General features: G+C 41.5%; 253 protein-coding genes, 1 other RNA gene, 3 riboswitches and 1 other annotated feature (1 of these 258 only partly in view). Of the genes, 218 read left to right on the plus strand and 36 right to left on the minus strand.

Translation table 11 applies throughout. The features are described from left to right. The 21 genes from spoIIIAE to BA81_RS02780 all read left to right on the plus strand — a co-directional run. On the plus strand, window positions 1-584 hold the end of the coding sequence (spoIIIAE, locus tag BA81_RS02680) for a stage III sporulation protein AE (protein WP_034280254.1). 610 nt of this gene lie to the left of the window's left edge; 584 of the gene's 1,194 nt are visible here — the last part of the coding sequence; its start codon lies beyond the left edge, outside the window; the stop codon is at window positions 582-584. A 14-nt stretch (window positions 585-598) separates the two neighbouring features. Continuing rightward, window positions 599-1,231, plus strand: coding sequence for a stage III sporulation protein AF (gene spoIIIAF / locus BA81_RS02685; RefSeq protein ID WP_034280256.1), 633 nt, complete (start codon window positions 599-601; stop codon window positions 1,229-1,231). Next, complete coding sequence (gene spoIIIAG / locus BA81_RS02690; RefSeq protein ID WP_034280258.1) at window positions 1,224-1,895, plus strand: stage III sporulation protein AG; 672 nt, start codon at window positions 1,224-1,226, stop codon at window positions 1,893-1,895. Before spoIIIAF ends, spoIIIAG begins: the two co-directional genes overlap by 8 nt. Further along, the gene (locus BA81_RS02695; protein WP_034280770.1) at window positions 1,895-2,527 is read left to right on the plus strand and encodes a SpoIIIAH-like family protein; all 633 of its coding nucleotides are present in this window, start codon (window positions 1,895-1,897) and stop codon (window positions 2,525-2,527) included. Before spoIIIAG ends, BA81_RS02695 begins: the two co-directional genes overlap by 1 nt. A gap of 194 nt (window positions 2,528-2,721) precedes the next feature. Next, a complete protein-coding gene (accB, locus tag BA81_RS02700; RefSeq protein ID WP_034280261.1) occupies window positions 2,722-3,204 on the plus strand; it encodes an acetyl-CoA carboxylase biotin carboxyl carrier protein in 483 nt (160 codons plus the stop codon). An 11-nt stretch (window positions 3,205-3,215) separates the two neighbouring features. Continuing rightward, the gene (gene accC / locus BA81_RS02705) at window positions 3,216-4,565 is read left to right on the plus strand and encodes an acetyl-CoA carboxylase biotin carboxylase subunit (RefSeq protein WP_024422945.1); all 1,350 of its coding nucleotides are present in this window, start codon (window positions 3,216-3,218) and stop codon (window positions 4,563-4,565) included. Between the two features lie 25 nt (window positions 4,566-4,590). Further along, complete coding sequence (locus tag BA81_RS02710) at window positions 4,591-4,998, plus strand: Asp23/Gls24 family envelope stress response protein (protein WP_034280262.1); 408 nt, start codon at window positions 4,591-4,593, stop codon at window positions 4,996-4,998. 210 nt (window positions 4,999-5,208) lie between these two features. Continuing rightward, the gene (gene nusB / locus BA81_RS02715; RefSeq protein ID WP_012010530.1) at window positions 5,209-5,604 is read left to right on the plus strand and encodes a transcription antitermination factor NusB; all 396 of its coding nucleotides are present in this window, start codon (window positions 5,209-5,211) and stop codon (window positions 5,602-5,604) included. Window positions 5,605-5,615: 11 nt separating this feature from the next. Then, the gene (folD, locus tag BA81_RS02720; protein ID WP_024422943.1) at window positions 5,616-6,467 is read left to right on the plus strand and encodes a bifunctional methylenetetrahydrofolate dehydrogenase/methenyltetrahydrofolate cyclohydrolase FolD; all 852 of its coding nucleotides are present in this window, start codon (window positions 5,616-5,618) and stop codon (window positions 6,465-6,467) included. A 70-nt stretch (window positions 6,468-6,537) separates the two neighbouring features. Beyond that, window positions 6,538-7,884 carry an exodeoxyribonuclease VII large subunit gene (gene xseA, locus BA81_RS02725; RefSeq protein WP_034280263.1) on the plus strand — a complete coding sequence of 449 codons (1,347 nt, stop codon included), beginning with the start codon at window positions 6,538-6,540 and terminating at the stop codon, window positions 7,882-7,884. Then, on the plus strand, window positions 7,881-8,141 hold the full coding sequence (locus BA81_RS02730) for an exodeoxyribonuclease VII small subunit (RefSeq protein ID WP_003215880.1): 261 nt from the start codon (window positions 7,881-7,883) through the stop codon (window positions 8,139-8,141). The genes xseA and BA81_RS02730 overlap by 4 nt, the downstream gene beginning before the upstream one ends. Beyond that, entirely contained in the window at window positions 8,125-9,021 is an 897-nt protein-coding gene (locus BA81_RS02735; RefSeq protein ID WP_285857062.1) for a polyprenyl synthetase family protein, read from the plus strand. Before BA81_RS02730 ends, BA81_RS02735 begins: the two co-directional genes overlap by 17 nt. A gap of 150 nt (window positions 9,022-9,171) precedes the next feature. Next, window positions 9,172-11,073, plus strand: a complete 1,902-nt coding sequence (gene dxs, locus BA81_RS02740) for a 1-deoxy-D-xylulose-5-phosphate synthase (protein ID WP_034280265.1) — start codon at window positions 9,172-9,174, stop codon at window positions 11,071-11,073. Then, window positions 11,070-11,924: a TlyA family RNA methyltransferase gene (locus BA81_RS02745; RefSeq protein WP_034280266.1), complete on the plus strand. Its 855-nt coding sequence runs from the start codon at window positions 11,070-11,072 to the stop codon at window positions 11,922-11,924. The genes dxs and BA81_RS02745 overlap by 4 nt, the downstream gene beginning before the upstream one ends. Window positions 11,925-12,087: 163 nt before the next feature. After that, entirely contained in the window at window positions 12,088-12,537 is a 450-nt protein-coding gene (gene ahrC, locus BA81_RS02750) for a transcriptional regulator AhrC/ArgR (RefSeq protein WP_024422938.1), read from the plus strand. Window positions 12,538-12,570: 33 nt separating this feature from the next. Next, window positions 12,571-14,304, plus strand: coding sequence for a DNA repair protein RecN (gene recN, locus BA81_RS02755; RefSeq protein ID WP_034280267.1), 1,734 nt, complete (start codon window positions 12,571-12,573; stop codon window positions 14,302-14,304). A 199-nt stretch (window positions 14,305-14,503) separates the two neighbouring features. Continuing rightward, a complete protein-coding gene (spoIVB, locus tag BA81_RS02760; RefSeq protein WP_034280268.1) occupies window positions 14,504-15,781 on the plus strand; it encodes a SpoIVB peptidase in 1,278 nt (425 codons plus the stop codon). 285 nt (window positions 15,782-16,066) lie between these two features. Beyond that, window positions 16,067-16,870 (plus strand): sporulation transcription factor Spo0A, encoded by an 804-nt coding sequence (gene spo0A / locus BA81_RS02765; RefSeq protein ID WP_034280269.1) that lies wholly within the window; start codon window positions 16,067-16,069, stop codon window positions 16,868-16,870. A 271-nt stretch (window positions 16,871-17,141) separates the two neighbouring features. Continuing rightward, complete coding sequence (locus BA81_RS02770) at window positions 17,142-17,339, plus strand: hypothetical protein (protein ID WP_024422934.1); 198 nt, start codon at window positions 17,142-17,144, stop codon at window positions 17,337-17,339. Further along, window positions 17,327-18,427 (plus strand): Rap family tetratricopeptide repeat protein, encoded by a 1,101-nt coding sequence (locus BA81_RS02775; RefSeq protein WP_024422933.1) that lies wholly within the window; start codon window positions 17,327-17,329, stop codon window positions 18,425-18,427. The genes BA81_RS02770 and BA81_RS02775 overlap by 13 nt, the downstream gene beginning before the upstream one ends. A gap of 228 nt (window positions 18,428-18,655) precedes the next feature. Then, a complete protein-coding gene (locus BA81_RS02780) occupies window positions 18,656-19,393 on the plus strand; it encodes a glycerophosphodiester phosphodiesterase (RefSeq protein WP_034280270.1) in 738 nt (245 codons plus the stop codon). 36 nt (window positions 19,394-19,429) lie between these two features. Here BA81_RS02780 and BA81_RS02785 read toward each other — a convergent pair whose 3' ends face one another. Continuing rightward, window positions 19,430-19,666, minus strand: a complete 237-nt coding sequence (locus BA81_RS02785; RefSeq protein ID WP_024422931.1) for a DUF2627 domain-containing protein — start codon at window positions 19,664-19,666, stop codon at window positions 19,430-19,432. A gap of 149 nt (window positions 19,667-19,815) precedes the next feature. Here BA81_RS02785 and BA81_RS02790 point away from each other — a divergent pair, with 149 nt between their 5' ends. From BA81_RS02790 to BA81_RS02830, 9 genes are all read left to right on the plus strand, one after another. Next, window positions 19,816-21,888, plus strand: a complete 2,073-nt coding sequence (locus BA81_RS02790) for a sigma-54 interaction domain-containing protein (RefSeq protein ID WP_034280272.1) — start codon at window positions 19,816-19,818, stop codon at window positions 21,886-21,888. Window positions 21,889-22,012: 124 nt separating this feature from the next. Further along, entirely contained in the window at window positions 22,013-22,906 is an 894-nt protein-coding gene (gene yqiS / locus BA81_RS02795; protein ID WP_034280273.1) for a phosphate butyryltransferase, read from the plus strand. A gap of 26 nt (window positions 22,907-22,932) precedes the next feature. Beyond that, complete coding sequence (gene bcd / locus BA81_RS02800; protein WP_003215658.1) at window positions 22,933-24,027, plus strand: branched-chain amino acid dehydrogenase; 1,095 nt, start codon at window positions 22,933-22,935, stop codon at window positions 24,025-24,027. A 33-nt stretch (window positions 24,028-24,060) separates the two neighbouring features. Further along, window positions 24,061-25,182, plus strand: a complete 1,122-nt coding sequence (buk, locus tag BA81_RS02805; RefSeq protein WP_024428016.1) for a butyrate kinase — start codon at window positions 24,061-24,063, stop codon at window positions 25,180-25,182. Next, the gene (lpdA, locus tag BA81_RS02810) at window positions 25,172-26,596 is read left to right on the plus strand and encodes a dihydrolipoyl dehydrogenase (RefSeq protein WP_034280275.1); all 1,425 of its coding nucleotides are present in this window, start codon (window positions 25,172-25,174) and stop codon (window positions 26,594-26,596) included. Before buk ends, lpdA begins: the two co-directional genes overlap by 11 nt. Window positions 26,597-26,613: 17 nt before the next feature. After that, entirely contained in the window at window positions 26,614-27,606 is a 993-nt protein-coding gene (locus BA81_RS02815; protein ID WP_034280276.1) for a thiamine pyrophosphate-dependent dehydrogenase E1 component subunit alpha, read from the plus strand. 12 nt (window positions 27,607-27,618) lie between these two features. Continuing rightward, window positions 27,619-28,602, plus strand: coding sequence for an alpha-ketoacid dehydrogenase subunit beta (locus BA81_RS02820; RefSeq protein ID WP_024422925.1), 984 nt, complete (start codon window positions 27,619-27,621; stop codon window positions 28,600-28,602). 19 nt (window positions 28,603-28,621) lie between these two features. Continuing rightward, window positions 28,622-29,878 (plus strand): dihydrolipoamide acetyltransferase family protein, encoded by a 1,257-nt coding sequence (locus BA81_RS02825; RefSeq protein ID WP_034280278.1) that lies wholly within the window; start codon window positions 28,622-28,624, stop codon window positions 29,876-29,878. Window positions 29,879-29,943: 65 nt separating this feature from the next. Next, entirely contained in the window at window positions 29,944-30,237 is a 294-nt protein-coding gene (locus BA81_RS02830) for a YesK family protein (protein ID WP_024428019.1), read from the plus strand. A gap of 14 nt (window positions 30,238-30,251) precedes the next feature. Here BA81_RS02830 and BA81_RS02835 read toward each other — a convergent pair whose 3' ends face one another. Continuing rightward, the gene (locus BA81_RS02835; protein ID WP_034280279.1) at window positions 30,252-31,145 is read right to left on the minus strand and encodes a YegS/Rv2252/BmrU family lipid kinase; all 894 of its coding nucleotides are present in this window, start codon (window positions 31,143-31,145) and stop codon (window positions 30,252-30,254) included. Window positions 31,146-31,314: 169 nt separating this feature from the next. Between BA81_RS02835 and BA81_RS02840 the strand changes: the two genes are divergently transcribed. The 6 genes from BA81_RS02840 to BA81_RS02865 all read left to right on the plus strand — a co-directional run bounded on the left by BA81_RS02840 (window position 31,315) and on the right by BA81_RS02865 (window position 35,833). Further along, window positions 31,315-31,752: a BrxA/BrxB family bacilliredoxin gene (locus BA81_RS02840; protein ID WP_024428021.1), complete on the plus strand. Its 438-nt coding sequence runs from the start codon at window positions 31,315-31,317 to the stop codon at window positions 31,750-31,752. A gap of 195 nt (window positions 31,753-31,947) precedes the next feature. Next, on the plus strand, window positions 31,948-32,712 hold the full coding sequence (locus BA81_RS02845; RefSeq protein ID WP_034280281.1) for a transporter substrate-binding domain-containing protein: 765 nt from the start codon (window positions 31,948-31,950) through the stop codon (window positions 32,710-32,712). A 114-nt stretch (window positions 32,713-32,826) separates the two neighbouring features. Beyond that, window positions 32,827-33,483 (plus strand): arginine ABC transporter permease ArtQ, encoded by a 657-nt coding sequence (gene artQ / locus BA81_RS02850; RefSeq protein ID WP_024422919.1) that lies wholly within the window; start codon window positions 32,827-32,829, stop codon window positions 33,481-33,483. After that, window positions 33,476-34,198 (plus strand): arginine ABC transporter ATP-binding protein ArtM, encoded by a 723-nt coding sequence (artM, locus tag BA81_RS02855; RefSeq protein ID WP_034280282.1) that lies wholly within the window; start codon window positions 33,476-33,478, stop codon window positions 34,196-34,198. Before artQ ends, artM begins: the two co-directional genes overlap by 8 nt. Window positions 34,199-34,317: 119 nt before the next feature. Beyond that, window positions 34,318-35,271, plus strand: coding sequence for an aromatic acid exporter family protein (locus tag BA81_RS02860; RefSeq protein ID WP_024422917.1), 954 nt, complete (start codon window positions 34,318-34,320; stop codon window positions 35,269-35,271). Between the two features lie 52 nt (window positions 35,272-35,323). After that, window positions 35,324-35,833, plus strand: a complete 510-nt coding sequence (locus BA81_RS02865) for a L,D-transpeptidase (RefSeq protein WP_034280283.1) — start codon at window positions 35,324-35,326, stop codon at window positions 35,831-35,833. 38 nt (window positions 35,834-35,871) lie between these two features. Here BA81_RS02865 and prli42 read toward each other — a convergent pair whose 3' ends face one another. Next, window positions 35,872-35,964: a stressosome-associated protein Prli42 gene (gene prli42 / locus BA81_RS20035; protein WP_149126490.1), complete on the minus strand. Its 93-nt coding sequence runs from the start codon at window positions 35,962-35,964 to the stop codon at window positions 35,872-35,874. A gap of 101 nt (window positions 35,965-36,065) precedes the next feature. Here prli42 and mce point away from each other — a divergent pair, with 101 nt between their 5' ends. From mce to BA81_RS02885, 4 genes are read left to right on the plus strand one after another with little or no spacing between them, the layout of a single operon-like run. Beyond that, the gene (gene mce / locus BA81_RS02870) at window positions 36,066-36,488 is read left to right on the plus strand and encodes a methylmalonyl-CoA epimerase (protein ID WP_034280284.1); all 423 of its coding nucleotides are present in this window, start codon (window positions 36,066-36,068) and stop codon (window positions 36,486-36,488) included. Beyond that, on the plus strand, window positions 36,481-37,944 hold the full coding sequence (locus tag BA81_RS02875; RefSeq protein WP_080701150.1) for an acyl-CoA carboxylase subunit beta: 1,464 nt from the start codon (window positions 36,481-36,483) through the stop codon (window positions 37,942-37,944). The genes mce and BA81_RS02875 overlap by 8 nt, the downstream gene beginning before the upstream one ends. Window positions 37,945-37,960: 16 nt before the next feature. Beyond that, the gene (locus BA81_RS02880; protein WP_034280287.1) at window positions 37,961-39,082 is read left to right on the plus strand and encodes a tripeptidase T; all 1,122 of its coding nucleotides are present in this window, start codon (window positions 37,961-37,963) and stop codon (window positions 39,080-39,082) included. Window positions 39,083-39,096: 14 nt separating this feature from the next. Continuing rightward, window positions 39,097-39,561, plus strand: coding sequence for a chemotaxis protein CheW (locus BA81_RS02885; protein ID WP_034280289.1), 465 nt, complete (start codon window positions 39,097-39,099; stop codon window positions 39,559-39,561). 36 nt (window positions 39,562-39,597) lie between these two features. Here BA81_RS02885 and BA81_RS02890 read toward each other — a convergent pair whose 3' ends face one another. Beyond that, window positions 39,598-40,416 (minus strand): membrane protein insertase YidC, encoded by an 819-nt coding sequence (locus BA81_RS02890; RefSeq protein ID WP_025093006.1) that lies wholly within the window; start codon window positions 40,414-40,416, stop codon window positions 39,598-39,600. 27 nt (window positions 40,417-40,443) lie between these two features. Next, the gene (locus BA81_RS02895; RefSeq protein WP_024422910.1) at window positions 40,444-40,725 is read right to left on the minus strand and encodes a hypothetical protein; all 282 of its coding nucleotides are present in this window, start codon (window positions 40,723-40,725) and stop codon (window positions 40,444-40,446) included. A gap of 180 nt (window positions 40,726-40,905) precedes the next feature. On the opposite strand from BA81_RS02895, the gene BA81_RS02900 reads away from it, so the two are divergent. The 10 genes from BA81_RS02900 to BA81_RS02945 all read left to right on the plus strand — a co-directional run bounded on the left by BA81_RS02900 (window position 40,906) and on the right by BA81_RS02945 (window position 51,352). Continuing rightward, window positions 40,906-41,898: a carbon-nitrogen hydrolase family protein gene (locus BA81_RS02900; RefSeq protein ID WP_034280773.1), complete on the plus strand. Its 993-nt coding sequence runs from the start codon at window positions 40,906-40,908 to the stop codon at window positions 41,896-41,898. 297 nt (window positions 41,899-42,195) lie between these two features. After that, window positions 42,196-43,440, plus strand: a complete 1,245-nt coding sequence (locus BA81_RS02905; protein WP_034280775.1) for a DNA polymerase IV — start codon at window positions 42,196-42,198, stop codon at window positions 43,438-43,440. Between the two features lie 98 nt (window positions 43,441-43,538). Beyond that, window positions 43,539-44,948, plus strand: coding sequence for an NADP-dependent phosphogluconate dehydrogenase (gene gndA, locus BA81_RS02910; RefSeq protein ID WP_034280291.1), 1,410 nt, complete (start codon window positions 43,539-43,541; stop codon window positions 44,946-44,948). A 116-nt stretch (window positions 44,949-45,064) separates the two neighbouring features. Beyond that, complete coding sequence (locus tag BA81_RS02915; RefSeq protein WP_034280777.1) at window positions 45,065-45,913, plus strand: GRP family sugar transporter; 849 nt, start codon at window positions 45,065-45,067, stop codon at window positions 45,911-45,913. Between the two features lie 12 nt (window positions 45,914-45,925). Further along, window positions 45,926-46,711 carry a glucose 1-dehydrogenase gene (locus BA81_RS02920; protein WP_034280292.1) on the plus strand — a complete coding sequence of 262 codons (786 nt, stop codon included), beginning with the start codon at window positions 45,926-45,928 and terminating at the stop codon, window positions 46,709-46,711. Between the two features lie 319 nt (window positions 46,712-47,030). Beyond that, window positions 47,031-47,342: a PTS sugar transporter subunit IIB gene (locus BA81_RS02925; protein WP_024422905.1), complete on the plus strand. Its 312-nt coding sequence runs from the start codon at window positions 47,031-47,033 to the stop codon at window positions 47,340-47,342. Window positions 47,343-47,345: 3 nt separating this feature from the next. Beyond that, window positions 47,346-47,678 carry a PTS sugar transporter subunit IIA gene (locus tag BA81_RS02930; RefSeq protein WP_034280297.1) on the plus strand — a complete coding sequence of 111 codons (333 nt, stop codon included), beginning with the start codon at window positions 47,346-47,348 and terminating at the stop codon, window positions 47,676-47,678. A gap of 25 nt (window positions 47,679-47,703) precedes the next feature. Next, window positions 47,704-49,050, plus strand: a complete 1,347-nt coding sequence (celB, locus tag BA81_RS02935) for a PTS cellobiose transporter subunit IIC (protein ID WP_034280299.1) — start codon at window positions 47,704-47,706, stop codon at window positions 49,048-49,050. After that, complete coding sequence (locus BA81_RS02940; RefSeq protein WP_034280300.1) at window positions 49,034-50,440, plus strand: glycoside hydrolase family 1 protein; 1,407 nt, start codon at window positions 49,034-49,036, stop codon at window positions 50,438-50,440. Before celB ends, BA81_RS02940 begins: the two co-directional genes overlap by 17 nt. A 189-nt stretch (window positions 50,441-50,629) precedes the next feature. Then, the gene (locus BA81_RS02945) at window positions 50,630-51,352 is read left to right on the plus strand and encodes a GntR family transcriptional regulator (RefSeq protein WP_034280302.1); all 723 of its coding nucleotides are present in this window, start codon (window positions 50,630-50,632) and stop codon (window positions 51,350-51,352) included. A 47-nt stretch (window positions 51,353-51,399) separates the two neighbouring features. On the opposite strand, the gene zwf is transcribed toward BA81_RS02945, so the two are convergent. Continuing rightward, window positions 51,400-52,875: a glucose-6-phosphate dehydrogenase gene (gene zwf, locus BA81_RS02950; RefSeq protein ID WP_034280304.1), complete on the minus strand. Its 1,476-nt coding sequence runs from the start codon at window positions 52,873-52,875 to the stop codon at window positions 51,400-51,402. A 221-nt stretch (window positions 52,876-53,096) separates the two neighbouring features. Here zwf and rnz point away from each other — a divergent pair, with 221 nt between their 5' ends. Together rnz and BA81_RS02960 are read left to right on the plus strand one after the other, a co-directional pair. Then, window positions 53,097-54,026: a ribonuclease Z gene (gene rnz, locus BA81_RS02955; RefSeq protein ID WP_034280306.1), complete on the plus strand. Its 930-nt coding sequence runs from the start codon at window positions 53,097-53,099 to the stop codon at window positions 54,024-54,026. 139 nt (window positions 54,027-54,165) lie between these two features. Then, a complete protein-coding gene (locus BA81_RS02960; RefSeq protein ID WP_034280307.1) occupies window positions 54,166-55,473 on the plus strand; it encodes an aspartate aminotransferase type Ic in 1,308 nt (435 codons plus the stop codon). A 46-nt stretch (window positions 55,474-55,519) separates the two neighbouring features. On the opposite strand, the gene BA81_RS02965 is transcribed toward BA81_RS02960, so the two are convergent. Both BA81_RS02965 and namA read right to left on the minus strand, forming a co-directional pair. Continuing rightward, window positions 55,520-56,284 carry an alpha/beta fold hydrolase gene (locus BA81_RS02965; RefSeq protein WP_034280309.1) on the minus strand — a complete coding sequence of 255 codons (765 nt, stop codon included), beginning with the start codon at window positions 56,282-56,284 and terminating at the stop codon, window positions 55,520-55,522. Between the two features lie 120 nt (window positions 56,285-56,404). Continuing rightward, window positions 56,405-57,421, minus strand: coding sequence for an NADPH dehydrogenase NamA (namA, locus tag BA81_RS02970; RefSeq protein ID WP_080701151.1), 1,017 nt, complete (start codon window positions 57,419-57,421; stop codon window positions 56,405-56,407). Window positions 57,422-57,561: 140 nt separating this feature from the next. Here namA and BA81_RS02975 point away from each other — a divergent pair, with 140 nt between their 5' ends. The 5 genes from BA81_RS02975 (at window position 57,562) to BA81_RS19530 (ending at window position 62,812) form a co-directional block, all read left to right on the plus strand. Next, window positions 57,562-59,178 (plus strand): M20/M25/M40 family metallo-hydrolase, encoded by a 1,617-nt coding sequence (locus tag BA81_RS02975; RefSeq protein WP_034280312.1) that lies wholly within the window; start codon window positions 57,562-57,564, stop codon window positions 59,176-59,178. A gap of 364 nt (window positions 59,179-59,542) precedes the next feature. After that, complete coding sequence (locus BA81_RS02980; RefSeq protein ID WP_034280314.1) at window positions 59,543-60,892, plus strand: coproporphyrinogen-III oxidase family protein; 1,350 nt, start codon at window positions 59,543-59,545, stop codon at window positions 60,890-60,892. Beyond that, window positions 60,892-62,148 (plus strand): MFS transporter, encoded by a 1,257-nt coding sequence (locus BA81_RS02985; RefSeq protein ID WP_034280316.1) that lies wholly within the window; start codon window positions 60,892-60,894, stop codon window positions 62,146-62,148. Before BA81_RS02980 ends, BA81_RS02985 begins: the two co-directional genes overlap by 1 nt. A 19-nt stretch (window positions 62,149-62,167) precedes the next feature. Continuing rightward, the gene (locus tag BA81_RS02990) at window positions 62,168-62,656 is read left to right on the plus strand and encodes a DinB family protein (protein ID WP_034280318.1); all 489 of its coding nucleotides are present in this window, start codon (window positions 62,168-62,170) and stop codon (window positions 62,654-62,656) included. A gap of 12 nt (window positions 62,657-62,668) precedes the next feature. Next, complete coding sequence (locus tag BA81_RS19530; protein ID WP_155267113.1) at window positions 62,669-62,812, plus strand: hypothetical protein; 144 nt, start codon at window positions 62,669-62,671, stop codon at window positions 62,810-62,812. Window positions 62,813-62,862: 50 nt separating this feature from the next. Here the strand turns inward: BA81_RS19530 and proC are convergent, their stop codons facing one another. Then, the gene (gene proC, locus BA81_RS02995) at window positions 62,863-63,690 is read right to left on the minus strand and encodes a pyrroline-5-carboxylate reductase (protein ID WP_034280320.1); all 828 of its coding nucleotides are present in this window, start codon (window positions 63,688-63,690) and stop codon (window positions 62,863-62,865) included. 41 nt (window positions 63,691-63,731) lie between these two features. Further along, window positions 63,732-63,943, minus strand: a binding site (T-box leader). Window positions 63,944-64,111: 168 nt separating this feature from the next. Here proC and BA81_RS03000 point away from each other — a divergent pair. Further along, a complete protein-coding gene (locus tag BA81_RS03000) occupies window positions 64,112-65,062 on the plus strand; it encodes an MBL fold metallo-hydrolase (protein ID WP_034280322.1) in 951 nt (316 codons plus the stop codon). Between the two features lie 12 nt (window positions 65,063-65,074). Further along, entirely contained in the window at window positions 65,075-65,851 is a 777-nt protein-coding gene (locus BA81_RS03005) for an SDR family NAD(P)-dependent oxidoreductase (RefSeq protein WP_034280324.1), read from the plus strand. A gap of 63 nt (window positions 65,852-65,914) precedes the next feature. Here BA81_RS03005 and BA81_RS03010 read toward each other — a convergent pair whose 3' ends face one another. Next, on the minus strand, window positions 65,915-67,243 hold the full coding sequence (locus BA81_RS03010) for a CoA-disulfide reductase (protein WP_034280326.1): 1,329 nt from the start codon (window positions 67,241-67,243) through the stop codon (window positions 65,915-65,917). Between the two features lie 189 nt (window positions 67,244-67,432). Between BA81_RS03010 and coaA the strand changes: the two genes are divergently transcribed. Further along, window positions 67,433-68,392 carry a type I pantothenate kinase gene (gene coaA / locus BA81_RS03015; RefSeq protein ID WP_024428044.1) on the plus strand — a complete coding sequence of 320 codons (960 nt, stop codon included), beginning with the start codon at window positions 67,433-67,435 and terminating at the stop codon, window positions 68,390-68,392. Between the two features lie 33 nt (window positions 68,393-68,425). Here coaA and BA81_RS03020 read toward each other — a convergent pair whose 3' ends face one another. From BA81_RS03020 to BA81_RS03035, 4 genes are all read right to left on the minus strand, one after another. Continuing rightward, window positions 68,426-69,661: an MDR family MFS transporter gene (locus BA81_RS03020; RefSeq protein WP_024428045.1), complete on the minus strand. Its 1,236-nt coding sequence runs from the start codon at window positions 69,659-69,661 to the stop codon at window positions 68,426-68,428. Between the two features lie 199 nt (window positions 69,662-69,860). Further along, window positions 69,861-70,205, minus strand: coding sequence for a YolD-like family protein (locus BA81_RS03025; RefSeq protein WP_034280328.1), 345 nt, complete (start codon window positions 70,203-70,205; stop codon window positions 69,861-69,863). Between the two features lie 15 nt (window positions 70,206-70,220). Further along, on the minus strand, window positions 70,221-71,453 hold the full coding sequence (locus BA81_RS03030; RefSeq protein WP_034280330.1) for a DNA polymerase IV: 1,233 nt from the start codon (window positions 71,451-71,453) through the stop codon (window positions 70,221-70,223). Window positions 71,454-71,608: 155 nt separating this feature from the next. Further along, window positions 71,609-72,058, minus strand: a complete 450-nt coding sequence (locus BA81_RS03035) for a YfmQ family protein (RefSeq protein ID WP_024422888.1) — start codon at window positions 72,056-72,058, stop codon at window positions 71,609-71,611. Between the two features lie 279 nt (window positions 72,059-72,337). Between BA81_RS03035 and BA81_RS03040 the strand changes: the two genes are divergently transcribed. The 5 genes from BA81_RS03040 to BA81_RS03060 all read left to right on the plus strand — a co-directional run bounded on the left by BA81_RS03040 (window position 72,338) and on the right by BA81_RS03060 (window position 76,011). Then, on the plus strand, window positions 72,338-72,817 hold the full coding sequence (locus tag BA81_RS03040) for a GNAT family N-acetyltransferase (RefSeq protein ID WP_024428048.1): 480 nt from the start codon (window positions 72,338-72,340) through the stop codon (window positions 72,815-72,817). After that, entirely contained in the window at window positions 72,814-73,788 is a 975-nt protein-coding gene (locus tag BA81_RS03045; protein WP_034280332.1) for a GNAT family N-acetyltransferase, read from the plus strand. Before BA81_RS03040 ends, BA81_RS03045 begins: the two co-directional genes overlap by 4 nt. Window positions 73,789-73,867: 79 nt before the next feature. After that, complete coding sequence (locus BA81_RS03050) at window positions 73,868-74,194, plus strand: iron-sulfur cluster biosynthesis family protein (protein ID WP_024428050.1); 327 nt, start codon at window positions 73,868-73,870, stop codon at window positions 74,192-74,194. A 12-nt stretch (window positions 74,195-74,206) separates the two neighbouring features. Further along, on the plus strand, window positions 74,207-74,446 hold the full coding sequence (locus BA81_RS03055) for a YqkC family protein (protein WP_034280334.1): 240 nt from the start codon (window positions 74,207-74,209) through the stop codon (window positions 74,444-74,446). Between the two features lie 302 nt (window positions 74,447-74,748). Then, the gene (locus BA81_RS03060) at window positions 74,749-76,011 is read left to right on the plus strand and encodes a response regulator aspartate phosphatase (RefSeq protein WP_034280335.1); all 1,263 of its coding nucleotides are present in this window, start codon (window positions 74,749-74,751) and stop codon (window positions 76,009-76,011) included. 26 nt (window positions 76,012-76,037) lie between these two features. Here the strand turns inward: BA81_RS03060 and BA81_RS03065 are convergent, their stop codons facing one another. Beyond that, on the minus strand, window positions 76,038-76,964 hold the full coding sequence (locus tag BA81_RS03065; RefSeq protein WP_034280338.1) for an alpha/beta hydrolase: 927 nt from the start codon (window positions 76,962-76,964) through the stop codon (window positions 76,038-76,040). A gap of 123 nt (window positions 76,965-77,087) precedes the next feature. On the opposite strand from BA81_RS03065, the gene BA81_RS03070 reads away from it, so the two are divergent. Then, window positions 77,088-77,312, plus strand: coding sequence for a YqkE family protein (locus tag BA81_RS03070; RefSeq protein ID WP_034280341.1), 225 nt, complete (start codon window positions 77,088-77,090; stop codon window positions 77,310-77,312). A gap of 184 nt (window positions 77,313-77,496) precedes the next feature. Continuing rightward, the gene (locus BA81_RS03075) at window positions 77,497-77,904 is read left to right on the plus strand and encodes an LCI fold-containing protein (RefSeq protein ID WP_227001668.1); all 408 of its coding nucleotides are present in this window, start codon (window positions 77,497-77,499) and stop codon (window positions 77,902-77,904) included. 118 nt (window positions 77,905-78,022) lie between these two features. On the opposite strand, the gene BA81_RS03080 is transcribed toward BA81_RS03075, so the two are convergent. Continuing rightward, a complete protein-coding gene (locus BA81_RS03080; protein WP_024422879.1) occupies window positions 78,023-78,946 on the minus strand; it encodes an aldo/keto reductase in 924 nt (307 codons plus the stop codon). Window positions 78,947-79,114: 168 nt separating this feature from the next. Between BA81_RS03080 and BA81_RS03085 the strand changes: the two genes are divergently transcribed. The 23 genes from BA81_RS03085 to lysA all read left to right on the plus strand — a co-directional run bounded on the left by BA81_RS03085 (window position 79,115) and on the right by lysA (window position 97,070). Next, window positions 79,115-79,672, plus strand: coding sequence for an NUDIX hydrolase (locus BA81_RS03085; protein WP_034280343.1), 558 nt, complete (start codon window positions 79,115-79,117; stop codon window positions 79,670-79,672). Beyond that, window positions 79,669-80,850 (plus strand): TIGR00375 family protein, encoded by a 1,182-nt coding sequence (locus tag BA81_RS03090; RefSeq protein WP_034280345.1) that lies wholly within the window; start codon window positions 79,669-79,671, stop codon window positions 80,848-80,850. The genes BA81_RS03085 and BA81_RS03090 overlap by 4 nt, the downstream gene beginning before the upstream one ends. Then, entirely contained in the window at window positions 80,837-81,289 is a 453-nt protein-coding gene (locus BA81_RS03095; protein WP_034280347.1) for a GNAT family N-acetyltransferase, read from the plus strand. Before BA81_RS03090 ends, BA81_RS03095 begins: the two co-directional genes overlap by 14 nt. Window positions 81,290-81,357: 68 nt before the next feature. Further along, window positions 81,358-81,579, plus strand: coding sequence for a hypothetical protein (locus tag BA81_RS03100; RefSeq protein ID WP_034280349.1), 222 nt, complete (start codon window positions 81,358-81,360; stop codon window positions 81,577-81,579). Window positions 81,580-81,689: 110 nt separating this feature from the next. Beyond that, a complete protein-coding gene (locus BA81_RS03105) occupies window positions 81,690-82,820 on the plus strand; it encodes a S8 family peptidase (protein ID WP_080701152.1) in 1,131 nt (376 codons plus the stop codon). 116 nt (window positions 82,821-82,936) lie between these two features. Beyond that, window positions 82,937-83,581, plus strand: a complete 645-nt coding sequence (gene spoIIM / locus BA81_RS03110) for a stage II sporulation protein M (protein WP_024422873.1) — start codon at window positions 82,937-82,939, stop codon at window positions 83,579-83,581. A 110-nt stretch (window positions 83,582-83,691) separates the two neighbouring features. Beyond that, window positions 83,692-84,144, plus strand: coding sequence for a ferric iron uptake transcriptional regulator (gene fur / locus BA81_RS03115; RefSeq protein ID WP_003215577.1), 453 nt, complete (start codon window positions 83,692-83,694; stop codon window positions 84,142-84,144). A gap of 117 nt (window positions 84,145-84,261) precedes the next feature. Next, window positions 84,262-84,489 (plus strand): YqzK family protein, encoded by a 228-nt coding sequence (locus BA81_RS03120; RefSeq protein WP_034280782.1) that lies wholly within the window; start codon window positions 84,262-84,264, stop codon window positions 84,487-84,489. Window positions 84,490-84,495: 6 nt separating this feature from the next. Further along, window positions 84,496-85,386 (plus strand): site-specific tyrosine recombinase XerD, encoded by an 891-nt coding sequence (gene xerD, locus BA81_RS03125; protein ID WP_034280352.1) that lies wholly within the window; start codon window positions 84,496-84,498, stop codon window positions 85,384-85,386. Between the two features lie 153 nt (window positions 85,387-85,539). Continuing rightward, complete coding sequence (gene deoB / locus BA81_RS03130; protein WP_034280353.1) at window positions 85,540-86,724, plus strand: phosphopentomutase; 1,185 nt, start codon at window positions 85,540-85,542, stop codon at window positions 86,722-86,724. Window positions 86,725-86,735: 11 nt separating this feature from the next. Beyond that, window positions 86,736-87,548 (plus strand): purine-nucleoside phosphorylase, encoded by an 813-nt coding sequence (locus BA81_RS03135; RefSeq protein WP_034280354.1) that lies wholly within the window; start codon window positions 86,736-86,738, stop codon window positions 87,546-87,548. 159 nt (window positions 87,549-87,707) lie between these two features. Then, entirely contained in the window at window positions 87,708-88,862 is a 1,155-nt protein-coding gene (locus tag BA81_RS03140; RefSeq protein WP_369810471.1) for a D-alanyl-D-alanine carboxypeptidase family protein, read from the plus strand. A 161-nt stretch (window positions 88,863-89,023) separates the two neighbouring features. Then, window positions 89,024-89,377 carry an anti-sigma F factor antagonist gene (spoIIAA, locus tag BA81_RS03145; RefSeq protein ID WP_024422866.1) on the plus strand — a complete coding sequence of 118 codons (354 nt, stop codon included), beginning with the start codon at window positions 89,024-89,026 and terminating at the stop codon, window positions 89,375-89,377. After that, window positions 89,374-89,814 carry an anti-sigma F factor gene (spoIIAB, locus tag BA81_RS03150; protein WP_024422865.1) on the plus strand — a complete coding sequence of 147 codons (441 nt, stop codon included), beginning with the start codon at window positions 89,374-89,376 and terminating at the stop codon, window positions 89,812-89,814. Before spoIIAA ends, spoIIAB begins: the two co-directional genes overlap by 4 nt. 13 nt (window positions 89,815-89,827) lie before the next feature. Then, window positions 89,828-90,595, plus strand: coding sequence for an RNA polymerase sporulation sigma factor SigF (sigF, locus tag BA81_RS03155; RefSeq protein WP_024422864.1), 768 nt, complete (start codon window positions 89,828-89,830; stop codon window positions 90,593-90,595). 114 nt (window positions 90,596-90,709) lie between these two features. Next, complete coding sequence (locus tag BA81_RS03160; protein WP_034280357.1) at window positions 90,710-91,330, plus strand: stage V sporulation protein AA; 621 nt, start codon at window positions 90,710-90,712, stop codon at window positions 91,328-91,330. Next, on the plus strand, window positions 91,320-91,736 hold the full coding sequence (locus BA81_RS03165; RefSeq protein ID WP_034280358.1) for a stage V sporulation protein AB: 417 nt from the start codon (window positions 91,320-91,322) through the stop codon (window positions 91,734-91,736). The genes BA81_RS03160 and BA81_RS03165 overlap by 11 nt, the downstream gene beginning before the upstream one ends. Before the next feature lie 20 nt (window positions 91,737-91,756). Next, the gene (gene spoVAC / locus BA81_RS03170) at window positions 91,757-92,209 is read left to right on the plus strand and encodes a stage V sporulation protein AC (protein WP_034280360.1); all 453 of its coding nucleotides are present in this window, start codon (window positions 91,757-91,759) and stop codon (window positions 92,207-92,209) included. A 12-nt stretch (window positions 92,210-92,221) separates the two neighbouring features. Then, window positions 92,222-93,238: a stage V sporulation protein AD gene (gene spoVAD, locus BA81_RS03175; protein ID WP_034280361.1), complete on the plus strand. Its 1,017-nt coding sequence runs from the start codon at window positions 92,222-92,224 to the stop codon at window positions 93,236-93,238. Then, window positions 93,238-93,588 (plus strand): stage V sporulation protein AE, encoded by a 351-nt coding sequence (gene spoVAE / locus BA81_RS03180; RefSeq protein ID WP_024422860.1) that lies wholly within the window; start codon window positions 93,238-93,240, stop codon window positions 93,586-93,588. Before spoVAD ends, spoVAE begins: the two co-directional genes overlap by 1 nt. 6 nt (window positions 93,589-93,594) lie before the next feature. Further along, entirely contained in the window at window positions 93,595-94,203 is a 609-nt protein-coding gene (gene spoVAEA / locus BA81_RS03185; RefSeq protein WP_034280363.1) for a stage V sporulation protein SpoVABEA, read from the plus strand. Beyond that, window positions 94,157-95,629: a spore germination protein gene (locus tag BA81_RS03190; RefSeq protein WP_034280365.1), complete on the plus strand. Its 1,473-nt coding sequence runs from the start codon at window positions 94,157-94,159 to the stop codon at window positions 95,627-95,629. The genes spoVAEA and BA81_RS03190 overlap by 47 nt, the downstream gene beginning before the upstream one ends. Before the next feature lie 115 nt (window positions 95,630-95,744). Next, window positions 95,745-97,070, plus strand: a complete 1,326-nt coding sequence (lysA, locus tag BA81_RS03195; protein WP_034280367.1) for a diaminopimelate decarboxylase — start codon at window positions 95,745-95,747, stop codon at window positions 97,068-97,070. Between the two features lie 38 nt (window positions 97,071-97,108). On the opposite strand, the gene BA81_RS03200 is transcribed toward lysA, so the two are convergent. Continuing rightward, window positions 97,109-97,993 (minus strand): DUF1002 domain-containing protein, encoded by an 885-nt coding sequence (locus BA81_RS03200; RefSeq protein WP_024428065.1) that lies wholly within the window; start codon window positions 97,991-97,993, stop codon window positions 97,109-97,111. Window positions 97,994-98,314: 321 nt separating this feature from the next. Between BA81_RS03200 and BA81_RS03205 the strand changes: the two genes are divergently transcribed. Then, window positions 98,315-98,752 carry a peptidylprolyl isomerase gene (locus BA81_RS03205; RefSeq protein ID WP_008359679.1) on the plus strand — a complete coding sequence of 146 codons (438 nt, stop codon included), beginning with the start codon at window positions 98,315-98,317 and terminating at the stop codon, window positions 98,750-98,752. A 30-nt stretch (window positions 98,753-98,782) separates the two neighbouring features. Here the strand turns inward: BA81_RS03205 and BA81_RS03210 are convergent, their stop codons facing one another. Then, window positions 98,783-100,045, minus strand: coding sequence for an MFS transporter (locus BA81_RS03210; protein WP_034280369.1), 1,263 nt, complete (start codon window positions 100,043-100,045; stop codon window positions 98,783-98,785). A 305-nt stretch (window positions 100,046-100,350) separates the two neighbouring features. Between BA81_RS03210 and BA81_RS03215 the strand changes: the two genes are divergently transcribed. The 7 genes from BA81_RS03215 (at window position 100,351) to BA81_RS03245 (ending at window position 104,706) form a co-directional block, all read left to right on the plus strand. After that, a complete protein-coding gene (locus BA81_RS03215) occupies window positions 100,351-100,932 on the plus strand; it encodes a TetR/AcrR family transcriptional regulator (protein WP_034280371.1) in 582 nt (193 codons plus the stop codon). Between the two features lie 215 nt (window positions 100,933-101,147). After that, on the plus strand, window positions 101,148-101,384 hold the full coding sequence (locus tag BA81_RS03220) for a DUF2164 domain-containing protein (RefSeq protein WP_024422853.1): 237 nt from the start codon (window positions 101,148-101,150) through the stop codon (window positions 101,382-101,384). 229 nt (window positions 101,385-101,613) lie between these two features. After that, on the plus strand, window positions 101,614-101,958 hold the full coding sequence (locus BA81_RS03225; protein ID WP_034280374.1) for a hypothetical protein: 345 nt from the start codon (window positions 101,614-101,616) through the stop codon (window positions 101,956-101,958). A 106-nt stretch (window positions 101,959-102,064) separates the two neighbouring features. Next, window positions 102,065-102,206, plus strand: a riboswitch (FMN riboswitch). Between the two features lie 253 nt (window positions 102,207-102,459). Then, window positions 102,460-103,110, plus strand: a complete 651-nt coding sequence (gene ribE, locus BA81_RS03230; protein WP_024422851.1) for a riboflavin synthase — start codon at window positions 102,460-102,462, stop codon at window positions 103,108-103,110. A gap of 11 nt (window positions 103,111-103,121) precedes the next feature. Next, window positions 103,122-103,748, plus strand: coding sequence for a 3,4-dihydroxy-2-butanone-4-phosphate synthase (ribB, locus tag BA81_RS03235; RefSeq protein WP_080701153.1), 627 nt, complete (start codon window positions 103,122-103,124; stop codon window positions 103,746-103,748). A 26-nt stretch (window positions 103,749-103,774) separates the two neighbouring features. After that, window positions 103,775-104,239, plus strand: coding sequence for a 6,7-dimethyl-8-ribityllumazine synthase (gene ribH / locus BA81_RS03240; protein WP_029706184.1), 465 nt, complete (start codon window positions 103,775-103,777; stop codon window positions 104,237-104,239). A gap of 113 nt (window positions 104,240-104,352) precedes the next feature. Further along, window positions 104,353-104,706: a GNAT family N-acetyltransferase gene (locus BA81_RS03245; RefSeq protein ID WP_034280376.1), complete on the plus strand. Its 354-nt coding sequence runs from the start codon at window positions 104,353-104,355 to the stop codon at window positions 104,704-104,706. 24 nt (window positions 104,707-104,730) lie between these two features. Here BA81_RS03245 and BA81_RS03250 read toward each other — a convergent pair whose 3' ends face one another. Both BA81_RS03250 and BA81_RS19090 read right to left on the minus strand, forming a co-directional pair. Continuing rightward, on the minus strand, window positions 104,731-105,255 hold the full coding sequence (locus tag BA81_RS03250) for a DUF309 domain-containing protein (protein ID WP_034280377.1): 525 nt from the start codon (window positions 105,253-105,255) through the stop codon (window positions 104,731-104,733). 90 nt (window positions 105,256-105,345) lie between these two features. Beyond that, window positions 105,346-105,438, minus strand: coding sequence for a YjcZ family sporulation protein (locus BA81_RS19090; RefSeq protein WP_012010430.1), 93 nt, complete (start codon window positions 105,436-105,438; stop codon window positions 105,346-105,348). A gap of 209 nt (window positions 105,439-105,647) precedes the next feature. Between BA81_RS19090 and BA81_RS03255 the strand changes: the two genes are divergently transcribed. From BA81_RS03255 to BA81_RS03325, 15 genes are all read left to right on the plus strand, one after another. Beyond that, entirely contained in the window at window positions 105,648-106,406 is a 759-nt protein-coding gene (locus BA81_RS03255) for a segregation/condensation protein A (protein ID WP_034280379.1), read from the plus strand. Then, a complete protein-coding gene (gene scpB / locus BA81_RS03260) occupies window positions 106,396-106,989 on the plus strand; it encodes an SMC-Scp complex subunit ScpB (RefSeq protein WP_024422847.1) in 594 nt (197 codons plus the stop codon). The genes BA81_RS03255 and scpB overlap by 11 nt, the downstream gene beginning before the upstream one ends. 113 nt (window positions 106,990-107,102) lie before the next feature. Continuing rightward, on the plus strand, window positions 107,103-107,582 hold the full coding sequence (locus tag BA81_RS03265) for a YpuI family protein (RefSeq protein ID WP_034280380.1): 480 nt from the start codon (window positions 107,103-107,105) through the stop codon (window positions 107,580-107,582). 113 nt (window positions 107,583-107,695) lie between these two features. Next, complete coding sequence (locus tag BA81_RS03270; protein ID WP_034280381.1) at window positions 107,696-108,847, plus strand: D-alanyl-D-alanine carboxypeptidase family protein; 1,152 nt, start codon at window positions 107,696-107,698, stop codon at window positions 108,845-108,847. Beyond that, the gene (locus BA81_RS03275; RefSeq protein ID WP_034280382.1) at window positions 108,835-109,422 is read left to right on the plus strand and encodes a nucleoside recognition domain-containing protein; all 588 of its coding nucleotides are present in this window, start codon (window positions 108,835-108,837) and stop codon (window positions 109,420-109,422) included. The genes BA81_RS03270 and BA81_RS03275 overlap by 13 nt, the downstream gene beginning before the upstream one ends. Window positions 109,423-109,426: 4 nt before the next feature. Further along, the gene (locus BA81_RS03280) at window positions 109,427-109,963 is read left to right on the plus strand and encodes a spore maturation protein (RefSeq protein WP_024422843.1); all 537 of its coding nucleotides are present in this window, start codon (window positions 109,427-109,429) and stop codon (window positions 109,961-109,963) included. 135 nt (window positions 109,964-110,098) lie between these two features. After that, entirely contained in the window at window positions 110,099-110,833 is a 735-nt protein-coding gene (gene rluB / locus BA81_RS03285) for a 23S rRNA pseudouridine(2605) synthase RluB (RefSeq protein WP_024422842.1), read from the plus strand. 90 nt (window positions 110,834-110,923) lie between these two features. After that, window positions 110,924-111,454 carry a thiol-disulfide oxidoreductase ResA gene (resA, locus tag BA81_RS03290; protein WP_034280383.1) on the plus strand — a complete coding sequence of 177 codons (531 nt, stop codon included), beginning with the start codon at window positions 110,924-110,926 and terminating at the stop codon, window positions 111,452-111,454. A 1-nt stretch (window position 111,455) separates the two neighbouring features. Further along, window positions 111,456-113,135, plus strand: a complete 1,680-nt coding sequence (gene resB, locus BA81_RS03295) for a cytochrome c biogenesis protein ResB (protein ID WP_034280384.1) — start codon at window positions 111,456-111,458, stop codon at window positions 113,133-113,135. Further along, the gene (ccsB, locus tag BA81_RS03300) at window positions 113,119-114,297 is read left to right on the plus strand and encodes a c-type cytochrome biogenesis protein CcsB (protein ID WP_024428071.1); all 1,179 of its coding nucleotides are present in this window, start codon (window positions 113,119-113,121) and stop codon (window positions 114,295-114,297) included. Before resB ends, ccsB begins: the two co-directional genes overlap by 17 nt. Before the next feature lie 85 nt (window positions 114,298-114,382). Further along, complete coding sequence (locus BA81_RS03305) at window positions 114,383-115,105, plus strand: response regulator transcription factor (RefSeq protein WP_003215596.1); 723 nt, start codon at window positions 114,383-114,385, stop codon at window positions 115,103-115,105. Then, complete coding sequence (locus BA81_RS03310; RefSeq protein ID WP_034280386.1) at window positions 115,102-116,883, plus strand: ATP-binding protein; 1,782 nt, start codon at window positions 115,102-115,104, stop codon at window positions 116,881-116,883. Before BA81_RS03305 ends, BA81_RS03310 begins: the two co-directional genes overlap by 4 nt. Before the next feature lie 203 nt (window positions 116,884-117,086). Then, complete coding sequence (sigX, locus tag BA81_RS03315) at window positions 117,087-117,695, plus strand: RNA polymerase sigma factor SigX (RefSeq protein ID WP_024422837.1); 609 nt, start codon at window positions 117,087-117,089, stop codon at window positions 117,693-117,695. After that, window positions 117,607-118,713 (plus strand): hypothetical protein, encoded by a 1,107-nt coding sequence (locus BA81_RS03320; RefSeq protein ID WP_034280387.1) that lies wholly within the window; start codon window positions 117,607-117,609, stop codon window positions 118,711-118,713. The genes sigX and BA81_RS03320 overlap by 89 nt, the downstream gene beginning before the upstream one ends. Window positions 118,714-118,817: 104 nt before the next feature. Then, window positions 118,818-119,465, plus strand: coding sequence for a M23 family metallopeptidase (locus BA81_RS03325; protein ID WP_034280388.1), 648 nt, complete (start codon window positions 118,818-118,820; stop codon window positions 119,463-119,465). Between the two features lie 34 nt (window positions 119,466-119,499). Here the strand turns inward: BA81_RS03325 and serA are convergent, their stop codons facing one another. Beyond that, window positions 119,500-121,074, minus strand: a complete 1,575-nt coding sequence (gene serA / locus BA81_RS03330) for a phosphoglycerate dehydrogenase (RefSeq protein WP_024422834.1) — start codon at window positions 121,072-121,074, stop codon at window positions 119,500-119,502. A 286-nt stretch (window positions 121,075-121,360) separates the two neighbouring features. Then, window positions 121,361-121,491, plus strand: a riboswitch (FMN riboswitch). A gap of 144 nt (window positions 121,492-121,635) precedes the next feature. Here serA and fmnP point away from each other — a divergent pair. After that, the gene (gene fmnP, locus BA81_RS03335) at window positions 121,636-122,217 is read left to right on the plus strand and encodes a riboflavin transporter FmnP (RefSeq protein ID WP_034280389.1); all 582 of its coding nucleotides are present in this window, start codon (window positions 121,636-121,638) and stop codon (window positions 122,215-122,217) included. A gap of 34 nt (window positions 122,218-122,251) precedes the next feature. Here the strand turns inward: fmnP and BA81_RS03340 are convergent, their stop codons facing one another. Then, complete coding sequence (locus BA81_RS03340) at window positions 122,252-122,500, minus strand: ferredoxin (protein ID WP_008361239.1); 249 nt, start codon at window positions 122,498-122,500, stop codon at window positions 122,252-122,254. A gap of 267 nt (window positions 122,501-122,767) precedes the next feature. Between BA81_RS03340 and BA81_RS03345 the strand changes: the two genes are divergently transcribed. The 17 genes from BA81_RS03345 (at window position 122,768) to fni (ending at window position 138,805) form a co-directional block, all read left to right on the plus strand. Beyond that, window positions 122,768-123,820, plus strand: a complete 1,053-nt coding sequence (locus BA81_RS03345) for a YpbB family protein (RefSeq protein WP_034280391.1) — start codon at window positions 122,768-122,770, stop codon at window positions 123,818-123,820. Further along, the gene (locus tag BA81_RS03350) at window positions 123,813-125,321 is read left to right on the plus strand and encodes a RecQ family ATP-dependent DNA helicase (protein ID WP_034280393.1); all 1,509 of its coding nucleotides are present in this window, start codon (window positions 123,813-123,815) and stop codon (window positions 125,319-125,321) included. The genes BA81_RS03345 and BA81_RS03350 overlap by 8 nt, the downstream gene beginning before the upstream one ends. Next, a complete protein-coding gene (locus tag BA81_RS03355) occupies window positions 125,318-125,959 on the plus strand; it encodes a CPBP family intramembrane glutamic endopeptidase (protein WP_034280396.1) in 642 nt (213 codons plus the stop codon). Before BA81_RS03350 ends, BA81_RS03355 begins: the two co-directional genes overlap by 4 nt. After that, window positions 125,904-126,689, plus strand: coding sequence for a LysM peptidoglycan-binding domain-containing protein (locus tag BA81_RS03360; RefSeq protein ID WP_034280398.1), 786 nt, complete (start codon window positions 125,904-125,906; stop codon window positions 126,687-126,689). The genes BA81_RS03355 and BA81_RS03360 overlap by 56 nt, the downstream gene beginning before the upstream one ends. Before the next feature lie 64 nt (window positions 126,690-126,753). Next, window positions 126,754-127,209: a DUF2663 family protein gene (locus tag BA81_RS03365; RefSeq protein ID WP_025093048.1), complete on the plus strand. Its 456-nt coding sequence runs from the start codon at window positions 126,754-126,756 to the stop codon at window positions 127,207-127,209. 87 nt (window positions 127,210-127,296) lie between these two features. Continuing rightward, on the plus strand, window positions 127,297-128,085 hold the full coding sequence (locus BA81_RS03370) for a metallophosphoesterase (protein WP_034280400.1): 789 nt from the start codon (window positions 127,297-127,299) through the stop codon (window positions 128,083-128,085). Between the two features lie 165 nt (window positions 128,086-128,250). After that, on the plus strand, window positions 128,251-128,829 hold the full coding sequence (locus BA81_RS03375) for a genetic competence negative regulator (RefSeq protein ID WP_024428080.1): 579 nt from the start codon (window positions 128,251-128,253) through the stop codon (window positions 128,827-128,829). A 196-nt stretch (window positions 128,830-129,025) separates the two neighbouring features. After that, window positions 129,026-130,300, plus strand: a complete 1,275-nt coding sequence (locus BA81_RS03380) for a Glu/Leu/Phe/Val family dehydrogenase (protein WP_007500982.1) — start codon at window positions 129,026-129,028, stop codon at window positions 130,298-130,300. Between the two features lie 124 nt (window positions 130,301-130,424). After that, a complete protein-coding gene (locus BA81_RS03385; protein ID WP_034280402.1) occupies window positions 130,425-131,396 on the plus strand; it encodes a YpdA family putative bacillithiol disulfide reductase in 972 nt (323 codons plus the stop codon). A 154-nt stretch (window positions 131,397-131,550) separates the two neighbouring features. Beyond that, on the plus strand, window positions 131,551-132,207 hold the full coding sequence (prsW, locus tag BA81_RS03390; protein WP_024422824.1) for a glutamic-type intramembrane protease PrsW: 657 nt from the start codon (window positions 131,551-131,553) through the stop codon (window positions 132,205-132,207). Window positions 132,208-132,340: 133 nt separating this feature from the next. After that, window positions 132,341-133,252 (plus strand): spore cortex-lytic enzyme, encoded by a 912-nt coding sequence (gene sleB, locus BA81_RS03395; RefSeq protein WP_034280405.1) that lies wholly within the window; start codon window positions 132,341-132,343, stop codon window positions 133,250-133,252. 14 nt (window positions 133,253-133,266) lie between these two features. Continuing rightward, on the plus strand, window positions 133,267-134,616 hold the full coding sequence (gene ypeB / locus BA81_RS03400) for a germination protein YpeB (protein ID WP_034280407.1): 1,350 nt from the start codon (window positions 133,267-133,269) through the stop codon (window positions 134,614-134,616). Between the two features lie 102 nt (window positions 134,617-134,718). Then, complete coding sequence (locus BA81_RS03405; RefSeq protein WP_034280409.1) at window positions 134,719-135,366, plus strand: flagellar brake protein; 648 nt, start codon at window positions 134,719-134,721, stop codon at window positions 135,364-135,366. 63 nt (window positions 135,367-135,429) lie between these two features. Further along, window positions 135,430-135,612 (plus strand): DUF5359 family protein, encoded by a 183-nt coding sequence (locus tag BA81_RS03410; RefSeq protein ID WP_034280411.1) that lies wholly within the window; start codon window positions 135,430-135,432, stop codon window positions 135,610-135,612. Between the two features lie 70 nt (window positions 135,613-135,682). Continuing rightward, the gene (cmk, locus tag BA81_RS03415) at window positions 135,683-136,360 is read left to right on the plus strand and encodes a (d)CMP kinase (RefSeq protein ID WP_024428083.1); all 678 of its coding nucleotides are present in this window, start codon (window positions 135,683-135,685) and stop codon (window positions 136,358-136,360) included. A 223-nt stretch (window positions 136,361-136,583) separates the two neighbouring features. Then, on the plus strand, window positions 136,584-137,735 hold the full coding sequence (rpsA, locus tag BA81_RS03420) for a 30S ribosomal protein S1 (RefSeq protein ID WP_024422818.1): 1,152 nt from the start codon (window positions 136,584-136,586) through the stop codon (window positions 137,733-137,735). A 14-nt stretch (window positions 137,736-137,749) separates the two neighbouring features. Beyond that, window positions 137,750-138,805, plus strand: a complete 1,056-nt coding sequence (gene fni, locus BA81_RS03425) for a type 2 isopentenyl-diphosphate Delta-isomerase (RefSeq protein ID WP_034280413.1) — start codon at window positions 137,750-137,752, stop codon at window positions 138,803-138,805. A 214-nt stretch (window positions 138,806-139,019) separates the two neighbouring features. Here fni and BA81_RS19095 read toward each other — a convergent pair whose 3' ends face one another. Further along, window positions 139,020-139,151 (minus strand): YpzI family protein, encoded by a 132-nt coding sequence (locus BA81_RS19095; RefSeq protein ID WP_064497540.1) that lies wholly within the window; start codon window positions 139,149-139,151, stop codon window positions 139,020-139,022. A 129-nt stretch (window positions 139,152-139,280) separates the two neighbouring features. Between BA81_RS19095 and BA81_RS03430 the strand changes: the two genes are divergently transcribed. The 36 genes from BA81_RS03430 (at window position 139,281) to ypjB (ending at window position 171,011) form a co-directional block, all read left to right on the plus strand. Further along, window positions 139,281-139,874 (plus strand): YphA family membrane protein, encoded by a 594-nt coding sequence (locus BA81_RS03430; RefSeq protein WP_428829230.1) that lies wholly within the window; start codon window positions 139,281-139,283, stop codon window positions 139,872-139,874. Next, window positions 139,871-140,755, plus strand: a complete 885-nt coding sequence (locus tag BA81_RS03435) for a YIEGIA family protein (RefSeq protein WP_024422816.1) — start codon at window positions 139,871-139,873, stop codon at window positions 140,753-140,755. The genes BA81_RS03430 and BA81_RS03435 overlap by 4 nt, the downstream gene beginning before the upstream one ends. 6 nt (window positions 140,756-140,761) lie before the next feature. Further along, entirely contained in the window at window positions 140,762-140,956 is a 195-nt protein-coding gene (locus BA81_RS03440; protein ID WP_008344527.1) for a capping complex subunit for YIEGIA, read from the plus strand. Between the two features lie 159 nt (window positions 140,957-141,115). Next, entirely contained in the window at window positions 141,116-142,426 is a 1,311-nt protein-coding gene (der, locus tag BA81_RS03445) for a ribosome biogenesis GTPase Der (protein ID WP_034280419.1), read from the plus strand. Window positions 142,427-142,440: 14 nt separating this feature from the next. Continuing rightward, window positions 142,441-143,478: an NAD(P)H-dependent glycerol-3-phosphate dehydrogenase gene (locus tag BA81_RS03450; protein WP_024428086.1), complete on the plus strand. Its 1,038-nt coding sequence runs from the start codon at window positions 142,441-142,443 to the stop codon at window positions 143,476-143,478. Window positions 143,479-143,744: 266 nt separating this feature from the next. Further along, complete coding sequence (locus tag BA81_RS03455; protein ID WP_034280421.1) at window positions 143,745-143,948, plus strand: DUF2768 domain-containing protein; 204 nt, start codon at window positions 143,745-143,747, stop codon at window positions 143,946-143,948. 18 nt (window positions 143,949-143,966) lie between these two features. Further along, the gene (locus BA81_RS03460) at window positions 143,967-144,692 is read left to right on the plus strand and encodes a hypothetical protein (RefSeq protein ID WP_034280423.1); all 726 of its coding nucleotides are present in this window, start codon (window positions 143,967-143,969) and stop codon (window positions 144,690-144,692) included. 204 nt (window positions 144,693-144,896) lie between these two features. Then, the gene (gene spoIVA / locus BA81_RS03465) at window positions 144,897-146,375 is read left to right on the plus strand and encodes a stage IV sporulation protein A (protein WP_008344534.1); all 1,479 of its coding nucleotides are present in this window, start codon (window positions 144,897-144,899) and stop codon (window positions 146,373-146,375) included. A gap of 373 nt (window positions 146,376-146,748) precedes the next feature. Further along, window positions 146,749-147,027, plus strand: coding sequence for a non-specific DNA-binding protein Hbs (hbs, locus tag BA81_RS03470; RefSeq protein ID WP_003215863.1), 279 nt, complete (start codon window positions 146,749-146,751; stop codon window positions 147,025-147,027). A 190-nt stretch (window positions 147,028-147,217) separates the two neighbouring features. Beyond that, window positions 147,218-147,787: a GTP cyclohydrolase I FolE gene (gene folE, locus BA81_RS03475; protein ID WP_003215789.1), complete on the plus strand. Its 570-nt coding sequence runs from the start codon at window positions 147,218-147,220 to the stop codon at window positions 147,785-147,787. Between the two features lie 24 nt (window positions 147,788-147,811). Then, window positions 147,812-148,042, plus strand: a complete 231-nt coding sequence (gene mtrB / locus BA81_RS03480) for a trp RNA-binding attenuation protein MtrB (protein ID WP_008344541.1) — start codon at window positions 147,812-147,814, stop codon at window positions 148,040-148,042. 114 nt (window positions 148,043-148,156) lie between these two features. Then, window positions 148,157-148,924 (plus strand): heptaprenyl diphosphate synthase component 1, encoded by a 768-nt coding sequence (locus BA81_RS03485; protein ID WP_034280424.1) that lies wholly within the window; start codon window positions 148,157-148,159, stop codon window positions 148,922-148,924. A gap of 3 nt (window positions 148,925-148,927) precedes the next feature. Beyond that, a complete protein-coding gene (locus BA81_RS03490) occupies window positions 148,928-149,632 on the plus strand; it encodes a demethylmenaquinone methyltransferase (RefSeq protein ID WP_034280425.1) in 705 nt (234 codons plus the stop codon). 24 nt (window positions 149,633-149,656) lie between these two features. Then, complete coding sequence (hepT, locus tag BA81_RS03495) at window positions 149,657-150,619, plus strand: heptaprenyl diphosphate synthase component II (RefSeq protein WP_024422809.1); 963 nt, start codon at window positions 149,657-149,659, stop codon at window positions 150,617-150,619. 129 nt (window positions 150,620-150,748) lie between these two features. Continuing rightward, complete coding sequence (gene ndk / locus BA81_RS03500; RefSeq protein WP_024422808.1) at window positions 150,749-151,195, plus strand: nucleoside-diphosphate kinase; 447 nt, start codon at window positions 150,749-150,751, stop codon at window positions 151,193-151,195. 145 nt (window positions 151,196-151,340) lie between these two features. Then, window positions 151,341-152,120, plus strand: coding sequence for a CheR family methyltransferase (locus BA81_RS03505; RefSeq protein WP_034280426.1), 780 nt, complete (start codon window positions 151,341-151,343; stop codon window positions 152,118-152,120). Window positions 152,121-152,193: 73 nt separating this feature from the next. Beyond that, window positions 152,194-153,366 (plus strand): chorismate synthase, encoded by a 1,173-nt coding sequence (gene aroC / locus BA81_RS03510; protein ID WP_024422806.1) that lies wholly within the window; start codon window positions 152,194-152,196, stop codon window positions 153,364-153,366. Beyond that, on the plus strand, window positions 153,366-154,457 hold the full coding sequence (aroB, locus tag BA81_RS03515) for a 3-dehydroquinate synthase (protein ID WP_034280427.1): 1,092 nt from the start codon (window positions 153,366-153,368) through the stop codon (window positions 154,455-154,457). The genes aroC and aroB overlap by 1 nt, the downstream gene beginning before the upstream one ends. After that, the gene (gene aroH / locus BA81_RS03520) at window positions 154,454-154,837 is read left to right on the plus strand and encodes a chorismate mutase (RefSeq protein WP_024422804.1); all 384 of its coding nucleotides are present in this window, start codon (window positions 154,454-154,456) and stop codon (window positions 154,835-154,837) included. The genes aroB and aroH overlap by 4 nt, the downstream gene beginning before the upstream one ends. A gap of 231 nt (window positions 154,838-155,068) precedes the next feature. Further along, the gene (gene trpE, locus BA81_RS03525; protein WP_034280428.1) at window positions 155,069-156,616 is read left to right on the plus strand and encodes an anthranilate synthase component I; all 1,548 of its coding nucleotides are present in this window, start codon (window positions 155,069-155,071) and stop codon (window positions 156,614-156,616) included. Beyond that, window positions 156,588-157,610, plus strand: coding sequence for an anthranilate phosphoribosyltransferase (trpD, locus tag BA81_RS03530; protein WP_034280429.1), 1,023 nt, complete (start codon window positions 156,588-156,590; stop codon window positions 157,608-157,610). The genes trpE and trpD overlap by 29 nt, the downstream gene beginning before the upstream one ends. Beyond that, window positions 157,603-158,355, plus strand: coding sequence for an indole-3-glycerol phosphate synthase TrpC (gene trpC, locus BA81_RS03535; protein ID WP_034280430.1), 753 nt, complete (start codon window positions 157,603-157,605; stop codon window positions 158,353-158,355). The genes trpD and trpC overlap by 8 nt, the downstream gene beginning before the upstream one ends. Beyond that, complete coding sequence (locus tag BA81_RS03540; protein WP_034280431.1) at window positions 158,352-159,020, plus strand: phosphoribosylanthranilate isomerase; 669 nt, start codon at window positions 158,352-158,354, stop codon at window positions 159,018-159,020. The genes trpC and BA81_RS03540 overlap by 4 nt, the downstream gene beginning before the upstream one ends. Beyond that, window positions 159,001-160,200 carry a tryptophan synthase subunit beta gene (trpB, locus tag BA81_RS03545; RefSeq protein WP_034280432.1) on the plus strand — a complete coding sequence of 400 codons (1,200 nt, stop codon included), beginning with the start codon at window positions 159,001-159,003 and terminating at the stop codon, window positions 160,198-160,200. The genes BA81_RS03540 and trpB overlap by 20 nt, the downstream gene beginning before the upstream one ends. Next, window positions 160,197-161,000: a tryptophan synthase subunit alpha gene (gene trpA / locus BA81_RS03550; RefSeq protein WP_034280433.1), complete on the plus strand. Its 804-nt coding sequence runs from the start codon at window positions 160,197-160,199 to the stop codon at window positions 160,998-161,000. The genes trpB and trpA overlap by 4 nt, the downstream gene beginning before the upstream one ends. Before the next feature lie 11 nt (window positions 161,001-161,011). Further along, entirely contained in the window at window positions 161,012-162,109 is a 1,098-nt protein-coding gene (gene hisC, locus BA81_RS03555) for a histidinol-phosphate transaminase (protein WP_024428097.1), read from the plus strand. Window positions 162,110-162,223: 114 nt separating this feature from the next. After that, entirely contained in the window at window positions 162,224-163,339 is a 1,116-nt protein-coding gene (locus BA81_RS03560; RefSeq protein ID WP_034280434.1) for a prephenate dehydrogenase, read from the plus strand. Between the two features lie 10 nt (window positions 163,340-163,349). Next, window positions 163,350-164,636: a 3-phosphoshikimate 1-carboxyvinyltransferase gene (gene aroA, locus BA81_RS03565; RefSeq protein ID WP_034280435.1), complete on the plus strand. Its 1,287-nt coding sequence runs from the start codon at window positions 163,350-163,352 to the stop codon at window positions 164,634-164,636. Window positions 164,637-164,916: 280 nt separating this feature from the next. Next, complete coding sequence (locus BA81_RS03570; RefSeq protein ID WP_034280436.1) at window positions 164,917-166,188, plus strand: tetratricopeptide repeat protein; 1,272 nt, start codon at window positions 164,917-164,919, stop codon at window positions 166,186-166,188. A gap of 75 nt (window positions 166,189-166,263) precedes the next feature. After that, the gene (locus tag BA81_RS03575; protein ID WP_008344562.1) at window positions 166,264-166,803 is read left to right on the plus strand and encodes a ReoY family proteolytic degradation factor; all 540 of its coding nucleotides are present in this window, start codon (window positions 166,264-166,266) and stop codon (window positions 166,801-166,803) included. A gap of 61 nt (window positions 166,804-166,864) precedes the next feature. Then, the gene (locus BA81_RS03580; protein ID WP_034280438.1) at window positions 166,865-167,311 is read left to right on the plus strand and encodes a YpiF family protein; all 447 of its coding nucleotides are present in this window, start codon (window positions 166,865-166,867) and stop codon (window positions 167,309-167,311) included. Between the two features lie 144 nt (window positions 167,312-167,455). Continuing rightward, complete coding sequence (locus BA81_RS03585) at window positions 167,456-167,962, plus strand: ubiquinol-cytochrome c reductase iron-sulfur subunit (RefSeq protein WP_007500911.1); 507 nt, start codon at window positions 167,456-167,458, stop codon at window positions 167,960-167,962. Between the two features lie 2 nt (window positions 167,963-167,964). Continuing rightward, the gene (gene qcrB, locus BA81_RS03590) at window positions 167,965-168,639 is read left to right on the plus strand and encodes a menaquinol-cytochrome c reductase cytochrome b subunit (RefSeq protein WP_003215804.1); all 675 of its coding nucleotides are present in this window, start codon (window positions 167,965-167,967) and stop codon (window positions 168,637-168,639) included. Window positions 168,640-168,680: 41 nt separating this feature from the next. Then, window positions 168,681-169,448, plus strand: a complete 768-nt coding sequence (locus BA81_RS03595) for a menaquinol-cytochrome c reductase cytochrome b/c subunit (RefSeq protein WP_024422792.1) — start codon at window positions 168,681-168,683, stop codon at window positions 169,446-169,448. Between the two features lie 100 nt (window positions 169,449-169,548). Further along, window positions 169,549-170,142, plus strand: a complete 594-nt coding sequence (gene lhaT / locus BA81_RS03600; protein WP_024428102.1) for a lipoprotein heptaprenylglyceryl N-acetyltransferase LhaT — start codon at window positions 169,549-169,551, stop codon at window positions 170,140-170,142. 65 nt (window positions 170,143-170,207) lie between these two features. Beyond that, entirely contained in the window at window positions 170,208-171,011 is an 804-nt protein-coding gene (gene ypjB / locus BA81_RS03605) for a sporulation protein YpjB (protein WP_034280441.1), read from the plus strand. Window positions 171,012-171,041: 30 nt separating this feature from the next. Here the strand turns inward: ypjB and BA81_RS03610 are convergent, their stop codons facing one another. Continuing rightward, window positions 171,042-171,914, minus strand: coding sequence for a YitT family protein (locus tag BA81_RS03610; RefSeq protein ID WP_024422789.1), 873 nt, complete (start codon window positions 171,912-171,914; stop codon window positions 171,042-171,044). A gap of 137 nt (window positions 171,915-172,051) precedes the next feature. Here BA81_RS03610 and BA81_RS03615 point away from each other — a divergent pair, with 137 nt between their 5' ends. The 17 genes from BA81_RS03615 to BA81_RS03690 all read left to right on the plus strand — a co-directional run bounded on the left by BA81_RS03615 (window position 172,052) and on the right by BA81_RS03690 (window position 187,003). Further along, a complete protein-coding gene (locus BA81_RS03615) occupies window positions 172,052-172,387 on the plus strand; it encodes a nucleotide pyrophosphohydrolase (protein WP_024422788.1) in 336 nt (111 codons plus the stop codon). A 5-nt stretch (window positions 172,388-172,392) separates the two neighbouring features. Next, window positions 172,393-173,196 carry a 4-hydroxy-tetrahydrodipicolinate reductase gene (dapB, locus tag BA81_RS03620; RefSeq protein ID WP_034280443.1) on the plus strand — a complete coding sequence of 268 codons (804 nt, stop codon included), beginning with the start codon at window positions 172,393-172,395 and terminating at the stop codon, window positions 173,194-173,196. Window positions 173,197-173,213: 17 nt separating this feature from the next. After that, window positions 173,214-173,633, plus strand: a complete 420-nt coding sequence (mgsA, locus tag BA81_RS03625; protein ID WP_034280445.1) for a methylglyoxal synthase — start codon at window positions 173,214-173,216, stop codon at window positions 173,631-173,633. Next, window positions 173,620-174,324 (plus strand): bacillithiol biosynthesis deacetylase BshB1, encoded by a 705-nt coding sequence (gene bshB1 / locus BA81_RS03630; RefSeq protein ID WP_034280447.1) that lies wholly within the window; start codon window positions 173,620-173,622, stop codon window positions 174,322-174,324. Before mgsA ends, bshB1 begins: the two co-directional genes overlap by 14 nt. A gap of 2 nt (window positions 174,325-174,326) precedes the next feature. Beyond that, window positions 174,327-175,472 (plus strand): N-acetyl-alpha-D-glucosaminyl L-malate synthase BshA, encoded by a 1,146-nt coding sequence (bshA, locus tag BA81_RS03635; RefSeq protein ID WP_034280448.1) that lies wholly within the window; start codon window positions 174,327-174,329, stop codon window positions 175,470-175,472. Beyond that, on the plus strand, window positions 175,465-176,667 hold the full coding sequence (locus BA81_RS03640) for a CCA tRNA nucleotidyltransferase (RefSeq protein WP_034280450.1): 1,203 nt from the start codon (window positions 175,465-175,467) through the stop codon (window positions 176,665-176,667). Before bshA ends, BA81_RS03640 begins: the two co-directional genes overlap by 8 nt. Further along, window positions 176,640-177,623, plus strand: a complete 984-nt coding sequence (locus tag BA81_RS03645; protein ID WP_034280452.1) for a biotin--[acetyl-CoA-carboxylase] ligase — start codon at window positions 176,640-176,642, stop codon at window positions 177,621-177,623. The genes BA81_RS03640 and BA81_RS03645 overlap by 28 nt, the downstream gene beginning before the upstream one ends. Before the next feature lie 197 nt (window positions 177,624-177,820). Beyond that, window positions 177,821-178,660: a 3-methyl-2-oxobutanoate hydroxymethyltransferase gene (gene panB / locus BA81_RS03650; protein WP_024422781.1), complete on the plus strand. Its 840-nt coding sequence runs from the start codon at window positions 177,821-177,823 to the stop codon at window positions 178,658-178,660. Continuing rightward, the gene (gene panC, locus BA81_RS03655) at window positions 178,657-179,523 is read left to right on the plus strand and encodes a pantoate--beta-alanine ligase (protein WP_034280455.1); all 867 of its coding nucleotides are present in this window, start codon (window positions 178,657-178,659) and stop codon (window positions 179,521-179,523) included. Before panB ends, panC begins: the two co-directional genes overlap by 4 nt. Beyond that, on the plus strand, window positions 179,516-179,899 hold the full coding sequence (gene panD, locus BA81_RS03660; RefSeq protein WP_024422780.1) for an aspartate 1-decarboxylase: 384 nt from the start codon (window positions 179,516-179,518) through the stop codon (window positions 179,897-179,899). Before panC ends, panD begins: the two co-directional genes overlap by 8 nt. Window positions 179,900-180,012: 113 nt before the next feature. Further along, window positions 180,013-182,805: an ATP-dependent DNA helicase DinG gene (gene dinG, locus BA81_RS03665; RefSeq protein WP_034280457.1), complete on the plus strand. Its 2,793-nt coding sequence runs from the start codon at window positions 180,013-180,015 to the stop codon at window positions 182,803-182,805. Window positions 182,806-182,937: 132 nt separating this feature from the next. Next, complete coding sequence (locus BA81_RS19100; protein ID WP_065214698.1) at window positions 182,938-183,108, plus strand: YpmA family protein; 171 nt, start codon at window positions 182,938-182,940, stop codon at window positions 183,106-183,108. Window positions 183,109-183,120: 12 nt separating this feature from the next. Beyond that, window positions 183,121-183,606, plus strand: coding sequence for a cell wall elongation/penicillin-binding protein regulator TseB (tseB, locus tag BA81_RS03670; protein WP_024422779.1), 486 nt, complete (start codon window positions 183,121-183,123; stop codon window positions 183,604-183,606). A 114-nt stretch (window positions 183,607-183,720) separates the two neighbouring features. Beyond that, complete coding sequence (gene asnS, locus BA81_RS03675; protein ID WP_087975939.1) at window positions 183,721-185,013, plus strand: asparagine--tRNA ligase; 1,293 nt, start codon at window positions 183,721-183,723, stop codon at window positions 185,011-185,013. 99 nt (window positions 185,014-185,112) lie between these two features. Continuing rightward, complete coding sequence (locus BA81_RS03680) at window positions 185,113-185,817, plus strand: DnaD domain-containing protein (RefSeq protein ID WP_034280461.1); 705 nt, start codon at window positions 185,113-185,115, stop codon at window positions 185,815-185,817. A 17-nt stretch (window positions 185,818-185,834) separates the two neighbouring features. Next, window positions 185,835-186,497 (plus strand): endonuclease III, encoded by a 663-nt coding sequence (gene nth, locus BA81_RS03685; protein WP_034280464.1) that lies wholly within the window; start codon window positions 185,835-185,837, stop codon window positions 186,495-186,497. Further along, a complete protein-coding gene (locus BA81_RS03690) occupies window positions 186,494-187,003 on the plus strand; it encodes a YpoC family protein (protein ID WP_034280467.1) in 510 nt (169 codons plus the stop codon). Before nth ends, BA81_RS03690 begins: the two co-directional genes overlap by 4 nt. 36 nt (window positions 187,004-187,039) lie before the next feature. On the opposite strand, the gene BA81_RS03695 is transcribed toward BA81_RS03690, so the two are convergent. Together BA81_RS03695 and recU are read right to left on the minus strand one after the other, a co-directional pair. Continuing rightward, complete coding sequence (locus tag BA81_RS03695) at window positions 187,040-189,745, minus strand: PBP1A family penicillin-binding protein (RefSeq protein WP_034280471.1); 2,706 nt, start codon at window positions 189,743-189,745, stop codon at window positions 187,040-187,042. Between the two features lie 19 nt (window positions 189,746-189,764). Beyond that, complete coding sequence (gene recU / locus BA81_RS03700) at window positions 189,765-190,400, minus strand: Holliday junction resolvase RecU (RefSeq protein ID WP_034280474.1); 636 nt, start codon at window positions 190,398-190,400, stop codon at window positions 189,765-189,767. Between the two features lie 46 nt (window positions 190,401-190,446). On the opposite strand from recU, the gene BA81_RS03705 reads away from it, so the two are divergent. Next, window positions 190,447-191,403, plus strand: a complete 957-nt coding sequence (locus tag BA81_RS03705; RefSeq protein WP_034280476.1) for a DUF2515 domain-containing protein — start codon at window positions 190,447-190,449, stop codon at window positions 191,401-191,403. Window positions 191,404-191,426: 23 nt separating this feature from the next. Here BA81_RS03705 and sspM read toward each other — a convergent pair whose 3' ends face one another. Further along, a complete protein-coding gene (sspM, locus tag BA81_RS03710) occupies window positions 191,427-191,531 on the minus strand; it encodes an acid-soluble spore protein SspM (protein ID WP_024422772.1) in 105 nt (34 codons plus the stop codon). 197 nt (window positions 191,532-191,728) lie between these two features. Between sspM and BA81_RS03715 the strand changes: the two genes are divergently transcribed. The 3 genes from BA81_RS03715 (at window position 191,729) to BA81_RS03725 (ending at window position 192,962) form a co-directional block, all read left to right on the plus strand. Further along, window positions 191,729-191,962, plus strand: coding sequence for a DUF5446 family protein (locus BA81_RS03715; RefSeq protein ID WP_223251001.1), 234 nt, complete (start codon window positions 191,729-191,731; stop codon window positions 191,960-191,962). 49 nt (window positions 191,963-192,011) lie between these two features. Next, complete coding sequence (locus tag BA81_RS03720; protein ID WP_224426683.1) at window positions 192,012-192,392, plus strand: YppE family protein; 381 nt, start codon at window positions 192,012-192,014, stop codon at window positions 192,390-192,392. A gap of 108 nt (window positions 192,393-192,500) precedes the next feature. Continuing rightward, complete coding sequence (locus BA81_RS03725; RefSeq protein WP_034280480.1) at window positions 192,501-192,962, plus strand: YppG family protein; 462 nt, start codon at window positions 192,501-192,503, stop codon at window positions 192,960-192,962. A gap of 20 nt (window positions 192,963-192,982) precedes the next feature. Here the strand turns inward: BA81_RS03725 and BA81_RS03730 are convergent, their stop codons facing one another. Beyond that, a complete protein-coding gene (locus BA81_RS03730; RefSeq protein WP_034280483.1) occupies window positions 192,983-193,402 on the minus strand; it encodes an Hsp20/alpha crystallin family protein in 420 nt (139 codons plus the stop codon). A gap of 169 nt (window positions 193,403-193,571) precedes the next feature. Between BA81_RS03730 and BA81_RS03735 the strand changes: the two genes are divergently transcribed. Next, window positions 193,572-194,078, plus strand: a complete 507-nt coding sequence (locus BA81_RS03735) for a PTS sugar transporter subunit IIA (RefSeq protein WP_034280784.1) — start codon at window positions 193,572-193,574, stop codon at window positions 194,076-194,078. A 57-nt stretch (window positions 194,079-194,135) separates the two neighbouring features. On the opposite strand, the gene BA81_RS03740 is transcribed toward BA81_RS03735, so the two are convergent. Then, a complete protein-coding gene (locus BA81_RS03740; RefSeq protein ID WP_227001667.1) occupies window positions 194,136-195,254 on the minus strand; it encodes an NADH-dependent flavin oxidoreductase in 1,119 nt (372 codons plus the stop codon). Window positions 195,255-195,413: 159 nt separating this feature from the next. Here BA81_RS03740 and BA81_RS03745 point away from each other — a divergent pair, with 159 nt between their 5' ends. The 12 genes from BA81_RS03745 (at window position 195,414) to pbuX (ending at window position 208,369) form a co-directional block, all read left to right on the plus strand. Continuing rightward, window positions 195,414-197,660 carry a DEAD/DEAH box helicase gene (locus tag BA81_RS03745; protein ID WP_034280486.1) on the plus strand — a complete coding sequence of 749 codons (2,247 nt, stop codon included), beginning with the start codon at window positions 195,414-195,416 and terminating at the stop codon, window positions 197,658-197,660. Between the two features lie 24 nt (window positions 197,661-197,684). After that, window positions 197,685-198,932: a ribonuclease H-like domain-containing protein gene (locus tag BA81_RS03750; protein WP_034280488.1), complete on the plus strand. Its 1,248-nt coding sequence runs from the start codon at window positions 197,685-197,687 to the stop codon at window positions 198,930-198,932. Window positions 198,933-199,248: 316 nt separating this feature from the next. Continuing rightward, window positions 199,249-199,485, plus strand: a complete 237-nt coding sequence (locus BA81_RS19105) for a CotD family spore coat protein (protein WP_080652975.1) — start codon at window positions 199,249-199,251, stop codon at window positions 199,483-199,485. Between the two features lie 48 nt (window positions 199,486-199,533). Next, on the plus strand, window positions 199,534-200,076 hold the full coding sequence (locus BA81_RS03755; protein ID WP_029706022.1) for an SLOG family protein: 543 nt from the start codon (window positions 199,534-199,536) through the stop codon (window positions 200,074-200,076). A 75-nt stretch (window positions 200,077-200,151) separates the two neighbouring features. After that, entirely contained in the window at window positions 200,152-200,457 is a 306-nt protein-coding gene (gpsB, locus tag BA81_RS03760; protein WP_012010336.1) for a cell division regulator GpsB, read from the plus strand. 60 nt (window positions 200,458-200,517) lie between these two features. Further along, window positions 200,518-200,904: RNase P RNA component class B (rnpB, locus tag BA81_RS19110), an RNA gene on the plus strand. 108 nt (window positions 200,905-201,012) lie between these two features. After that, the gene (locus BA81_RS03765; RefSeq protein WP_024428118.1) at window positions 201,013-202,167 is read left to right on the plus strand and encodes a THUMP domain-containing class I SAM-dependent RNA methyltransferase; all 1,155 of its coding nucleotides are present in this window, start codon (window positions 201,013-201,015) and stop codon (window positions 202,165-202,167) included. Window positions 202,168-202,272: 105 nt separating this feature from the next. Next, window positions 202,273-202,470 (plus strand): hypothetical protein, encoded by a 198-nt coding sequence (locus BA81_RS03770; protein WP_024428119.1) that lies wholly within the window; start codon window positions 202,273-202,275, stop codon window positions 202,468-202,470. Window positions 202,471-202,545: 75 nt separating this feature from the next. After that, on the plus strand, window positions 202,546-204,483 hold the full coding sequence (locus tag BA81_RS03775; protein ID WP_034280490.1) for an ATP-dependent DNA helicase: 1,938 nt from the start codon (window positions 202,546-202,548) through the stop codon (window positions 204,481-204,483). A 125-nt stretch (window positions 204,484-204,608) separates the two neighbouring features. Next, complete coding sequence (locus BA81_RS03780; RefSeq protein WP_034280492.1) at window positions 204,609-206,114, plus strand: carboxypeptidase M32; 1,506 nt, start codon at window positions 204,609-204,611, stop codon at window positions 206,112-206,114. Between the two features lie 136 nt (window positions 206,115-206,250). Further along, window positions 206,251-206,350, plus strand: a riboswitch (purine riboswitch). Window positions 206,351-206,468: 118 nt separating this feature from the next. Beyond that, window positions 206,469-207,053, plus strand: a complete 585-nt coding sequence (gene xpt / locus BA81_RS03785) for a xanthine phosphoribosyltransferase (RefSeq protein ID WP_024422759.1) — start codon at window positions 206,469-206,471, stop codon at window positions 207,051-207,053. Beyond that, window positions 207,050-208,369, plus strand: coding sequence for a xanthine permease PbuX (gene pbuX, locus BA81_RS03790; protein ID WP_034280495.1), 1,320 nt, complete (start codon window positions 207,050-207,052; stop codon window positions 208,367-208,369). The genes xpt and pbuX overlap by 4 nt, the downstream gene beginning before the upstream one ends. Before the next feature lie 193 nt (window positions 208,370-208,562). Here pbuX and BA81_RS03795 read toward each other — a convergent pair whose 3' ends face one another. Then, window positions 208,563-209,417, minus strand: a complete 855-nt coding sequence (locus tag BA81_RS03795) for a polysaccharide deacetylase family protein (protein ID WP_034280497.1) — start codon at window positions 209,415-209,417, stop codon at window positions 208,563-208,565. Window positions 209,418-209,993: 576 nt separating this feature from the next. Here BA81_RS03795 and BA81_RS03800 point away from each other — a divergent pair. The 6 genes from BA81_RS03800 (at window position 209,994) to BA81_RS03820 (ending at window position 216,972) form a co-directional block, all read left to right on the plus strand. Next, window positions 209,994-211,094, plus strand: a complete 1,101-nt coding sequence (locus BA81_RS03800) for a type III polyketide synthase (RefSeq protein ID WP_034280500.1) — start codon at window positions 209,994-209,996, stop codon at window positions 211,092-211,094. Next, complete coding sequence (locus BA81_RS03805) at window positions 211,091-211,600, plus strand: isoprenylcysteine carboxyl methyltransferase family protein (RefSeq protein WP_034280503.1); 510 nt, start codon at window positions 211,091-211,093, stop codon at window positions 211,598-211,600. The genes BA81_RS03800 and BA81_RS03805 overlap by 4 nt, the downstream gene beginning before the upstream one ends. A gap of 85 nt (window positions 211,601-211,685) precedes the next feature. Further along, on the plus strand, window positions 211,686-211,772 hold the full coding sequence (locus BA81_RS19535; RefSeq protein ID WP_226340839.1) for a Fur-regulated basic protein FbpC: 87 nt from the start codon (window positions 211,686-211,688) through the stop codon (window positions 211,770-211,772). Between the two features lie 133 nt (window positions 211,773-211,905). Further along, window positions 211,906-215,502: a dynamin GTPase gene (dynA, locus tag BA81_RS03810; RefSeq protein WP_034280506.1), complete on the plus strand. Its 3,597-nt coding sequence runs from the start codon at window positions 211,906-211,908 to the stop codon at window positions 215,500-215,502. A 41-nt stretch (window positions 215,503-215,543) separates the two neighbouring features. Further along, a complete protein-coding gene (locus BA81_RS03815; RefSeq protein ID WP_024422753.1) occupies window positions 215,544-215,807 on the plus strand; it encodes a YpbS family protein in 264 nt (87 codons plus the stop codon). 277 nt (window positions 215,808-216,084) lie between these two features. Further along, on the plus strand, window positions 216,085-216,972 hold the full coding sequence (locus tag BA81_RS03820; RefSeq protein WP_024428128.1) for a 5'-3' exonuclease: 888 nt from the start codon (window positions 216,085-216,087) through the stop codon (window positions 216,970-216,972). 14 nt (window positions 216,973-216,986) lie between these two features. Here the strand turns inward: BA81_RS03820 and BA81_RS03825 are convergent, their stop codons facing one another. From BA81_RS03825 to BA81_RS03835, 3 genes are read right to left on the minus strand one after another with little or no spacing between them, the layout of a single operon-like run. Further along, window positions 216,987-217,112, minus strand: coding sequence for a hypothetical protein (locus BA81_RS03825; RefSeq protein WP_003215584.1), 126 nt, complete (start codon window positions 217,110-217,112; stop codon window positions 216,987-216,989). Between the two features lie 42 nt (window positions 217,113-217,154). After that, window positions 217,155-217,550, minus strand: coding sequence for a reverse transcriptase-like protein (locus tag BA81_RS03830; RefSeq protein ID WP_024428129.1), 396 nt, complete (start codon window positions 217,548-217,550; stop codon window positions 217,155-217,157). Between the two features lies 1 nt (window position 217,551). Beyond that, window positions 217,552-218,241 (minus strand): queuosine precursor transporter, encoded by a 690-nt coding sequence (locus tag BA81_RS03835; protein WP_024422750.1) that lies wholly within the window; start codon window positions 218,239-218,241, stop codon window positions 217,552-217,554. A 94-nt stretch (window positions 218,242-218,335) separates the two neighbouring features. Between BA81_RS03835 and BA81_RS03840 the strand changes: the two genes are divergently transcribed. The 3 genes from BA81_RS03840 (at window position 218,336) to BA81_RS03850 (ending at window position 219,546) form a co-directional block, all read left to right on the plus strand. Continuing rightward, the gene (locus tag BA81_RS03840; RefSeq protein ID WP_024428130.1) at window positions 218,336-219,007 is read left to right on the plus strand and encodes a ribonuclease H family protein; all 672 of its coding nucleotides are present in this window, start codon (window positions 218,336-218,338) and stop codon (window positions 219,005-219,007) included. Window position 219,008: 1 nt separating this feature from the next. Continuing rightward, entirely contained in the window at window positions 219,009-219,191 is a 183-nt protein-coding gene (locus tag BA81_RS03845) for a zinc-finger domain-containing protein (RefSeq protein ID WP_024422748.1), read from the plus strand. Window positions 219,192-219,363: 172 nt separating this feature from the next. Next, window positions 219,364-219,546, plus strand: a complete 183-nt coding sequence (locus BA81_RS03850) for a hypothetical protein (protein ID WP_008346368.1) — start codon at window positions 219,364-219,366, stop codon at window positions 219,544-219,546. A 51-nt stretch (window positions 219,547-219,597) separates the two neighbouring features. On the opposite strand, the gene cspD is transcribed toward BA81_RS03850, so the two are convergent. Next, a complete protein-coding gene (gene cspD / locus BA81_RS03855; RefSeq protein WP_003215784.1) occupies window positions 219,598-219,798 on the minus strand; it encodes a cold-shock protein CspD in 201 nt (66 codons plus the stop codon). 260 nt (window positions 219,799-220,058) lie between these two features. Here cspD and BA81_RS03860 point away from each other — a divergent pair, with 260 nt between their 5' ends. Continuing rightward, complete coding sequence (locus BA81_RS03860) at window positions 220,059-220,760, plus strand: AIM24 family protein (protein ID WP_034280509.1); 702 nt, start codon at window positions 220,059-220,061, stop codon at window positions 220,758-220,760. A 33-nt stretch (window positions 220,761-220,793) separates the two neighbouring features. On the opposite strand, the gene BA81_RS03865 is transcribed toward BA81_RS03860, so the two are convergent. Continuing rightward, window positions 220,794-221,945, minus strand: coding sequence for a diglucosyl diacylglycerol synthase (locus BA81_RS03865; protein WP_034280512.1), 1,152 nt, complete (start codon window positions 221,943-221,945; stop codon window positions 220,794-220,796). A gap of 228 nt (window positions 221,946-222,173) precedes the next feature. Further along, a complete protein-coding gene (gene metA / locus BA81_RS03870) occupies window positions 222,174-223,082 on the minus strand; it encodes a homoserine O-acetyltransferase MetA (protein WP_024428133.1) in 909 nt (302 codons plus the stop codon). A gap of 139 nt (window positions 223,083-223,221) precedes the next feature. Here metA and BA81_RS03875 point away from each other — a divergent pair, with 139 nt between their 5' ends. The 7 genes from BA81_RS03875 (at window position 223,222) to BA81_RS03905 (ending at window position 230,608) form a co-directional block, all read left to right on the plus strand. Next, a complete protein-coding gene (locus tag BA81_RS03875; protein WP_034280514.1) occupies window positions 223,222-224,904 on the plus strand; it encodes a formate--tetrahydrofolate ligase in 1,683 nt (560 codons plus the stop codon). A gap of 74 nt (window positions 224,905-224,978) precedes the next feature. Then, window positions 224,979-225,461 carry a glutathione peroxidase gene (locus tag BA81_RS03880; protein ID WP_024428135.1) on the plus strand — a complete coding sequence of 161 codons (483 nt, stop codon included), beginning with the start codon at window positions 224,979-224,981 and terminating at the stop codon, window positions 225,459-225,461. 13 nt (window positions 225,462-225,474) lie between these two features. Continuing rightward, window positions 225,475-226,086, plus strand: coding sequence for an HD domain-containing protein (locus BA81_RS03885; RefSeq protein ID WP_227001666.1), 612 nt, complete (start codon window positions 225,475-225,477; stop codon window positions 226,084-226,086). 30 nt (window positions 226,087-226,116) lie between these two features. Next, window positions 226,117-227,253, plus strand: coding sequence for a conserved virulence factor C family protein (locus tag BA81_RS03890; protein WP_034280519.1), 1,137 nt, complete (start codon window positions 226,117-226,119; stop codon window positions 227,251-227,253). A gap of 307 nt (window positions 227,254-227,560) precedes the next feature. Then, window positions 227,561-229,237, plus strand: coding sequence for a dihydroxy-acid dehydratase (gene ilvD, locus BA81_RS03895; RefSeq protein ID WP_024422739.1), 1,677 nt, complete (start codon window positions 227,561-227,563; stop codon window positions 229,235-229,237). A gap of 81 nt (window positions 229,238-229,318) precedes the next feature. Continuing rightward, window positions 229,319-229,753, plus strand: coding sequence for a BrxA/BrxB family bacilliredoxin (locus BA81_RS03900; RefSeq protein ID WP_024422738.1), 435 nt, complete (start codon window positions 229,319-229,321; stop codon window positions 229,751-229,753). A gap of 66 nt (window positions 229,754-229,819) precedes the next feature. After that, complete coding sequence (locus tag BA81_RS03905) at window positions 229,820-230,608, plus strand: class I SAM-dependent methyltransferase (protein ID WP_024428138.1); 789 nt, start codon at window positions 229,820-229,822, stop codon at window positions 230,606-230,608. The last annotated feature ends 78 nt before the right edge of the window (window positions 230,609-230,686 follow it).

Raw genomic sequence — 230,686 nt, forward strand, 5'->3', positions numbered from 1 at the left:
ACACGAGCGGTGTTTTCATTCAGTATGTCGTTCTCCCGCTCATCTTTTTATCTGCAATATTGAGCATTATCAGTACGCTGACCGAACAATACAAGGTCACCCAGCTTGCCCAGCTGTTAAGAAATGTGGCAATTGGCGGGCTTGCCGTTTTTTTAACCGTTTTTCTCGGCGTCATTTCCGTTCAGGGTGCATCTGCGGCCGTTACGGATGGAATCGCTCTTCGTACAGCCAAATTCATTACCGGAAACTTCATCCCTGTCCTAGGCAGAATGTTTACAGATGCGACCGATACCGTGATCAGCGCCTCTGTTTTACTCAAAAATACAGTCGGACTAGTTGGGGTTGCCATTTTGATTTCAATTGCCGCTTTCCCGGCGATTAAAGTACTTTCGTTAGCCCTTATCTATAAGCTTGCTGCTGCCATCCTTCAGCCGTTAGGAGGCGGACCCATCATCAGCTGTCTTGATGTCATTTCAAAAAGTGTGCTGTATATATTTGCCGCACTTGCTGTTGTGTCGCTCATGTTCTTTTTAAGCATTACCGTCATCATTACTGCGGGTAACCTGACCATGATGATGAAGTAAGGAGGGGACACCTTTTGAGTTTTCTCACGGAATGGATCACAAGTATTATTCTCTTTATCTTATTTGCGATTGTTATTGATCTTCTGCTTCCCAATTCGAGCATGCAAAAGTATGCAAAAATGGTCGTCAGCCTGCTGCTCATCGTGGTCATGCTCAATCCGATTTTTGCTTTATTTCGAGCGGATCCTGATCAAATTTTTTCAGAATTGATGAAAGGGAAGGAAGAAGCGCAGTCAGAAGAAATAAAAAATCAGATGAATTTAGAAAAAAAAGAAATACAAGCCTCTCAGCGTGCATATATTTTAAAGCAAATGGCTGTCCAACTAGAAAAAAGCGCAAAGGAGCCACTGGAGAAGGAGAGCTATGAAATGAAACACGTAGAAGTGCTGGCTGATGAGGAGCATCTGGATCAGAATATGGAGGCGGATCAATTTCGCATCAAAGCAGTTCTTTCCCCGCTCACAGGTGATGCTGTAGAAACGGTGGCAAAGGTGGACATTGATCTCTCCAAGCAAAAGGAGGAAAGCGCTGGATCTTCTAGCAAAGAGATCACGAGGGTGAAAGAGACACTTGCTGATGTTTGGAATACGAGTCCTGAGCACATCGCGCTGAACATTGAGGGAGGTGACGCAGCAGATCATGAATAACAAGGACTGGAAACAAAAGCTGAAATCATTCTTCCAGCCGCCTGAAAAAGGTGAAGGGAAACCCAAATTAACGAAGCACCATTACTTGCTGCTTGTATTCATTATCGGCGTATCTTTCATGTTAGTCAGTCAGATCTTGTCACCGCCATCAAGCAAACAACAAGCTGCGGTTCCTGCTTCTAAAAAAACATCCTCAGAAGAGCAGGAGGTATTCAAACCGGCGTCCTCAGGTAAACCAAAGAATTCAATTGAGGACGTGGAGCGAGAATACGAAAATCAGCTGAAAGAAATTTTAGAGACCATTATCGGCGTTGAGGATGTATCAATCGTGGTCAATGTAGATGCAACGTCTTTAAAAGTGTTTGAAAAAAACAAATCCAATAAAAGTACAACGACCGAGGAAACAGATAAAGAAGGCGGCGTGCGAAGTGTCACCGATCAAACAAAAGAAGAAGAAGTCGTCATCATTAAAAATGGCAATGAAGAAACACCAGTCGTTGTTCAAACGAAAAAACCAGAAATCCGAGGTGTCCTCGTTGTTGCTCAAGGAGTAGACAACGTTCAAATAAAGAAAACCATCATTGAAGCGGTTACACGAGTGCTTGATGTACCGAGCCATAGAGTGGCTGTTGCCCCTAAAAAAATCAAGGAGGATTCGGAATGATGTTAAAAAAACAAACGGTTTGGCTATTAACGATGCTAAGTTTAGTTGTCGTATTAAGTGTGTACTATATCATGTCTCCACAGGGTGAAAATGCAGTGACAGTAGAAGATACGAAATCAAAAGGCACTGAAGAGAAAAAGGTTGAAACAGAAAAAGGGACGGATAAAGGAACGGAAAAAGGTGCTGATAAGAAATCCACTGACAAAGAAACAAACGGCAAACAAGAGGATATCGAAACAAGCGGTGAAGAAGGAAAGGCTGTGTCAGAGCAAACAGACGATGAGCTTTTTACAACATACAGACTAGAGCTTGAAGATAAACGAAGCAAGCAGCGCGAAGAATACAACGAAATTGTCTCCAGTGACGATGCAACAGCCCAAGAAAAAAGTGAAGCATACGATCAAATGACAGCGCTCAGTGAAGCAGAAGGAACTGAGCGTCAGCTTGAGACCTTGATCAAAACGAAAGGCTATAAAGATGCGCTCGTAAGTGCTGAAGGAGATAAAGTGAGTATCACGGTTCGTTCTGATAAAAAATCAAAATCTCAAGCGGCCGATATTATTGATATGGTCACAAAAGAAATGAGAGGTCTTGATAACGTAGCTGTCACTTTCGAGCCCACTAATCAATAAAAAAGAACTGGCGCCCTTTGCGGAAAAGGGCGTTTTTTGATGCGGCTTGACGCCCTCTCCAAGGTGCTTACGCGAGGCGCTTCGCCACAATAGTAGTTGAATTCATCGAAATCCTCCTGTAAGATGGTTATAGTATGTACTTTTAGTACTAGCCTATAATAAAAAGATAAATCCATACATAGGGGTGCAAATCCATGTTAAAAATCGAAGAAATTCATGAACTGATTAAATTAATTGACGACTCTACTATCGATGAGTTTACGTACGAAAACGAAGGTGCAAAAATCAAACTGAAGAAAAATAAAGAAGTCGTTCAGCAAGTTGCGGCACAAGCACCAGTGGCTCCTGTCCAAGCAGCTCCAGCTCAACAAGCTCCTACAGCACAAGCTCCAGCTCAGACCGAAGCCCCTGCACAAGAGGCAGCTGCGTCTGAAAATCTGCATAAAATCACATCCCCAATGGTTGGCACATTTTATGCTTCCTCTTCACCAGAAGCAGATCCATACGTGACAACAGGTTCCAAGGTGAAGGAAAACACTGTTGTATGTATCGTGGAAGCGATGAAACTGTTTAATGAAATCGAAGCAGAAGTAAAAGGTGAAATCGTCGAAGTATTAGCTGAAAACGGTCAGCTTGTAGAATTCGGACAACCCCTCTTTCTAGTGAAAGCAGAGTAAGGAGTACGATCATGATTAAAAAGCTATTAATTGCAAACAGAGGAGAAATCGCAGTTAGAATTATCCGCGCTTGTAAAGAGCTTGGAATTGAAACTGTTGCGGTATTTTCTGAAGCGGATCGTGATGCGCTGCATGTACAAATGGCTGATGAAGCATATTGCATCGGACCGACTGCTTCTAAAGATAGTTATTTAAATGTCACAAATATTGTCAGCGTAGCAAAATTAACAGGAACAGATGCCATCCATCCAGGATACGGCTTTTTAGCAGAAAATGCAGACTTTGCAGAGCTTTGCGAGGAATGTAATGTGATCTTTGTTGGACCAACTGCGTCAGCGATTTCCAAAATGGGAACGAAAGATGTCGCGCGAGAAACAATGAAGAATGCAGGCGTTCCGATCGTCCCTGGTTCTCAAGGAATTGTAAAAGATCTTGATGATGCTGTTTCAACAGCAGCTAGTATTGGGTATCCTGTGATTATTAAAGCAACTGCAGGCGGAGGCGGTAAAGGAATCCGCGTGGCTCGTACAGAAGAAGAGCTTATTAACGGAGTCACCATCACGCAGCAGGAAGCGGCGCAAAACTTTGGGAACCCTGGTGTCTATTTAGAAAAGTTCATTGAAGACTTTAGACATGTGGAAATTCAAGTGCTTGCAGATCAGCATGGCAATACGATTCATTTAGGAGAGCGTGATTGCTCGATCCAAAGAAGAATGCAAAAGCTTCTTGAAGAAACGCCATCACCAGCACTAAATGCAGACATCCGTGAGCAAATGGGTGAAGCAGCCGTAAAAGCAGCAGAAGCTGTTGAATATACAGGTGCTGGAACAGTCGAATTCATTTATGATTATAATGAAGAGAAGTTCTACTTCATGGAAATGAATACTCGTATTCAAGTAGAGCATCCTGTGACAGAAATGGTCACAGGTGTAGACTTGATCAAAGAACAGATCAAGGTTGCATCAGGTGAGAAGCTTTCACTTACACAAGAGGATGTCGTATATGAAGGCTGGGCGATCGAATGCCGCATCAATGCAGAGAACCCAGAGAAAAACTTCATGCCTTCAGCTGGTGAAATTAAAATGTATCTTCCGCCAGGCGGTTTAGGTGTACGAGTTGATTCTGCCGCTTATCCGGGCTATGTGATTCCGCCATATTATGACAGCATGATTGCAAAAGTGATCACATATGGTAAGACAAGAGAAGAAGCGATTGCAAAAATGAAACGGGCGCTTCAAGAATTCGTCATTGAAGGAGTCTACACAACGATTCCATTCCACCTTAGATTGCTCGAGCATGAAACATTTGTGAGCGGTAACTTTAATACGAAGTTTTTAGAAACATACCAAATCATGAAATAATCACAGCTTTCGGAGGTGAATGATCGTGTCAGAAAACAATTTGCTTGAAATGAACCTTGATGAAGATCAATTGGGAAAAGTGCAAATTGCACCAGAAGTGATTGAAGTCATTGCTGGGATCGCCGCTTCAGAAGTCGAAGGAATTGCCGAAATGCGTGGCAATTTCGCTGCTGATGTAGCAGAACGCTTTGGTAAGAAAAATCACCGTAAAGGTGTAAAAGTAGATGTCTCTGATGAAGGCATCACAATCGATGTGTATTGTGTGGTTGAATTTGGCCTATCCATTCCAAAGGTATCCACTGCTGTACAAGAAAATATCCGTCAAACCCTTTTGAACATGACTGCCTTAACAATTAATGAAATTAACATTCATGTCGTTGGCATTCAATTTGATACAAAAGCACCTGAAGCTGAAGTAGATCAAGAAATGTAAAAAAGGGTTCAAGTGAAACCAAGGAGGCATTGCCTCTTTGGTTTTTTAAAGCCCATTTTTGAGTAATTTCCGAATATTGATAACGTCACACGTTGATTGATTCGTTTTTCGTCACAGCTCGCATGGATCTTGGTGCGACCACGGTCAAAATATGTTATGATCTCTGTATGGCTTAACGACAAGCGGATAAAGTGGTTAAAGGAGTAAATAATGAAAAGAAGAACTGCAAGAGAAAAGGCGCTACAAACATTATTTCAAATTGATGTGAGCAATATTGATCCGAAAGAGGCCATTACACATGCGCTGGATGAACAAGAATCAGATCCTTTTTTCGAGGAACTGGTTTTCGGTGTGCTTGAACAAAAGGACAAGCTTGATGACATGATCTCACAGCATCTAGTGAATTGGAAACTCGACCGTATTGCAAACGTAGACAGAGCCATTTTAAGGCTGTCTGTGTACGAGATGGTGTATCAAGAAGACATCCCAGTTAGTGTCTCGATGAATGAAGCGATTGAACTCGCTAAATTATTCGGCGATGATAAAGCACCGAAATTTGTAAATGGTGTACTTTCGAACATTAAAAACGACCTAAAGCAGCAATAGGAGGATTCGACATGACAGCAACAATCATCGATGGGAAAGAAACAGCAAAAGAAAAGCGTGAACAATTAGCAAAAGAAGTAGAAGAGCTAAAACAAAAAGGAGTCACACCTGGTCTTGCCGTTATTCTAATCGGTGATGATCCGGCTTCACTTTCTTACGTACGCGGGAAGAAAAAAGCAGCAGAAGCTATGGGCATGCACTTTCAGCTTGATCATTTAGATGCTTCTTTAACAGAAGAAGAATTGCTTCAGCTGATTGATCAGTACAATGCGAACGATCAATTCCACGGGATTCTTGTTCAACTTCCACTGCCAAAACATATTTCTGAAAAAGCCGTCATTGAACGTATTTCACCTGAGAAAGATGTAGATGGTTTCCACCCATTAAATATCGGGAAAATGCTGCTTGGAGAAGATACATTCTTACCTTGTACACCAGCAGGCATTGTTGAATTACTGAACAAAACGGGTGTCAGTCTTTCTGGAAAAGAAGTGGTTGTTGTAGGGCGCAGCAATATTGTCGGGAAACCAGTGGGACAATTGCTGTTAAACGAAAATGCAACGGTTACTTACTGCCATTCAAGAACGGCAAATATTTCAGAACATACGTTAAAAGCGGACATTTTAGTTGTTGCCGTCGGTCGAGCAAACTTTATAAAAGCTGACCAAATCAAAGAAGGCGCAATTGTCATCGATGTAGGAGTCAATCGTTTGGATACTGGGAAGCTTGTTGGGGATGTTGATTTTGAAGAAGCGAAAGAAAAAGCTTCTTACATCACACCAGTCCCTGGCGGAGTCGGTCCAATGACGATTACGATGCTTGCACACAATACGGTTAAATCAGCAAAACGTACATTAGCATAAGCTTTATCCATTCATCCACCTGCATGCTGCCGGTGGATGAATGTGCGTTTTTGAAGAGGAGGAATACGTCATGAGTGAAAAAGCCTTTGTGACGGTCACAGCCCTTACAAAATACATAAAAAGAAAATTTGATGTTGATCCGCATTTAGAAGATATTTGGATTAAAGGTGAGTTATCCAATGTGAAGATTCATTCAAGAGGTCATGTGTACTTCACCTTAAAAGACGAAAACGCACGCATGCAAGCTGTCATGTTTCAGCGTTCCGCAGCAAAGCTGCCTTTTTCACCAAAGAGCGGAATGAAAGTGTTTGTACGCGGCGGGATTCAAGTATATGAACCAAGCGGCAACTATCAATTATATGCAAAAGAAATGCAGCCTGATGGTGTTGGTGCTCTTCATCTCGCTTATGAAGAGCTGAAGAAAAAGCTGGCAAGTGAAGGCTTATTTGATGCGCGCTATAAAAAATCAATTCCTGAATATCCAGAGGTTGTTGGTGTCATTACATCACCAACAGGAGCGGCTGTTCGAGATGTCATCACAACGATTAACCGGCGCTATCAGCAGGCGAAAATCATTGTGCTTCCGGCGCTTGTTCAAGGTGAAAATGCCATTCGTTCAATCGTAGAGCGGATCAAGGAAGCAAATGAAAAACAGCTCTGTGATGTCTTGATTGTCGGAAGAGGAGGCGGTTCGATCGAAGAACTTTGGGCCTTTAATGAAGAAGCTGTCGCAAGAGCGATCTTCGCATCAGACATTCCAATCATTTCTGCAGTAGGGCACGAAACGGACTTTACGATCAGTGATTTCACTGCAGACATGAGAGCACCCACACCAACAGGAGCAGCCGAGCTCGCTGTTCCAAGTACAGCCGATTTAATAGAACGAATCAAATCCATCGATATTCGGCTTACAAGGGCCGTAAAGAATCGAACTTCACAAGCGAAAGACCGTCTTGTGGCGCTGCAATCCTCTTATGCCTTCCGTTTTCCAAAACGATTGCAGGAGCAAAAAGAGCAGCAATTCGATTTGGTATTTGACCGTTTTCAAAAACAGCTGACGAGACAAATTGAACAAAAACGCAATCAACTAGACCGCCAGACATACAGGCTGAAGCCGCTTCATCCAAAAGAGCAGCTGCTTCAGGCGAAAAAACGCCACGCCAATGAAACAGAACAGCTCATCCGCAGCATGAATGTGCAAATGAAAACAATTCATTCGCAGTTCCAATCTGTTCTTGGTAAACTAAATGCATTAAATCCACTTCAAGTGATGGAAAGAGGCTACAGTTTAGCTTATAAAGACGATGAACTGATTAAAAGTGTAAACCAAGTCGATACGAAAGATCAGCTGGCTATCACCATGAAGGATGGACGTCTGATTTGTGAGGTTATTGAGAAGGAGGGGCAATCATCATGACAGAATCAAATAAACAAAAAGAAGAACAAATGACATTTGAAGAAGCGATGAAAGGTCTTGAGGAGATCGTTGGAAAGCTCGAAGAAGGAGATGTACCACTTGAGCAAGCCATTCATTATTTTCAAGAAGGCATGACACTTTCAAAGCTTTGTCATGAAAAATTACAGCACGTTGAAAAGCAGATGGATTTCATTTTAAAAGAGGACGGTGAGCTGGCTCCTTTCTCGGTGAAGGAGGCAGATGCTGGTGACAAGTAATTTGCAGGATTTTTTAACAACACGAAAACAGGCCATTGAAGGGTATTTATTTACATATGTTCAGGAATTGAAGATTCCAGAAGAACTAAAATCTTCAATGCTTTACTCTCTTGAAGCTGGAGGGAAAAGACTTCGCCCTGTTCTCGTTCTTGCTTTATTACATGCCTACGGAAAAAACGAAGAAGATGGCATACCGGTTGGCTGTGCTGTAGAAATGATTCATACGTATTCATTGATACATGACGACCTGCCTTGCATGGACGATGATGACCTTCGCAGAGGAAAGCCGACCAACCATAAAGTATACGGGGAAGCAACCGCGGTTCTCGCTGGTGATGCACTTTTAACGGAAAGCTTCCGCCTGATTACATCGCAGCTATCTAGCAGCGTCTCTCCTGACCAAAAGCTCAGAATCGTAGATGAGCTTGTGAGGTCAGCAGGTGCACTAGGAATGGTTGGCGGTCAATTTGATGACATGGAAGCAGAGCAAAAGCAAGTCCCGATTGCTGAACTAGAATCCATTCATGCCCGGAAAACAGGAAAGCTTCTCACATTCAGCGTCACAGCAGGTGCAATGCTGGCAGGAGCATCAGATGACGATATCGAAAAACTAAGAGAGTTCAGCTATCATATTGGCATTGCTTTTCAAATCCGTGATGACATTTTAGACCTCGAAGGTAGCGAAGAAAAAATAGGAAAACGGGTCGGCTCTGATACAGCGAATGAAAAGTCGACATATCCTTCTTTATTAACGCTTTCAGGAGCAAAAGAAAAGCTGCACGAGCACATCACACGTGCAAAAGAAATTGTCTCAAATCTTGAATTAGAGCAGCAATTGCTGCATGAGTTATGTGATCTGATCGCCTCAAGAGATCATTAAAAACAGCCTAGATTTGAGGGTCTTCGAGCAATTGTGGTAAACTGTAAACAGTTTATCATGATGAGACAACTCTTATTCCCGCTTGGTTTTCATAGGAATAAGGCATTATATATGTAGATAGAAATTTTGTTGAAAGCGAGTTGATCCTGATTGGATCTTTTATCAATAAAAAATCCAACGTTTCTAAAAGGAATGTCAAATGCAGAATTAGAGGAGCTTAGTGCTGACATTCGCATGTTTTTAATTGAGTCCTTGGCTAACTCTGGCGGGCATATCGGTCCGAACCTGGGTGTCGTTGAACTCACGGTTGCCCTTCATAAAGTATTTGACAGCCCGAAAGACAAATTCCTTTGGGATGTTGGACATCAGTCTTATGTTCACAAGCTGTTAACTGGAAGAGGGGCGGAGTTTGATACACTTCGTCAATATAAAGGACTTTGCGGTTTTCCTAAACGAAATGAAAGTGAGCATGATGTTTGGGAAACAGGCCACAGCTCAACCTCATTATCTGGCGCGATGGGAATGGCGGCCGCGCGGGATATTAAAGGGACAGATGAATATATCCTGCCGATTATCGGAGACGGTGCATTAACCGGAGGTATGGCTCTTGAAGCTCTGAATCATATCGGTGATGAAAAGAAAGATATGATCGTCATCTTAAACGATAATGAAATGAGTATTGCACCAAACGTCGGTGCAATTCACACCATGCTTGGCAGACTGCGAACAGCAGGCAAGTACCAATGGGTAAAGGACGAGCTCGAATATTTATTCAAGCGGATCCCAGCTGTTGGCGGAAAGCTTGCTGCTACAGCAGAGCGTATTAAAGACAGCCTCAAGTATTTACTAGTGTCTGGCATGTTTTTTGAGGAAATGGGATTCACATACTTAGGTCCTGTTGATGGACATTCTTATGAAGATCTTTTTGAAAACCTTGAATATGCAAAGAAAACAAAAGGTCCTGTTCTGCTGCATGTCATCACGAAAAAAGGAAAAGGCTATCAGCCGGCAGAATCCGATAAAATTGGGACATGGCACGGCACAGGTCCATACAAAATTGATACAGGTGATTTTGTAAAACCAGCAGCTGCTGCACCGTCATGGAGTGGTCTTGTCAGTGAAACAGTCAGAAAGCTGGCGCGGAAAGATGAGCGAATTGTGGCCATCACGCCTGCGATGCCTGTTGGCTCAAAACTTGAAGGCTTTGCAAAGGAATTTCCTGAGCGAATGTTTGATGTAGGGATCGCTGAGCAGCATGCAGCCACAATGGCAGCTGGGCTTGCGACGCAGGATATGAAGCCATTTTTAGCGATTTATTCAACGTTCCTGCAAAGAGCTTATGATCAAGTGCTGCATGATATTTGCCGCCAAAACCTCAATGTTTTTATCGGAATTGACCGTGCGGGTCTTGTCGGTGCTGATGGAGAAACGCATCAAGGTGTGTTTGATATTGCCTTCATGCGTCATATGCCGAATATGGTGCTCATGATGCCGAAGGATGAAAATGAAGGCCAGCACATGGTCAATACAGCCATTCAGTATGATGACGGTCCAATTGCCATGCGTTTCCCGCGCGGAAATGGGCTTGGTGTGAAAATGGATGAACAGCTCAAAACCATTCCGATTGGATCTTGGGAGGTTCTTCGCCCAGGGAAGGATGCCGTCATCTTAACATTCGGTACGACGATTAAAATGGCGCTGCAAGCAGCTGAGGAACTTCAAAAAGAAGGGAAATCAATTCGTGTCGTCAACGCTCGGTTTATTAAACCGCTTGATGAAGCGATGCTAAACGACATTCTTTCTGAAGGGATTCCGATTTTAACGATTGAAGAAGCTGTGCTCCAAGGCGGGTTTGGCAGCAGCGTATTAGAATATCTACACGACAAGAAAGCATCACATATCAAAGTAGAACGCATGGGTATCCCAGATCAATTTATTGAGCATGGAAGTGTTGATGCCCTGCTTGAAGAAATTGGACTGACGAAAGCACATGTTGCTGAGACTTTACGTGACCTGCTTCCAGCAGCACCAAGAAAAGGAATTGGATCATGACATCAAAGAAAGAACGACTTGACGTTTTATTAGTCGAACAAGGACTAATGGAAACAAGAGAGAAAGCAAAGCGTGCCATCATGGCAGGGATCGTTTACTCAAATGAAAACCGTTTGGATAAACCAGGAGAGAAAATTGCTCGTGATACGCCGCTTACAGTGAAGGGGAACCCTCTCAAATACGTAAGCCGCGGCGGGTTAAAACTTGAAAAAGCGCTAAAAGAATTTGATCTGACAGTTGAAGGGAAATTGCTGATTGATATTGGCTCATCAACAGGCGGATTTACAGATTGTGCTCTTCAAAATGGAGCAGTCAAATCATATGCTGTAGACGTTGGCTACAATCAGCTTGCGTGGAAATTAAGGCAGGATGACAGGGTCATCGTCATGGAGCGCACCAATTTCCGCCATTCCGTCCCAGCTGATTTTACTGAAGGGTTGCCAGAAGTGGCATCGATTGATGTATCTTTTATCTCACTCAAACTCATTCTGCCGGCTTTAAAGCATATTCTTGTGCCGGGTGGTGACTGTATTGCGCTCGTCAAGCCTCAATTTGAAGCAGGCAGAGAGCTTGTTGGGAAAAAAGGCATCGTGCGTGAGCCCTCTGTCCACCTTGGTGTACTAGAAGAGATGAATCAATTTGCTGCAAAAGAAGGTTATGATGTAAAGGATGTATCATTTTCGCCTATCACTGGTGGAGATGGAAATATTGAATTTCTGCTTCATTTAGTGCTTCATCCTGATCAAGAAGAAAATGCGGCACTTCCTGCTTCACAACTTGAGAAGGTCGTGAAGGAAGCCCATTCTGTTTTGAAAGAAAAGAAAAACAGCCCTGAGCCGGCTGACACATGAAATCATTGAAACAAAAGGAATAATAGCTCGCTATTATTCCTTTTTACATGGTCAAAAGACAAGAATTGGCCGTATCTCACGTAATGCTTGTTTTTTGAACTGTGCATCATATAACATAGAACGTAAAGACAAACTGAGAATGAAACGCCTAGGGGGGTCAAATATGAATAAAGGTCAAAGGCATATTAAAATTAGAGAAATCATTGCAAGCCAAGAAATCGAAACACAAGATGAATTGGTCGATATTTTGAAAGCCGATGGATATAACATCACACAAGCGACCGTTTCTAGAGATATTAAAGAATTACATTTAGTGAAAGTTCCGACAAACAATGGAACATATAAATACAGTCTTCCTGCGGATCAGCGGTTTAATCCGCTGTCAAAGCTGAAGCGGTCCCTAATGGATGCATTTATTAAAATGGATGCTGCCAGTCATTTAATTGTTCTTAAAACAATGCCGGGTAATGCTCAGGCGATTGGTGCTTTAATGGATAATTTAGATTGGGAAGAAATTATGGGAACGATTTGCGGGGATGATACCATTTTAATCATTTGCCGCACCCCAGATGATACAGAGACAGTTTCGAGCAAAATTTTAGAGCTTCTATAAAGAATCAGGTTTACTAAAAGAGGTGTCAAATGAGTGTTAGCAGAACTAACCATTAAAAACTTTGCAATCATTGAAGAGTTAACGGTTTCATTTGAAAAAGGACTAACGGTTCTAACGGGGGAAACAGGTGCCGGAAAATCCATCATGATTGACGCTGTCTCACTTCTCGTGGGAGGAAGAGGTTCCTCTGAATTTGTCCGCTACGGTGAAAAAAAAGCAGAGCTGGAAGGGCTTTTTCTTGTACCAGCCGATCATCCTGTATTTGCTCTATGCGAAGAGCAGGGAATTGACGCATCAGATGAAATGATGATTCTCCGCCGTGATATTAACAACAGCGGGAAAAGCATTTGCCGGATTAATGGAAAGCTTGTCACCATCTCACTTTTACGGGAAGTAGGACGGCTTTTGCTTGATATACATGGACAGCACGATAACCAGCTGCTCATGGAAGATGAAAATCATCTGCATTTGCTCGATCAATTTGGAGCAGAAGAAATTGCACCGGCTCTCTTGCAGTATCAAGAAGCATATGATCAATATATGAAGACGGCTCAAAAGCTCAGGCAGCTGTCTGAGAATGAGCAGGAAATGGTGCACCGCTTAGATTTACTGCAATTTCAGCTAGAGGAGATTGAGGCGGCACAATTAGAGCCGGGGGAAGATGAGAGGCTTCAGGAAGAGCGACATCAAATCAGCAACTACGAAAAAATCTATTCTTCACTCCAAAACGCGTACAACGCTTTGCGTAATGAGCAAGGAGGACTAGATTGGGTTGGTATGTCCTCAAGCGAGCTTGAGCAGGTGTCTGAAATCAACGATGATTTGAAAAAGTTATCTGAACAAGTGTCGAACTCCTACTACTTATTAGAGGATTCAACTTTCCAAATGCGAAGCATGCTGGATCAATTAGAATTTGATCCGGCTCGTCTTGATTTTATTGAGTCCAGGCTGAATGAAATGAAGCAGTTAAAACGAAAATACGGCACAACCGTTGAGGAAATTTTGGAGTATGCGGCGAAGATTGAAGAAGAAATAGATCAAATCCAAAATCGAGACAGCCATTTGCAGACGCTCAAAAATAAATTAGATGCGATGAGCCGTGATGCTCTGCTGGAAGCACTTAACGTTTCGGAGCTGCGTAAAAAATGGGCCAAAAAGCTAGCAAAGCAAATTCAAACAGAGCTCAAGGATTTGTATATGGAGAAGTCATCATTTGACACAGCTTTTTCTGTTCGATATGCGCCATTTGGCAGCACTGATTGTCCGCTATTAGACGGAAAACCTGTCCAGCTCGGGAAAAATGGAATCGACCAAGCACAATTTGTCATTTCTACAAATACAGGCGAACCGATGAAATCTTTATCGAAAGTAGCCTCAGGTGGAGAAATTTCACGTGTCATGCTCGCTGTGAAGAGTATTTTCTCAGCTAAACAAGACGTCACATCCATTATTTTCGATGAAGTTGATACAGGTGTCAGCGGCAGAGTGGCACAAGCCATTGCTGAGAAAATTTACAAAGTTGCGTCTGGATCACAAGTGCTCTGTATTACACACCTGCCTCAAGTAGCCGCAATGGCTGACACGCATCTCTTCATTTCTAAACGCTCGAAAGCGGGCAGAACACTGACGAGTGTCAAACCATTAAGTCATGAAGAAAAAGTGAGTGAAATTGGCCGGATGATTGCCGGTGTGGAAGTGACTGAGCTGACAAAACAGCACGCAAAAGAACTATTGCACCAAGCAAATGATGTCAAAACAACAGGGTAGCTGAATCATCAGCTGCCTTTTTTTATGTTGTGTAAAAGCCGGCGTATATACCCATAAAATCGTCTTTTTCTTTTATCAATTTATCCAATCATTTTCTAAAGCTGCCGGTTATAAATCCTCTCGAAGAAGGCAAAAGTAAAGATGTAGCCAAAACATGAGTGTTCTGGTGTGGGTAAGGAGCGAGGAGAGTGAAAAATGAATGCCCGAAAAGATGAGAAAAGCCATTGGTGTGATTCTCCTTGTTTCTTTAATAAGTACAGGGTTTATGAGCATAGTGAAGGAGTACATCAGCATTCCAACAAATGTTGCTGTATTTGAAAAACAAAAGCACTCAATTGACACATCGATTGAAGCGTCAGCCAATGCTTCTTCACCAGCCTTTAGCCTTTCAGAGAAAAAGAATCAGCTGGATATTACAGGACAAAAGGCGGGAAAAGCCGAAATTGTTTATGATTTTAAAGGATTTCCTATTAAGAAAACAAAAGTTGACGTTCTCCCTGAATTAAAAGTCATTCCTGGAGGACAATCCATTGGCGTCAAGCTCCACTCTGTAGGAGTTCTCGTTGTAGGTTTTCATCAAATCACAACAGCAGACGGCAAAAAATCACCAGGTGAAGCCGCAGGCATTCAATCAGGGGATATGATCATTGAAATCAATGGTCAAAAAATGGAGAAAATGAATGACCTCACCCCATTTATTCAGAAAGCAGGGAAAACGGGTGAAACGCTTCGTTTGCTCATAAAGAGAGATCATAAAACCTTTCAAACAACATTAACACCCGCAAAAGATGCAAGTGAAGGCATCTATCGAATTGGTCTTTACATTCGTGATTCTGCAGCAGGAATCGGCACGATGACCTTTTTTGAACCTTCATCTAAAAAATATGGTGCCCTTGGGCATGTGATTTCTGACATGGATACAAAAAAACCAATTGTTGTCGACAATGGTGAAATTGTTAGATCAACCGTGACATCGATTGAAAAAGGCACAGGAGGAAATCCTGGAGAAAAATTGGCGAGATTCTCTTCCGAAAGAAAAACAATAGGAGATATCTCCCGCAACAGCCCTTTTGGTATCTTTGGTACATTAACCGAAAAGCTTGAAAATCATGTAGCAGATAAACCACTTCCAGTCGCTTTATCTAATGAAGTAAAAGAAGGTCCAGCAGAAATTTTAACCGTTGTGGATCATGATAAAGTGGAGAAGTTTAATATTAAAATTGTCAGCACAACACCTCAGAAATTCCCAGCAACTAAAGGAATGGTATTAAAGGTAACAGATGAGCGGCTCTTAAGCAAAACGGGCGGAATCGTCCAAGGAATGAGCGGAAGCCCCATCATCCAAAATGGCAAAGTCATTGGAGCTGTCACACACGTATTCGTCAATGATCCGACTAGCGGGTACGGCGTACACATTGAATGGATGCTGTCAGAAGCAGGAATCGACCTTTATCAAAAAAACAAAAAAGCAAGCTGATCATCAAACTGCCGCGAATTTTCCGGCAGTTTTTTTCTACCCTTTCTTTCTCTTCCATCATGTTATAAAATAAGGAAAAAGAGATTTTTCGACAAAATGGAAAAAAGCTTGTTGTCAAATTGCAATAATCGTCGATTCGTTAAGAAAAACGTAGAAAAAGCTAGATAATCCTCTATTATTCGGAAAATTAAAGTTTTTTAAAGGTGATAGCATGGTTTTGTCGAATTGAACACTCAGAAGAGAAATGCAAAAGACTAAAGGAATCGACATTGGGGAGGAAAGAACGTGGAGAAAATTAAAGTGTGTGTAGCTGATGACAATCGAGAGCTTGTTGGCCTTTTGACAGAGTACATTGAGGGACAGGAAGATATGGAAGTACTTGGCGTGGCGTATAATGGTCAGGAATGCCTGACATTATTTAAAGATAAAGAGCCCGACGTTCTCCTCTTAGACATTATTATGCCTCATTTAGACGGTCTTGCTGTACTAGAACGCCTCCGTGAAAACAATGAAATGACAAAACAGCCAAGTGTGATTATGCTAACGGCATTTGGACAAGAAGATGTCACGAAAAAAGCAGTTGATTTGGGCGCATCCTATTTCATTTTAAAGCCATTTGATATGGAAAACCTAGTAGGTCATATTCGTCAAGTCAGTGGAAACGGCACACAAGTTACCCATCGCTCTTCATCAATCCAAAACAGTGTTCTTCGTAACAAACCTGAACCGAAACGTAAAAACTTAGATGCGAGCATTACGACCATTATTCATGAGATTGGCGTGCCCGCTCATATTAAAGGCTATTTATACTTAAGAGAAGCAATTTCTATGGTGTACAATGACATTGAGCTTCTCGAAAGCATTACTAAAGTGTTGTACCCAGACATTGCAAAGAAATTTAACACGACTGCCAGCAGGGTAGAACGAGCGATTCGTCATGCCATTGAAGTCGCTTGGAGCAGAGGAAACATTGATTCCATTTCCTCACTCTTTGGTTATACTGTCAGCATGTCAAAAGCGAAACCAACCAATTCAGAATTTATTGCCATGGTAGCTGATCGCTTGCGATTAGAGCATAGAGCAAGCTAGTATCTTTTTCATGAAAAAACGTTTCTTCATTGAGACGTTTTTTTATTTTGAAAGATGTTGTAAAAAATTGGTTAGGTTGATAAAATCATCTTAATGTTTAAATTGGACAAACGGGCTGCTTTATTTTCAGAATAAAATGAAAAATAAAGCATGAAAAAAATAAAAAAGACATAAAGTAGTGGTAATCAGCTGCGCCAATCGATCATGAAGTCTTCAAAATAGAAGAAGAAAACGCTCATTCGTAAGAAAAAGGATGAGAGGAAAAGGTCTCATGGATTTGGTAATTAAAGCAAACGAGATCGAAAGTTCTATTTCTATTGACCTGATTGGTTGGCGTTTTAAAGTCACTGGCTTCTTAGAGATTGTGCCATTTGAACTGAATATTCCCATTGTCGAATTTAATAATTTTCACATTCTTTTACTATGCTATAATAATGAAAAGAAGAGGGTGAGGTTATGGGAAAGCTGAAAATCCACTCTGCTGAGGTAGCGAACGAAATTAGCAAGTGGACGAGGGTCATTTCTCAGAATGACTTAGAAAAATCTGCTGTCTATAAAGAGAAAATTCAGAATTTGCTAAAAAATACAGATGAAGACCGTGAAGTTCTCCTTTATTATCAGCTTGTTGACGGCAGACATGAAATGTTACTTGGAAATATTGAAAAAGCCAATCAAATTATGAAAAGTGTCGGAACGCTCGATGAGAAGGCAGATGACATTATTAATTTTTATTTTTACTTTTACAAAGGCCAATATGCTGCATATGTGAAAAAGTATGATGAAGCCATTAGCTTTTACAAAATTGCAGAACAGCGGCTAAAACGTGTGAATGAAGACCTGGAAGTAGGAACTTTTCACCATAAGGTTGCTTCGATCTATTACGAACTGAAACAAAATTTCATATCCATTAATCATATTAAAAAAGCCATCGATACATTCAAAGCGCATGAAGAGTACACAGCGCAGGCGATTGACAGCTTAATTTTACATGCAAGTAATTGTATTGATTTGTTCCAATTCGATGAAGCAGAGAAAAAGTATAAAGAAGCACTTGAGAAAAGTAAGCGCATTAACAATGAAGTGCTCATTGGGAAATGCTATCACAATTTAGCGGTTCTTTATTATGCAAAGCATGATTATGAAAAAAGCGCACATTATGCCAAAAAAGGGATGGGCATTCAAATTCACCGTGACAATAGCCATTATTACATCCAATCTTTATATGTTCTGGCCAATGCCTTGGTTCATTTAGGAGATCAAGAGGCGAGGGAATATATTAAAGAGGGTATTTTGTATAGTTGTGATATCCAAAATAATGAATATATAGTAAAATTTGAAATTTTGGATTTGATGTGCGAGAATAGTGGGGCAGCAGACGTATTCTCAGAAAAATTAGACTACATAGAAAAAAATAGATTATATGTGGAGCTTGAGGATTTGTCTGAACAAATATCGAAATACTTCAAGGAACGAAATGATTATCAAAATGCCATTCGTTTTCTTGAAAAGAAATTCGATGCACAAATACTTCAAAAGAAAGTGGAGGTTATCTTATGAAAAAGTTGTTGTTAGGTGTAACCGTTGTTACAGCAGTCGCAGTTGTTTCTTCCCTTTTTGCTCTTGACGCAGAGACGACAGAGCAAGCCATCAGAGCGATTACGTGATCGAATTTATCTGTCAACCTCTTCGTATGAATCAGAAGAGGTTTTTTTTATGCGCTCAAAACTGGAAAAACGAAAAAAGACACGTCATAATGAAAAGAAGCATCATATTTAGAGGTGACCTATGACGAAAATTTTTGCACACAGAGGCTTTAAAGGCATTTATCCTGAAAACACCATGATAGCTTTCGAGCATGCACTTCTTTCGGGAGCTGACGGAATTGAGCTGGATGTTCAGCTGACGAAAGACGGAAGACTTGCTGTCATTCACGATGAGAAACTGAACAGAACAACGAACATGAAAGGTTTAGTAAAAGACCATACATATGAAGAATTAAAAGCAGGAGATGCGAGTCATTCTTTCTACGAAGAAACCGGTGCTGTATCCGTTCCTCTTTTAGAGGAAGTATTAGAGCTAGTGACGCAGCAATCATCACTCATCATCAATATTGAACTGAAAAACTCCATTTATCGATATCCGGGTATCGAAGAGAAAGTAAAAAAGCAAATCGAGCATTTTCAAATAGAAGATCGTGTACTTGTTTCATCGTTTCATCACGGCAGTTTAGCTCTTTTTCACAAACTGATGCCGCATGTTGAACTAGCTGTTCTTACAATGGATGTGATCCATCAGCCGGAGATGTATATAAAAACAGTACCAGCAAGAGGCTACCATCCTAATATAAAGGGTGCCGGCGTGACCAAAGAGGTTGTGTCAGCACTCCATGCCGCTCAGCAAGTGATCAGGCCGTTTACAGTAAATAGTGAAAAGCAAATGAAAAACATGTTTTCCTTAGGTGTCGATGGCATCTTCACTGATTTTCCTGATCGAGCCGTGAAAATAAGAGAAGAAATGAAATAAAGACCTGCTCTAAATCAGCGGGTCTTTTTTCACGTTTTATCTCTGCTTAAAGCGAGCAGTCACTTTATTTCGTTTACGGTCTCTATATAAAATAAAGCCAGCCACTACATAAAGACCTCCCCCTAAAAATAACAACCCTGCAATTCCTTGCAGCCATAAATATGGAAATGGTGCAATGATGATGCCGAAAACAGTGTCACGCAGCAGCTTAATCCCAAGTGCTGCAAGCGCGCCAGGTATTAAAATAATCACTAGTGCAAGTATTCTCCCCATCAAATGTCCCCTTAAACGTCATTTACTTCCATTGTCTAATTCAAAAAATATTTTGTCAAGAAAGGAAAACGTGGTAATATAAGAGTTGTGCAATTTTTTGCAACGGAAAAATATGGTGTGCAAATTTTTTCATATAAAGGGGTAACGGGATGCAGAGAGTCTTGATTGTCGGTGCAGGACAAGGTGGATCAGCATTGCTTGAAACATTGCTGAAAACAAATACGATTCAAATCATTGCGATCGCCGACCTTGATCTTGAGGCACCGGGGATGGTAGAAGCGAAAAAGAATGGAATTGAGACGACAACGGATTGGAAAGAATACATAAAAGATGACATTGATATCATCATTGAAACAACAGGCAGTTCAGCAGTGCTAAAAGAACTGATTGAAAAAAAGCCAGAGCACGCAGTCATTGTGCCAAGTTCAATGGCTTACGTCATATCAGAATTAATGTCAGAAAAACAGCAGCTGATTCAAATATTAAAGGAACAAACCTATAAGCATGACCGCATTTTTAATGCAACGAACGACGGGATGATTTTTATAAACATGGATGAAGAAGTCGTCCTGTTTAATCGATCAGCGGCCAAAATGGTTGGATGCTCGCAAAAAGATGCGATTGGCCGTCATATACGAGAAGTGATCCCAAATACAAAGCTTCCCGACATTTTAAGATCGAGAGAGCCAGAATTTAATCAAAAACAATTTCTGAATCAGCAAATACAAATTGTGACAACGCGTTTGCCAATTATTGATGACGCGGGGAGAATGCTAGGTGCTTTATCCATTTTTAAAGATATTACAGATGCCGTTGAGCTTGCTGAGGAAGTGACCAATCTTAAAGAAGTACGAACGATGCTGGAGGCGATCATTCAATCGTCGGATGAAGCCATATCGGTTGTTGATGAGCAGGGAAAAGGGATCTTAATCAACCGGGCATACACGAAAATGACTGGATTAACAGATAAAGAAGTTGTGGGGAAACCAGCAGGTGCAGATATTTCTGAAGGAGAAAGCATGCATTTGAAGGTACTGGAAACAAGGAGACCAGTTCGAGGCGTCAGAATGAAAGTCGGACCGAATAAAAAAGATGTGATTGTCAACGTAGCGCCAGTCATCGTTGATGGCATTTTAAAAGGCAGTGTCGGGGTCATTCATGACGTATCAGAAATTCAATCACTCACGAATGAATTAAATAAAGCAAGGCAGCTCATCCGGACACTTGAAGCAAAGTACACTTTTGAAGACATCATTGGAGAAAGTGAGCAAATGCTTGTGGCACTTGAGCAGGCAAAGCTAGGCGCGAAAACGCCAGCCACGATTTTACTCCGGGGAGAATCAGGTACTGGAAAAGAGCTGTTTGCGCACGCCATTCACAATGAAAGTGACCGGAAATATAATCGCTTTGTACGGGTCAACTGTGCGGCCTTATCTGAGACCCTTTTAGAGTCAGAGCTTTTTGGCTATGAAGAAGGAGCGTTCTCTGGTGCAAGGCGGGGCGGGAAAAAAGGGCTGTTTGAAGAGGCAAACCAAGGCAGCATTTTTTTAGATGAAATTGGTGAAATGACGCCAAGTACACAGGCGAAACTGCTTCGTGTGATGCAGGAGAAAGAAATTGTAAGAGTAGGCGGAACAAAGGCCATACCAGTCGATGTTCGTGTGATCACGGCGACAAATGTCAATATTGAAAAAGCGATGGCGGAAGGAAAGTTCAGAGAAGATTTATATTATCGAATGAACAGATACCCGATCTCCATCCCGCCTCTAAGGCAGCGTCTTGAGGATATTGACTCATTAAGCAAACGTCTCATCCAAAAGATCAATTTAGACTATGGACGGAACGTGAGCGGGTTAACGGAACAGGCACTCAAAAGACTGCGATCATATAAGTGGCCTGGAAACGTAAGAGAGCTTGAAAATGTACTTGGACGAGCCATGATCTTTTTGAACCCGCAAGAAGAGTGGATTGATGAAGGGCATATTTCTTTCATGGAGTCAGAAGATCAGGAAGAAAAAGAGCAGCAGGAACTGGCTGTCAGTCAATTTGAGGGAGAGACGCTTTCTGATGCTGTTGAGGCATTTGAAGCGCAGCTGATTAAACAAACCCTTGAAAAGCATCAGTTCAATCGCACGAAAACAGCGAAAACGTTAGGGATCAGCATTCGGAACCTTTACTATAAAATGGATAAATATCAACTTGCAAAAGATAGCATGCAATAAAATGCATGTAACCTGCAAAAGATTGCACGAATGTCATGCAAATTGCCTCATTTTCACTGCATTTCAAACTGGCACGGAACTTGCATATAAAACATGAACCGAGCACAAGGAAAGGTGGGCATATATGAAGCTTGACGATCTGATTATGAAAGCCGCCCAGCTGCAGAATAAAACGGCGGCTGTGGCTCATGCAGAAGACGAAGAAGTGCTTCATGCCATCAAGATGGCAATTAAGCGTAAGGTCGCTCGCTTTCTCCTGGTTGGGAACAAACGCAACCTGAAGGAGCTAGTGAAGCAGCATGAAATCAATGAGGACTGGATAGATATTATTCATTCAGATTCTCCCGAAGAATCGGCCAAAATTGCCGTGCAGGCAGTGAGCGAGAAGCATGCAGATATTTTGATGAAGGGGCATGTCCCGACAGCCGTTCTTTTAAAAGCGGTACTGAATAAAGAATATGGGCTCAGGACAACGAGTGTCCTATCACATGTCGCGGCATTTGAAGTGCCGGGCTTTGACCGCTTTATTTATGTCACAGATTCTGCGATGAACATCGCGCCCGATTTAAATATGCTGAAAGAGATTACGATCAATTCTGTTCAAGTAGCAAAAGCTGTCGGAAACGACATGCCAAAGGTTGCAGTATTGTCTGCGGTGGAGGTCGTGAATCCGGCAATGGATTCAACTTTGACTGCGGCAAGTCTTGCGCAAATGAATCGGCGGGGGCAAATTTCTGGCTGCCTGATCGATGGGCCTCTTGCTTTAGACAATGCCATTTCTCAAACGGCAGCTTCTCATAAAAATATTACGAGTGATGTAGCCGGCCATGCAGATATTTTGCTTGTGCCAACAATTGAGGCAGGGAACATTCTTTATAAATCTCTCATCTACTTTGCACATGCAAAGGTGGGAGCTGTGGTGGCAGGAGCGAAGGCGCCGATTGCTTTAACAAGCCGGTCTGATTCAGCCGAAAGTAAGCTTTATTCAATTGCGCTTGCCATCTGTACATCAAATTAAGCGGAAGTAATAGGAGGAATAACACGATGGAACTTTTTAAATATATGGAACGATACGATTATGAACAGCTTGTATTTTGTCAGGATGAGCAGTCTGGCTTAAAAGCGATTATTGCGATTCATGATACAACACTAGGGCCGGCACTAGGCGGAACGAGAATGTGGACGTATGAAAACGAAGAAGCAGCCATTGAGGATGCACTGCGTCTAGCAAGAGGAATGACTTATAAAAACGCGGCAGCAGGACTTAATCTTGGCGGCGGAAAAACGGTCATCATCGGCGATCCGAGAAAAGACAAAAATGAAGAAATGTTCCGTGCATTTGGACGTTACATTCAAGGGCTGAATGGCCGCTATATTACAGCAGAAGATGTCGGTACAACGGTAGAAGACATGGATCTCATTCATGAAGAAACCGATTTTGTCACAGGGATTTCTCCTGCATTTGGTTCTTCTGGAAATCCGTCTCCCGTTACTGCTTACGGTGTATACAAAGGGATGAAAGCCGCTGCCAAAGCTGCATTTGGGACCGATTCATTAGAAGGAAAAACAATTGCCGTCCAAGGTGTTGGAAATGTCGCTTACAACCTGTGTAAACATCTGCATGAAGAAGGCGCGCAGCTCATTGTCACAGATATCAACAAAGACTCTGTCAAGCGAGCTGTTGAAGACTTCGGCGCAAAAGCAGTCGACCCTGACGATATTTATGATCAAGCATGTGATATTTATGCACCGTGCGCACTTGGTGCAACCATTAACGATGTGACCATTCCTAAGTTAAAAGCAAAGGTGATTGCAGGTGCTGCAAATAACCAGCTAAGAGAAACGCATCACGGTGACCTTATCCATGAAATGGGGATTGTATATGCTCCTGATTATGTGATCAATGCAGGCGGTGTGATTAACGTTGCTGATGAGCTTTATGGCTATAATGCAGATCGTGCGATGAAAAAAGTCGAAGGCATTTATCAAAATATTGAACGTGTAATTGAAATTTCAAACCGTGATGCCATTCCAACTTATAAAGCGGCAGACCGATTGGCTGAAGAGCGAATTGAAAGAATGCGCAAATCAAGAAGTCAATTCTTGCAAAATGGTCAACATATTTTAAGCCGTCGCTAAATTGAAGAATGAGTTGAAACGGAGGTTTTGTTTTTGCTGACAAAAGAATGGCGTATTCTCACGATTAATCCTGGCTCTACTTCAACAAAAATCGGTGTGTTTCATAATGAACGTTCTATTTTTGAAACGACACTAAGACATACAGATGAGGAATTAAAGCAATTTCCTCATATCATTGATCAATTTTCATTCCGTAAAGAAACCATATTGAAAACACTGCATGAACAGGGGATGAACATCTCAAAGTTTGATGCAGTTTGCGCGCGCGGCGGCCTCCTTCGTCCGATTGAAGGAGGCACATATGAAGTCAATGAGCAAATGGTGGAAGACCTAAAAGAAGGATATGCCGGCCAGCACGCATCCAATCTCGGTGGAATCATCGCGAGGGAAATTGCACTTGGCCTGAATATCCCAGCCTTTATTGTCGATCCAGTTGTAGTGGATGAACTAAAACCAATTGCTCGTATTTCAGGGCTGCCAACGATCGAAAGAAAAAGCATCTTTCATGCATTAAATCAAAAAGCAGTCGCAAGAAAAACAGCGGCTTCTTTTGGAAAAAGTTACGAAGATTTGAACATGATTATTACTCATATGGGCGGCGGTATCACCATTGGTGTTCATGAAAAAGGAAAAGTCATCGATGTGAATAACGGTCTGCATGGCGAAGGTCCTTTCAGCCCAGAGCGTGCGGGAACCTTGCCGACAGGTGATCTTGTAAATCTTTGTTTTTCAGGTGAGTATACCCAAGAGGAAATGCTCAAACGCATTATTGGTGAAGGCGGGCTTGCGGGCTATCTTGGCACGACAGACGCTGTGAAAGTGGAACGCATGATTGAAGCGGGTGATGAGCGGGCAGCGCTCATTTATGAAGCAATGTGCTATCAGATTGCCAAGGAAATCGGTGCGGCTAGCGCTGTCTTAAAAGGAGCAGTTGACGTCATTGTATTAACAGGCGGACTTGCGTACAGCAAACAAATTACGTCAAGTATTCGCGGCTATATTGACTGGATTTCAGATGTTGTTGTGTTTCCAGGTGAAAATGAGCTGCAATCGTTAGCAGAAGGTGCGCTTCGTATTTTAAAAGAAGAAGAATCACCGAAAGAATACCCAAATGATCAACAGGAAAAGAAAGGAGTGACAAGTCATGGCAACTGAATATGACCTCGTCATTCTGGGTGGAGGCACAGGCGGCTATGTAGCGGCCATCCGTGCCTCGCAGCTTGGATTGAAAACAGCAGTTGTAGAAAAAGAAAAGCTCGGCGGAACATGTCTTCATAAAGGCTGCATCCCGTCTAAAGCGCTGCTCAGAAGTGCAGAAGTTTATCAAACCGTCAAACGCGCAGCTGATTTTGGTGTTGAGGCAGGCGGCATTGCCTTGCAATTTGCCAATGTGCAGAAAAGAAAAACAGAGATCGTCGAAAAACTAGCAGGCGGCGTCAAACATTTAATGAAACAAGGAAAAATTGATGTATATGAAGGGATCGGCCGTATTCTTGGCCCATCTATCTTTTCGCCAATGCCAGGAACGATCTCCGTAGAAATGGCAAATGGAGAGGAAAATGAAATGCTCATTCCAAAGCAGGTTATCATCGCGACAGGATCAAGACCGCGTGTGCTGCCAGGCCTTGAAGCAGATGGAACACACATCCTTACATCAGATGATGCACTTGAACTGCCAGAGCTTCCGCAGTCGATCCTGATTGTCGGCGGCGGAGTGATCGGAATCGAGTGGGCGTCTATGCTCAATGATTTTGGTGTGAACGTCACTGTGATTGAGTTTGCAGACCGCATTTTGCCTACAGAGGATCATGACATTTCTAAAGAAATGGAAAAACTGTTATCTAAAAAAGGCATCACTTTTGTGACAAATGCGAAGGTACTGCCAGATAGCGTAGAAAAGCAGGAAAATCTCGTGACAATTCAAGCGGAAAAGGATGGAGACATTCAGACGTTTGAAGCGGAAAAACTCCTTCTTTCAGTCGGCAGAGTACCTAATATCGAAGGCATAGGTCTTGAAAACACGGACATCCAAACCGAAAAACAAGGCATTGTCGTGAATGAACATTATCAAACGAAAGAATCGCATATTTACGCAATAGGAGATGTCATCGGCGGGCTTCAGCTGGCACATGTGGCTTCTCACGAAGGTATGATTGCAGTTGAACATATGGCTGGGAAAGATCCAAAGCCGCTCGATGAAACGCTCGTATCTAAATGTGTTTACTCTCACCCAGAAACCGCTAGTGTTGGACTCACTGAACAGGCGGCAAAAGAGCAGGGCTTTGAAGTCAAAATAGGGAAATTTCCATTTATGGCGATTGGAAAAGCGCTTGTGTACGGGGAGTCTGATGGATTCGTCAAAATCATTGCCGATCAAAAGACAGATGATATTTTAGGAATTCATATGATTGGTCCTCATGTAACAGATATGATATCTGAAGCTGGATTAGCCAAAGTACTTGATGCAACCCCGTGGGAAGTGGGGCAGACGATACACCCGCATCCGACCTTATCAGAGGCGATTGGCGAGGCAGCCCTTGCTGTTGACGGGAAGGCGATCCATTTTTAATCAAGGAGGGAAACATGATGAGTAACATGCGTCATCAGGAATTAGGATTATCAGATGAACAAGCAATTGATATATACAGAACAATGCTTCTAGCAAGAAAAATCGATGAACGGATGTGGCTTTTAAACCGTTCCGGGAAAATTCCATTCGTCATTTCTTGTCAAGGGCAGGAAGCGCAGCAAGTCGGCGCTGCATTTGCTCTTAATAGAGAAGAAGATTACGTCTTACCTTACTATCGTGATATGGGGGTTGTCCTTGCTTTTGGGATGACAGCAAAAGATTTAATGATGTCTGGTTTTGCAAAACAAGACGATCCAAACTCAGGCGGAAGACAAATGCCAGGGCATTTTGGGCAAAGAGCAAATCGAATTGTGACTGGGTCGTCACCTGTCACAACGCAGGTTCCTCACGCGGTGGGAATTGCCCTTGCTGGACGATTAGAGCAGAAAAACTTTGTCAGCTTTGTCACGTTCGGTGAAGGCTCATCAAACCAAGGTGATTTCCATGAAGGCGCAAACTTTGCTGCTGTGCATAAACTGCCTGTTATTTTCATGTGTGAAAACAATAAGTATGCGATTTCCGTGCCATATGACAAACAAGTAGCCTGTGAACGCATTTCAGATCGTGCGGTTGGATATGGGATGCCTGGCGTAACTGTTGATGGAAATGATCCGCTTGAAGTATATGCCGCTGTCAAAGAAGCGAGAGACCGTGCGGCTAGAGGTGAAGGTCCGACATTGATTGAAACAATCTCTTACCGTTTAACTGCGCATTCAAGTGATGACGATGATTCAAGCTATCGAGAAAAAGAAGAAGTGCTCGAAGCAAGAAAGAAAGATCCGCTCATCCAATATGAAACGTATTTAATCGAAGGAAAGGTCATGACTTCTGAAATGAAAGAAGAGATGACAAAAGAAATTATGCAAATCGTAAACGAAGCTACTGATGAAGCGGAAAACGCAGCTTATGCTGAGGCAGAAAGCGCACTTCGTTACGTGTATGCGGAGTAAGGGGGAAGAAAAATGCCTGTTATGTCATATATAGACGCCATTACACTGGCGATGAAAGAAGAAATGGAGCGAGATCCGAAAGTGTTTGTGCTCGGAGAGGATGTCGGGAAAAAAGGCGGCGTATTTAAAGCGACAGCGGGTCTTTACGAGCAATTTGGAGAAGCGCGCGTCATGGATACACCTCTTGCAGAATCAGCCATTGCGGGTGTAGGTATTGGGGCAGCGATGTATGGAATGCGCCCAATTGCAGAAATGCAATTTGCGGATTTCATTATGCCTGCAATCAACCAAATCATTTCAGAGGCTGCAAAAATTAGATACCGTTCAAATAATGATTGGAGCTGTCCAATGGTCATCCGCGCACCTTATGGGGGCGGAGTACACGGGGCGCTTTATCATTCACAATCGGTCGAAGCCATTTTTGCTAACCAGCCTGGTTTGAAGATTGTGATGCCTTCTACACCTTATGATGTCAAAGGTCTTCTAAAGGCTGCAGTGCGTGATCCAGATCCTGTATTGTTCTTTGAACATAAACGTGCATACCGCCTGATTAAAGGAGAAGTGCCTGAAGAGGATTACACTCTACCGATTGGAAAAGCAGATGTGAAACGTGAAGGCGATGATATCACGGTCATTACATATGGCCTTTGTGTCCATTTTGCGCTGCAAGCAGCAGACCGCCTTGCAAAAGACGGCATTTCCGCTCATATTCTCGATTTGAGAACAGTGTACCCGCTTGATCAGGAAGCGATTATAGAAGCGGCTTCTAAAACAGGGAAAGTGCTTCTGTTAACGGAAGATACAAAAGAAGGCAGCATCATGAGTGAGGTTGCGGCGATCATTTCGGAGCATTGCTTATTTGATTTAGACGCACCAATCAAACGCCTGGCAGGACCAGATATTCCGGCAATGCCTTATGCGCCGACAATGGAGAAATTCTTCATGGTCAACCCGGATAAGGTAGAAGCTGAAATGAGAGAGCTGGCGGCGTTTTAAGAAAGAGGAGGGTTTCAAAGTGGCAATTGAACAAATGAAAATGCCTCAGCTAGGTGAAAGTGTAACAGAAGGAACCATTAGCAAATGGCTCGTTTCACCTGGCGATCATGTGAATAAATACGATCCGATTGCGGAAGTCATGACGGATAAAGTGAACGCAGAAGTCCCATCATCTTTTACAGGAACGATTACAAAGCTATCGGCTGAGGAAGGCGAAACGCTGCAAGTAGGAGAAGTGTTCTGTGAAATTGAAGTCGAAGGAAGCGAGCAGCAGAGCGTGAAAGAAGAAGAAGCACCTGAGCAAAGCGAAGCGCCTGAAGCAGATCAAACAAATGAGAATCAAAGTCAAAAGAAACGTTATTCTCCAGCCGTTCTTCGTTTAGCAGATGAGCATGGCATTGATTTAGCGGCTGTTCAAGGTACAGGAGCAGGCGGGCGAATTACTAGAAAAGATTTGCTGCAGCTTATTGAAAACGGCGGCGTCAAAGAGAAGACAGCACCTGTCAATGAACGTGCCGTTCAACCGGAGCCTGCGCAGTCATCTAAAGCAAAAGCGGCGCCTGCTGTCCCTTCTATGCCTGGTGATGTTGAGCTGCCAGTCACGCCGATCCGTCAGGCAATTGCCGCCAATATGCTGAGAAGCAAACATGAAATTCCGCATGCATGGACAATGATGGAAGTCGATGTGACAAATCTAGTGACAAGAAGAAATCAGCTGAAGGATCAGTTTAAAGCAAAAGAAGGCTTTAACTTGACGTTCTTTGCGTTCTTTGTCAAAGCAGTGGCTCAGGCCTTAAAGGAATTCCCTGAAATGAACAGTATGTGGGCCGGAGATAAGATTGTGCAGAAGAAAGCAATAAATGTTTCGATTGCTGTCGCTACAGATGACGCGCTTTTTGTTCCAGTCATTAAGGATGCGGATGAAAAGACCATTAAGGGCATTGCCAAAGAAATTCATGAGCTTGCGTTTAAGGTGAGACAAGGAACGCTCAAGCAAAGTGATATGGAAGGCGGTACTTTCACTGTCAACAACACGGGATCATTTGGTTCGGTACAATCTATGGGAATCATTAATTATCCGCAAGCGGCGATTTTACAAGTAGAATCGATCGTGAAGCGTCCAATGATCGTAAACGGAATGATTGCGGCAAGAGACATGGTCAATCTTTGTCTCTCATTAGATCACAGAGTACTAGATGGTCTTGTATGCGGCAGATTTCTTCAACGAATTAAACAAATCCTTGAAGGTATCGACGAGCAGACATCTGTTTATTAAAACATTATTTTCCCCCTCCCGGCATGAGAGGGGGATTTCCACATCTAGGAGAAAGGAGCGTTGATATGTCTGGACTAGATTTTTTTGCTTTTCTCACGATTGGTCTCATGTTTATCACAGCGATTGCCTTCGCTTTTCTGCGGTACATTTCTAAATCACGCAATCATCCTGAACGATTACTGCTTATCATATCGATCGTTTCAATTATTCAAATCGTGTACTGTCTGCTGATTGTCGGCGGGTTTAAAGGGGCAGCCAATAGCTTTTTAGGAATATCACTTCTCGCCGGGACGCTGCTCGGATATGCACTTGAATATTTATACAGACGCTATATCAAAAAAACGCCCGAATCAAAATGATATCGGGCGTTTTTTTATTCAGCTGGAACAATAAAGGTCAAATGATGTTTTAACACTTCTAAAGAAGAGGGGGCCGTCATATAAACCTCACCATCTGTATCAGCATCCATTTCCTCTTTTGTGTGGATATGGATACTGGACGCTTGAATGAGAGACAGATCGCCGGTGAAATCCTCCAGCTCTTCCCGGTTCATTGAGAAGATTTCTTTTAAAGCAGAGAAACTCGTATTTCTGCAAATTAAGATTTCTGCTTTTCCATCATCTATGGCTGCATGAGGCAAATCAATTTTATTTGTACCGATAAAATGTCCATTCATGACAAGAACGATGACAGCTTCCTCTTCCCAGCTTTCCTCTTCGGTCTCAATCCGTACGTGAAAAGGATCTGTTTGCTGCAGGGTGCGCAGGGCACTTGTGAAGTAGCTGATTTTACCGAGTACGGCTTTTTCCTTGTCGTTAATGTTGTTGGACGTGTCTGCAATCAGCCCAATTCCCCAAAAGTTTAACACGTATCGATCTTCTGCTTTGATTAAGTCGACCTTTTTCTCTTTGCCGTCTACAATCATTTGAGCGGCTTTTTGCATTTGTTGAGGAATACCTAGTGTTCTAGAAAAATCATTGCATGTCCCGCCTGGTAATATCGCTACAGCGGGCCTTTTTTCTAAACCGCCTATGCCGTTCATGCATTCATGCACGGTACCGTCTCCGCCTAATATGATGAGCAATTCCACCGTCTCATCAATTTGACGGCAGAAATCATAAGCATCATTTGGCTGCTTTGTTGGTTTCAAAATGAGTTCATCAATATGTAGAGAAAGAAGAGGCACTGTTTGACCGAGTGTTTTTTCCATGTTTTTTTGTCCAGCATTTCCATTATAAATGAGCATCGCTTTTTTGAATTGTGCCATCACGCAGTTCTCCCTTTCTTCTCTTTATCATCACTTTTCCCCAATTTGACAGCTCATAAACGAGGTTCGGAAAAAGAGGCGGCGGATAAGACAACACATTTGCCCGCAGGCGTTTTCCTTGATATGATGGAGTTAAAATGGTTATGGTACGCAAAAGGAGTGGACGGACATGAATATTGATTTTAATTTATTTATGAATGATATTGTAAAACAAGCGAGAGAAGAAATTAAGCAGGCAGGCTACACTGAGCTCACGTCAGCTGAAGAAGTAGACGAAGCACTGACTAAAAAAGGGACGGCACTTGTCATGGTGAATTCAGTATGCGGCTGTGCAGGCGGTATTGCAAGGCCAGCTGCCGGCTATTCTGTTCATTACGATAAGCGTCCAGATCAATTGCTGACAGTGTTTGCTGGGCAGGACAAAGAGGCAACAGCAAGAGCTCGTGAATACTTTGAAGGCTTCCCGCCATCTTCACCATCCTTTGCCTTATTAAAAGATGGAAAAATCATTAAAATGGTCGAGCGTCATGAAATTGAAGGGCATGAGCCAATGGAAGTCGTGTCAAAACTACAAGCCGCTTTTGATGAGCATTGCGAAGAAATCTAACATATGACGTTTGAATGAATAAATATAAAGCAGTCCGGTCTTTAGATCGGTCTGCTTTTTGTTTTATAAGACAATAGAATCAAAATAATTTTAGCAAAATACTATTGCATCTTAAAAAGAAAGTGTTTAAAATACATTATAGTGAATAAATATTCAAATCAATACATGATTTTAAATACTGGGAGGCATCATCATATGAAAAAGTGGTTATTATTACTTATGACAGCTGGTCTTGCAGCTGCACTCGCGGCATGCGGAACTTCTTCTAATAATTCAAACGCATCAGGAGATGACAAGACACTCGTGATGGCGACATCAGCAGATTATCCGCCATTTGAATCAAAAGACGGAGATAAAATTGTCGGTTTTGATGTAGATCTTGCAACAGCACTAGCGAAAAAGAACGGCTACAAGCTAGAAATTCAAGATATGGACTTTGCTAGCCTTGTATCAGCCCTCAAAACAAACAAAGCTGATATTGTCCTTGCAGGGATGACACCTACAGAAAAACGTAAAAAGCAAGTTGATTTCTCTGATGTTTATTACAATGCTAAAAACTTGGTTGTATCAAAGAAATCTAGCGGTATTAAGGCAGAGAAAGATTTAAAAGACAAAACAGTCGGCGTTCAATTAGGTTCTATTCAACAGGATGAAGCAAATGGACTGCAAAAGAAATATAATCTAACAGTTGAAGACCGTAATAAAATTTCTGATATCATTCAAGAGATTAAAGCAGGCCGTTTTGATGCAGCCATAATTGAAGATAAAGTAGCTGCTGGTTACTTGAAAAAGGAAAAAGACTTCCAAGCATTTGGATTGAACAGCACAAACGAAGGTTCAGCCATTGCATTCAAGAAAAACAGCGACTTAACAGCGAAATTTAATAAATCATTAAAAGAAATGAAAGATAATGGCGAACTTGATAAATTAATTAAAAAATGGTTTGCTGATGAAAAGTAAGTCAGGAAAAGGATCAGCGTCATTCAAGAAAATCAAGTAGAAAAGCGCTGAAAAGTTCAACTCATGTTGAACTTTTTTCCTGTTTTGTATGAAGGCAGAAAAAAGGAGAATGTCATGTTTGATTTTAAAGATGTAATACCTCAGATGCCCTTTATTCTAGAAGGACTTAAGGTCACGCTTTCTATAGTAGTGGTATCCCTTTTACTTGGATTTATCTTAGGAATTTTATTAACGCTTTGTAAAATTAGTGTGTTTAAACCGCTCATTTGGCTTGCAGATTTTTATACGTCAATTTTCCGAGGCACACCGCTTGTGCTTCAATTGCTCATTATTTATTTTGGTCTGCCTCAGCTTCTTGGGTTTCAAATCGACCAATACTGGGCTGCTGTAGCGGCATTTTCACTCAACTCGGCGGCATACGTATCTGAAATTATTCGTGCGGGTATTAATGCCATTGATAAAGGTCAAAAAGAAGCGGCCGTTGCTTTAGGCATCCCTTATGCTAAAATGATGAAGGACTTATTGCTTCCGCAGGCGTTTAAAAATATTTCACCTGCACTTGTGAATGAAACGATTACACTGACAAAAGAATCAGCGATTGTAACAGTCATCGGACTGGGGGATGTCATGAGACGAGCCTATCAAGCAGGGGCCGTTACGTATAATTATCTTGAACCGCTTATTTTTGCGGGTCTTATCTATTATGTCATCGTGCTTGTTCTCACCTTTGTCGGCAAATCGGTGGAAAGGAAGTTAAAATCAAATGATTAAAATAGAGAAACTCACAAAATCTTTTGGTAAAAATGAAGTTTTAAAGGGGATCGACACCACCATTAAAGAAGGGGAAGTTGTTGCGGTCATTGGACCATCTGGTTCAGGAAAATCGACGTTCCTTCGCTGCATCAATTTACTTGAAAAGCCGACTTCTGGTGTCATTACGATTAAGGACACCGAAATCACCAACCCAAAAACGAATGCACTAAAAGTGCGTGAGAACATCGGAATGGTATTTCAGCATTTCCATCTGTTCCCGCATAAAACGGTGCTGGAAAATATCACGTATGCGCCAATGAATGTGAAGAATCAATCGAAGGAAGACAGCATCAAACAAGCTGAAGACCTGCTCAAAAAGGTAGGGCTTTTAGAGAAAAAAGATGATTTCCCGAACCGTTTGTCCGGCGGTCAAAAGCAGCGTGTGGCGATTGCGCGTGCGCTTGCGATGACACCAGACATTATGCTGTTTGACGAACCAACGTCAGCCCTAGATCCAGAAATGGTCAAGGAAGTATTAGAGGTCATGAAAGAACTGGCTCAATCTGGAATGACACTCGTCATCGTCACACATGAAATGGGCTTTGCAAAAGAAGTGGCTGACCGCGTGATCTTTATGGATGATGGGAAAATTGTAGAGGATGCAAACCCTGTACAATTTTTTGAATCACCGTCTTCACAGCGTGCGCAAGACTTCTTACAAAAAATATTATAAAGAAAAAGAGAAGGAGACTTAACATCTCCTTCTTTTTTTGATTATAATGGGGAAAGTAAAAAAAGTTCATCATTTCACAAAAGTGAATGGAAACAAGACAGAAAAGAGTGAATCACATCATGTTTAAAATCGGCTACCGAACGCTGAAAACAGCATTAGGAACAGCGATCGCTATTTATATTGCACAATTGCTTGGCTTGCAAAATTATTCAGCTGCCGGGATTATTACGATCCTGTGTATTCAGGTGACAAAGAAAAGATCCCTGTTAGCATCGGGAGCCCGCTTTGCAGCATGCAGTCTTGCTATTTTATTTTCTTATTTATTTTTCGATCTGATTGGGTATCATCCTTTTGTGATCGGTTTGATGCTGCTTGTCTTTATTCCGACAACGGTTCTGCTTCGAATTAAAGAAGGGATTGTCACAAGTTCAGTCATTATCCTCCATTTATACATGTCTGGCGGGATTACCCTGCATCTCATTTGGAATGAACTGCTGCTGATTACCATTGGTGTAGGGGTAGCGCTGATTATGAACCTCTATATGCCAAGTGTTGATAAAAAGCTCAAACGCTACAGCGAACAAATTGAAGCCAACTTTGCTAAAATCTTTGAGGAAATCGAGCAATACTTAATGACAGGGAAACAAGACTGGACAGGAAAAGAAATACCAGAGACACATCAATTGATCAAAGAAGCGAAAGCTCTTGCATATCGTGATGTTGAAAACCATGTATTAAGACATGAAAACCTGTATTACCATTACTTCAACATGAGACAAAAGCAATTTGAAATCATTGAGCGTGTGCTGCCTAAAATTACGTCGATTTCCGTCACAACGGAGCATGGACAAATCATTGCAGAATACATTAGAGACTTACGCGAACATATTCACCCAGGGAACACAGCGCATAAGTTTTTAAGACGTCTCATTGATATGAAAGAAGAGTTCGATGCACTTCCGCTCCCGCAAACAAGAGAAGAATTTGAGGCAAGAGCGGCACTCTTTCATTTCCTCGGTGAAATGGAACAATATTTAGTGCTGAAAAGCTATTTTAAAGGGATGAAAGAATAGAGACGCATGAGTTCCTCCTTCATTGGTCAATCTAATGAAAAAGGAGGAGCCTATGCGTCTTTTATTTTATACCGTACTGACCATGTCCCTTTCACCAATCTGGCCGCTTGGACAAAACCCGCTGCCAGGTGACCCATTTGTCATTATTAATAAACAAACAAATGAACTTGCCTTCATTGATCAAGGGAAAATTCAAAAAGTATATCCTGCCTCTACAGGAAAAACAGCAGATTTAACGCCAGAAGGTGAATTTACGATTATGATCAAAGCGAAAGATCCCTATTACAGAAGAAAGAATATTGAAGGCGGTGCGAAGAATAATCCTCTTGGGCGAAGATGGATTGGATTCGATGCACGAGGAACAGATGGCAGAACCTACGGAATTCACGGAACGAGTGACGAAACTTCGATTGGGAAATTTATCACAGCAGGCTGTGTAAGGCTTCATAATCAAGATGTAGAGCGATTGTTTGATCAGCTTCCAATTGGTACAAAGGTATGGATTACAACCTCAAGCGATTCTTTTGAAAAGCTTGCCAAAGACAAACAGGCCATTCGTTGATATCGCGAATCACCTGCTTGTCTGCTTTTATTCAAACCTTATAAAAAGGCTGCTGCTCCTGCTAAAAGTGAAGAAACTAACAGCAGGCTAATCATAAGCAATACCATAAATTTCATGAATTTTTGAGACATATCGCACCCCTATAACCGAAGATTTTTGCGACAAGCGCACTTGTCTTTATTTTATCTGGTTTTTTCATATGCGACAAGTGATCAGCAAAGGAAGTGAACGGATGAATCAAATCGATCATATTGCCATTGCCGTCTTTTCTATTAAAGAAACATCTCAAACGCTTCATCAGCTATTTAACTGGCATTTTTCAGACATACAAGAGATTCCGGAGCAGGAGATTAATGCGTCCTTCGCTTCACTTGATGATCTGCACATTGAATTAATTGAGCCCATTTCAGCCCGCAGTAAACTACATACCTTTTTAACAAAAAGAGGAGAGGGCCTTCATCATATTGCGTTAAAGTCAGATGACATTCAAACGGATCTTAGCCGTCTCGATCACCTTGGCGTGCAGCTTCTCCAAAAAACAGCACAGATGGGCGCCGGCGGAAAGCAGATTGCATTTATTTCACCTAAAGAAACGTCAGGTGTGTTATTTGAATTGTGCGGGTCCTTGAAAGGAGAGAAACATTGCGATGAATGAATCGTTCAATGACTTGTCTGAATGGCGAAAGAAAGCGTTAATGGGCGGCGGCGAAAAACGAGCAGCGGCTCACAGAAGCAAAGGAAAGCTGACGGTGCGAGAGCGGCTGCATACACTTCTTGACGAGGGCAGCTTAATGGAAATTCAGTCATTTGCAACAGGCGGTCTGTCAGAGCATGTTGGTGACGGCGTCGTCATTGGAACGGGACTCATTCACGGTAAGCCTGTCTGTGTTTATGCACAAGATGCAACCGTATATGGGGGCTCATTAGGCGAAATGCATGCCAAAAAAATTACCTCTTTAATGGATCTGGCAGCTAAGAATCAGATGCCGGTCATCGGTCTAAAAGACTCAGGTGGTGCGAGAATTCAAGAGGGTGTGGTATCATTAGAAGGATACGGACAGATTTTTAAACGGAATGTGCTGTACTCTGGTCTAATCCCGCAAATATCTGTTATTTTAGGTTCATGTGCTGGAGGTGCAGTCTATTCTCCTGCATTGACTGATTTTGTCTTCATGACAGAGCAAACAGCTCATATGTTTTTAACTGGTCCGAAAGTAATAGAAAAGGCAACAGGAGAAACGGTCTGTCCTGACCGTCTTGGCGGTGCAAGTGTACAGCATCAGACAAGCGGAAATGTGCACTATACTGGGGAAGATGAGAAGGACGTGTTAAAAGCGGTTCGAACTCTTTTAACGTACATACCAACGAAACAACAGGCTGTCATGCAGGCTGAAGCACGAAAGCAAGATACCGCTGATCCAGGCAGCATTTTGCCAAAGGATCCATCACGCACCTATGATGTCAAACAAGTGGTGACAGCGATAACCGATCCAGACTCATTCTTTGAAACGCAGCCTTGTTTCTCAAAAAATATTGTCACTGGTTTTGCCAGACTACAAGGAGCTTCCATTGGTGTTGTTGCCAATCAGCCAAAGGTGCTGGCAGGCAGCCTTGATCTTGACGCGGCCGATAAAGCGGCCAGGTTTATTCGATTTTGCGATGCATTTCATATTCCGATCTTAACCCTTGTGGACGTTCCTGGTTTTTTACCAGGGGAGAAAGCCGAGCATGCGGGAATTATCCGCCACGGTGCAAAGCTTTTATATGCGTACGCTGAAGCAACCGTTCCAAAAATCACTGTGATTTTAAGAAAGGCGTTTGGCGGTGCATATGTCGCGATGAATAGCAAGGGCTTAGGCGCTGACTTTGTTTATGCATGGCCAGAGGCCGAAATTGATGTCATGGGGAAAACGTTCGCAGACGAAATCGTTCATCCTGCTTCGCGCGAGACTGAGAACAAACCAAGTGTATGGAAAGCGGCTCAGACAGGTCTGATAGACGATATTTTCATGCCGGCTGAAACGAGAGAGCGATTGATCCGCTCATTTGATGTGCTTCGCAGTAAGGAAGAAGATAGACCGTTAAAAAAGCATGGCAACATGCCGCTATAAGAGGAGGAGCATCATTATGATCAATGAAAAACGCTTACTAGATGAATTTTTAGAATTAGTTCAGATTGATTCAGAAACAAAACACGAAGAGAAAATTGTTGAAGTCCTAAAAGAAAAATTCTCGCAGCTTGGTCTAAAAGTGGTTGAAGACGATTCAAAAGCGGTAACAGGCCACGGTGCAGGCAACCTTGTCTGCACATTAGAAGGAAATCAAGAGGCAGATACGATTTATTTCACTTCTCATATGGATACAGTTGTACCGGGGAATGGCGTAAAACCAGTCATTGAGGACGGCTATGTAAAAACAGATGGAACAACGATTCTTGGCGCTGACGATAAAACAGGACTTGCTGCTATGTTTGAGGCGATCCGCGTGCTGAAAGAGAAAAATTTACCGCATGGAACAATTGAATTTGTGATCACAGCAGGTGAAGAATCAGGACTTGTTGGAGCAAAAGCGTTAGATCCGAATTTGATGACAGCGAAATACGGCTATGCCCTTGATTCAGATGGTAAGGTCGGTACGATTATCGTAGCTGCACCAACACAGGCAAAAGTACGCGCAACGATTTACGGAAAAACAGCTCACGCAGGTGTCGCGCCTGAAAAAGGTGTGTCTGCGATTACCATTGCATCTAAAGCAATTGCCAGTATGCCGCTTGGCCGGATTGATGAAGAAACAACGGCGAATATCGGACGTTTTGAAGGCGGAACACAAACGAATATTGTGTGCGATCAAGTTGATATTTTGGCGGAAGCACGCTCTTTAGAACCAGCAAAAATGGAAGCTCAAGTAGCGAAGATGAAAGAAGCCTTTGAAAAAACCGCTAAAGAAATGGGCGGAAGTGCCGATGTACAAATTGACATCATGTATCCAGGCTTCAAATTCTCACACGGCGATCAAGTCGTAGAAGTGGCGAAAAAAGCGGCAGAAAAAATTGGCCGTCCTTCAGAACTGCAGACGAGCGGCGGAGGCAGTGATGCAAACGTCATTGCTGGCAACGGCGTCCCAACTGTCAACCTAGCTGTTGGATATGAAGATATTCATACGAAAAATGAGAAAATGCCGATTGAAGAATTAGTCAAAACAGCTGAAATGGTTCTCGCCATTATCGAAGAAACGACAAATCCATCGTAAAGGCAGGAGACTCTGTGAGCACGCAAAAGATTATTATTTTTCAGGTGGGGCAAGAGGATTTTGGCATCAGTGTAGAGCATATTCGTTCGATTGAAAAGGTCCCTTACTTACAAGAAGTATCGAATCTTCCAAAAGAAATTAAAGGCCTGATGTCATTAAGAGGAGAGGTCATTCCTGTCAGTGATACAGGCGTGATGCTTCACGGAAAGCCTCTTGATGTGAACGAGCAGTCAAAGGTGCTGTTATTTGAAGTTAACGATCAAATGATTGGCTGTCTTGTCTCAGATGCAAAAGATATCATCGATATCGAGCAGAGCGAGATCAAGCCATTTCATATGAACACGAAGGCCTCTGAATATTTCTTCGGCGTTGTGGAGAGAGAAAACAAAATGATTTTACAAGTGGACCCAAATAAGTTCCTTGGGAAAATTGAGGACCTCGATCAATTGCCAGACCGGTTGAAAGAAGAGTTGGCATAATGAAAAGCCCCTTATCTAAAGATAAGGGGTTTATTTTTATTCAGCAGCTGGTTTGGCTTGTTCGTTAGCCGCAGCTTTCGTTTTTGATTTTTGGTACATGACATTTAAAATAATCGTTTGAATCGTGAGTAGTAGTCCGCTTGTCATCCAGTATAAAGGAAGAGCAGCGGGTGCATTAATTGAAAGAAACAGCATCATGATTGGGAAAATCATGCCCATTACTTTCGCTTGCTTCAGCGCAGCCTCTGTCTGGGTGCCTGATTGCTTCGCATATTTTTGCGTGACATAAAATTGCAAGAAATACATAGCCCCTGCAAAGACTGCCACCAATAAATCGGTTTGTCCTAAGTTAAACCATAAGAACGTATGAGTTGCGATCTCAGGTGTTGAGCGGATTGCTGAGTAAAAGCCAAGAACAATTGGAATTTGAATCAGCATAGGCAGACAGCCCATTGCCAGCGGGTTCACATTGTTCTCTTTATATACTTTCATCATTTCCATTTGCAGTTCTTTTTGTTTTTCAGGATCTTTCGTTTTCTTCAATTTGCTTTGTATTTGGTCAATCTGAGGTTTCACCAGTGCCATTTTTTCCTGCATGACTCTTTGCTTCTTAAATTGATTCGCAAAAAGCGGGAAAATCAGCAGGCGGACAATCAAGGTGACGAACATAATGGATAAACCATAATCATCATGGAAAAAGTTCGCAAGCCAAATGATCAGCTCAGAAAAAGGCTGAACAAAATAATGATGGAAAAACCCATCAGAGCTCGTATTCGTTTGCGCACTCGCTGCAAATGCAGGTGACGCAATCATCATCAAACATAAAGTCGTAAAAACAGTCAATAAACGTTTCAATTCGTTTCCTCCTCATGATTAAAAAATTTAATTAGTGAGAGGAAGCGAATGGTCTTCATCATCATTAGATGATCTTTTCATTCGAATGACTTTACTAATCCAAGTTGTAATGCGATCATATATGATAAACAGAAAGTCTGTTCGATTCAAGCAAGATGCGTCCAACTCTTCCAAACGATGTCCACCAAGGTGTTCGTTCATACGGCAGTCTTTTAGTAAAAACGCAATGCCGATGGCCGTCAGCGCTGGAAGAATAATCGTAAAGAATTCAACAAGGAAAAAGACTTCATTGAATGTATCAATAATCATGATTATCACATCCATTTCATTACTCACAGTGTACTATACACATGGTTAAATGTCTAACAGAACCACGTGTTTTCTCTATTAAATAAAATTCCTTATTTTGTATAAAATAGTAAATGTCATCCAAACTTCATATTTCCTATCCTATAATGAGGGGGATGAAAAGAAATGGAGGTTTTGAATATGACAAGTATTTACCCAAAGTTTCGAGCAGCTGCGGTACAAGCAGCACCTGTCTACTTAAATTTGGAAGCAACCGTTGAGAAATCATGTGAACTGATCGACGAGGCAGCTTCAAATGGTGCAAAGCTTGTGGCATTCCCAGAAGCATTTTTACCTGGTTATCCTTGGTTTGCTTTTATTGGTCATCCAGAATACACGAGAAAGTTCTATCATGAATTATATAAAAATGCAGTTGAAATCCCTAGCTTAGCCATTCAAAAAATCAGTGAGGCAGCAAAAAGAAATGAAACGTACGTTTGTATATCATGCAGTGAAAAAGATGGCGGATCTCTCTATTTAGCTCAGCTTTGGTTTAATCCGAATGGGGATTTAATTGGAAAACACCGGAAAATGAGAGCTTCTGTAGCAGAAAGACTCATTTGGGGGGACGGAAGTGGAAGTATGATGCCGGTGTTTCAAACTGACATTGGAAACCTTGGCGGATTGATGTGCTGGGAGCATCAAGTTCCACTTGATCTTATGGCGATGAATGCCCAAAATGAGCAGGTACATGTAGCCTCTTGGCCAGGTTATTTTGACGATGAAATTTCAAGCAGATATTATGCCATCGCGACACAGACATTTGTGCTGATGACTTCATCTATATATACGGAAGAAATGAAAGAGATGATTTGCTTAACGCAGGAGCAAAGAGATTACTTTGAAACATTTAAGAGCGGGCATACGTGCATTTACGGGCCGGATGGGGAACCGATCAGTGATATGGTTCCAGCTGAAACAGAGGGAATTGCGTACGCTGAAATTGATGTAGAAAGAGTCATTGATTACAAGTTTTATATTGATCCGGCTGGACACTACTCCAATCAAAGTTTGAGTATGAATTTTAATCAACAGCCCACTCCGGTTGTGAAACAATTATATCCTCAAAAAAATGAAGTATTCACATATGAGGACATTCAATATCAACATGGTATACTTGAAGAAAAAGTGTAAATGAACGTGAAACCCAGCGCGCAGACAAACCCTCGCATTCGGTGTCAGTCCTGCGCTCCGATGCTCGTCCTTCCTAGGGCTGCCAAGGTTTTTGATCACGCTGAAAAGAAGACAAAGGGCTAAAATCAAGATCATTTTAACCCTTTGTCAACAATCTGGACCTTCTCTTTTTTAGAGAAGGTTTTTTTGAGGAAAGATGAAATAAATCAATGTATAATTGAGCATAAAAGGGATCCATCATGTTTGATATATGAGGAAACAGCTGATCAAAATACAGGTAGACAAGAAAATGGGGTTATGCCAATGTCAAATATTATTTTTCATATAGACATGAATGCTTTTTATGCCAATGTAGAAATGGCGTATGATCCTTCTTTGCGGGGGAAACCTTTAGCCATCAGCGGAAATGCAAAAGAGCGTAAAGGGATTGTTGTGACGTGCAGCTACGAGGCAAGAGCACTAGGTGTGAAGCCCCCGATGCCCTTATGGGAGGCGAAGCGGCTATGTCCGGGACTCATTGTCCGCACACCGAACTTTGACCGATACCGCAGCTCCTCACAAGAGATGTTTACAATACTAAGAGAATACAGTGATTTAGTCGAACCTGTATCGATTGATGAGGGCTATATTGATTTAACGCATACACCATATGCCGAGCATGCGGTAAAAACGGCTCATGATATTCAAACAAGGCTTGTAGAGGAGCTGATGCTACCTTCAAGTATCGGCATTGCACCGAATAAATTTTTAGCGAAAATGGCGTCTAATTGGAAAAAGCCAATGGGCATCACCATATTGCGTAAACGAGATGTTCCGAACATGCTCTGGCCGCTCCCTGCTGGTGACATGCACGGGGTTGGACAAAAAACGGCAGATAAATTAAAGAAAATCGGAATTCATACTATTGAAGACTTAGCGAAAGCGAATGAGTATACGCTAAAAGAATTGCTTGGCATTAATGGACCGAGATTAAAGCAAAAGGCGAATGGTGAACATGACGGCATCGTGGATCCAGAAAGAATATACGAATTTAAATCCGTCGGCAATTCATCCACTCTGCCTCATGATTCGGATGATTCAGATGAACTTGTCACGTTAATTGATAAGCTGTCACAATCTGTGAGTGCAAGGTTAAGGAGAAAAGAAGTGATGGCGAATCGGCTGCTCATCATGATTCGGTATGCAAGCTGGAAAAATATCACGCGAAGTGTCATGCTCACGAATCCAACGGATCGAAAGGAAGATATATTTGAAGCGGCAAAGCAGTTATTCCTTAAACATTGGAATGACCAGCCAGTGAGGCTCTTAGGTGTGACGGGGACAGACCTTGTCGAACGAAAAGCAGCTGTTAAACAGCTTGATTTATTTTCATATACAGAAGATGCAAAAGAAGAGCCCCTCCAAACCATTTTAGATGGACTGAAAGAAAAATATGGAAAGTCATTGGTGCAAAGAGGGATCACCATTAAGGAAAAAGAGAGCAAAACAAGCGGGACAAGTTTTAATAAAGATTTTTTTCAGGACGAAAGAGGAAATGACTAGCCTGAAAACTTGATAAAAGAGGTGATGTTGTGGTAATTTCAAAGGGTACATCATTTCAGCAGTAATCAATATAGTGTGTTAGAAGGGACGTCAGAATTATGTCAAAACAACAAATCGGTGTGGTTGGACTAGCCGTTATGGGGAAAAACCTTGCCCTCAATATTGAAAGCCGCGGTTTCTCCGTATCCGTTTATAACAGATCTAGCAGCAAAACAGAAGAGTTTCTTCAAGAAGCAGAAGGAAAAAACGTTGTTGGCACATACAGCATCGAAGAATTTGTTCAGTCGCTTGAAACACCGCGTAAAATTCTTTTAATGGTAAAAGCTGGTGCAGCAACAGATGCAACCATTCAATCATTACTTCCTCACCTAGAGAAAGGTGACATTTTAATTGATGGTGGAAATACATATTACAAGGATACACAAAGACGTAACCAAGAGCTTGCAGAGAGTGGTATTCACTTCATTGGTACAGGTGTTTCCGGCGGTGAAGAAGGCGCGCTAAAAGGCCCTTCCATCATGCCAGGCGGTCAAAAAGAAGCGCATGAGCTAGTGAAACCAATCTTAGAAGCGATCTCTGCGAAAGTAGATGGCGAGCCTTGTACAACGTATATCGGCCCAGATGGAGCAGGACATTATGTCAAAATGGTTCATAACGGTATCGAGTACGGAGATATGCAATTGATCTCTGAATCATACTTTATCTTGAAGCATGTTGCTGGTTTGTCAGCAGCGGAGCTTCATGAAGTATTCTCAGAGTGGAATAAAGGCGAGCTTGACAGCTATTTAATCGAAATTACAGCTGACATTTTCACAAAAGTGGATGAAGAAACAAACCAGCCGCTTGTGGATGTGATCTTAGATAAAGCTGGTCAAAAAGGAACTGGAAAATGGACAAGCAAAAGCTCACTTGATCTAGGTGTCCCGCTTCCAATCATTACTGAGTCTGTTTTTGCGCGCTACATTTCTGCAATGAAAGATGAGCGTGTGGAAGCAAGTCAATTGATCGAAGGTCCTGAGCCAGCGCAATCAGCTGAGAATAAACAAGAGCTGATCGAAGCGGTTAGAAAAGCCCTATTCATGAGTAAAATCTGCTCTTACGCACAAGGCTTTGCGCAAATGAAAGCAGCGTCTGATGAATATAACTGGGATTTAAAATACGGTGAAATTGCGATGATCTTCCGCGGCGGATGTATCATTCGTGCAGCCTTCTTACAACAAATTAAAGAAGCATATGACCGTAATCCTGAACTGAAAAACCTATTGCTTGATCCATACTTTAAGGATATTGCTCAAAACTATCAATCATCACTTCGTAAAGTCATTTCACTTGCAGTGGAACAAGGAGTTCCTGTTCCTTCATTCTCAAGTGCACTTGCTTACTTTGATAGCTATCGCACAGCTGTCCTTCCAGCGAATTTAATTCAAGCACAGCGTGACTATTTCGGTGCACATACGTATGAGCGCACAGATAAAGAAGGCGTATTCCATACTGAATGGATGAAATAAATAGAGAACGACTGAAAAACCTTACCTTTGGTAAGGTTTTTTTGTTTGCATCTTTTCGGCTAAAAATGTGAAAAAGAGGGATGCTATGTAAAAAAGACAAGAAAGTAGGGATAGAAGTGGGCATTTTATATGCACTTCTCCCAGCGATATTTTGGGGAAGTATTGTTCTCATCAGTGTCAAACTAGGCGGGAATGCGTATCAGCAAACCCTCGGCATTACGCTCGGCGCATTTTTATTTTCGATTGCAGCGTTTTTCATCAAAATGCCAGAGCTGACACCGCTTATTTTTGCGGTTTCCGTCATTTCAGGCATCTTCTGGAGTATTGGACAAATGAATCAGCTTTCAAGTGTTGCTTTTCTCGGTGTATCTAAAGCGGTTCCTTTATCAACGGGCATGCAGCTTGTGAGCACAACGCTATTTGGTGTCATGGTCTTCAAAGAATGGCAGACGATGACGGTCATACTCATTGGTTCTTGCGCCATTTTACTGATCATTGCAGGTGTTGTGATGACATCGCTCGGTCAAAAAAAGAATGGCGGCGGGGATGGCAGAGGCAATTTTAAAAAAGGGATCATTATTCTGCTCATCTCAACCGTTGGCTACGTCGGATATGTCGTTATTTTAAGATGGTTTGATATTGATGGCTGGTCTGCACTTGTCCCGCAATCCGTCGGCATGCTGCTTTCATCCTTAGCGATTAGTTTAAAGCAGGACCCATTTAGTAAATATACGTTTAGAAATATCATTGCCGGTCTTGTTTGGTCAACAGGAAATCTTGGTCTGCTTTTGGCCATTCCATTAATCGGCGTAGCCGTAAGCTTTTCGATGTCACAAACAGGGATTGTTATCTCAACACTAGGCGGCATTTACTTATTAAAAGAGAAAGCATCTAGAACAAGCTTTGTCATTGCAGGCTGCTTGATGATTATTGCAGGCGGTGTACTGCTAGGCTTTACAAAATAGGAGGTTACACGAATGTATCCAGATTTAGAAGGAAAAACAGTTCTGATAACAGGTGCAGGTACAGGGATTGGTCAAGCGATGGCCCGCCGATTTGGACAAGAAAAAGCCAATGTGGTGATCAATTACTTCTCCGATAAAGAAAATCCGGATGAAACCATTGCAGATATTCAAAAACATGGCGGACAGGCTGTGAAAATCAAGGGAGACGTATCAAAGGAAGAGGATATGCAGGCGATGATTGATAAAGCTGTTGATACATTTGGCAGTCTTGATGTGATGATCAATAACGCAGGCATTGAAAATGAAGTACCCTCTACAGAAATGACGCTGGATAATTGGAACAAAGTAATGTCTACCAATTTAACAGGCATGTTTCTAGGGTGCCGTGATGCACTGAAGTATATGACAGACCATGGGATAGAAGGCTCGATCATTAATATGTCGTCGGTTCATCAGCAAATTCCTTGGCCTCATTTTGTCCATTATGCAGCTAGTAAAGGAGGCGCAAAGCTTTTGACAGAAACATTGGCGCTTGAATATGCCCCTAAAAAAATCCGTGTAAACAGTATTGCACCAGGCGCCATTGATACCCCGATTAATGCGGAGAAATTCGATGATCCAGCATTGAAAAAAGGCGTGATTGAGCTGATTCCAATCGGCTATATTGGAAAGCCGGAAGAAGTGGCAGCATGTGCTGTCTGGCTGGCATCAAAAGAGGCGAGCTATGTCACAGGCCTGACGTTATATGTAGACGGCGGCATGACAAAGTATCCTGGGTTCCAGGCAGGAAAAGGATAAGACAATGAAGACAAATCAGCGTGTAGACAAACCCTCGCATTCGGTGTCAGGTCTGCGCTCCGGTGCTCACGAATGTCAAATTCGCTCCGCTCCTGTGCTCGTCCTTCCTAGGGCTGCAAAGGTTTTCTATCAGGCTGAAAAGAAGACAAAGGGCTAAAATCAAGCATTTTAGCCCTTTGTCAACAATCTGAACGAGCGTACAATACGCTCTTTTTTTATATTAAATACAGACAAATGAAATTAAATGTCTAGACATTTAAAAATAAAAATATATAATATTAATTGGAAGCGCTTTTATTACAACAATGGGGTGAGAGAAATGAAACGTATTTTATTAGCATGCAGTTCGGGAATGTCTACGAGTTTACTAGTGACAAAGATGAAAGCACATGCCGATTCAATTGGGGACGAAGCAGAAATTTGGGCAGTTGGTCAAGATCAAGCAAAAAAAGAAATGGCGAATGCAGATGTTGTGTTAATCGGACCGCAAATGAGCTTTTTAAAAGGAGACCTCCAAAAAGAAGCAACAAAATACGGGATTGAGGTAGAGGTCATTGATATGCAGGCATACGGGCTTGCCGATGGACAAAAAGCGTATGAACAGGCACTTACATTGATGGGGGAATCTTAAAGGATGGAAAAGAAAACACTCGAAGGGCTCACGGAGGAACAAGTGAGCTTTCAATTGATCTTACACAGCGGGAATGCACGCAGCAAATTGCTTCAGGCTCTAAAACAATATCGAGAAGGTCTAGAAGAAGAAGCTTTTGATCTTATGAAAGAAGCGGAAGAAGATTTACGGCTTGCACATGACATCCATTTTCAACTCGTGCAGAAAGAGGCAGGCGGAGAAAGGGCATCCTTTTCCTTACTGCTCATGCACGCTGAAGATCACTTAATGTCGACCATTACCATCAAGGAGCTTGTGGGAGAGCTCCTGCCGATATTCCAATCGCTTAAACAATAAAGGGTGTAAACAAGGGGGGAAACCAATGTTTGATAAAATAAGTGCCATTTTGGTTCCGATTGCTGGGAGATTGAACAACAACCGCTATTTAGGCGTTTTACGTGATGCCTTTATGCTTGCGTTCCCGCTCACCATCTTTGGTTCCATTATGGTTGTGCTGATGAATTTGCCATTTTTAGATAAAATCATGAGTAAAACCGTACTGGAAGGCGTCCAGTCTGCACTGAATATCGCACCGAGTGCGACCATCAGCATTATGAGTGTGTTTGTTGTATTTGGGATCGGCTACTATTTATCAAAAAGCTATGATGTAGAAGCTGTCTTTGGCGGCGTGATTGCTTTAGCCTCTTTCTTGCTTCTAACTCCGTTTTTACTAGAACAAGAAGGCGGTGCAACGATTGCAGGCGTTATCCCAGTTGATCGTTTAGGTGCAAAGGGAATGTTCCTAGGAATGATCACAGGCTTTTTGTCTGCTGAAATTTATCGTTATTTTGTCCAGAAGAAATTTGTGATCAATATGCCGCAAGGGGTTCCGCCAGCTGTTTCCAAGTCTTTTGCTGCACTGATCCCGGCTACTTTGACACTTACAACCTTTTTGTTTATTAATATCATCATTACACAAGGCTTCAAAACAAATATGCATGATTTGATTTATCATGCCATTCAGGCGCCGCTTGTCGGTCTTGGAAGCGGTATCATTCCGACGTTGATCGCTGTTTTCTTTATACAAATTCTTTGGTTCTTTGGGCTCCATGGCCAAATTATTATTAACTCTGTCATGGATCCGATTTGGAATACATTGTCCATACAAAACCTAGAAAGCTATACAAAAACAGGTGAGGTTCCTAATATCATCAGCAAGCAGTTTATTGAAATTTATACGGTTGGAATGGGTGGAACCGGTATGACGCTTGCTGTTGTGTTTACGATTTTAATTTTCCTGAAAAGTAAGCAATTAAAACAAGTAGCCAAGCTGGGCTTAGGACCAGGATTATTTAACGTCAATGAACCGATTATCTTCGGTTTACCGATTGTCATGAATCCGCTTATTCTCATTCCGTGGATTTTGGCGCCAATGGTCATTACATGTATTACTTATTTTGCGATGGCATCAGGCATTGTACCGCCGCCGACAGGCGTGAATATCCCATGGACAGTACCGATCTTTATTAGCGGAATGATGGCAACAAATTCATTAGCGGGCGGTCTGCTTCAGCTGTTTAACCTGATGATTGTGTTTGTCATTTGGTTCCCGTTCCTGAAATTTATTGACCGTATGAATGTGAAAAATGAAAAAATAACGACAACAGAAAAAACGAAGGCAGCAAATATCAAAGGCGAAGGAGACTCAATACATGTCGATGGAAACTAACAAGCAATCATATACATTCCCAGAAGGTTTCTGGTGGGGATCTTCTGCTTCTGCGACGCAAACAGAAGGGAGCGTCCCCGGCGATGGAAAGGGACCGAACATTTGGGATCATTGGTTTGAACAAGAGCCGACTCGTTTTTTTGATGGCGTAGGGCCGGACGTGACATCTCAATTTTATCGAAAATATAAAGAGGATATCCGTCTCATGAAAGAAATTGGCCACAATTCATTTCGGCTGTCGATTTCATGGTCACGCCTCTTACCTGAAGGAACAGGTGCCGTCAATGAAGAAGCGGTGTCTTTTTACAATGATGTGATCAATGAACTGATTGCACATGATATCGAGCCATTTGTGAACCTATACCATTTCGATATGCCAATGGCGCTTCAGGAGAAGGGCGGCTGGGTGAACAGACAGGTGGTCGACGACTATGTCAGCTATGCGGCATTATGCTTCCAATTATTTGGTGACCGGGTGAAAAAATGGTTTACCCATAACGAACCGATTGTGCCTGTAGAAGGCGGATATATGTATAGCTTTCATTATCCAAACGAAGTCGATTTCCAAAAGGCTGTACAGGTCGGTTTTCATGAACTTTTATCAAATGCGAAGGCGATTGCGGCTTATAAAAAGCTGCAGCAAGGCGGTAAGATTGGCATCATCCTAAACCTGACTCCTTCGTACCCGCGAAGCCAGCATCCGCGCGATGTAGAAGCAGCAGAGATGGCCGATGCTTTCTTTAACCGTTCCTTCTTAGATCCTGCGGTGAAGGGGCATTTCCCGGAAAAGCTAGTAGAAGTCTTAAAGAAAGAAGGCTTTATGCCAAGTATGGAAGAAGGGGACCTTGAGCTCATTCGAGAGAATACGATTGATCTTCTTGGCATCAACTATTATCAGCCAAGAAGAGTGAAAGCGAAAGAGCATATGCCGCACCCTCAAGCACCATTTATGCCGAACCATTATTTTGATTCTTTTGAGATGCCGGGAAGAAAAATGAATGTGTATCGAGGCTGGGAAATCTATGAAAAGGGCATTTATGACATATTGAAAAAAGTCCAAACAGACTATGATAATATTGAATGTTTTATTTCTGAAAATGGCATGGGTGTCGAAGGAGAAGAGCGGTTTAAGGATGAAGAAGGAATGATTCATGACGATTACCGCATTGACTTTATTTCTGAGCATCTCAAATGGGTTCATCGAGCCATTCAAGAAGGAAGCAATGTGAAAGGCTATCATCTATGGACCTTTATGGACAACTGGTCCTGGTCGAATGCATATAAAAATCGTTATGGATTTGTCTCAGTCGATCTTCAAAAAGACGGGAAACGAACGATTAAGAAAAGCGGATACTGGTTTCAATCCGTTTCAAAGAATAACGGCTTTTAATCAAAATACTTGCTCTTTCCTTGAAAAGAGCAGGTATTTTTCCTATGTGACGGGAAGTGGATGAAACAAAAATGGCTGGCACCTTTTAAGCTCACATCCCTTAGTGTAAAATGAGAGGAAGGCTAAAAAACGCCATATTTCCTTCTAGAATAAAGCGCTATGAAAAAACAAGTCAGTTGGTGGTGTGAGATGAAGAAGTATGAACTCATTTCAGAAGAAATCAGAAAACGAATAGGAACAGCATATTATCCAGAAGATCAACCCATTCCAGATGAAAACTCGCTTGCCGCCGAATTTCAATGCAGCAGAATGACAATGAAACGTGCGCTCGATCTTCTCGTTGCAGAAGGTCTGCTCTTTAGAAAAAGAGGCCACGGTACATTTATTGTAAAGGCAGCGCTCAATCAAGGGGCAATCAATGTATCAGGCCATGAAAATAAAGGGTTCACAAAAGTCATGGCAGATAAAAACGTCACGACTCAAATCATTCATTTTGATGTCCATTTTCCAAGCGAAGAGGTGGCAGCCCATCTATCTATTGACTCAACCACACCTATTTATGATATCATCCGGCTCCGTCTTGTGGATGAAGAGCCTTATGTATTAGAAAAAACGTTTATGCCTGTTAATCTCATTAAGGGCATAGATGAAAAAGTTCTACTGGGTTCTATCTATGGCTACATTTCAAATCAGCTTCATTTAAAAATAGCAGGAGCGCACAAGAAAATTAGAGCGGCTAAATCAGATCAGCTGGATCAGCAGTATTTAGGGTGTGACCCCACAGATCCTGTGCTTGAAGTCGAGCAGGTTGCTTATTTAAACGCAGGGCAGCCGTTTGAATATTCATTTAGCCATCATCGCTATGATAAATTTGACTTTTCAACGGTTGAAATAACAAAAACAGGACGTTAAAAAAAGAGCAGAACCCCCAAGGGAGACTGCTCTTTTTTCATATGATTTTATATATTCCACCAATGGTATCCATCTTTTTCTAGAAGCTCATCAGCTTCTTTCGGTCCCATAGAACCAGCAGGATAGTTTGGTTTTAATGTTTTGCTTTCTGCCCATTTCTCAGAAATCGGATCAACAAAGTTCCAAGAAAGTGCCACCTCGTCCCAGTGAGCAAAGTTTGTTGCATCGCCTAGCAAGCAGTCATGAATCAGCTTTTCATATGCTTCTGGTGTATTCATGATGTCGTTATAGTTTGTTTGGTAGTCAAGCTTAATCGGTTTCGCATATGTGCCGCCATCCAGCTTGCGAGCATTTAAGTGAAGGGTGATGCCTTCATCTGGCTGAATATGAATGACGAGTAAGTTTGGATGCATGGCATTTCCGTTTCCATAGTACAGGTTCATTGGAATGTCTTTAAATTGAACCACGATTTGAGTAGATTTCTTTTCTAACCGTTTTCCTGTTCGAATGTAAAATGGCACCCCGGCCCATCTAAAGTTATCAATCAGCAGTTTCCCTGCCACAAATGTTTCTGTGTTTGAGTTCGGGTCAACATTTTGCTCTTCCAGATAAGAAGGAACGACATTGCCATTCATCGTACCAGTATCATACTGACCGCGGACAAAGAATTGATCGACCTCATCTTTAGAGAAAGGACGAAGAGCGCGCAGTGCTTTCCGTTTTTCGCTGCGGATTTCCTCTGTATTCAGTTTAATTGGCGGCTCCATTGCTAAAAGGGCAACCATTTGAAGCATATGGTTTTGGACCATATCTCTTAGTGCACCAGAATTTTCGTAATATCGAGCCCGGTCTTCAACCCCTAAGGATTCACTGGATGTAATTTGAATGTTTGAAATATAGCGGTTTGTCCAAAGTGGTTCAAAGATGGCATTTGCAAAGCGGATGACTTCAATGTTTTGAACCATTTGTTTACCAAGGTAGTGGTCAATACGATAAATTTGATCTTCTGTGAATGCATCACGAATTTCTTCATTTAATGTTTTGGCACTTGGCAGATCGTGCCCAAATGGCTTTTCAATGACAAGTCGTGACCAGCCGGTTGTTTCTGATACGCCCTCACTCTTTAGGAACTTCGCAATCGTTCCGAAAAATTCCGGTGCCATAGCTAAATAGAACATGCGGTTATTTGGAATACTGTACGTATCTTCAAGGCCTGTTAAAAGCGTGTTTAGCGATTGATAGGAAGCAGGGCTTGATACGTCAAAATCGTGATAATAGAAATGTGAAATGAATTCCTCTGTTTTCGCTTCTGCATCATCAGAAGAAACAGATTCCTTTACCACAGCTCTGAGGTCCTCATGAGACCACGGGCGGCGTCCAACTCCGACAACAGCGAATTGATCACCTAGCTTTCCGCTATGGTAAAGTCTATGTATAGAAGGGTAGAGCTTGCGTTTGGCAAGGTCTCCTGTTGCGCCAAAAATGACAATGACTGCTTTAGGGTTGTTAGTTTCTGTATTCACGAGAAGTACCTCACTTTATTCGTAGCATTGTTGTAAAAACCGAGAATGTATGTACATTTTCTTTATTTTAAAGCTTCATTGTTCGTAAAGCAAACATTTGATTCGACTTTTTCTGCTCTCGTTTCACTTTTTTCAATAATTCCGTTGAATTCACATTTACCTTGTCTTCATGTATTCTATATGAATGAAGATATTGTATACCGGCTTTAGGAGGAAAAGTAATGGAACTGCTCTTTTTAGGAACAGGTGCAGGCATACCTGCAAAAACAAGAAACGTCACTTGCACAGCGCTAAAGCTTTTAGAAGAAAGAAATGCAGTGTGGCTTTTTGATTGCGGAGAAGCAACGCAGCATCAAATCTTACATACAACGATTAAACCGAGAAAGATCGAGAAAATATTTATCACACATATGCACGGTGATCATGTATATGGCCTTCCGGGACTCCTTGGCAGCAGATCCTTTCAAGGCGGGGAGGATGAATTGACGATCTATGGACCAAAGGGCATCAAGGCCTTTGTGAACGCAGCACTTTCAGCTACACAAACGCATTTGACATATCCGCTGCATATCATAGAAATAGATGAAGGGATCGTCTTTGAAGATGATACCTTTCAAGTAGAAGCAAGAAGAGTCTCTCACGGGATTCCAGCTTACGGCTATCGGGTTGTGGAAAAAGATATGCCTGGTTCATTAAAAGCCGAAGACCTAAAAGAAATCGGTGTAAAACCTGGACCTTTGTATCAGAAGTTGAAAAATGGGGAAACCGTGACACTCGAAGATGGAAGAACCATTGATGGAACCGATTATTTGGAACCCCCTAAAAAAGGGAGAATCGTTGCATTTTCAGGAGATACCCGTTTGTGCGAGAATATAACAAGGCTTGCCAAAAATGCGGATGTGTTAGTCCATGAAGCAACATTCGGTAAAGAAGATGCAGATTTAGCCTACAATTATTATCACAGTACAACAGAACAAGCAGCGAAAACAGCACAGGAAGCAGGCGCAAAAAGGCTCATTTTGACCCATATAAGTGCACGTTACCAAGGAGAAGAGGCACTGAAACAACTGTTGAAAGAAGCGCGCGATATATTCCCGCTGACAGAAGCTGCACATGATTTCTCTTCTTTCCCCATTGAACGCACCCTGTAAAAATTGGATGAATCGTCAAAAAAAGTTGTGTGATTTTTTTGATATTTATGATGACGCTCTTTTTCAGGTAGTGGTAAAATGGTGAAGAAAAAACAAATGACGAATTAAACTATGAAGAATACGGGAGGCACAATCAAAGATGAGCGGTTTTACAGCATTAAGTGAAGCAGAATTGAATGACCTATATGTGGCACTACAAAATGAGTATGAAACTTACAAAAGTAAAAACTTGCACTTAGACATGTCTAGAGGGAAGCCTTCACCAAAACAGCTCGATTTATCTATGGGCATGCTCGATGTTGTGACATCAAAGGATGCAATGACAGCTGAAGATGGCACAGATGTGCGAAACTATGGCGGCTTGACAGGCCTTCCTGAAACGAAGACATTTTTTGCAGAAGTACTCAATTTAAAGCCAGAACAAATCATCATCGGCGGTAATTCTAGCCTGAATATGATGCATGATACCATTGCACGTGCGATGACTCACGGCGTATGTGACAGCAAAACTCCTTGGGGAGAGCTGCCAAAGGTAAAATTCCTTGCACCAAGCCCAGGGTATGACCGTCATTTTGCCATTTGTGAGCTATTTAACATAGAGATGATCACGGTCGATATGAAGGCTGATGGACCTGATATGGATCAGGTAGAAAAATTGGTCGCAGAAGATGAAGCGATTAAAGGCATTTGGTGTGTACCGAAATATAGCAATCCAGACGGCATTACGTATTCAGATGAAGTCGTTGACCGCCTAGCTTCAATGAAAACAAAAGCAGACGACTTCCGCATTTTTTGGGATGATGCATATGCAGTCCACCATCTAACGGATACACCTGATACGTTAAAAGATATTTTTCAAGCAATTGAAGAGGCAGGATACCCGAACCGTGTGTTTATGTTTGCGTCTACGTCTAAAATTACATTCCCAGGCTCAGGTGTTGCACTGATGGCGTCTAGCCCTGACAATGTGAGCTTCACTCAAAAGCAATTATCGATTCAAACGATCGGACCAGACAAAATCAATCAACTAAGACATCTACGTTTCTTCCAAAATCCAGAAGGTTTGAAGGAACATATGAAAAAGCATGCGGCGATCATTAAGCCAAAATTTGACCTCGTTCTTTCCATTCTTGACGAAAAACTTGGCGGGAAAGACATCGCTGAATGGCACAAGCCAAATGGCGGATATTTCATTAGTTTAAATACACTTGATCATTGTGCAAAAGCTGTTGTGCAAAAAGCAAAAGAAGCAGGTGTCACAATGACAGGTGCAGGTGCAACATATCCATATGGAAAAGATCCGCTTGATCGCAACATTCGCATTGCACCAACATTCCCGGCTCTTGAAGAACTAGAGCAAGCGATTGACATCTTTACATTATGTGTTCAGCTTGTCAGCATTGAAAAGCTGCTTTCTGAAAAAAGTCAATCTGCTCCAACGGCATAAATAGAAGAAACTCCTTGACTCATAACGGGTCAAGGAGTTTTTTATTTTAATTAGCAGTTTGGTAATAGGAGACAGGTTGTTTGGCTGCGCACCATACATCATAGATAGCAAGCTGTACAATATGCGGTTCATCATGATGAATATAGTGCGAGCTGTTTTGCGCCTGAATCCATCCGCTTTGGGATGACAAAGACAGCATGCGTTTATGAAGTCTGAGCCAAGCTTCATGAGCTGGGTGAAACAATCGGCTCTTACCTGATGAAATGACAAGAAGCGGCATCATTCCATAATGAGTTTGCTCCTCTTTCATTGTGCTTAGCATTTGCTGAAAGTCCTCATGCGTACATTCTGCTGTAAACTGCGCCATATATGAAGTGCGTTCTTCCTTTGATAAAAGCGGCAGGATCACCTGCTCTTGCTCCTCGCTTGCTGGGTCTAACAGCACCATGCCAATGACATCATCTCCTCTGCGGCTTGCCCATAACCGGCTGACAAGAGAGCCAAATGAGTGAGCGACAATAAGAAATGGCGGCTGAATATTGGCTTCTTTCAGCAGCGCATCTAAATCATCAGCGAGGTCATGCAAGGTTCTTCCTTCACCGCTCTCACTGCTCTTTCCATTTCCTAAACGGTCGTATAAGAAAACCCCAAGCTCTGGGTCAATATCACGTGCCATATTCGACCACGTATCACTAGAAATGCCGTAGCCTGCTTCAAAGATAATCGTGGCTTGCCTTTTGCCTTGACGATGTTTTGTATAAAAGTGGTGTCCATCTATATGATACATTTTTTCAATCATTACCGAATTCATTCTTCCATCTCCTCTAAGCAGTTCTTTAGCTAAAAGACGGCACAAAAGGCAGATATGTTTCTCTTAAAAACAAAAAAGATGCCTATTTCGAAAAATAGACACCTTTTTTCCTAAGAGCTTTTACCAAGCGCGATCATATTGACGCGGGCTTTCGATGGATGTACGGAGCTCTTGAGCAGCTGTTTTTGGGAAGTATGGATCCCGTAAAAACTCTCTGCCAATAAAGATCAAATCCGCACGCTGATTTTGTAAAATCTCCTCTGCCTGTACACCAGACGTGATGAGACCGACAGCAGCTGTTTGAATGCCGGCACCTTCTTTTATTTTCTCTGCGAACGTGACTTGGTAGCCGGGGAATGTATTGATTTTCGCCTGTACGACAGCACCTGAGCTGACATCGATTAAGTCGACACCTTGCTCTTTGAGCCAAGTGGCAATCCCAATATAATCTGCAATATTAAGTCCTTTTGTCGTGTAATCAGAAGCCGACACACGGACAAATAAAGGTCCGTCCCATACGGTATTGACTGCATCTACGACTTCTCTTAAGAAACGATAACGGTTCTCTGGTGAACCGCCATAGTCGTCTGTTCGGTGGTTCGCCAGCGGTGAAAGAAATTCATTGATCAAATAGCCATGTGCACCATGAATTTCAATGATGTCAAAACCCGCTTTTTTTGCCCGTACAGCTGCATCCTGAAACGCCTGAACGGTATCTTTGATTTGGTCAACAGACATCTCGACAGGGGTTTTAGATGTTTCATCAAATGGGATGCTTGATGGTGCAAGAATGTCTCCATCAAGTTCAGCCTTACGTCCTGCATGGGCTAGCTGGATGGCTGTCTTCGTTCCGTATGCTTTGATTTGTTCGTTTAATGAAGCGAAACCTTCAATGTGCTCATCGCTCCAAATACCGAGGTCTTGATCACTAATTCTTCCCTCGGGAGATACAGCGCTGGCTTCCACCATGATGAGGCCAGCCTGACCTTGTGCACGGGAAATATAATGTGTGAAGTGGAAAGGCTGTAATTTCCCATCACGGTCATAGGATGAATACATACACATCGGGGACATCACGATGCGGTTTTTCAGTGTAACACCTTTTAATGTCCAAGGTGAAAAGAGTTTTGTTTCCAAATACCTTCGCCTCCTCATGGAATTGTATAGCCGATTATAACAGCCATTCAAACTTTCGTCATAAAAGGTGCTCAAAGAATATAGCTTTTATACACGTTTTTGTATAATGGAGAGATAGAGACATCAAAGGGGGAGAACGGATGAAATGGCAAAAAGAGAGTGAACTAAAGGAGCTCCTGACAGCTCTTATGCAGTATGAAAGTATATCAGGTACAACAGGAGAAGTCGCGTTAGCGGAATATTTATATTATTTGCTGAGGGAGCGGCCTTATTTTGAGCAGAACCCTGATCATTTGGCTTTGCATCCGATGAAAGATGGCCGGTATTATTTAACGGCCCTTGTGAAGCGAAGTACGCTGCAGCGTACCGTGCTGCTTCTTAGTCACTTTGATGTAGTCGATACAGAAGATTACGGCGAATTTCAAAACATGGCATGCAAGCCTGAAGAGTTAATGACTTCCTTTTCGCAAAAAAGTGAGCTTCTTCCAAAGAGGGCAAGAGAGGACCTTGCTTCAGGCGACTGGCTGTTTGGAAGAGGGGCCATGGATATGAAAGCAGGTCTCACCGTACAGCTTTCTATGCTGGAAAGAGCGATGACAGGAACATTTGATGGAAATGTCCTGCTCGTCACAGTTCCTGATGAGGAAGTAAATTCACAAGGAATGCTTGAGGCTGTGCCGAAATTAAAAGAGCTTAAAGAAAAACATGATCTTGACTATACCGCGTGTTTAAACAGTGAGCCGATGTTTGAAAAGTATCCAGGGGATGAACATCATTATATGTATACAGGCAGTATAGGAAAGGTATTAGCCGGATTTTTCTGTAAAGGGATCGAAACGCATGTAGGAGAGCCTTTCTCAGGCTTAAATGCGAATTTTATGGTATCTGAACTAAACCGGCTGTTAGAGCTCAATAGTGACTATTGTGAGGAAGTAGATGGTGAAGTAACGCCGCCTCCAACGAACTTAATGCAAAAGGACTTGAAAGAAGCCTATTCCGTTCAAACACCTCACACAGCCGTATCTTTATTTAATGTGCTCATGATGAAACGTTCAAGTGAAGAACTGCACGGACTTCTCAATGAAACTGCGAAACAAGCAGCAGACCAAATCGAGGCAAATCTTCGGCAGAAAACAGCTGACTTTCAGCGCTTTAAACACTTTACACCAATAGACACTCAGGTGACGGTTCTCACATATCACGAGCTGTATCAAAAAGCCGCAGATCGCTCTGGTGAACAGGAAGTCGAGCGCATTGTCAACTATGCATTCGCCAACCGAGGTGAACTTGGAGATCGTGATTTTTCAACGAAAATTGTCTCGGAGCTGACGACACTATGTAAGGAAGAAGGACCGCTGATTGTTCTATTTTATAGTCCGCCATTTTACCCTTCGGTGTCCTCAACAGAAGATACGCATATTCAGAAGACATTCAAGAAGATTCAAAAAGAGGCAAAAGAGGTATATGGACTTGAAGTAGAGGAAGTGAAATATTTCCCGGGATTGTCTGATTTAAGTTACTTACAGCTCGAAAAGCAGGAAGTAGGTCATTATACAACCAATATGCCGCTTTACCAAAAAGGCTATTCTTTACCGCAAGGAGAAAAGGAAGCCCTTTACGTTCCAGTCATCAACGTAGGTCCACTAGGAAAGGACCCGCACAAATGGACAGAGCGGCTGCACGTCCCGTTCTCTTTTGGCATTTTGCCAGAATTATTAGAATCAACGATTCATGCTTTATTAGAGAAAAGTAAGTAGATGTAATGAAGAGCCCTATCTTAATGATAGGGCTTTTGGTTGTGAATGTTCAGTCTATATTTTCATGGTTATACCAAAAGTTTCATACGTAAATTGTATATAAAACAATAGTCCTTACAAAAAATAGTGAAAATGATTGAAATATTCAGAAAAGTCTATTATAATCAATTATGTAATTAAGTTACAATTTATCTAATTAAAAGGAGGTGATGAAAATGAAGCGTAACGAGTGGATTGCAATCTAATGAATAGAATCAATACTTACTGAAAAGAGTGTTTCGCAGAGAAGTGATTTTTTTAGCTTCTCTGTGAATTTGTATGTGGGATAAAAATAGACGAGAGTTGGGTGAGAGAATTGTCAAATATGAAAAGTTATTATGATGAGCATCCGTCTTTATGGAATTTTCTTTATCCTTTTTTTGGCCAAGCGAGCCAAGAAGGAGCACAATCTCGTGTGACAGAATTCATTCAGAAAGAACGAACATTTCAAAAAGGGAAAAACGCTTTATATTTACATATCCCTTTCTGCGATACGATCTGTTCGTTTTGTCCTTTTATTAAATCTACGAAATATGAGCCCATTATCGGAAAGTATATAGATGCTTTAATCAATGAGATGCGTATCTTATCCCAATCCCCTAATATCCAAAAAATGACGTTTGATGTGGTGTTCGTTGGTGGAGGTACTCCTTCCATAATGCCCCCAGAACTAATCTATCGACTTTCGACCGCTATAAAAGAAAATTTCTCATTATCTGCTGATTATGAATGGACATTTGAATGTGAAGCAAAAACAGCTACACCAGAAAGAGTGGCTGCTATGGCTGAAGGTGGAGCCAACAGAGGGAGCTTTGGTGTCCAAACATTAAATGAACACTATCGGAAAATGTTCAACTTAACGGCTAGTTTTGATCAAATCTCTCAGACTGTGGACTTAATGAAACGTCATTTCCAATCTTATAACATTGATTTGCTTTATCAGCTGCCTGGACAAACGAAAGAAGAGATGATAGAGGACATAAATGGAGTGATGTCATTAGGAAGCACAAGTATTGATACGTATCCACTAGAATATATTGCTTGTTCGAAGGGATGGTTATCAAAAATTAACAAAGGCAAGGTGCCAATGCCGCCAAATCCTAAAGAAAAATTTGAGTTTAGTGATACATTATATCGTCATTTAAAAAAGAATGGCTGGCATCAAAATTATGTGTATACGTTTATGGCTCCAGAGCATCAGAATAAACGTTTTCAATATGGCGAAGTGATTTACGGGGGATATGAAGATCAATATATTGGTTTGGGAACAGGAGCGATCTCCTACATGCAAGGCATGATATGGTCAAATGAAGGAAATACGCAAAAGTATATCGAAAGCCTGACGAATCAAGAATTACCTATTGTTAAATCTAGAGAATATCATGCTTTTGATAGAAGACTCGTCTTCTTCCCTAAAACAATGAAAATAGAAAAAACGCATCTCAATCGAATGCCAAAGCGTGAGGAAATCTATCGTAAACTACAACTACTCATAATGAAAGGAGTAGTTGAAGAAGCGGAGCAATATTTTGTAATCAAAGAAGAAGCGAAGCCATGGTATCCAGCGATCTTAGTTGATCTTATCCCAGAAAAAGAGAGAGAAAATTATGATCAAGCCGTGGAGTTTATGCAAAAAGAGTTAGGTTGGTACGAGTCGACTGAGGTGCTCCTCTAATGATTTCAAAGAAAGAAACGACATCTCTTTTCAAAGATCAAAATTTTGTCTGTTTCTTTATTGGGCAAAACTTATCTGCTTTTGGAGATTGGTTTAGAACGATAGCGACGATTGGTTTAATTTATGAACTTACTGGGAAAGCGACCCATCTAAGCATTCTATTTATTTGTTCCATGCTCCCTCTCATTTTAACATCCATGCTTTTGAGCCCAATTATAGATAAGTTTTCTTACAAAAAAGTTGTGATATTCGCAGATGTGGCACGTTTTATCATTGGACTGGGGTTTGTTTTAGTTGTCACAATGAATGTTACACCGTTTATCCTTTATTTATTATTAGCGTTAAATGGTGCTTTCTCTGGTATATATCTGCCTGCTCGTTCATCTATGATACCTGAAATCCTTGATAAGGAGCAGCTTTCTAAGGGGAATAGTATACTGGCCACATCTTTTAGCGCATCGATGCTCATTGCGACAGGATTAGGCGGGTTGGTGACAGAAATTTGGTCAATTTCCACAATTTATTTAGTAGATGCGCTGACATTTTTATTATCAGCTATGCTGTTAATTCCAATTAAAGCGAAAGAAGCGTCTGAAAAAAAAGAGTATGTGTCATATGTTCAAAGTTTTAAAGAAGGAATTAAAGAAATCAAGGGATCACCCAAAATTCAAAGCGCCATATGGATATTGATGTCAAGAGAGTTTGCTTTAAGCATCGTTTATGTTTTATTTAGTCTGTATATTTTAGAAGTGGCAAGAGAAGGGAATTTTGGCTTGGGGCTTGGTCATACAATTAGTGGACTAGGGCAAATTATCGGTGGACTTACACTTGCAGCGTACTTCAAAAAAGTGAAATTCTCCTTTCAATTTTATAAAAGGTGGTCTACATTAGCGGTTATATTGCTTGCGATATTACATGCATTGTCGTATCAACAAACGACTTTTATTGGATTTTTGATTGTTGTTTTATTAGCCAATCTATTATATAGCCCAATCGAAGTTTTGTATTCTACTAATATTATGACATATGCAAGCAGTCATTTAAGAGCCCGTGTGTTTTCAGCAGGTCTTGCATTATCACGCATATTTTATATTAGTGGGTTTATCCTCATGGCATTTATCGGAGATTTGATTCCTATACATGTCATCGCTATAGGGATGGCAGGGCTTGTGATAGTAGCAGGTTTGATGAACAGCTTACTGCTACTAAAAGGAAAGCATCAAGATAAATCAAAAGTAGAAATGCATTCACTGTAAAGGAGACGTTGATTGCGTAATGGAAACTGGGAAATTAACAAAAACAGACATCATCACATCGCTTCAGGAAAGTATGAGTGAACTAGAGAAAATAGTGAAGGCTTGTGATGATTACACACTGGATCAATCTTTGGGGGAGGGGAAGTGGTCAATTAAGCAGCTCGCCGGGCATTTGTATGACACAGAAGAAGTCTGGTCAGAGCGGATAGAGCAAGCGATATCAGATGATCACACGCCCTTTCAATCGTATGATCCTGAAATATACGTGAAAGAAAGAGCGTATGAATGGTATAACGCTGACGATATCAAAGCATTGATCAAACGGATGAAAGAGAGAAGAAACAACACGCTTCGGCTATTAGAAAAAGATATTTGGGAACAATCAGGCCTGCATCCGGAAGAAGGAGTGATGACCGTCCAAATATTAGCTGAAACTATCGCTTTACATGAACAACATCATCTGGATCAAATCAAAGCCATCATGTCAATGAGTGAATCACCTACATGAGGAGGTGCTAAAGTGAAGCATCAAGAATTATTAGTTGATGTGAATTTTTATCAGGCACGTGATTCTTTATTAGAACAAGCCATTTCTAGTAAAGAACAGAAAGAACCGAAGTGTGAATCACGCAATTCACACCCAGTGGCCAGCGAGAAAAAATAGAGGGTCATATGTGAAAAAGCACCTGTCATCAAAACAGGTGCTTTTCAATTTCATTTATACGTGCTTGCTGAAAACATTTCGTTTAATTCTGCTGCGCGTTTAGTGGCTGTTTTGACACAATCGACAACGGCTTCTTCAAATTGATAGGCAGCCAGTGTGTTCAGGCCGGCTTCTGTTGTACCGCCTTCACTTGTAATTTCTTTGCGCAGTTGGGCAGGCTCTTTTCCGCTGTCTTGAAGCATATTGGCGGCGCCTGCAATCATTTGGCAAATGAGTAATTTCGCAGTTGCTTGGTCCATTCCAAGTTCCGAAGCTCCTCGCTCCATTCCTTCAATCAAATGATAAATGAAGGCTGGGCCGCTGCCTGCGATGGCTGTCACAGCATTTAGCTGCGATTCATCTAATACTGTGACATGCCCGATTGTTTCAAACAGCTCGACTGCTGTTTTCTTTTGCTCCTCTGTCACTTCATGACTTACGGCAATACCTGTTGCTGACTGCTGAATCGCCGCTGATGTATTTGGCATCGCACGAACGACTGCTGTCTTTCCGCCAGCATAGTGTTGAATCGTTTCAATGGAAATACCAGCTAAAATAGAAATGATCAGCTGTCCATGTAAATGAGGACGGACTTCAGAAATTCCGCTTTCTGCATCCTTCGGTTTTAAGGCAAAAACGAGAATATCCGCTTCTTCATAAATAAAGGACCGAGCGAAATCCGTTTTGACCCCATAACGTACCTGTAATTCTTCTAATCGTTTTTCATTCGTTTTGTTTGTAACAATGATATCTTCATGCGACATCATTCCGCTTTTTAATAAACCTTTGATCATAGACTCTGCCATTGAGCCTGCACCGATAAATCCAATTTTACTCATAAGCTGCTCCTCCTTGTAGAAAATAAAAAAACCTCTCGCCTGAAAAGGACGAAAGGTTTTTCGCGGTACCACCCTCAATTAGCATGCAAACCTGCATACTCAGCTCTAGTCCCTTAACGCGGGAAACGTTTAGGTTTGCCTAACAGCTCAAAGGGCAGGTTCAGCAAATAAGAGGATGGTGAAGTCTTTCAGCCGGCGGACCTCACTCTCTTGCATCGTTATTTTGCTTACTAATCCTTATCATCGCGCATCATATATTTGTTGTTCATTATGCAACGATGGACAAGTTTATGTCAATAGGGCAGTTTAAAAAATTGCCCATCTAAACCGCATGACAGTCTGCCTTTTGCAAGATACAATGAAGTATGAAGGCTTAAGTACCCACAATCATGAGTCAAAAAGCAGGAGATGACGTATAAAAGTGAAAGAAAACATCATTCAATTATCCATCCCGACGCCGTTTGCCGTTGGGGATGTGCATGCATATGTATTAAAAGGAGAGGCCGTCACCTTAGTAGATTGCGGTCCGATGACAGAAGAGGCAGAGCATGCTTTTGTCACGCAATTAAAGGAACATCGTTTATCGATAGACGATATTGATCAAGTGGTGCTGACCCATCATCATGCAGATCATGTCGGTCTGTTAAATCTGATGAAACCTCATGTCCGTGTGATCGGACACCAGCTAAATGAGCCGTATATTAGTCAGGATCCAGTCTTTAAGCAGCGCCAAGTGGACTTTATGATTCCTTTTTTTCAGCAGTTAGGTGTCCCGCTTCGGCAAAATGAGTGTGAAAAAATGGTGAAGCAATCTTATACATATTCTTGTACTTCACATGTAGATGAGATCATTAAAGAAGGTGATCGTTTAAGCGGGCATGAACACTTCCTTGTGATGGAAACACCCGGACACGCACAATCTCATCTTTCTTTTTTAGATGAAAGAACGGGGAATTTTATTGGCGGCGACCTGCTTTTGACGACCATTTCTTCAAATCCGTTAATGGAAGCACCATATGAAGGCGAGGAACGTCAAAAATCACTGCTTCAATATAAAGCATCACTCAATCGGTTATTGCGTCTGCCAATCAAGACGATTTATCCAGGACACGGTCAGCTCATCACGTCCCACCATGAATTGATTGAAGAAAGATTTAAGAAACAAGAGAAACGAGCAAATACGATGTATCAGCTGCTTAAACAAAAAGAAATGACGGCCTTTCATCTTTGCCGCAAGTTATTTCCAGTGATGTATGAAGAGGCCTTGTTTTTAACGATGTCAGAGACAGTCGGTCAGCTGGATGTGCTCTTAGAGGCTGGGCAAATTGAAGAAATGCCAAAAGACGGAATCGTCTATTACAGAGCAAACTAAGGAGTGAAACGCATGGGGCGATTGACAGGAAAAAGGGTTTGGATTACTGGCGCATCTGGGGGCATTGGTGAAAAAATGGCGTACTTGGCAGCAGAAGAAGGCGCAGAGATCATTATTTCAGCAAGACGAGTGGAAAAGCTTACTAGTGTGAAAGAAAAAATTATGAGTGCTGGCGGGGTGTGTCACATCGCTCAGCTTGATGTCAGCCAGCTTGAGGACATTGATCGCGCGTATGAAGAAGTGGGGCCGGTCGATATTTTGGTCAACAATGCCGGCTTTGGCGTATTCGATCTCGTCGAAGATGCCTCCATAGAGGAAATGGTGTCGATGTTTGAGGTGAATGTGTTTGGCTTAATCGCCTGCACGAAAAAGGTCATCCCTGAGATGAAACAAAGAGGGCAGGGACATATTATCAATATCGCATCCCAGGCAGGAAAGATTGCAACACCCAAATCAGCTATTTATTCCGCATCAAAGCATGCCGTTCTTGGATTTTCAAACAGCCTCAGAATGGAGCTGGCAGACTCAGGCATTCACGTGACGACAGTCAACCCAGGACCAATTGCCACAGACTTCTTTACCATCGCTGACCGCAGCGGTGAATATGTGAAGAACGTTGATTTTATGATGCTGAGTGCGGACAAGGTGGCAGGGAAGGTCGTATCTGCCATGATGACGAAAAAGAGAGAGATTAATCTGCCCGGCTGGATGAACGCTGGCAGCAAATTGTATCAGTTATTCCCATTTTTATTTGAAAAAGCAGCAAGAAAAGCGATGATGAAAAAGTAACAAAAAAGAAACCGGTTTTGAACTGGTTTCTTTTTTTGAGGTAAGGCTTCATTGTGACACTTTCTATATCCGTCTTGCCGCTTGCTGAAGCGGGTCCCATACACTGTTAAAAGGCGGTGCATAGCTAATATCTAAATCTTCAAGATCTGTTATGGTCAGCTCTTGGTAAAGGGCAGCCGCCACGATATCGATCCGTTTATCTACACCGTTTCTGCCGATGATTTGGGCACCAAGCAAGGTACGGTCATCGCTTCTGTAAATCAGTTTCACTTTCATTTTCTGCGCTTCTGGGTAATACTTCGCGTGATCTGTACTATCAATGGTGATGACGGAGAAAGGAATGTCTGCCTCTTTTGCTTCTTTTTCTGATAAGCCTGTTCGTCCCGCTGTCACGTCCATAAATTTCATGACGGCTGTTCCAGTCACGCCTTGAAATGCCCGGTTTGTTCCTGTCATATGAAATCCTGCGATTCTCCCTTGTTTATTCGCAGTTGTGCCAAGCGGAATATAATCCAGTGATTTTTTGATGCGGTGGTAGGTCGCCGCGCAATCACCGGCAGCATAAATGTCTTTTATATTGGTTTGCATGTATTGATTTACTGCAATAGCGCCATTTTGAAGGCGCTTGATTCCGGTATGATGTAAAAAGGAGGTTTGCGGAGTGACGCCGATGGCCATGATGACCATATCTGTTTGAATGGTTTGTTTGTCTGTGATAACAGCTGTGACATGTGACTTGCCTTCTAATTGCTGTACCGTTTCTCCGAGCGATACGTGAATGCCCTTGGCGTCAGCCTCTTCTTTAAGGTGTTTTGCCATATCGGAGTCAAAGCCCGGGCCGAGTGCTGCTCCCCGCTGAATGATATGTACGTTCTTTCCGAGCGCTTTTAAATTTTCAGCCATTTCAAGGCCGATATATCCACCGCCAATGATCGTGACATGTGTGACGTCCTTTTTTAAATGGTCTAAAATGGACAGCGCATGCGGGATGGTTTTTAATACGTGTACGCCTTCTAATGGCTGGCTGTCTAAATCCAGTGTGACAGGGCTTGCTCCTGTCGCAATTAAGAGGCGGTCATAGCTTTCTGTAAAGGGTTCTTTTGTTTTCGTATGATGACCCGACACTGTTTTTTGCTCTGGGTCAATAGAGGTCACTTCGTGTAAGCATCTGGCGTCAATTCCATATTTCTCGCGAAAGGTTTCGGCACTGCGTGCGATCAGCTTTCTGTGATGATCAATGAGACCGCCGATCAAATAGGGGAGTCCGCACTGTCCATATGAGAAAATCTCTCCTTTTTCAAAAGCAACAATGTGTGCATCTGGATCCTCTCTATATATTTGCATAGCGCAGCTCATTCCTGCTGCGTCTCCGCCAATCATCACATATTTCATTTGGTTTGCTCCCTTCTATCTATCGTACTGAATACTCTTATTTACCCTCATATTCCTTTTTTTAATGCTTTTTTTTTGCAAAAGAAGTAAACTTTCGTTGAAAAATAAAGACAGCGCCTTCATTTTAAGCTACAATCGGATTATCGTCTTTTTGGGTTACGAGTTTAGTGAAGATTGGTGGGAAAGACTTTGAGTGACACGAGACTAGATTTTAATACGCTATACACGCGCCATACGAGAGAGGCTTGGGCAGCTCTTGGAGAATATATGCCGGTATCTGTTTCAGAAGAGGAAGCGAGAGCGCTGCAAGGGTTAAATGACTATTTATCGCTGGAAGAAGTTCGAGATATTTACATACCGCTTATTCGTTTTTTGACATTACATGTCTTTGCAGAAAAACAAAAAAACCAGCATGTGAATGCCTTTTTAAACTACCCGCACCATGCCAAAATTCCCTTTTTAATTGGAATTGCTGGAAGTGTAGCTGTCGGGAAAAGCACAACGGCTCGTATCATTGAAACGCTTTTATCGAGGCTTGGAGATGGGCTGAAGGTGAGTCTTGTGACAACAGATGGCTTTTTATATCCTCAAAAAGAATTAAAGGATCGAGGGCTGATGGAAAAGAAGGGCTTCCCGGAAAGCTATGATGTCAAAGCCCTGCTGTCTTTTTTGAATGAATTAAAATCAGGTAAACAAACTGTGCATGCCCCGGTATATTCGCATCTGACCTATGACCGGCTAGAAGGGGTGTATGAAACAGTAGAGGATGCGGATATTGTCATTATTGAAGGAATCAATGTGCTCCAATCACCAGCGCTGGATGATCTGAAGGATGAACCGCGTGTGTTTGTATCAGATTTCTTTGATTTTTCGATTTATGTAGACGCCGCTGAAACGCAAATTCAATCATGGTATAAAGAACGATTTCGTTTGCTAAGGGAAACAGCCTTCCAAGACCCTGAATCCTTCTTTCATCAATATAAAGATTTGACGGATGAAGAGGCAGATCAAATGGCAAGCACGATTTGGAATACCGTGAACCGCCCAAATTTATATCAAAATATTTTACCGACAAAATATCGGGCTGATCTCATTTTGAAAAAAGGGGATCAGCACAAGGTGGAAGAGATCGCCATCCGCCGGGTATAAAGAAAAAACCGCTCAAACGAAAGAGCGGTTTTTTTAATGATCTCCACTTACTTTAACAGCTATGGCTGCTGCCGATCGCTTTTTTAGACGGTAATATCCAATGAGTAAAAATGGAACGCCTGCGATGGTGATCATTGACAAGACCGTAAAAATGGAGAGGGGATGGGCTGCGCCAAAATAGTCAATACACAGTCCGCCGACAAATGGTCCGATGACGCTGCCGAGCTGAGAAAATCCCATCGCCCCAAAGTACGATCCCTTCACTTCAGGCTTTGCAATATTGTCTACAAAAAGATCCATCATCGCAAACAGCAGAACCTCCCCAATCGTAAACACGACAATGATGAAAGCAAGCATGCCGAGACTCTGTGAAAAAGCAATGGCAAACAAACTGCCGGCAAGAAGAATATTCCCGGTGGTCAGCGACAAAATGGTGGAGTAGCGCTTCGCAATCATGATGAGCGGATATTGTACAACAATGACAACCACTGCATTTAAAGATAAAAGATATCCAAACAGTTTAGGACCATCCTCAATCATAGGTGACGCTGATAAGTATTGAGGCAGCGTTGAGCTTAAATGCGAATACCCGAACGAACATAAGGTAACGCCGATGAGGATGATGCTAAAGACCGTATCTTTTTGGATAATGGAAAGGGCTTTTTTGACGCTGATTTGTTTCGTACTTTCTGGAGCAGCAACTGGATGCTTCTGAAATTGCCAGGCCAGTGTTAATCCATATAACAAATAAATGAAGGCAGCGACAAGAAATGGAAATGTTGTTTTCGATGATCCTAGATATAAGCCAAGCAGCGGGCCGAAGATCACCCCGATATTAATGGCCGTATACCGTAAATTAAAAACAAACAACCGAATACTTGATGGGGTGACATCGGATAAGAGTGCCTTAGACGTCGGTTCAAACAGTGCCCGGCACAGTCCATTTAAAGCGTTCATGAGAAAGAAGACCCAAATGGCATCTGCAAACGCAAAGCCAACAAAGACAAGTGTCCAGCCGAAGATGGATAGAAGCATGACCTTTTTCCTGCCGATTCGGTCAGAAACATAGCCGCCGTAAAAACTCGCCACGATCCCAATAAGGGAGCTGACGGCAATGATTAACCCAGCTGAAGAAGCTGAAGCCCCTTTGACTTGTGTCAAATAAACGGCTAAAAAAGGAATGCTCATGGACGTCGCCATTCGGCCGAATATGGTGCCGATGATGATCGTCCAACTAAGTGGATGTAAAGTACGTAAGTTATTTTTCATGATGTTTCTCCCCTGAGTGTTAAGATGTTCCAATCATACATGAAAAATTGTGCAAATTAAATACACAATTTGATGGAGGAGACATCCGCCATAGGACAGAGGAGCCTTTAATGGCCCCGCAAATTCGAAGTCTTGTTTTTTTCTCCCGGTGCTTCTATGTCTTTTAGTATGCTGATTCGTACGATCACTTAAAGACAATTTAATCAAGATCAATCGCGACAATTTGCTGCAAGGACAGGTGGAGAACATCTTCATCATTGACGATTTTTATGCGCCGGGTTTCATAATGAATGGCTTTCACCCAGCCCCAAAACTGCTGTTTCATACCTGCTGCAGCATATGTCACGCAAATCGCTTGATCCTCTGTAATCGACTGTGTGATCAAAAAATTCATTTCCTCTAGCTGATCAGTGCTCAGCGGAGGAGGCGTGTATTCTTTTTTCTTCCGTTTTTGAGCAAGCAGCTGTTCACGGTGCTCTGGGAGCATCATTCGGCTTGATTCCCACATGATGTTGTATCCAGGTGTTAATTTATTGGGATTCATGGCTTTTCGCCTCCGTTATTTGTAATGTCCACCAATTTTTTCGGCGCGGTGATACGCCTGCCCTGCGCTTGTTAGTGACGAAGCGTGCAAGAGTGCAGCAGGTCCATACTTCATATGGATCGCATCAAATACTTTGCTGAGTCTGTCTTTTTTTAAATGGTGATCAAATAAACTCAGCTGATATTGGCTGTCAGGCTGCAGCTGCGAGAGAGTAATACCTACACTGCGAATGGGCTGGCCGTCCCAGTGCTGCTGACATAGCTGAATAGCTGCTTCTGCAATATCTGTCCCATACTGTGTGGGTGAATGGAGCTTGATTTGTCTATGAAATCCAGTCGGATGAGAAAAATCAGCACCTCTTACGCCAACAGACACCGTTTGCCCAACATAATGCTTAAAGCGCGCACGTCTTGCCACTTCTTCACTCAATTCAAGAAGGGCGACTTTGATGTCCCCAAAGGACGCATAATCATGGGGAAGGGTCATATGATGCCCAACCGCTTTTTGCTGATCATGTGTGTGAAGAGTGACCGGGGAAGGGTCGTGTCCTAAAGCAGTTCGTTGCAGAAGCTCCCCGTTGATTCCCCAGCGTTTTTTTAGCCGGTCTAACGGATAAGCAGCAAGTGTCCCGATGGTACTGATGCCCATTCGTTTTAAGTGGTGCTCCATCCGTTTGCCGACACCAAATAATTTTCCAATCGGAAGCGGCCATAAATCAGCCGCAACCCGGTCTGCACGAAGTTCATAGATGCCAGATTTGTTTTTTTTAGCAAAATGGTCACAGGCCATTTTAGCGAGCACTTTATTAGGACCAATACCAACACGTGCGTAAATGCCCGTCTGGTTCATAATGGTCGTTTGTATATTTTGAGCGATCTCGCGGGGTGAACCGAGTAGTGTCACACTCCCTGTAATATCGAGAAACTGTTCATCAATTGAATAGGGTTCGACAAGATCTGTGTATTGTTCAAGCAGTTCTGTCATCATGACAGAGACATCAAGGTAGCGCTGCATACGTGGACGTACAACGACGGCTTCAGGGCATTTCTCCTTTGCTTCCCATAATCTTGATGCATTTTGTACGCCCCGTTTTTTAGCGAGCGGGCAGGCCGCAAGTACGACCCCGCTCCGCCGCTCGGGATCTCCTGAAACGATGAGCGGCACATCCTTCAAATGGGGAGCCTCCACTTTTTCGACTGACGCATAAAACGACTGCATATCCACAAGCAGAATGGCTCGTTCATTCATGATTTTCACCTCTTAGAACGTATGTTCTGTATACATTTTAACCGCCAGAAGGTGAAATTGATACTGGTAAATCATTCAAAGAGAAGAGTGTAAATCATCCATACAAAAAAGACGAAGTGTCTCCACTTCGTCTCATCTGTGTAAAATGAGTCATTTTAAGCATGTGCCAAGTTGTTGGATGTTTGGAGCGGCTCAGAACGCAAACGATAGGCCGTTAGTTTTTTCTTAGGCTTATGGGTAAACTGCCGCACCACATCCACGTGGTCATCGTAATGATACAGATAAAGGGTTACATCATGCTTGCCAAGCTTTGTTTGCATGGTAAGCGGCGCCGGTCCTTCCTGTGGATGAAGAAAACGCTCTTCATCACCAGGGTAAATATAGTAGCGTTCAATAAAGATCGCATCATTAAAATGTTGAATAATTTCAGATGTTTGCTGATCATCGAGTGGACGTCCTTGAAACGTCATCGTTGTTTGATCACTTGTTACTTTTGCATGCACCGCATAACGACTAAAAAGGCGTTCAACAACACCCGAAGGCAGCGAAGTGACAAGCAACTTTAAAAGACTAAACACAACAAGTGAAGTAACAATCCAAACCAATATCATCATCTCCAATAAACGTTTGTTCCATTTCCTATATGATCCATCTTAACATAACAAAAGAATAAAACTTTCGCACAAAAAGTGAACTTTTTGAAATAAGTGTGAAGATTTAAAAGGAGATGACAGCGAAAGAACGAAGAACCAACAAAGCTGAAAGGAAAAAAGGCTGATACATCACCTTTACAAACAATTGATCAGACAGGTAGACTATTGAAACAGTTGATTTTTTGTGAAAAAAGAGCGTTACAGCTAAAAATGAAAAGGGGCGAGGTCATCATGATACGTCAAGTAAAGCCGTCAGATTTTTATGCGGTCACATCCGTCATTCAAAGCTGGTGGGGAGGCAGAGATTTGCGCGCAAAATTGCCAAAGCTATTTTTCGAACATTTTCAGCAAACAAGTTTTGTTGTTGTTGAAAAAGGTGAACTGATCGGCTTTTTAGTCGGTTTTTTATCGCAATCACATTCAGATGAAGCGTATATTCACTTTGTCGGGGTACATCCAGACCACCGGAAATTAAAGATTGGCAAAATTCTCTATCAAGCGTTTTATGAAGCGGCTGAAAAGGAAGGAAGAACGACGATTAAGGCCATCACAGCTCCTGTCAATAAAGTCTCGATTGCTTACCATACAAAGCTCGGTTTTCAGATAGAAAAGGGAGATAAAACAGTGGATGGCATTTCAGTTTTTTCAGATTACGACGGCATTCATGAAGACCGGGTGCTATTTGTGAAAAAGCTGGAGGCGAAAGCATGATCATCAGACTGGATCAAAAAAATAAAGAAATAGCAAAAGAGCTGTTACATATACAATTAGCCGCATATCAGCGGGAGGCAGAACAAATTGGCTATCAAGATTTACCGCCCTTAAAAGAAACGGTTAAAGACATAATAGAAACAGATGAGATTTTCATAGGATTTGAAAAAGAGGGGCATTTGTTAGGGATCGCTTCATATGAACTGCATGACGATCGGATCATCCTCAGCCGGTTAGCTGTGCACCCACATCATGTCAATCAAGGAATCGGGACAGCGCTCCTGCAATCCATTATCCAGCATCAAAAAACAATCGAGCTCACAACAGCAGAGGCAAATACACCAGCAATCAAGCTTTATGAAAAATTAGGGTTTAAACAGAAGGCCCGTTTGCAGGTGGAAAACAATCTGATGTTAACAAAGATGGAACGTTTGATGCTTCGAAAGGTGGAAGTGATTGAATACCAATCGAGCTGGCCAAAACAATTTCAAGATGAGCATGACAAGCTGAAAAAGATAGTTGGCGACAACTGGGTATATGGCCACCATATTGGCAGTACGTCAGTCATAGGAATGGCGGCTAAGCCAATTATTGATATCTTGCTAGAGGTGAAGCATATCAGCAGCTTAGATGAGTGTAACCATCTGTTTCGCCAGCTTGGATATGAACCGCTCGGAGAAAATGGACTCAAGGGAAGGCGTTTTTTTAGAAAAGGCGGCTTGAACCGAACACATCACGTTCACGCCTATGAAGCCGGACATGATGATGTAAAAAGGCATTTGGTGTTCCGAGATTATTTAAAAGCTGCACCTGACCGTGCCAAAGTCTATGCAGATAAAAAGCGTCAATTGGCAAAAGCCTATCCTGAAGATATGGCAAGTTATATCAAAGGAAAAGATGAGCTCATTAAAGAAATTGAACAAGAAGCGTACAATTGGTCAGACCAGTTAAAGACAAATGATCAGACATAAGAGCTGACAGGGCGTGAACATGTTTAATTGATGACTGATATGTTACAATGTAACAATCAACGAAAAAAGGATGTTCGGCATGTATATTCATATAACAGAACCAGCAGCAGCGTTCCTTACAAAACAACAAGCAGGGCATGAAACAAAAGAACTGCTCCTTCGATATGATTCAGATGGGTGCGGCTGTGCGGTAAGCGGTGTCCCAATGATTTGGCTCACAGGCGAAAGAACAGGCGAATGGGAAGAACTCAAGCATAATCAGCTCTTTAAGCTGTACATACACACAGCACAAAAGGTCTTTTTTGACGAGGAAATGACGATTGATTTTAACGAAAAAGCCAACACACTCATGTTGAAAAGTCCTCAACAAATACTCAGCCCGAGAATGGGTATACTTGTAAAGTAAGGTGGAAATGTAGTGGATCAAAAGCTAAAAGCAATACAAAATACGGCAAAAAATAAAACATGGGTGTCGTTTTTAAATAACAATCATCCCTATAGCCTTTTGCACTGGTCAATAGGTGGAATGGATTCGGTGAAAAAGGACGTTTGGCTTCTTCAAGATGAAGTCACATTTGAAACAGAAGAATTTCCAACGCTCGATTTAGCTGTCAATTGGATCAAAGAGAATATGGACCAAGTAACAGATGTATTATAAAAGCCCTTTTTCGAAAGGGTTTTTTTCGTGCGTTCATCATCTCATCACACCGTATGGCTGTCTAATCCGGAAAATGAGCTTTTGAGAACGGAAAAACCCGTTTTTCAACAAACAATTCGACAAAATGAGCAAGCTGGAAATAAAAAAATAATGGCTGTAAATGCCGAAAAATAGGCATTTGCAGCGTTTATTGCGGGATACCGAAAACTTTGCGAAAAATGACTTTTCATATTTCTTCCATTCGAGGAAATGTGATAGAATACAACATGTATCGTATATGAGAAGGGAGGTGCTAAAGTGAATTGAAGCTCAAGCTGTCATCGCCTCAGGTTGGAATCAAAATAAACGAATGGTATAGGCAGATTTGCGGATTTCATGTGATGAAAGCAGAGAAGCTGAAGGCGGAGATCGAGCAGGAAATCCTGGAGATGGAGCAGGATCAAAACTTATTATTGTTTTACCAGCTGATGGATTTTCGCCACAAGGTGATGCTTGAATATTTTGAACCGGCAAAGAAAGCCTCGAATGATGAAGAGATTAAGAATTTGCTAGAAACGATTGAACATTCACAAACGAAATTAACGGATATGCTTGAATACTATGTTCATTTTTTTACAGGAATGTTTGAATTTGAACAGAGAAACTATTTAAGTGCCATTGCTTATTACCGCTCAGCAGAAAAAAAGCTCAATCTCATATCAGATGATATAGAAAGAGCAGAATTTTACTTTAAATTAGCAGAAATTTACTACCACATGAAACAAACCCACTTTTCGATGCACTATGCCTTGCAAGCGTTAGATACGTATTCTGCCTACAGAACGTACACGCTGAGAATCATCCACTGTGAATTTGTCATTGGTGCAAACTATGATGATTTGAAATGCTATGAACATGCATTGCCCTACTTTAAAAATGCTCTAAAGCGAGCACGCTCAATTGGAAACCCTCGAGTCATAGGTTCGGCCCTTTTCAACTTAGGTAACTGTTATTATCAAATGAACGATCTTGCGGAAGCAAGGCGTTATCTGAAAGACTCTATTGAAGTGTTTGAAAAGGAGAATTTAACCCATCTTAATCGCTCTCTAGACCCACTATTTATGCTGACACAAATCCTGTTTAAACAAAAACAAATAGAAGAGTCATTAACTCTCTATCAACAAGGTATTATAAAGGCCTGTGAATTAGAAGATGAAATTTACATCTGCAAATTTCAATTCTTAAAAGCATTGTACGTTGATGCAGACATAACAATCATAGACGATACATTAGACCTGCTCGAGGACAAGCGCTTATACCCAGATATTGAGGAATTGGCACTTGATGCGGCTCATTATTACAATGAGCTTGGACTGTTTGAAGTATCTACCCGGTTTTACGAAAGGAAAATTCAAGCCATATCAAAAATTCAAAATGGGGGTCATTTATATGAAAACGAGTTTGATAGTTCTTTTATTGGCAGCAACTGCAGGATTATCGGTCATGAGTCAGCAACAATCGGAAGAGAGCCATATGGAGCTTGCGGGCAGACACCATACAACAGTGGTGACTATCGCATAAGTTAGCTCAAAAAGAGGGGACGAACTGCTGTTCATTCTCCTCTTTTATTTTCATTCAATTCAAATCTTTGAAGAAATGCTTGAATTTCTTGCTCATAAGCTTCCTTATTTTCGCTAAAAGACATTGCATGCGCACCGTGTGGCGCAATAAATAACTGTTTGTCACCCTTTTTTCGTGTATATAACTGCTGACTTTGCTCACAGGGGATATAGTCGTCATGGCGGCTATGAATAAAAAGTACAGGTTCTTTCACCTGGTCGATCACATCAAGAGGGGAAACTTGCCGGATACGGTATCCATCCCGCCATTTTAACACTTGATCACTTAGTGGAAGAATCCATTTTCCTGAAAGGCGAAAATCTGTTTTTAATCGATAAAGAAGCTGGTCCTCAAAAGAAGCAAAAGGGCAGTCTGCTATGTAAAAATTGGCGTTTGCTTCCGGCTTTGCGGCATATAACAAGGTCGTGACTGCACCCATTGATTCTCCGTGTATCCCAATGATGGCACTTTCTCCGAGTTTTTGTCTGAGCCACTTTACGATCTTTGCTAGATCTTCTTTTTCATAATATCCATAACTTGTGGTTTTCCCGCCGCTCATTCCATGTCTTCTATGATCATAAAGCATCACATTCCATCCGAGCTTTTGGAATAATTTCATATACTTAACGGAGTTAATCAAACTGACTGTAACACCGTGGCAAAGGACGATTGTGCGTGTTGTATGTGGATACGGCACAAAATAGCCATGGAGATCATAACCAAATGCTGAAGGAATACACACTTTCTCTTTTTTAAGCTGTTGAAATTCCTCATGATGATAATGGCCTCCATCTGATTCTCGTTTGATGAGCTCTTCATCCGTTAATTTTCGAATATACATCATTTTATTGGTGAAAAAAATGCCGATTGCAGCGAGTGGACATAATATGAAGGCAAATATAGCGATCCATTTCTTCATCTAGCCGATTCTTCCTTTCCGGGGTTTTTTCTATGATGATCATACCACATCTTGGGAGATTGGCGTGCCTCTTGCTCAGAAAATAAAACGGATGATACACTAAGTCAAAAGGAGAGAGGCACAATGAAAAAGACCAAACAAGATCAAGCAAAATTAAAGGACGGCATAAACGATGATGTCAAACAGCAGCTTCTTCAAATGAAGAAAAACCTTGCCGTCGAGACAGAAAAAAGAGAAGAACAAAAACGACAAGACCTCCTTCGGCAGCAGAAAGAAAAAGAAAAAAACAAAAGTTTTTCAGAGCTGCTAGATGAAAGCCATTTAGACTGGAGAAAGTATAAAAGCTAAAAAAGAGGGCGATGATGCTCTCTTTTTTTCTTAAGATAGATCCACAGCAGAAACATAGAAGTGTTTAAAAAGAAAAGCACTTCTTCCCCCTTCACATCACTTCATTTCAGAATCGTGACAGTATGATATTTACAGTCAAACGAAACGAAATCCCATAACTTGTGTTTAAGATAGAAGTAAAAAGGTGAGTATTGAATTATTTAAATTCCTTTTTATTGAAAATATGGTTATTAATACCCTTTTGGTAGAGGATCATTCTTCTTATAATGAAGGTGTATTACAAAATTTGGGAATGGGGATGATTCACATGAAATTGAGAAAAACAATGGCTGGAGTCGCTTTATCTTTAGGATTGCTTTTACCTGTTTCTGGACAAGCTCTTGCTACAAATGATTTAACGAATGCGGATTTAAGTACAAAGGCTACTTCAATTGTTGATTGTTCTGAAACTCCTTTTAAAGGTGGAGACAATCGATTATGTATGTATTCAAGTAATGGCGTATTTGCGAATAATTTCCAACGTTTTGGTACTACATTTCACCTTAAAGGCAAAGCCGGAAATTATGCATATTATGAAAGTGCAAGTAGATAAGACAACGGGGCTTTTAGCCCCTTCTTATTTTTAATAGAGAAAAACACTATGAAAAAGCGTTCATTCATTATACATACAATAATATAAAAAGAGATCACACCATGTGATCTCTTTTATATTATTTAAACCGATGCGTTTCATACACAGATGGTTTTGTATAGTAAGTTAATGCTTTGACTTCTTGGTCACTTAATGAACGTGCATTTGCTGCTGCTATATTTTCTTTTAACTGATCCACTGAGCTTGCACCAAATACAACGGAACTGACCGCAGAATGTTTCAGTATATACTGAATGGACAGTTCAGTGAGTGATAGGTCATAAGCGACTTTCTTTAAAGAAGGAATGATCTGCTGAAGCTCTTCAAATGAATATTGAAGATAGCCGTTTTTTTGAATCGCTGCACTTGCTTGAGAAAGTGGCTTTTCAGTTAATAATCCTTTCGCTAAAGGACCTCTTGCGACGACGCTAATGCTTTGTTCTTCAAGTAGAGAGAACCATTCTTCTGGGCGGCGGTCGAGTAAACTATATTGCATCATCACGCTTACGATATTGGACTTTTTGGCATATTCTTTAATGACATTTGGACGGATAGATGAAATGCCATAATAGCGAATTACGCCTTCCTCTACCAATTCTTCAAAAGCCTCAATCGTTTCATCAATGGGGTCATCAATCGTGCCTCCGTGCAATTGATATAAATCAATATAATCTGTTTGAAGCCGCTTGAGGCTTTGTTTTACTGCTTCCTTTATGTACGCTTTTGAAGGGTCCCAGTCCCAGCCTGGTTTGCCTTTTTCAAAGCGGTTGCCGCCTTTTGTCGCCAAAATCAAATCCTGACGTCTGTTTTTAATGGCTTCCCCGACAATTTCCTCATTTGTCCCAAAATCATATAAATCGGCTGTATCCAGATAGTTAATTCCGAGATCAATGGCCTCATCTAATAAAGAGAGCGCTTTTTCTTTTTCCGTCCCAAGAGACATGCATCCTAGTGCCGCCTCGCTCACTAAGAGATCTGAGGTGCCAATTCGTCTTTTTTTCAATTCCATCACACTCCTATCCCTTCACATTAAGTGAAAAAAATCAGGAATTCAAGCTAGGTGATTTCAAATGGCGCATTGAAGCAAGCGTTTCGCTTTTCGCTTCTCTTAAATCATCTATGTTAAAATAAATGAAGTAATAAGTGAAAGTAGAACGAGGAGCTGACAAAATTGAAGGACTTTGAAGAAAAAACATTATCGTCGAAAGAATTATACAACGGAAAAATCATTGATTTGGTTCTTGAAGTTGTAGAATTGCCTAACGGAAAACAAGGCAAACGCGAAGTCATTAAACATCCTGGTGCAGTAGCCGTCATTGCACGTACAGACGAAAATAAAATCATCTTGGTCAAACAATACCGTAAAGCACTAGAGAGAGCCATCGTTGAAATTCCGGCCGGAAAACTAGAAAAAGGGGAAGAGCCGGAACATACAGCATTAAGAGAATTAGAAGAAGAGACAGGATATACAACCCAGCAGCTTCAAAAGCTGACGGCCTTTTATACATCACCTGGTTTTGCAGATGAAATTGTTCACATCTATCTAGCAGATCAGCTAGTTCCGCTTGAAGAAAAAAGAGAGCTGGATGAAGATGAATTTGTCGAAGTAATGGAAGTTTCATTAGAAGAAGCTCTGCACCTCATTGAAAAGCAGCATATTTATGATGCAAAAACAGCCTATGCCATTCAGTACTTACAACTGCAAGAGGTACTTGAGTCAACAAAATGAAGGAATTTTTTGCAGACATCCATATCCATATTGGCAGAACAAGAACAGGCAGAGCTGTCAAAATTACAGGTGCAAGGTCACTGACAATTGATCAAATTCTTATTGAAGCAGCAGAAAGTAAAGGGATGGGGATGATTGGTGTGATTGATGCACAATCTCCAGAAGTCCTAGAAGAATTAATAGAAGGTGTAGAGGAAGGCAGGTACACGGAACTAAATGACGGCGGTTTATCATTTGGAGAGACAGTGCTCCTTTTAGGCAGTGAATTAGAAATCAATGATGACCATTCAAAGGGTCCGATTCATGTGCTGGCATTTATGCCCACACTACACAAAATGTCTGAGTTTTCCGCATGGCTTTCGCTTCATATGAAAAATGTGCATTTGAGTTCACAGCGCCTCTATGTTGATGGGAAAACACTTCAGCGCAAGGTTAAGGAGCTGGGAGGATTGTTTATTCCTGCTCATATATTCACGCCTCATAAAAGTCTATACGGCAAAGGGGTCAACACTTCTTTGACGGAAGTATTTGATCCTGACCTTATTGATGCTGTTGAGCTTGGTCTTAGCTGTGATACGTCAATGGCGTCCCAGCTGAGTGAGCTGAACCGGTATCCTTTTTTAACGAATTCAGATGCTCATTCTTTAGGAAAAATCGCGCGGGAATATACAAAAATCAAAATGGATCATGCCTCTTTTGCCGAATTCAAGCTAGCTCTTGAAGAAAAAGATGGCAGAGCCGTCACAGGAAATTATGGACTTGCTCCGCGGCTTGGGAAGTATTATCATACGACCTGCGAGAAATGCGGGGTTAGACCTCACGCACCAGATCAAGAAGAGTGCCATGTATGCGGACATACACGGATGACAAAAGGAGTAAGTGAACGTTTAAAAGAGCTTGCTGACCAAGAAAGTGAAAAAGGAACGAGACCTCCTTATGTTCATCAGCTCCCGCTTCAGTTTATTCCGGGTGTTGGACCTAAAACGCTGGAGAAGCTTAAAGCCGTGTTTCACACAGAGATGAATATTCTACATCAAGCAACAGAACAAGAACTAAAAGCCGTTCTGCCAGAAAAGACAGCGGGCTACATCATCAAAGCAAGGAAGGGCGAAGTCGGACTGATCGCTGGTGGAGGCGGAGTGTACGGTAAGGTGGATATCAATCATGAGTCACATTAAATGGACATGTCAAACGTTTGAACAATTGTCAAAAGAGGATCTTTACTTGATTCTTATGGAAAGAGTCAACGTGTTTGTTGTAGAACAAACATGCCCTTACCCTGAAATTGATCACCGGGACCAAGATGCGCTTCATCTCATCGCAAAAGAGAACGGCACGATTGTGGCTTATTGCCGAATTTTCCAAAACGGGATCATGTACAAGGAGGCGTCCATCGGCCGCGTGCTTGTGACGCAAGCCGGGCGGAAAAAAGGCTATGGAAAGCTGCTGCTCATCAAGGCTTTGGAAAAGCTTAGTGAACTAGGTGAAACAAGTGTCAAAATACAGGCGCAAGCCTACCTGAAGTCATTTTACGAATCATTTGGTTTCAAGGCTGTCTCAGATGTTTATGATGAAGATGGGATTCCGCATCTTGATATGGTGAAAACAGAAAGATAGACGTTTTTACGTCTATCTTTTTTATGTAACATCGTGTATCATAACGTCAACGAAAGGGGTTTTACCAAATGGGAAAAAGCAAAGCAAAGAAAAAACGAGAGCATATCCAAAGGCAGCAGAGCCGAAATCCAGAACTGTCGAGAGGAAACATGCCGCATTTTAGCACACACGAAAGGAAGACAAAAACAAAACAGGAAGCCTTGCAGCATATGATGAAGAAACATAAAGGACGAAATGCTTATGATCACTATCAAGAGGATCATAAGCATTTTTATTTTGCTTTTTTGTGACAACTAGATCAAATAAATGGAAAAATTTAAAAAATAGGACAAACGGTCGTTTCTTTTTGTCTAAATATGTAGTTAAATGACAAAAAGAAACGAAAGGGAGAGTGAGTATCGTGAACGTCAAGTCTTTTGGAGCAGGGCTTTGTATGGCAAGTTTGCTTGTGGCATCCGTCATGTTTGGCGCGTCAGATATTTCTGCAAAGGAGCAAACAAAAAAAGAGTACATGATCGGCTTTTCTTCTTCCGTTCAAGACAAAACACAAAAACAACTTGTAGAAGAAGCTGGCGGGCATGTGAAAGAATCAATAGAGCAAATAGATATGATGAAAGTGTCGCTGAATGAGACTTCGAAAAAGAAACTGAATGAAGCAAAAGAAGTGACCTTTATCGAGGAAGACCAAAAAGCAAAAACAAGCGGTCAAACGATTCCATACGGCATCAAAAGCATCAAAGCACAAAAGGTACATAAACATGGATACGCTGGACAGAATGTCAAAGTAGCCGTTCTTGACAGCGGCATCGACGGCAAACATGAGGATTTACATGTCACCGGCGGGGTGAGCTTTGTACCGGCAGAGTCTGATCCGTTTGTTGATCCGCATAAACATGGAACGCATGTGGCAGGCACAATTGCAGCATTAGATAATAAGGTAGGTGTCGTGGGTGTTGCACCAAAAGCTTCTATCTATGCTGTCAAGGTGGCAGATGAAAATGGTGACGGCTACTATAGCTGGATCATAAAAGGGATTGAATGGGCCATTGAGAATGACATGGATGTCATCAATATTAGTATGGGGGGAGCAAGTGAATCTGAGGCGCTGAAAGAAGCGGTAGATCGAGCGTATGATAAAGGGATTCTCATTGTGGCTTCTGCAGGGAATGAAGGAAGCTATGGCTCTCTCAATACGATTGACTATCCGGCTAAATACAGTTCCGTGATGGCGGTTGCCTCTGTAGACCAAAAAAAGCAAAGAGCTTTTGATTCATCTGTTGGCGAAGAACTGGAAGTCTCAGCACCAGGCGTTTCAACGCTGAGCACCATCCCTCATAACGAATATGGCTACATGAGCGGAACGTCAATGGCATCACCGCATGTAGCGGGCGCAGCGGCTGTCATTCTATCAAAACATCCGAATCTGACAAACGATGAAGTACGCGAGAGACTGTCAAAAACGGCGACAAAGCTTGGAGAACCTTTTTATTACGGTGCCGGGCTTGTGAACGTACAAAAAGCCGCACGATAAATGAAAAAGAGAAAGCAGTGAGCAGGCTGCTTTCTCTTTTTTCTTTCGATAAAACTGTCATGTTTCGTAATCTCTCTCATAGAATCTAGTAACCTTACTATTTGGGAGGAAGACACATGCGGAAAAAGTCTTGGAAGGAGCATCTTCTTCAGCACGTAAAAGATCATCTCTCGATTTATTTATTTGTCTCTGTACTCTTTTTAATGGGTGTGATTTTCGGGGCCATCATTGTCAATAGCATGACATTCAGCCAGAAAGAGGATTTATTCTATTATTTAAATCAATTTTTTGGTCAGCTGACAAATGAGAAAGCAGCAGAATCAAAAGAAATGTTTTTACAAAGCTTTCTGCATCATATGAAATATTTAGGCCTTATGTGGATTCTGGGAATCTCCATCGTTGGTCTGCCGCTTATCTTTCTTATGATCTTTTTAAAAGGAATTGTTGTTGGGTTTACTGTTGGTTTTCTCGTGAATCAAATGGGGCTGAGTGGATTTTTTCTCTCGTTTGTATCGGTGCTTCCGCAAAACATTTTGCTCATTCCAGCCTATTTAGTGATTGGCACTTGTGCGATTGCGTTTTCCATCCGTCTCATTGGACAGCTCTTCATGAAAAAAACCATCAGTCAAGCACCCGTCCAGTGGTTTGGCCGGTATGCATCTGTTCTGCTGATGATTTTAGCGCTTGCTGCACTGTCGTCTTTTTTTGAATCGTACATATCATTCATGCTGATGAAAAAGCTGGCAGGTGTTCTTTTATAATTGTTATTAATTAATAATCAATTTATTTATCAATTTAAAATGATTATAGTTGGCTCTCAGCACATCATTTGATATAATGATCAAGTAATGTGGCGTAGGAGGGAAAGTCAATGGAAAATAGGATTGATCGAATTAAGAAGCAGCTTCATTCTTCCAGCTACAAGCTCACGCCACAGCGTGAAGCCACAGTAAGAGTACTGCTTGAGAATGAAGAAGACCATTTAAGTGCAGAAGATGTATACCTCCTCGTAAAAGAGAAGTCTCCTGAAATTGGTCTTGCTACTGTTTATCGGACGTTAGAATTGCTCACTGAACTGAAAGTTGTTGATAAAATTAACTTTGGAGACGGCGTTTCGCGATATGATCTTCGCAAAGAAGGAGCCGCTCACTTCCATCATCATCTTGTCTGCATGGAATGCGGAACAGTCGATGAGATAGAAGATGATTTATTAGAAGATGTCGAAGAGATTATTGAACGTGACTGGAAATTTAAAATTAAGGATCATAGATTGACATTCCATGGTATTTGCCACCGGTGTCATGATGATGAATCCGGCAAATAATCCGAATTGGAACCTTTTCATTTAAGATGAAGAGGTTTTTTGCATTTTCGCTGTATATTCCTTGTCCCACCTGGCATATGCTGAAGTAATGAGAAGGTGAGAAAGGACTTGAAGTTTATGCGAAAATGGCTCAAAACAACAGGTGAAGTGATCAAAGTATTTATCTTGTTCACTGGTTTTACCGTCCTGTTCTATTATGCTATGATATGGATAAATTCAGAATATGAAAGCTACCATCGTTATGATAAACCAGAGGGTGCAGCAATTAAAGTGATGGAAATGGATCAGCCGAACCAAGAAAATTGGCAAGACCGATTGATTTATTTTTATCAAAACGGGGAGTAGAAATCATTGAACGATCAATTATCCGACTTTATTCATTTTATGACCGTAGAGAGAGGACTCTCTGAAAATACCATTGTTTCTTATAAAAGAGATTTACAGAACTACTTGTCTTTTTTAATGACACATGAACAGCTGACGGATATTAGCGATGTCACACGTCTGCATATCATTCATTATTTAAAGCAGCTAAAAGAGGAAGGGAAATCGAGTAAAACGTCTGTACGGCATCTATCATCGATCCGTTCCTTTCATCAATTTCTGCTTCGGGAAAAAGTGACAGCGGATGACCCGTCATGGAACATTGAAACGCAAAAAACAGAGCGGACTTTACCGAAAGTTTTATCATTAGGAGAGGTCGAAAAGCTGCTTGATACACCAAATCAGCACACTCCCTTTGACTACCGAGACAAAGCAATGCTTGAGCTCTTATATGCAACGGGGATTCGCGTCAGTGAAATGCTGGATCTGACCCTTGCCGATGTTCACCTCACAATGGGCTTTATCCGCTGTTTTGGAAAAGGAAGAAAAGAGCGTATTGTGCCAATCGGTGAAGCTGCTGCAAGCGCAATTGAAGAATATATCGAAAAGGGAAGAAGCAAGCTGTTAAAAAAACAGCCGTCCGATGCCCTATTTCTCAATCATCATGGGAAAAAAATGTCGCGTCAGGGCTTCTGGAAGAACTTGAAAAAACGAGCCAACGAAGCAGGGATTCAAAAGGAACTGACGCCTCATACGCTCAGACATTCATTTGCTACACACCTGCTTGAAAACGGTGCGGACTTAAGAGCTGTACAGGAAATGCTCGGACATGCCGATATCTCAACAACACAAATTTATACACATGTGACGAAAACAAGACTGAAAGATGTGTATCACAAATTCCATCCAAGGGCATAAGTAAAGCATGACACAGTGAACGGGTGTCATGCTTTTTCATGTTTACACCGTTTATGGTTGTCAACTGGCTTGTAAACGGTTTATACTTGAGATGTCTGACCTCTCACTGTTTGTAAGGTCAAAAGACAAGAATATTGAAGGAGGCGCTTTTTAATGCCTGATTATCAGTATAAACGCATTTTCCTCGTCGTCATGGATTCAGTAGGAATTGGGGAAGCACCAGATGCTGCTGATTTTAATGATGTAGGTGCAGATACACTTGGACATATTGCTGAAAAAATGAACGGGCTTCATATGCCGAATATGGCGAAGCTTGGGCTGAGTCATATTAAAGAAATCAAAGGAATTCCAGCGGATGAAAAACCGCTTGCGTACTATGGAAAAATGCAAGAAGCATCAAACGGTAAAGACACAATGACAGGACACTGGGAAATCATGGGTCTTTACATAGACACACCGTTCAAAGTCTTTCCAGAAGGATTCCCAGATGAACTATTAAATGAACTAAAAGAAAAAACAGGCCGAGGTATTATTGGAAATAAACCTGCGTCTGGTACGGAAATTTTAGATGAGCTTGGCGAAGTGCACATGAAAACAGGCGATTTAATTGTTTATACATCTGCGGATTCTGTGCTGCAAATTGCTGCGCACGAAGAAGTTGTGCCATTAGATGAGCTTTACCGTATTTGTGAAATTGCCCGTGAACTCACATTAGATGAAAAATATATGGTTGGCCGGATTATCGCTCGTCCGTTTGTCGGAGAGCCTGGCGCATTTGTTAGAACGCCAAACCGTCATGACTATGCGTTAAAACCATTTGACCGTACAGTCATGAATGAACTGAAAGATGATGGACTCGATGTCATTGCGATCGGAAAAATCTCTGATATTTATGACGGCGAGGGTATCACATCATCTCTTAGAACAAAATCAAACATGGATGGAATGGACAAGCTGGTCGATACACTTAAAACAGACTTTACAGGACTCAGCTTTTTAAACCTTGTTGATTTTGACGCTCTTTACGGACATAGAAGAGATCCAGAGGGTTATGGAAAAGCACTAGAGGAATTTGATGCACGTCTTCCTGAAGTGTTTGACCTGTTGAAAGAGGATGACCTTCTTGTGATCACAGCAGATCATGGTAATGACCCAGTTCATCACGGAACAGATCATACAAGAGAATATGTTCCGCTCATTGCTTACAGCAAAAAGCATCAGGAAGCAAATGAACTGCCAACAGCAAAAACGTTTGCTGATCTTGGGGCAACCGTTGCAGATAATTTCAAGACAACGATGCCAAAATACGGAACAAGCTTTTTATCTAAACTCAAATAGGGGGAAATTTCGTGGGAGCACAGTTTTCAGAAGCGGCGGCATACATTAAACAAGCATCGACATATGTACCAACAGTTGGGCTCATTTTAGGATCAGGACTTGGCATTTTAGCAGATGAGATTGAAAATCCAATCAAAATAAAATATGAAGATATTCCTGGATTCCCTGTTTCAACAGTAGAGGGACATGCAGGACAGCTCGTGATCGGAACGCTGAAAGGCACTGTCGTTTGCGCTATGCAAGGACGTTTTCATTTCTATGAAGGATATGATATGAAGCAAGTGACGTTTCCTGTCCGTGTGATGAAAGAAATTGGCATTGACACATGCATTGTCACAAATGCAGCCGGCGGTGTGAATACGTCATTCCGCCCAGGAGATCTCATGCTGATCACAGATCATATCAATATGATGGGAACCAATCCATTAATTGGCCCAAATGACAGTCAAGGCGTCCGCTTCCCTGATATGTCTGCACCGTACGATAAAGAACTAATGGCACTTGCAGAAAAAACAGCCCAGCGTTTAGGTATATCTGTACAGCAAGGGGTTTATGCAGGGATGACAGGGCCTTCATATGAAACACCTGCTGAAGTTCGTTTCTTAAGAACACTTGGAGCAGATGCGGTCGGAATGTCGACTGTTCCAGAAGTCATTGTTGCGCGTCATGCAGGAATCAAAGTACTTGGCATTTCATGCATTTCCAATGCGGCATCTGGTATTTTGGATCAGCCGCTGTCTCATGATGAAGTGATCGAAGTAACGGAAAAAGTGAAAGCAAGTTTTCTTGATTTAGTAAAAGACATTGTCAAACAACTTTCATAGCATGTGTCCAGAAGCCTTCTGCTACCCAAGCAGAAGGTTTTTTTTATTTGCAATCATACGATCTCTGAATAAAACAGCCTGTATGAGGAAAAAATAGAAAGGATTACGATAATGGAGGTCTGCCACTTGAAACGTCATATATGTGCATTGTTTATTTTAATGATCCTTATCTCAATGGTTTCACCATCAGCGATAGCAAAAGAAAAGATTGAAAAACCAGGAGAAAAACAAACATCAGAATTGGCACACGAAGCCAAATCAGCGATCTTAATAGAACGAGACACGGGAAAGGTGCTTTACAACAAAAACAGCGATGAAAAGCTTGCACCCGCAAGTATGACCAAAATCATGACGATGCTTCTCATCATGGAAGCCATTGATCAAGGTAAACTAAAAATGACAGACAAGGTCAGAACGAGCGACTATGCAGCGTCCATGGGAGGCTCACAAATCTTCCTTGAACCAGGAGAAGAAATGACCGTAAAAGAAATGCTGAAAGGCATTGCGATTGCGTCAGGAAATGATGCTTCAGTTGCCATGGCAGAGCATATTGCAGGATCTGAAGAACAGTTCGTTGAGCAGATGAACAAAAGGGCGAAAGAGCTTGGCCTCACCTCAACGGTCTTTCAAAACCCAACAGGACTTCCTGAAAAAGACCATTACAGCACAGCTCACGATATGGCAAAAATGGCAAAAGAGCTGTTGAAATATGAACAAATCACCAAATTCACAGGTGTCTACGAAGACTATCTCCGGCAAAATACGGACAAAAAATTCTGGCTTGTCAACACAAACCGTCTGATTAAATTTTATCCAGGGGTCGATGGGGTGAAAACAGGTTTTACAGGTGAAGCGAAATACTGTTTAACTGCATCTGCTAAAAAAGGCAACATGCGCGTCATTGCGGTTGTCTTCGGCGCAAGCACTCCGAAAGACAGAAATGCTCAGGTAGTCAAAATGTTAGATTACGCATTTAGTCAATATACGACTCATCCGCTTTACAAACGAGGGCAAGATGTGGCGGAGGTCAAAGTGAGCAAAGGGAAAAAGAAAAACATTCAGCTCGTGACTTCTGAACCGATCTCCCTTTTAACGAAAAAAGGCGAAAATGTGGATCAGATCAAAAAAGAAATCAAATTGTCTCATGATGTCAAAGCTCCATTTTCAAAAGGAACGGAACTTGGTACGATCGTCTTGAAAAAAGACGGAAAAGTGCTGCATGAAAGCCCTGTAGAAGCAAAAGAAGGAATGGAAAAGGCAGGCGTTTGGACTTTCTTCAAACGAGCAATGGCTGATTTTGTGAAATGGAAATAAAAGGCGAAAGGCTGCTGTAATTGGCAGTCTTTTTGCTATGAGGAAAAGAAAAGAACATCTAAATGTGACGAATGGTCACTAGTTTTGTCATGGTGAAGGATTTACTTCATATAAAAGAGAAACATTCTTTATCCGAAATTAGAGCAAGGAGGAATAAAAAAATGAGCCTTGGTATTGATTTTCAAGTAAAAGAGAGCGTACTTTGCATTCGGTTAACAGGAGAGCTCGATCATCACTCCGCAGAAACATTGAGACAAAAGGTGACGAATTATTTGGAAACAGAGGACATTCGCCACATTGTGCTGAATCTGGCTGATTTATCGTTTATGGACAGCTCTGGACTCGGAGTGATTTTAGGAAGATATAAAGAAATTAAGCAGCTTGGCGGGGAAATGGTCGTCTGTGCCATCTCGCCAGCGGTGAACCGGTTATTTGATATGTCTGGTTTGTTTAAAATCATTCGGATGGAGCCTTCTGAGCAAACGGCTTTGCAAACATTGGGGGTGGCATCATGAGAAATGAAATGAACCTGACTTTTTCGGCATTAAGCCAGAATGAATCGTTTGCAAGAGTGACAGTCGCGGCGTTTATCGCTCAGCTTGACCCGACTTTAGATGAATTAACAGAAATCAAGACCGTTGTATCTGAGGCAGTGACAAACTCCATCATCCATGGCTATGATGGGAATCCAGATGGAAAGGTGCATATCCATGTCACGCTAGATGACCATGTCGTTTATCTTACCATTCGTGACGAAGGTATGGGTATTACAGATCTTGAGGAAGCAAGACAGCCGCTTTTTACAACAAAACCAGACTTAGAGCGCTCTGGAATGGGCTTTACCATCATGGAGAATTTTATGGATGATGTCATGGTGGACTCATCACCAGAAATGGGCACGACCATCCGTTTAACAAAGCATCTATCAAAAAGCAAAGCGCTTTGTAATTAAAGGAGCTGCTCATATGGATGTGGAGGTAAAAAAGCAAGCTAAAAAAGCCCAGCTGTCAAATGATGAAGTCAAAGAGCTCATCAAAAAAAGCCAAGACGGTGATCAGCAAGCAAGAGACCTCCTCGTAGAAAAAAACATGCGTCTTGTTTGGTCCGTTGTTCAGCGCTTTTTAAATAGGGGATATGAACCAGATGATCTGTTTCAGATTGGCTGTATTGGACTGCTGAAATCTGTTGATAAATTTGATTTGTCATATGATGTAAAGTTTTCAACGTACGCCGTTCCCATGATCATTGGTGAAATTCAGCGATTCATTCGGGATGATGGAACGGTCAAAGTCAGCCGGTCACTAAAGGAACTCGGAAATAAAATTCGGCGGGCAAGGGATGAATTGTCTAAGTCTCATGGAAGAATGCCGACCGTTCAGGAAATTGCCGAATACCTTGATATCACACCAGAGGATGTCGTCCTCGCCCAAGAAGCGGTACGCTCACCATCATCCATTCATGAAACGGTGTATGAAAATGATGGGGATCCGATTACATTGCTTGATCAAATTGCCGATCATTCTGAGGAAAGATGGTTTGACAAAATTGCACTGAAAGAAGCGATCAAGGAATTAGAAGAACGGGAAAAACTCATTGTGTATTTAAGGTATTATAAAGATCAGACACAATCTGAGGTTGCAGAAAGACTTGGCATTTCACAAGTACAAGTCTCACGGCTTGAAAAGAAAATTTTAAAACAAATCCAAATGCAAATGGATCAAAAAGACAGCTAGCCAATTCGGCTGGCTTTTTTTGTGTGGTAATTACCGGTAAATCAAGTTCTATCAGTATGAGAACCATTTTTCACCACATACTATTTTTAACCCATCGTATAGGAAGTGACTTGGATGGACGGACAAATCTTTATTCGGCTGCGCCATCGAATCAAAACTGGTATTGATCAGCTCATTTATTTAGAGGATATCGCCCAAATCACTGGTGATGAGTTTGCTGTGCAAAAGCTTAGCAAAATGCCGGTGTATCATGTCAGCAAAAAGGATCGTCACATCGTCGTACTTGATATCATGCATGTCGTCAAAACGATCAAAAAAACGTGGCCGGATATCGACATTCAAACCGTCGGCGGCTCTGAAGCTATTGTTGAAATTGATACAGGCAAACGCCAGCTTTCTCCCGTTTTATTTGTGTTTGTATGGCTCTTATTATTTGTCGGAGCGGCCCTTGCCATTATGAATTTCCACGAGGATGTCAGTATGCGGCTCGTTCATATCCGTCTATATGAAATGATCACTGGAAAAACGGTTGAGCATCCGTATTTATTACAAATTCCATATAGCTTTGGACTCGGCTTTGGCATGATTTTGTTTTTCAATCATGTATTTAAAAAGCGTTTAAATGAAGAACCAAGTCCGCTCGAGGTGGAAATGTTTAAATATCAGCTTGATCTCGATCATTACGTCGCACTCAACGAAAATAAAGAAACATTGAAAGATATCCATGATCGGTAAATGGCTTTTTGTCGTACTCGTTGGACTTGGCGGCGGTTTAACGGTCGGAGCAGGATTTGTGGCATTTCTTACAGTGCTTGGCATCATTCCCCGCTTAATGCAATTAACCAAAACGCAGCGCTTCATACAAGGGTACGAGGCGGCTGTCATTAGCGGTGCAGTCGTTGGCGGCTGGGCCACCTTAAGTCAAATACATCTGCATTTAACCAAATGGCTGGCACTGCCGGTCGGTCTTTTATCAGGTATCTTTGTCGGCATGCTTGCAGCTGCACTCACTGAAGTATTAAATGTACTTCCCATATTAACGAAAAGAATTGGAATGGACGGGAAAATTGTTTTGCTGCTCATGGCCATCGTCTTAGGAAAGGTATTTGGTTCACTATTTCATTGGCTTATTTATATTTAAGAAATTGGAGGGAACAACACGTGTCGAGTTTAAAAGAGAACTATCCATCTAAGGTAAAAACGTATCAGCCCAAACCTCCTTATGTCATCAACTGCATCAAGGCGTTTTTAGTTGGCGGCTTAATCTGTCTGATAGGTGAGGGGCTGCAAAATTTCTATATCCATTTTTTTGATTTTAACGAAAAGACAGCAGGGAATCCGACGGTGGCAACCCTCATTTTAATTTCTTCTCTATTAACGGGTATCGGTATTTACGACCGAATCGGCCAGTTTGCTGGAGCCGGATCAGCTGTCCCAGTGACAGGCTTTGCTAACAGTATGACAAGTGCTGCCCTTGAGCATAAAAGTGAAGGGCTTGTTTTAGGTGTTGCCACAAATATGTTTAAACTCGCTGGGAACGTCATTGTGTTTGGTGTCGTTTCCGCATATGTCGTAGGGATCATTCGATACGTCTTTGAAAAGATGTTTTCGTAGGAGGAATGAAAGGTGAAACTAACAGGTAAACAATCTTGGGTATTTGAGCACAAGCTTTATGTCAATGCAGAAGGAACTGCTGCAGGACCGAAAGAAAAAGAAGGCCCGATTGGCCATTTAATTGATAAAACGTACGATGAAATGCACTGTGATCAAAAGAATTGGGAAATGGCTGAAAGGAAGCTCATGGATGATGCGATATCAACCGCTTTATCAAAAGCAAATTTGCAAAAAAGCGATATTGACCTGTTGCTGGCTGGAGATTTACTCAATCAGAACGTCACTGCAAACTATGTGGCAAGAGAGCTGAAAATCCCGTTTCTTTGCTTGTTTGGGGCATGCTCGACTTCAATGGAATCGGTTGCCATTGCGTCAGCGCTCATTGATGGCGGTTTTGCAAATAGGGCCATTGCAGCGACAAGCAGCCATAATGCGACGGCAGAACGCCAATTTCGTAATCCGACAGAATACGGCGGACAAAAGCCCGATACAGCAACAAGTACAGTGACAGGAAGCGGAGCCGTTATTATCAGCCAAGAAATCTCTGACATTCAAATTACAAGCGCAACAGTAGGCAGGGTCATGGATCTTGGCATTACAGATCCATTTGATATGGGATCGGCCATGGCACCGGCAGCGGCAGACACCATCAAGCAGCATTTAGAAGACTTAGGAAGAACAGTAGATGATTACGATCTGATTTTAACTGGTGATTTATCAGGCATTGGTTCACCGATCTTAAAGGATCTTCTGAAAGAAGACGGCATTCAGCTTGGGCGAAAGCACGATGATTGCGGTTTAATTATCTATACACCCGACCAAAACGTTTTCGCTGGAGGCAGCGGCTGTGCTTGTTCAGCTATTGTGACATTCAGTCATATTTTTCAAGAAATGAAAGCAGGGAATTTGCAAAGAGTACTTGTTGTAGCAACCGGGGCGTTACTCAGCCCGATGATGGTTCAGCAAAAAGAGACCATTCCAACCATTGCGCACGGTGTCGTATTTGAGCGTGCAGGAGGAGAGAGCTAATGGATTATCTTATCGCTTTTGTGGCAGGCGGACTTATTTGCGTCATTGGCCAGCTTTTACTAGACGTACTTAAACTCACGCCTGCACATGTCATGACTACTTTTGTTGTAGCGGGTACCATTTTAGATGGATTCGGTATTTATGATAAATTTATTGAATTTGCAGGTGCGGGCGCAACCGTACCAATCGTCAGCTTTGGTCATAGCTTGCTTCATGGGGCAATGCATCAGGCAGATGTACATGGATTCATCGGCATCGGTATCGGTATTTTTGAATTAACCTCTGCTGGAATATCAGCTGCGATTTTATTCTCATTTATTGTCGCACTTATCTTTAAACCGAAAGGATAACCGAATATGGGGCAAAGACGGAAAGTCATTTTAGTGACAGACGGAGATATATATGCTGCCAAAACCATAGAGCTTGCTGCTAAAAACGTCGGCGGACGATGTATTTCCAGCTCAAAAGGAAATCCAAGCAAACGGACAGGACCTGAACTTGTTCAGATGATTTTAAAAACGCCGTATGATCCAGTCTTTGTGATGTTTGATGATTCTGGTCTGACAGGTGAAGGAACAGGGGAGATGGCGATGAAACATGTGGCGCGCCACCCTGAAATCGAAGTTATTGGTGCGATCGCAGTTGCATCCAAGACGCATCAAGCAGAATGGACAAAGGTTCATGTCTCGATTGACCGGGAAGGTGAACTGACAGAATATGGTGTCGACAAACACGGTCTTCCCGAAATGGAGCCCCATAAAATGAGCGGGGATACAGTGTATTGCCTTGACTCCCTCAACCTTCCGTTAGTTGTCGGGATTGGAGATATTGGCAAGATGGGACGAAAAGATGATCTGAGCAAGGGATCTCCAATCACGATGAAAGCAGTGGAATTAATACTAGAAAGGAGTGGTTACCATGAAGAAAGACAAGGTAAACGTGTACCGAGACCCGAAGAAAAATGAAGATTACTTCAAGGAAAATGTCGGGATGGGTCTCAGCTTTGACCTTGGTGTTCGGAAAATTTATATACACGATCAGGAAATCCAGCTTTACTATGTAAACGGATTGTGTGATACACAGTATGTCATCTACTTATTAAAGGAACTAATCGAAATCAATGACAACGAACCTGAATCAGATGATCTTGCACATGTAGTCGAGAACCGCCTTGTCAATCAGCAGGTGTCCAAGGTAGAAACGCTGGATGAAGCAGTGGATCAAGTACTGTCTGGGCTTGTAGCAGTCGTTGTAGAAGGTGAAAACTACGCCTTTATCATTGATGTTAGAAGCTATCCTGGCAGAATGCCTGAGGAGCCGGATACAGAAAAGGTGGTCCGGGGAGCAAGGGACGGCTTTGTTGAAAACATTATTGTAAACACAGCGCTGATTCGAAGAAGAGTACGGGATGAAAAGCTGCGATACAAAATGCTCAAAGTAGGCGAACGTTCAAAAGCGGATGTCTGTGTTTGCTATATTGAAGATATTGCAGACCCTGACTTAGTAGATATTATAGAAAAAGAAGTATCAGGAATCAAAGTCGATGGGCTGACGATGTCTGATAAAACGATTGAAGAATTTATTATTAAGCAAGGATATAATCCCTTTCCGCTAGTGCGTTACACCGAGCGTCCAGATGTCGCCGCTAACCACATATTAGAAGGGCATGTCATCATCATTACGGATACATCCCCTAGTGTCATCATTACACCAACCACTATTTTTCACCACGTTCAGCATGCAGAAGAATACCGCCAGGCACCTGCCGTTGGTACATTCTTAAGATGGGTACGCTTTTTAGGCATTTTATGTTCTACCTTTCTTTTGCCGATTTGGTTTCTTTTTATCCTCGAACCAAATCTCCTGCCAGACAATTTAAGCTATATTGGATTTAACAAACCTTCTCATATCCCTGTGATTCTCCAAGTATTTCTTGCTGATTTCGGGGTGGAATTTTTAAGGATGGCTGCGATTCATACGCCAACCGCATTGTCGACCGCCATGGGGCTGATCGCGGCTGTTTTAATTGGACAAATCGCCATTGATGTTGGTTTATTTACACCAGAGGTCATCTTATACGTCTCGCTGGCAGCGATCGGTACCTTTACAACGCCAAGCTATGAACTGAGTGTCGCCAATAAGATTGTAAGGCTCATCATCCTAGCACTAGTAGCGATCTTTAAGCTGAATGGACTCATCATTGGTTTTACGTTGTTAATCATTTATTTAACATCCATTCGTTCATTGCAGACGCCTTATATGTGGCCGTTCATTCCTTTTAATGGAAAGGCTTTGTGGCAAGTGCTAATTCGGACGTCTGTTCCTGGCTCAAAAGTAAGGCCGAGCATCGTTCACCCTCAAAACAGATCAAAAATTCCGCCAAATTCTTAACGCTCATTGAAAGTGGCTGAAGATTGTGATATTGTATTTTTAACTTTGAGACACGGCAAAAGGCAGCTCACGCAGCTGCCTTTTTTCAGCCGAAGCGGAGAAAGAGGGAATGACATTGTATTTACACGGCACTTGCAGACAAAATGAACTCGGTCATTTAGAAATTGGTGGTGTTGATGCCGTTTCTTTAGCTGAAACGTATGGGACACCACTTTATGTATATGATGTGGCTTTAATACGGGAGCGCGCAAAAAGCTTTCAAAAAGCGTTTATAGAAGAAGAATTAACGGCGCAGGTAGCATATGCGAGTAAAGCATTTTCCTCCATCGCTATGTTTCAGCTTGCCAAAGAAGAAGGATTATCTCTTGATGTCGTATCAGGCGGTGAGCTTCACACAGCCATTTGCGCTGGATTCCCAGTAGAAAAAATTCATTTCCATGGCAATAATAAAAGCAGAGAAGAATTAAAAATGGCTTTAGAGCATGGGATCGGCTGTATTGTTGTGGATAATTTCTATGAAATGAAGCTCATTGAACAGCTTGGTCAAGAGCTGTCAAAAAAAGTCAAAGTATTGCTCCGCATCACTCCTGGTGTCGAAGCGCATACGCATGATTACATTACGACAGGTCAAGAGGATTCAAAATTTGGCTTTGATCTTCACAATGGACAAGCAGATGAAGCGGTGAAACAAGTGCTTGGTTCAGAAGTGATCGAGCTTTTAGGTGTTCATTGTCATATCGGTTCACAAATTTTTGATACGGCTGGTTTTGTCCTTGCAGCAGATAAAATCTTTTTGAAGCTGGATGAATGGAGAGAATCATTTGGTTTTATTTCTACAGTATTAAACTTAGGCGGCGGTTTTGGGATTCGTTATACAGAAGAGGATGAACCACTTCCTGCAACAGAATATGTCGAGAAAATTATCCAAGCTGTGAAAGAGAACGTTGCCCGCTATGAGTTTGATATGCCGGAGATTTGGATAGAACCAGGCCGTTCTCTTGTTGGAGATGCAGGGACGACTCTTTATACGATCGGATCATCAAAACATGTACCTGGCATCCGCGATTATGTGGCGATAGATGGCGGAATGAGTGATAACATTCGTCCAGCTTTATATCAAGCGAAATATGAAGCCGCAAGTGCCAACAAAATGAGCCAAACGCATGATCAAACAGTTTCAATTGCCGGTAAATGCTGTGAAAGCGGAGATATGCTCATTTGGGATATCGATCTGCCAGAATTATCACAAGGGGATTTATTAGCTGTCTTTTGTACCGGAGCTTACGGCTATAGTATGTCAAACAACTATAACCGTATCCCGCGCCCAGCTGTTGTGTTTGTAGAAGACGGGGAAGCGCAGCTTGTGGTTGAGCGTGAAACATATGAGGACATTGTCAAACTTGATTTACCGTATCAATCAAAAGTGAAATCATCTACTTAAAAAAGCCGCCTGGTGTTCAGGCAGCTTTTTTTCATGAATTATTTTCCTCCAGTGAATACAGAAACGATCGCATTCCAAATGGAGACAAAGAAATCCCAAATCTTTTGAAGAAGGTTTTTCCCTTCATCCGATTCTATGAATTTAGTAATCTTGTCTTTTGCTTTATCAATTTGAGATCCTACTTGATTCCAATCGATATTGATGTTTTTCATTTTATCAAATAGCGAGACAAGCTGATCTTTTTGATCCTGCGTCAGATTTAAGTTCAAATCAGAAGCAGCCTGATCCACTTTTTCTTCTACTTCTTTCGTGGTTTTAGGAACACCATTTTTTGCAATGTCATCTTTGATTTTTGCAATAAGGGCAGAAGCGTTGTCTTTTCCGATAGAGTCACCCAATTTAGAAGTTGTCACAAGCTCTTCGTTTGCCACCTGCTTCACATCTTCTGGAATGGCTTTGTCGCTTGACACCTCATACGCTTTTAGTAAGCCCGTCAGTGCGGCTGTACCAGATACTTCAAATGGAGCAGTCACGACAACCTTGGCATCTTTGACACCTGCTGTCATTAAAGCATTTAAATACATCTCATCTGTAATGGTCTTGATGTTGTGTGTATCCACAGTCAGACCAGTACCTGATTTTTCAATGGTGATCGATGAAGATGATAATGCTCTCGTCCCGATTTGAGAACGAGGGATATACTTTCCTAAATATTCGTGCTCTTCTTTATTGGTTACTTCAATTTTTGTCGCATTTTCAGGTGGGTTCAACTCGTCAAGCACCTTCTGGCGATCAGCCGGTGTTAGGTCTTGCCCGAGTGTGACGATGACATCGCCGACAGCTGCATCCGCTAAGCTGACTTTTGGCGCACCAATTAGGAAAAGGAGCGCTGCCATCATACCAAGCATCATTTTTTTAAACATGTTGACCTCCTTCAAGTCGAAAGCGTTCCTCTTTCAAGAGAAATTCATCTTTTGAGTACACGTGATGAAGTGCACTCCATCATATAGACGTAACAAATTGGCTCGACGTTTCAATTTTCTTTTTAAGATGTGTTCCTTTTCCAATAAATGAAGACATGTCATTTAGTCAGATATCATTTTATTAGGAAAAAAGAATCAAGCAACCCTATTTTATCAATCATCAGTTAAGAGGTAAATGACAATCGAAGAGCAGGGGATGTTTGACATCACCGAAAATGTGCTATAATGAGCGTTGTTTAACCTGAAAGGAGAATGTGAAAAATGGCGAAAAAAGGATACATACAATTAACGAATGGAAAGAAAATTGAGTTTGAACTTTACCCAGAGGCTGCTCCAGGTACAGTAGCAAACTTTGAAAAATTAGCGAATGAAGGCTTCTACGATGGATTAAAATTCCACCGCGTGATTCCAGGTTTCGTCAGCCAAGGCGGCGACCCAAACGGTAATGGAACGGGTGGTCCTGGTTACACAATTAAATGTGAAACAGAAGGAAATCCACATCAGCACGAAAGAGGTTCATTATCAATGGCGCATGCTGGTAAAGACACAGGCGGCAGCCAATTCTTTATCGTACATGACCCGCAGCCGCACTTAAACGGTGTTCACACTGTTTTTGGCAAGGTAACATCTGGTATCGAGGCTGTACTTGATATGGAGCAAGGCCAAGGCATGGAAAAAGTTGAAGTTGTAGATGCTTAATCTAAAACACCGCTTAATCGCGGTGTTTTTTTATTTTGTTTCTGATTCTACCGTGATTTGTTTCGTTATGCGGTAGGTGATGAGCCAATACAAAATGGCTAAAGCGCTGATAGAGGCACCAAAAAGACATACTCCGCTCCAGCCATAGGCTGCGTATATGCTGGTTGAAACAATTGAACCGGTCGCACTGCCGATGGAGTAAAAAATCATGTAAGCGGCAGTAAGCCGGCTTCTCGCCTCAGGCCGTACTGTAAAAATCATACTCTGATTGGTCACATGTACTGCCTGCACAGATAGGTCAAGAATAATAATGCCAATGACTAATGCGATAAGTGAATATTCAGTCAAACTGATGAAAAACCATGAAATGAATAAGAGGACAAGGGCTATACCGGTTGTGAACTGTCCAAAACCTCGATCAGCAAGGCTACCAGCCCGAGCAGCTCCTAACGCTCCGGCTGCCCCAGCAAGACCAAATGCGCCAATAGCAGTATGTGAAAGAGAGTATGGCGCTGTACTGAGAGGCAGCACGAGTGAAGACCATAACGTACCAAAGACAATAAAAATCAGAAGAGCCAGAATCCCACGGATGCGGAGAATTCGTTCTTGTATAAACAATGTAAACATTGAACGAAGCAGATCAGCATAGGATAATGATTCTCTTTTGCTGTCATCATGCGGGAGCACTCGGAACAATACGCCAGTCAGGATAAGCATGATGACGGCAGAAACAAGATAAACAAACCTCCAGCCAGCAAAATCGGTTAATACACCGGCAAAGGTCCGGGCGAGAAGAATACCGATTACAATTCCACTTTGCACCAAGCCGACTATACGGCCGCGCTCTTCTGGAGCAGCCCAACTTGCTGCAAACGCAACGAGTACCTGAGTGACTACAGCGAGCAGTCCGACCACTGCTAATCCTAGAAATAGGACGGCGATGATAGGAGCAATGCCGACTAGAATGAGGGCAAGCACAGATAAAAGCATCTGACCAATGATGAGCCGGCGTCGATTCAACAGATCACCAAGTGGTACTATCAGTAGCAGCCCCGCTGCATAACAAAGCTGAGTAATCGTAATGACAATACCGATGGATGAATACGTGATACTGAACTCGTCTGCCAGTGAATCTAATAACGGTTGTGCGAAGTATATGTTTGCAACAGCCATCCCGCACGATGCTGCAAAAAGTAGTGCCATATAGTGAGTCATCTTTGATCCAGGCTTTATTCGAAAATGAGCCGTTTTCATATCAGGATGATCTCTTGGAGTCATTTTATCTTTAACCATTCATTGCATCCTCTCCTTTTTATACTAAAAAGTATAATATACCGATAAGTATAAATTGATTTCTGTTAAGGATAACCAACAAAATGTTTTAAAGTCAAGAGTTTAATCCAGTTATTCTAAGTTAATTTTGAAAGTAAAAAGGTAGTTTGACAATTTTACATGAATAAAATAAAATTATAATGTACTGATTGGTAATAAAAAAGAAAATGATATCCTTACAAATAAATAAATAAATAAATAAATAAATGAATAATTGAATAATTGTTTTGGTGAAATGATTTTATTATTGAAAAGAGGAATTGATGATGGTTCGACAGCGTGAGTTTGATGAGGAAAAAGCGTTGGATGATGCAATGGTGCTTTTTTGGGAAAAGGGATATAGAGCTACAACGTTAAGCGATTTGACTGCAAAAATGGGAATACAGCGGCCAAGCTTATACTCAGCCTTTGGAGATAAAGAGGAGTTATTTGAGGCTGCCTTACGCAAATATACAAAGCAGCATGCAGCCCGTATTCGAACAAAACTTCAAAACAATCAATCTGTAAAGGAAGCATTTCATACATTATTTACAGATGTAGTGGAAGAGGAATATAGGGATGGCCCGAGTAAAGGCTGTTTTTGCATTAATACGATAGTGGAACTTGCTCCACACGAAGAGAAATTTGAAATTCTGACAAGAGAGCATCAGATGTATCTTTCGGTCATATTTGAAGAAAAGATTGTGCAAGGTATTCGCTCGGGTGAGCTTGAAAGCAGCTTGAATGCTAAAGCCTTAGCACAGACACTGGTCGTTTCTTTCATCGGGCTTACGGTCCTCATGAAGTCACGTCCAGAGCGTTCATTTGTAGATCATTCTGTAGCGACGATCCTATCCATTTTAAAATAAAATGGACAACAGGCTATGACAGCTTCCGTGAAAAAATCATACAGCATAGTGAAAGCGTATTTGATCCATTACATCAAAATACGCTTTTTCTTATAGGGCCGTCATGCACAGAATATGTTTTTATGATATGATAAGAGAACAAACATTCGTATTCGCGGAGGTTCCAGCACATCCAGAATGCAAATGCAGAAAGCGAAAAGAAAGAAGGGGAGACTTTGAAACCACTCACAAAAGAAGAGAAAAATCAAATGACGATGGCTATTCAGCGTTATTTTGCCGAAGAACGAGAAGAAGAGATTGGTGAATTAGCAGCCATTAATATACTAGAATTTATCACAAAAAACCTCGGAAGCTACTACTATAATCAAGGGGTTCGCGACAGCCGCAGCATCGCTGTTCAGCGGTCACAATTGTTAGAGGAAGACTTATTCGCACTCGAAAAAAGAATATAATGAAAAGCTTGCAGTATGGTGTGTTACGAACTAATAAATAGGAAAAAGACCCCCTTAATAAAGAACGCATATTCGTATCATATGTAATGATTAAGAGGTGGAACCAAAGGGCCATCTGAATCGTTATATAAGTAACCATTAATGAAAATCAGCTTTTTTGGTTTTATTTCAATAAAAGAAGGAATAAAACATACAAATAGGCGAAGTGCAGATGATGGAGGTTCTAAATATGGGGAAAATTAGATTAAAAATTGCGATCTTATTTGTTTTACTGCTTTGTTTAGGCGCAGGTTATTTATACATGAATGGCATGAAAATTGAAGATGTGCCAACAGCTATTGGCGAAAGCTTAACAAATAATGATAAAGATTACACCATCTATGAATATACCATTACGAAAATTGATGGAGATGAATATTACGGTCAAGCGAAGAATGGCACAAAAATCATTTTTAATGGTAAGAAATTTGAAGATGATGTGGCCGATCTGAAAAAAGGAGATCGTATTAAAGCCTACTTTAGTAATGAAAAAAGAATAGATGGGCTGATAAAAGTTGTAAAAGTCGTCAATTAACATGTCTCCTTTCCTATAAGGAGGCTTTTTTTGTGAAGAAATCTTGATTGTTGCATTTGACAACAAGGATCGCTATAATAGCCCCTAAGGACAGCTAAATATCGATTGTATCCTTCGGGGCAGGGTGAAAATCCCGACCGACGGTAATAAAGCAAATGCTTTACAGCCCGTGACCCGTTAATTTATTAACGGTTGATTCAGTGAAAAGCTGAAGCCGACAGTGAAAGTCTGGATGGGAGAAGGATAAAGAAAGCTATGAACGAAAAATATTTGTTGATCATAGTCTTATTTCTGATGCAAAAAAACCACAGCCCCGGAATTTTTTCCGGGGCTTTCTGTATGTTTCTGTCTTTAATAGACTGCATACAGTGTTTATTAGGTGATCCCTCATCTACCTTGTATGGACCATAAAAAGCGACGAAGGTGCTCAATCGATCACATGTCCCTAACATCGCTTTTTTTAAAAGTGAGAAATACAAATGAAACGAAAGGGAGGATCACATGTTTACGGGGATAATTGAAGAAGTTGGCACCGTTCAGTCATTAAGTAAAAAGTCAGCAGATGCCATGGAAATTGTCATTACATGCAGCCGTGTGCTGGAAGATGTTCACCTCGGAGACAGTATCGCCATTAATGGAGTATGTCTCACAGTCACTAGCTTCACAAAAGAACAGTTCGCGGCAGATGTGATGCCAGAGACGGTCAAAGCCACATCGCTGGATCAGCTGACAAAAGGCAGTCCAGTAAATTTAGAGCGAGCCATGTCCTCAAATGGACGATTTGGCGGCCACTTTGTCTCAGGCCATGTTGATGGAACGGCTGTCATTACCCGGATAGAAAAGAAGAGTAATGCCATTTACTATGATTTAAAGATGAACAAGACCCTCACAGATATGCTCACCCAAAAGGGTTCGATCGCAATAGATGGTGTCAGCTTGACCATTTTCGATTTGCGAGATTCACATGTCACAGTCTCTATTATTCCTCACACGCTTGAAGGAACTATTTTCCCGACTAAATCTATGGGGGATATCGTGAATATAGAGTGTGACATGATCGGTAAATACATTTATCGCTTTTTAACAAAAGAGCAGAGCGAAAAACAGCCATCTCGATTGACCCCATCATTTCTAAAAGAGCACGGATTCTAGGAGGCGATTGTATGTATCATTCCGTTGATGAGGCAGTAAATGCCCTTAAACAAGGAGAAATCATTATCGTAGTGGATGATGAAGACAGAGAAAATGAAGGAGACTTTGTGGCACTTGCTGAGCATGCCACACCTGAGGTGATTAACTTCATGGCTTTACATGGAAGAGGCCTCATTTGTACGCCAGTCCATGCGTCGATCGCAAAACACCTGAATCTGCATCCAATGGTTGAACATAATACGGATGCACACCATACAGCATTTACAGTAAGCATCGACCATGTGACAACGACGACTGGTATTAGTGCTTTTGAGCGCTCCACGACCATGCTGGCCATGTTAAATAAAGACGCAAAACCAGACGAATTTGCCCGTCCAGGACATGTTTTTCCGCTTATTGCAAAAGAGGGCGGCGTACTAGAAAGACCGGGTCATACAGAGGCGGCGGTTGATCTTGCTAAACTGGCAGGCTCAGAGCCAGCGGGTGTCATATGTGAAATTATGAATGCAGATGGATCAATGGCGCGCGTCCCTGAACTAAAGGAGATCCAAAAACAGCATGATTTAAAGATGCTGACAATCGAAGCATTACAGACATATTTAAACAACAATCGAACAGCCGCTATTGAAACAAAATAAAAATCACAAAAAAGGATGATCAACATATGAATACAATACAAGGTCATGTAGTAGCAGAAGGATTAAAATTTGCAATCGTTGTAGCGAGATTCAATGATTTTATTACAAGTAAACTGTTAGATGGAGCGGAAGATACATTACTCAGACACGGAGCAAATGGTGATGATATCGATGTTGTGTGGGTACCAGGCGCTTTTGAAATCCCGTACATGGCAAAAAAATTAGCAGAAACCAAAAAATATGATGCAGTCATCACACTTGGAACCGTGATCAGAGGCGCAACGACTCACTATGATTACGTTTGTAATGAAGCTGCTAAAGGAATTGCTCAGAGTGCTATGTCAACTGGGGTACCGATTATCTTTGGTGTACTCACAACAGAATCTATTGAACAAGCCATTGAAAGAGCTGGTACAAAAGCAGGAAATAAAGGCAGCGAATCGGCTGCTGCTGCTATTGAAATGGCGAATCTCAATCGAACGTTCTCTTAATTTAGTGAAAAAGAGTTTAAAAACGGTATAAAAATGTTTATAATGTGTGATGAGCAAATGAATCATAAGACATTTGCTGGAAATTAGGATAATTTGAATATTGAGGGGTATATATGTTAATTCGTTACAAGAGGTCTTTTGAAAAAATTGCCATGGGACTTCTGTCCTTTATGCCGGGTGAGAAAGACGTCAAACAGCTTCAGCAGACGATGAAGTCATATGAAATGGATGAAGATCGGCAGCTGTTCCTATGGAAAGATGGCGAGGATATTATAGGTGCTATTGGTGTGCTCAAAACAGACGACCAAGTACAAATTGAGCATATTAGTGTGAATCCATCCCATCGTGATCAAGGAATCGGCAAGGAAATGGTTTTAGCCGTGGAAGAAATATTTAAAACCAAAACACTCATTCCAAATGAATTAACGCAAGGCTTCTTTCATAAGTGTCACAGCGAATCAAATTAAATATCACACATGTAAAAGCAGAGGCTACAGTCCTCTGCTTTTTTTACGTTCAATCTGCTTTTTTCGTTCAAGCAAAACTTCTGTCCGGTCACGAAGTCTATGTTTTTCGATTAAAAATGTATGGGATAAGTTGCTTTCCTGTCCAAAGAGCAGTCCTTCTTTTTGGGCCATTTCTTGGCATAAAGAAAGAAGTGCTTCATCTTTGATCGGCAGCATCACACTCTCATAGGGCATATCTTCATCCATTTTCTTTTTCAGCGTTCTCAGAAGCATCAGAAATGCCTCATCATCCAGACCGAGATTCGATAATACTGAACGGTTTGCTTCTAACAAATGAAGACTGTTAGAAATGAGCCGTTTTGCTCCTTTTCCATTTCCCCGTCTTTGATGATACAAGGCAACAGCGAGCTGAATGAGCCCGACCCAATAGTCTTTGCGCTGCTTAGGGGGATCTTCTTTCCAATATTCCTCTAGAATTTCATGACACTCAAAATAATCTCTTGTCGTATGAAATTCGTGTAAAAAAGCCACGTACGCTTCAGGATACACAGCGGTCATCTCCTTTTCCACTCTCAGTCTAACATATCGAAAAGAAAAGAAGAAAGAGCGTCCCTTTAGTGAAAAGGACGCTCTGTTTCTTTAATAAACCCAAGCCGCGCCAACGATGATCAGCAAGATGAAAAGCACGACAATAAGCGCGAATCCTCCGCCGAAGTTATAGCCATCTCCCATAATGATACGGCCTCCTTTTTCATCAGTTCTGATTACAATGGTATTCTATGTATAAATGCCCTTATTGGTATGGGCGGATCCACTGTTTTTCTTGATTTGCCTAAGGCATTATGGCCGAAATTATATTGGACGAGAGCTTTATCCTGTCTTATACTAAAGGTTAGCCGGTGAAACGGTACTTAGAAGACAGTAGAAATGGTGAGAAAAAGATGCTGGAATATCAGGTGAAAATAGATTCGTTCGAGGGTCCTTTGGACTTGCTTTTACATTTAATTAACCGGTTGGAAATTGATATTTATGATATTCCCGTCGCTAAAATTACGGAGCAGTATTTATTATATGTCCACACGATGAGGGAGCTTGAGCTCGATGTTGCGAGCGAATATTTGGTCATGGCTGCAACCCTCCTGAGTATTAAAAGCAGAATGCTTCTTCCAAAACAAGAGGAAGAGCTGTTTGATGAAGACCTGCTCGAAGAGGAAGAAGATCCTCGAGAAGAGCTGATTGGCAAATTGATTGAATACCGCAAGTATAAAAATGCAGCACAAGAACTAAAGGAACGCGAAGAAGAAAGGCAAAATGCCTTTACAAAACCACCGAGTGATTTAAGCGAATTTGCAAAAGAATCAGAAGCGAAGGACACAAATTTACACGTAACGGTGTATGATATGTTAGGTGCGTTCCAAAAGGTATTAAATCGAAAGAAAATAACGAAACCAGCACCATCAAAGATTACAAGACAAGAAATCCCGATTGAAGACAAAATGAATGAGATTATGAACCATTTAAGAAAAACAAAAAAGCGGACCAATTTCATGACTCTATTTCAACATGATCAAAAGGAGCACCTTGTCGTGACGTTTCTTGCTGTTCTCGAATTGATGAAAAGTCATCAAATCTTGCTAGAGCAGGAAGGGAACTTTGAAGACATTTATATCATAGGGAGTGAAACGATTCATGACGCTTGATATCGTGAATTGGAAAGCCATCTTAGAAGCGCTGCTGTATGCAGCAGGTGACGAAGGCTTAACAAGAAAACAGCTCATGTCTGTTCTTGAAGTAGATGAGTCGGTATTACTCGACATTATGTCTTCCGTAAAGGAAGAATATCAAAAACAAGAACGAGGGATTGAGCTCATTGAATATGCAGATTCATATATGCTGCTGACGAAAAAAGAATACAGCATGTATTTAAAAAAATTAGTCGAGACACCATCCAAGGGTTTGTCGCAGGCAGCGCTGGAGGTGCTTGCCATTGTTTCTTATAAACAGCCGATTACACGCAGTGAGGTAGAGGAGATTAGAGGAGTCAAATCAGAGCGGGTACTTCATAGCTTAGTAGCCAAAGCACTGCTCTGTGAAGTAGGACGTGCCGATGGTCCGGGACGAGCGATTCTTTATGGGACAACCCCTACCTTTTTAGAGCAATTTGGCTTAAAAGCCTTAGATGAATTACCGCCGCTTCCAGAAAATGTGGAAGCAGACGGGGTACAAGAAGAGGCTGATCTATTTTTTGAAAACTTCAATCAAACATTTGAAGACATAAAATAGTTCAAAAGAAGGAAAAATGTATGATAAAATATAAAAAAGATTTTAGGTCTAAAATCTTTTGATGACAGATAAAATGGTGTCAAAGCCATGAGGGGAAGGTAAACACGAAACAAATGGCACATATGAATGTAAAGGCTCAAGTTGATCAAGCAGGCGTCTTTTTATCAAAGGTTGCAATTGAAATGAATGGTTTTCTGAACGAAGCCACCTTATCAAGCTTGAAACGATTAAACCCCGAAGCGGAAGCCTATTATTGTGACATATTGAGTACATTACGGAAGCTTGCAGTGTACAGCGAGGATGCAGCAGCAGTTTGCAGGAAAATGGGCCAGCAGCAGACATTCCCGCAGCAGGCCGCACAGCAGATGCTTCACCGTATTTATCATCAATGCATTGAAGAATTTTTCACGCCAAAAAAGGATACATGGTATGAAGACAGCCGATCGGCCTATACAGGAAAAAGCAGCATTGTCTTTCACCATGAAGTATCCGCTGATATGAAACAATTATTTTCTTCATTAGAAAAAGACTTTTTAGCGATGAGAGAAGAGCTGGAATATACGGCATCTCATCAGCAAGTGAAAATGGTATAAGCAACTTGAAGAAGCGCCTCTACATGTAGAGGCGCTTTTTTTTATGGACGAGGCATCATAACTTTTTCAGCTGAGCATACACTTGTACAAAACGGACAAGGACGTGAATGAACATGCCCTATTTAAAAATTGGAACAGCAGTCCTTCTTCTATTTACACTCTTACTGCCTTTTTCTTCACATGCCAAAGCAGACATTTCATTATCAGTGAGTGCAAGAAGCGCCATTTTAATAGATGGACAGTCAGGCAGAGTCCTATTTGGAAAGGACGAGCACGAAAAAAGAAGAATCGCCAGTATTACAAAAATCATGACGGCTGTATTAGCCATTGAATCAGGAAAAATGAAAGATACCGTTAAAGTATCAAAACGTGCGATTGGGGCAGAGGGGTCATCCATTTATTTAAAAGAAGGGCAGAAGGTGAGCTTAGAAGATTTGACATACGGGCTCATGCTGCGTTCTGGAAATGATGCAGCTGTTGCCATTGCAGAGCATGTTGGCGGCAGCTTAGAAGGCTTTATTTTTATGATGAATCAAAAGGCGGCTGAACTAGGAATGGAGAATACAAATTTTCAAAATCCGCACGGACTCGATGATCATAAAAATCATTATTCATCAGCCTATGACATGGCGATCCTAACAAAATACGCAATGAAGCATAAACAATATCAAAAAATTGCCGGTACAACTTTCTATAAAGCGAAGACAATGGAAGGCTATTGGAAAAATAAAAACAAGCTGCTCACCGGTTTATACGAATATTCCACTGGAGGGAAAACAGGATATACAAAGCTTGCAAAACGAACACTTGTCTCCACCGCTGCAAAAGGTGATGCCGAGCTGATCGCTGTGACCATTAATGCGCCGGACGACTGGAAGGATCATATCTCTATGTTTGAATATGCATTTGATCACTATAAAACGTATGTGCTTGCTGAAAAAGGAAGGCTTGCTTCGTTAAAAGGGACCTTTTACGAAAAAAAAGCGTTTATCAAGCGTGATGTGGACTATTTTTTAAATGAAGATGAAAAAAAACTTGTGAAAATTGAAACGGAAATGCTCGCTCCAAAAAAGAAATGGAAAAAAAACGCCGAAACCATCCCAGATGTTGTCGGAAAAATGACGATTTTATTAGATGGACAGGTGATCGAGCAATTACCGATCTTTTATGAAAATAAACGAAACCGCATGCCTCAAAAAAGTTTCCAAGAAATGTTTAAGTCTGTCTTTCAGACATCTATAGGCGGATCTTCATGGTCAATCTAATTTGGGTATTTCTCACTGTCATCGGTCTTGTCTATGCGATGTTTAATGGAACGATGCAGGAAGTGAACGAGGCTGTATTTAAAGGCTCAAAAGAAGCGGTTACTATTTCAATTGGTTTGATTAGTGTCCTCGTTTTTTGGCTCGGGCTTATGAAGATTGCCGAAGAGGCAGGGCTGTTAAATTTCTTTAGTAAATTGTGCCGGCCCTTTATTTCAAAGCTATTCCCGGATATTCCGCCTAATCATCCTGCAATGGGGTATATTTTGTCCAATCTCATGGCGAATTTCTTTGGTCTCGGGAATGCCGCTACACCGCTTGGAATTAAGGCGATGGAGCAGATGAAATCATTAAACGGCGGGAAAAATGAAGCAAGCCGTTCTATGATTACATTTCTAGCGGTCAACACATCCTCTATCACACTTGTGCCAACAACCGTCATTGCAATAAGAATGACCTATGGGGCAGATCAGCCAACAGACATTGTAGGGCCAACCATTTTAGCAACACTCATTTCAGGAATCGGTGCAATTATCATCGATCGTTATTTCCACTATCGCAGAAGCAGGCGGGGGTGATCTTGTGGCATTTATTAACTGGCTGTCACTTGCTTTGATACCACTGATCATCGCAGGAATTTTGATTGCTGGAACCATTAAAAAGGTACCAACCTATGAAACATTTGTGGAGGGAGGAAAAGAGGGCATTCAAATTGCCTTTTCAATCATTCCCTATTTAGTCGGTATGCTTGTGGCCATTACGATATTCCGTGCGTCAGGTGCGCTTGATTTTGTTATGGGACTATTAAAACCAGTCTTTACAGCGATTGGTTTCCCGCCAGAAGTGGTGCCGCTTGCGTTTATTCGTCCGATATCAGGAACGGCTGCACTTGGAATGACATCAGACTTGATAGCGACGTATGGCCCAGATTCTTTTATTGGCCAGCTTGCAGCTGTCATGCAAGGGTCAACAGACACCACCCTTTACATTTTAACGGTCTATTTTGGAGCAGTTGGGATTAAAAAAATGGGAGATGCGCTGAAAGTAGGTTTGTTAGCAGATCTCATTGGTGTCATTGCATCTGTCATTATCGTCAGTTTGTTATTTAGCGGCGCCTAATCAGGCGCTTTTTTGTATTTCATGGATGGAAAATCGCTTTTTAGCTGAAATTAGACAGACGAAACGCTTATTTTTCCACGAATGCTTGTTTGTTTTAAGTCAAGCAAGTAAGATAGTACATGAGGTGAAAGACAAATGGAACGTTTACAGAAAGTAATTGCACATGCCGGCGTCGCTTCAAGACGAAAGGCTGAAGAATTAATTAAAGAAGGACGAGTTACCGTTAATGGTCAAACAGTGACAGAGCTCGGAGTGAAGGTGGGCTCTTCAGATAAAATTGAAGTCAATGGATTAAAGCTTGAAAGAGAAGAACCGGTTTACTTTATGCTTTATAAACCGCGCGGCGTCATTTCGGCTGCCGAGGATGATAAAGGACGCAAGGTCGTCACAGATTTCTTTGATGATGTCCCGCAGCGTCTTTATCCAATCGGCCGGTTAGATTATGATACGAGCGGTTTGATTTTGATTACAAATGATGGGGAATTTGCCCATAAGCTCATGCACCCGAAATACGAAATTGATAAAACGTATGCAGCGAAGCTAAAAGGCATTCCTTCAAAGGAACTGCTTAGAAAGCTAGAAAAAGGGATCATGTTAGATCATAAAAAAACAGCACCTGCTCGTGCGAAAATGCTTTCTATTGATAAACGAAAGCAAACTTGTATTGTTCAATTAACCATTCACGAAGGCAGAAACAGACAGGTGCGCCGCATGTTTGAAGCGATTGGACATGATGTGTTAAAGCTAAAAAGGGAGCAATATTCGTTCCTTCATATTGAAGGTATGAGACCAGGAGACCGCAGAGAATTGTCTCCGCATGAAGTAAAGCGCCTGAGAGCAATTGCCGATCATGGGAAAAGCGCTTTTTAATTTTCACATAAACTTCAAAAAATGAAGAAGCATCAAAAGAAGGAGAATGCTATAATTTACCTGAATGTCTATGGGGAAGGGGTACTTCAGATGAAAAAAAGACGGTTTTTCATACGGACGGGCATTCTCCTCGTGATGCTTGCGGCACTATGTTATACAATGTATAACTCAGTATTTGCCAAACAGGATCGAGTCAAAGAAGGATCTATTGCGCCAAACTTTGTCCTTCAATCTGTCGATGGGGATCGGATTGAGTTAAAGGACTTAAAAGGCAAAGGTATCTTTCTTAATTTTTGGGGTACATGGTGTGGTCCGTGTAAACAAGAATTTCCTTATATGGCGAATCAATATGAAGTGTTCAAGGATCGCGGTGTGGAAATTGTTGCAGTCAATGTTGCGGAATCCAAGATTGCCGTGAAAAATTTTATGGAATCCTATGGCGTGAATTTTCCTGTTGCCATGGACAAAGATCGTCAAGTGACAGAGGCATATGATATTACGCCGCTGCCAACCACATTTTTAATCAATCCTGAAGGCAAGGTAATCAAAGTCATAAAGGGAACGATGACAGAACGTAATGTCTATGAATATATGAATTTGATTAAACCAAAGGGGTCATAGAATGAAAGAGGTAAAGTGCGAGTGTGGACATATTAATCCAATCGGTACTGTTCTATGTGAATCATGCGGGAATCCCATTGCGGCTAAAGAGAAAAACTCTTCAAAGCTGCTTGATATGAGATATGACGGCAGTGCAAGACGCTCGCAAACATACAACAAAACGATTGTTGATAAAGTATGGAACTTTTTTTCTTCCGTTAAAGTGGGTGTGTGGCTGATTGTCATTACACTGCTCGCTTCTTCGCTTGGAACGATTTTTCCGCAGGAGCGATTTATTCCGCCAGGTGCATCTGCTTCCACGTATTATGAAGAGCAATATGGATCGTTTGGCAAGCTGTATTACACACTTGGATTCCATGATCTTTATAATTCTTGGTGGTTTTTAGCTCTTGTCGCATCAATCGGAATCTCCCTTGTCATTTGCAGTCTCGACCGCGTTATTCCTCTTTATCGAGCACTCAAAAACCAAGGGGTTATCAAAAAAGAAGGCTTTATGAGAAGACAGCGTCTGTTTAGCGAGACAGACAAAACATTAGATCAGCATACATATGAAGGCATCATAAGAGCAATGAAACAAAAGCGTTACCGCGTGCGAGAAGAAAATGGGCATATTTTAGCCGAAAAAGGACGTTTTTCACGCTGGGGACCTTACGTCAATCACATTGGACTAATCATCTTTCTCATTGGAGCGATGCTCCGGTTTGTCCCGGGCATGTACGTGGATGAAACGCTTTGGGTCAGAGAAGGGGAAACTGCACCAATTCCAGGTACGGATGGTCAATACTTCTTGAAAAATAATGCGTTTTCAATTGATCGCTATGAAACTGGAAATGAAAAAGAAGTGTTTGAGAATGCCATTGAAAAAGCTGGCGATGGTCAAGTGGTGAAAAGCTATAAAACGGATGCCATTTTATACAAACGTGAAGGAGAAGTTGTATTTGGTGAAAAGCCCAAGCTGAAGCAGGTAACAGAACACGATATCAAAGTAAATGAACCGCTCAAGTTTGACAATTTCTCATTATATCAAGTGGATTTTAAACAAAATGAACTCGATCAAATGGTCTTTCAGCTGATTCGTAAAGATACAGAAAAATCTTTCGGTACAGTGAAGATTAATCTGCTGGAGCCTAAGTCAGAATATGATCTTGGTAGCGGTTACAAAGTCAAGGTGATGAGCTATCTGCCTGATTTTTATTTTGACGATGATGGAACGCCAAGTACGAAAACAAGGAATCCGAATAATCCTGCTTTCGTGTTTGAAATGATTTCTCCTGAAAAACCTAAAGGTGAAAAAAGCTTTGTCGCCATTCAAGAGACAGTAGAGGGTTCTGATAACAATCTATATAAAATGAAGTTTGATCGGGTCGAAACGAAAAACGTCACAGGGTTAACAGTGAGAAAGGATTTAACACTTGGCGTGCTCATAGTAGGCGGAATCATCTTCATGATCGGTGTCGTGCAGGGGATGTATTGGCAGCATAGAAGAATCTGGCTGTCGGCAAAGGATGGTAAAGTATTGGTGGCAGGACATACAAACAAAAACTGGTTCGGCTTAAAGTCCGATCTTGGTGTGTTACTGCACGGCAGTGGCATCAAACAGCCAGTTGATCAAAAAGAACTGCCTGATACAACAAGTATCAGCAAAAGCAAGGGGGAAGGATTAGATGGCGGCAGTCAGTGAAAATCTGTTATTTGCAGCTTTTCTATTTTATTTAGCGGCAGTTCCTTTTTTTGGTGGTGCCATTAAGGGAAAAAAGAAAGAAGAAGGACCGCGCAGAAATAAGGCGGCACTCATTGGCATTACGCTTACCATCATCGGTTTTTTGAGCCAGTTGGGCTATTTTATTTCAAGATGGATCGCATCTGGTCATGCACCTGTCAGTAATTTGTTTGAGTTCACAACGGCTTTTGGCATGATGCTGGTGCTTGCATTCATCATTTTATATTTTGTGTATCAAGTGTCTGTACTTGGTTTATTTACACTTCCAATCGCTTTATTGATTATTGCCTATGCAAGTATGTTCCCATCAGATATTTCACCGCTGATTCCTTCACTTCAAAGTAATTGGCTTTATATTCACGTGACAACAGCAGCACTTGGCCAAGCCATTTTAGCCATCAGCTTTGTGGCAGGTGTCATCTTTCTATTAAAGCATGTGGATCAAACAAAGCCAGGGAAGAAGACGTTTGGTTTAGAGCTTGTCATGTTTATGATTGTGGTCACACTTGCATTTATCGCTGTTACGTCTATCTTTAGAATGACAGGATATGAAGCGACATTTAATTGGATTGATAAAAATAAAGAAAAAAGTGAGATGGTCTATGAGCTCCCAGCTCTTGTCGGACCTCATAAAGGGGAGCTTGTGACAGAAGATCGTTTGGAACCGTTTGTTGAGCTGCCGCCTGTTTTTTCAGGTAGAAAGGTCAATACGGTGTTATGGTCATTTGGCGTAGGGCTGATCATATACGGACTCATTCGATTGATCATTCGCAAACGGCTGAGCGCACTGCTTCAACCGCTAGTGAAACAGGTGAACCTAGATCTAGTTGATGAAATTGGGTATAGGGCGGTTTCGATTGGTTTCCCTGTATTTGCGTTAGGCGGGCTGATCTTTGCCATGATCTGGGCGCAAATTGCATGGACTAGGTTTTGGGGCTGGGACCCGAAGGAAGTATGGGCATTGATTACGTTTCTCTTTTATGCTGCCTATCTTCATCTTCGCTTGTCGCGAGGCTGGCATGGTGAAAAGTCCGCTTGGCTTGCTGTGATCGGCTTCGCCATTATTATGTTTAATCTCATCTTTGTTAACCTTGTCATTGCGGGGCTTCATTCTTACGCATAATCACAAGGAAAAGCCAACTTTTATGATTCAATTCGGCTTTTTGTTAAAATGAATGTAACAACGGAGAAAGCAGGAGGACTGTCTAATGGAACACACAACTCAAACGAAAATATTAGTCGTAGATGATGAGGCAAGAATTCGCCGCCTTTTAAAAATGTATTTAGAACGTGAAAATTATGAAATCGATGAAGCGGAAAATGGAGATGAGGCGATTCAAAAAGGGCTTCAAACCGATTACGACCTCATTTTGCTCGATTTAATGATGCCTGGTACAGATGGAATCGAAGTGTGTAATCAAATTCGAGACAAAAAAGCGACTCCAATCATTATGCTGACGGCAAAAGGAGAAGAAGCCAACCGCGTTCAAGGATTTGAGGCAGGAACGGATGACTACATCGTCAAACCTTTCAGCCCGCGTGAAGTGGTTTTACGTGTAAAGGCATTGCTCAGAAGATCGTCTCAAACGTCTTATTTGAATACTGGGACAACAACAAAGGATGTTCTTGTGTTTTCTCATCTTTCTATTGACCATGATGCACATAGAGTGACGGCTGATGGTAAAGAAGTCAGCCTCACGCCGAAGGAATATGAGCTTTTATATTTCCTTGCAAAAACACCAGATAAGGTCTATGACAGAGAAAAGCTGCTAAAAGAAGTATGGCAATATGAATTCTTTGGAGACTTACGAACAGTTGATACTCATGTCAAACGACTTCGTGAAAAACTGAATAAAGTGTCACCAGAAGCAGCGAAAAAAATCGTAACTGTATGGGGTGTCGGGTACAAATTTGAGGTCGGCGCTGAATGAAACTGTGGAAAAGTGTTGTAGGAAAGCTATGGTTAACCATTCTTTTCCTCGTCCTGATCGTTTTATCTATTTTAACTGTGCTTCTTTTAGAGTTCATTGAGAATTATCATGTAGAAGAAGCAAAATCTGATTTAACACAAATGGCAAACAAAGTAGCGGTCATTTTAGAAAGCCATGAGGATCAATCGCTTGCGAGGTCGATTACATCAGAACTCGCTGACAAATTGACGAGTATTGCGATCATCCAAGAGGACGGGCTAGAGTGGTATTCGTCTGAAAAAGACGGGAAGCTTCCTGCGATTACAAAGAAACAAATTGAAGCGGACAACGATTTAAATCAAGCACTGAAAGATCGTAAAAAAATCAGTAAACGTGCAGAACCTGATGCAGGCAATCGAAAAGATGAACGGATTGTAGTCGGTGTTCCATATGAGGCGAACGGAAAAAAAGGCATGGTCTTTCTTTCTCAATCACTCCTCGCTGTAGAACAAACAACGAAACATACGACACGCTACATCTTTTTAGCCGCCGGAATTGCGATTGTACTGACCACTATATTCGCTTTCTTCTTGTCAACACGTGTCACCTATCCTCTCAGAAAGATGAGAGAGGGTGCACAAGATTTGGCGAAAGGGAAATTTGATACAAAGATTCCTATTTTAACGCAAGATGAGATTGGAGAACTGGCGATCGCCTTTAATCAAATGGGGAAGCAGCTTAAATTCCATATCACAGCCTTAAATCAAGAAAAAGAACATTTATCTAATATTTTAAGCAGTATGGCTGATGGCGTCATCACCATCAATATTGATGGAACGATTTTGATGACAAATCCTCCTGCAGAACGATTTTTGCAGGCATGGTATTACGAGCAAAATATGAAGATCAAGGATGGAGATGAACTGCCGCCAGAAGCGCGCGAGCTATTTCATACAGCTGTCAGCACAGAAAAAGAGCAAATGATCGAAGTTACGCTGCAAGGGCGTACCTGGGTTCTTCTTATGTCTCCGCTGTATAATCAGCAGGATGTCAGGGGAGCAGTTGCAGTCCTTCGTGATATGACGGAGGAACGAAGACTTGATAAACTGAGAAAAGACTTCATTGCCAATGTCAGTCATGAACTTCGTACACCAATTGCCATGCTGCAAGGGTACAGTGAGGCAATTGTAGATGATATTGCGGGATCAGAAGAGGAAAAGAAAGAGATTGCGCAAATTATCTATGATGAATCACTTCGAATGGGACGTCTTGTGAATGACCTTCTAGATCTAGCGAGAATGGAAGCAGGTCATATTACACTGAATCTTGAATCAACAGATACGGAAGAGCTGACAGAGAAGATCTACCGTAAGTTTCTCGGGATTGCGAAAGAAAAACAAATCGACCTTACGTATGATATTCAAGTGGATGAACCGCACTTTGTATTCGATCCAGATAAGATTGAGCAAGTGTTTACGAATCTCATTGATAATGCTATTCGTCATACACCAGAGGGCGGCGAGGTTCACTTCTCGGTTCAATCGGTGGAAAACGGACTGAAAATGGATGTAAAAGATTCGGGGAGCGGAATTCCGGAAGAGGATCTTCCCTTTATTTTCGAACGCTTTTATAAAGCCGATAAAGCAAGGACGAGAGGGCGTTCTGGTACTGGACTTGGCCTTGCGATTGTGAAGAACATCATCGAGGCGCATCAAGGCTCTATACATGCTCACAGCAAAGCGGGGGCAGGTACACACTTCACATTCTATATTCCGAGAAAAAAGCAGGAACTCGTCTAATCCTGACGAAGAATCTTGTTACATGAGAAACACTTCTTTTCGTAAAGAAAATGAAGTGTTTTTTCTATTTTAAAATTTTTAAGGAGAAGTTAAACAAAAAGCCCTTTCCAAACTGTCGAACTTGTAATATATTTGTCATAAAGTTGTAATGTAACGTTTTATAAGAGTCACTCGACAAAAATAAGTGAACGGAGGGGTTTCCTATGCATGAAACCTTTCAAAAAATATATGATTCGTACCATCAAGATTTGTACCAGTTTTTATTTTATATGGTTAAAGATAAAAATCAGGCAGAGGATCTCGTACAGGAGGTTTACATTCGGGTACTTCACTCATATAAAACTTTTGAAGGAAGAAGCAGCGAGAAAACATGGCTGTTTTCAATTGCAAGGCATGTGGCGATTGACTGGTTTCGCAAGCAGCAAACCATTAGACAACGGGTACTCGGCACGTTTGATTGGGATAAGCAGGATGTAAAAGACCCAGACTTGCTCCCAGACGAACTGGCTGTACAGGATGAAAATACTAAAGAAATTTATGCCGCGCTTGATCACTGCACGATTGATCAAAGAGCTGTCATCATTTTAAGGTTTATCCAGGGCTACTCAATCATGGAGACAGCAAAGGCGCTAAAGTTCTCGGAAAGCAAAGTCAAAACAACGCAGCACCGAGGCCTGAAAGTGCTCCGAAAACATATGGAGCTTTTGAAGGAGGAGCTAGTGAATGAAAACGAACAGGTCCGATTGGAGCGAAGAACGAATCAAGGTGTTACTAAGTCAGCTTCCAAAGGTGGAGGACAACCGTTCATCTAAGCAGATATACCAGCAGGTGCTGATGGCAAGCGGGAAGAAAAAGAAAAGTGTCAAATGGATCGGTCCAGCGGTGGCAACCGTTGTGGTTTTATTTATGGCGTTTTTAATTTCTCCTCATTTATTTCAGCCGGCTGCTCAAGAACAGCATAAACAGATAAAAATGGACTCAAGTGCTGACAAAGGACAGGCAAATGCCACATTAGAGCCGGTCAAACAGGCAAATGGTACCACACACGTTGTTTCTCATGAAGACAAGCAAAAGTATATGACGGTTGCATACATAGATGAATCAACATCTCAAGTGGTTCCCATTAGTATTGAAAAAGAGAATGAACATGACCATTTGCAGGAAATGATGAACACATATGAACAGGTGCAGCTGCCTGAAATGACAAAGCCACTTCAATCTTATCTTGAGATGGTGGACCTTCGTGAAAATGGGAATACACTTATTTTTCAGTTAAAAAATGATTTGTCCCTTGATACGATAAAGGAAGCCAATCGATTTAAAGATATGGTAAAAGAAACGCTCAAATGGAGCAGGTATAAGCAAGTGGAAGTCAAATCAGTCAAAGGCTCTCATCTTCAATTAGGGACTAGCAGCTTTGGCACGATATCAATTGATAAACAAACGAAGAAAGCTTATTACGTGTTAGAAAATAAGAGCGGGACTTTTTTGGTGCCCTCCAAAACACATTATTCTTCTTATGAAGAAGCTGTAGAGGCCATGAAACGCACGAGTGATTCTGGACTTGAACCATTAATTAAAGAAGAACCCATTAAAGAAGTGACATCAAAAGGTAAGCATGTAACCATCACGTTTGGAGCATCAGCACAATTATCGGACTCAATTGATCATACTCTACTCATTGAAGGTCTGCTGCTCACAGCGAAAGATTTTGGTTTTACAGATGTTACCATTCAATATGCAGGAACAGATCAAGTAGGACCATATGAATTAAATGAACCAATAGAGGTACCGGCCCTGCCGAATCCAGTTGTCATAAAAGATCGTTAAAGGACGCAAGCATTTCATTGCGTTCTTTTTTGATGTATAGAAAAGGGTCTTCTTGCTGTATACTAAGCTGTCATGAAAAGAACCTCAAAAAAGGGGAGTCACTGATGAAAAGGTATTGCTTCATAGGTGCCAGCTGTTTTTTGCTCTTGATCTTAGCGCCATTTGCCCATGCGCAGAAGACAAACGAATGGGTGGAACCAGTGAAAGGAGAAGTCACTGACTTGTTTGGGACAAGGGGCGGCTCGCATAAGGGATTAGATATAGCTGCGCCAGAAGGAGAATCCATTTTTGCTGCAAGTGAAGGTGTGGTCACGCGTTCGTATGTATCGGCTACATATGGAGAAGTTATATTTATTCAGCATCCAAATGGATACGAAACCGTCTATGCTCATTTACACGAGCGTTTTGTGAAAAAGGGTGACCATGTACAAGCGGGACAGCCGATTGGCATAATTGGCAACACAGGAGCCTCCAGAGGCACTCATTTGCATTTTGAAGTACATCGTGGCAATTGGTCAGTCAGCAAAAAGGATGCGGTAGATCCCCTCAAAATGATTGCTGTGGAACGTTTCCAAGAGCCGGCTCTTCATGTAAATGGACATGAAAAAAATACATATGTCATTAAACAAGGGGATACCCTTTGGTCGATAGCAAAGGCGCATGAAATGACTGTAGAACAATTGAAAAAGATCAATGAGCTGACCACTCACCTCATTCGAACAGGAGACTGTTTAATGGTTTCAACTAAATAAACCTCATGCAAAGCATGAGGTTTATCACTGTTTTTTATAGGTCAATCAGGCGGACAGAAAGAATATCCTGCACTTCAGTTAATTTTTTCACAATTTCGTCCTCTAGATGCTTGTCGAAAGAAAGCATCATAATGGCTTCGCCGCCTTTTTCTTTACGTCCCACCTGCATTGTGGCGATGTTCACATCATGGTCGCCTAAAATCTGTCCAACCTTTCCAATCACACCAGGTGCATCTGTATGCTGGATATAGACAAGGTGTCCATCTGGATAAAAATCAATATTAAAACCATTAATAGAAACAACGCGCTCCCCTAGATGCGGGATGTAAGTCGCTTTTAGAGTAAAGGTTGAAAGATCACCTTTGACTTCAATGGAAATACTGTTTTCGTAACCAGATTCGCTGGAAGAAATTTTTTCACTAAAGCTAATGCCTCGTTCTTTTGCGACCATTCCAGCATTTACTTCATTCACAGTCGAATCAACACGCTCTTTTAAAAAGCCTGACAGAAGACTCTTTGTGATAAAGGATGTTTCGAGTTTTGAAATAGATCCTTCATAAGAAATGCCTACTTCTTTTACAGGTTCTCTCATTGATTGAGAGACAAGACGTCCAAGTTTTCCTGCAAATTGATGATAAGGCTGAATCTTTTTGAACTCGTCTTTTGTCATCGCTGGTAGATTAATAGATGACATGACAGGAAGACCTTTTGCAAATTGAAGGACTTCTTCAGATACTTGCGCCGCTACATTTAATTGTGCTTCTTTTGTAGAGGCACCAAGATGCGGAGTTGCAATGACATGTGGATGATCCACAAGCGGATTATCAGTTGGCGGTTCTACCTCGAATACATCGAGTGCAGCTCCTGCGACATGGCCGCTTTCAAGAGCTTCAAGAAGGTCAGCCTCGTCAATAATACCGCCGCGCGCACAGTTTACAAGGCGAACACCTTTTTTCGTTTTTGCAATCGTTTCTTTATTGAGAAGTCCTCTTGTTTCTTTTGTTAATGGCGTATGTACAGTAATAATATCTGATACTTCGAGTACTTCATCAAGTGATTTCGCATTGACGCCAATTTTTTCTGCACGTTCCTTTGTGAGAAATGGGTCAAACACGTTGACTGTCATGCCAAATGCTCTCGCACGCTGCGCGATTTCACTTCCGATTCTGCCTAAGCCGACAATCCCAAGAGATTTTCCGTAAAGCTCAGCACCAACATATGCACCTCTGTTCCATTCTTTTGATTTGACAGAAATGTTGGCTTGCGGAATATGACGCATGAGTGATGAAATCATAGCGAACGTATGCTCAGCTGTCGAGATCGTATTACCGTTTGGTGCATTGATCACAATGACGCCGTGTTTGGTCGCTTCATCAATGTCAATATTGTCTACTCCCACACCGGCACGGCCGACAATTTTTAATGAAGTCATTTTTTCATAAAGCTCTTTCGTTACTTTCGTGGCACTTCTGACAAGTAAGGCATCAAACGTGTGTAATTCATCTTCTGCTTCTGCTACATTTTTTTGGACAATTTCAACAAAATCTGATTCTAAAAGTGGTAGAAGACCATCATTGCTCATCTTATCTGAGACTAATACTCGAAACATCGTAAGATTTCCTCCTAAAATAAACGTCATAAATATCTGATAATTTACCATATTCCTTTTCACTGTGTCAATCAAATTAAAGCAGTAAAGTGAAAAAGAAAACACGAACATTTCTTTGTGTCTTTATAAAGAATGAACACCTTTAAACAAAAGATAACCAATTTTTGCGCATTTGTCATTATAATTTTTGTGTTTTTTACGATTTCTTAAAACTGATGAATTTGCTCAGATTTTTATCTGTACAAATGCTCATATATCATATATAATGATGTCGAATTGAATAATGATCAATCTTCGGGGCAGGGTGTAATTCCCTACCGGCGGTGATGAGCATAGTCTCTAAGCCCGCGAGCCTTTTTGGCAGGATTCGGTGTGATTCCGAAGCCGACAGTATAGTCTGGATGGGAGAAGATGGAGGTTCATAAACGTTGAAAACATTGATGTTCACACGTTTATTTGTCTAGCCCAATTTCCCCGCTCCTGTTTTCAAGGGCGGTTTTTTTGTGGCTAAAATGGAACAATCCTCTTTTCGAAAGATTTGATCGAAAAGGAGAGAGAATATTGAATCAAAGTAAAGTAAAGCGTTTAGTTGTTACCAGTATGCTCAGCAGTATTTCGTTTGTGTTAATTTTATTGGATTTTCCTTTCCCTGGTCTTCCAGCGTATTTGAAAATTGATTTTAGTGATATCCCGGCAATTATTGCGATTTTAATTTATGGACCGGGTGCAGGGATTGCTGTTGAGGCATTAAAAAATGTACTGCATTACCTCATTCAAGGCAGTATGTCCGGCGTTCCAGTTGGGCAAGTTGCGAACTTCATTGCAGGCACACTATTTATCTTGCCAGTCGCCTTTATGTTTAAAAAAATCAAATCAGCAAAAGGGATGGCATGGTCTATGATCACGGGTACATTGCTTATGACTGTGATGATGAGTATTTTAAATTACTTCTTATTCCTGCCAGCTTACACATGGTTCTTAAACGCGCCAGAACTATCCGATCATGCGCTCAAGACGACCATTACAGCAGGGATCTTACCATTTAACTTTATTAAAGGAATCATCATTACCATCGTGTTTAGCCTCATTTTTGTGAAAATGCGTCCATGGTTTGAAAATAAACGCCGACTTCAAAATAGTTAATATAAAAAAAGCCCCTGCATAAGGGGCTTTTATACTATTCATGCTTAAGCGGGTCACCATCGAAAGATTCGTCCGCAACTTTGATTGAATCTGTTGGACATCCTTCAAATGCATCAAGCATATCTTCTTCAAGTACTTCTGGAACTTCTACAGTCCCTTGGTTGTCATCAAGCGTAACAAATGCAATGCCTTCATCATCATAATCATAAATGTCTGGAGCAGCTGCACCGCATGCGCCGCAAGCAATACATGTGTCTTTGTCTACAATTGTATATTTTGCCATGTTAAAAAAATACCTCCCAGATTGTTCGATGGAACAAATGGTCTAACCTTTTTAGTTTCACCGATAAAAAACAATTTCCTCAAACCTTATTGTAATGATTTTAATTTCACATTTCAACTGTAAAGTGATTGAGAATGCTTATCACATAAGGGTTTGTTCATAACTTTCCCCCACAAATTGAGTTTAAACATTTCTTCTTCTATGAAATCTGTTAAAATAAAGGGAGAAAATATTCGAATTTTGTCAGGAAGACAGGTGCTTTGGCGAATGACTCTTCATTACTTGGATGTCATGTTAATGGACAGCGTACATAAATTGAACGGCGAACGCTCCATAAGTGCTGTCTACCATCTTTTTAAAGGAAAGAAATCATCACAAACCATACAGGATGCCAGTTTGTTTCAGCTTTCAAAGTACTTCGGCTGTTACCCGGGGTTTACGAGGGATCAGCTGAATCGCTCTGCTATAAAGCTTGACGAAAAGCACTACATCGTAAAAACAGGGGAGACATTCACTGTTACAAATGCAGGACAGCGTATGCTAAACCAGTATTTTTCAGAAAAACCGATGCCCGCTTATTTTCATGGTGCCAAATATCATGATAAAGCAAAGGTGCTATGGATGAGGCTTTCGTTACTTGTACAAGTGCTGTCTCACCATCTGGCTGGATCGCATCAATATGTTCCAATACAAAGAGATGTATCTGTACAAAGCTGGACGAAATCCTTCTTAAAACAGCATCACGAGAAGAATAAGCTTTCGGAAGAGCTGCATCATGAACTAGACAAGCTCCTTTCCCGTATAAGTGATCAAGAGGCGCTGATTTTTGTTTACTCATTGACGTCAAATGAAAGAATTGGGCGTACGTATCAGCAAATGGCAGAGTGGCTAAAAGAAGATGTGTGGTATGTGTACCTGCTTTTTTGGAATGTCCTCCATTATTTTATTCATGCTGCCCAAAAAGGTGAAGCGCAGGTCATGCAGCAGCTCGTAGGTGACCTTGAATTCAAACGCGTGCTAACAACCTCTACCCATAAAACGCTCGAGCTTGTGCAAAAAGGCTATGATATTGATCAGATTGCTCACATTCGATCATTAAAAAAGGCAACGATCGAAGACCATATTGTCGAACTGTCCATACATGAACCGAGCTTCTCAATAGAGCCGTATGTGAGCGAAGAAGAGCAGCAGGCCATTCATGCAGTAGCCAGGGAGCTTCAAACAAATAAAATGAAGCTGATTAAAGAAAAACTCGAACATCCATTTACTTATTTTCAAATAAGATTGGCTCTGACAAGGATGGTGAAAGCAAATGGATAAGCTTCATCAGACGCTCATGCGATATTTTGGTTACGACTCATTTAAAGCAGGTCAAGAGGACATTATTCAAAGTGTACTGAATCAGAAAGATACGGTTGCCATGCTGCCTACTGGCGGAGGGAAGTCCATCTGCTATCAAATTCCCGGCTATATGACTGAAGGATTAGTTCTCATTATTTCGCCGCTGTTATCGCTTATGGAGGACCAAGTCGAACGAATGAAAATGCGCGGAGAAAAACGAGTGGCGGCACTGAACAGCACATTATCTTTTCAGGAGAGACGGCATATCATTCGGCATTTGCCATCATATAAATTTTTATTCGTCGCGCCTGAGGCATTAATGTCAGAGGTGCTGCTAGAACAGCTCAAATCGATGCATATTGGTCTGTTCGTCGTCGATGAAGCCCATTGTATATCCGAATGGGGGCATGATTTCCGTCCGGAATATTCCAAGCTGGGAGAATGGAGAGAAGCATTAGGTCATCCTGTTGCCTTAGCACTGACGGCAACTGCAACAAAACAAACGCTAAAAGATACCGTGCAAACGTTAAGATTGCAGCATCCAGACTTTCATATCCATTCTGTCAACCGGCCAAACATCGCATTAGTCAAAGAAGCGCACGAAACGAAAGAAGCAAAAGAGAAACGGGCCATTGAGCTTGTGGAATTCCTGCAAGGCCCTGGCCTGATTTATTGCCCGACCCGGCAAATGACAGAAGATATGGCGCTCATAATGAAACAAAAAACCCATCAGCGTGTAGAGTATTACCATGGCGGAATGGATGCAGGAGACCGCATGCTTATTCAGCAGCAATTTATCAGCGGACAGCTTGATCTTATTTGTTGTACAAGTGCTTTTGGAATGGGAATTGATAAAGCAGATATACGATTTGTTATTCATATGAGCCCGCCTCAGTCAATTGAAGCATTTATGCAGGAAATTGGAAGAGCAGGACGGGACGGGAAAAATAGTGTGAGCATTCTTTTATATACAGAAGAGGACGCGGATATTCAACAGCATTTAATACAAGCAGAAGGCTTTGATGATCCAGAAATTGATTTCTTCTTAGTTAGACTCACACAAATGCAGACAAATGATGAAAAGAAATTACGTGAACAATTGATGGAATCAGGGCTTCAGGAGACACGTGCAAGAATGCTGATCCATTATTACAGGATGTATCAATCTGACGAGCCTCGTGTGCTCCTGATGAAACTGAAAGAGAAATTGCAGGAAAGACAAACTGAAAAACTGAGAAAAGTGTGGCAATTTAAGGAGCGGATCACAGATCATAGCTGCTTTAGACAATCTCTGTTATCATACTTTTACGAACAGCTTGATCAAACGGAGAGCGCATCCTCTGGCAGCTGCTGCTCTTCTTGCGGACTTGACCTGTCTGATTATGAAAAAAAAGATCAACCATTGGAGCTGAATGAAATGAAACACTGGAAGACCGTGCTGGATCGTATGTTTCATCTGACAAAAGAGGCGCAGCATTGATTGAACAACATCGCCGAATCATCGAAAAATTAACCGATCGACAAGTTGTAGAACAGCTGTATTTCACGCAGCTGCTGATGCTGATCATTTCTTTTTTACTAGGTATATTTATGTTCAATCATTGGACAGATTTTACATCCCTTTGGGAGATCCAAGATGCGCGGATACTGACTTATGGAATTGGCGGCGCTGCGGTTGTGATCATTGTGGATGCGATTGTTATGAAGGTGTTTCCTGCTCATATGTATGATGATGGCGGATTAAATGAAAAAATGTTCAAAAACCGCAGCATCCCGCATATTGTTTGGTTAACACTGCTCATCGCCTTTTCAGAGGAAATTCTATTCCGAGGGATCGTCCAGCAGCAATTTGGATTGGAAATTGCCAGTATTGTGTTTGCGCTCCTTCACTTTCGCTACTTATCAAAAATACTCTTGTTTATCCTTGTGGTTTCAATTAGTATTTTTTTAGGACTTTTATACGAGTGGACTGGGAATTTATTTGTTCCTGTCATGACCCATTTTGTCATTGACTTAGTCTTTGCTTGTCAAATTCGTTTGAAATATAGGGGGAGGGATGAACATGGAAGAAATGTCGAGAATGAAGAGAAAGAAGGAGCAGCTGACAAACATCCATGACGATGATGCAGAGAAAATTTTTGAAGAAGAAGTGCAGCCTTCAGATGACTCTCACTTTCCTACACGAGAAGATTTTCATGAATATAAAAAGCAGCGCACGAAAAAGGTGCGTAATCCATTGTTTACAACACTTGCTATTATCTTTCCTATTATCGTCGTCACAGTGTTCTTCCTTTTGATCTACTACACATCAAAGGAAATCAACCATAATAATAATCAAGATGTATATAATATTGATTCTACATCAAGTGCTGACACAGACCCAGTCCCGTCAGCACTTGTCGAAACGAAAAATGATTCTAATGCTGATAAAGCGGATGCGTCTGATGATGAGAAGCAAAAGAAAGATGAAGAAAAACAGCGATTGAAAGAAAAAGCTGAACAGAAGAAAAAAGAAAAAGCTGCTAAAGAGAAAGAAGAGCGTGAACAAGCAGCGAAAGAAAAAGAACGCGCGAGAGCCGAAGCTGCCAAAAAGCGTGAACAGCAGCAGCTAGCCTTGCAAAAGCAACAGGAAGAGAAAAAACGAAAAGAGGCCGAAGAGAAAAAGAAGCAGGAAGAAAAGCCAGTTCGTGTCGTGCAGCACACCGTTGGTCCAGAGGAAAACCTGTATCGAATTTCAATGAAGTATTACAAAAACCGTTCGGGTGAAGAGAAAATTAGAGCCTATAATCATTTGAAAGGTAACAGCGTGTATAGTGGTCAAGTGCTGAATATTCCACTAGAAAACTAATCACCTGACATGAATGAAGAAGCACGCACATACATATGTAGAAAAAAGGGACAGGGTGTATGTGATGACATTGCACGCAATCAGCCGATATATGGATCAGCCGACACAGAAAATGATGGAAACATTGATCAAAAGAAAGCATAAATATGAGGGCTTTGCCAAGCAGTGCAAAAGATGGCAATGGACAGCCCTTCTATCGCTGGCCATTCTTTTGTTTTATTTTGTGATCACGGCAAATGCGGGAGGCGGCTCGCTTCAGCCGGAAGCCATGATTGCCACACTGCTTGGTCATGAAGTTTTTCTGTTTTGGATCATGGCTGAAGTCTTTGCTTTTTACGCCTCTTATTACTACAAGAAAAAAGAAGAAAAGGCTGAGGATGAATATCATCGGCTTCGATGTGAAATTATACAAAAAAGCACAGATTTATGGCCGCAATCAAATCAGTGGAAAGAGCGCGAGACGGTTTTTCACTATATGCAGAAGCAATACGACATTAATCTCTATTATGAAAGTAAATAAATGAGAAAAAAAGACGTTTAACAGTTGAAACGTCTTTTTTCATTCAAGCGTCTTATGAAAGAAAGATATGTAAGGGAGCCATTTGTGATGAAATATGCCATCGGATTTACTGCCGCCATTGCGGCTGTTACAACAGGTGTGTGTGTAACGGCAAAAATGGTGAAAACGGCAAAACAAAACAACATCAAAAAGCATTACTTTACAATAGAAGCACTTCAATCAGACCGGCCTGCTGTCATTTTCTTTATTTCTGATACACACAGACGTCTCATCAGTGACACTTTATTAGCAGAAATCAGACAGGAAGAGCCAGATGTGATTATGATTGGCGGAGATTTAGCAGAAAAAGGTGTACCCTATGCAAGGATTGAAGAAAATGTGAAACGTTTATCAAGAATTGCGCCGGTTTATTTTGTTTGGGGAAATAATGATCATGAGCTGCACCAGCAAAGGTTTAAAGAGATTCTTCATGCATACGATGTCACGACTTTGCAAAATGAAACGGCTGTATGGAATTTTGAAGGGCAGCGAATCAAAATTGGAGGAATTGATGATATTCGGCTTGAAAAAGCAGATTATGAAGCGATACGGCCTGAGTTTGTGAAAGATGATGTCAATATTCTCTTATCACACAATCCAGATGTACATCATTTGATGAGTGAAGAAGAAGGAATCGATCTTGTCCTGAGCGGTCATACGCATGGGGGACAGATCCGAATTGGGAAATTTGGACCGTATGAAAAAGGAAGAACAGGCCAGGTCAAAGGTGCGTTCTTTCTCATTAGTAATGGCTACGGAACAACAAAAATTCCCTTGCGTCTCGGAGCAGAACCAGAAACCCATCTGATCTATTTAATGCCTCTAAAAACGCGTTAACTTGCGGCACCCTCAATATTTTCCATAAAAGTCACCGTAAGCGTAGCTTCGTGCTTGTCTTCCGTCTTGACACAGTGTAAACTGAATACAAAATTAAGAACCTATGACTCATCATCTCATATACTACAGTATGATGTGTGTTTAGAAGAGGCAGGAGGGAACGTTATGCGACTGGAGCGTCTGAATTATAATAAAATCAAAATTTTTCTCACACTAGATGACCTGACAGACCGAGGTCTTACGAAAGAAGACCTTTGGAAAGATTCGTTCAAAGTCCATCAGCTGTTTAAAGACATGATGAACGAAGCGAATCAGGAGCTCGGTTTTGAAGCGAATGGACCGATTGCTGTTGAAGTATTTTCTCTTCAGGCGCAGGGGATGGTCGTCATTGTCACAAAGAGTCAGCAGGAAGATGCTGATGATGAGTTTGATGAAGATTACATTGAGATGCAAGTCAAGCTCGACGAGAGTAAGCATGTGCTCTATCAATTTGCCTCGTTTGAAGATGTGATTCAACTGTCCCATAGTTTAAGTCGTATTGGACTTTTAGGGGGTACAGTTTACCATTATGAAGGTCAATATTACCTCAGCCTGGATGATGTTGGAGAATTATCTGCTGATACAGTCATTTCGATTTTAGCAGAGTTTGGTTCACCTACGACACTCACCATTCACCGGCTAAAAGAATATGGAAAAGTGATCATGCAAGAAGATGCTGTGAAAACGATTCAAATGTATTTTTAATCACTTTTTTCTATTATATTTAATACTGTTGTGATGAAACAACAGTATTTTTTTATATCCTTTTTTATATTTATAAACGCTGATATTTTATTTTGATAAAAAACGCTTTTTACCTTTGCTTTACCAGTACGAAGGTGTATACTATTGCTTGAAAGGGAGCAGTAGATCATGAAAGATTTCTAGGGGGTTTATTTTAATGGCAGCCGATCAAAACGCCGCTCATAACGCAGAAGATAAGCTAGATGTTTTAAAGTCAACTCAAACCGTCATACATAAAGCGCTAGACAAATTAGGGTATCCGCAGGAAGTGTATGAATTGCTGAAGGAGCCAATTCGTCTATTAACGGTCAAAATTCCAGTACGTATGGATGATGGATCGGTGAAAATTTTCACTGGTTACCGCGCACAGCACAATGATGCTGTCGGTCCAACAAAAGGCGGAATCCGTTTCCACCCGAACGTTACGGAAAAAGAAGTAAAAGCGCTTTCAATTTGGATGAGTTTAAAATGTGGAATTGTGGATCTTCCTTATGGCGGAGGAAAAGGCGGTATTATCTGTGATCCAAGAGAAATGTCATTCAGAGAGCTTGAAAAACTAAGCCGCGGCTATGTTCGCGCCATCAGTCAAATTGTTGGACCAACAAAAGATGTTCCAGCACCAGACGTGTTTACGAACTCTCAAATTATGGCATGGATGATGGATGAATATTCTAGAATTGATGAATTTAACTCGCCAGGATTTATTACAGGAAAACCAATTGTTCTTGGAGGATCACACGGACGTGATACTGCAACAGCAAAAGGTGTGACGATCTGCATCAAAGAAGCGGCGAAGAAAAAAGGAATTGACATTAACGGGGCTCGTGTTGTCGTACAGGGATTCGGAAATGCAGGAAGCTACTTAGCTAAATTCATGTATGATGCTGGAGCAAAAATCGTAGGAATTTCAGATGCGTACGGCGGATTATACGATGAAGATGGTCTAGACATTGACTACTTGCTTGACCGACGTGACAGCTTTGGAACCGTCACTAAACTATTTAACGATACAATTACAAACCAAGAGCTGCTTGAGCTGGATTGTGATATCTTAGTACCTGCAGCCATTGAAAACCAAATCACAGAAGATAATGCGGCAAACATTAAAGCCAAAATTGTCGTAGAAGCAGCAAATGGCCCAACGACACTGGAAGGAACCAAAATTCTTTCAGATCGTGGTGTACTGCTTGTTCCAGACGTACTTGCGAGTGCGGGTGGTGTAACTGTTTCTTACTTTGAATGGGTTCAGAATAACCAAGGGTTCTACTGGACAGAAGAAGAAGTTGAAACTCGTTTAGAAGATATGATGGTGAAATCATTTAATAATATTTATGAAATGGCGCAAAACCGCCGAATTGATATGCGTCTTGCTGCATATATGGTCGGTGTACGTAAAATGGCTGAAGCTTCTCGATTCAGAGGCTGGATTTAAGCGGCTGATTTGCATCGCGCCTTAAAATCTCCTATCCTTAAATAGGAGATTTTTTTATGGAATGGAACAAAGAATCAAACAGCCCAGCAATTGTTATTGCAGTGAAATGACAGGAGTGGAACAAATGAAACAAGAAAAAGCGATCATAATAGGAGGCGGCCCATGCGGGTTATCAGCTGCCATTGCATTCAAGCAAATTGGGATTGATGCACTTGTGATTGAAAAGGGGAATGTCGTGAACAGTATTTATCATTACCCAACACATCAAACCTTTTTTAGTACAAGTGAAAAGCTTGAAATCGGTGATGTTGCTTTTATTACTGAAAACCGTAAGCCCGTTCGTATTCAGGCGCTTTCCTATTACCGAGAGGTCGTCAGACGAAAAAAACTGCGTGTGCATGCTTTTGAAAAAGTAAACGCCGTGACGAAACAAGATGGCCGTTTTACGGTGAATACATCAAAAGACGACTATGCATGTGATTACGTCGTCATTGCGACTGGCTACTATGATCATCCAAACTATATGAACGTCAAAGGAGAAGACCTTCCCCACGTATATCACTATTTTAAAGAAGGACATCCATATTTTGATAAAGATGTGACGGTGATCGGCGGGAAGAACTCCAGTGTTGATGCTGCGTTAGAACTTGTGAAATGCGGAAGCAGAGTCACTGTGCTGTATAGAGGAACTGAATATTCATCCAGCATCAAGCCTTGGATTTTACCAGAGTTTGAAGCGCTTGTCCGTAATGGAACGATTCGAATGGAGTTTGGTGCGCAGGTGAAAGAAATCACAGAAGAAGATGTGATCTTCACAAACCAGCAAAATCAAACGGATCGAGTGAAAAGTGACTATGTATTTGCCATGACTGGCTATCACCCAGATCATTCTTTCTTAGAAAAAATGGGTGTCACGATTGACCAAGAATCAGGCCGTCCAGCATTTGATGAAGAGACGATGGAAACGAATGTTGAAGGCATTTTCATTGCAGGAGTCATTGCAGCTGGAAATAATGCCAATGAAATTTTTATCGAAAATGGAAGATTTCATGGCGGACTCATTGCAGAAGAAATCAAAAAAAGAATTAACGGATAAAAAAAGAACTGAATCCTTCAAAGGGGTTCGGTTCTTTTTTTATAAATTGGGATTATATAGAAAGGTATTTTTAGAAAAATGGGCCCGAGTCATATAAAAAAAGGGTAAATCATGGTACGATAATGAAGGATAATGTAGGGAAAGAGGTCTGGTTATGATCGCAATCATCTCAGCAGGTTTAGCTCCCGGCATCGCACTTTTAAGTTATTTTTATTTGAAAGATCAGTACGACAATGAGCCGGTTCACATGGTCATCAGATCTTTTATGCTAGGTGTCATACTTGTGTTTCCAACCATGTTTATTCAATATGTCCTTCAAGAGGAAAATATTGCAACAAATCCTATCTTGATTTCATTTGTGACGTCGGGCTTTTTAGAAGAATCATTAAAATGGTTTATTTTAATGGTCAGCGTTTATGCACATGCCCAGTTTGACGAACACTATGACGGAATTGTGTATGGAACGAGTGTCTCACTTGGTTTTGCAACACTTGAAAATATCCTTTACTTAGTCGGCCACGGGGTCGAATATGCGTTTACCCGTGCTTTATTACCTGTATCAAGTCACGCATTATTTGGTGTTGTGATGGGATTTTATATCGGAAAAGCCCGCTTCTCTGATAAAAAAGAGCAGCGCAAATGGCTGATCCTTTCTTTAACGCTCCCTGTGCTGTTTCACGGCCTGTATGATTTCATTCTATTAGGGATGAAAAACTGGGGATATATCATGGTGCCGTTCATGATTTTTTTATGGTGGTTTGGTTTAAGGAAAGCAAAAAAAGCCCGTGCGGTAAAAATGGTGCAAATTTAATTTGGAAAACGTCCTATTTGTTTATAGGGCGTTTTTTTGTCTTTTCCATCCAATTCTCTCCTGTGTTGAATGTATAAAAATAGGGATCGGAAGAAACATATATTCAAACATCAAAAGTACAGGAGGATCAAATATGGATAAAGCTCGTTTCATGAAACAAATTGTTCTTATCTTCTCAATCGTTCTTCTTGCGTCTTCACTTTTGACAGCCAGTAAAAGTGAAGCATTCACCGGCCAAGTCATCCAGCGCGGGGCAACAGGAGAAGATGTAGTCGAGCTGCAAGCGCGGCTCCAATACAATGGGTTTTACAATGGCAAAATCGATGGCGTCTATGGCTGGGGGACGTACTGGGCCGTTCGCAACTTTCAAAACCAATTTGGCATGAAGAAGGTCGATGGACTTGTAGGTGAGAAAACAAAAAACTTATTAGTTCAAAAGACGAAATACTACAAAGAGTTTGTTCAAAAACAGCTGCAGCAAGGGAACCAGTTTACCCATTATGGCGGAAAGCCTCTTGATCAGCAAACAAAGGCTCCTGCGCAAAAAAGCTCGCAAAAAAAGACAGCCCAAGGTACAAAAGAAAATCAAAAAAGTCAAAGTGGATCATCTGGGAAGTCCGGCAATCAGTCAGGCAGCCAGCAGGGAAATCAAACACCAAAACAAACAGCAGCCAACATGCCTGGTGGATTTTCTAGTAATGACATTCAGCTCTTGTCGCAAGCTGTTTACAGTGAAGCAAGAGGTGAGCCGTATGAAGGACAGGTGGCCATCGCGTCCGTTATCTTAAACCGCTTGAACAATCCGACCTTTCCAAATACGATCGCAGGAGTCATTTTTGAACCGCTTGCGTTTACTGCTGTAGCAGATGGGCAATTTTATATGACGCCAGATGAAACGGCAAAAAAAGCTGTATTTGATGCAATCAATGGCTGGGATCCATCTGAGAGCGCCATCTATTACTTTAATCCTGATACAGCAACAAGTCCATGGATTTGGGGAAGACCACAAATTAAACGAATCGGGAAACATATATTCTGCGAATAAAAAGGGGTGTAAAAATGATCAGAGGAATATTGATTGCTATTTTAGGAATTGCTGTCATCTCAACAGGTTACTGGGGCTATAAAGAACATCAAGAAAAAGACGCCGTCCTGCTTCATGCTGAGAACAACTACCAAAGAGCCTTCCACGATTTAACGTATCAGGTGGATCAGCTGCATGACAAACTGGGCGCAACACTTGCGATGAACAGCCAAACATCCATCTCACCAGCACTTGCAGATGTATGGAGAATGTCATCAGAAGCGCATAACAATGTCAGCCAGCTCCCGCTTACATTGATGCCTTTTAATAAAACGGAAGAATTTCTGGCGAATGTCGGAGACTTTAGCTACAAATCATCAGTCAAATCTTTATCAGATGAACCATTAAATAAAGATACACACAAAACCATTACAGCTCTATATAATCAAGCGTCAGATATCCAAAACGAACTTAGACAAGTGCAGCACCTCGTACTTAATAAAAACTTAAAATGGATGGATGTTGAAATGGCGCTCGCTGACGGCGATCGAAAGAACGACAACACCATCATTGACGGGCTGAAAACAGTCGAGAGAAATGCAGATGCATTTGCAGATGTCGATCTTGGGCCTACAAATGTGTCCACAGAAAAAGAAACACAAGGATACAATCATTTAAAAGGCGATAAGATTTCAAAAAAAGAAGCGATCCGCATTGCACAGCAATTCACACCTGACCATAATCAACATTTTAAAGTGAGAAAAAGCGGCAGCAAAACCAATCGCGACGTGTACAGCTTATCGATGTCTGATCCAGACAGCCATGCAAACTTTTATTTAGACTTAACTGAAAAAGGAGGACACCCAGTTTACCTTCTTCAGAATCGTGACGTGAAAAAACAGAAAATCAGTTTAAATGATGCATCAGAAAAAGCACTCAGCTTTTTAAAGAAGCAAGGGTTTGATACAGAATCGTTCCATATAGATGAAAGTGCACAATTTGATAATATCGGTGTATTTACCTATGTTCCTCTTCAGAAAAATGTTCTGCTTTATCCAGATAGCATACGCATGAAAGTCGCATTGGACGATGGTGAGGTTGTTGGGTTTTCAGCGAAGGATTATTTAACGAATCATAAAACACGTGACATTAAATCACCTAAAATCTCGCAAAAAGAAGCGAAGAAAACATTAAATCAGCATGTAAAGATCGAAGATACTCATTTAGCGATTGTGCAAAATGATATGTCAGAGGAAGTTCTGTGCTATGAGTTCCTCGGAACGATAAAAAACGATACGTATCGCATGTTCATTAATGCAGATACTGGAAAAGAAGAACGAGTAGATAAACTAAAAAACGCAGAACCTATATATAAAGACCTATAGAAAAGGAAACAAGGAAAAGGCTAATAAGTCTTTTCCTTTTGTTTTAGACATGGTTTAATATAGGAGAGGATACGATTTCACAGATGAAAAGAGTGATGAGGAATGTTACAAATAGGGGATGCAATCACAATTGAATATGTCAATGAGAACAAAGAAGTGAAAACAGCAAAATCGAAGGTTTTGGAAAATAATAACGATGATATTTGCATTAATTATCCAGCTGATAAAGAAACGGGACGCACTATCTACTTAAACCAGCAAACAGAAATCACCGTCTTCTTTTTTGACGAAAACCAAATTCCATACAAATGTACAAGCGAAGTCATCGGAAAAAGAAAAGAAGATATCCCGATGATTGTTATTTCCATTCCGCCAAAAGAAAAAATGATTCGGCTTCAGCGAAGAGAATATCTGAGAGTGGATACGATGGTCAAAGCCACCATTATGCAAACGGATGAAGAGGCCTTTGAAACGTTTATTGTGAATATGAGCGCTGGCGGCGTAGCAATTTCTGTTCCTAAGGGCGTGTCATTGAAAGAATATGGAGAAGTGGTCACAGAGTTTGAACTTCCCCTAAAAGAGCCCGTGAAAATAAAAGCGGTTGCAGAGATGAATCGAGTATATCAAGATGAACAGTCTGGCAAAACAAGAGCGATCATGGAGTTTTCAGAGATCACAAATGATCACCAGCAGCACATCATGAAATACTGCTTCCAGCAGCAGCTTTTAACACGTGTGAAAAAAGCATAAGAATAAAGGGTGTAAAAAGCTTCCATACTAGAGAGGAAAGAATCTAGCGTGGAGGCTTTTTGTATGAAGACAACGGAAAGATGGTTATTGAAAGTGGTGCTCATTCAGCTTGTTTTATTGCTAACTGTTCAGATTACACTTCATTTGACGAAAGGAGAGCTTTTTTTGTCAAAAGTCGTGCAGTATGAGGGTGTGAATAACATGAGTATTGAAGAATGGATTGAAACGTTTAAGCAGAAGGATTGATAGAAAATTCCCCCGTTTGAGCGGGATCGTGTTACAATTCATAAGGGAGATTCAATCAAGGAGAGGTATTATGAAAAAGAAATTATCTATTGCAATTGACGGTCCTGCAGCAGCAGGCAAAAGCACTGTGGCAAAAATTGTCGCAGCCAAAAAATCATATATTTATATTGATACAGGTGCTATGTACCGCGCGATTACACTTGCGGCACTCAATCAAGGTGTAGACCTTGAAGACGAACAGGCACTTGATTCATTACTGAAAAAAACGGTCATTGAACTAGTAACAACAGACGAGGGTCAAAAAGTCCATCTAAACAATACGGATGTCACAGAGGATATTCGCACAGACCGCGTAAGCAACCAGGTATCGGTTGTTGCAAAGCACAGAGCTGTTCGGGAAGAAATGGTCCGCAGGCAGCAAGAGCTTGGCAAACGAGGCGGCGTCGTTATGGACGGAAGAGACATAGGCACTCATGTACTTCCAGATGCTGAAGTGAAAATTTTCTTGCTTGCATCAGTAGAAGAAAGAGCAAAACGCCGCTTTGAAGAGAATCAGAAAAAAGGCTACGATGTCAATTACGATCAGCTGATCGAAGAGATTGCAAGACGCGATAAGCTTGATTCTGAGCGCGAAGTTTCACCTTTGAAGAAAGCGGATGACGCCATTGAAATTGACACCACTTCCCTTTCTATTCAAGAGGTGGCAGGGAAAATTTTAGATGCAGCAGACCGCGTGGAGAAACAGTAAGAAATTTTAGAAAACTTTTATAAGTTAGAGGTTTATCTCTTGACAAACAAGGTCTTTTATTAGAAGTTTATACTAATACTATTTTTATTGATCATTCAAGCAATTATATTGATTTGAATGTTTCTATAATACATATTCGGCTGGCAATCATCATGCTTAAGACACATATTCGCCCAGTCGTTTTAACTAAGCTGTGTAGGTTTGGACCAAGGAGGTTATCGAAATGACAGAGGAAATGAATCAAATCGATGTTCAGGTACCAGAGGTTGGAGATGTAGTGAAAGGAATTGTTTCTAAAGTTGAGGACAAGCATGTTAATGTAGATATCGTCAATGTGAAACAACCTGGTATCATCCCAATCAGTGAATTATCAAGTCTTCACGTTGAAAAAGCATCAGATGTCGTGAAAGATGGCGACGAATTAGAGCTTAAAGTAACAAAGGTCGAAGACGATGCTTTGATTTTATCTAAACGTGCTGTTGATGCAGACCGCGCTTGGGAAGACCTAGAGAAAAAGTTTGAAACAAAAGAAGTATTTGAAGCTGAAGTAAAAGACGTTGTAAAAGGTGGCCTTGTCGTTGACATTGGTGTGCGCGGATTTATTCCTGCATCTCTTGTAGAAGCACACTATGTAGAAGACTTCACAGATTACAAAGGGAAAACACTCTCACTTGTCGTGGTAGAACTTGACCGCGAAAAAAATCGCGTAATTCTCTCGCACCGTGCAGTCGTTGAGCAAGAGCAATTAGACAAAAAGCAAGACTTCCTGCAAAAGCTTGAAGTAGGCAGTGTGATTGATGGTAAAGTGCAGCGGCTTACTGATTTTGGTGCATTTGTTGACATTGGCGGCATTGACGGATTAGTTCACATTTCTCAACTATCCCATGCGCATGTAGAAAAGCCATCTGACGTAGTAGAAGAAGGACAGGAAGTCAAGGTCAAAGTACTTGCTGTTGATCGTGATAACGAACGTATCTCACTATCTATTAAAGAAACATTACCAGGACCTTGGAGCCAAATTGGTGAAAAGGTAAAACAAGGTGATGTGCTTGAAGGAACCGTTCAACGTCTTGTGAGCTTTGGTGCATTTGTTGAAATTCTGCCAGGTGTAGAAGGACTTGTGCATATTTCCCAAATCTCTCATAAACATATCGGCACGCCGCAAGAAGTCCTTGAAGAAGGGCAGACTGTGAAAGTGAAAGTGCTTGATGTGAATGAAGACGAAGAGCGCATTTCACTAAGCATCCGTGATTTAGAAGAAAATCCTGAAAAACAAATCGAAGAGGATTATCGTCAATATCAGGCGAAAGAAGAAAACACAAGCGGATTCCAGCTTGGTGACCTGATCGGCGATAAACTCAATAAACTAAAATAATTTGGTGATCAAAATTGACGCGAGCAGAAAGAAAGAAGCAGCATATTGAGCATGCGTTGTCCACTGGCCAGCATGCAGCAACAGGTTTAGATGATGTTTCCTTCGTTCACGCCAGTTTACCAGATCTTGCGACATCACAAATTGATACACAAACGACAATTGGCGGACTGACTTTCGGTTCGCCAATTTTTATCAATGCAATGACTGGCGGAGGCGGAGAATCCACCTATGAGATCAACCGCTCTTTATCGATCGCAGCGAAGGAGACCAATATCCCAGTAGCAGTTGGATCACAAATGGCTGCACTGAAAGATAAAGAAGAAAGAAGAACATATGAAGTCGTTCGTAAAGTCAATCCGGATGGAATTGTATTTGCGAATTTAGGCAGTGAAGCGACAATGAAGCAAGCTCAAGAAGCAGTCAACATGCTCGAGGCAAATATGCTCCAAATTCATCTGAATGTCATCCAAGAGATTGTCATGCCTGAAGGCGATCGCGATTTCAGAGGGGCGCTTGAGCGGATTGCAGCGATCGTTGAATCTGTTGGTGTGCCTGTTGTTGTAAAAGAAGTCGGGTTTGGCATGAGCAAGGAGACGGCAGGAAAGTTGTTCCATGCTGGGGTTGCAGCCGTTGATGTAGGCGGATTTGGTGGAACGAACTTCTCCAAGATTGAAAATCTCCGACGCCAAAAAGCACTTCGTTATTTTGATCAATGGGGAATTCCAACTGCAGCGAGTCTTGCTGAAGTACATACAGCCTTTCAGAATCAAACGATTTTAGCCTCCGGAGGTATTCAAGATGCTCTTGATGTAACCAAATCAATGGCTCTTGGCGCATCTGCTGCTGGTCTAGCTGGATTTTTCTTGAAATCATTGACCAGTGGAGGAGAAAGCGGCCTCATCGCAAATATCATGGAACTTCAAGAAGATATCAAGATGATGATGACAGTGCTTGGCGTGAAGACGATTGAAGAACTGAGACAGGCTCAAGTTGTGATCTCAGGGGAAACAAGTCATTGGCTCAAAGAAAGAGGCGTTGACACAACGTACTATAGTCAGAGAGGCATGTGATATCACATGCCTCAGCGCGTAGACAAACCCTCGCATTCGGTGTCAGTCCTGCGTGCCGGTGCTCGCGAATGCCAAATTCGTTCCGCCCCGGTACTCGCCCTTCCTAGGGCTGCAAAGGTTTTCTATCACGCTGAAAAGAAGACAAAGATCCAAAATAAAGAACATTTTAGCCCTTTGTCAATAAAAAAGGCATGTGATTATCACATGCCTTTTTTTATTGATTTCTTTTTCGAGCGCTTTCTGGACCTTCTAATGCTGTTGCACCTTTATGATGAATGGATTGATCGCGGTCAGATTCCACTCTTTTTGACGCCTTTAAACGTTTTTCCTGTCTATCTTTTCCCATCATGTATCCCTCCTCAGGTTATTAGGGTGTCACCACTTGTTTATTTCATACAGAGCCGGTAACGATCCGTATGTTTAAAAATTGGAGATTTTCCCATAATGTAATTGAGGTGATGAGGCGTTGGAGGCGTTGTACTATAATTGGTCTATATGGTTCGTTTGGATTATGGTGACATTTATCATGGAAAAAAGTTTGTGGCGCAGCGTGCTGGGCATCTGTGTACTTGTCCATATTATATTCAGTCATATCATGATATCCGTTTTAGATATGAGCATCAATGCGGGATTCTTGATGACTTTTTTATATGCATGTGCTGCTTTCGTCATATATAGGCCTAGTTACCGAATGATGAGAATCATGCAATTGGGCTCGATGGTGAGCGCGTATGCCTTTTTTATGATGTTTGCATTATATGACCCTGTTTGGTTCACGATAATAAAGGTGGATTGGGTCGTATTTGCCCTGCTGATCTTAATGTGTATGACATATGGACAGCCGTTAACGGAAAGAATCACCTTATGGATGATGTCAGTATGTCTCGGCGAAGCCCTTTATGCGCTGACGATTCACCGCCTCACATCATCAATTGTCCTAGGGGATCTCTCTTTTCTTTCCTTCGTTGTACAAGGAGCGGTCTTCCTATTAGGTGTCGATCAGCTTGAAAAGCTCTTAAACGCCCGTTCATCAAGAAAATCAGTAAAAGGGGCTGCAAAATCAACATGACAGATTATACGTTTCCTGTGATTATTGGTGTCATCTTTGGGATGGCGGCCAGACTTTACATGTTAAGAACGGATTACCGGCAATACCCGACGTATATTCATGGACAAGTGATTCACATTGCACTTGGTTTTATTGCGTCAGGATTAGGTGCGATCATTATGCCTGCACTAATTCAGGAGGAATTTACAGCGATTACCTTTCTCACTTTGGCAGCCACACAATTTCGAGATGTCCGAAATATGGAAAGGAATACGTTAACCCAAATGGATTCGTATGAGCTTGTCTCACGAGGCAGTACATATATAGAAGGCATTGCCATTGCCTTTGAAAGTCGAAATTATATTGCCATTCTCACTGCACTTATTACAACGACAGCCTGTATTTTCTTCTCGCTTGTTGTTGGAACAGTAGTCGGTATTCTTTGTTTTTTCATGGCAAAGCTATTAATGTCAGGCAGTCAATTAAAGGATATCGTCAGCATTCAAAAAGGGGAACTTCGCTTTGATGGGGCAGGGCTTTATGTGAATGATATATACATTATGAATATCGGGCTGCCTGAAAAGCAAAAACTCATTTTAGAGCATGGGATGGGCTTTATTTTGACGCCGAAAAATTTCAACTCTGCTACAACGATTGCCAACCTTGGACAGCGGCAAGCCATTTTATTTGATTTATCGAACGTGCTTGGCGTGTACCGCGATTCTGGTGAACCATCGCTCTGTCCGCTCGCAAAACGTGATTTGAATACCGGTACACTTGGTGTGTTCATTTTACCGCAATGGCAGCGTGAAGATTTGGCTGTCCGTGTATTAGAAGAGGTGCCTATTTTAGAAAATGCCATAAGAATGCCGACAGATTTCATTAAAAAGAAAGTGAGGTAATAGGGCATGGCGAACACCATTGAACAATTTATATTGGCTGTGGCAACAACTAATAAAGAGCGGGTCATTGGCGGAACAGCGGTTTTTTTCTGTGAAAATAAAGAAGAGCTCGACATGTATGCCATGAATTTAGAGGCCATTTTAGATGGAATTGCACACGGCATTGGAGAAGATCTTTACTTGATTGTCAAACATTTTTAAGTTATTCATTGTGGTCTGATTAAAAATTGATATAATATATAAGTTGAACCCTTCATGTTTGAAGGGTTTATTTCATAAATCTGAATGAAAATTATAAATCCCGGTTGAAACATGATGATGAACATATTGAATCGCGGCTGGATTGAAAGGAAGGGTACTATGGGTAAACCTGTCGTAGCCATTGTTGGAAGGCCCAACGTTGGAAAATCTACAATTTTTAATCGAATCGCAGGCGAAAGAATATCGATTGTAGAAGACACACCTGGTGTAACAAGAGATCGAATCTATAGCTCTGCTGAATGGTTAAATTATGACTTTAATTTAATAGATACTGGTGGAATTGATATTGGAGATGAGCCATTCTTGGCGCAAATTCGCCATCAGGCAGAAATCGCAATGGATGAAGCGGATGTCATTATCTTTATGGTGAATGGTCGAGATGGCGTGACATCTGCGGATGAAGAAGTCGCAAAAATTTTATATCGTACGAAAAAGCCAGTTGTACTTGCTGTCAATAAACTGGACAACCCTGAAATGAGAAGCGATGTGTATGACTTTTATGCACTCGGATTTGGCGAGCCGTTTCCGATTTCTGGAACGCACGGATTAGGTCTTGGTGATCTGCTTGATGCAGTGGCAGAACACTTTAAGAACTTACCGGATACGCAATATGCTGAAGAAGTTGTTCAGTTTTGCTTAATTGGCCGCCCGAATGTAGGGAAATCTTCTTTAGTGAATGCGATGCTCGGAGAAGACCGCGTCATTGTCAGCAACATTGCTGGTACAACAAGAGATGCTGTCGATACGATGTTTACGTACAATCAGCGTGACTTTGTCATTGTCGATACAGCAGGTATGAGGAAAAAAGGGAAAGTATATGAAACAACAGAGAAATACAGTGTACTTCGTGCATTAAAAGCCATTGACCGCTCTGATGTTGTCGCTGTTGTACTTGACGGCGAGGAAGGCATTATTGAGCAGGATAAACGAATTGCGGGCTATGCACACGAAGCTGGTAAAGCTGTTGTCATCATTGTGAACAAATGGGATGCTGTTGAAAAAGATGAGCGCACGATGAAGGAATTTGAGCAAAACATCCGCGAACATTTTCAATTCCTTGATTATGCACCTGTCTTGTTTATGTCAGCTCTTACGAAAAAGAGAATTCATACATTAATGCCGTCCATTATCACAGCAAGCGAAAACCATGCAATGCGCGTTCAAACCAATATTTTAAATGATATCATCATGGATGCGGTGGCGATGAATCCAACGCCGACCCATAACGGACAGCGCCTAAAGATTTACTATGCAACACAGGTGGCCATTAAGCCTCCGTCCTTCGTTGTGTTTGTCAACGATCCAGAGCTTATGCACTTTTCTTATGAGCGTTTCCTAGAAAACCGCATTCGAGATGCATTTGGTTTTGAAGGAACACCAATTAAAATATTTGCGAGAGCGAGAAAATAAAAAGGGTGAGCAGGATGAAGAAAATTTCAGTACTTGGAGCAGGCAGCTGGGGAACAGCACTTGCGCTTGTATTAGCTGATAATCATCATGATGTACACATGTGGGGACATAGACAAGAGCTCATTGATCAAATCAATGAGAAACATGAAAATCATGATTACTTGCCAAATGTCGAACTGCCAGCGTCTATTCAGGCGACAACCGATATGAAGCAGGCTTTAGAGGGGACAGAGGCGGTTATTGTCGCTGTGCCAACAAAGGCCATTCGTGAGGTATTGAAGCAGGCAAATGAGCTGATCTCATCGAAGGTGCCATTTGTCCATGTCAGTAAGGGAATTGAACCAGATACACTTCTTAGAATTTCTCAAATGATTGAACAAGAAGTCCCATCTGAGAAAAGAGAGGCTGTCGTTGTCCTATCAGGACCGAGTCATGCAGAAGAAGTAGGTCTGCGTCATCCGACAACTGTCACTGTCTCGTCAGAAAACATTGAAGCAGCTCAATTTGTTCAAGATTTGTTCATGAACAATCATTTTAGAGTGTACACAAACCCTGATGTGATTGGGGTGGAAATTGGCGGCGCATTGAAAAATATCATTGCTCTTGCGGCTGGTATCACAGACGGACTTGGATATGGTGACAATGCAAAAGCGGCGCTTATCACTAGAGGACTCGCTGAAATCGCACGTCTTGGCACAAAAATGGGAGGGAATCCCCTTACATTTGCCGGATTAACAGGCGTTGGTGATTTGATCGTGACATGTACAAGTGTTCATTCGCGTAACTGGCGCTGCGGGAATTTACTCGGTAAAGGATACAAGCTCGAAGAAGTGCTTGAAAAAATGGGCATGGTTGTCGAAGGCGTCCGCACAACAAAAGGCGCTTATCAGCTCTCCAAAGAATACAAGGTCAGCATGCCGATTACAGAGGCTCTTTACGGCGTCCTGTTTGAAGGGAAAAAGGTTGACGATGCTGTAGAATCATTGATGGCACGTGTGAAAACACATGAGATGGAAGACCTTGTGAACATGTTTGAAAACCAAACAAAATAAAAGGAAAGACTGAACTTAGGCATGTAGAGGATGCAAGAAGGGGAAGACTTGCATAACATAGCAATGAAGTTTGAATAGAGCTTTGCCTCTACAGAATGAGGAAAATAGTCGATCCAATGACTGAAGCAGAGTCCCCCTCTTTGCTTCAGTTTTTTTATGCGCTTTTTTCTGAATGATTGGAAAAATGATTGATATTTACCTTATTTTTGGTTTAAAATGAAATATAAACGCTTACAATTCGTTCGTTTTGAAGGGGGACAGGCACGATGAGTTTTGCTTTAATCAAGATGTGGTTTGCGCTTGGTTCAATGGGGCTCATGTTTTTAGCCGTAGTAACCATTTATTTCAGCAGGTTTAAGCTGAAAAGCAAATTTCTTAAAATAACGGCCTCGACCGTTGCGTACAGCTTGATGCTGATATCAGGTATCATTGTGTTTTTAGTTGTCTTTAGCGGACCGGTCAATGAATAAAGAAAAAGGAAGAATGTGATGATCAAAGCAAAAGTCAGTGTCATGCTGTTAGCACTTATTTTATTAACAGGATGTCTGTATCCAGAAAATCGCAAAGCTGAGAACCGGGTGCCATACGAAGAGCAGCTGCAAAGTGTACAGACAGCGATTGAGGAATTTCAAAAAGCAACAAATGGTCTTCTGCCTATAGAAACGAAAGAAGCAGACACGCCGGTTTATCAGAAATATGTCATCGACTTTAAGCGCTTGTCACCAAGATATTTACACGATGTACCGTCTACATCTTATGAAGGCGGGGGCGAATATATTTATGTCCTCACAGACGTCGAAAAGAAACCCACTGTGAAACTGCTTGATGTCAAAATGACGCAGACCATCAATGAATTACGGCTTAGAATCAAGGTGTATCAAGATGAACATACATATCCGCCATACGGCAAAGTCGTATCAGCCAATTTATATACGTTAAATGAAAAAAAACTAGGATTAAAATCGCCGCCTGCGGTGATAAGTCCTGTGACAGGGAATTCCCTCCCATTACTGATTTCATCAAACGGTGACATCTATGTGGACTACCGCAGTGATTTTGCTCATATTTTGAAGAATGCGAAGCAAAAGCTGAAACCAGGTGAAAACATTCAAGATGTATATTGGCAGGAAACCCCGTTTGTACCCGCGTTTTCTGTCCCATATACCATCAACAAAAAAGGTGAGCCTGCCTTTTTAGAAAAAAAGACGTCATAAACAAGAATGAACCTTTTTCCTCTGCATATAAATGAGGAGAAAGGTTTTTTTATGGCTAAACATACTCTCAAAACAAAAAGGTGTCATATTCAAATAGGACAACGTCATACACATATATTGTCCAGACACCTTTCAAGCACAGTTTGATTGAAGAATAGAGTATTTCATTTGAAAACGAGGATAGCAAGTCCGGGAGGGGATCACTTGGAAAAAGTCGATATTTTCAAGGATATCGCTGAACGAACAGGAGGCGATATATATTTAGGAGTCGTTGGCGCTGTTCGTACAGGGAAATCTACGTTTATTAAAAAGTTTATGGAGCTCGTGGTGCTCCCGAATATCAATAATGAGGCAGATCGTGCAAGAGCACAGGATGAATTGCCGCAAAGCGCAGCAGGAAAAACCATTATGACCACAGAGCCTAAATTTGTACCGAATCAAGCCGCATCAATTCACGTGAGTGACGGTCTTGATGTCAACATCAGGCTTGTCGATTGTGTGGGATACACTGTCCCTGGTGCGCGCGGGTATGAAGATGAAAATGGCCCAAGAATGATCAATACGCCGTGGTATGAAGAGCCAATTCCGTTTCATGAAGCAGCGGAAATTGGTACACGCAAGGTCATTCAAGAGCATTCAACAATAGGTGTAGTGATTACAACAGATGGTTCCATTGGAGAAATTCCAAGACATGATTATATTGAATCTGAAGAACGTGTGATTGATGAACTCAAAGAGGTTGGAAAGCCGTTTATTATGGTCATCAACTCTGTGAGGCCATATCATCCTGAAACAGAAGCGCTCCGGCAGGAACTTAGCCAAAAGTATGATATTCCAGTACTCGCCATGAGCGTAGAGAGTATGAGAGAGCAAGACGTACTCAGCGTTCTTCGTGAAGCATTATATGAATTCCCAGTCCTAGAGGTGAATGTGAACCTGCCAAGCTGGGTGATGGTGCTAAAAGAAGATCACTGGCTGAGAGAAAGCTATCAGGATTCAGTAAAGGAAACTGTAAAGGATATTAAAAGATTAAGAGATGTCGACCGTGTCGTTGGTCAATTCAGTGAATTTGATTTTATCGAAAGAGCGGGTTTAGCAGGAATTGAAATGGGTCAGGGGATTGCAGAGATTGACCTGTATGCGCCAGATGATCTATATGATCATATTTTAAAAGAAGTGGTTGGTGTAGAAATTAGAGGAAAAGACCATCTTCTAGAGCTGATGCAAGATTTTGCTCATGCTAAGACAGAATATGATCAAGTATCAGACGCATTGAAAATGGTGAAGCAGACTGGTTACGGGATTGCAGCGCCAGCGTTGTCCGATATGAGTTTAGATGAGCCAGAAATCATTAGGCAGGGATCAAGATTCGGTGTGAGATTAAAAGCGGTCGCTCCATCTATTCATATGATCAAAGTAGATGTAGAGAGTGAATTTGCACCGATTATCGGAACAGAAAAACAAAGTGAAGAGCTCGTCCGCTACTTAATGCAAGATTTTGAAGATGATCCGCTTTCGATTTGGAATTCAGATATATTTGGCCGCTCCCTCAGCTCCCTTGTCAGAGAAGGCATTCAAGCGAAGCTGTCTCTTATGCCGGAAAACGCAAGATATAAGCTGAAGGAAACGCTTGAAAGAATCATTAACGAAGGATCAGGCGGTTTGATCGCGATTATTTTATAGCAAGTGAGACCTCTCATTGATGGGGTCTTTTTTTTGCGTGTAGAATGAGTCATAAAAAGACAATTGTATAAAGATTAGTCAGATTCAGGCTGAAATTAGGAATATTCGTTCGCAAAAGTGCCCTTAATCCTTGACGAATAAGGATTCTTCCCTTTAAAATGCTTGATATGGTATTTCATATGTGTTAATCTACTTACAGAAAATCTTCACTTTGTTGGACAAACATTCCTTCAAAGAGATGTTTTCTAATGAAAAGCCATGTATAACGCTTTCTAGACGCTCTTTTTTCTGAAAAAGGGTATAGAAAGAAGATGAATTGTGAAGAAATGATAACAATCTACTGAATGCATATTTTTGGGAGGAGGTGAAAGGCATGAACAAGACAGAACTTATTAACGCGGTTGCTGAAGCAAGCGAGTTATCTAAAAAAGACGCGACAAAAGCAGTTGATTCTGTTTTTGATACAATTTTAGATGCACTTAAAAATGGTGACAAAATCCAACTTATTGGTTTTGGTAACTTTGAAGTACGTGAGCGTTCAGCTCGTAAAGGACGTAACCCACAAACTGGTGCAGAGATCGAAATCCCTGCAAGCAAAGTACCTGCTTTCAAACCAGGTAAAGCACTTAAAGACGCGGTGGCAGGTAAATAATCGTTATGTGTAATGATCCTGTTGAAGGAGTTATACATATACAGTTTCACACTGGTCTAGAAAAGCCCCTTTCATAAGGGGCTTTTCCTTTTGAATCAAAAGGTTCGTTTAGAACGCTCTCCTTTGCTTTTAGGATCTGAAGTGTGCTAGAATCTGAATGAAATGTAATCGCCTTTGGAGGATATAATACATGAGTGAAATAAATAAAGAATTAATCGAACACGCAGTACGCGATATATTAAAAGCAATCGGAGAAGATCCGGATCGTGAAGGACTTCTTGATACCCCAAAACGAGTTGCAAAAATGTATGAAGAAGTGTTCTCGGGATTAAATGAAGATCCAAAAGAACATTTTAAAACCATTTTTGGCGAAGACCACGAAGAACTCGTCCTTGTAAAAGATATTGCTTTCCATTCAATGTGTGAACACCACCTTGTGCCTTTCTACGGGAAAGCCCATGTCGCTTATATTCCGCGCGGAGGAAAAGTAACGGGACTTAGTAAGCTGGCAAGAGCTGTAGAAGCCGTGGCAAAACGCCCGCAGCTTCAGGAACGCATTACATCAACGATTGCAGATAGTATGGTGGAAACACTTAATCCGCATGGCGTGATGATTGTCGTTGAAGCAGAGCATATGTGTATGACGATGCGCGGAGTGAAAAAGCCAGGCGCTAAAACAGTGACCTCAGCCGTCCGCGGCACATTTGCAAATGATGCAGCCGCAAGAGCAGAAGTGCTTTCCTTTATTAAAAACGACTAATTCAATAGATGGAAGGTGAACAAAATGAGTGAAAATAAAGCATCTGATTTTGTGGTGATTAAAGCCATTGATAATGGTGTAAACGTCATCGGCCTAACAAGAGGCTCTGATACAAGATTTCACCATTCCGAGAAACTCGATAAAGGTGAAGTGATCATTGCACAATTTACTGAGCATACGTCAGCGATCAAAGTAAGAGGCGATGCTGTCATTCAAACAAGCTTCGGCGAAATTCAAAGCGAAGCAAAGAAATAAAGAACTTGTAGCACTTGATAGCATAAAAGTGAGAGCTGATATGGTATAATAAATCTCTATACAATGTGCAGGTCTACATATGAAACTGTAATTTTTGGGACAAGGGTGATATCTTTGCAAGACATCTACGGAATTTTATCTAATCTAAATATAAAATTAAATAAAAAGCTTTCTCATCCTTATTTGGCGAAGCATTTACGCGCACCACTCATCGATGAAGATAAGCTCCTTCTTTTTCATGCAATGTTTGAAGAAGCTCAAATTGATGCAGAGAAAAAAGAAAATTATATTTTAACGGCGATGCTTGTGCAAATTGCCCTTGATACCCATGACGAAGTCACAACTGCTGCAGCCATCAAGCAAGACGAATTCAAAAATCGTCAGCTGACCATCCTGGCAGGAGACTATTTCAGCGGTCTCTATTACTCTCTTCTCTCTGACATGAAAGACATTTATATGATCCGCACGCTCGCTACGGCGATCAAAGAGATCAATGAACATAAAATTAGACTGTATGACCGGTCCATTCAAGATGCAGCGCACTTTTACAAAAGTGTAGCTACAGTTGAATCTGCGCTTTTCCAAAGGATTTCTGAGCACTTTCAATTAACGCATTGGAATGAGATTGCAAGTCGTTTTCTTGTTTATAAACGCTTCATGAAACAAGCAGAAAATGACAAACATTTAAAACTTTTTTTGAACGATCGTTATACGGACGCCTATTCATGTTTTGACAATTTTGAGAATGAAGGCTATGAAAAGGCCAAACGACCGATCAAGGAGCATCTTGTGTCATCTCCGGTCGTTCAAAAAGAGCTATTAAATCGCTTGGATCATATAAAAAATGAGCCTGCGTACCATCAGAAAGTGGAAGAAGGGTAAGTCATGCAGCAATCAAAAGAACAGCGAGTACACGGTGTATTTGAAAAAATTTATAAAAACTACGATCAAATGAACTCTGTCATCAGCTTTAAACAGCATAAGAAATGGCGCGATAAAACAATGAAGCTCATGAATGTGCAAAAAGGCTCTAAAGCATTAGATGTATGCTGCGGGACAGCCGATTGGACAATTGCGCTTGCAGATGCTGTTGGAGAAAAAGGCGAGGTCAAAGGCCTTGATTTCAGTAAAAACATGCTGAGTGTTGGAGAAACGAAGGTGAAGACTGGGGGCTACAATCAGATTGAATTGCTTCACGGCAATGCGATGGAGCTTCCTTTTGAAGACAACTCATTTGATTATGTCACCATCGGTTTTGGACTTAGAAACGTTCCTGATTATTTAACGGTGCTAAAGGAAATGACAAGAGTAGTGAAGCCTGGCGGAATGGTTGTCTGTCTTGAGACATCACAGCCTGAGATGATCGGTTTTAAACAGGGCTACTACATCTATTTCAAATACATTATGCCGCTCTTTGGTAAACTGTTTGCCAAAAGTTATCAGGAGTATTCATGGCTTCAAGAATCAGCCAAAACGTTCCCTGGCATGAAAGAGCTGGCGGCTCTGTTCGAGGAGGCCGGGTTGTCTGATGTCTCGTATCATCCATTTACAGGCGGTGTAGCAGCAACACATATCGGAAAGAAGCTTTGAATAAACGATATTTGGGTGAAGATAATGAAACTAAAAGCAATGATCTCTTTTTTAAATCATGATATCGATATAATTGAAAAAGAGCTTGAACAAACCGTTCGCTCTGATTATGCATTGTTAAGTGAAGCAGGTCTTCATTTGCTGCAAGCGGGCGGAAAACGAATCCGCCCCGTTTTTGTTCTCCTTTCAGGCATGTTTGGTGACTATGACATTAATAAAATTAAATATGTTGCCGTTGCCCTCGAGCTGATTCATATGGCATCACTTGTTCACGATGATGTCATTGATGATGCAGAGCTGAGAAGAGGCAAACCAACGATAAAGGCAAAATGGGATAACAGAATTGCCATGTACACAGGGGATTATATGTTTGCGAGATCACTTGAATACATGACAAAAATCAATCACCCAATGGCACATGAAATTTTGTCAAAAATGGTTGTTGAGCTTTGTCTTGGTGAGATAGAGCAAGTGAAAGATAAATATAATATGGATCAAAACCTCCGTACATATTTAAGAAGAATCAAACGAAAAACAGCCTTGCTCATTGCAGGCAGCTGTCAATTAGGCGCCATTGCAGCAGGAACAGATGAAAAAACACATAAAGCCCTCTATTGGTTTGGATACTATGTCGGCATGTCCTATCAAATCATTGATGATGTCCTTGATTTCACATCAACTGAAGAAGAGCTGGGCAAGCCTGTCGGAGGAGACCTTTTACAAGGGAATGTCACACTCCCAGTCTTATATGCACTGAAAAATCCGACACTAGAAGGCCAATTGAAGCTGATCAATAGTGAAACGACGGAGAAGCAGCTGGAGCCTGTCATTGAAAGCCTTAAACAAACAGATGCGATCGACCGCTCGATTCGAGTAAGTGAAATGTATTTGAAAAAAGCTTTTGAACAGCTCGACAAACTTCCTCGAGGACGAGCGAGAACGTCACTTGCCTCCATTGCAAAATATATTGGGAAACGAAAATTCTAATCAACGTGATGTTGATTGGTTTTTTTGTGAAATTTTTTGTCAAAAATTGATTATTATAAAAAAAAATGATACGATCACTTTGTAACAATGTAAGCCTATACATACATAACGACGGGGTGGAAAACGTATATGGACAAAACATTTCTTATGGTCAAACCTGATGGTGTGGAAAGACAATTAATCGGTGACATTGTGTCAAGATTCGAAAAAAAGGGGCTTCAGCTTGTTGGTGCAAAACTAATGAGTATTCCAAAGGAAGTAGCAGAAACACATTACGGAGAGCATAAAGAAAAACCATTTTTCGGGGAATTGGTTGACTTTATTACGTCAGGACCTGTATTTGCAATGGTATGGCAAGGTGAACAGGTAGTAGACGTAACAAGACAGATTATCGGCAAAACAAATCCAAAGGAAGCGCTTCCAGGAACAATAAGAGGAGACTATGGATTGACTGTTGGGAAAAACATTATCCATGGGTCTGACTCACCAGAAAGTGCTGAAAGAGAAATTAACTTATTCTTCAAACAAGAAGAACTCACAAGCTGGGATCAAACCATCTCAAGCTGGATTTATTAAGATTCAAGCCAAGGTGTTCATCAAATGGGCACTTTGGCTTTTTTTATATTGAACTTTCTGCACGAAATTTCGCATGAGAAGATACAAATTTTCGATAAAAACAGCTATACTAGGACAAAGATAGATGAGACAGGAGAGGACATTGATGGATCCATATCAAGTATTTGTTGGAAAATGGAAAAAACTAACCGGGGTTGATCTGAATTTATATAAAGAAGCACAAATGAAACGGAGATTAACATCACTTTATGATAAAAAAGGATATAAAAATTTTGAAGCATTCGCGGCCGCGCTTGAAAAGGACAGAGCATTATTAGATGAGACGATGGACCGCATGACGATAAATGTGTCAGAATTTTACCGAAACTATCAGCGCTGGGAAGTACTTGATCAAAAAATTCTGCCGCTGCTTTCGAAAAATGGCGGCACCTTAAAAATTTGGAGTGCAGCATGTTCGACAGGAGAGGAGCCATATACACTCTCCATGCTGCTGTCAAGCCATCCTCTTGTGAAAGACTTCCAAATTATTGCAACTGATATTGATGATAAAGTTCTGCAGTCAGCTCAAAAAGGCAGATATCATGAACGCTCTCTGCAAGAGGTGCCAGATCATATCAAGCAAAAATATTTCACAAAAGAAGATTCTTCATTTTACACTGTGAAGGATGAGGTTCGAAAGCATATTCAATTTAAGAAGCACAACCTTTTAGCAGATCCATATGAAAAACAGCTTGACCTCATCGTCTGCCGAAATGTACTGATTTACTTTACTGAAGAGGCAAAAGAAGAAATTTACTTAAAAATGAGCAGCAGTTTAAAACAAAATGGCGTATTATTTGTTGGTTCTACAGAGCAAATTTTTCACCCAGAAAAGTTTGGACTGACATCTGCTGATACTTTCTTTTATCAAAAGAAGGGTATGTAGCTGACTTTTTAGTAGCAAGTGTGTTATTATATTTTTACTTAAAAGCGTTAATGCGATGAAGGGAGATTGAGTCATGAGGTACTTAACAGCAGGTGAATCACATGGTCCACAACTGACCACAATTATTGAAGGAGTTCCAGCGGGACTTTACATAGAGCAGGATGACATCAATTATGAATTGGCTAGAAGACAAAAAGGTCATGGCCGCGGAAGAAGAATGCAGATTGAAAAAGACCAGGCGAAAGTGTTAAGTGGTGTTCGCCACGGAAGAACATTAGGTTCCCCAATCGCACTTGTTGTTGAAAACAACGACTGGAAGCACTGGACAAAGGTGATGGGGGCAGAGCCGATCACAGAAGAAGAAGAAAGTGAAATGAAGCGTCAAATCTCTCGTCCAAGACCAGGTCATGCGGATTTAAATGGTGCGATTAAATATGGACACCGTGATATGAGAAACGTTTTAGAGCGCTCATCAGCCCGCGAGACAACTGTTCGCGTAGCAGCGGGCGCAGTTGCCAAACAAATCTTGGCGCATCTAGGGATTAAAGTAGCTGGCCATGTTCTCGAAATTGGCGGAGTGAAAGCAGCTCATACAGCATATGAGTCTATTGAAGATTTGCAGAAGGTAACAGAAGAATCACCTGTTCGCTGCTATGACAGTGAAGCAGGTCAGAAAATGATGGATGCAATTGATGAAGCGAAGAAAAACGGCGATTCAATTGGCGGAATTGTTGAAGTCATCGTTGAAGGGATGCCGGTTGGGGTTGGCAGCTATGTTCATTACGACCGTAAATTGGACAGCAAGCTTGCGGGCGCTGTACTTAGTATCAACGCTTTTAAAGGGGTTGAATTCGGTATTGGCTTCGAGGCAGCCTCTAAAAACGGCAGTGAGGTCCATGATGAAATCATCTGGGATGAAGAAAAGGGCTATACGAGAAAAACAAATCGCCTAGGTGGTCTTGAAGGCGGAATGTCAACCGGTATGCCAATTGTCGTAAGAGGGGTTATGAAACCAATCCCAACGCTTTATAAGCCGCTTCAAAGCGTTGACATTGAAACAAAAGAACCTTTCTCTGCAAGTATTGAACGATCTGACAGCTGTGCTGTTCCTGCTGCAAGTGTTGTTGCAGAAGCAGTCGTTGCATGGGAAATTGCCAATGCAGTTGTGGAGCAGTTTGGCCTTGACCAAATCGACCGCATTAAAGAAAATGTTGAGAAAATGCGCCAGCTTCAGAGGGAATTTTAATGAAAACACTGGAAGTTAAGACGTCTTCAGCCACTTATCCTGTATTTATCGGTGATGGGATTAAACGCAATATCGTCGACTTGATAACTTCCACTGGGCATTCCTATACGAAGCTCTTAATCGTCACAGATGCAGCTGTTGATGCCATTTATGGGGATGAGATGGTTCGCTTACTTCAGCAGAAGTGGCCTGTGAACAAAGTGGTTGTGCCAAGCGGAGAGCAGTCAAAATCCTTTGCCGAATTTGAGCATATTCATACGAAAGCCATTCAATTTCAGCTTGATCGTTCCTCCTGCATCATTGCGCTGGGAGGAGGCGTGATTGGAGATTTGGCTGGCTTTGCTGCTGCCACTTATATGAGAGGCATTGATTTTATCCAAGTGCCGACGACGCTGCTGGCACATGATAGTGCAGTTGGCGGGAAAACAGGGATCAACCATCCGCTCGGTAAAAATTTAATCGGTGCGTTTCATCAGCCGAAAGCTGTGATCTATGATACTAGTATGCTTGAGACCCTCTCTCAAATTGAACGAAGATCAGGCTTTGCAGAAGTCATCAAACATGCACTGATTTCAAGTGAAGAATTTTTATCAGAACTCATGTCCATTCGTTCTTTGACGGATTTATCAAAAAGCGAGCTGGCACATATGCTGTATCAAGGCATTCAAGTCAAAGCGTCAATCGTTCAAGAAGATGAAAAAGAACAAGGTGTGCGTGCATTTTTGAATTTAGGCCATACACTAGGGCATGCCATTGAAGCAGAGTATGGATATGGCGCCATCACGCACGGAGATGCCATTGCAATCGGCATGCAGTTTGCGCTGTATGTGAGCGAAAAGCAGCTGGGGCTCAGCCTTAATCGTTTGGAACTAAAAGAGTGGATGAAAGAGCTCGGTTTCCCGGTCAAAGTCACAAAAGATATTTCCACGAAAACATTTGTTGACCGGATGATTGGTGATAAAAAAGCAAGAGGCGGCAGTGTTCAATTTGTTTTATTAAAACAGGTTGGAGACGTCACCTTACAGTCTTTCACAAAAGATGAGCTGCACTACTGGCTCGAAGAATGGAAACGGGAGGAGGGATGTCTATGATGTTTCGCGGGATACGTGGGGCTACAACTGTGATAGAAGATACAGAAACAGAAGTGTTAAATAAAACGAAACAGCTGCTAGAAGCGATCATTTCAAGAAACCAAGTAGATCCAGAACGTGTCGTGCAGATCTTGATTTCAGCTACACAAGATATTCACTCCGTTTTTCCGGCAAAAGCACTTCGTCAATTTGAAGGATGGACATATGTACCGGTTACTTGTATGCAGGAACTGGACATTGATGGCGGTTTAAAGCAATGTATTCGTGTCTTAATGACTGTCCAGACAGATACAAAGCAGGAAGACATACAGCATGTATACTTGGAAGAAGCTGTGACGCTTCGCCCTGATTTACAGTTGACAAAAAACAAGGAATTATAATACGATATGAACAGCCGAAGTTTACACACAGGTGTAAACGGCATTGCAAGCTTAGAGAAGATGAGAATGAGACTAGGGTAGTTGAGATGAGTAGAGTTGAGCAGAGATACGATACTTCTATTTAATCATACTGCCTAAAAGAGTAACCCTCTTTTAGGCTTATTTTGTATACTCATACAAACCCTCTATATGTCCCCTCATTCTCCTTAATCCCATTTAAGGAGTGTGCTTATGAATTCCCAATCAAACCTGACCCAATTTTTAAAGGATAGTGAGTCCTACAAAACGATCCCAATTGTTGAAACCATTACAGTCGATACGCTCTCACCGATTCAAATTGTTGAAAAGCTCAAACAAGATATTGTGTATTTGCTAGAAAGCAAAGATGAGTCTTCCAGCTGGTCGAGATATTCCTTCATTGGATTGCATCCGTTTTTAACCTTACATGATGACCAAAACAAATACGTTGCACGTGACGCTGCGGGGCAGGAAGTCATGCAAAAGCAAGAGCTGAAAAAACTGCTGGATTGGATGAAAGAGCAATATCAAATCAAAACGCCAGCTATTGATATCCCATTTACAGGCGGGGCTGTTGGGTACTTAAGCTACGATCTAATCCCAAACATTGAACCTTCTGTCAGGCCTCACCGCAGCGCATCGACGACAGAAAATTGCACATTATTTGTCTGCCAAACGATGATTGCTTTTGATCATGAAACAAATCATGTTCATTTTATCCAGTACACCCAGCTAACCGGACATGAAACAGAAGACGAAAAAATACGCGCTTACAAAGAAAATCAAAAACAGCTTGAACAGATGATTCACAAGCTTCATTCAAAGGTTGATATGAAAGAACTGATTTTATCAGGGAATATGAATGAGCCGCCGTCCTTTGAACATGTGACGTCAACCTATGAAAAAGCGCAATTTCTAAAAGATGTTGAAAAAATAAAAGAATACATTCGAGCGGGTGACATTTTTCAAGGCGTACTCTCGCAGCGCTTTGATATCCCTGTGTCAGTGAGTTCCTTTGAATTATACCGCGTGCTTCGGATTGTGAATCCATCTCCTTATATGTATTTTATGAAATTAAAAGATCGTGATTTAGTCGGCAGCTCGCCAGAACGATTAATCCATGCCAAAAACGGGCATTTAGAAATTCATCCTATTGCTGGCACAAGAAAACGAGGAAGAACGATAGAAGAGGATGCTGAGCTAGCAAAAGAGCTGCTTGAAGATGAAAAGGAAAAAGCCGAGCATTACATGTTAGTGGATCTTGCCAGAAACGATGTTGGCCGTGTGGCAGAATACGGCAGTGTATCCGTACCTACCTTTACAAAAGTAGTGAATTTTTCACATGTCATGCACATCATCTCCATTGTGACAGGAAAGCTAAAGCGGGATACACATCCAGTCGATGCGCTCATGTCCGCATTCCCTGCAGGCACATTAACAGGTGCCCCGAAAATAAGAGCGATGCAATTATTAAATGAAATGGAGCCTGAGCCAAGAGAAACGTATGGCGGCTGTATTGCCTATATTGGATTCGACGGCAATATCGACTCCTGTATTACCATTCGTACGATGAGCGTCAAAAATCAGACCGCTTCTATACAAGCAGGCGCCGGCATTGTGGCTGATTCTGTCCCAGAAAATGAATGGGAAGAGACTTGTAACAAGGCAGGAGCACTTTTGAAAGCCATTCAGCTTGCGGAACATATTTTCTCAGAAAAGGAGAGTGTGCAGGATGAATCACCGACTATCAGCTCTTGTTAATGGAGGCTTTCTATCAGAAAATGAAGCAAATAAACTCATGCATGATATGATGAGCGGCTTTTTAACAGATGCTGAAGTCGCTGCTAGTCTCTCGATTTTAGCGCATAGAGGAGAAACCGCTGAAGAAATGACGGGTTTTGTGAAAGCCATGCGGCAAAATGCAGCACCAATGGAACGATCGCTTGATGTTGTTGACACTTGCGGCACAGGAGGCGATGGACTCTCCACCTTTAATATATCAACTGCCGCCGCCATTGTCGCTTCCGCTGCTGGAGCCAAAATCGCCAAACACGGAAATCGATCAGTTTCTTCTAAAAGCGGGAGTGCCGATGTACTTGAGTGTCTTGGGATTCATATTCAATCCACACCAGAAGAAACAAGAAGACAAATACAAGAGAAAAACATGGGATTTTTATTTGCCCCATTGTATCATTCATCTATGAAACAAGTAGCCGCAGTCCGCAAGCAGCTCGGCTTCCGGACGGTATTTAATCTATTAGGCCCGCTTTGCCACCCAATGCAAGCCAAAAAGCAAATCATCGGCGTTTACTCAAAGGAAAAGGCGAAATTAATGGCAAAAGCCCTTGCACCGTTAGAGCCAGAACATGTGCTGTTTGTTTGCGGAGAAGATGGGCTGGATGAATTAACGATTACAGCAAATTCATATGTGATTGAACTCAAAAAAGATGTCATGACAGAATATACACTCAATCCAGAAGACTTTGGGCTGCAAAAAGGATATTTATCAGATATTCAGGTCCAATCACCGGAAGAGAGTGCTAAATTGATTCAGAATATATTGAATCATCAAACAGGAGGGGCGCCGCTTCATATTACAGCCCTGAATGCTGGAGCGGCTTTATATGTCGCAGGAAAGTCAGAAAGCCTCATGGCCGGAACATTAAAAGCGATTGAAACAATTAAAAATGGTGCAGCCAAAGAACAATTGGCTCGTTTAAAACAAAAAACGAAGGAGGAAGAGATCTATGCTTAATCAAATCATTGCTCGCAAAAAAGAACATATCCAAACATTGCAGTTACCAGAGGATGAACACTTTGAAAGACGATCATTTAAAAAAGCACTCATGAATCCTCATCGCTCAATTGGTCTCATTGCGGAGGTGAAAAAGGCGTCTCCTTCCAAAGGAATCATTCAACCGAATTTTGATCCTTTACAAACAGCAAAAGCTTACGAAAAATCAAACGCTGATTGCTTATCTGTTTTAACGGATGAACCGTTCTTTCAAGGAAAAAACGAATACTTATCCCTCATTAAAAAACACGTAGATCGTCCAATTTTAAGAAAAGATTTCATCATTGATTCCATACAGGTAGAAGAGTCAAGACGTATAGGGGCAGATGCCATTTTATTAATTGGAGAAGTTCTTGAGCCGCAAAAGCTGCACGAGCTTTATGCTGAAGCGAAAGAGAAAGGCCTAGATGTCCTTGTCGAAGTACATGCAGCAGATACACTGGAAAATATTTTGAAGTTGTTTACCCCTGAAATCATTGGAGTGAACAACCGGAATTTAAATACATTTACAACAACAGTTGAACAAACAAAAGAGATCGCACCCCTCGTTCCAAACGATGTCTTACTAGTGAGTGAGAGCGGTATTCAAACATTTGATGATCTGACCTTTGTGAAGGAACATGGAGCGGGTGCAGTTCTTGTAGGAGAATCATTAATGAGAGAACAATCACAAGAAAAAGCCGTTCAAACATTGTTTGGAGAATGAACAGGATGAAGCCTTACTTAAAATATTGCGGAGCAGTATCACAAGGCGATGTGGAATGTATTGCGCAATCTCACGCAGATGCCATTGGATTTATTTTTGCTCCAAGTAAAAGACAAGTCCAGCCAGCTCAAGTGAAACAATGGCTCATTCAAACAAAGTGTGAGAAAAAAATTACCGGTGTATTTGTAAATGAAAAGATCGAAAAAGTATGTGACATCACAAAACATATACCTTTAGATATCGTACAGCTTCATGGAGATGAAACGAAGGATGACGCAAAAGAAATCAAACAACAAACAGGGGCTGTCGTTTGGAAAGTGTTTCACCACGAATCCAATATCACAAACACGCTGGAAAAAATGACGGCATTTGCACCTGTTGTCGATGGCTTTCTCATTGATGCGAAAGTAAAAGGGATGAGAGGCGGCTCTGGAACAGCTTTTGCTTGGGAGGCGGTGCCTGCATACGTTAAGCATGCAAAACGGCTTGAGAAAACTTGCATAATTGCAGGCGGTATCACACCAGAAACGGTAGCAGAGCTCCTTGCCTATGGTCCAGAAGCGATCGATCTTTCAAGCGGAATAGAAGAAAACGGGAAGAAAAGCAGCGCTAAGATCGAAGCGCTCGAAGAAAGGATGTTAAATGATGTACGCATATCCAAATGAGATTGGCAGATACGGAGAATTCGGAGGGAAATTTGTCCCGGAAACGCTCATGCAGCCACTTGCAGAAATCGAGCAGGCATTTCGTGAATTAAAAGAGGACCCTGCTTTTCAAGCAGAATATGTATCACTACTTCGAAACTATTCAGGCAGACCAACTGCGCTTACATATGCTGAACAATTATCAGCATACCTCGGCGGCGCAAAGATCTATTTAAAAAGAGAAGATTTAAACCACACGGGTGCTCATAAAATTAACAATGCGCTTGGTCAGGCCCTGCTTGCGAAAAAAATGGGGAAATCAAACATCATCGCGGAAACAGGCGCGGGCCAGCACGGAGTAGCTGCTGCAACGGTGGCCGCAAAGTTCGGGTTATCCTGCACGGTATTTATGGGAAAAGAAGATGTGGAAAGACAATCACTCAATGTCTTTCGGATGAAGCTGCTTGGCGCTGAAGTCATACCTGTCACAAGCGGGAATGGCACACTAAAAGATGCAACCAACGAAGCTATCCGCTATTGGGTTCAGCACTGCAGTGATCATTTTTACATGATTGGCTCCGTTGTAGGCCCTCATCCGTATCCTCAAATCGTCAGTGAGTTCCAGCGGATGATTGGTGATGAAGCAAAAGAGCAGCTGCTTGAAAAAGAAGGAAGGCTTCCTCATAAAGTCATTGCCTGTGTTGGCGGCGGAAGTAATGCCATTGGAATGTACCGGGCATTTTTAGATGAAGAGGTAGATATCATTGGTGTAGAGGCAGCTGGAAAAGGAATCGATACGCCGCTCCATGCTGCAACCATCACGAAAGGAACCAAAGGTGTGATCCACGGGTCTTTGACATACTTAATCCAAGACGAATTTGGCCAAATTATTGAGCCATATTCGATTTCCGCTGGTTTAGATTATCCGGGAATTGGACCAGAGCACGCATATTTACATGCGAGCGGGCGGGTTCAATATGTGAGTGCGACAGATCAAGAAGCACTAGATGCCCTAAAACTGCTGACTGAAAAAGAAGGAATTCTGCCAGCAATTGAAACTGCACATGCGTTAGCCAAGGCGTTTGAGGTAAGCAAGACGATGAATGAAGATGAAATTGTTCTTGTCTGCCTGTCAGGAAGAGGCGATAAGGATGTGCATACATTAATGAACGTGCTTGAAAGTGAGGGAAAAACAAAATGATCACGTTTCAATTAGAGCAAGGCGAAAAATTATTTATCCCATTTATCACAGCGGGAGATCCGTCAGAAGTCATTACGATTGATTTAGCTGTCTCCCTTCAAGCAGCCGGTGCACATGCGATTGAACTCGGTGTTCCTTATTCCGATCCATTAGCAGACGGTCCTGTCATTCAAAGAGCCTCCAAAAGAGCTCTAAATCATGGCATGAATATCGTAAAAGCGATAGAATTAGCAGGGAAGATGAAAAAAAACGGAGTAAAAATTCCTGTAATTCTATTTACGTATTATAATCCTGTGTTACAATTAGACACAGAATACTTTTTCGCTTTACTGCGCAAAAATCATATTTCGGGACTCTTAACACCCGACTTGCCGTTTGAAGAGAGCAGCGAGCTGCAAAAGAACTGTCAAACACATGGCATTTCATATATTTCACTCGTTGCACCAACAAGCAAGGAACGATTAGTAAACATTGTAGAGCAGGCAGAAGGTTTTGTGTATTGTGTTTCATCTCTTGGTGTAACAGGTGTCAGGCAATCCTTTGACGCGTCAATTACAGATTTTATTCAACAAGTGAAACAGCTGAGTCACATACCGGTTGCTGTCGGTTTTGGCATCTCAACAAGAGAGCAGGTAGACTCAATGAATAAACTGAGTGACGGTGTTGTTGTCGGAAGTGCACTTGTGAAAAAAATTGAAGAGCTTCAAGAACAATTGCTGGCAAGTGATACACGTCAAGAGGCTTTAAGAGAATTTGAAACATATGCAAAAACATTTAGTCCCCTCTATTCATTCAAATGAGGTGAAACATTTTGCAAATCAAAGATCAATTAAAACAGCTAAAACCGTATCAACCTGGGAAACCAATTGAAGAGGTCAAAAAAGAATATCAATTAGACAAAATTGTGAAATTGGCTTCAAATGAAAACCCTTTTGGATGTTCTGTACATGCAAGAGAGGCAATACAAGCCGAGCTCGAACATCTAGCGATTTATCCTGATGGATACAGCGCAAGTTTAAGAACGGAGCTTGCTGAGTTTCTTCAAGTAAGTGAAAAACAATTAATTTTCGGGAATGGCTCAGATGAACTTGTGCAAATTATTGCGAGAGCATTCCTTGACCAACATACAAATACCGTCATCCCATCTCCATCGTTTCCGCAATACCGTCACAATGCAGTGATTGAACATGCTGAAATTCGAGAAGTGCCTCTTTTAGAAGGAGGAGCTCACGATCTGAAGGGCATGCTGGATGCGATCGATGAAAACACGAAGGTTGTCTGGGTATGTAATCCAAATAACCCGACAGGAAATCATTTGTCAGAATCTGAGATTGTGGCGTTTTTAGATAAAGTGCCAGCTCACGTGCTTGTTGTACTAGATGAAGCGTATTTTGAATACGTTCGTGCGGAAGATTTTCCAAACAGTTTATCTTTATTACACAATTATCAAAATGTCATTGTACTTCGAACGTTTTCTAAAGCATATGGACTTGCAGCGCTTCGAGTAGGCTACGGAATTGCATCAGAAGAGCTGATTACTGCCATTGAACCAGCGAGAGAGCCGTTTAATACCAGCCGTATCGCTCAGGCAGCTGCTCGTGCAGCGATCAAAGATCAAGATTTCATACAATCATGCAGACAGAAAAACGAAGCAGGTCTCAAGCAATATCAAGATTTTGCTGACCGTTTTGGACTATATATCTATCCATCTCAAACAAACTTTGTGCTGATTGATTTTAAAAGAGATGCCGATGAATTGTTCAATGCATTATTGAAAAAAGGTTACATTGTTCGTTCCGGTAAAGCACTTGGTTTTCCGACTTCTTTACGTATTACCGTCGGAACAAAAGAGCAAAATGAAGACATTCTAAGCACACTTGCCGATTTACTGCAAGGCATTCGTGCGTAGCATAACCAGAAAGTCATATCCTAAGGCAGGATATGGCTTTCATTGTACCAACCTCAATACATATAAGCTGTTGAAATAGGTTGTTTAATTTTCGCGAAAAATCAGGTGATGAATATGAATGATGCAAACGAAACAATATTAATCGCTGGACTCGGTTTAATTGGGGGATCCATTGCACTCTCAATTAAAAAAGAGCATCCTCATAAAAAAATTGTAGGATTTGATGTTTCCAAAGAACAAATGGTTGCTGCAACAAAGCTGGGAATTATTGATGCAACAGCTGATTCGTTTTTGGCTGGTTTAGAAGAATCTTCGACCATTATTTTGGCAACTCCTGTCCAGCAAACAATAAAGATGCTTAGTGATATTGCAGACTCTGGAATTGAAAGAGAGCTCACAATCACTGATGTCGGCAGCACAAAGCAAAAGGTCGTCCATTTTGCTGAAAAAGCGCTGCCTGAGCAGTACCAATTTATTGGTGGACATCCAATGGCAGGCTCTCATAAGTCAGGTGTTATTGCAGCGAAAGACTTTTTATTTGAAAATGCGTTCTATATTTTAACGCCTGCAAAGGAAACAAAACGTCAAGCTGTTGATCGGTTGATGGATTTGTTAAAGGGGACACATGCTCATTTCATCGAAATGACACCAGAAGAACATGATGCTGTGACAAGTGTTATCAGCCATTTCCCTCATATTGTTGCAGCCAGCCTTGTGCATCAAGCACATCATTTTGAAGAACAATTCCCACTTGTTAAACGGTTTGCTGCTGGAGGCTTTCGTGATATCACACGAATTGCTTCAAGCAATCCTGCAATGTGGAGGGATATCCTGCTGCACAATAAACACAAGATTTTAGACCGATTCCATGAATGGAAAAAAGAGATTAACCGCATTGAAACCTTCGTAGAGCAAGAAGATGCTGAAGGATTGTTCTCTTATTTTCAAGATGCTAAGGAATATCGCGATGGACTTCCTCTAAGGAAAAAAGGAGCCATTCCTGCTTTTTATGATCTGTATGTCGATGTTCCGGATCACCCTGGGGTCATTTCGGAGATTACAGGGCATCTAGCAAGTGAAAACATTAGTATTACAAATATCCGTATTATTGAGACGCGGGAAGACATTAATGGGATTTTACGCATTAGTTTTCAAACAGACGACGACCGCAAGCGTGCAGAAATCTGTATAAAAAATAGAGCGAATTACGATACATTTTATGCTGACTGAGGTGACAAACATGAAAATTCATAAAAATGCTCCTATGAATGGAGAAATTCATATCCCAGGTGATAAATCTATTTCACATAGATCAGTGATGTTTGGTGCAATTGCTGAAGGGACCACAGTAGTGAAAAACTTTCTTCCTGGAGCTGACTGTTTAAGTACGATTGATTGCTTTAGAAAGATGGGCGTTGAAATTGAACAAAAAGGGACAGATGTTGTCATTCATGGTAAAGGACTGAAAGAGCTCAAGGAGCCGTCTGACATTCTCGATGTTGGCAATTCTGGTACAACCATTCGATTAATGTTGGGAATATTAGCTGGTTGTGAGTTTCACAGTACACTAATCGGTGATGAGAGTATTGCCAAAAGACCAATGAAACGTGTGACGGGTCCGCTTAAACAACTAGGAGCCAAAATAGACGGCAGAGCAAATGGCGAGTTTACACCACTGTCTATTCGTGGCGGTCATTTAAAAGGAATCTCTTATGAGTCCCCGGTGGCAAGTGCACAAATTAAGTCGGCTGTCCTTTTAGCTGGGCTGCAAGCAGAGGGAACAACGACTTTAACTGAACCTCATAAATCAAGAGATCATACAGAAAGAATGCTCTCTATGTTTGGTGTAAAACTAGATGAAGATGAACAAAGTGTTTCCATTGAAGGCGGCCAGACATTAACAGCAACAGATATATTTGTTCCAGGAGACATCTCTTCAGCTGCATTTTTCCTTGTAGCTGGATCAATCGTTCCTAACAGCCGGATTGTCTTAAAAAATGTCGGGTTAAACAAAACAAGAACAGGTATTATTGATGTGCTGAAACTTATGGGTGCAAACCTTGAGATTAATGAAGTAGATGCCAAAGGCGGAGAACCGTATGGTGATTTAACGATTTCTACTTCATCATTAAAAGGGATTGAAATTTCTGGTGACATGATTTCAAGACTCATCGATGAAATTCCGATTATTGCGCTTCTTGCGACCCAAGCAGAAGGAACAACGATCATTAAAGATGCTGCTGAGTTAAAAGTTAAAGAAACCAATCGAATTGATACAGTCGTATCAGAACTTAAAAAACTCGGTGCTGATATTGAAGCAACAGATGATGGTATGAAGATTCATGGTAAAACTACGCTTCAAGGCGGCGCAGTCGTCTCAAGCTACGGAGATCACCGTATCGGTATGATGCTGGGAATTGCCGCATGTGTGACAAAGCAAGCAATTGAGATTGAAGATACAGATGCTGTTCGTGTCTCATACCCGAATTTCTTTGAACACATTGAATATTTAACGAAAACAGTCTGAGGAGGTCCTCAGGCTTTTTCTTTCCTTTTGCATATTTGTCAGAAATATAGCATAGCTTGTCTCAAGGTGAAACCTTGAAAAAAAACATTTTGTCCGATAAAAATAGTGTCTGCAGTTTACAAATCATCAGTTTCGTATAGGATGAAATGAAAAACAGTCTTTAAAACACAAAAATGGGTTCATTTTAAAAGAGCAACATATTTGCTGGATGTGTACCTGTCGATTATGATATGAAGTAACAATAGTTTAGGTTTTTGGAAACAGAAAGGAACGGTTTGATTTGAATAGTTCATTACAAGAAGCCATAAAATTAGTTGAGGCGGGTGAGACTGAAAAAGGACTCCAAACACTTGCTCAAGCAGAGAAGCATTTGCATGATGAAGAAAAGGCGCAAGCGGCTCAATTATATTATGATTGGGGAGATATCGATAAAGCACGGAATCTCATCAGTGATTTACATGATTTATATCCAGAGGAAACAGGTTTAACGTGTTTTTATGCAGAGCTGTTGATTGACTCTGATGATGAAGAGAAGGCGATTGCAGTATTAGAAACGATTCCTGAAGATGATGATGCGTACCCAGAGAGTTTATTGTTAATGGCAGATTTGTATCAAATGCAAGGACTATTTGAAGTCAGTGAACAAAAGCTTTTAAAAGCGAAAGAACTACTTCCGAATGAAGCCATCATCGATTTTGCATTAGGTGAGTTGTATTTTTCTCAAGGTCTTTCAAAGAAAGCGGCCGATTATTTCTACAAAGTGGCAGATCAACAGCATGAGGTTGGCGGTGTCAATGTGTATCAGCGGCTCGCTGAATCGCTCAGCACAGCTGGAGAATTTGAGGATGCACTTGAATGGTATGAAAAGGCAGTAAAAGATCAAGCAGACCCGAATACTCTTTTTGGCTACGGATTTACAGCAATGAGGGCTGGCAGAACGAAAACAGCCATTCAGCAGCTTACAGAACTGAAAGATATTGATCCCTCCTATTCGTCACTTTATATGCCTTTAGCGAAAAGTTATGAGGAAGAAGGACTATATCACGAGGCTTTAGAGGTAGTAAAAGAGGGTATTAAAGTTGATGAGTATAACAAAGAATTATATTTATATGGTGCCAAGATTGATTTGAAAAATGGGGATTCAGAAGATGCGAAAAAACTGCTTCAAGAAGCACTTGCTCTCGATCCGGGTTATATTGAAGCAGTTCAAACATTGCTGGCGATCTATTTAAATGAAGAGCTGTTTGATGAAATTCTGGATGTTATTAAAGAGGTTAAAAGCTTTGGGGAAGATGATCCAAAATGGAATTGGTATGCTGCATCTGCTTCTGTCGGGCGAGAAGAATACAAAGAAGCTGCCGAGTATTTCAAGCTTGCCCTGCCTGATTTTGATGAGGAACGTGACTTTTTATATGAATACGCTTCGTTCCTTTTAGAAGAGGGCAGACAAAAAGAAGCATTGCCGTTATTACGCAAAGTTCTAGAGAAAGATGGCACGAATGAAGAAATTGAAGAAACGATTTTAAGAATTGAAGACGAAATTTCCTTATAGTTTGCAGGAATGAAGAACTGGTTTGTTGAATAATTCATGTATAGCAATTTAATTTACGATAGAGGAGGGAATAACATGCAGACCCCTGTTTCTGTCAATGAAAAAAAGGAATTTATCCGGTGGTTCTTAAACCATTATCAGCTAAAGCGAAGAGAGTGTGTTTGGATATTAAATTATTTAATGAGTCACGACTCTTTGATGGAAAAGGTTCATTTTGTAGAGCAAGCAGAATTTTGCCCAAGGGGAATCATCATGTCAACACACTGTGTGGATGAAGTTCCCTTTAGATTTTATAAAGAAAACATCATGACGACAGATGCTGAAAAGTCATTTCATGATATTCGTTTGAATAAACAGCAGGATTTGTTTATTCAATTGAATTTCCGTTCTGCTTATCGTTCGCCGGAATATGCAGCTGTTCTTGAAACAAATCCTCATATTCCAAAGGATCTTTATGAGAACGAAAAAGATAAGGATCTTGCTGAGAAAGTGCTTGAGCACTCAATCGCAACTTTCCAAAAAGAACGGCTCATGAAAGAGATAGATGAAGCACTTGACCGTCATGATCAAGAAACATTTAATAAGCTGGCAAAAGAATTAAGCCTATTGTCATAAACTGAGCGAATAAGCCTTGCCCTATACAGGCAGGGCTTATGTCATGAAAGAGGGGAAATCGATGAAGTTTCAAGCAGAGGACGCGGATCGCTTTTTGCAATCTAAAGCTTACATTGATACCGCTATCATTCCATTAGTTGGGATTGATGCCGATCAAATGAAACAAACCGTGTCTTTAGGAGAGTTTACTATTCTTGTAGCAGATGAACTTGAAAGACAGTTAAAAGGGCGGGTTTTTCTTTTTCCGCCACATACATATTTGGAAGTGAGTGACCGGAAACAAGAAGACATACTCACAATGAAGCAGTCGCTCAAAGATCATTTTCAGCATGTCGTATTGATCACATCTGATCACCAGTGGAAAGAGCATACTGAGATCAGTGAATCGCTATTTTTGCTCAAGCCGGTTCCGCTGGAGCATTTGAAGGTTGAATTAAAGCAAAAAGTGATTCAAGACAGTGTAGAACAAATTTTGAACTTTTTGTTACAAAAATGGAACCCTTCATAAAAACCCTTACATTTGCATTGTACATAGCTTTTTAGGATGTTGACCTTGTGAATAGATTGATATATTATGAGGGTGTCCTAGTTTTATGAAATTTTTTCTAATTCAGTTATAAAGTAGCTGACGACCTGAGGGGGGGAGAAAAAAATGAGCGAGAAGAGACATGGAGTGTCCAGGCGTCAATTTTTGAATTACACGTTGACCGGCGTGGGGGGATTTATGGCCGCTGGAATGCTCATGCCTATGGTTCGCTTTGCGCTTGACCCTGTGCTAAAAGGAACAGAGGATCAGGATATGGTTCAAGTTGTCAGTGTAGATGAACTGACAAAGGAACCGAAGCGCTTTGACTTTAAAATTGATCAAGTAGATGCATGGTACGAGTCAAAGGAATCTAGGTCAGCATGGGTGTACAAAGAAGGGGATGAAATTGTCGCTTTATCACCAATCTGTAAACATTTAGGATGTACAGTGAACTGGAACAGTGATCCGAAAAATCCAAACAAATTTTTCTGCCCGTGCCATTATGGGCTGTACGACAAGGATGGTACAAACGTACCCGGAACTCCACCGCTTGCACCGCTTGACCATTATAAGCAGCAAGTGAAGGACGGATACCTCTATCTTGGAAAAGCTGTGCCGAAAGGGGAAGGGTAACGATGCTTAACAAGATTTACGATTGGGTAGATGAGCGGCTGGACATTACACCAATATGGAGAGATATTGCAGATCACGAGGTGCCAGAGCACGTCAATCCAGCACATCATTTCTCCGCTTTTGTGTATTGTTTTGGCGGTTTAACGTTTTTTGTGACAGTCATTCAAGTCCTTTCGGGCATGTTTTTAACGATGTATTACGTGCCGGATATTAAAAATGCCTGGGAATCTGTCTATTATTTGCAAAATGAAGTGGCATTTGGCCAGATTGTCAGAGGGATGCACCACTGGGGTGCGAGTTTAGTTATTGTGATGATGTTTTTACATACGCTAAGGGTCTTTTTCCAAGGGGCGTATAAAAAGCCTAGAGAGCTGAACTGGATTGTTGGTGTGCTCATTTTCTTTGTGATGCTTGGACTTGGTTTTACAGGTTATCTTTTACCATGGGATATGAAGGCGCTGTTTGCGACGAAGGTTGGTCTTCAAATAGCAGAAGCAACACCTTTCATTGGTAAAGAGATCAAAACGCTGCTTGCAGGTCATCCTGACATTGTAGGGGCACAAACGCTGACGAGATTTTTCGCTATCCATGTCTTTTTCTTGCCAGCGGCATTATTTGGGCTGATGGCTGCCCACTTTATTATGATTCGTAAGCAAGGAATTTCTGGACCGCTTTAAAATGCTGCGTTTGATGAATGTTCAATGAGGAGGGGATGACTTTGCATAGGGGAAAAGGGATGAAGTTTGTCGGAGATTCCAGAATACCGGCAGAAAGAAAACCTAACATACCTAAAGACTATTCCGAATATCCGGGAAAAACAGAAGCCTTTTGGCCGAACTTTCTTTTAAAGGAATGGCTTGTAGGTGCCGTTTTTTTAATTGGATTTCTTGTCCTAACTGTTGTTCATGCGCCTCCGCTTGAGCGGATGGCTGATCCAACAGATACTGGCTATATTCCGCTGCCAGACTGGTATTTCCTATTTTTGTACCAGTTATTAAAATATGAATTTGCTGCAGGAAACTTCACTGTCGTCGGCGCGATGATTATGCCTGGAATTGCGTTTGGTGCACTTTTGCTCGCACCATTTCTTGATTCAGGTCCAGAACGCAGACCGTATAGAAGACCAATTGCAGTCGGGATGATGATTCTTGCAGTCGGCGCAGCAACATATTTAACGTGGGAGTCTGTTGCAACTCATGATTGGGAAGCAGCGGCAAAACAAGGTGAGATTAAGAAAGAAGCAGAGATTGATACTTCAGCTGAAGAGTATAAAATTTATCAAGAGCAGACATGTATCTCCTGCCACGGGGATAATATGCAGGGCGGAGCAGCTGGACCGTCACTTGTTGACAACGGTCTTTCGCCTGAGGAGATCGCTAAAATCGCTGTAGAAGGAAAAGGCAACATGCCGAAGGGTGTTTTTAAAGGCAGTGATGAAGAACTCGAGAAGCTCTCTAAATATTTATCTGAGGTCAAATCAAAATAATTCAGTTGTTTAAATGCAAGTACAAGGATATACTCAAAAGAGAAAAAGCTGGCGCTGTCAGCTTTTTTCTGATTTTAACAGATCGTGAGTGAAGAGACATATGAGATGGATTCAATATTTGCTAGCGACGCGCTACATGCTTGTGCTGGTGCTTATGATCAATTTCCTTGGCACTGTGTACGGCTACTATTGGTATATTCCGCAGCTCGTAGAGACACCGGCTGTCTTTTTAGCTTTTGTACCAGACAGTCCAACGGCCAGCTTTTTCTTTTTATTTGTATTACTTGCGTTTTTGATGAAACGAAATGCTCCTTATTTTGAAGCACTTGCTCTTGTGACCTTGATTAAATATGGGTTATGGGCAGTAGGAATGAATATCTTTGTGCTTTTATCTGTTGATGATTTTCCGTGGGAAGGATACATGCTGATTGGGTCTCACTTTGCGATGGCGGTTCAGGCTGTATTGTTTGCGCCATATTATCGTTTTCAAATGCGTCATCTCGTGGTAGCAGGCATTTGGATCTTACATAATGATGTAATTGATTATGTATTTGGTATGATGCCCCGTTATTCTATGCTGTCTGCTTACTCAAACGAGATCGGCTACGTGACGTTTTGGCTAAGTATTGCGGTTCTTCTTGTTTCGTATTATCTCGTTCTATCGAAAAAATCGGTCAAGCTGGAACTCCCTTAACAATGTTGGTCTAACCTTGTCCTTTTCTTCATACGCTGTAAGGAGAAGGGCTAGGAGGGACTTGCATGAAACGAAAGCCAATCGCGATGATTCTATTATTTTTTCTCGTATTACATCCAGCAGTTGCCAAAGGTGAGGAAACAGCTGCTAACACGCTGCAAGAATTAACGGAACTATCAGATTCCATCTTTCAATTAACGAGACAAGCTAAATATGATGAGGCGTTACAAGTCGCATTGTATGTTGAAAAGACATTTAAAGCTGAGAATTGGCGTGGAACTTTGACGAATACGCAGATTCGGCAAATTACACTTGGCTATCAAGATATGATAAAAGGGCTGCCGCAAGAAGAATTGAATGAGCGCGAAAAGCTTCGTTATGCCTCTCAATTTAGAATGCTGCTTGATGCGATCCAGTCGGATTCTGAGCCTCTTTGGGGTTCGCTGGAGAAGCCCATTATGGGGTCTTTTCCTACTTTGAAAAAAGAAGTAAAAGATCCAGAGTCGACGACATTTTATGAAACTTGGAATGAGCTGGTTTCTTTATACGATATGATCTATCCGAGTTTAACCATTGATATTTCGCCTGAAAAGCTCCAGACGATTAAGCAGCACATGGAAGTGATTGAGCAAGGTGAGTTTTTAAAAGCATCAAGTGGGACAAAGCTTGAACGTCTCACGAAGCTGGAAGAGGATTTATCGAGTGTGTTTGCTCACGTCGATGAAGATGAAGCTGATCCATCGCTTTTATGGGTCATCTTAACAACCGGGAGTATCATTTTATTAACGTTAACGTATGTTGGATTTCGGAAATATCGTGCTGAAAAAGAAAAGAAGCAAAAACGTCAGGCTGATTATCCTAAATCATAAAAAAAGAAGCCCAAAACTGGTGCTTCTTTTTTAATGTGGATTGAGCGGCTTTTTGTGTTCATCTAATGTAAAGCCTTCACCGAGTACATCATGCACGTCACTGACAGATACAAACGCATGAGGATCGACTGAGGTCACGACGCTTTTAAGGTGGACAAGCTCGTTTTTCGGAACGACGCAATAAAGGACGTTGCGCTCCTGTTTCGTATAGGAACCGACCCCTTTTAAGATGGTGACACCGCGCTCCATTTCATCCGTGATTTTCTTTTGAATGATGTCATCTTTTTCAGAGATAATCATGGCGCCTTTGGCAGCGTAAGCGCCTTCCTGCATGAAGTCAATGACCTTCGCAGCAACAAACACTGCGACAAGTGTATACATCGCTTCTTTATAATTTAAGTAGGTCAGAGAGATGGTAATGACGCATGCGTCGAAGATGAACATTGTTCGTCCCATTGCCACCTGATAATGCTTGTTGATCAGTCTTGCAATGATGTCCACACCGCCTGTTGTACCGCCGAATTTAAAGATGATCCCGAGGCCTGTTCCGATAAATACACCTGCAAAGAGGGCGGCTAAGGCTAAATCGTGCTGGAGAGGCATATGTATTTGAAAGCGCTGGAAGATGGCAAGAAAGACAGAAAGACTCACTGTTCCTACAATTGTATAAGTAAACATCGTTCTGCCAAGCATTTTCCAGCCTATAAAAAAGATCGGAATGTTTAAGACAAGGTTTGAAATAGATGGGTCAATGTGAAATAGAAAATATAAAAGCAGTGTAATACCTGTAAATCCGCCTTCCGCCAAATTGTTCTGCATATTAAAATGAACAAGACCGAAAGAAAAAATCGCAGATCCTATTAAAATAAATACGATATTTTTAAGACGAATTTCTTTTAGCAAGAGACCACTCCTTTTTTTGCTTAGACAGCGATAATATTATATGGTATGGGAGAGAAACAAGCAAACTGAGTCTTAAACATTTGTCAAATATTTATGATTTCGCTAACATGTAAGAGATGGATAGGAGGATGAGCTTCATGACGAAAGAAAAAACGCTGCGTCACGTGCAGCAAGAAGTAGATGATTACATAGGACAATTTAAAGAAGGCTATTTCAGCCCGCTTGCGATGATGGCCCGCCTGACAGAAGAATTAGGGGAGCTGGCAAGAGAGGTTAACCATTACTATGGAGAAAAGCCGAAAAAAACAACGGAAACAGAAAAAAGCATGGAAGAAGAAATTGGCGATGTTTTGTTTGTGTTAACATGCCTCGCTAATTCACTTGATATTTCACTAGAAGAAGCACATGATCGTGTGATGCATAAATTCAATACAAGAGATAAAGACCGCTGGACGAAAAAAGAAGGGAAGTAGAGACGATGACGAACGAAACCATCAAAGTAGTAATCGCTGGAGCAAGAGGAAGAATGGGGATAGAGGCTGTGAAGCTGGCGGAAGAAACAGGCCATTTTGAGCTGGTGGCCGCACTTGATCACACGCATGAAGGAAAAAAATTATCTGATGTGATTCATACGACATCTAATGCACCGATTTATACGGATATTGATGTGTGTCTTTCAGAAACAGCACCAGATGTATTAATTGATCTGACAACACCTGAAATCGGGAAAGTACATACAAAAAAAGCACTTGAACATGGCGTGCGTCCAGTCGTAGGAACAACTGGATTTTCAGAAGATGACCTAAAAGAGCTTCAGCAATTAACAGAAGAAAAGGGCATAGGCTGTATTATTGCACCAAACTTTGCTGTCGGTGCGGTCTTAATGATGAAATTTGCCAAAATGGCCGCGAATTATTTCCCTGACGTTGAAATCATTGAGCTTCACCACGATAAAAAACTAGATGCCCCAAGCGGTACGGGCTTAAAAACGGCTGAAATGATTGCAGAAGTAAGAGAAAGCAAAAAGCAGGGACACCCAGAAGAGAAAGAATTAATCGAAGGGGCACGAGGAGCCGATTATGATGGTATCCGTCTGCATAGCGTGAGACTTCCTGGTATGATTGCACATCAAGAAGTGCTGTTTGGAATGGACGGACAGACGCTCACCATTCGTCATGATTCTTATAACCGTGCATCCTTTATGTCAGGCGTGAAGCTTTCAGTAGAGCAGGTCATGCACATTGATCAGCTCGTTTATGGTTTAGAAAATATCATCGACTAATAAGGAGTGGATTCCTGATGAACATTGCTTTAATCGCTCATGATAAGAAAAAAAGTGACATGATTCAGTTTGCCACCGCGTATCGTGATATTTTGGCAGATCATACACTTTACGCAACAGGGACAACAGGTTTGAGAGTGAAAGAAGCGACGGGGCTTCCCATTCATCGTTTCCAATCAGGACCACTTGGGGGAGATCAGCAGATCGGTGCTTTAATTGCTGATAATGCAATGGATCTTGTGCTCTTTTTTAGAGACCCGCTAACTGCGCAGCCGCATGAACCGGATGTATCTGCACTCATCCGGCTTTGCGATGTGTATACCATTCCATTAGCCACCAATATGGGAACTGCTGAAATTTTAGTCAGGAATTTAAATAAAGGTACGTTTGATTTTCGAGATGTAGCAAAAAACGGAGGAACAAATGAAACGACTTGATATCCTTGCATTCGGTGCCCATAGCGATGATGTAGAGATCGGAATGGGCGGAACGATTGCAAAATACGTAAAAAAAGGGGCGCGCGTCGGGATTTGCGACTTGACCCAGGCCGAATTATCTTCAAATGGAACAGTAGAGAGCCGCAAAGAAGAAGCAAAAGCCGCCGCCGCTATTTTAGGTGTCAGAGCGAGAATCCAGCTTACACTGCCAGATAGAGGGCTGTATCTAAATGACGAAGCGATGAAGGAAATTGCGGGCGTGATTCGAACATACAAACCGAAACTGATTTTCGCTCCGTACCACCAAGATCGGCATCCAGATCATGGCCATGCGGGCTCACTTGTAGAAGAGGCCGCTTTTTCTGCAGGTATACATAAATTTGAAGATTCATACAAGCAGCCAGCGCATAAAATAAGCCAAATGTATTATTACATGATTAATGGGCACCATCGTCCAGATTTTGTGATCGATATTTCTAAGGAAATGCACCAAAAAATTGATAGCTTGCACGCGTATAAAAGCCAATTTGTTAAATCGGCAAACTCAGTAGAGACACCTCTTGTGAACGGTTATATTGATTTTGTCAAAATGAGAGAGTCTATGTATGGAAGAGAAGTCAACAAAGCTTATGCAGAAGGGTTTATCACAAAGAAACCACTTTTGTTGGACGATGACTTACTTGGGGGGTAATTATGAAAAAACTGAGGATCGGAATTACTTGTTATCCAAGTGTCGGCGGCTCAGGCATTATCGCCACGGAGCTTGGAAAACGTTTAGCTGAAAAAGGGCACGATGTTCATTTCATTACCTCTAGCATTCCGTTTAGGCTTAATAAAGTATATCCGAATATTTATTTTCATGAGGTGGATGTGAATCAATATGCAGTTTTTCAATATCCGCCTTATGACCTTGCGCTGGCAAGTAAATTGGCAGAAGTCGCAAAACGAGAAAAGCTTGATATTATTCACGCGCATTATGCAGTCCCGCACGCTGTCTGTGCGTTTCTAGCCAAACAAATGACTGGACACTCTGTGAAAGTCGTTACGACGCTTCATGGAACGGATATTACGGTTTTAGGCTATGATCCATCATTAAAAGAAGTGATCCGGTTCGCCATCGAATCATCGGACCGCGTAACAGCGGTGTCGCAATCATTAGCTGCGCAGACATACGATCTCATCAAACCAGATAAAAAAATTGATACGATTCATAATTTTGTTGATGAACGGGTGTATTTGCGTGAAGATCACGATTTGTTAAAGACACATTATGGTCTTTTACCGAACGAAAAGGTCATCATCCATGTATCAAACTTTCGAAAGGTGAAACGGGTGCATGATGTGATTCATGTGTTTCAAAAGATTTCTGAACAGGTGCAGGCAAAGCTGCTGCTCATTGGTGATGGTCCTGAGAAATCGGTTGTATGTGAACTCGTGAAAAAATTAGGACTGACAGACCGCGTATTGTTTTTAGGCAAGCAAGAGAAGGTTGAGGAGCTTTATTCAATAAGTGATTTGAAGCTGCTTCTTTCGGAGAAGGAGAGCTTTGGGCTTGTGCTTCTTGAAGCAATGGCATGCGGTGTCCCTTGTATCGGTACGGATGTCGGCGGTATTCCAGAGGTCATTACACATGGAGAAACAGGGTTTCTTGTCCCGCTCGGCGATATAGATGGAGCAGCAAAGCACGCAGTGTCTCTGCTGAAAGACGAAGCGCTTCATGAAAAAGTGTCAGCGGCAGCTCAGTCTAGTGTTCAGGCTCATTTCTCCTCTGATAAGATTGTGAGTGAATATGAGAAGCTTTACCTAGAATTGATCGAAGGTGATGATGAAGATGAATGAACCATTCACACATGCGATCCCTATATTACATACACTGCACGAACATGGGCATCAGGCTTACTTTGTCGGCGGAGCGGTGAGAGATGTTCTATTAGGACGGGAAATCGGCGATATCGATATTGCGACAGATGCAACACCTGATAAGGTTGAGTCCTTATTTGAAAAAACAGTAGATGTCGGTAAGGCGCATGGCACTGTCATTGTGTTGCATGATGGTGTCAGCTATGAGGTCACGACGTTTCGAACGGAATCAGAATATGAAGATTTTCGCAGACCGAAAGAAGTGGCGTTTATCACGTCGCTTAAGGAAGATCTTTTAAGAAGAGATTTAACGATTAATGCGATGGCCATGGATATAAATGGGGAAATTATTGATCATGTAGGTGGAAAACAGGATATTAAGCGGAAACGAATTCAAACCGTAGGAGATCCTGCGTGCCGCTTTCAAGAAGATGCGCTTCGCATGATGAGAGCTGTCCGTTTTTTAAGCCAGCTTGGCTTTGAACTCGCTGATGAAACGGCTGAAGCTATGAAAAAGGATAAGCATCTGCTTGCCAACATATCAGTTGAGCGCAAAAAGATTGAAATGGAGAAGCTTTTAAAAGGCCGTCATTGTGAGAAGGCCATTCAAGTACTCATTTCAACCAAATTATATGAAGAATTGCCAGGTCTCAAAGAGGAGCGTCTTCATGAATCCTTTCAAGCCTTTCCATATTACTTACTGGATGGACTAGAAGAGGTATGGGGGGCTTGCATCCATTTGCTAGGTTTAAATGAAGCGGAGGCTGCGGCCTTCTTAAAAGAATGGAAGCTGTCAACGAAGCTTTTGAAAGACGCAGTAGCTATTAGTCAATACGTTGATTGTGACTGGGATGCGGAAAACATGTTTGAAGCTGGTGAACACGTGCTCTTATCTAGTTTGAAGATTACACAGCTAAAACATGAGCGCCGCATTTTCTTTGATGAACTGGAGGCAGCGAAGCGTTCTTATGATGCACTTCCGATTAAAAAGCTCCAAGACCTCGCTGTTTCAGGAAAAGATTTAATGGCCTTTCGGCAAAAGCCGTCTGGGAAATGGATTGCAGAGGAGCTTGATTTTGTGAAAAAAGCCGTTTTGCAAAACCGTTTAGAAAACCGAAAAGAAGCCATAGAGGAGTGGCTTAAAGCATGCGATCCGCAATTAGAAAACGATTAATTGAACTATTTACAGAATCCAGCCAGGATTTTGTCTCAAGTCAGCAGATTTGTGATGAGCTTGGCTGCTCCCGAACAGCTGTGTGGAAGCATATGGAGGACTTGCGAAAAGAGGGGTATGAGGTAGAAGCAGTTAGAAGAAAAGGATACCGTCTGCTTCGTAAACCGGACAAAATTAGTGAGGACGAAATTCTGTTTGGTCTGGAAACAGAGAGCTTCGGCAGGCATATTTACTTTCAGAAAGAAGTCGCTTCCACTCAGCTGATTGCCCATGATCTTGTCAATGAAGGTGCGCCCCACGGCACAATCGTTGTCAGCGATCATCAGACAAACGGAAAAGGGCGTCTTCAAAGAACGTGGCATTCACCAAATGGGACAGGCATTTGGATGAGTCTTATTCTCCGGCCTGAGATCCCGCTGCATAAAGCGCCGCAAATGACGCTTTTGGCATCTGTAGCCATCGCAGAAGCGATTGCGCAGCAAACAGGACTCAATCCATCTATTAAATGGCCAAACGATATTTTGTTGAATGGAAAAAAGGTCGTTGGCATTCTGACTGAATTAAAAGCAGAAGCTGACCAGGTTCATGCGGTCATCATTGGGCCGGGCATTAATGTGAACCAAACAGTTGATGACTTCCCGGATGAACTAAAGGATGTCGCCACAAGTCTGCGAATGGAACTGAATGAAAAAGTGGATCGGGCTGCACTCATACAACAGATGATGTCCACTTTTGAAAAAAGGTATGACGATTACATGAAGCAAGGATTTGCGCCGATTAAACAATTATGGGAATCGTTTGCGATGACGATCGGTCAACATATTGTTGCCCGCACCGTCAATGGGCAATATACGGGGAAGGCGCTTGGAATCAATGAAGAAGGTGTTTTATTGCTTGAAACGGAGGACGGTATCCAAAAAATCTACTCCGCAGACATTGAGATCAAGTCAACTTGAGTGGAACACCCGGCACATTTTTGATATACTTCGTGTGGGCAGTATCTGCAAAGAACTGTACCTGTTAGGAAGAAAAATTCGATAAATTTCTGCCTTGATCCTAAGGGACTTGGACAGAGGGATGATTCGCCGCACATGAGAAATCAAAGCATGTGATGTGAGGCAAGCCATCTCCTCTCCAGAATGAGGAGGAACAAATGAAGACAAAGCTAGATTTTTTCAAAATGAAAGAACAAAACGAACCTATAGTGATGCTGACCGCATACGACTATCCAGCTGCAAAGCAAGCGGAAAAAGCGGAAGTCGACATGATCTTAGTTGGTGATTCACTTGGGATGGTTGTACTTGGACTAGATTCCACAGTTCAAGTCACGATGGATGATATGATCCATCACACAAAAGCAGTGAAAAGAGGCGCAAAAGACACATTTGTTGTGACTGATATGCCATTTATGTCTTACCATTATTCGTTAGAAGAAACAATGAAAAATGCAGCACGCATCATGCAAGAAAGTGGTGCCGATGCCTTAAAGCTAGAAGGCGGAGATGGAGTATTTGAATCCATTCAAGCTTTAACAAGAGGCGGAATTCCTGTCGTCAGTCATTTAGGCCTCACACCTCAATCAGTTGGTGTACTTGGCGGGTATAAAGTGCAAGGAAAAGACCACGAAAGTGCTCAAAAATTGATTGAAGACAGCTTGAAATGTGAGGAAGCCGGAGCGATCGCACTTGTGCTGGAATGCGTACCTGGCGAACTGACAAAACGAATTACCGACATGCTGAAGATTCCTGTGATCGGAATTGGTGCAGGAGCTGAGGCAGACGGACAAGTTCTCGTTTACCATGATGTGGTAGGATACGGGGTGTCTAGAACACCTAAGTTTGTGAAACAATACGCGCAAATTGATACTGTTTTAGAAGAAGCGCTCATTCAATATACAAAAGAAGTAAAAGCACGCACATTTCCAGAGGACATGCATACGTTTCATATCAAAGAAGAAGTCCTTGATGGCTTATATGGGGGAATCAAAAAATGAACGTTGTCACCCATATTCACGAGCTAAAAGAATTGATCAAGCAGCATCAAGAAAAGCAGCATTCCATCGGCTTTGTTCCTACGATGGGCTTTCTTCATGAAGGACATCTGACGCTTGCGAAAGAGGCAAGAGGTCAAAATGACATTGTCGTGATGAGTATTTTTGTCAATCCTTTGCAATTTGGACCAAATGAAGACTTTGAATCCTATCCGAGGGATATGGAAAGAGACAAGCGTCTTGCAGAACAAGCAGGGGTGGATATTTTATTTACACCTGATGTGAAGGAAATGTACCAAAATGAACCATCTATTACGATGACGGTTCAAAAGCGGACGGATGTCTTATGCGGAAAAAAACGCCCAGGACATTTTGACGGCGTTGTCACTGTGCTCACAAAGCTGTTTCATCTTGTGTCACCAACAAATGTCTACTTTGGACTAAAGGATGCACAGCAAGTCGCTGTGATCGATGCGATGATCAAGGATTTCTTCTTTGATCTTCACCTTGTATCTGTACCGACAGTCAGAGAAGAAGACGGTTTAGCGAAAAGCTCAAGGAATGTGTACTTGTCAGAAAAAGAAAGACAAGAAGCACCCGCTTTATACCGCGCATTAAAAAAAGGCCGGTCAGCTGTTGAAAAAGGTGAACGTGATGTCAGTCGTGTATACCAGCTGATTGAAGAGGAACTTGTTCAGACGTGCGGAGAAATTGATTATATTGAGATCTACTCATATCCAGAACTTGAGCCGCTTGAGCAGTTAACAGGTCAAGTCATTATGGCGATTGCGGTGAAATTTTCACGGGCAAGACTGATTGATAATGTGATTTTCCATGTTCCTGAAAGCGGTGAAAAACATGTATAGAACCTTTATGACATCTAAGCTTCATAAAGCAACGGTAACAGAAGCAAACTTACATTATGTGGGAAGTATTACAATTGACGAAGATTTACTTGATGCGGCAGGTATGATGGCAAATGAAAAAGTACAAATTGTCAACAATCATAATGGCGCAAGACTTGAAACATATATTATTCCCGGCGAAAGAAAGAGCGGTGTTATTTGTCTAAATGGGGCGGCGGCGAGACTCGTTCAGCCAGGGGATGAAGTCATTATTATCGCTTATGGGATGCTGTCAGAAGAAGAAGCAAAGACACATACACCAAAAGTGGTCGTGTTAAATAAACAAAATCAAATTGAACAAATGATTGGGCAAGAGCCTGCGAGAACGATTTTATAACGCAAGCTCCATGGAAACAGAACAGTTTCAGAAGAGAGGCTGTTCTGTTTCATCTATTTTGTCCAGAGTGTGTTTCACTTCAGGGTGAAACGAGGAATTGAGGTGTCCATTTTATGACCGATCAAAGGTTTGTTGTCGTTGATATTGAAACCACCGGAAATTCACCTAAAAAGGGTGATAAAATCATTCAAATAGCTGCGGTGGTCATTGAAAATGGACAAATTGTCGAACGGTATTCAAAATATGTGAACCCGGGAAAAGCAATCCCTGGATTTATTGAACAGCTGACAGGCATTCAGCAGCACATGGTTGATGATGCGGTGTTTTTTGAGGATATTGCCCAAGAGGTGTATGATCTCATACAGGGTGCTTATTTTGTTGCGCACAATGTTCATTTTGACTTGAATTTTTTAAATGATGAACTAAAAGCATGCGGGAAAAATGAGCTGGATGTGCTAGCAATTGATACAGTTGAGATCTCTAGAATTCTTTATCCTGAGCTTGAAGGTTATAAGCTCACTGAATTAAGTGAAGAGCTCATGCTTCCACATGACCACCCGCATAGGGCGGATAGTGATGCGGAAGTTACTGCCATGTTATTTTTAACTTTATTACATCAATTAAAACATACACCGAAAATCGTGCTGAAGCAGCTGCGCAGATTATCCTCTTATCTCCTAAGTGATATAGGACTTTTAATTCAGCAGCTTGAAACAAGTCATGCTAGCCGGGAAGATTCTTTGGTGGAAGTCGGCTCTTTTGCTGTAAAAGATGTCACCAATTCTATCAGTAGGGCGACACATTCAGTAGGTGAAGATGATGAACAGCTGTTTGAGGAAATCAAAAAGAAGCTTCCGCAAACGGTAGAAGGCTATGAGGTAAGAGAAGGCCAGCTTACAATGATGAATAAAGTGAGAGATGTGTTTCATGAAAGAGCCTATGCATTAATTGAGGCGGCACCGGGTATTGGGAAAACGCTCGCTTACCTCATCCCAGCTGCTCTAGAAGCGAGTAAATCAGGAAAACCTGTCATTATTAGTACATATTCCATACTTTTGCAGCAGCAAATGCTTCAGCGTGATGTGCCTATGTTGAATCAATTGCTCCCGTTTGAGCCTGCTGCCTGTGTATTTAAAGGTCGGGCGCATTATATTTGTTTAGATAAGTTTGAGCATGTGCTTCATGAGGAAGATGATAACTATGATGTCGTCTTAACGAAGGCGCAAATTTTAATGTGGCTCCTTGTAACAGAAACAGGTGATTTATCTGAACTGAATTTACCGTCAGGAGCTGCCAATATAAAAGACCGCATTTCCTGTGTGCATATGCCGTTTACATCGAAAAAGCGCCGTTTTAAAGAGTATTGCTTTTATGAGCGCGCTAAAAAAAGGGCAAAAACAGCTGATTTAATTTTAACGAATCATCGTCTGCTCTTATCACAAACGGAGGCATCGTCTATCTTTCAGCATGCTGACGTATATGTGATAGACGAAGCCCATCAATTTGAGAAAACAGCCAATGAAACCCTAGGGGATAGTGCGTCTTATATCCAGCTTCACGCGAAGTTAACACAGCTTGGCTCCTTGCAAGGCGGATTGTTAAAGAAACTGAAAAAGAGATTTCATCATGCAGGGTTACAGACAGACACCTTTATTGAAATGGATGAGTATCTCAATCAGCTTCAAATGGAAAGTGACGCTTTCTTTAGCACCGTCCATTCATTTGTGAAAAGGACAAAACCAAAAGCCGACATCAATCGTCTCATTCATAGAGTACGTCATCATTCAAAGCATGCTCAGTGGAAACGGATTAAAGAAACGGCAAGTAAGCTTTGTTCCTTGTTAATTGCTTGTGAGAAGCTGTATGAACAGCAAAAAAATGAGCTTCTTCAAAAAAGTGATCAGCTGACAGAACACTTTGCCTTTGAAGCAGAGGAATACGACCAAGTCATGTCGTTTATGCATACTTTTTGCAGTACACTGTACCGGTTTATCTTTGAACCGAAAAACGATGAAACGGTTTGGATTGAAATTGATGCAAAAGGTGCCAAAAACGCTGTCTTTATGCATGCACAGCCGTTAGATACTGGGGAGCTTTTGGCTGACCGTTTCTTTATGAACAAAAAGAGTGTTGTCCTCACATCAGGGACGCTTACCATTAATCACCGTTTTGATTATTGCTTGGAACGGTTTGGCCTGCAAGATTTTTACCCTCATCTTGTGCAAATTGATTCACCTTTCGAACTTGAAAAACAGCTTAAGGTCATTGTTCCAGCAGACATGCCACCGATTACAAACCGTGATGAACGAGATTATGTAAAGCAGGCTGCGCAATATATTAAGGTCATGGAAAAGCAGCAGCATGCAAAAATATTGGTTTTGTTTAATTCACATGAGATGTTAAAAGCAGTCTATGAAGAGCTAAAAACAGAAGGGATGCAGTCAGCCCTTTTTGCTCAAGGTTTGACGGGCGGAAGCCCCGTAAAATTAACGAAAATGTTCAAATTAGCAAAACAAGCCATTTTACTTGGTACGGGTAGTTTTTGGGAAGGTGTTGATTTTCCGGGCGCAGAGCTGACAACAGTCATCATGGCACGTCTTCCGTTCAGGCCGCCTGATTCTCCGCTTATTGAAGCCAAATGTGATGCAGCAAAAAAACAAGGGAAAAATCCGTTTAAAGCCGTCGCTTTACCAGAAGCTGTGTTAACCTTTAAGCAAGGAGCTGGACGCTTGCTGCGTTCTGAAAAAGACATAGGCACATTGCTGATTTTAGACCGCCGAGTGAAAACCGCTTCATATGGAAAACTATTTTTAGAATCACTCCCTCATGCGCCAGTTCACGAGATGTCAAAAGAGTCACTTGAGGCGTATATAGAAAACCTTAACAACGAAAAGCCGCTGTCATAAGCGGCCTTTAGCTGGTGTGGGTTTGGAGTTAATTTATCGTAACGGCTTTTTGTGTTCCGTTGTAAAAATAGTATCGGTTCCCGTGCAGAAAAGTATGACTAACAATATTTACGTACCGAGGAGGAATTAGAAGTGGAAAGTAAAATAGAGGTACTTTCAACTGTTCAAATTAAACATTCAGAAGACCTGTACAAAATCGTTGATTTATTGAACAGAACGCTTAAAAGAGAAGATCTCATGTTTGGATTAGCATTAGATCAAGAAGATCAAAATCAAGCGGTATTTACGATATACCGCACATAGGGGAAGCTTGACATGAAAAAAATAGTCTGGATTATTTCATCTGTAGTGGCTCTCGTTCTGCTTATTGGCATCATCAGCTTTACGTGGATTTATCAAATTGCCATGGGGCAAAGAGAACAAGGGCATGAAGCAGCGATCGAACGAGCAAAAGAACAAGCAAACATCGTACAAGTGGAGCAAGTGGAAACCTTTGTCGGGAAAGAAAAACAATTTATTGTTGAAGGGAAAAACAAGCAGAATGAAACGACCTACGTTTGGGTTCCTGCCAGCAAAAAAGAAAAAGTAATCGCAAAAAAAGCAAAAGAAGGTATTACCTCGAATCAAGCAGTACAAGCCGTTCAAAAGGAGAACACGGTCTCTAAGCTAAAAGAAGTCAAATTAGCGAGAGAAGGTGACGTACTCCTTTGGGAAGTGACATACTTAAATGAGAACAATCAATATAGCTTCAGCTATGTCGACTTCTCGACAGGACACGTGGAAAAAAATTTAACACCGTAGTTTCTCCTGTCTTGCGTTGACCATGCTGATTTAGAACGGTTATAATAAAATGTATGAAAAAAGATTCACACCTGTCTAAAGGTGAGTTTCTTTCTGGCTTTGGAGGGAATTATGTTGAAAACAACGATTAATCAAGTGTTCAAACACGTCGATCAAGAAGTAACCATCGGCGCATGGATTGCCAATAAACGTTCAAGCGGAAAAATTGCATTTTTGCAGCTGCGTGACGGGACAGGCTTTATTCAAGGAGTCGTAGTAAAAGCAGAAGTGGAAGAGGAAGTCTTTAAGCTTGCGAAATCAGTCACTCAAGAAACATCTGTCTATGTAACAGGTCAAGTGACAAAAGATGAGCGTTCACCGCTAGGTTTTGAATTGCAAGTGAAATCCATTGAAGTGATTCATGAAGCGACAGATTATCCAATTACACCAAAAGAGCATGGAACAGAATTCTTAATGGATCACCGTCATTTATGGCTTCGTTCTAAAAAACAGCATGCCATTATGAAAATCCGTAACGAAATTATTCGTGCTACATATGAATACTTCCATCAAGAAGGTTTCGTGAAAGTAGATCCGCCAATTTTAACAGGAAGTGCACCTGAAGGCACAACGGAACTGTTTGCTACGAAATATTTTGATGAAGATGCATACCTTTCTCAAAGTGGCCAGCTTTACATGGAAGCTGCAGCAATGGCACTCGGAAAAGTATTCTCATTTGGCCCAACATTTAGAGCTGAAAAATCTAAAACGAAACGTCATTTAATTGAGTTTTGGATGATCGAGCCGGAGATGGCTTTTGTCGAATTCAATGAAAACCTTGAGTATCAAGAAAATTATGTGTCTCATGTTGTTCAAAGTGTACTTGAAAACTGTAAAGTGGAGCTGCATACACTAGGCCGTGATACAGCGAAATTAGAAAACATCAAAGCACCATTCCCGCGCATCACTTACGATGAAGCGATTAAATTCTTGCAGGAAAAAGGATTTGATGATATTGAATGGGGAGATGACTTCGGAGCGCCTCACGAAACAGCGATCGCCGAAAGCTATGATAAACCAGTGTTTATCACTCATTACCCAACATCATTAAAACCGTTTTATATGCAGCCAGCACCGGATCGTGAAGATGTTGTCCTTTGTGCAGACTTGATTGCACCAGAAGGCTACGGAGAGATTATTGGCGGTTCTGAGCGTGTTCATGATTTAGAGCTTCTTGAAGCAAGATTGAAAGAACATGGGCTTGATCAGGAAACTTACAAATGGTATACAGAATTAAGACAATATGGTTCTGTGCCGCATTCAGGTTTTGGTCTTGGACTTGAACGTACAGTTGCTTGGATTAGCGGAGCGCCGCATGTGCGTGAAACCATTCCTTTCCCAAGATTATTAAACCGTTTATACCCTTAAGACGTGAAAGCCTCCATTTGTTGGAGGCTTTTTCAAACGTCTTTTTAGAGGGGCACGTGAAATAAAACGTGATATACTTAAAATGAAGAGGTGTATCCGATGAATAGACAGCAATTTATTAATATGCAGCAAATGGGGTCGACAAGTTTGCCTAATTTGCTGATTGCTCATTATGAGCAGTTAGGACTGAATGAATCACAGATGATGGTGATGCTTAAAATTAAAATGAATGAAGAACAAGGCGTTTTCTTCCAAACATTTGAAGAACTTTCTCAAGGCATGACCATTTCAGCGGAAGAGTGTGCGTATATGGTTCAGCATCTCATTCAAAAAGGATTTATCTCGATTCAGCCATTTGAAGACAGGTCTGGTATTCAGCATGACCGCTATTCAGTAGAACCTTTATGGGGCGTGCTGTATGACTTTTTAGAAGCAAAACAGGCGAAAGAAGCGCAAAAACATCATGTGCAGGCTGAAAAATCTTTATATGCTTTATTTGAAGATGAATTCGGCAGACCGCTGTCTCCTCTTGAAGGAGAAACACTTTCGATCTGGATGGATCAAGACCATCATGATACTGAGATGATTCGGCTGGCGCTAAGAGAAGCCGTTTTATCAGGGAAATTAAATTTCCGTTATATTGATCGAATTTTATTTGAGTGGAAAAAGAAAGGGCTGAAAACAGCGGAAGAAGCAAAAGAGCATAGCCAGCATTTCCGTTCTCAGCAGAAAACGCCGCCTTCAAAAGAAGAGACGTCCACTTATAAACGACAAGTTCCTTTTTATAATTGGCTGGAACAATAACCAATAAAGGAGAAGGCATGTTAACAAAAAAACAAATCAATGAGTGTTTAGATATTATAGGAGATATGTTTCCAGAGGCTGAGTGTGAGCTTGTTCATGACAATCCATTTGAGCTTGTGATTGCTGTTGCACTCTCTGCTCAATGTACAGACGTGCTTGTAAACAAGGTCACCAAAACACTTTTTCAAAAATATAAAACACCAGAAGACTATTTAAGTGTACCGCTTGAAGAACTGCAGCAAGATATTCGCTCGATTGGTCTTTATCGAAATAAGGCTAAAAACATTCAAAAGTTGAGCAAAATGCTGATTGAAGAATATGGCGGTGAAGTACCAAAGGACCGGGATGAGCTTGTTAAGCTTCCTGGGGTTGGCCGGAAAACAGCAAATGTCGTCGTTTCAGTCGCTTTTGGTGTACCGGCAATAGCAGTAGATACACACGTAGAACGAGTCAGCAAGCGTCTAGGCATCTGCCGCTGGAAAGATTCTGTGCTTGAAGTAGAGCAAACCTTGATGAAAAAGGTGCCAAAAGAAGATTGGTCTGTGACGCATCACCGCCTGATCTTTTTTGGGAGATATCATTGTAAGGCGCAGCGGCCGCAGTGCGAATCGTGTCCGCTTCTTGATATGTGCAGAGAAGGGCAGAAGAGGCTGAAAAAAGGATTGGTGAAGCTGGCATGAGCGGGGCAGCTGTTTTCACCTCATATGTCGAAAAGCTAAAAGAAAAAAAGGTAGAGATTAAAGGTGATCGAGTAGATATACTGAGGGCCAATCCGCTCGCATATGATCTATCTTCAGAACCTTTAACAGACGAGCTTCCATGGCAGGAAACGGAAGAATTTGTTCCTGTGATGTTTGAGCTGTGGGACGAATTAAAAGAAAAAATGCTTCCTCGTTTCCAAACAAGAAAATCCCGCTGTGAAGAAGATGATATGCTGCAAGGAATCGTCAGTATGATTGCGATGTTTTACTGGATCAAAGGGGAGAGTGTCCAAACGTTTGAATGGGAACATATCAAGCAAGAGACATTTCCTGTTGCTCCGATTAATTGGACGGAACGTTTAGAGTTCATTTTGCTAAAACCAACTCAATATCACTGCTTTATTCAATTGGACGAGCTATACACGGAATTAAAAAAGCAGTATGGAAAATATGAAGCACTAAAAAAAATCAGACAGCAGCGTTAAAAAAAGCACTTGCCATAGGAGGCAAGTGCTTTTTCATTATTCATCTTCTTTTCGAGAAGTAGCATTTGATTGCGAATTGGAACTTTGAGAGTTGGCTTTCTCATCATCTTTCTTTTTATCTTTATTATCAGTTTGCGAGTTGCTGTTCCCATTTGTACTGTCTGAGCCATTTTCTGAAGAACCATTATTTCCGTTTTCTGTATTTCCACCTTGGTCCTGATCCTTATCTTGATCTTTTTTGTCATCAGGCTTTTGCTCATCAGTGCCAGGGGGCTGATTTTTGTTATCGTCTGTTTGGTCTGTCTGTTCGTCGTCAGGTTGCTGCGGTTCTTCTTCTTTATTCTCATCATCCGCTTTTTCTTCCTCATCTGCGTCATCCTTAATGGTGAGGAAGGTAGAAGCCGCTTTACTCGTGACATCATCTACAGTGGCTGTCACTTGGAATTTATAAGTGGAGCCAGGCTTCACATCAGAGATGACCGCTTCTTTAGCAGAGCTGTTTTGAATCTCTTTATAGCCGCCATTATCAACCGCTTGCTTGACATTAAATGTAGCATCAGCGTCGTCAGAATAGCCCCAAGTCAGTGTGATGGATTTTTTCTCTTCATCATACACCGCTTTTAAGTCATAAGGCTTATCGGCTTCTTTTTTCTCAAAAGTGTCAGACACTTTTGTTGGAACCGTACCTTTTACAAAGTATTCTGTTGTCTTCTTGTCACTTGGTGTATTCGGTCCGGCTAATTTTGCAGGATCGGATCCTTTTTCAACCGTAGCTTCAACGACACTGTCTGGTTTTTCAAATGAGCCGCTTCCATCATCAATTTGAGAAATCAATCGCTGGAAGACAATTTTGGCAACACGCTGCTCGTTTTCATTCAGCCATACTTTGCCGTCTGCATCTTTTGAATTACCGATTCCCGTCCAAACGGCTGCTGTGTATTGCGGAGTATAACCGACAAACCACGAATCTTTTGCACCGCCAGAAGGGATATTGTGTGTCTTAATATCTTTTTCTATAAAGTTCGTTGTACCTGTTTTACCAGCTACTTGAACGTTCGGTACTTGTGCAAGTGTACCAGTTCCAGATTGGACAGCAGTTTTCAGCATATCTGTGATCATAAATGCTGTATAATCACTCATTGCTGCTTTTGAGTCCGGCGTAAGGTCAAGTTTTGTCCCGTCATTAAATTCAACAGACGTGACAGCATGCGGTTCGTTATAGTATCCGTTATTACCGAATGCACTAAATGCTCCAGCCATCTTAAGGGAGGAGACACCATCGTCAAATCCACCGATTGAGTAGGACTCTGGAATGTCAGAAGGTAAGTCCATACCTAAGTTATTAGCGAATTGAACGGCATTGTCTGTACCAGCTTCTTGGAAAGCTTTTAGGGCAGGAATGTTACGTGATTGTGCCAAAGCACTTCTCATCGACATTTTCCCTAAGTGTCTTCTGTCAAAGTTATTAATCGGCGTACCGTTTGAGTACGTATACGGTGCATCATCAATTTGCTGATATGTTGACCATTTTTTGTTTTCAATGACTGGGCCGTAATCTAAGATCGGTTTGATTGTGGAGCCTGGCTGGCGTTTTGCATCCGTCGCATAGTTAAAGCCGCCGGCTGGTACATCACGTCCACCGCCAATGGCGCGAATTTCACCATTTTTCGTATCAAGCAGGGTGACACCCGCCTGCATCCCTTTCGTAAATCCAACTGAATCTCCATTAATGATATCATTTAGGTGATCCTGGGCTTTTCGATCAAGTGATGTATAGATTTTTAATCCGTCAGTTGACGCATCCACTTTGGCTTTTTTCTGTACTTCTTCCATCACTTCTTCAATGTAGGCAGAGTACTTACTAGAGTTTTGGCTCTTATATTTACTAGCTGAAACAACTGTCTTGCTGACAGGGGTTGCTTTTGCAGCGTCATAGTCTTTTTCTGAAATGTAGCCTTGTTTTTTCATAAGGCTTAAAACGATATTACGGCGTTTTTCCGCTGCCTCGGGATGTTTCACCGGGTTATAGGCAGAAGGACTCTGCGGCATACCTGCAAGTGTAGCAGCCTGTGCAACGGTTAGTTTATTTAAATCTGTGACTCCGAAAAATTGTTCAGCTGCTTTCCCAACACCATAAGCATAAGGAGAGAAGAAAATACGGTTTAAATACATTTCTAAAATTTCATCTTTAGAGTATTTTTGCTCAAGCTGAATCGAGAGCCATACTTCCTGTACTTTCCGTTTTAACGTCTTTTGATTGCTTAGGAGGGAGTTTTTCACAACCTGCTGTGTAATGGTACTTCCGCCTTCAGCACCAAAGCCGTCCTCAACGTTTGCGACAAGGGCACCGCCGATACGGATTGGATCAATCCCGTGGTGCTTATAAAAACGTGCATCTTCAGTCGCAATAAACGCGTCTTTTACCACATCGGGTATATCTTTTATCGAGACATACGTTCTTTTTTCTGCACCAACTTCTGCAAACACTTTCTTGTCTTTATCATAAAGCTTTGAAGAGTATGGTGTTTTAAGCTTACTATCATCAATAGAAGGAGCGCTTGATGCAAAAACGGCAAAAGTTGTGATTCCGGCAACTAAACAAAGTAGACCGATCACGAGTAAAGATAAAAATATTTTTTTAAATAGACCTGCTTTCTTTTTGCCTTTTTTGTTATTTTGCTTCTTATTGTTTTCTTGACTTGCTTTACGTCGCTGTTCACGACTTGTAAATTGATCAGACATCACATCTCAACCTTTCGTGTTAAACCTTTTTCGAACGTAATTGCTGCTTGCTTTCATCCGAAAAATGAAGTGTCTCCACTACTTTAATATAATCAATTCTTGGCGAATATCCAAGTGTCATTATGTGGCCAGCTTCCATTAATTCGTCTTTGCTAATGGATTTACGGCCGTTTTTTTTCTGCCGTTCCCAGAAGAAAAAGAGATCTGAAGCGGGCAAATAATAAACGGAGCCAAAAGCGGATATAATAACGAAACAAATACCGCCTTGCTTTTCAACCTGTTTCATATGCTCAATTTGATGGTCGTGGAAATTTTTGAGCGGAAACGAGGTAGTGCTTTTGGTTTCCTTTGCTTCAAAATCGATATAGCGGCCTTTGTAAACCCCGTTATAGTCTGTTGTGGATGATTGTTTAAAATAGGCTTCTTTAATGACAGCAGCACTTCTTTTTGGATAATCCACATTCACAATTTGAACTGGGGTAGGCTTTTTATGAATGACTGCGATCCCGTTGACCAAATAATATTGGTTTGTTTCATTTAAATCAGCCTCAAGCGTCATCCCGCGGTTACTATAAGAGGATTCGCCGCTGATTCTTTTTTTTGTCCCAATTTGTTGTATGGGCTGATACGATTTTCCGTTTGGATACCGAATCATCAAGTTTCAGCCTCCTTTTAATGCATTTTGTATTGGAGAGATCACCATGTTGTCCCAAGAAGAGCATATCATCACTCAGCAAATTTTGCGTGAAACGAAAGCAAAAAATAAAGACAACCTGACGAGGACAAATGCCTACAAGCGCTTTTATGACCGGCATCCAGAGATGAAATGGTCGCTGCTCGCTTCCTTTGTCTCGAGAAATGCTGGGTGGTCCATGACGGATTTAAAAGGCGAGCTCTTCCATCCAGGTTTAACGGATCAGCAGGGGCACCTTTTTTTCACAGCATATGAAAGAGCGAATTGGCTGATCTTTTCGGATGCTTACCCTCAGCTTCTTTTGTACGAATGGTCTAAGCGATGCAGTAAACCTTTGTTTCATCTGCTTCCTTATTTCTCCGTGTCTCGGTTTATGAGCGCTGAGTGGGAACGCTTCTGGCTAAAGCGTGACACAGAGCGTCTGCTTTATGCACTCATCATAAATGAACAATATACTATACAATCTCCTATTATACAAAATCCTCTTCTGAAAAAGAATGTTTTTCACTCGATTCAATATCTTTTCAGCGAGTGGGGACATTTCCAAACCGTTGTTTTTCCAACGGTGGACGGGCATTTGTACGGCTTAACCATACGGAAGTTTTCCAATGTAAAGGATCGCATTATATTAGGTAAAAAATTAGCGAAACTATTATTTCGAGCCGATTTGTTTTCGGATTTTTATCATTTTTTGCATACCGTTCCGCATACGGGGTCTCGGTTTGATTTTGAACCTTTTTTAGGGATCGCTAGAAGGTCAACACCTTTTCTTCGGACGGTTTATCCGGTGATGACACATTCATTAGACGATCAAAGGGAAGATTGGTTTCAAAAGAAATTGAGTCCATCTTTATTTGAGGCAGAGCCGCTGCCAAAGCAGATTGAGCTGACCGACTGGTATTTTCATAAAAAAAGACAGCTTCGTTTTCTTTTCTCATTAGAGCACTATTTTTTGCATAAATAAAAAGCAGGGGGTGCCTGCTTTTTTTACGTAGATGGACGATTAGGACCGCCGAGCTTTTTATCCAGCTGATCTGGACTGTTTTCTTTCCCTTTTGGCTTTTGCTCTTTTGGTGCTGGCTGCTTTTTCATGAAATCTACCTCCTTTTGTCTTTAGAATTTACACAATCGGACGCAATCATACAAAGAAGGACAAGCATCTGTCGAAAAGGAAGAAATAGCGCTTATCTACACTTAGATTGGCGATTTGCTTCTAGTTTTGTCATGTGTGAAGGAGGGTGAGAAAGAAAAGAGAATGTAACGAGAGACGATAAAGGAGGAATCTGATGATGAGCGAATTTGTATCAAAAGAATCCATTATGCAGTTGTTAGAGGAAATCGAGCGAAAAATTGATGCGGTAGAGGAAGAGCTGTCTCTTGCTGTGAAGCAGACGAAACGTGCAGCGATAGAAGAGCAAGAACAAATCATTGACCGGCTTGAATCAGAAGTAAAGGACTGTGAAGTGAAGCTTCATGCAGCCGAGTATAAACTGGCAGCAAGACCGGCATATCACGCCGGATAGCCTTTCTATTTGAGCAATAGGTAAACGTTTGATAGGATGGTTCATAGAGGTGAACACTTTGGATAATCAAACATTACTTGAACATACACAAAACTTGAGAATATGGATCGAAGAAGCGTATGAGCAGTACCAAAAGGGAAAGGCTGAAGAGGAGTACCCATCGTATGATTTTTATACGGATATTCAGCCGGCCGTTGTTACATTTGATCAGAAAATGGAGGAGTGGCTCACCGCTGCCATCTCGTTTATTGAGCAGGCCAAACCTAGATATTTACACCAAGAACAGCTTGAAGCCGTAAAAGAAAATGGAAAAGAGGTTGTCCTGCAATCTTATTTTGGTAAACAGCACGCACCCCGTGTAAAAAATTTAGTTGAGTCAGTGGTTTACACTCTGAACCTTTTAATAGAAGAAATCAAAAAGCGCAGCTAAAGACATGATGCTGCGTTTTTCTTATGGCTTCTTTAGGCACATCTTCTGCTCTTGGTCATAATATATGAGTGTCATCAATATGTGTTGAGAGCGAGAGGAGCGAGATAGATGTTCCCTTATTCAAACCAGCAGCCTTATGAATTCAATCAATTCAAGCAAAGGCCTTTTCCGTATCCAGAGATGCAGCAGCAGCCTCCGCAGCCTCCAGACTATTTCATGCCGCCGTATCAAGGTGGAGGGGGAATGAATCAGGCACCATCTACTGTTTATCAGCCGCCTTATGGATACCAAGAAAACGTGCCGCCTTTACAGCCGCCTGAAGCGATGAATCCACCCCAAATGCAGCAGCCTCCAGGCATGATGCCCATGCAGCCGCCTATGAACCCTTATCCATTGCCAAGGCCGCAAAAACAGCAGCCATCTCAATTTAAAAGTGTGCTGTCACAATTCAAAAAGACGAATGGGCAATACGATTTTAACAAAATGTTTGATACAGCTGGCCAAATGATGAGTACAATGAATCAAGTAGGCTCATTGGCGAAAGGATTTACAAGCATTTTTAAAGCATAGCTAAAACCCAATAGATTGATCTATTGGGTTGTTTGCTTTGGCGCAGACACATGAAGCGATTGATCTTTCCACACACTCTTCATTTTCGTTTCATCTATTTTTGCCGGCATTAAAATGGTTTTGGTAAAGCTTGAATACGAAGAAGTCGTATCTGTTTTGATTTTTTCCTGTACTGATAAGTGTAAATATTGGGCTTTTACTTCTAGCGCAATGTCTCCTTCGACAAAATGGTCTGGAAATTGAATCTCGATATACACATTCTGTTCATCCTCTGTCACACCGGTCGTAATGGATGCAAGTGAATGCGATGTGGTCATGAGTGCCTCTGCACTATTTAATATCTCGTGAAACGGGGAGGATGCAAAAAATTGTTCAATCGCTTCATATAGCATATCTTCATTTGCCAGCATTTCATGTTTTTTTTCGCCTTCATGTTTCATCTGAATCACCTCTCATCTACAGCCTATGCAGAGGGGGCTCAGGCGGTTATCAATTGATGAGAGGAAAAAATTATGATTAAATAGTGTTGAATGAAGCAAGGTGTATGGGCGTAAAGTTTCATGCACGAAATAGATTTAAGAAGCAAAGCTTGAAGGGAGCAAATTGACATTGCTGAAAAAATTATTCGGTTTCGGAAAAAACCAAGATGATGTAAAGGAAGAAGTCATTTATTCTCCAGTTGATGGAGAGTTAATGGATATGACTGATGTACCAGATCCCGTCTTTTCTCAAAAGATGATGGGAGACGGCGTAGCAGTAAAACCAAAAAGTGGGACGATTGTGTCACCAGTAGAGGGTGAAATCATTCAGCTCTTCCATACAAAACATGCAATTGGCATTCGAACACTCTCGGGGCTTGAGCTTCTGATTCATATCGGACTTGAAACAGTTGGGTTAAATGGTGAAGGATTTGAAGCCCACATGAAAGAAGGGGATAAAGTGAAAATCGGTGATCCTCTTATTACATGTGATTTAGAACTGATTGAAGAGAAAGCATCAAGTACAGTGACACCGATTGTGATTATGAATGGTGACCTTATCGAACGACTTGATAAAGAACCAAAAGGCTCTGTAGAAAAGCAGATGTCCAAGCTCTTTACAGTGAAAATGAAATAATCCATGAATAGAAAAAACTACCCACTGACAGGGTAGTTTTTTATTGTGCTGAGGACATTAATCCTCCATCGGAACCCAGCCTTGACTTGCTTCCATGACAGACCACAATCCTTCTGGAATGAGATACTTGTCTTTTTGGCTGCGTTTAATGACGGTTTCAATCTCTTGTTCTCTGCCTTCTTTAATCTTCTTAGCCCAATCTGGGTCGACGATCAGCTCTCGTGCGACAGCGATGAGAGGAATCCCTTGATTGTAAGCATGGAGTGCATCTTCAGCTGTAATGACACTGCCTACTCCAATAAGCGGAAGAGCATCGCCGCAGCGTTCTTTTAGCAGTTCCATACGAGTTTTATTAGAATCTGCGCCTCGTCTTGCTTTAGAGCCAATCTCCATTAGAGAGATATGCAAATAATCGAGGCTTTTTGTTTTGAGAACATCCACTAATGTAAACGTCTCTGTCATTGTTAAACCAGGTGTTTCTGGTTCTTCAGGAGATAACCGGTATCCAAAGATAAACGGTTTAGCCGCATGTTCTTTGATGGCCTCTTTAACTGCATCTACAACAGCAATAGGGAAAGCTAGACGTTTTTCTTCATTTCCTCCCCATTGATCTGTACGCTGATTGCTATGCGGTGAGTAAAATTGCTGTAATAAATAACCGTTTGCTCCGTGAATTTCCACGCCGTCAAACCCTGCTTGAACCGCTCGTCTTGCCGCTTCTTTAAAGGAGTCGATAATATGCGTAATTTCCTCTTCTTTTAAAGCGCGTGCAATTTGTTTTCCATCTTTAAACACATCACTTGCCGCAACCACATCACCGTTTGGAACTAAATGAGGGAGAGCCTGAGAGCCGCCGTGATGAATTTGAATGATGGCTTTTGTTCCTTTTGCCTGGATAGCTGAAGCCAGTTTTTTCAGGCCAGGGATATCTTCATCTCTTGCGATAGAAGGCTGTCCTTCAAATGCCTTCCCATCTGGAGTCACATTCGCACATGCTGTAATCACCATGCCCATTTCACTTGATCTAGCTGTAATGAAGTCAATTTCGTCTTTTGAAATGGTGCCGTCATCATGAGAACCGAAGTGTGTCATTGGAGCAACCACTAACCGGCCATCAATAGAGGCGCCTCCTGGAAACGTAAATGGTTCAAATAAAGGCTTAAATTCGTTTTTCAATCTGATCATCTTCTTCCTTGATAAAATCATTTCACTTTAGAAGTGTAATAGATACTGTTACAACAGTTCAAAGTATTTGCTCATAAGTCCCCATCAAAAAATTGCCGCCTAGTCATGCAAACAAATATTCGGTACACTAGAATGAGAGGTGGACGCAATATGAAAAAGAAAACAATGAACGAACTGATAGAAGAATTAAAGAAAGACGAACAGGTAGAACATTGGCATGAAATTGAAGCAAAGCCTGCACAGACCTCACCCGTTCCTGAAAGAGTGGACGACAGGCTAAAAAAGGCGCTTGAAAAACGAGGCGTGAAAGAGTTGTACATTCATCAAAAAGAAGCCTTTGAACGAGTAATGAATGGTGAGCATGTAGTAACGGTTACACCAACAGCTTCAGGTAAAACGCTTTGCTACAATCTGCCTGTTCTTCAGTCGATCGCAGAAGACCAGACAAACCGCTCTCTTTATTTATTCCCAACAAAAGCGCTCGCGCAGGATCAAAAGAGTGAACTTAACGAGATCATCCACGAGATGGATGTTCCGATTCATAGTGAAACATATGACGGGGATACCTCCCCGGCCATTCGGCAGCGAGTCAGACAAGCAGGACATATTGTCATCACAAACCCAGATATGCTGCATTCAGCTATTTTGCCTCATCATACGAAATGGGTCAGTTTATTTGAGAATTTGAAGTATATTGTCATTGATGAGCTTCATACATATCGAGGCGTATTTGGCAGTCATGTGGCTAATGTGATTCGCAGGTTAAAACGTATTTGTGCATTTTATGGAAGTGATCCGATTTTCATTTGTACTTCAGCAACGATTGCAAATCCAAAAGAGCTGGCGCAGCAGCTCACAGGGAGCAAAGTGCATCTTATTGAACGAAACGGAGCGCCCAGCGGTAAAAAGAATTTTGTGTTTTATAACCCGCCAGTGGTGAATAAACCATTAAATATTAGACAAAGCGCTGCCACTGTCGTCAACCAATTGGCTAAAACATTTTTAAAAGAAAAAATTCAAACGATCGTTTTTGCTAGAAGCAGGGTACGAGTAGAAGTGATTTTAAGTCATATTCAAGAGCTTGTGAAAAAAGAAATCGGTCCAAAATCGATTCGCGGGTATCGCGGAGGCTATTTGCCAAAAGAGCGGCGCATGATTGAAAAGGGGTTAAGAGAAGGAGAAATTCTAGGTGTCGTCAGCACGAACGCACTAGAATTAGGGGTAGATATAGGTCAGCTAAAGGTATGCATTATGACGGGGTATCCTGGCAGTGTAGCGAGTACATGGCAGCAGGCAGGACGTGCTGGAAGGCGTCATGAGGAGGCGCTTATTATCATGGTGGCAAGCTCCTCACCCCTTGATCAATATATTGTCAGACACCCTGAATATTTCTTTAATAGACCGCCTGAAGCAGCCAGAATCAATCCTGAAAATCTCATTATTTTAGTGGATCATCTAAAATGTGCTTCCTACGAGCTGCCATTTCGGACGGATGAACAGTTTGGCGGCATGGAAGTAGAAGACATTTTGCAATACTTACATGAGGAAGGGGTTCTTCATTTTAGCGGGAACCGGTATTATTGGTCGGATCAATCGTTCCCAGCGCATGGGATCAGCCTGAGATCTGCAAGTCAGGAAAATGTGGTGATTGTGGATCAATCCGACGTAGCGAATGTCCGGATTATTGGAGAGATGGATCGATTCAGTGCAATGACATTGCTTCATGATGAGGCAATTTATTTACATGAAGGGGTTCAGTATCAAGTAGAAAAGCTAGATTACGAGCATTTGAAGGCTTATGTGAAACAAGTGGATGTAGAATACTATACAGATGCTAATTTAGCTGTTCAGCTCAAGGTGCTGGAAATCGATCAGACAACAGAGAAAGAAGCGGTATCTGTTCACTACGGTGATGTGACTGTCAACGCAATGCCTACGATATTTAAAAAAATCCGTCTGAGTACTGGTGAAAATATCGGGTCTGGACCGATCCACTTACCGGAAGAAGAAATTCATACGAGTGCGGCTTGGTTTGAATTACACGAGGCAGAGCGGAGATTTGAAGAGAAGACACTTGAACAGCTCCTGCTTGGCATCGCAAATGTTCTTCAGCACATTGTACCTGCTTTTGTGATGTGTGACCGCTCAGATATTCATGTTGTTTCACAAATTAAAGCGGCACATACCGGTAAACCGACAGTCTTTTTATATGACCACTACCCTGGCGGAATCGGCTTAAGCAAAGAAGTCCAAGCTCGTTTCGATGAAATAGCAGGTGCAGCCATTCAGCTGATAGAGCGGTGCCGCTGTGAGAACGGCTGTCCATCCTGCATTGGCATGGAAATGAAAGAGGTGAGCGGAAAAAGCAGCATTGTTGAATTGATGTCTGCATTTTAAGAGGAAGGAGGAAGATACCTACTCATGTCTTTAAAAGGGAAATTAAATCGAATGAAGAAGCACCTATCGCACAACCAGCCAAACGAAAAACGTCAAAAAACAGTGGAAGGGCAGCCTCAGCCTGTGACGGCCGAAAACATTCCATTTTTAAAGGAATGGGAGCAATTGGGTGCAGCTCCTTATCACTTTGAGGATTCCTTTTGTCTCATTCGAGAAGTCACCTATTCATTAGATGATAAGCATGGACTCTACTCGTTTGCGGAACTGCCAAAGGTCATCGAGGCATGGAACAAAAGCAGCATCCAGCATTCTCTATCGGCTAAAGGTTACAAGCCGCATGAACTGTTTTTCTTTGATACAGAAACAACTGGATTATCTGGCGGAACGGGAAATATGATCTTCTTGCTAGGACATGCGCGGGTTTTTGCTGACAAAGTAGTGGTGAAACAGCACCTGCTCACAAATCCGGGAAATGAAGCGGCTCTTTATAAAAGTTTTCTCGATGAAGTGAACGTAGAATCACTCGTTACATATAATGGAAAATCATTCGATTGGCCGCAAGTGAAAACGAGACATACTTTGCTGCGAGATCAAATCCCTGCGCTTCCAGAGTTTGGCCACTTTGATCTTCTGCATGGGTCAAGACGATTGTGGAAGCATAAATATGAACGAATGGCGCTGTCTGTGGTTGAAAAAGAAGAGCTGCACGTCCACCGGGAAGGCGACACACCGGGTTTTTTAGCACCGATGATCTATTTTCACTTTTTAAAGGAACAAAAACCGAAGCTCATCGAAGGGATTTTGACTCATAATGAATTAGACGTCCTTTCGTTAATCAGCCTTTACATCCATCTATCCAAAAAAATTCTATCTATGGATGCGGTAAAGGAACATGATGAGAAATATGCGCTGGCTAGGTGGCATCTTGCGCATCGTGATGTACAGGAAGCTACGAAGCATTTGCGGGAATTAACAGGTGCTGATTTTGAACATGCCAATCAGGCGGCTTTTGATCTCTCATTACAATATAAACGGCTAAACGAGTGGGATGAAGCAGTTCGAATTTGGGAAACATTATTTGAATCAAGTGATGTCCATTTGGCATTAAAAGCAGGTATAGAGCTCGCGAAGTGTAAAGAGCATCGCCAAAAAGATGCAAGGTCAGCTCTTTCCATCACGGAATCTTTATTATCTTTCTCATCGTTAAGCGAGCGAGACACAAAAGAGCTTGAGAAGCGGAAAAAACGGCTATTGAGAAAAGCTGGGCAATGAAATAATATTACCCGGGAAAGCGCAAAAAATGACAACGTTCGGCTCTCGGCCGAAAATAAAAATTGTTTAGCACTTTTATTGTAGAAAGTCCGCGAATCCTGTAAAATAACGTTAGATATTGAATGAGGAGCGTATAGCATGTATAAGGGTCTTTTCTACTTGTTTTTTCTTGTGGTCATTTTGGTCGCTTTTGTGTTTTCAAACTATAAAGATATTTTTCTTGCCAACTTTTAAAATAGGTTAATGCATTAGTACATGTACACCTCTTGATTCATACATTGATAATGTAAGAAAATAAAGGAGAGGGGAATGCTACATGTACCATCATCATCATTGCCATCCGAATGTTACACAGCCAATTGTTCATCCGACGAATCATTGCTGTACACACAGCGAGTCAACAACAATTGTGCCGCATATCCACCCGCAGCATGTGACAAATGTTCACCACCATAATTTCAAACATGTTCACTACTTCCCGCATACGTTTTCTCAGGTGGACCCGACAACACATCAACACTTTAACTGCGGTGGACCTTGCTGTAACAGATAAAGTGAATGGGACTTTTATAAGTCCCATTTTTTAAAAGCAGGTGAAAAAATGAAAATTATTGCTGTCACAGGGTACAAGCCGTTTGAGCTTGGGATATTCAAACAAGACGAGCCTGCACTTCAATACATAAAAGCGGAGCTTCAAAAAAGGCTGACAGCCCTTATCGAAGAAGGTCTGGAATGGGTGCTCATATCAGGGCAGCTTGGGGCAGAAATTTGGACAGCCGAAGTGGTGTTTGAGCTTCAGGAGGAATATCCAGCGTTAAAACTTGCAGTCATTACGCCATTTTATGAACAGGAAGAGCGCTGGAATGAACAAAACAAAGAGTTGTATGAAGGAATTCTTGCACAGGCCGATTTTGTAGAAAGTGTCACGCATAGACCGTACGAAAGTCCGGCACAATTTAAACAAAAGAATCGCTTTTTTATTGAAAAAACAGATGGTCTTCTCGTCTTATATGATCCCGAGCATGAGGGATCGCCGAAGTATATGATCAGGGAGGCGGAAGCCTATACCGATTACCCCATTATGTACATCACGATGGATGATCTAAGAGCGCAGGTTGAGGCGGAAGATCCGTTTTTTGATTAAAAGCAAGAGAAAATTTGACAACGTCACGTATTTCTGAAAAAATATACTATGAATTCACGATATGAGGTGAAAAAGATGCTTGCTGATAAAGTAAAGCTTTCTGCGAAAGAAATTTTAGAAAAAGAATTTAAAACAGGTGTCAGAGGGTACAAACAAGAAGAAGTCGATAAATTTTTAGATATGGTCATTAAAGACTATGAGACATTCAACCAAGAAATCGAAAAACTTCAACAAGAAAACCTCCACTTGTCAAAACAGCTTGAAGAAGCTGTTGAACAAGGGAAAAGACAGCCTGCACAGTCTAATACAACAAACTTTGATATTTTAAAAAGACTATCGAACCTTGAGAAACACGTTTTCGGCAGCAAACTTTATGATTGAGTCTTGCTGAAAAAGCTTGTGTCAGATGTCATTGTCGTTTATAATAACGCTTATTGATTAACGTTCGGGTAATCGCTGTAATGCTATTTAGTGCATTGCAGAGGAAAGTCCATGCTCGCACGGTGCTGAGATGCCCGTAGTGTTCGTGCCTGGCGAAAAAATAAGCCAGGGCAGCCTGGGAAAGGCTGACGGCAGGAAAAATGCCTACGTCCTTTTTAGGATATGGCAAAGTATCCTTGAAAGTGCCACAGTGACGAAGTCTCACTAGAAATGGTGAGAGTGGAACGCGGTAAACCCCTCGAGCGAGAAACCCAAACTTGGTAGGGGAACTTTCTCAAAGGAACCAAACGGAGAGAAGGACAGAGAATTCTGTAGATAGATGATTACCACCTGAGTACGAGGCATTTGCCGTTTGCAGTACGATGGAACAAAACATGGCTTACAGAACGTTAAATCCGTTATCATAAACATGATGAAACAAAGCTCTCCTATTTCAACATATGGAGAGCTTTTATCTTGAATACATAAAAGGACGAGAAAACAGGTGATAAATCAATGAAAACCTATACACTCATCGCAACAGCTCCAATGGGAATTGAAGCAATTGTTGCAAAAGAAGTAAGAGACCTTGGCTATGAGTGCACAGTCGACAACGGAAAAGTGATTTTCAAGGGGGATGCTCTTGCCATTTGCCGTGCAAACCTTTGGCTGCGTACAGCAGACCGGATCAAGGTACAAGTTGCTGAATTTTCGGCAAAAACATTTGATGAGCTTTTTGAACAAACGAAAGCGATTGACTGGGCCGCTTTTTTACCAAAAAACAGTACGTTTCCTGTCATCGGGAAATCTGTGAAATCTCAGCTTGCCAGTGTGCCTGACTGCCAGCGCATCGTCAAAAAAGCCATCGCTCAAAAGCTTAAATCCTCCTACAACATTCAGTCTGAATGGCTTGAAGAGACGGGACCTGAATATAAAATCGAGATCGCTCTTTTAAAAGATAAAGCGGTTCTTACGCTTGATACATCTGGTGTAGGTCTTCATAAACGCGGATACCGCATGGATCAAGGCGGAGCACCTATTAAAGAAACGCTTGCTGCTGCGCTCGTCTTATTAACGAACTGGACACCTGACCGTCCGTTTGTTGATCCTTTCTGCGGATCAGGAACAATCGCCATAGAAGCAGCGATGATAGGACAAAACATTGCCCCAGGATTTAACCGGGATTTTGCGTCTGAATCATGGGAATGGATCGGTGAAGACGTATGGAACAAAGCGCGTGTGGAAGTCGAAGAAAAAGCAAACTATGATCAGCCGCTCCGCATTATCGCAAGTGACATCGACCATCGTATGGTGGACATCGCAAAAATGAATGCAGAAGAAGCAGGACTGAGTGAACTGATTGAGTTCAAACAAATGCAAGTAAAAGACTTTCAAACAAAAGAAGAGTACGGTGTGATTGTTGGAAATCCTCCTTATGGTGAACGACTGAGTGATAAACCAGCTGTTGAAAAAATGTATCAAGGAATGGGTGAAGCGTTTAAGAACCTAGATACATGGTCCATTTACATCTTAACGTCACACGAAAAATTCGAAGAGTGCTTCGGAAGAAAAGCGACGAAAAAGAGAAAGCTGTTTAATGGATTTATTAAAACAGACTATTATCAATATTGGGGAAAACGCCCGCCTAGAAAGCAACCAACCGAATCGTAATAAATGGCCGCACCGAAAGAAGGTGCGGCTTTTTTATGCTGAAAAGGTATAACTCCTCGCGTGGCGGAATAAACTGAACTTGATTTTAAAAAAAGAGGTGTCTTCATGATTCATTATGATCAAATTCAGTTAATCCAAAAAGCACTCAATTCGACTGCTCAAGAAATAGAAGGGCATGAAGGTGGACAATCTGCTCAGCTTACGGCAGCCATCGAAGATTTGGCGCTGGCTCAGGCATACATAGAACGTTCTGAGCATGCATTTTTAATGAAGGAAAGCTATCAACATCGCCTGCGCTCATAAAAAAAGATTGTTTTTCCCCAGCGTAAATGGTACTATTGAATGTCTGAATGATTCAAAAGTTGGGGGTTGAAGCAGGTGACAGCATCTCGTTTGCCTTTTTCATTATCAAAAGAACACAATTTTTACGAAGAACTGGGCAACTGGATTGGTGATGTGTTTTATGACATTTTGCCAGAAAAGGGCTTTGATCTTCGAGATGAACAAATATTTATGGCTTTTCAACTAGAAAGAGCCTTTAAAGAAAAAAGTGTGATGTTTGCCGAAGCTGGGGTAGGCACAGGCAAAACTATCGTCTATCTATTATTTGCCGTCACATATGCAAGGTATACAGGGAAGCCTGCGATTATTGCATGTGCAGACGAAACGTTAATTGAACAGCTCGTTAAACAAGAAGGTGATATCTATAAAATTGCCAATCACCTTGATATTCAAATAGATGCGAGATTAAGTAAATCGCATGATCAATATTTATGCTTAAAGAAGCTGGAGAAAACGATGCAGCGTGAAGATGATGAAAAGTGGCTCGATATTTATGAATCACTGCCTTCATTTGTTCATGAATCACATGGCATGCAAACCTTTTATCCGTATGGCGATCGAAAAGAGTATCCGGAGTTATCAAATGATGAATGGTCACGAATTGGCTATGACTCGTTTCAGGACTGTCTGACGTGCGATATGCGTCATCGCTGTGGTTTGAATTTATCAAGAGATCATTACCGGAAAGCGACAGACCTCATCATCTGTTCACATGATTTTTACATGGAGCATGTGTGGACGAAGGAATCCCGGAAACGTGAGGGCCAGCTTCCGCTGCTTCCTGAGCATAGCTCCGTCGTATTTGATGAGGGACATCTTCTCGAGTTTGCCGCACAAAAAGCGTTAACGTACCGAGTGAAGCAATCAACGCTCGAAACATTTTTGGAACGTCTTTTGCAAAACGACATACGCGAAGAATTTGCAGAGCTTGTTGAAGATGCACTTGCAACAAACGATGAGTTCTTTTATCTCTTAAAAACACATGCCAAAGAAGTCAAAGGCTCGCACCGGCTTGAAATTGGGCGTGTCGATGAGGTGAAGCGTTCTGCAAGTGAATTGTGTGACTTGCTTGAAAAAATCGGAGAAGCGCTCGTGTTTGAATCTGAGATGTATACGATCGATCAATACGAATTATCTGTTGTGGAAGAATACATTGAACAAATGGCGTATTCTTTATCGCTTTATCAAAAAAATGCCATTAGCTGGCTGGAAAAACAGGAATTAGATACAACATTTGTTGTGATGCCAAAGACGGTTGCAGAGGTGCTTGGCGAAAAAGTATTCTCGCAAAAAAGACCATATATTTTCTCTTCCGCTACATTGTCTGAGAATCAATCCTTTGATTATTTAGCTGAAAGTCTTGGGATTAAAGATTACTTATCAATGAGTGTCGCTTCGCCGTATGATTACGATGAACAAATGAAGATTTATTTCCATGGAATTCAGCAGCTCGCTGAGCAAGAGGCAAAAGCACAGCAAGTGATCACTCAGCTGAAAGAAAATGGAGGACGATCTCTGATTCTCTTCCCTTCATTTGATGAACTTCATTTCTTTAGAAAACAGCTTGAAGCAGCAAATGAATCACTGCCGTTTGACGTATATTTTGAGGGAGACGAGGAAATCAGCACGATTGTTCAAAAGTTCCAAGCAGATGAAACATCCGTGTTATGCTCTGTTCATCTGTGGGAAGGGCTTGATATTCCAGGTCAATCATTAACGAATGTGATCATCTGGGGACTTCCTTATCCGCCGCATGATCCGGTATTTGAAGCGAAACGGAATGAAGCAAAGGATGCACATGCTGAAGTTGACCTTCCGTATATGCTGCTTCGCTTACGCCAAGGTATCGGAAGACTGATCCGGACAAGCCAAGACGCAGGAAGCATTCATATTTACTTTGATCGTAAAGAAGATACTAAGCTTCAAAGTAAAATTGAATCCGTCCTGCCAGTGAAGCCCATCATCACATCTTAAATAGCTGAAAACTTGCAAATGAGGAGGATACCACGGTGTATCCTCCTTTTTCATTGACAAAAGAACATTCATTGAAGTAGCCTTGAAACGTACATACATATTTTATTGATTGGGGGAACAAACGCATGAGTCTTGAAGCAACTGAGAAAGCGTTTTATCAATTACTAGGGAAAATCGCCCATTATACAGAGGCGCTCCATTTACTTTACTGGGACTCTAGAACACAAGCACCTAAAAAAAGTGCGGATTTTAGAGCTGAAACGATCGGTCAATTATCAAGTGATATTTTTAATATGAAGACTTCTGACGAAATGAGAGATCTTCTTCACGCATTAAACAAACATCGAGATGAACTGTCAAAAGATACACAGAAGGCGCTCGAATTATCACAAAAAGAGTATGATGAAAACAGTAAAATTCCGAAAGAAGAATTTAAAGAATACTCGATTTTACAATCAAAAGCGGAGCATGTTTGGGTAGAAGCAAGGGAGAAATCAGACTTTTCACTCTTTGCACCATACTTAAAACAGCTTATTGACTTTAACAAGCGTTTCATCCAATATTGGGGCGTGAAAAAAACGCCTTATGATGTGCTGCTCAATAACTATGAGCCAGATATGACGGTTGAACAGCTTGATCAAAAGTTTGGTGCACTTCGTGACGCTATTGTTCCTCTTGTGAAAAAAATCGAAGCCTCACCTAATAAGCCGGATACTTCATTTTTATCGAAAAGCTTCCCAATCGATAAACAAAAGGAATTGAGTCTCTTTTTCTTAAAAGAATTAGGATATGACTTTGACGCAGGCCGCCTGGATACAACAATTCATCCATTTGCTGTAACGTTAAGCAGAGGCGATGTACGTGTGACGACCCGTTATGATGAGCATGATTTTCGAATGGCGATCTTTGGAACGATTCATGAATGTGGTCATGCGATCTATGAGCAAAACATTGATGAAGCACTGAGCGGAACACTTTTATGTGATGGGACTTCGATGGGAATCCATGAATCACAGTCTCTTTTCTTTGAGAACTTTATCGGCAGACACGAAGATTTCTGGAAAACGTATTATCAAAAGCTGCAAGAAGCTTCTCCTGAGCAATTTAAAGATGTTTCTTTAGAAGACTTTGTGCATGCAGTGAATGAATCGAAGCCGACTTACATTCGAATTGAAGCCGATGAACTGACGTATCCGCTTCACATTATCATCCGCTATGAAATTGAGAAAGCGATTTTCAATGAAGAAGTAGCAGTTGAAGATCTGCCTGCACTTTGGAATGAAAAATATCAAGCGTATCTTGGCATTACGCCTCCTAATGATGCACTCGGTATCTTGCAGGATGTTCACTGGTCTGATGGAAGCTTTGGATATTTCCCTTCATATGCTCTTGGTTATATGTATGCAGCGCAATTAAAGCAGCAAATGATTAAAGATTTACCAAATTTTGATGAGCTTATTCAAAATGGGTCTTTTGCACCGATAAAAGAATGGCTGACGGAACATGTTCACCAGCATGGAAAACGGAAAAAGCCATCTGAAATCATTAAAGATGCAACAGGCGAAGAATTAAATGTTCAATATTTAATTGACTACTTAACAGATAAATATACAAAACTGTATTTATCATAAAAGAAGGGCACCCTTTCATGAGAGGGGTGCTTTTTTGATGCTTGAATATTCTAAAAACGAACATTTTGTTCTGATCTATTATTTAAGTTCGGTATTTTTCTAGAAAAATGCTTTCCAAGCGTCTGAAATCTTGTTATAATTTGAACACTATAACACTCATATAATCGCGTGATGATGGCACGCAAGTTTCTACCGGACACCGATAAGGTCCGACTATGAGTGAGCAAAATGAAACAGCTCTTGTTTGAGCTGAAGATCCGTTGATCGTTTTCGCATTGCTTGCTCCTCATGGACAGCAATGCTTTTTTTATGCCAAAAATTGAATGTTTGCCAATTATGCTAGGGGGAAGAATGATGGAATTGTTACGTCAAAAAATTGAGAACGAGGGAATCGTTCTGTCAAATCAAGTGTTAAAAGTAGATGCTTTTTTAAATCACCAAATTGATCCTGTGTTAATGCATGAGATCGGGCAAGAGTTTGCTAGATTATTTAAGCACGATGGCATTACAAAAATCATCACAATCGAATCTTCTGGCATCGCACCTGCTGTGATGGCTGGGCTTGCTCTTCAAGTACCTGTTGTGTTTGCAAGAAAACGTCAATCACTCACATTAACGGATAACCTGTTAACAGCCAGTGTGTACTCTTTTACGAAAAAAGTAGAAAGCACGATTGCTGTCTCAAATACGCATCTTAGTGAAAATGATTGTGTGTTAATCATCGATGACTTTTTAGCGAATGGTGAAGCTGCGAAAGGACTTGCTGCAATTGCAAAGCAGGCGAAGGCAAAAGTAGCCGGATTTGGCATTGTCATCGAAAAATCATTCCAGCCTGGAAGAAATGCGCTTGTGCAAATGGGCTACCGCGTTGAGTCCCTCGCACGTATTGAATCACTTGAGGAAGGGAAAGTCACGTTTGTACGGGAGGTACAATCATGAGTACCGCTAAAAAAGTCAAAACGCTCTCACTGGGTATTCAGCATGTGCTGGCGATGTATGCCGGTGCTGTTCTTGTGCCGCTCATTGTTGGAGATGCGCTCGGGCTCACGCCTGCACAGCTGACTTACTTAATCTCGGCGGATATTTTCATGTGCGGGGCTGCCACATTGCTTCAAGTATGGAAAAACCGCTTCTTTGGGATCGGTCTGCCTGTCGTATTAGGCTGTACATTTACTGCGGTTTCTCCTATGATTGCGATTGGCTCTAAGTATGGCATTTCGTCTATCTATGGAAGTATTATCGCTTCTGGGTGTATCGTCATTCTTCTTTCTTTTTTCTTTGGGAAGCTTGTGAAATTTTTCCCGCCTGTTGTAACAGGTTCTGTCGTCACTATTATTGGTATCACCCTCATTCCTGTAGCGATGAATAATATGGCAGGAGGAGAAGGAAGTGCGGATTATGGTTCTTTTGAAAATCTAGGGCTCGCTTTCCTTGTGCTGTTTATCATTGTACTGCTCTATCGGTTCACGAAAGGGTTTATGAAGGCGATCGCCATTTTAATCGGTATTCTTCTTGGGACAGCAGTTGCTGCGTTTATGGGGAAAGTGGAGACAGCTGAGGTGGCAAAAGCCCAGGTTTTCCGCATGATTGAGCCATTTTATTTTGGCATGCCGACCTTTGAATTTGCACCGATCATGACCATGACGTTAGTTGCGATTGTGTCATTAGTCGAATCAACAGGCGTTTATTTCGCACTAGGTGATTTAACAAACCGGTCATTAAAAGAGAAGGATTTGGCTAAAGGCTATCGGGCAGAGGGGATTGCTGTGTTATTAGGCGGAATCTTTAATGCTTTTCCATACACAGCCTACTCGCAAAACGTTGGATTGATCCAGTTAACAGGAGTCAAGAAAAACCAAGTCATTGTTGTAACAGGAGCATTGCTCATGTTATTTGGTCTTTTTCCTAAGATCGCTGCCTTTACGACGATTATTCCAAAGTCAGTCCTTGGCGGTGCAATGGTTGCCATGTTTGGCATGGTCATTGCATACGGTATTAAAATGCTCTCGCGCGTGGACTTTGCAAAGCAGGAGAACTTGCTGATCGTCGCTTGCTCCGTGGGAATCGGCTTAGGAGTTACTGTCGTACCGCAAATGTTTGAGCATCTGCCAGATTCGATTAAATTATTAACAAGTAACGGCATTGTGGCCGGAAGCTTTACCGCTATTTTGCTTCATATTATTTATCACATGATTCCTTTTAAAAAAGAAGCCGGGCATGACCTGGTAGAAGAACCTAAGCAATCTGTTATGTAACCCCCTCTCTTGGAGAGGGGGTTCAGATTATGGACAAAGAGCTAAAATGACCTTTTATTTTAGCTCTTTGTCTTCTTTTTAGCTTGATAAAAAACCTTTGAAGTCCTAGGATCCTAGGAAGGAGCGTGTGAGGGTTTGTCTACAAGCTGAAAGCCCGCATCTTTTGGATACGGGCTTTTTGTGATTAGCGCTATTAATGTTGTACCGGCGGCATTGTTTCGTTAATGACTGCAAATGTATAGCCCCTTGCTTTTAGCTGTATAATCAGGCTATCTAAATAGTTTGTGGTAGAGGGTTGATCATGCATTAATATAACTTTTGGTTCCCATGGTTTATTTTTCTCAAACATTTGCAATTGATTCAATACCTCTGGAACATATTGTGAGTTTTTATATCTCCAGTCAAGACTATCAATCGTCCAGTCCCAGTAAATAAAGCCATTTTGGTTTAAACGTACTTTTTGATGATATGTTAAATTTGGAACACTGCCAAAGGGGGTTCTTACAAGACGGCTGTAGACGCCTGTAACAGAGGCAAGAATACGCTGAGCTTCTCTCATTTCATTTGCGGGAGACTCGCTGTTCTGATAAAAGAGGTTTATATCATGCGTCATGCCATGAAGACCTAATTGATGTCCTTCTTGATAAAGTCTTTTCACAGCTGATTGGTGTGCTTGGATTTGCGGTCCAAGCATGAAGAACGTCGCCTTCACGTGATGTGCTTTTAATACATTTAACAGCTGATTTGATGTAGCAGAAGGACCATCATCAAATGTTAAAAAGACCGTTTTATTCGTTGCCTCTTGGTTTGGATTGGTCTTAAAATGTGTATCCAATGTTCTTGTAGACTGATCTTTTGCTTTCAGACTGATGCTTGTGTCACGGAAGTCACTGCTGGCAGCATTTTTTGCTTGCCCATTGGTCGCCTGCAAATGGGGTTTAGACATATCCCAGATAAAAAAGAGAAACAGTGTAAGAAGCACTAAACCAATTACCTTTGAGAGAAGTATCGTGTTGTAGGGTGTCTTTTTTTTGGAAACCTTTTTCATTACAATCACTCCAGTCAATTAAATTTTGAGCCGAACCATGTTGTAGATTCTTTCTTTTTTCACTGTTTTTCCTGGTACTCATATTGATTAAATATATAGTGGAAAAAATCCTTTTTATATAGAAAATTCAAATGAATTAGAAATTTATGGTTGTTACTTTGTGTTGATCAGCAAAAAAAGGTGATCCATTCATGTTTAAATAAAATCATTCTGAATAATGATCGAAACGTTAATATTTATACGCTAAGATAGCAGCAGATTTGACCATTAATTCGAAGCGAAAGGGAGATTCCGTATGAAAGTGTTGTATAAGTAAAGGGGGGGGGGTGTCTACGTTCTGAACACTTCTCTTTTAGAGGTGTTTTTTTGCATAAAAAAAGCAGGTTCGCTTGGCTTAGAACGAACCTGTGAAGGAGGAAAACTACATCATGTTTTCACCTATATTATCCAATATTTATCAATTGTCGTCAAGACAAAAAGTTAGCCGGAGGAAAATATTTTGACTGAATTGTGACGTTTTGGCATGTATATCCTTTTTTCGGTAGGGGATATTAATCGAAAAAAGAGGTGAAGCCGATGGCGTACATTCTTTCTGTTGGAACGAGTCTGCCAAAACATCATGTGGATCAGAAAAAGGCAGCTGATTTTGCTAGATCCCAATTTAAACGATCGTTTAAAGATATCGACCGGCTGCTGAGAGCTTTTCAAAACGGAGAAATCGAGAGCAGACAGTTTGTGCAGCCAATTGAATGGTATCAGACGCACCACTCTTTTGAGGAGAAAAACAATCTCTATTTGGAAAAAGCATTGGCTCATGCAAAAGAAGCGGTCATACACTGTCTTCATGAGAAGGCGTTCCTGAAAAAACCGATTCCGTTTGAAGAGATCGATGCATTGTTTTTTATTTCAAGCACCGGACTTTCGACACCAAGTCTTGATGCAAAACTGATGAATGTTCTTCCTTTTTCGCCTTATACGAAACGAGTGCCGATCTGGGGGTTAGGGTGCGGGGGCGGAGCGGCAGGGTTGTCCCGGGCTTACGAATACATACGGGCATTTCCAGAAGCAAAGGTGCTGGTTGTCGCCTGTGAACTGTGCAGTTTAACCTTTCAGCCGCAAGATCAATCAAAAAGCAATTTAATCGGGACATCTTTGTTCGGAGACGGGACAGCAGCGGTACTCTTAACTGGAGAAAAAGGTGTATCTGAATACGCCGATCTAAAAACAGTTCCTAGAGTGATTGGTACACAATCCGTCACAATGAAAGAGTCTGAGGATGTGATGGGATGGGAATTTACAAGTGACGGCTTTCGGGTTATTTTCTCCCGTGACATTCCTTCCATTATTTCAGGCTGGTTAAAAGAGCAAGTCGATCAATTTTTAGAGCAGCAAGGGTATTCGGCAGAAGACCTATCAGTTTTTCTTGCCCATCCTGGAGGAAAAAAAGTGATTGATGCCTATATTGAAAGTCTATCCTTACAAGAGGATCAGCTTTTTTCATCAAAAGAAGTACTTAAACAACACGGGAATATGTCCTCTGCCACAGTTTTGTATGTGATCAAACATTATCTTGAACATCAATCCGCTGAAGCGGGAGATATGGGTCTTTGCGGAGCGCTTGGTCCGGGCTTTTCCTCAGAGCTGCTGCTCATGAAATGGGAGGAGGTCTTATCATGATCATTTGGCTCGTCATTGGTTTCTTCGTTTGTCAGCGGCTTATTGAAATGCTTGTGGCTAAAAGAAATGAAAAGAAAGTAAAAGCGATCGGTGCCATTGAATTTGGTGCAAGTCATTATCCTTATATGGTCGCTATGCATGCGGGCTTTTTTCTCTCACTTATGGTTGAGGTATGGGGGTTAAACAGGCCGCCGTCTCGCTATTTTCTTGTGCTTCTCGTTTTCCTGCTGGCCGCACAGTTGATTCGATACTGGGCATTATGTTCTCTTGGGACGTATTGGAATACAAAGATTTTAGTTGTACCAAATGCGATGATGGTGAAAAAAGGACCTTATCGCTGGTTAAAGCATCCTAACTATGTCGTGGTGGCGATTGAGCTTTTGCTGATCCCGCTTTTGTTTAATGCTTATTTTACCGCCATTTTGTTCACATGTTTAAATGCATGGATGATGGCTGTGAGAATTCAAACAGAAGAGAAAGCGCTCAATCAGTATTTGTTAAATTAATATTGAAAATCATTATCAATTGTGATACACTTTCATTAATGATAAGCATTCTCAATCACGAAGGATGGACGGTGATCACATGACAATGGTTTTCTTACTCGGTACGGTCTGTGTATACAGCCTATTAATTGGCTTCGTATTAAAAGGTGTTTCTAAAAAATCTGCTTCCTGATCGCAGTCAATTGCGACTGATCGGGAAGCAGATTTTTTTTATTTCCTCAGATCAGAAGAAAAATCTCTTCATTTTGTGTAAAATGGTATCACATACATAACTGACTTTTCTAAAAACAAAGGGGTTTATCGTCATGGAAGACTTGTCTATTCGAGATTCGCTCGTTCAAACTACAGGTGCTTTATATCAAAGCCTTCTTAAAAGGGATGATCATGAACGCGCAGCCAAACTTGCATCGATTATCAAAAAGGAAGCAGAAGAAGAAGTGTATATCGCATTTACCGGCCACTATTCAGCTGGAAAGTCATCTCTTGTGAATCATCTGCTTCATGATCACATCCTGCCAACGAGTCCAATTCCAACAAGTGCCAACTTGGTCGTCGTGAGGAAAGGGAAGAGTGAAGTAAAGCTTCACACCTCAGATGGCCGCTTTGCAAAAATGAGCGGTTCTTATGATAAAGAAGCAGTTCAGCGTTTTTGTAAGGATGGAGAACAGATTGAAATGGTGGAAATTAGCGGGGACTATAGAGGACTGGAAGAAAAGGTAGCAGTGATTGATACGCCCGGAATTGATTCAACGGATCATGCTCACTTTTTATCTGCTGCGTCTATTCTTCATCAAGCAGATGCTCTTTTTTATGTCGTTCATTACAACCATGTTCATTCTGAGGAAAACATTCGTTTCATTCGCTCCATTAAAGAGAAAGTGCCAAATCTTTATTTCATCGTCAATCAAGTCGATCGACATGATGAGCATGAGACAGCATTTGAAGACTACAAAAATCAAGTAGTTGATATGCTTCAAAAAGAAGGCATTGAAGAAGAACATCTATACTTTACATCTGTAACCGATGAGTCGCATCCAAGAAACGAAATGATTCGTTTAATCGAGAAACTGCAAGAATTACAAACATTGCCGAAAGCATCGCTTCGCGCCTATACCGAGCAGAAAATAGAGCATGTTTTAAAAGAACATATTGACTCATTAAAAGAAGAGCTGCAGGAAGAGGATCTGGATTTACAGCTTCAAGAAAAAAGAAAAGAAGTGAAGGAACTTGAAGCGAGAAGCAGCTTCATTGAAAATGGAGCAAAACAGTTAGAAGATGAAGTGTCTTCTGAAGTCGAGAACATTTTAAAAAATGCAAATCTAACCCCATTTAAAATGAGGGAGCTCGCAAGTGATTATATTGAATCGAAAGCACCTGGCTTTAAGGTAGGTCTGCTGTTCGCTAAAAATAAAACCGAGCAGGAAAAAGAAAAGCGGGCGAACGAGTTCTTAGCAGATGTCAAAGCAAGAATGAAAGCAGAAGTAGACTGGCATATTGCTGAGCTGCTCAAAAAAGAAGTCAAGAAACATCAGCTTGGTGAAGAGCTATTAAATCAAGTGATGGCATTTGAAACACCTGTAGAAGAATCACTGCTTGAAAACGTGATCCATCACGGTGCGACATTTTCAAATGAATACGTTTTGCAATATGCAAAAGATGCGGGTGAAGCACTGAAAAGACAGACGAAACAGAAAGCAATACCATTGATTGAACAAATGACCGAGATGCTGAAAACCCAGCTCCTGAATGAAAAGGGAAAGCAGCAAGATAAATGGGTCCAGGCAGCACAGGAGCTCCAAGCGCTGGAGCAATGCATGGAAAAAAATGATCACATCAGAAAAGATATTGAGCATGTATGGGATATATGGCAAAACGGAACAAATGAGCAGATCGAAGAAGATTGGTTTTATGTGAAAAAACACCGGATGCAGCATGACGAGCTAAATCAGAATCAAACATCAACTCATACCGAAGAAAGCGAAAAAGAAAATCAGCAGCAGACAGAGCTTGATCAAATGCGACAATCACAGCATATCCCGACAGCGCAGTCGATTGACCAGTTTGAGCAGCTTTCTCAAATTTTAATGCCATTAAACGCGCTTGGGTCTCAAAGAAAGTCCTTTGAAAAACGAACAAAGCGGTTGCAAGCGAAGGAATTTACACTCGCCTTATTCGGTGCTTTTAGTTCGGGGAAATCTTCGTTTGCCAATGCCCTTGTTGGGAGAAAGGTGCTGCCATCATCTCCTACACCAACGACGGCCACGATCAATAAGCTGACCCGGCCGACAGAAGACCATCCGCATGAAAGTGTGAAAGTGGTGTTTAAAACCGAGCAGGAAATATTAGAGGAGCTCGATCAAATTCTCGGTTATTCTATAACAGAAGAAAAGGGAGATACGTTTCAAGCGAAACTCGAGCGGACGCTGAAAAAAAGAGAGCTTGAACAGGATCACCGCATCATTGTTGACCATTTTTTAAACGCTCATGAAACGTTCCGTGATTCGATTCAAAAACAAACGCCGCTCAATGTCACCCTGCAAGAATTAAAGCCATATGTGGCTGAAGAGGCTGTTTCTTGTGTGGTGAAGGAAGTGACGGTCTATTTAAGTACACCTTTAACAGATAAAGGACTGACGATTGTTGATACACCAGGCGCCAGCAGTATGAATAAACGTCACACAGAGATTGCCTTTCAATATATGAAGGATGCTGATGCCCTTCTTTATTTAACTTACTACCAGCATTCTTTCTCAAAAGCAGACCGGTCATTTTTACGTAAACTCGGGCTTGTAAAAGATTCATTTAGCATGGATAAAATGTTTTTTATTATCAATGCAGCTGACCTCGCAAAGGATCAAGCAGAGCTTGAAACCGTCTTTGACTATGTGAAAAATGAGCTCACAAAAGAAGGCATCAGGCACCCAAACCTTCATCACGTATCCAGCAAAGAAGAGATCGAAGGAAAGGGACAGTCGCCTTATAACCAGTATGCACAGCTTAGAACACAGCTCGACTATTTTATTGAGGAAGAATTAACGAAAGATGCGATTGAGCTTCTGTATTTTGAAGCTAGTACATTATGTAGAACAGTTGACAAGCTGCATGAGACGCTGCATCAGTCGGAAGATGAAAAGCAAGCAGAAAAGAAAAAGATAAACACATCCTATGAAGCGATCGTTGATCAAATGAGCTATATTAAACGATCTAAGCTAGTGACAGAAAGTGTGAAAAAGGACTTGCACGAACAGCTTTACCACATTGTTCAGCGCTTGTCACTTTATGCTAATGATCTGTTAAAGACAGCCTTTTATCCTGGAATATCTCAAGGGGACTTCAGACAGGAGTTGAAAAAAGCGCTTGAACAGGCGCTAAAGGATTATGAATTTGAATTTGTACAGGAGATAAAAGCGCTTGATATTCGAATGGAATCGTTTATCACTCAATATTTCAAAGAGGAGTGGGAGAAAGGATTACAGGCTGCGTGTGCAGAAGATCCTTACTTTTCTCTCCGGCTGTCGCCGCCAGATGAGAAAAATGCCGAGCTGAAACAAATTGAAGTGGAAGCGGACCTGACGCCGTTTGAGCCGCTCTTAAAGAAGCAAAAATCAGCGAAAGCTTTCTTTGAACAGAACGGGAAGGCAGCGTTTATAGAAGCGATTCGAGATGTTCTTTTCCAGTTAACGACGAAATGGGCAGATAAAGAAAAAGAAGAACTACAGAGCAGATACGATATGATGGTGAAGACCTTTACTGAAAGATATGAAACAGAAGCGCTCAAGCAGCTGAGTGAACAAAAACAAACATTTATCATGAGCTTGACGACAGATGCGAAAGAGCAGGCGATGATAGAACAAGTATACAAGCAAACAAATGAATGGAAGAACCAGTTGAAAACCATTTGATTCATGATAGACTATATAAAAAAGAAAGCAGTTGATAAAAAATGACGAGCGTACACGAAGAAATTTCCGCACATTCACAAAAACAGAATGCTCATATCAAATCGTTTCTTGCGCTTGAGCAGAAAAGAGAGCAGGCAATAGAGACTGCTGTTTTGAAGTGTGAGCAAAACGAGCCATTTACAACTGACGAGATCAATGAAATTACTTCGAAGATGAATGAGCTTGCACGAGGCGGAATTGTTCCGCTGCGTAAGCATGTCACGATTGATATGGTCAGGGAGTATGTCGAACGAAAACAGAAGTAAAGAGTAACTTTCTCTTTTTTGGTCATCTTAACAAGTGAACCGAGAAAGGGGAATGATGATGGAAAAAAAACAGCATGCAAAAAAGCAGGATGAGCGTCATCCTAAACAAAAAGAGATGCCGTCCTACGCAGAAGCAGAATCGAAAAAAATGCAATACGGTCAAAAGTAATCCCCAGGTGCCACTTCTTTTCCAAAAGAAGAAGGCGCCTTTTTTATGTCGAATTCTATGTTCTATGATAGAATAGGAGTATTGTTTTGAAAAAGGGAGTTTATAAGAATGAATAAACACGTATTGCTTGTTGATGGCATGGCGCTTCTATTCAGATCGTTTTATGCAACGGCTGTCCATCGAAATTTTATGATAAATGATCACGGTGTCCCGACGAATGGAGTAAATGGCTATTTGAAGCATTTATTAACCGCTGTTCAAACATTTGAGCCAACCCATATTGTTTGCTGCTGGGATATGGGAAGCCAAACATACCGAAATGAATTGTTTCAAGATTATAAAGCAAATCGAGGAGAGGCACCTGTCGAGCTCATTCCGCAATTCGATTTAGCAAAGGAAGCGACAGAAGAACTAGGAATTGTAAATGTTGGTATAAAGGGCTTTGAGGCAGATGATTGTATCGGCACGCTGGCGGCAGTCTATCAGAATGAAGCACGTGTGACTGTCCTAACTGGGGACAGAGATTTGCTGCAAATATTGAATGAACAAGTGACGGTTGCTCTAATGCAAAAAGGAATCGGGAACTATAAACATTATACTAAAGCTTTATTTGAAGAGGAAATGGGCATCTCTCCAAAGGCGCTGATCGATATGAAAGCACTTATGGGGGATTCAAGTGATAATTACCCAGGCGTCAAAGGAATCGGAGAAAAAACAGCATTAAAATTTATTCAAACATATCAAACCATTGACGGATTATTAGAAAATGTTCATGAACTAACGGCTGCCCAGCAAAAGAAAATGCAAGCAGGATTAGAAGATTTGAAGCTTTCCCGTTTATTGGCAGAGATCAAATGTGATGTCCCGCTGAGCTGTCCAATAGATGAGACGAAGGTGAACATCAATCAAGAACGGGCTGCTGCCATGCTGAGATACCATCAAATCAAAGGAATTGAACCGATGGTGAATCGGTTAAGTAAAATAGAGATCAGCTAAGCTGATCCCTACATTCATCTTTTTGTATTGCTTTTCTTCGCTCTATTTTCGAGCTGAGATAGTGGCTGCTTATCTTTTGTTTGCGCATCACCTTGAGGCGTTGTCCCATTTGTGACACGACCTTTATTTTCTTTATCCAATCAGTATCACCTCATACATTAGCATAACCGAAAAAAAGCGATTCATCCTTTAGAAAGGTGAATCGCTTTTCTAGCGAGCTGATCAGCTACATGATTTTCCTTGCTTGGAATCCACTTAATGAAAAATAAATCAAACTGGCTTTGAAGCTCGATCATCTCTTTTATAAAATGCTGAAAGGCTGGATTTTTAGCAAATCCTGCATTGGCTGCACGGTCAACTACCTGTGAATCTGTTCGAAACGAAACGGATCGCAGTCCTTTTTCTACGCAGATTTTCATCCCTTCAATGAGAGCGGAAAATTCTGCTTCGTGATTGCTCATTGATCCAAGAGGAATCGAGAAAGATTCTGCCTTTCCATCATATTTAATGAAAATGCCGATGCCAGAAGGACCCGGATTACCTGCGCTAGCACCATCAATGTATATTTCAGCTGGCAATTTATTTCACCCTTTCATCAAGCGGAACCATTTTTTTCGCTGCATACGCGTATGGTGTCGCAATCGCGGCGACGATAAATTTAATCACATAAGTCGTGATGAAGATTTCGATCCATACATGAAATGGATAGGTGCCAAGAAAGGCAATTGTTGTGAAGATCAGTGTATCAAGCAGCTGGCTGATCATCGTACTTCCAGCGTTGCGCACCCAGAGCGCACCATCGGAAGGAAATATCCGGCGAATAAACGAATATACATAAACATCTAACATTTGACTGATGATATAAGCAGCAAGACTGCCAAGTGCGACCCTTGGCATAAAGCCAAAAATGGTTTCCAGGGATGTTTGAGAAATGTCGGATGGAGCGGGATGGAAAAGTAAAGCCTCCTGCATGACAACGGTTAGTGTTAAAAGAGTGGCAAAACCAATCCAGACAGCTTTTCTCGCTTCATTTTGTCCATATTTTTCATTCAATACGTCCGTTGCAAAAAACACACTGCCATATAAAATGTTTCCAAGTGTTGCCGTTAAGCCAAACAATTCAACGGTTTTGACCACTTGTAAATTTGCAGCCACCGTCGCAAAGCCAATCCAGACGAAAAGGCCCATCTTGCCAAATCCTTTATAAAATAGAAGAACAATGATAAAATTAATGATCGCAAATAAGATCCAAATACCTTCATTAAACAAGTGACATGAACTTCCTTTCTCATTGTGAAATGTAACTTTTTGATTATAGCATAACGAACGTTTACCTTAAAAGCACGGGAAGGCGATGTGATCAATGAAATTAAGAGCACACTATACAATGAAAGTGAAATCGATTGGGTCCATTGCTTTTTTCCAAGAAGATTGGATGGAGCTAAAAGAGGCCTTGATTTTAGCCAAACATATCGACAAAAAAGAACCACAGTCACTCCTATCATTTGAAGATGAAAAAGGGGCGATGTGGTCTATTAAAGAACTTGAAAAGCTAAATGAAGAACTAAAGCTTGAACCTGATCAGCTTCAGGTCTATTTTGATGCAAGTTTTCACAAAGAAACAGGCGACTCTGGTCTTGGGGTTGTCGTTTACTATAAGCTCGGAGAAGATGCTTATCGTTTGAGAAAAAATCAGCCCTTCCAAGGAATCACCAATAATGAAGCAGAGTATGCAGCTTTATTTGAGGCTGTCAAAGCTTTAAAAGACCTTGGAGCAAGCAGAAATTCTGTCACGATTAGAGGCGATTCACTTGTTGTCATGAATCAGTTAAAAGGAGAATGGCCTTGTTATGATGATATACATAACAAATGGCTCGACCGGATTGAAGCGGCTTTAAAGGAGCTGAGGCTTACGCCAACATATGAAGTCATCGATCGTAAACAAAATGCAGAAGCGGATCAGCTTGCAAGGCAGATGCTTGCAGACGTTCCAATTGAAAGTAAATTGAAATTAGAAGCAGACGGAGCTGAATAATGTGGATAAAAAAACAGCAGTACAAGAATTGACGGATCTCCAAGACACGTATTGTTCAGATTGTTTGATTAAGAAGCACTTTCGAAAAGAATATGGAAAAAAATACGCCCACTCCTTTTGTATTCAGCAATGCACAGTAGGAGAGAAAATAAAAGAATACGGACAGACGCTGCTTAAAAAGTAAGCGGCTGCCGCCCCGGTTTTCCCTGCTCAAACATCCGCTCATGAAAAAAAACGGATAGAATGTGTAAAAAGAGAACATATTCTGAAAAATGAGCCGATATAACTATAGAAAGTTTTGGTTGAGTTACTTTTTGACTAAGTGACGGATAATAGAGGAAAAGGGGAAGGCCGGCATGGATAATAAGGATTTCGAAACGGTATTACATCGAACATTTCAAGAGGTATACAGCGATCTAGAGCAGCTAGTAGATGTAGCAAAGAAGGGAAGACCTTTTCTCGAAAAAGATATTTCTGAAATTGAACAACGACTGAAGCAAAATATTTTAGCAATTGAAATTCAGCTGAAAATCAAATAAGAGAGGCATATGCCTCTCTTTATTTTGTCGTTTCATCATTGATTTAGTTGATTAGATTTTTGTTACGTTTGCAGCTTGAGGTCCACGATTACCTTCAACGATTTCAAAAGAAACTTCTTGTCCTTCTTCTAAAGACTTGTAGCCGTCACCTTCGATAGCTGTGAAGTGAACGAATACATCGTCTCCGCCTTCAACTTCAATGAAGCCGAAACCTTTTTCATTATTGAACCATTTTACTTTACCGTTTTGCATATTGCTTTTTCCTCCTAGTACTGTAGCACACCTTTTGGCATACTAAAAAAAATTTTCATCACCTAACGACTTTGCAGTTGTTAAATGATGGTTCCACTATACACCATCAAAAGTAAAGCGTCAAGCAGGCGAGCCAAATTTTGAGCAGAATGTTTGATTTTTTTTTTTTTTTTGGTGAATAACAATGAAATATAAAACGTTTTCGGAACCTCACGTGCAGCTTGTCCGTATATAAAAAAAATACAAAAAGAGGTGCAATCATGAATCGTTATACACTTGAAGAATTTGTTCAGAATACGCAGCAAGAAGATAAAGGAGAAGGGGTCTTCGAACTTGAAACACCAAGACTTTTAGAAATTAATTTGACTGACACGATTTGGGCAAAAACGGGTTCCATGGTTTCCTATCGAGGGAAAATCAAATTTGAACGTGAAGGTGTTTTTGAGCACGGCGTCTCCAAGATGTTCAAAAAAATGCTTTCAGGAGAAGGCACCTCACTAATGAAGGCGACAGGTGATGGGAAATTATATGTGGCAGATCAAGGTAAAAAAATCTCGATTCTTCGTTTGGCTCAAGGAGAATCCATTTTTGTGAATGGAAACGACCTGCTTGCGTTTGAACCATCTGTCCGCTGGGATATCAAATTAATGAAAAAAGTGTCTGGTATGCTTGCAGGCGGATTATTTAATGTCAAATTAGAAGGACCGGGCTTAGTTGCAATCACAAGTCATTATGAGCCGCTGACACTCATTGTTCAGCCGGGTGATTCTGTTTATACAGATCCGAATGCGACTGTTGCGTGGTCAGGGGATTTAAAAACTGAATTTGTGACAGATGTTTCCTTTAAAACGTTTATTGGCAGGGGAAGCGGAGAGTCCATTCAAATGAAGTTTACCGGAAGCGGCTTTGTTGTCGTTCAGCCGTTTGAAGAAGTATACACAACAAATGGAAATCAAGGGTGAGGAAAAAGGTGTCCGTCAATGACGGACACCTTTTTATGATAATGCGCGAGCATATGTTTTGTTATTCATGATGAGATCTGACTGCTCAACGATATCTTCCAAAATGGTTTGAGAAGATTGTTTTAAGTGCAGTTTTTTCATGTTTTGTTTCATTGTTTCTAATTTTTCTTCGTCCTGCAGCAAGTTGGTCACAGATTCTAAAATGTCTTCATGTCGGTTAATGACAATGGCAGCGCCATATTCCTCAAAGAAAAGAGCATTTTCCTTTTCTTGTCCAGGGACAGGCTTATAAAGAATGACCGGGACACCGATTGCAGTTGCTTCTGTTAAAGTAATGCCGCCTGGTTTTGTAATCATACAATCTGTTACTCTGAACAATTCATCAATTTGTTCCACATATCCAAGCGCCTTCAATTGATCTGGGTGTGCTTGTTCAAGAACGCTAAGCGATTGTTTCAGCGCGGCGTTCTTTCCGCATACAACAACAATTTGTACTTCACTGTCGAGAAGCAGCGCCTCACATAATTCCTTCACATTTTTTAGTACACCGTGAGCACCGGCCATGATGAGAAGAACTTTTTTATCTGATGATAATCCATATTTCTTATAGATCATCGATTGTGGCACGTCTGCTTCAAACTGTGGTCTAATAGGAATACCTGTCACCTTGACATCGCTTGGATGTGTGCCGATTTCCACTAATTTTTGTTTCACATAATCGGTTGCAACATAGTATCGGTCGATGTTTTCATGTACCCAAATCTTATGGAGACAAAAATCTGTCATGACATTAAAAGTCGGAATCACTTTACCTGTTTTGTTTCGGTATTCTGGTACAACAATCATCGGGAATGTAATAATGATGATGTCCGGATTGTGTAACTGAATTAATTCATCGAGACGCTTATTTCCCATCTTTAAATAAATGTTAAATTTGCGTTTATTGTAAATTTTATCTACACCGTAATAAAACAAGCGATAAAATTGTTTCCCAATGGAAAAGCTCTTCAAGTATAAATATTGAGTCACTTCTGACACAATGGGATTCGATTCTTGATACAAATTAGAAACTACAACATGTTCAAACCCTTGGGATTTGCATTCATCATACAGTGTTTTTGCTACCTGCATATGTCCATTTCCATAATTTGCGGTCAAGATTAATATTTTTTTATTGGTATTCAAGAATATTCACCTCAAATGTAATCAACAACAACAAAACTTCGTACGAAAACTATTAATCTCATAGGTCTACATATACATAAAGATAACATATAAACAGTTAGAGCATATCATTCGTTACGAAAGAATTAAACTAATTTTAAAAAACAAACAGATTCAATTGATAATGGAAGACAGAGCCATTTGTATTTTAACACATTTTGACGATTTATCATCAGACCACAGTCTATTTTATTCCCAAACGTATGGTGTTTCTTGATAAACATAATAATTTAGCCAATTCATAAACAATAAGGTTGCATGGGCTTTCCAGCGATTTACTGGGATTAATGTGTCACCATCTTCTATAAAATAGTGGACAGGTTTTTGGACTGTATCATGTTTCAACAAATCTCTTTCATATTCCTGCATCAATGTATCTGTATCATATTCAGGATGTCCAGTTAAAAATACTTGTTTATCATCATCTGAAACAATTAAACAAACACCCGCTTCTTCAGACATACTCAAGACTTTCAAATTCGGCGTGTTTTTTAATTGTTCTGTATTAATATCTGTATGCCTAGAATGTGGGACATAGTATACTTCATCAAAACCTCTGACTAATCTTTCTTTTTTCTCTTTCACAATATGCTCAAATACACCAAATTTTTTCTCGGGAAGCTTGATTTTTTCAATCCCGTAATGGTGATATAAACCTGCCTGTGCACCCCAGCAAATATGAAGGGTAGACGTTACATTGGTTTTACTCCAGTCCAAAATGTCCTGCAGCTCTTTCCAATAAGAAACTTCTTCAAAAGGTAAGTGCTCAATTGGTGCGCCAGTGATGATCATTCCATCAAATTTTTTATGGCGGATCGATTCAAAGGTCGTATAAAATTCATCTAGATGCTCTCTCGACGTATTCTTCGGTGTATGTGTACTTGGAATCAAAAACGTGAAGTACACTTGTAAAGGAGAATTTCCGAGCATTCTCAGCAGCTGCGTTTCAGTTTGTATTTTTTTTGGCATTAAATTTAAGATCACGATATTCAAAGGACGGATATCTTGCTTGAATGCCCTTGTCTCATCCATGACGAAAATATTTTCGCTCTCTAGTATTTGTTTTGCCGGCAGATGAACTGGTATGTTAATAGGCAACTCGCCACCCCCTGAACCAAAGCTAATTTCACTTCATTATAGGAACTTTCTGGCGATATTTCAATGTTTCAATTATGTTACAATGAAAAATAGAGCAAAAAAGAATGCTGTTTCTGTAAAAAAAGGAGGCCATTTTGTTATGATCACAAAGCATTTATCTGATATTGACATTGCCCAAAAGGCTAAGCTGAGACCGATTCAAGACATCGCAGCAAAGCTGCAAATACATGACGAAGAATTAGAATGCTATGGTTTCACAAAAGCGAAAATATCTTTGACTATTTTTGACCGTTTAAAGAAACAAAAAGAAGGACACGTGATTCTTGTCACTTCGATTAACCCTACGCCAGCAGGTGAGGGGAAATCCACCGTAACTGTCGGCCTTGGTCAATCCTTTGAAAAAATTGGCAAAAAAGCGATCGTTGCGATGCGTGAGCCATCATTAGGTCCTACAATGGGGATTAAAGGCGGAGCAGCGGGCGGAGGATATTCACAGGTGCTGCCAATGGAAGAAATCAATCTTCATTTCACAGGGGATTTTCATGCCATTACATCTGCACATAACGCCTTATCTGCATTTATTGATAACCATATCCATCACGGAAATGAACTCGGTATCGACACGCGGCGCATTGTGTGGAAGCGGGTGCTTGATTTAAACGATCGTGCATTAAGACAGGTCGTTGTCGGACTTGGCGGTCAGTTAAATGGGTATCCTAGAGAAGACGGATTTGATATTACAGTGGCTTCCGAAATGATGGCGATCCTCTGTTTAGCAGAAGACTTAAACGACTTAAAAAAACGTCTTTCTTCTATTGTTGTTGCCTATAATCAAGAAGGCGAGCCAGTCACAGTGGGAGCACTTGGATATGAAGGTGTTCTGACGCTACTTTTAAAAGACGCACTCAAACCGAACCTTGTTCAAACGATTGAAGGAACCCCAGCCCTTGTCCATGGCGGTCCTTTTGCTAATATTGCACATGGATGCAATAGTTTAATTGCAACCAAAATGGCAGCAAAATTAGCTGATTATGTCGTTACAGAAGCTGGATTTGGTGCAGACCTTGGAGCAGAAAAGTTCCTGCACATTAAAACAAGAGCTGGTGAATTCAAACCTAGTGCAGTTGTCATTGTCGCAACAGTGAGAGCATTAAAGATGCATGGCGGAATGAAGAAAACCGAACTCAAAGAAGAGAATGCACACGCCGTATTAGAAGGTATACATAATTTAGAAAAGCATATTGAAACCGTGCAAGCTTTTGGTCTTCCATATATTGTGGCGGTAAACCGGTTTATAACGGATACAAAAGAAGAGATTCAAGCGATAGAAGATTGGTGCGGCAAACATGGCCATCCAGTCAAAGCCGTGAATGTATGGGAAGAAGGAGGCGAAGGCGGAACAGCTCTTGCCGAGGAACTAGCAGCACTCATTGAAAAGAAAAAGAACAACTTTACCTATTTGTATGAAGAGAACGATTCCATCGAAGAAAAGTTATATAAAGTGGCCAAAGTGGTTTACGGTGCAGATGGGGTCACGCTCACAACTAAAGCAAGAAAGCAGCTGGCTGCCATTGAAGAAAACGGCTGGGCTCATTTACCGGTTTGTATGGCAAAAACACAATATTCTCTTTCAGATGATCCAGCTTTAATCGGCAGACCTAAAGGCTTTACCATTACGATTCGAGAGTTAAAGCCGTCTGTAGGAGCAGGGTTTATTGTAGCCTTAACCGGAAGCATTTTAACAATGCCTGGATTACCTAAAAAACCCGCGGCTCTTGAAATGGATTTATTAGAAGACGGCAGTGTAACAGGACTCTTTTAAACGGGAGCATAAAAAGCGATTTTCTAAAAGAAGCATGTTACGATAGGAAAAAGTGAATCCTAGGAGGCTATGAGATGTCAATTTATGATATTCAGGTCAAGACCATTAACGGTCAGGAACAATCGATGGCAGATTATAAAGGAAAAGTGCTCATTATTGTAAATACAGCAAGCAAATGTGGGCTGACTCCTCAATTTAAACAATTACAAGAGTTATATGATCAATATCATGAAAAGGGCCTTGAAATTTTAGGATTTCCGTGTAACCAATTTATGAACCAAGAGCCAGAAGGAGAAGAAGCCATTCAAGAATTCTGTTCTTTGAATTATGGAGTGACCTTCCCTATGTTTGCGAAAGTAGATGTCAATGGCGAAGAGGCGCACCCGCTGTTCAAGCATTTAACAAGTCAAGCGAAAGGTGTGCTTGGGACAAAAACAGTGAAATGGAATTTCACAAAATTTATCGTGGACCAAGACGGAGAAGTTATTGAACGATTCTCGCCGAAAACACCACCAAAAGAATTAGAAAGCTCAATCATCGCTCTGCTCAACAAATAAGATGCTGACAGTCATGCAGCGAAAACAATTGGAGGCAGCTGCCTCCTTTGTTTCAGACAGGCTGAAGGATGAACCGACTGGACACGATGCGGCTCATGTTGCTCGTGTGCGCCAGCTTGCCGTCCGTATTGCAAATCAGGAAGGCGGCTCTCTATTTATCATCGAGATGGCAGCGATTGTACATGATGTCATTGATGAAAAGCTGTCAAGTGAATGGAAGGTCACTGAAAAGCAGCTTGAGAACCAGCTCCTTTTGTGGGAATTGGACACGCGGGATGTCCGCTATATCATGGACATCATTACAACGATGTCTTTTCGTCATCGGCATAAGCAGTTTAGGCCAATGACGTTAGAGGGGGCCATTGTTCAAGATGCCGATAGGCTGGATGCGATAGGAGCAAGCGGTATCGCTAGAGTGTTTACGTATGCTGGCGCAACAGGTGAGCCCCATTATACAGAGGACATGCAGCAGGGCTCTGTGCTAAAGCATATGGAAGAAAAACTGCTCAAATTAAAAGACTTGATGAACACTCATGCAGGAAAGCAGCTTGCTGATGAGCGGCATGAATTGATGAGTTTATTTATCAAGAAGTGGAAAGAAGAATGCGGCCTTACAGATGAGTAGGGTCTTTATGTGTGTAAGGAGGATATATCAATGAAAATAACAGCTATAGAACCAACGCCAAGTCCGAATACCATGAAGGTGATTTTGACAGAAGCACTTGCCGGCGGTAAAAGCAACAACTACAAAAAGGATCAAAAAGACGAAGCGCCAGAAATGATCAAGCGTATTTTAAGCATTGAAGGTGTAAAAGGGGTTTATCATGTTGCAGATTTCTTAGCGGTTGAGCGAAATGCAAAGTTTGACTGGCAGGGTATTTTACAACAGGTTAGAGAAGCCTTTGGACAAGAAACAGAAGGTCTTCAGGAAGGATCGCAGTCAGGCGATGACACATTTGGTGAAGTGAAAGTGTTTGTCCAAATGTTTAATGGGATTCCAATGCAGGTCAAACTGTCAGACGGTGAAAGAGAAGAGCGGTTTGGCATGCCTGAACGTTTTCAAGCAGCCATTTTAAAGCTTAGAAGCAGCTCAGACAATGTCGTGTTTGAACGTGTGTGGAAAGAACACGGCGTTCGTTTTGGAGAATTTGCTGATATCGGTCAGGAAGTCACAGAGGAGCTACAAGCAGCCTATGATGATGAGCGTTTAGCCCGCTTAACAGAGGCAGTGAAAGAAGGGCAGGAAGCTGTAGATAGACAGGTGAACCGAAAGGCATATGATGTAACAGAAGACATGCTGCAAGAGGAAGATTGGAAAAAACGTTTTGCCCATTTAGAGCAAATGCAGCCAGAGCTAAAGGATATACCTGTTTTAATGAAAGCAATGGAGGATCCCAAAACGTCTATTCGCAGACAAGCCGTTGTGAATGCTGGCATGATTGAAGATCCTGCCATTCTGCCTATTTTATATAAAGGGCTCGAAGACAAAACAGTGACGGTCCGCAGAACGGCTGGTGACTGTATTTCTGACCTTGGTGACCCGAGTGCTATCGAAGCCATGATCGCAGCATTAAAGGATCCGAGTAAGCTCGTCCGCTGGCGTGCAGCTATGTTTCTTTACGAAGAAGGGGACGAAACGGCACTTGAAGCATTAAAAGAAGCAGAGCAAGACCCTGAGTTTGAAGTCAGTCTTCAAGTGAAAATGGCGATTGAGCGCATTGAGCATGGAGAAGAAGCAAAAGGCTCTGTATGGAAGCAAATGACAGAAAGTAGAAAGAATGCATCAGAATGATGAGAAAGATGAACAAGCTGCCAATGAAAAGCAGCTTGTTTTTCTAAAAATGATAGACAGAAAAATTTTTTTAGAAAAATTATTTTGAATATTGTTGAAATATGCGAAAAAACTCTATATAGTAGTACCAATATAGAATATTGGAGGTCAGATTTTATGACACGAACCTTGCTGAGCGCTTGCTTCAGCAGCCATGTTAGTCATCGGTCATTCATAGGTGGCTAAATAAACAGAAAATTTGTAAAATAAAATCAACTCAAAATCATGCAGTCAACAAGACTTGTAGTATAGGAGGCTTTTTAAACAGATGGCAGAACTACGCAGTAACATGATTAAACAAGGAATCGACAGAGCACCTCACCGAAGCTTACTAAGAGCGGCGGGGGTAAAGGATGAGGATTTCGGCAAGCCATTTATTGCCGTATGTAATTCCTATATTGATATTGTCCCAGGACATGTCCATCTTCAGGAATTCGGGAAGATTGTGAAGGAAGCCATTCGTGAAGCTGGCGGAGTGCCATTTGAATTCAATACGATTGGCGTCGATGATGGAATTGCCATGGGTCATATCGGGATGAGATATTCATTGCCAAGCCGTGAAATCATTGCGGACTCTGTAGAAACCGTTGTATCTGCTCATTGGTTTGATGGAATGGTTTGTATTCCTAACTGCGATAAAATCACACCAGGAATGATGATGGCAGCGATGCGCGTGAATATCCCGACTGTCTTTGTGAGCGGGGGACCGATGGAAGCGGGTAGAACAAGTGACGGCAGAAAAATTTCTCTTTCTTCTGTGTTTGAAGGCGTTGGTGCATACCAGTCAGGTAAAATCAATGAAGAGGAATTAAATGAATTAGAGCAGTTTGGCTGTCCAACCTGCGGATCTTGTTCAGGTATGTTTACAGCTAACTCAATGAACTGTTTAGCGGAAGCACTCGGGATCGCTCTTCCTGGAAATGGAACGATTTTGGCGACATCACCAGAACGAAGAGAATTTGCGAAGAAGTCTGCAAAACAACTCATGGAGCTCATCAAAAAAGATATTAAACCACGGGATATTGTCACTGAAAAAGCAATTGATAATGCATTTGCATTAGATATGGCACTTGGTGGTTCAACCAATACCGTTCTTCACACATTGGCAATTGCGAATGAAGCAGGTGTTGAATATTCACTTGAACGTATCAATGAAGTAGCAGAACGTGTGCCTCATTTATCAAAACTTGCTCCAGCTTCAGACGTTTATATTGAGGATTTACATGAAGCAGGCGGTGTTACAGCGGCACTAAATGAATTGTCTAAAAAAGAAGGAGCTCTTCATTTAGATACAATGACTGTCACTGCGAAAACGCTTGGCGAGAACATTGCGGGGCATGAGGTAAAAGATTATAACGTCATTTATCCAATTGACAAGCCATTTACTGAAAAAGGCGGCTTAGCCGTTTTATTTGGAAACCTTGCGCCAGATGGAGCCATCATTAAAACGGGCGGGGTACAAGACGGGATCACACGCCACGAGGGGCCTGCGATCGTATTTGAATCCCAGGAAGAAGCCCTTGAAGGTATCATTAATAGAAAAGTAGAAGCAGGACATGTTGTCATCATTCGCTACGAAGGACCTAAAGGCGGACCTGGCATGCCTGAAATGCTTGCACCTACTTCACAAATCGTCGGCATGGGACTTGGACCAAAGGTTGCTTTAATTACAGACGGACGTTTTTCCGGCGCTTCTCGCGGATTGTCTATTGGGCACGTCTCTCCAGAGGCAGCTGAGGGCGGCCCGCTTGCATTTGTTGAAAATGGTGACCATGTCGTTGTCGATATCGAACAGCGCATTTTAAGCGTAGATGTTCCAGAGGAAGAATGGGAAAGAAGAAAAGCAAACTGGAAAGGCTTTGAGCCAAAAGTAAAAACGGGTTATCTTGCTAGATATTCAAAACTTGTGACATCAGCCAATACAGGCGGAATCATGAAAATTTAATCTGATATCGAACATTTGAAAATTGGCTCTCTCTATAGTATCCTTTATTCACAACATAAGGATTATAGAGGGGGCTTTTTTATGTCAATGGCATATGAAGAATACATGCGCCAGCTCGTTGTACCGATGCGTCAAGAGCTGACAAGTGCAGGATTTCAAGAACTAACAACGGAAGAAGAAGTAGAACAAACGATGCAAGAAGCAGAAGGAACGACATTTGTAGTTGTTAATTCTGTATGCGGGTGCGCTGCCGGCTTAGCACGCCCAGCTGCTACTCAAGCTGTGATGAAGGCAGAAAAAACTCCAGATCGAATTGTCACAGTTTTTGCTGGTCAGGACAGGGAAGCAACGGCAAAAATGAGAGAATACTTCACAGGCGAAGAGCCATCGTCTCCATCTATGGCACTTTTAAAAGGAAATGAACTCGTTCATTTTATTCCGCGTGACGAGATTGAAGGTCATGAAATGGAAGACATCATGAACAACGTCTTATCTGCATTTGAAAAACATTGCTAATACACATGTTGAAATGTCCTGTGATCAAGTCAGGGCATTTTTTCTTGATCATGATGGAGGAACCGCATGCTTATCACAACAAGCTTTAGAGCAAATGAACAAACAATTGAAACAGCAAAAGCCCTTGCAGAGGATTTACATGGTGAGTATGTAGAAAGGCGCAAACAATCCGTCAAGCAGCTTGCGATGAAACGAGGAGATGTCCTTGTTGTGGGGAAAGAAAGATTTGAATGGTATCAGCCAAATGGTGAAAAGTTTTTCTTCCATCCAAGCTCAGCGATGTTCAGGGTGAAGCGGCTCATGCGCGGGGAAAAGGATCCTTTAATCGAAGCCACGCAGCTTCAGCCGGGCGATTCCTTTTTAGATTGTACGCTTGGCCTAGGATCAGATGCCATTACAGCAAGCCTGCGAGTAGGTGCGAATGGAAGGGTCGTCGGTATCGAAAAGAATCCGATGACAGCATTGCTAGTGCGAGAAGGATTAAACACATGGGAGACAGGGGTAAGAGAGGCAGATGAAGCGATGAACCGGATATCTGTTGTAAGTGGAGACAGTATCGAGCAGCTAAAAAAGCTCTCTGATGAATCATTTGATGTCGTCTATTTTGACCCGATGTTTGAGGAGACGATTCAAGAATCTTCAAGTATCGCACCGCTCCGTCATGCGGCAGAGCACCACTTTGACCACGAAACAGCCGTCCAAGAAGCGCTGAGAGTGGCGAGAAAAAGAGTGGTTTTAAAAGATCATTGGAAAAGCACCCGATTTCTAGCAGAATCCTATCAATTTCACGTTTTAAAACGAAAAACAGCCCAATTTCATTATGGATATATTGAGAAAGAAAAAAGCCCTCGCTAAAGGTTCAGGTGTGCAGACAATTCTTTTTAATTCCTTGTCAATCATCTAAAAAAGCCCTTATTCAGGGCTTTTAATCTG

Origin of the sequence: Bacillus safensis FO-36b (genome assembly GCF_000691165.1) — a bacterium.
GTDB lineage: Bacteria > Bacillota > Bacilli > Bacillales > Bacillaceae > Bacillus > Bacillus safensis.

What these genes read in the sequence shown, in the direction of transcription:
- spoIIIAG (WP_034280258.1), top strand. Translation starts at nt 1,224, where the DNA reads ATGAATAACAAGGACTGGAAACAAAAGCTGAAATCATTCTTCCAGCCG.
- BA81_RS02695 (WP_034280770.1), top strand. Translation starts at nt 1,895, where the DNA reads ATGTTAAAAAAACAAACGGTTTGGCTATTAACGATGCTAAGTTTAGTT.
- accB (WP_034280261.1), top strand. Translation starts at nt 2,722, where the DNA reads ATGTTAAAAATCGAAGAAATTCATGAACTGATTAAATTAATTGACGAC.
- accC (WP_024422945.1), top strand. Translation starts at nt 3,216, where the DNA reads ATGATTAAAAAGCTATTAATTGCAAACAGAGGAGAAATCGCAGTTAGA.
- nusB (WP_012010530.1), top strand. Translation starts at nt 5,209, where the DNA reads ATGAAAAGAAGAACTGCAAGAGAAAAGGCGCTACAAACATTATTTCAA.
- folD (WP_024422943.1), top strand. Translation starts at nt 5,616, where the DNA reads ATGACAGCAACAATCATCGATGGGAAAGAAACAGCAAAAGAAAAGCGT.
- xseA (WP_034280263.1), top strand. Translation starts at nt 6,538, where the DNA reads ATGAGTGAAAAAGCCTTTGTGACGGTCACAGCCCTTACAAAATACATA.
- BA81_RS02730 (WP_003215880.1), top strand. Translation starts at nt 7,881, where the DNA reads ATGACAGAATCAAATAAACAAAAAGAAGAACAAATGACATTTGAAGAA.
- BA81_RS02735 (WP_285857062.1), top strand. Translation starts at nt 8,125, where the DNA reads ATGCTGGTGACAAGTAATTTGCAGGATTTTTTAACAACACGAAAACAG.
- BA81_RS02745 (WP_034280266.1), top strand. Translation starts at nt 11,070, where the DNA reads ATGACATCAAAGAAAGAACGACTTGACGTTTTATTAGTCGAACAAGGA.
- ahrC (WP_024422938.1), top strand. Translation starts at nt 12,088, where the DNA reads ATGAATAAAGGTCAAAGGCATATTAAAATTAGAGAAATCATTGCAAGC.
- spoIVB (WP_034280268.1), top strand. Translation starts at nt 14,504, where the DNA reads ATGCCCGAAAAGATGAGAAAAGCCATTGGTGTGATTCTCCTTGTTTCT.
- BA81_RS02770 (WP_024422934.1), top strand. Translation starts at nt 17,142, where the DNA reads ATGGATTTGGTAATTAAAGCAAACGAGATCGAAAGTTCTATTTCTATT.
- BA81_RS02775 (WP_024422933.1), top strand. Translation starts at nt 17,327, where the DNA reads ATGGGAAAGCTGAAAATCCACTCTGCTGAGGTAGCGAACGAAATTAGC.
- BA81_RS02780 (WP_034280270.1), top strand. Translation starts at nt 18,656, where the DNA reads ATGACGAAAATTTTTGCACACAGAGGCTTTAAAGGCATTTATCCTGAA.
- BA81_RS02785 (WP_024422931.1), bottom strand. Translation starts at nt 19,666, where the DNA reads ATGGGGAGAATACTTGCACTAGTGATTATTTTAATACCTGGCGCGCTT.
- BA81_RS02790 (WP_034280272.1), top strand. Translation starts at nt 19,816, where the DNA reads ATGCAGAGAGTCTTGATTGTCGGTGCAGGACAAGGTGGATCAGCATTG.
- yqiS (WP_034280273.1), top strand. Translation starts at nt 22,013, where the DNA reads ATGAAGCTTGACGATCTGATTATGAAAGCCGCCCAGCTGCAGAATAAA.
- bcd (WP_003215658.1), top strand. Translation starts at nt 22,933, where the DNA reads ATGGAACTTTTTAAATATATGGAACGATACGATTATGAACAGCTTGTA.
- lpdA (WP_034280275.1), top strand. Translation starts at nt 25,172, where the DNA reads ATGGCAACTGAATATGACCTCGTCATTCTGGGTGGAGGCACAGGCGGC.
- BA81_RS02815 (WP_034280276.1), top strand. Translation starts at nt 26,614, where the DNA reads ATGAGTAACATGCGTCATCAGGAATTAGGATTATCAGATGAACAAGCA.
- BA81_RS02820 (WP_024422925.1), top strand. Translation starts at nt 27,619, where the DNA reads ATGCCTGTTATGTCATATATAGACGCCATTACACTGGCGATGAAAGAA.
- BA81_RS02830 (WP_024428019.1), top strand. Translation starts at nt 29,944, where the DNA reads ATGTCTGGACTAGATTTTTTTGCTTTTCTCACGATTGGTCTCATGTTT.
- BA81_RS02835 (WP_034280279.1), bottom strand. Translation starts at nt 31,145, where the DNA reads ATGGCACAATTCAAAAAAGCGATGCTCATTTATAATGGAAATGCTGGA.
- BA81_RS02840 (WP_024428021.1), top strand. Translation starts at nt 31,315, where the DNA reads ATGAATATTGATTTTAATTTATTTATGAATGATATTGTAAAACAAGCG.
- BA81_RS02845 (WP_034280281.1), top strand. Translation starts at nt 31,948, where the DNA reads ATGAAAAAGTGGTTATTATTACTTATGACAGCTGGTCTTGCAGCTGCA.
- artQ (WP_024422919.1), top strand. Translation starts at nt 32,827, where the DNA reads ATGTTTGATTTTAAAGATGTAATACCTCAGATGCCCTTTATTCTAGAA.
- artM (WP_034280282.1), top strand. Translation starts at nt 33,476, where the DNA reads ATGATTAAAATAGAGAAACTCACAAAATCTTTTGGTAAAAATGAAGTT.
- BA81_RS02860 (WP_024422917.1), top strand. Translation starts at nt 34,318, where the DNA reads ATGTTTAAAATCGGCTACCGAACGCTGAAAACAGCATTAGGAACAGCG.
- BA81_RS02865 (WP_034280283.1), top strand. Translation starts at nt 35,324, where the DNA reads ATGCGTCTTTTATTTTATACCGTACTGACCATGTCCCTTTCACCAATC.
- prli42 (WP_149126490.1), bottom strand. Translation starts at nt 35,964, where the DNA reads ATGTCTCAAAAATTCATGAAATTTATGGTATTGCTTATGATTAGCCTG.
- mce (WP_034280284.1), top strand. Translation starts at nt 36,066, where the DNA reads ATGAATCAAATCGATCATATTGCCATTGCCGTCTTTTCTATTAAAGAA.
- BA81_RS02875 (WP_080701150.1), top strand. Translation starts at nt 36,481, where the DNA reads ATGAATGAATCGTTCAATGACTTGTCTGAATGGCGAAAGAAAGCGTTA.
- BA81_RS02880 (WP_034280287.1), top strand. Translation starts at nt 37,961, where the DNA reads ATGATCAATGAAAAACGCTTACTAGATGAATTTTTAGAATTAGTTCAG.
- BA81_RS02895 (WP_024422910.1), bottom strand. Translation starts at nt 40,725, where the DNA reads ATGATTATTGATACATTCAATGAAGTCTTTTTCCTTGTTGAATTCTTT.
- BA81_RS02900 (WP_034280773.1), top strand. Translation starts at nt 40,906, where the DNA reads ATGACAAGTATTTACCCAAAGTTTCGAGCAGCTGCGGTACAAGCAGCA.
- BA81_RS02905 (WP_034280775.1), top strand. Translation starts at nt 42,196, where the DNA reads ATGCCAATGTCAAATATTATTTTTCATATAGACATGAATGCTTTTTAT.
- gndA (WP_034280291.1), top strand. Translation starts at nt 43,539, where the DNA reads ATGTCAAAACAACAAATCGGTGTGGTTGGACTAGCCGTTATGGGGAAA.
- BA81_RS02920 (WP_034280292.1), top strand. Translation starts at nt 45,926, where the DNA reads ATGTATCCAGATTTAGAAGGAAAAACAGTTCTGATAACAGGTGCAGGT.
- BA81_RS02925 (WP_024422905.1), top strand. Translation starts at nt 47,031, where the DNA reads ATGAAACGTATTTTATTAGCATGCAGTTCGGGAATGTCTACGAGTTTA.
- BA81_RS02930 (WP_034280297.1), top strand. Translation starts at nt 47,346, where the DNA reads ATGGAAAAGAAAACACTCGAAGGGCTCACGGAGGAACAAGTGAGCTTT.
- celB (WP_034280299.1), top strand. Translation starts at nt 47,704, where the DNA reads ATGTTTGATAAAATAAGTGCCATTTTGGTTCCGATTGCTGGGAGATTG.
- BA81_RS02940 (WP_034280300.1), top strand. Translation starts at nt 49,034, where the DNA reads ATGTCGATGGAAACTAACAAGCAATCATATACATTCCCAGAAGGTTTC.
- BA81_RS02945 (WP_034280302.1), top strand. Translation starts at nt 50,630, where the DNA reads ATGAAGAAGTATGAACTCATTTCAGAAGAAATCAGAAAACGAATAGGA.
- rnz (WP_034280306.1), top strand. Translation starts at nt 53,097, where the DNA reads ATGGAACTGCTCTTTTTAGGAACAGGTGCAGGCATACCTGCAAAAACA.
- BA81_RS02960 (WP_034280307.1), top strand. Translation starts at nt 54,166, where the DNA reads ATGAGCGGTTTTACAGCATTAAGTGAAGCAGAATTGAATGACCTATAT.
- BA81_RS02965 (WP_034280309.1), bottom strand. Translation starts at nt 56,284, where the DNA reads ATGAATTCGGTAATGATTGAAAAAATGTATCATATAGATGGACACCAC.
- BA81_RS02975 (WP_034280312.1), top strand. Translation starts at nt 57,562, where the DNA reads ATGAAATGGCAAAAAGAGAGTGAACTAAAGGAGCTCCTGACAGCTCTT.
- BA81_RS02980 (WP_034280314.1), top strand. Translation starts at nt 59,543, where the DNA reads ATGAAAAGTTATTATGATGAGCATCCGTCTTTATGGAATTTTCTTTAT.
- BA81_RS02985 (WP_034280316.1), top strand. Translation starts at nt 60,892, where the DNA reads ATGATTTCAAAGAAAGAAACGACATCTCTTTTCAAAGATCAAAATTTT.
- BA81_RS02990 (WP_034280318.1), top strand. Translation starts at nt 62,168, where the DNA reads ATGGAAACTGGGAAATTAACAAAAACAGACATCATCACATCGCTTCAG.
- proC (WP_034280320.1), bottom strand. Translation starts at nt 63,690, where the DNA reads ATGAGTAAAATTGGATTTATCGGTGCAGGCTCAATGGCAGAGTCTATG.
- BA81_RS03005 (WP_034280324.1), top strand. Translation starts at nt 65,075, where the DNA reads ATGGGGCGATTGACAGGAAAAAGGGTTTGGATTACTGGCGCATCTGGG.
- BA81_RS03010 (WP_034280326.1), bottom strand. Translation starts at nt 67,243, where the DNA reads ATGAAATATGTGATGATTGGCGGAGACGCAGCAGGAATGAGCTGCGCT.
- BA81_RS03020 (WP_024428045.1), bottom strand. Translation starts at nt 69,661, where the DNA reads ATGAAAAATAACTTACGTACTTTACATCCACTTAGTTGGACGATCATC.
- BA81_RS03025 (WP_034280328.1), bottom strand. Translation starts at nt 70,205, where the DNA reads ATGAATCCCAATAAATTAACACCTGGATACAACATCATGTGGGAATCA.
- BA81_RS03030 (WP_034280330.1), bottom strand. Translation starts at nt 71,453, where the DNA reads ATGAATGAACGAGCCATTCTGCTTGTGGATATGCAGTCGTTTTATGCG.
- BA81_RS03040 (WP_024428048.1), top strand. Translation starts at nt 72,338, where the DNA reads ATGATACGTCAAGTAAAGCCGTCAGATTTTTATGCGGTCACATCCGTC.
- BA81_RS03045 (WP_034280332.1), top strand. Translation starts at nt 72,814, where the DNA reads ATGATCATCAGACTGGATCAAAAAAATAAAGAAATAGCAAAAGAGCTG.
- BA81_RS03050 (WP_024428050.1), top strand. Translation starts at nt 73,868, where the DNA reads ATGTATATTCATATAACAGAACCAGCAGCAGCGTTCCTTACAAAACAA.
- BA81_RS03065 (WP_034280338.1), bottom strand. Translation starts at nt 76,964, where the DNA reads ATGAAGAAATGGATCGCTATATTTGCCTTCATATTATGTCCACTCGCT.
- BA81_RS03070 (WP_034280341.1), top strand. Translation starts at nt 77,088, where the DNA reads ATGAAAAAGACCAAACAAGATCAAGCAAAATTAAAGGACGGCATAAAC.
- BA81_RS03090 (WP_034280345.1), top strand. Translation starts at nt 79,669, where the DNA reads ATGAAGGAATTTTTTGCAGACATCCATATCCATATTGGCAGAACAAGA.
- BA81_RS03095 (WP_034280347.1), top strand. Translation starts at nt 80,837, where the DNA reads ATGAGTCACATTAAATGGACATGTCAAACGTTTGAACAATTGTCAAAA.
- BA81_RS03100 (WP_034280349.1), top strand. Translation starts at nt 81,358, where the DNA reads ATGGGAAAAAGCAAAGCAAAGAAAAAACGAGAGCATATCCAAAGGCAG.
- spoIIM (WP_024422873.1), top strand. Translation starts at nt 82,937, where the DNA reads ATGCGGAAAAAGTCTTGGAAGGAGCATCTTCTTCAGCACGTAAAAGAT.
- fur (WP_003215577.1), top strand. Translation starts at nt 83,692, where the DNA reads ATGGAAAATAGGATTGATCGAATTAAGAAGCAGCTTCATTCTTCCAGC.
- BA81_RS03120 (WP_034280782.1), top strand. Translation starts at nt 84,262, where the DNA reads ATGCGAAAATGGCTCAAAACAACAGGTGAAGTGATCAAAGTATTTATC.
- deoB (WP_034280353.1), top strand. Translation starts at nt 85,540, where the DNA reads ATGCCTGATTATCAGTATAAACGCATTTTCCTCGTCGTCATGGATTCA.
- BA81_RS03140 (WP_369810471.1), top strand. Translation starts at nt 87,708, where the DNA reads ATGATCCTTATCTCAATGGTTTCACCATCAGCGATAGCAAAAGAAAAG.
- spoIIAA (WP_024422866.1), top strand. Translation starts at nt 89,024, where the DNA reads ATGAGCCTTGGTATTGATTTTCAAGTAAAAGAGAGCGTACTTTGCATT.
- spoIIAB (WP_024422865.1), top strand. Translation starts at nt 89,374, where the DNA reads ATGAGAAATGAAATGAACCTGACTTTTTCGGCATTAAGCCAGAATGAA.
- sigF (WP_024422864.1), top strand. Translation starts at nt 89,828, where the DNA reads ATGGATGTGGAGGTAAAAAAGCAAGCTAAAAAAGCCCAGCTGTCAAAT.
- BA81_RS03160 (WP_034280357.1), top strand. Translation starts at nt 90,710, where the DNA reads ATGGACGGACAAATCTTTATTCGGCTGCGCCATCGAATCAAAACTGGT.
- BA81_RS03165 (WP_034280358.1), top strand. Translation starts at nt 91,320, where the DNA reads ATGATCGGTAAATGGCTTTTTGTCGTACTCGTTGGACTTGGCGGCGGT.
- spoVAE (WP_024422860.1), top strand. Translation starts at nt 93,238, where the DNA reads ATGGATTATCTTATCGCTTTTGTGGCAGGCGGACTTATTTGCGTCATT.
- spoVAEA (WP_034280363.1), top strand. Translation starts at nt 93,595, where the DNA reads ATGGGGCAAAGACGGAAAGTCATTTTAGTGACAGACGGAGATATATAT.
- BA81_RS03190 (WP_034280365.1), top strand. Translation starts at nt 94,157, where the DNA reads ATGAAGAAAGACAAGGTAAACGTGTACCGAGACCCGAAGAAAAATGAA.
- BA81_RS03200 (WP_024428065.1), bottom strand. Translation starts at nt 97,993, where the DNA reads ATGTTTAAAAAAATGATGCTTGGTATGATGGCAGCGCTCCTTTTCCTA.
- BA81_RS03205 (WP_008359679.1), top strand. Translation starts at nt 98,315, where the DNA reads ATGGCGAAAAAAGGATACATACAATTAACGAATGGAAAGAAAATTGAG.
- BA81_RS03210 (WP_034280369.1), bottom strand. Translation starts at nt 100,045, where the DNA reads ATGGTTAAAGATAAAATGACTCCAAGAGATCATCCTGATATGAAAACG.
- BA81_RS03215 (WP_034280371.1), top strand. Translation starts at nt 100,351, where the DNA reads ATGGTTCGACAGCGTGAGTTTGATGAGGAAAAAGCGTTGGATGATGCA.
- BA81_RS03225 (WP_034280374.1), top strand. Translation starts at nt 101,614, where the DNA reads ATGGGGAAAATTAGATTAAAAATTGCGATCTTATTTGTTTTACTGCTT.
- ribE (WP_024422851.1), top strand. Translation starts at nt 102,460, where the DNA reads ATGTTTACGGGGATAATTGAAGAAGTTGGCACCGTTCAGTCATTAAGT.
- ribB (WP_080701153.1), top strand. Translation starts at nt 103,122, where the DNA reads ATGTATCATTCCGTTGATGAGGCAGTAAATGCCCTTAAACAAGGAGAA.
- ribH (WP_029706184.1), top strand. Translation starts at nt 103,775, where the DNA reads ATGAATACAATACAAGGTCATGTAGTAGCAGAAGGATTAAAATTTGCA.
- BA81_RS03245 (WP_034280376.1), top strand. Translation starts at nt 104,353, where the DNA reads ATGTTAATTCGTTACAAGAGGTCTTTTGAAAAAATTGCCATGGGACTT.
- BA81_RS19090 (WP_012010430.1), bottom strand. Translation starts at nt 105,438, where the DNA reads ATGGGAGATGGCTATAACTTCGGCGGAGGATTCGCGCTTATTGTCGTG.
- BA81_RS03255 (WP_034280379.1), top strand. Translation starts at nt 105,648, where the DNA reads ATGCTGGAATATCAGGTGAAAATAGATTCGTTCGAGGGTCCTTTGGAC.
- scpB (WP_024422847.1), top strand. Translation starts at nt 106,396, where the DNA reads ATGACGCTTGATATCGTGAATTGGAAAGCCATCTTAGAAGCGCTGCTG.
- BA81_RS03265 (WP_034280380.1), top strand. Translation starts at nt 107,103, where the DNA reads ATGGCACATATGAATGTAAAGGCTCAAGTTGATCAAGCAGGCGTCTTT.
- BA81_RS03270 (WP_034280381.1), top strand. Translation starts at nt 107,696, where the DNA reads ATGCCCTATTTAAAAATTGGAACAGCAGTCCTTCTTCTATTTACACTC.
- BA81_RS03275 (WP_034280382.1), top strand. Translation starts at nt 108,835, where the DNA reads ATGGTCAATCTAATTTGGGTATTTCTCACTGTCATCGGTCTTGTCTAT.
- rluB (WP_024422842.1), top strand. Translation starts at nt 110,099, where the DNA reads ATGGAACGTTTACAGAAAGTAATTGCACATGCCGGCGTCGCTTCAAGA.
- resA (WP_034280383.1), top strand. Translation starts at nt 110,924, where the DNA reads ATGAAAAAAAGACGGTTTTTCATACGGACGGGCATTCTCCTCGTGATG.
- resB (WP_034280384.1), top strand. Translation starts at nt 111,456, where the DNA reads ATGAAAGAGGTAAAGTGCGAGTGTGGACATATTAATCCAATCGGTACT.
- ccsB (WP_024428071.1), top strand. Translation starts at nt 113,119, where the DNA reads ATGGCGGCAGTCAGTGAAAATCTGTTATTTGCAGCTTTTCTATTTTAT.
- BA81_RS03305 (WP_003215596.1), top strand. Translation starts at nt 114,383, where the DNA reads ATGGAACACACAACTCAAACGAAAATATTAGTCGTAGATGATGAGGCA.
- BA81_RS03310 (WP_034280386.1), top strand. Translation starts at nt 115,102, where the DNA reads ATGAAACTGTGGAAAAGTGTTGTAGGAAAGCTATGGTTAACCATTCTT.
- sigX (WP_024422837.1), top strand. Translation starts at nt 117,087, where the DNA reads ATGCATGAAACCTTTCAAAAAATATATGATTCGTACCATCAAGATTTG.
- BA81_RS03320 (WP_034280387.1), top strand. Translation starts at nt 117,607, where the DNA reads ATGAAAACGAACAGGTCCGATTGGAGCGAAGAACGAATCAAGGTGTTA.
- BA81_RS03325 (WP_034280388.1), top strand. Translation starts at nt 118,818, where the DNA reads ATGAAAAGGTATTGCTTCATAGGTGCCAGCTGTTTTTTGCTCTTGATC.
- serA (WP_024422834.1), bottom strand. Translation starts at nt 121,074, where the DNA reads ATGTTTCGAGTATTAGTCTCAGATAAGATGAGCAATGATGGTCTTCTA.
- BA81_RS03340 (WP_008361239.1), bottom strand. Translation starts at nt 122,500, where the DNA reads ATGGCAAAATATACAATTGTAGACAAAGACACATGTATTGCTTGCGGC.
- BA81_RS03345 (WP_034280391.1), top strand. Translation starts at nt 122,768, where the DNA reads ATGACTCTTCATTACTTGGATGTCATGTTAATGGACAGCGTACATAAA.
- BA81_RS03350 (WP_034280393.1), top strand. Translation starts at nt 123,813, where the DNA reads ATGGATAAGCTTCATCAGACGCTCATGCGATATTTTGGTTACGACTCA.
- BA81_RS03360 (WP_034280398.1), top strand. Translation starts at nt 125,904, where the DNA reads ATGGAAGAAATGTCGAGAATGAAGAGAAAGAAGGAGCAGCTGACAAAC.
- BA81_RS03365 (WP_025093048.1), top strand. Translation starts at nt 126,754, where the DNA reads ATGACATTGCACGCAATCAGCCGATATATGGATCAGCCGACACAGAAA.
- BA81_RS03370 (WP_034280400.1), top strand. Translation starts at nt 127,297, where the DNA reads ATGAAATATGCCATCGGATTTACTGCCGCCATTGCGGCTGTTACAACA.
- BA81_RS03375 (WP_024428080.1), top strand. Translation starts at nt 128,251, where the DNA reads ATGCGACTGGAGCGTCTGAATTATAATAAAATCAAAATTTTTCTCACA.
- BA81_RS03380 (WP_007500982.1), top strand. Translation starts at nt 129,026, where the DNA reads ATGGCAGCCGATCAAAACGCCGCTCATAACGCAGAAGATAAGCTAGAT.
- BA81_RS03385 (WP_034280402.1), top strand. Translation starts at nt 130,425, where the DNA reads ATGAAACAAGAAAAAGCGATCATAATAGGAGGCGGCCCATGCGGGTTA.
- prsW (WP_024422824.1), top strand. Translation starts at nt 131,551, where the DNA reads ATGATCGCAATCATCTCAGCAGGTTTAGCTCCCGGCATCGCACTTTTA.
- sleB (WP_034280405.1), top strand. Translation starts at nt 132,341, where the DNA reads ATGGATAAAGCTCGTTTCATGAAACAAATTGTTCTTATCTTCTCAATC.
- ypeB (WP_034280407.1), top strand. Translation starts at nt 133,267, where the DNA reads ATGATCAGAGGAATATTGATTGCTATTTTAGGAATTGCTGTCATCTCA.
- BA81_RS03405 (WP_034280409.1), top strand. Translation starts at nt 134,719, where the DNA reads ATGTTACAAATAGGGGATGCAATCACAATTGAATATGTCAATGAGAAC.
- BA81_RS03410 (WP_034280411.1), top strand. Translation starts at nt 135,430, where the DNA reads ATGAAGACAACGGAAAGATGGTTATTGAAAGTGGTGCTCATTCAGCTT.
- cmk (WP_024428083.1), top strand. Translation starts at nt 135,683, where the DNA reads ATGAAAAAGAAATTATCTATTGCAATTGACGGTCCTGCAGCAGCAGGC.
- rpsA (WP_024422818.1), top strand. Translation starts at nt 136,584, where the DNA reads ATGACAGAGGAAATGAATCAAATCGATGTTCAGGTACCAGAGGTTGGA.
- BA81_RS19095 (WP_064497540.1), bottom strand. Translation starts at nt 139,151, where the DNA reads ATGGGAAAAGATAGACAGGAAAAACGTTTAAAGGCGTCAAAAAGAGTG.
- BA81_RS03435 (WP_024422816.1), top strand. Translation starts at nt 139,871, where the DNA reads ATGACAGATTATACGTTTCCTGTGATTATTGGTGTCATCTTTGGGATG.
- BA81_RS03440 (WP_008344527.1), top strand. Translation starts at nt 140,762, where the DNA reads ATGGCGAACACCATTGAACAATTTATATTGGCTGTGGCAACAACTAAT.
- der (WP_034280419.1), top strand. Translation starts at nt 141,116, where the DNA reads ATGGGTAAACCTGTCGTAGCCATTGTTGGAAGGCCCAACGTTGGAAAA.
- BA81_RS03450 (WP_024428086.1), top strand. Translation starts at nt 142,441, where the DNA reads ATGAAGAAAATTTCAGTACTTGGAGCAGGCAGCTGGGGAACAGCACTT.
- BA81_RS03455 (WP_034280421.1), top strand. Translation starts at nt 143,745, where the DNA reads ATGAGTTTTGCTTTAATCAAGATGTGGTTTGCGCTTGGTTCAATGGGG.
- BA81_RS03460 (WP_034280423.1), top strand. Translation starts at nt 143,967, where the DNA reads ATGATCAAAGCAAAAGTCAGTGTCATGCTGTTAGCACTTATTTTATTA.
- hbs (WP_003215863.1), top strand. Translation starts at nt 146,749, where the DNA reads ATGAACAAGACAGAACTTATTAACGCGGTTGCTGAAGCAAGCGAGTTA.
- folE (WP_003215789.1), top strand. Translation starts at nt 147,218, where the DNA reads ATGAGTGAAATAAATAAAGAATTAATCGAACACGCAGTACGCGATATA.
- mtrB (WP_008344541.1), top strand. Translation starts at nt 147,812, where the DNA reads ATGAGTGAAAATAAAGCATCTGATTTTGTGGTGATTAAAGCCATTGAT.
- BA81_RS03490 (WP_034280425.1), top strand. Translation starts at nt 148,928, where the DNA reads ATGCAGCAATCAAAAGAACAGCGAGTACACGGTGTATTTGAAAAAATT.
- hepT (WP_024422809.1), top strand. Translation starts at nt 149,657, where the DNA reads ATGAAACTAAAAGCAATGATCTCTTTTTTAAATCATGATATCGATATA.
- ndk (WP_024422808.1), top strand. Translation starts at nt 150,749, where the DNA reads ATGGACAAAACATTTCTTATGGTCAAACCTGATGGTGTGGAAAGACAA.
- BA81_RS03505 (WP_034280426.1), top strand. Translation starts at nt 151,341, where the DNA reads ATGGATCCATATCAAGTATTTGTTGGAAAATGGAAAAAACTAACCGGG.
- aroC (WP_024422806.1), top strand. Translation starts at nt 152,194, where the DNA reads ATGAGGTACTTAACAGCAGGTGAATCACATGGTCCACAACTGACCACA.
- aroB (WP_034280427.1), top strand. Translation starts at nt 153,366, where the DNA reads ATGAAAACACTGGAAGTTAAGACGTCTTCAGCCACTTATCCTGTATTT.
- aroH (WP_024422804.1), top strand. Translation starts at nt 154,454, where the DNA reads ATGATGTTTCGCGGGATACGTGGGGCTACAACTGTGATAGAAGATACA.
- trpE (WP_034280428.1), top strand. Translation starts at nt 155,069, where the DNA reads ATGAATTCCCAATCAAACCTGACCCAATTTTTAAAGGATAGTGAGTCC.
- trpD (WP_034280429.1), top strand. Translation starts at nt 156,588, where the DNA reads ATGAATCACCGACTATCAGCTCTTGTTAATGGAGGCTTTCTATCAGAA.
- trpC (WP_034280430.1), top strand. Translation starts at nt 157,603, where the DNA reads ATGCTTAATCAAATCATTGCTCGCAAAAAAGAACATATCCAAACATTG.
- BA81_RS03540 (WP_034280431.1), top strand. Translation starts at nt 158,352, where the DNA reads ATGAACAGGATGAAGCCTTACTTAAAATATTGCGGAGCAGTATCACAA.
- trpB (WP_034280432.1), top strand. Translation starts at nt 159,001, where the DNA reads ATGTACGCATATCCAAATGAGATTGGCAGATACGGAGAATTCGGAGGG.
- trpA (WP_034280433.1), top strand. Translation starts at nt 160,197, where the DNA reads ATGATCACGTTTCAATTAGAGCAAGGCGAAAAATTATTTATCCCATTT.
- BA81_RS03560 (WP_034280434.1), top strand. Translation starts at nt 162,224, where the DNA reads ATGAATGATGCAAACGAAACAATATTAATCGCTGGACTCGGTTTAATT.
- aroA (WP_034280435.1), top strand. Translation starts at nt 163,350, where the DNA reads ATGAAAATTCATAAAAATGCTCCTATGAATGGAGAAATTCATATCCCA.
- BA81_RS03575 (WP_008344562.1), top strand. Translation starts at nt 166,264, where the DNA reads ATGCAGACCCCTGTTTCTGTCAATGAAAAAAAGGAATTTATCCGGTGG.
- BA81_RS03580 (WP_034280438.1), top strand. Translation starts at nt 166,865, where the DNA reads ATGAAGTTTCAAGCAGAGGACGCGGATCGCTTTTTGCAATCTAAAGCT.
- BA81_RS03585 (WP_007500911.1), top strand. Translation starts at nt 167,456, where the DNA reads ATGAGCGAGAAGAGACATGGAGTGTCCAGGCGTCAATTTTTGAATTAC.
- qcrB (WP_003215804.1), top strand. Translation starts at nt 167,965, where the DNA reads ATGCTTAACAAGATTTACGATTGGGTAGATGAGCGGCTGGACATTACA.
- lhaT (WP_024428102.1), top strand. Translation starts at nt 169,549, where the DNA reads ATGAGATGGATTCAATATTTGCTAGCGACGCGCTACATGCTTGTGCTG.
- ypjB (WP_034280441.1), top strand. Translation starts at nt 170,208, where the DNA reads ATGAAACGAAAGCCAATCGCGATGATTCTATTATTTTTTCTCGTATTA.
- BA81_RS03615 (WP_024422788.1), top strand. Translation starts at nt 172,052, where the DNA reads ATGACGAAAGAAAAAACGCTGCGTCACGTGCAGCAAGAAGTAGATGAT.
- dapB (WP_034280443.1), top strand. Translation starts at nt 172,393, where the DNA reads ATGACGAACGAAACCATCAAAGTAGTAATCGCTGGAGCAAGAGGAAGA.
- mgsA (WP_034280445.1), top strand. Translation starts at nt 173,214, where the DNA reads ATGAACATTGCTTTAATCGCTCATGATAAGAAAAAAAGTGACATGATT.
- bshB1 (WP_034280447.1), top strand. Translation starts at nt 173,620, where the DNA reads ATGAAACGACTTGATATCCTTGCATTCGGTGCCCATAGCGATGATGTA.
- bshA (WP_034280448.1), top strand. Translation starts at nt 174,327, where the DNA reads ATGAAAAAACTGAGGATCGGAATTACTTGTTATCCAAGTGTCGGCGGC.
- BA81_RS03640 (WP_034280450.1), top strand. Translation starts at nt 175,465, where the DNA reads ATGAATGAACCATTCACACATGCGATCCCTATATTACATACACTGCAC.
- BA81_RS03645 (WP_034280452.1), top strand. Translation starts at nt 176,640, where the DNA reads ATGCGATCCGCAATTAGAAAACGATTAATTGAACTATTTACAGAATCC.
- panB (WP_024422781.1), top strand. Translation starts at nt 177,821, where the DNA reads ATGAAGACAAAGCTAGATTTTTTCAAAATGAAAGAACAAAACGAACCT.
- panC (WP_034280455.1), top strand. Translation starts at nt 178,657, where the DNA reads ATGAACGTTGTCACCCATATTCACGAGCTAAAAGAATTGATCAAGCAG.
- panD (WP_024422780.1), top strand. Translation starts at nt 179,516, where the DNA reads ATGTATAGAACCTTTATGACATCTAAGCTTCATAAAGCAACGGTAACA.
- dinG (WP_034280457.1), top strand. Translation starts at nt 180,013, where the DNA reads ATGACCGATCAAAGGTTTGTTGTCGTTGATATTGAAACCACCGGAAAT.
- tseB (WP_024422779.1), top strand. Translation starts at nt 183,121, where the DNA reads ATGAAAAAAATAGTCTGGATTATTTCATCTGTAGTGGCTCTCGTTCTG.
- BA81_RS03680 (WP_034280461.1), top strand. Translation starts at nt 185,113, where the DNA reads ATGAATAGACAGCAATTTATTAATATGCAGCAAATGGGGTCGACAAGT.
- nth (WP_034280464.1), top strand. Translation starts at nt 185,835, where the DNA reads ATGTTAACAAAAAAACAAATCAATGAGTGTTTAGATATTATAGGAGAT.
- BA81_RS03690 (WP_034280467.1), top strand. Translation starts at nt 186,494, where the DNA reads ATGAGCGGGGCAGCTGTTTTCACCTCATATGTCGAAAAGCTAAAAGAA.
- BA81_RS03695 (WP_034280471.1), bottom strand. Translation starts at nt 189,745, where the DNA reads ATGTCTGATCAATTTACAAGTCGTGAACAGCGACGTAAAGCAAGTCAA.
- recU (WP_034280474.1), bottom strand. Translation starts at nt 190,400, where the DNA reads ATGATTCGGTATCCAAACGGAAAATCGTATCAGCCCATACAACAAATT.
- BA81_RS03705 (WP_034280476.1), top strand. Translation starts at nt 190,447, where the DNA reads ATGTTGTCCCAAGAAGAGCATATCATCACTCAGCAAATTTTGCGTGAA.
- sspM (WP_024422772.1), bottom strand. Translation starts at nt 191,531, where the DNA reads ATGAAAAAGCAGCCAGCACCAAAAGAGCAAAAGCCAAAAGGGAAAGAA.
- BA81_RS03715 (WP_223251001.1), top strand. Translation starts at nt 191,729, where the DNA reads ATGAGCGAATTTGTATCAAAAGAATCCATTATGCAGTTGTTAGAGGAA.
- BA81_RS03725 (WP_034280480.1), top strand. Translation starts at nt 192,501, where the DNA reads ATGTTCCCTTATTCAAACCAGCAGCCTTATGAATTCAATCAATTCAAG.
- BA81_RS03730 (WP_034280483.1), bottom strand. Translation starts at nt 193,402, where the DNA reads ATGAAACATGAAGGCGAAAAAAAACATGAAATGCTGGCAAATGAAGAT.
- BA81_RS03745 (WP_034280486.1), top strand. Translation starts at nt 195,414, where the DNA reads ATGAAAAAGAAAACAATGAACGAACTGATAGAAGAATTAAAGAAAGAC.
- BA81_RS03750 (WP_034280488.1), top strand. Translation starts at nt 197,685, where the DNA reads ATGTCTTTAAAAGGGAAATTAAATCGAATGAAGAAGCACCTATCGCAC.
- BA81_RS19105 (WP_080652975.1), top strand. Translation starts at nt 199,249, where the DNA reads ATGTACCATCATCATCATTGCCATCCGAATGTTACACAGCCAATTGTT.
- BA81_RS03755 (WP_029706022.1), top strand. Translation starts at nt 199,534, where the DNA reads ATGAAAATTATTGCTGTCACAGGGTACAAGCCGTTTGAGCTTGGGATA.
- gpsB (WP_012010336.1), top strand. Translation starts at nt 200,152, where the DNA reads ATGCTTGCTGATAAAGTAAAGCTTTCTGCGAAAGAAATTTTAGAAAAA.
- BA81_RS03765 (WP_024428118.1), top strand. Translation starts at nt 201,013, where the DNA reads ATGAAAACCTATACACTCATCGCAACAGCTCCAATGGGAATTGAAGCA.
- BA81_RS03770 (WP_024428119.1), top strand. Translation starts at nt 202,273, where the DNA reads ATGATTCATTATGATCAAATTCAGTTAATCCAAAAAGCACTCAATTCG.
- BA81_RS03780 (WP_034280492.1), top strand. Translation starts at nt 204,609, where the DNA reads ATGAGTCTTGAAGCAACTGAGAAAGCGTTTTATCAATTACTAGGGAAA.
- xpt (WP_024422759.1), top strand. Translation starts at nt 206,469, where the DNA reads ATGGAATTGTTACGTCAAAAAATTGAGAACGAGGGAATCGTTCTGTCA.
- pbuX (WP_034280495.1), top strand. Translation starts at nt 207,050, where the DNA reads ATGAGTACCGCTAAAAAAGTCAAAACGCTCTCACTGGGTATTCAGCAT.
- BA81_RS03795 (WP_034280497.1), bottom strand. Translation starts at nt 209,417, where the DNA reads ATGAAAAAGGTTTCCAAAAAAAAGACACCCTACAACACGATACTTCTC.
- BA81_RS03800 (WP_034280500.1), top strand. Translation starts at nt 209,994, where the DNA reads ATGGCGTACATTCTTTCTGTTGGAACGAGTCTGCCAAAACATCATGTG.
- BA81_RS03805 (WP_034280503.1), top strand. Translation starts at nt 211,091, where the DNA reads ATGATCATTTGGCTCGTCATTGGTTTCTTCGTTTGTCAGCGGCTTATT.
- BA81_RS19535 (WP_226340839.1), top strand. Translation starts at nt 211,686, where the DNA reads ATGGTTTTCTTACTCGGTACGGTCTGTGTATACAGCCTATTAATTGGC.
- dynA (WP_034280506.1), top strand. Translation starts at nt 211,906, where the DNA reads ATGGAAGACTTGTCTATTCGAGATTCGCTCGTTCAAACTACAGGTGCT.
- BA81_RS03815 (WP_024422753.1), top strand. Translation starts at nt 215,544, where the DNA reads ATGACGAGCGTACACGAAGAAATTTCCGCACATTCACAAAAACAGAAT.
- BA81_RS03820 (WP_024428128.1), top strand. Translation starts at nt 216,085, where the DNA reads ATGAATAAACACGTATTGCTTGTTGATGGCATGGCGCTTCTATTCAGA.
- BA81_RS03840 (WP_024428130.1), top strand. Translation starts at nt 218,336, where the DNA reads ATGAAATTAAGAGCACACTATACAATGAAAGTGAAATCGATTGGGTCC.
- BA81_RS03850 (WP_008346368.1), top strand. Translation starts at nt 219,364, where the DNA reads ATGGATAATAAGGATTTCGAAACGGTATTACATCGAACATTTCAAGAG.
- cspD (WP_003215784.1), bottom strand. Translation starts at nt 219,798, where the DNA reads ATGCAAAACGGTAAAGTAAAATGGTTCAATAATGAAAAAGGTTTCGGC.
- BA81_RS03860 (WP_034280509.1), top strand. Translation starts at nt 220,059, where the DNA reads ATGAATCGTTATACACTTGAAGAATTTGTTCAGAATACGCAGCAAGAA.
- BA81_RS03875 (WP_034280514.1), top strand. Translation starts at nt 223,222, where the DNA reads ATGATCACAAAGCATTTATCTGATATTGACATTGCCCAAAAGGCTAAG.
- BA81_RS03880 (WP_024428135.1), top strand. Translation starts at nt 224,979, where the DNA reads ATGTCAATTTATGATATTCAGGTCAAGACCATTAACGGTCAGGAACAA.
- BA81_RS03885 (WP_227001666.1), top strand. Translation starts at nt 225,475, where the DNA reads ATGCAGCGAAAACAATTGGAGGCAGCTGCCTCCTTTGTTTCAGACAGG.
- BA81_RS03890 (WP_034280519.1), top strand. Translation starts at nt 226,117, where the DNA reads ATGAAAATAACAGCTATAGAACCAACGCCAAGTCCGAATACCATGAAG.
- ilvD (WP_024422739.1), top strand. Translation starts at nt 227,561, where the DNA reads ATGGCAGAACTACGCAGTAACATGATTAAACAAGGAATCGACAGAGCA.
- BA81_RS03900 (WP_024422738.1), top strand. Translation starts at nt 229,319, where the DNA reads ATGTCAATGGCATATGAAGAATACATGCGCCAGCTCGTTGTACCGATG.
- BA81_RS03905 (WP_024428138.1), top strand. Translation starts at nt 229,820, where the DNA reads ATGCTTATCACAACAAGCTTTAGAGCAAATGAACAAACAATTGAAACA.